Source organism: Dyadobacter sp. (assembly GCF_017744695.1).
Lineage (GTDB): Bacteria > Bacteroidota > Bacteroidia > Cytophagales > Spirosomataceae > Dyadobacter.
In genome coordinates this window covers 115,344-346,029 of sequence record NZ_JAGIAS010000005.1, presented here as the reverse complement: position 1 = coordinate 346,029, position 230,686 = coordinate 115,344, and the positions used below count along the sequence as shown (strand labels likewise).

The 230,686-nt window shown below is 50.6% G+C and carries 190 protein-coding genes (2 of these 190 only partly in view); 79 read left to right on the top strand and 111 right to left on the bottom strand.

All coding sequences use genetic code 11. The annotated features are described in order from the left end of the window. Together J7619_RS19815 and J7619_RS19810 are read left to right on the top strand one after the other, a co-directional pair. On the top strand, positions 1-2,686 hold the 3' portion of the coding sequence (locus tag J7619_RS19815) for a TonB-dependent receptor (protein ID WP_291202523.1). The gene continues 425 nt to the left of window position 1, outside the view; only the last 2,686 of its 3,111 coding nucleotides appear in the window; its start codon lies beyond the left edge, outside the window; it ends in the stop codon at positions 2,684-2,686. Between the two features lie 18 nt (positions 2,687-2,704). Continuing rightward, the gene (locus J7619_RS19810; protein WP_291202520.1) at positions 2,705-4,234 is read left to right on the top strand and encodes a RagB/SusD family nutrient uptake outer membrane protein; all 1,530 of its coding nucleotides are present in this window, start codon (positions 2,705-2,707) and stop codon (positions 4,232-4,234) included. 40 nt (positions 4,235-4,274) lie between these two features. Here the strand turns inward: J7619_RS19810 and J7619_RS19805 are convergent, their stop codons facing one another. Continuing rightward, positions 4,275-7,202, bottom strand: coding sequence for a triple tyrosine motif-containing protein (locus tag J7619_RS19805; protein WP_291202517.1), 2,928 nt, complete (start codon positions 7,200-7,202; stop codon positions 4,275-4,277). 307 nt (positions 7,203-7,509) lie between these two features. Between J7619_RS19805 and J7619_RS19800 the strand changes: the two genes are divergently transcribed. Continuing rightward, complete coding sequence (locus tag J7619_RS19800; RefSeq protein ID WP_291202514.1) at positions 7,510-8,949, top strand: glycoside hydrolase family 30 beta sandwich domain-containing protein; 1,440 nt, start codon at positions 7,510-7,512, stop codon at positions 8,947-8,949. A gap of 279 nt (positions 8,950-9,228) precedes the next feature. On the opposite strand, the gene J7619_RS19795 is transcribed toward J7619_RS19800, so the two are convergent. The 7 genes from J7619_RS19795 to J7619_RS19765 all read right to left on the bottom strand — a co-directional run bounded on the left by J7619_RS19795 (position 9,229) and on the right by J7619_RS19765 (position 20,894). Continuing rightward, positions 9,229-12,756: a VCBS repeat-containing protein gene (locus tag J7619_RS19795; protein ID WP_291202511.1), complete on the bottom strand. Its 3,528-nt coding sequence runs from the start codon at positions 12,754-12,756 to the stop codon at positions 9,229-9,231. 12 nt (positions 12,757-12,768) lie between these two features. After that, positions 12,769-13,209: a hypothetical protein gene (locus J7619_RS19790; protein ID WP_291202508.1), complete on the bottom strand. Its 441-nt coding sequence runs from the start codon at positions 13,207-13,209 to the stop codon at positions 12,769-12,771. A gap of 179 nt (positions 13,210-13,388) precedes the next feature. Then, the gene (locus J7619_RS19785) at positions 13,389-14,831 is read right to left on the bottom strand and encodes a RagB/SusD family nutrient uptake outer membrane protein (RefSeq protein ID WP_291202505.1); all 1,443 of its coding nucleotides are present in this window, start codon (positions 14,829-14,831) and stop codon (positions 13,389-13,391) included. A gap of 41 nt (positions 14,832-14,872) precedes the next feature. Continuing rightward, the gene (locus J7619_RS19780; protein ID WP_291202502.1) at positions 14,873-18,310 is read right to left on the bottom strand and encodes a TonB-dependent receptor; all 3,438 of its coding nucleotides are present in this window, start codon (positions 18,308-18,310) and stop codon (positions 14,873-14,875) included. A gap of 118 nt (positions 18,311-18,428) precedes the next feature. Further along, complete coding sequence (locus tag J7619_RS19775) at positions 18,429-19,430, bottom strand: FecR family protein (protein WP_291202499.1); 1,002 nt, start codon at positions 19,428-19,430, stop codon at positions 18,429-18,431. A gap of 20 nt (positions 19,431-19,450) precedes the next feature. Continuing rightward, entirely contained in the window at positions 19,451-20,005 is a 555-nt protein-coding gene (locus tag J7619_RS19770; protein WP_291202496.1) for an RNA polymerase sigma factor, read from the bottom strand. Positions 20,006-20,090: 85 nt separating this feature from the next. Beyond that, complete coding sequence (locus J7619_RS19765) at positions 20,091-20,894, bottom strand: glycerophosphodiester phosphodiesterase family protein (RefSeq protein ID WP_291202493.1); 804 nt, start codon at positions 20,892-20,894, stop codon at positions 20,091-20,093. A 622-nt stretch (positions 20,895-21,516) separates the two neighbouring features. On the opposite strand from J7619_RS19765, the gene J7619_RS19760 reads away from it, so the two are divergent. Next, positions 21,517-22,854: a C10 family peptidase gene (locus J7619_RS19760; protein WP_291202490.1), complete on the top strand. Its 1,338-nt coding sequence runs from the start codon at positions 21,517-21,519 to the stop codon at positions 22,852-22,854. Positions 22,855-23,582: 728 nt separating this feature from the next. Here J7619_RS19760 and J7619_RS19755 read toward each other — a convergent pair. Continuing rightward, the gene (locus J7619_RS19755) at positions 23,583-23,954 is read right to left on the bottom strand and encodes a hypothetical protein (RefSeq protein ID WP_291202487.1); all 372 of its coding nucleotides are present in this window, start codon (positions 23,952-23,954) and stop codon (positions 23,583-23,585) included. A gap of 300 nt (positions 23,955-24,254) precedes the next feature. On the opposite strand from J7619_RS19755, the gene J7619_RS19750 reads away from it, so the two are divergent. The 3 genes from J7619_RS19750 (at position 24,255) to J7619_RS19740 (ending at position 25,297) form a co-directional block, all read left to right on the top strand. Next, positions 24,255-24,647, top strand: coding sequence for a hypothetical protein (locus J7619_RS19750; protein ID WP_291202484.1), 393 nt, complete (start codon positions 24,255-24,257; stop codon positions 24,645-24,647). A 75-nt stretch (positions 24,648-24,722) separates the two neighbouring features. Next, on the top strand, positions 24,723-24,971 hold the full coding sequence (locus J7619_RS19745; RefSeq protein WP_291202481.1) for a hypothetical protein: 249 nt from the start codon (positions 24,723-24,725) through the stop codon (positions 24,969-24,971). Positions 24,972-25,021: 50 nt separating this feature from the next. Continuing rightward, positions 25,022-25,297 carry a hypothetical protein gene (locus J7619_RS19740; RefSeq protein ID WP_291202478.1) on the top strand — a complete coding sequence of 92 codons (276 nt, stop codon included), beginning with the start codon at positions 25,022-25,024 and terminating at the stop codon, positions 25,295-25,297. Positions 25,298-25,364: 67 nt separating this feature from the next. Here J7619_RS19740 and J7619_RS19735 read toward each other — a convergent pair whose 3' ends face one another. The 7 genes from J7619_RS19735 to J7619_RS19705 form a co-directional block, all read right to left on the bottom strand. Next, positions 25,365-25,826: a PA2169 family four-helix-bundle protein gene (locus J7619_RS19735; RefSeq protein WP_291202475.1), complete on the bottom strand. Its 462-nt coding sequence runs from the start codon at positions 25,824-25,826 to the stop codon at positions 25,365-25,367. Between the two features lie 144 nt (positions 25,827-25,970). After that, the gene (locus J7619_RS19730; RefSeq protein ID WP_291202472.1) at positions 25,971-26,549 is read right to left on the bottom strand and encodes a Crp/Fnr family transcriptional regulator; all 579 of its coding nucleotides are present in this window, start codon (positions 26,547-26,549) and stop codon (positions 25,971-25,973) included. Between the two features lie 57 nt (positions 26,550-26,606). Next, positions 26,607-26,912, bottom strand: a complete 306-nt coding sequence (locus J7619_RS19725; RefSeq protein ID WP_291202469.1) for a response regulator receiver protein — start codon at positions 26,910-26,912, stop codon at positions 26,607-26,609. Between the two features lie 26 nt (positions 26,913-26,938). Then, positions 26,939-27,655 (bottom strand): pirin family protein, encoded by a 717-nt coding sequence (locus J7619_RS19720; RefSeq protein WP_291202466.1) that lies wholly within the window; start codon positions 27,653-27,655, stop codon positions 26,939-26,941. Further along, complete coding sequence (locus tag J7619_RS19715) at positions 27,652-28,281, bottom strand: alpha/beta hydrolase (protein ID WP_291202463.1); 630 nt, start codon at positions 28,279-28,281, stop codon at positions 27,652-27,654. Before J7619_RS19715 ends, J7619_RS19720 begins: the two co-directional genes overlap by 4 nt. Before the next feature lie 85 nt (positions 28,282-28,366). Next, positions 28,367-29,305 carry a ring-cleaving dioxygenase gene (locus J7619_RS19710; protein WP_291202459.1) on the bottom strand — a complete coding sequence of 313 codons (939 nt, stop codon included), beginning with the start codon at positions 29,303-29,305 and terminating at the stop codon, positions 28,367-28,369. 105 nt (positions 29,306-29,410) lie between these two features. Beyond that, positions 29,411-29,797 (bottom strand): DUF2958 domain-containing protein, encoded by a 387-nt coding sequence (locus tag J7619_RS19705; RefSeq protein WP_106595257.1) that lies wholly within the window; start codon positions 29,795-29,797, stop codon positions 29,411-29,413. A 238-nt stretch (positions 29,798-30,035) separates the two neighbouring features. Here J7619_RS19705 and J7619_RS19700 point away from each other — a divergent pair, with 238 nt between their 5' ends. Continuing rightward, positions 30,036-32,036: a T9SS type A sorting domain-containing protein gene (locus tag J7619_RS19700; RefSeq protein WP_291202454.1), complete on the top strand. Its 2,001-nt coding sequence runs from the start codon at positions 30,036-30,038 to the stop codon at positions 32,034-32,036. A 6-nt stretch (positions 32,037-32,042) separates the two neighbouring features. Here J7619_RS19700 and J7619_RS19695 read toward each other — a convergent pair whose 3' ends face one another. Further along, positions 32,043-32,903 carry an AraC family transcriptional regulator gene (locus tag J7619_RS19695; RefSeq protein ID WP_291202450.1) on the bottom strand — a complete coding sequence of 287 codons (861 nt, stop codon included), beginning with the start codon at positions 32,901-32,903 and terminating at the stop codon, positions 32,043-32,045. A gap of 96 nt (positions 32,904-32,999) precedes the next feature. Between J7619_RS19695 and J7619_RS19690 the strand changes: the two genes are divergently transcribed. After that, positions 33,000-33,956: an NADP-dependent oxidoreductase gene (locus J7619_RS19690; protein ID WP_291202447.1), complete on the top strand. Its 957-nt coding sequence runs from the start codon at positions 33,000-33,002 to the stop codon at positions 33,954-33,956. A 111-nt stretch (positions 33,957-34,067) separates the two neighbouring features. Continuing rightward, positions 34,068-34,994, top strand: a complete 927-nt coding sequence (locus J7619_RS19685; protein ID WP_291202444.1) for a S1C family serine protease — start codon at positions 34,068-34,070, stop codon at positions 34,992-34,994. Here J7619_RS19685 and J7619_RS19680 read toward each other — a convergent pair. Both J7619_RS19680 and J7619_RS19675 read right to left on the bottom strand, forming a co-directional pair. Then, the gene (locus J7619_RS19680) at positions 34,963-35,301 is read right to left on the bottom strand and encodes a helix-turn-helix transcriptional regulator (protein ID WP_291202441.1); all 339 of its coding nucleotides are present in this window, start codon (positions 35,299-35,301) and stop codon (positions 34,963-34,965) included. The genes J7619_RS19685 and J7619_RS19680 overlap by 32 nt on opposite strands. Before the next feature lie 13 nt (positions 35,302-35,314). Continuing rightward, positions 35,315-35,866, bottom strand: coding sequence for a hypothetical protein (locus tag J7619_RS19675; RefSeq protein ID WP_291202438.1), 552 nt, complete (start codon positions 35,864-35,866; stop codon positions 35,315-35,317). Positions 35,867-36,127: 261 nt separating this feature from the next. On the opposite strand from J7619_RS19675, the gene ytxJ reads away from it, so the two are divergent. Beyond that, a complete protein-coding gene (ytxJ, locus tag J7619_RS19670; protein ID WP_291202435.1) occupies positions 36,128-36,460 on the top strand; it encodes a bacillithiol system redox-active protein YtxJ in 333 nt (110 codons plus the stop codon). 230 nt (positions 36,461-36,690) lie between these two features. Here ytxJ and J7619_RS19665 read toward each other — a convergent pair whose 3' ends face one another. Then, the gene (locus J7619_RS19665; protein ID WP_291202431.1) at positions 36,691-40,470 is read right to left on the bottom strand and encodes a hybrid sensor histidine kinase/response regulator; all 3,780 of its coding nucleotides are present in this window, start codon (positions 40,468-40,470) and stop codon (positions 36,691-36,693) included. Between the two features lie 121 nt (positions 40,471-40,591). Between J7619_RS19665 and J7619_RS19660 the strand changes: the two genes are divergently transcribed. Next, on the top strand, positions 40,592-43,009 hold the full coding sequence (locus tag J7619_RS19660) for an outer membrane beta-barrel family protein (RefSeq protein WP_291202428.1): 2,418 nt from the start codon (positions 40,592-40,594) through the stop codon (positions 43,007-43,009). A gap of 90 nt (positions 43,010-43,099) precedes the next feature. Continuing rightward, positions 43,100-44,464 (top strand): sensor histidine kinase KdpD, encoded by a 1,365-nt coding sequence (locus J7619_RS19655; RefSeq protein WP_291202424.1) that lies wholly within the window; start codon positions 43,100-43,102, stop codon positions 44,462-44,464. On the opposite strand, the gene J7619_RS19650 is transcribed toward J7619_RS19655, so the two are convergent. Then, positions 44,465-44,830, bottom strand: a complete 366-nt coding sequence (locus tag J7619_RS19650; RefSeq protein ID WP_291202421.1) for a DUF4406 domain-containing protein — start codon at positions 44,828-44,830, stop codon at positions 44,465-44,467. Between the two features lie 144 nt (positions 44,831-44,974). Between J7619_RS19650 and J7619_RS19645 the strand changes: the two genes are divergently transcribed. Then, positions 44,975-45,727, top strand: a complete 753-nt coding sequence (locus tag J7619_RS19645) for a DeoR/GlpR family DNA-binding transcription regulator (protein WP_291202419.1) — start codon at positions 44,975-44,977, stop codon at positions 45,725-45,727. Here the strand turns inward: J7619_RS19645 and J7619_RS19640 are convergent, their stop codons facing one another. The 7 genes from J7619_RS19640 to J7619_RS19610 all read right to left on the bottom strand — a co-directional run bounded on the left by J7619_RS19640 (position 45,728) and on the right by J7619_RS19610 (position 55,441). Continuing rightward, on the bottom strand, positions 45,728-46,468 hold the full coding sequence (locus J7619_RS19640; RefSeq protein WP_291202416.1) for an SDR family oxidoreductase: 741 nt from the start codon (positions 46,466-46,468) through the stop codon (positions 45,728-45,730). Positions 46,469-46,544: 76 nt separating this feature from the next. Then, positions 46,545-47,117: a Crp/Fnr family transcriptional regulator gene (locus J7619_RS19635; protein WP_291202413.1), complete on the bottom strand. Its 573-nt coding sequence runs from the start codon at positions 47,115-47,117 to the stop codon at positions 46,545-46,547. A 97-nt stretch (positions 47,118-47,214) separates the two neighbouring features. Further along, positions 47,215-48,756, bottom strand: coding sequence for a RagB/SusD family nutrient uptake outer membrane protein (locus J7619_RS19630; RefSeq protein WP_291202410.1), 1,542 nt, complete (start codon positions 48,754-48,756; stop codon positions 47,215-47,217). 12 nt (positions 48,757-48,768) lie between these two features. Further along, the gene (locus tag J7619_RS19625; RefSeq protein WP_291202407.1) at positions 48,769-52,101 is read right to left on the bottom strand and encodes a TonB-dependent receptor; all 3,333 of its coding nucleotides are present in this window, start codon (positions 52,099-52,101) and stop codon (positions 48,769-48,771) included. 167 nt (positions 52,102-52,268) lie between these two features. Then, entirely contained in the window at positions 52,269-53,150 is an 882-nt protein-coding gene (locus J7619_RS19620) for a hypothetical protein (RefSeq protein ID WP_291202404.1), read from the bottom strand. A 68-nt stretch (positions 53,151-53,218) separates the two neighbouring features. Next, the gene (locus J7619_RS19615; RefSeq protein WP_291202401.1) at positions 53,219-54,514 is read right to left on the bottom strand and encodes an esterase-like activity of phytase family protein; all 1,296 of its coding nucleotides are present in this window, start codon (positions 54,512-54,514) and stop codon (positions 53,219-53,221) included. 90 nt (positions 54,515-54,604) lie between these two features. Then, positions 54,605-55,441 (bottom strand): DUF6268 family outer membrane beta-barrel protein, encoded by an 837-nt coding sequence (locus tag J7619_RS19610; RefSeq protein ID WP_291202398.1) that lies wholly within the window; start codon positions 55,439-55,441, stop codon positions 54,605-54,607. Between the two features lie 438 nt (positions 55,442-55,879). On the opposite strand from J7619_RS19610, the gene J7619_RS19605 reads away from it, so the two are divergent. Beyond that, positions 55,880-56,920, top strand: coding sequence for an NAD(P)-dependent alcohol dehydrogenase (locus tag J7619_RS19605; protein WP_291202395.1), 1,041 nt, complete (start codon positions 55,880-55,882; stop codon positions 56,918-56,920). Positions 56,921-56,965: 45 nt separating this feature from the next. On the opposite strand, the gene J7619_RS19600 is transcribed toward J7619_RS19605, so the two are convergent. From J7619_RS19600 to J7619_RS19560, 9 genes are all read right to left on the bottom strand, one after another. Continuing rightward, positions 56,966-57,325 carry a hypothetical protein gene (locus J7619_RS19600; protein ID WP_291202392.1) on the bottom strand — a complete coding sequence of 120 codons (360 nt, stop codon included), beginning with the start codon at positions 57,323-57,325 and terminating at the stop codon, positions 56,966-56,968. Beyond that, positions 57,326-57,610 (bottom strand): hypothetical protein, encoded by a 285-nt coding sequence (locus J7619_RS19595; protein ID WP_291202389.1) that lies wholly within the window; start codon positions 57,608-57,610, stop codon positions 57,326-57,328. It abuts the gene before it with no gap. Positions 57,611-57,721: 111 nt separating this feature from the next. Next, on the bottom strand, positions 57,722-58,672 hold the full coding sequence (locus J7619_RS19590; RefSeq protein WP_291202386.1) for an alpha/beta fold hydrolase: 951 nt from the start codon (positions 58,670-58,672) through the stop codon (positions 57,722-57,724). Between the two features lie 161 nt (positions 58,673-58,833). Beyond that, on the bottom strand, positions 58,834-60,093 hold the full coding sequence (locus J7619_RS19585) for a ComEC/Rec2 family competence protein (protein ID WP_291202383.1): 1,260 nt from the start codon (positions 60,091-60,093) through the stop codon (positions 58,834-58,836). Positions 60,094-60,112: 19 nt separating this feature from the next. Further along, positions 60,113-60,373 (bottom strand): hypothetical protein, encoded by a 261-nt coding sequence (locus tag J7619_RS19580; protein WP_291202380.1) that lies wholly within the window; start codon positions 60,371-60,373, stop codon positions 60,113-60,115. A 120-nt stretch (positions 60,374-60,493) separates the two neighbouring features. Next, the gene (locus tag J7619_RS19575; RefSeq protein WP_291202377.1) at positions 60,494-61,936 is read right to left on the bottom strand and encodes a SusD/RagB family nutrient-binding outer membrane lipoprotein; all 1,443 of its coding nucleotides are present in this window, start codon (positions 61,934-61,936) and stop codon (positions 60,494-60,496) included. A 21-nt stretch (positions 61,937-61,957) separates the two neighbouring features. Then, on the bottom strand, positions 61,958-65,179 hold the full coding sequence (locus J7619_RS19570; RefSeq protein WP_291202374.1) for a SusC/RagA family TonB-linked outer membrane protein: 3,222 nt from the start codon (positions 65,177-65,179) through the stop codon (positions 61,958-61,960). A 140-nt stretch (positions 65,180-65,319) separates the two neighbouring features. Further along, positions 65,320-67,026: a PAS domain-containing protein gene (locus J7619_RS19565; protein ID WP_291202371.1), complete on the bottom strand. Its 1,707-nt coding sequence runs from the start codon at positions 67,024-67,026 to the stop codon at positions 65,320-65,322. 54 nt (positions 67,027-67,080) lie between these two features. Continuing rightward, complete coding sequence (locus J7619_RS19560) at positions 67,081-67,461, bottom strand: response regulator (protein ID WP_291202367.1); 381 nt, start codon at positions 67,459-67,461, stop codon at positions 67,081-67,083. Between the two features lie 126 nt (positions 67,462-67,587). Here J7619_RS19560 and J7619_RS19555 point away from each other — a divergent pair, with 126 nt between their 5' ends. After that, on the top strand, positions 67,588-67,818 hold the full coding sequence (locus J7619_RS19555; RefSeq protein WP_291202364.1) for a DUF4287 domain-containing protein: 231 nt from the start codon (positions 67,588-67,590) through the stop codon (positions 67,816-67,818). Positions 67,819-67,830: 12 nt separating this feature from the next. Here J7619_RS19555 and J7619_RS19550 read toward each other — a convergent pair whose 3' ends face one another. After that, positions 67,831-68,676, bottom strand: a complete 846-nt coding sequence (locus J7619_RS19550; protein ID WP_291202361.1) for a neutral zinc metallopeptidase — start codon at positions 68,674-68,676, stop codon at positions 67,831-67,833. 306 nt (positions 68,677-68,982) lie between these two features. Between J7619_RS19550 and J7619_RS19545 the strand changes: the two genes are divergently transcribed. From J7619_RS19545 to J7619_RS19535, 3 genes are all read left to right on the top strand, one after another. Continuing rightward, positions 68,983-69,210: a hypothetical protein gene (locus tag J7619_RS19545; RefSeq protein ID WP_291202358.1), complete on the top strand. Its 228-nt coding sequence runs from the start codon at positions 68,983-68,985 to the stop codon at positions 69,208-69,210. Between the two features lie 351 nt (positions 69,211-69,561). Next, positions 69,562-72,786, top strand: a complete 3,225-nt coding sequence (locus tag J7619_RS19540; RefSeq protein ID WP_291202355.1) for a DUF1553 domain-containing protein — start codon at positions 69,562-69,564, stop codon at positions 72,784-72,786. 2 nt (positions 72,787-72,788) lie between these two features. Continuing rightward, complete coding sequence (locus J7619_RS19535; RefSeq protein WP_291202352.1) at positions 72,789-74,303, top strand: DUF1501 domain-containing protein; 1,515 nt, start codon at positions 72,789-72,791, stop codon at positions 74,301-74,303. A gap of 29 nt (positions 74,304-74,332) precedes the next feature. Here J7619_RS19535 and J7619_RS19530 read toward each other — a convergent pair whose 3' ends face one another. The 4 genes from J7619_RS19530 to J7619_RS19515 are packed head-to-tail and all read right to left on the bottom strand — an operon-like array spanning position 74,333 to position 77,775. Then, a complete protein-coding gene (locus J7619_RS19530) occupies positions 74,333-75,052 on the bottom strand; it encodes a hypothetical protein (protein WP_291202349.1) in 720 nt (239 codons plus the stop codon). A gap of 11 nt (positions 75,053-75,063) precedes the next feature. Further along, complete coding sequence (locus J7619_RS19525) at positions 75,064-75,753, bottom strand: hypothetical protein (protein WP_291202346.1); 690 nt, start codon at positions 75,751-75,753, stop codon at positions 75,064-75,066. A gap of 17 nt (positions 75,754-75,770) precedes the next feature. Further along, the gene (locus J7619_RS19520; protein WP_291202344.1) at positions 75,771-76,469 is read right to left on the bottom strand and encodes a hypothetical protein; all 699 of its coding nucleotides are present in this window, start codon (positions 76,467-76,469) and stop codon (positions 75,771-75,773) included. Further along, positions 76,459-77,775 (bottom strand): S8 family serine peptidase, encoded by a 1,317-nt coding sequence (locus tag J7619_RS19515; RefSeq protein WP_291202341.1) that lies wholly within the window; start codon positions 77,773-77,775, stop codon positions 76,459-76,461. The genes J7619_RS19520 and J7619_RS19515 overlap by 11 nt, the downstream gene beginning before the upstream one ends. Before the next feature lie 179 nt (positions 77,776-77,954). On the opposite strand from J7619_RS19515, the gene J7619_RS19510 reads away from it, so the two are divergent. After that, positions 77,955-79,133 (top strand): esterase, encoded by a 1,179-nt coding sequence (locus J7619_RS19510; RefSeq protein ID WP_291202338.1) that lies wholly within the window; start codon positions 77,955-77,957, stop codon positions 79,131-79,133. A 94-nt stretch (positions 79,134-79,227) separates the two neighbouring features. Then, positions 79,228-80,940, top strand: coding sequence for a GMC oxidoreductase (locus tag J7619_RS19505; RefSeq protein ID WP_291202335.1), 1,713 nt, complete (start codon positions 79,228-79,230; stop codon positions 80,938-80,940). A 111-nt stretch (positions 80,941-81,051) separates the two neighbouring features. On the opposite strand, the gene J7619_RS19500 is transcribed toward J7619_RS19505, so the two are convergent. From J7619_RS19500 to J7619_RS19490, 3 genes are all read right to left on the bottom strand, one after another. Continuing rightward, positions 81,052-83,598 (bottom strand): TonB-dependent receptor, encoded by a 2,547-nt coding sequence (locus tag J7619_RS19500; protein WP_291202332.1) that lies wholly within the window; start codon positions 83,596-83,598, stop codon positions 81,052-81,054. A gap of 524 nt (positions 83,599-84,122) precedes the next feature. After that, on the bottom strand, positions 84,123-84,323 hold the full coding sequence (locus J7619_RS19495; protein WP_291202329.1) for a KTSC domain-containing protein: 201 nt from the start codon (positions 84,321-84,323) through the stop codon (positions 84,123-84,125). 8 nt (positions 84,324-84,331) lie between these two features. Further along, positions 84,332-84,985: a lipid-binding SYLF domain-containing protein gene (locus J7619_RS19490; RefSeq protein ID WP_291202326.1), complete on the bottom strand. Its 654-nt coding sequence runs from the start codon at positions 84,983-84,985 to the stop codon at positions 84,332-84,334. A gap of 235 nt (positions 84,986-85,220) precedes the next feature. On the opposite strand from J7619_RS19490, the gene J7619_RS19485 reads away from it, so the two are divergent. From J7619_RS19485 to J7619_RS19475, 3 genes are all read left to right on the top strand, one after another. Then, positions 85,221-85,700, top strand: coding sequence for a Dps family protein (locus J7619_RS19485; RefSeq protein WP_291202323.1), 480 nt, complete (start codon positions 85,221-85,223; stop codon positions 85,698-85,700). 113 nt (positions 85,701-85,813) lie between these two features. Next, positions 85,814-87,139 carry a cytochrome P450 gene (locus tag J7619_RS19480; RefSeq protein ID WP_291202320.1) on the top strand — a complete coding sequence of 442 codons (1,326 nt, stop codon included), beginning with the start codon at positions 85,814-85,816 and terminating at the stop codon, positions 87,137-87,139. Positions 87,140-87,159: 20 nt separating this feature from the next. Continuing rightward, positions 87,160-88,773, top strand: a complete 1,614-nt coding sequence (locus J7619_RS19475) for a Na+/H+ antiporter (protein ID WP_291202317.1) — start codon at positions 87,160-87,162, stop codon at positions 88,771-88,773. Between the two features lie 276 nt (positions 88,774-89,049). Here the strand turns inward: J7619_RS19475 and J7619_RS19470 are convergent, their stop codons facing one another. The 4 genes from J7619_RS19470 to J7619_RS19455 are packed head-to-tail and all read right to left on the bottom strand — an operon-like array spanning position 89,050 to position 95,904. Then, entirely contained in the window at positions 89,050-89,994 is a 945-nt protein-coding gene (locus J7619_RS19470; protein WP_291202314.1) for a bifunctional UDP-sugar hydrolase/5'-nucleotidase, read from the bottom strand. Then, positions 89,969-90,721 (bottom strand): 5'-nucleotidase C-terminal domain-containing protein, encoded by a 753-nt coding sequence (locus J7619_RS19465; RefSeq protein ID WP_291202311.1) that lies wholly within the window; start codon positions 90,719-90,721, stop codon positions 89,969-89,971. The genes J7619_RS19470 and J7619_RS19465 overlap by 26 nt, the downstream gene beginning before the upstream one ends. 48 nt (positions 90,722-90,769) lie before the next feature. Then, positions 90,770-92,359: a RagB/SusD family nutrient uptake outer membrane protein gene (locus tag J7619_RS19460; RefSeq protein ID WP_291202308.1), complete on the bottom strand. Its 1,590-nt coding sequence runs from the start codon at positions 92,357-92,359 to the stop codon at positions 90,770-90,772. A gap of 23 nt (positions 92,360-92,382) precedes the next feature. Then, complete coding sequence (locus tag J7619_RS19455; RefSeq protein ID WP_291202305.1) at positions 92,383-95,904, bottom strand: SusC/RagA family TonB-linked outer membrane protein; 3,522 nt, start codon at positions 95,902-95,904, stop codon at positions 92,383-92,385. 365 nt (positions 95,905-96,269) lie between these two features. Between J7619_RS19455 and J7619_RS19450 the strand changes: the two genes are divergently transcribed. After that, a complete protein-coding gene (locus J7619_RS19450) occupies positions 96,270-96,665 on the top strand; it encodes a hypothetical protein (protein WP_291202302.1) in 396 nt (131 codons plus the stop codon). Positions 96,666-96,785: 120 nt separating this feature from the next. Here the strand turns inward: J7619_RS19450 and J7619_RS19445 are convergent, their stop codons facing one another. Further along, positions 96,786-98,888: a M43 family zinc metalloprotease gene (locus tag J7619_RS19445; RefSeq protein WP_291202298.1), complete on the bottom strand. Its 2,103-nt coding sequence runs from the start codon at positions 98,886-98,888 to the stop codon at positions 96,786-96,788. Between the two features lie 204 nt (positions 98,889-99,092). Here J7619_RS19445 and dinB point away from each other — a divergent pair, with 204 nt between their 5' ends. Further along, complete coding sequence (dinB, locus tag J7619_RS19440; RefSeq protein ID WP_291202295.1) at positions 99,093-100,211, top strand: DNA polymerase IV; 1,119 nt, start codon at positions 99,093-99,095, stop codon at positions 100,209-100,211. Here the strand turns inward: dinB and J7619_RS19435 are convergent. After that, entirely contained in the window at positions 100,206-101,390 is a 1,185-nt protein-coding gene (locus J7619_RS19435) for a putative sensor domain DACNV-containing protein (protein ID WP_291202292.1), read from the bottom strand. The genes dinB and J7619_RS19435 overlap by 6 nt on opposite strands. A gap of 253 nt (positions 101,391-101,643) precedes the next feature. Here J7619_RS19435 and J7619_RS19430 point away from each other — a divergent pair, with 253 nt between their 5' ends. The 3 genes from J7619_RS19430 to J7619_RS19420 all read left to right on the top strand — a co-directional run bounded on the left by J7619_RS19430 (position 101,644) and on the right by J7619_RS19420 (position 105,318). Next, positions 101,644-103,470 carry an ABC transporter ATP-binding protein gene (locus tag J7619_RS19430; RefSeq protein WP_291202289.1) on the top strand — a complete coding sequence of 609 codons (1,827 nt, stop codon included), beginning with the start codon at positions 101,644-101,646 and terminating at the stop codon, positions 103,468-103,470. Between the two features lie 17 nt (positions 103,471-103,487). Further along, positions 103,488-104,438 (top strand): hypothetical protein, encoded by a 951-nt coding sequence (locus J7619_RS19425; RefSeq protein ID WP_291202286.1) that lies wholly within the window; start codon positions 103,488-103,490, stop codon positions 104,436-104,438. 67 nt (positions 104,439-104,505) lie between these two features. Further along, the gene (locus J7619_RS19420) at positions 104,506-105,318 is read left to right on the top strand and encodes a DUF5672 family protein (RefSeq protein ID WP_291202284.1); all 813 of its coding nucleotides are present in this window, start codon (positions 104,506-104,508) and stop codon (positions 105,316-105,318) included. On the opposite strand, the gene J7619_RS19415 is transcribed toward J7619_RS19420, so the two are convergent. Then, positions 105,303-106,220 carry a glycosyltransferase gene (locus tag J7619_RS19415; protein ID WP_291202281.1) on the bottom strand — a complete coding sequence of 306 codons (918 nt, stop codon included), beginning with the start codon at positions 106,218-106,220 and terminating at the stop codon, positions 105,303-105,305. The two genes, J7619_RS19420 and J7619_RS19415, sit on opposite strands and share 16 nt — an antisense overlap. A 125-nt stretch (positions 106,221-106,345) precedes the next feature. Between J7619_RS19415 and J7619_RS19410 the strand changes: the two genes are divergently transcribed. Together J7619_RS19410 and J7619_RS19405 are read left to right on the top strand one after the other, a co-directional pair. Beyond that, a complete protein-coding gene (locus tag J7619_RS19410) occupies positions 106,346-108,301 on the top strand; it encodes a sialate O-acetylesterase (protein ID WP_291202278.1) in 1,956 nt (651 codons plus the stop codon). Positions 108,302-108,331: 30 nt separating this feature from the next. Further along, the gene (locus J7619_RS19405) at positions 108,332-110,461 is read left to right on the top strand and encodes a PQQ-binding-like beta-propeller repeat protein (RefSeq protein WP_291202275.1); all 2,130 of its coding nucleotides are present in this window, start codon (positions 108,332-108,334) and stop codon (positions 110,459-110,461) included. Here the strand turns inward: J7619_RS19405 and J7619_RS19400 are convergent, their stop codons facing one another. Continuing rightward, positions 110,462-111,394 (bottom strand): aldo/keto reductase, encoded by a 933-nt coding sequence (locus J7619_RS19400; protein WP_291202272.1) that lies wholly within the window; start codon positions 111,392-111,394, stop codon positions 110,462-110,464. A 136-nt stretch (positions 111,395-111,530) separates the two neighbouring features. Continuing rightward, the gene (locus tag J7619_RS19395; RefSeq protein WP_291202269.1) at positions 111,531-111,953 is read right to left on the bottom strand and encodes a hypothetical protein; all 423 of its coding nucleotides are present in this window, start codon (positions 111,951-111,953) and stop codon (positions 111,531-111,533) included. Positions 111,954-112,177: 224 nt separating this feature from the next. On the opposite strand from J7619_RS19395, the gene J7619_RS19390 reads away from it, so the two are divergent. Together J7619_RS19390 and J7619_RS19385 are read left to right on the top strand one after the other, a co-directional pair. Further along, positions 112,178-112,795: a GDSL-type esterase/lipase family protein gene (locus J7619_RS19390; protein ID WP_291202266.1), complete on the top strand. Its 618-nt coding sequence runs from the start codon at positions 112,178-112,180 to the stop codon at positions 112,793-112,795. A gap of 15 nt (positions 112,796-112,810) precedes the next feature. Further along, complete coding sequence (locus J7619_RS19385; RefSeq protein ID WP_291202263.1) at positions 112,811-113,536, top strand: esterase family protein; 726 nt, start codon at positions 112,811-112,813, stop codon at positions 113,534-113,536. Here J7619_RS19385 and J7619_RS19380 read toward each other — a convergent pair whose 3' ends face one another. The 10 genes from J7619_RS19380 to J7619_RS19335 all read right to left on the bottom strand — a co-directional run bounded on the left by J7619_RS19380 (position 113,537) and on the right by J7619_RS19335 (position 126,892). Next, complete coding sequence (locus tag J7619_RS19380) at positions 113,537-114,445, bottom strand: hypothetical protein (protein WP_291202260.1); 909 nt, start codon at positions 114,443-114,445, stop codon at positions 113,537-113,539. 13 nt (positions 114,446-114,458) lie between these two features. Then, complete coding sequence (locus tag J7619_RS19375; protein WP_291202258.1) at positions 114,459-115,163, bottom strand: hypothetical protein; 705 nt, start codon at positions 115,161-115,163, stop codon at positions 114,459-114,461. Between the two features lie 35 nt (positions 115,164-115,198). Next, positions 115,199-115,561 carry a hypothetical protein gene (locus J7619_RS19370; protein ID WP_291202255.1) on the bottom strand — a complete coding sequence of 121 codons (363 nt, stop codon included), beginning with the start codon at positions 115,559-115,561 and terminating at the stop codon, positions 115,199-115,201. A 107-nt stretch (positions 115,562-115,668) separates the two neighbouring features. After that, on the bottom strand, positions 115,669-117,387 hold the full coding sequence (locus J7619_RS19365; protein WP_291202252.1) for a PQQ-dependent sugar dehydrogenase: 1,719 nt from the start codon (positions 117,385-117,387) through the stop codon (positions 115,669-115,671). Positions 117,388-117,499: 112 nt separating this feature from the next. Then, positions 117,500-117,844: a hypothetical protein gene (locus J7619_RS19360; RefSeq protein ID WP_291202249.1), complete on the bottom strand. Its 345-nt coding sequence runs from the start codon at positions 117,842-117,844 to the stop codon at positions 117,500-117,502. Positions 117,845-118,095: 251 nt separating this feature from the next. Next, the gene (locus J7619_RS19355) at positions 118,096-119,976 is read right to left on the bottom strand and encodes a RagB/SusD family nutrient uptake outer membrane protein (protein WP_291202246.1); all 1,881 of its coding nucleotides are present in this window, start codon (positions 119,974-119,976) and stop codon (positions 118,096-118,098) included. Between the two features lie 10 nt (positions 119,977-119,986). Next, positions 119,987-123,217: a TonB-dependent receptor gene (locus J7619_RS19350; RefSeq protein ID WP_291202243.1), complete on the bottom strand. Its 3,231-nt coding sequence runs from the start codon at positions 123,215-123,217 to the stop codon at positions 119,987-119,989. Positions 123,218-123,784: 567 nt separating this feature from the next. Beyond that, positions 123,785-124,570 (bottom strand): SDR family NAD(P)-dependent oxidoreductase, encoded by a 786-nt coding sequence (locus tag J7619_RS19345; protein ID WP_291202240.1) that lies wholly within the window; start codon positions 124,568-124,570, stop codon positions 123,785-123,787. Between the two features lie 5 nt (positions 124,571-124,575). Continuing rightward, a complete protein-coding gene (locus J7619_RS19340) occupies positions 124,576-125,436 on the bottom strand; it encodes an esterase family protein (RefSeq protein ID WP_291202237.1) in 861 nt (286 codons plus the stop codon). A 76-nt stretch (positions 125,437-125,512) separates the two neighbouring features. Then, complete coding sequence (locus J7619_RS19335; RefSeq protein WP_291202234.1) at positions 125,513-126,892, bottom strand: Gfo/Idh/MocA family protein; 1,380 nt, start codon at positions 126,890-126,892, stop codon at positions 125,513-125,515. Positions 126,893-127,020: 128 nt separating this feature from the next. Between J7619_RS19335 and J7619_RS19330 the strand changes: the two genes are divergently transcribed. Then, positions 127,021-127,503 (top strand): DinB family protein, encoded by a 483-nt coding sequence (locus J7619_RS19330; RefSeq protein WP_291202231.1) that lies wholly within the window; start codon positions 127,021-127,023, stop codon positions 127,501-127,503. Positions 127,504-127,546: 43 nt separating this feature from the next. On the opposite strand, the gene J7619_RS19325 is transcribed toward J7619_RS19330, so the two are convergent. Beyond that, positions 127,547-128,188, bottom strand: coding sequence for a DUF1080 domain-containing protein (locus J7619_RS19325; protein WP_291202228.1), 642 nt, complete (start codon positions 128,186-128,188; stop codon positions 127,547-127,549). Positions 128,189-128,371: 183 nt separating this feature from the next. Between J7619_RS19325 and J7619_RS19320 the strand changes: the two genes are divergently transcribed. After that, positions 128,372-130,774, top strand: coding sequence for a PAS domain-containing protein (locus J7619_RS19320; protein ID WP_291202225.1), 2,403 nt, complete (start codon positions 128,372-128,374; stop codon positions 130,772-130,774). Positions 130,775-130,785: 11 nt separating this feature from the next. Here J7619_RS19320 and J7619_RS19315 read toward each other — a convergent pair whose 3' ends face one another. After that, on the bottom strand, positions 130,786-131,079 hold the full coding sequence (locus tag J7619_RS19315) for a GNAT family N-acetyltransferase (protein ID WP_229210898.1): 294 nt from the start codon (positions 131,077-131,079) through the stop codon (positions 130,786-130,788). 73 nt (positions 131,080-131,152) lie between these two features. Between J7619_RS19315 and J7619_RS19310 the strand changes: the two genes are divergently transcribed. Then, positions 131,153-132,154 carry a phosphotransferase gene (locus J7619_RS19310; RefSeq protein ID WP_291202219.1) on the top strand — a complete coding sequence of 334 codons (1,002 nt, stop codon included), beginning with the start codon at positions 131,153-131,155 and terminating at the stop codon, positions 132,152-132,154. Between the two features lie 32 nt (positions 132,155-132,186). Here J7619_RS19310 and J7619_RS19305 read toward each other — a convergent pair whose 3' ends face one another. Further along, complete coding sequence (locus J7619_RS19305) at positions 132,187-133,104, bottom strand: sugar phosphate isomerase/epimerase (RefSeq protein ID WP_291202216.1); 918 nt, start codon at positions 133,102-133,104, stop codon at positions 132,187-132,189. Between the two features lie 107 nt (positions 133,105-133,211). On the opposite strand from J7619_RS19305, the gene J7619_RS19300 reads away from it, so the two are divergent. Further along, complete coding sequence (locus J7619_RS19300; protein WP_291202213.1) at positions 133,212-133,709, top strand: VOC family protein; 498 nt, start codon at positions 133,212-133,214, stop codon at positions 133,707-133,709. A gap of 3 nt (positions 133,710-133,712) precedes the next feature. Here J7619_RS19300 and J7619_RS19295 read toward each other — a convergent pair whose 3' ends face one another. The 4 genes from J7619_RS19295 to J7619_RS19280 all read right to left on the bottom strand — a co-directional run bounded on the left by J7619_RS19295 (position 133,713) and on the right by J7619_RS19280 (position 138,031). After that, complete coding sequence (locus tag J7619_RS19295; RefSeq protein ID WP_291202210.1) at positions 133,713-134,081, bottom strand: type II toxin-antitoxin system PemK/MazF family toxin; 369 nt, start codon at positions 134,079-134,081, stop codon at positions 133,713-133,715. Positions 134,082-134,333: 252 nt separating this feature from the next. Continuing rightward, positions 134,334-135,488 carry a glycoside hydrolase family 5 protein gene (locus tag J7619_RS19290; protein WP_291202207.1) on the bottom strand — a complete coding sequence of 385 codons (1,155 nt, stop codon included), beginning with the start codon at positions 135,486-135,488 and terminating at the stop codon, positions 134,334-134,336. 80 nt (positions 135,489-135,568) lie between these two features. Beyond that, the gene (locus J7619_RS19285) at positions 135,569-137,638 is read right to left on the bottom strand and encodes a M56 family metallopeptidase (RefSeq protein WP_291202204.1); all 2,070 of its coding nucleotides are present in this window, start codon (positions 137,636-137,638) and stop codon (positions 135,569-135,571) included. A 27-nt stretch (positions 137,639-137,665) separates the two neighbouring features. Continuing rightward, on the bottom strand, positions 137,666-138,031 hold the full coding sequence (locus J7619_RS19280; protein ID WP_291202201.1) for a BlaI/MecI/CopY family transcriptional regulator: 366 nt from the start codon (positions 138,029-138,031) through the stop codon (positions 137,666-137,668). Positions 138,032-138,132: 101 nt separating this feature from the next. Here J7619_RS19280 and J7619_RS19275 point away from each other — a divergent pair, with 101 nt between their 5' ends. The 4 genes from J7619_RS19275 to J7619_RS19260 all read left to right on the top strand — a co-directional run bounded on the left by J7619_RS19275 (position 138,133) and on the right by J7619_RS19260 (position 140,744). After that, on the top strand, positions 138,133-138,354 hold the full coding sequence (locus J7619_RS19275) for a DUF2080 family transposase-associated protein (RefSeq protein ID WP_291202197.1): 222 nt from the start codon (positions 138,133-138,135) through the stop codon (positions 138,352-138,354). Continuing rightward, positions 138,341-138,751, top strand: a complete 411-nt coding sequence (locus J7619_RS19270; protein WP_291203055.1) for a PIN domain-containing protein — start codon at positions 138,341-138,343, stop codon at positions 138,749-138,751. The genes J7619_RS19275 and J7619_RS19270 overlap by 14 nt, the downstream gene beginning before the upstream one ends. Before the next feature lie 108 nt (positions 138,752-138,859). After that, positions 138,860-139,726 (top strand): oxidoreductase, encoded by an 867-nt coding sequence (locus J7619_RS19265; RefSeq protein WP_291202194.1) that lies wholly within the window; start codon positions 138,860-138,862, stop codon positions 139,724-139,726. Positions 139,727-139,802: 76 nt separating this feature from the next. Next, on the top strand, positions 139,803-140,744 hold the full coding sequence (locus J7619_RS19260; protein WP_291202191.1) for an AraC family transcriptional regulator: 942 nt from the start codon (positions 139,803-139,805) through the stop codon (positions 140,742-140,744). Between the two features lie 57 nt (positions 140,745-140,801). On the opposite strand, the gene J7619_RS19255 is transcribed toward J7619_RS19260, so the two are convergent. Both J7619_RS19255 and J7619_RS19250 read right to left on the bottom strand, forming a co-directional pair. Then, the gene (locus tag J7619_RS19255; protein WP_291202188.1) at positions 140,802-141,809 is read right to left on the bottom strand and encodes a sugar phosphate isomerase/epimerase; all 1,008 of its coding nucleotides are present in this window, start codon (positions 141,807-141,809) and stop codon (positions 140,802-140,804) included. 27 nt (positions 141,810-141,836) lie between these two features. Then, a complete protein-coding gene (locus tag J7619_RS19250; RefSeq protein ID WP_291202185.1) occupies positions 141,837-142,961 on the bottom strand; it encodes a redoxin domain-containing protein in 1,125 nt (374 codons plus the stop codon). 315 nt (positions 142,962-143,276) lie between these two features. Between J7619_RS19250 and J7619_RS19245 the strand changes: the two genes are divergently transcribed. The 6 genes from J7619_RS19245 (at position 143,277) to J7619_RS19220 (ending at position 146,577) form a co-directional block, all read left to right on the top strand. After that, entirely contained in the window at positions 143,277-143,861 is a 585-nt protein-coding gene (locus J7619_RS19245; protein ID WP_291202182.1) for a YdeI family protein, read from the top strand. A gap of 39 nt (positions 143,862-143,900) precedes the next feature. After that, entirely contained in the window at positions 143,901-144,440 is a 540-nt protein-coding gene (locus J7619_RS19240) for a GNAT family N-acetyltransferase (RefSeq protein WP_291202179.1), read from the top strand. 99 nt (positions 144,441-144,539) lie between these two features. Further along, entirely contained in the window at positions 144,540-144,776 is a 237-nt protein-coding gene (locus J7619_RS19235; RefSeq protein WP_291202174.1) for a hypothetical protein, read from the top strand. A 27-nt stretch (positions 144,777-144,803) separates the two neighbouring features. After that, on the top strand, positions 144,804-145,379 hold the full coding sequence (locus J7619_RS19230) for a Panacea domain-containing protein (RefSeq protein ID WP_291202171.1): 576 nt from the start codon (positions 144,804-144,806) through the stop codon (positions 145,377-145,379). 573 nt (positions 145,380-145,952) lie between these two features. Continuing rightward, complete coding sequence (locus J7619_RS19225) at positions 145,953-146,216, top strand: type II toxin-antitoxin system HicA family toxin (RefSeq protein WP_291202168.1); 264 nt, start codon at positions 145,953-145,955, stop codon at positions 146,214-146,216. Beyond that, a complete protein-coding gene (locus J7619_RS19220) occupies positions 146,194-146,577 on the top strand; it encodes a type II toxin-antitoxin system HicB family antitoxin (protein ID WP_291202165.1) in 384 nt (127 codons plus the stop codon). Before J7619_RS19225 ends, J7619_RS19220 begins: the two co-directional genes overlap by 23 nt. 54 nt (positions 146,578-146,631) lie before the next feature. Here the strand turns inward: J7619_RS19220 and J7619_RS19215 are convergent, their stop codons facing one another. Further along, positions 146,632-150,489, bottom strand: a complete 3,858-nt coding sequence (locus tag J7619_RS19215; RefSeq protein ID WP_291202161.1) for a PVC-type heme-binding CxxCH protein — start codon at positions 150,487-150,489, stop codon at positions 146,632-146,634. A 180-nt stretch (positions 150,490-150,669) separates the two neighbouring features. Between J7619_RS19215 and J7619_RS19210 the strand changes: the two genes are divergently transcribed. Beyond that, positions 150,670-151,557: a hypothetical protein gene (locus J7619_RS19210; RefSeq protein WP_291202159.1), complete on the top strand. Its 888-nt coding sequence runs from the start codon at positions 150,670-150,672 to the stop codon at positions 151,555-151,557. A 153-nt stretch (positions 151,558-151,710) separates the two neighbouring features. Here J7619_RS19210 and J7619_RS19205 read toward each other — a convergent pair whose 3' ends face one another. From J7619_RS19205 to J7619_RS19190, 4 genes are all read right to left on the bottom strand, one after another. Further along, positions 151,711-152,619, bottom strand: coding sequence for a bestrophin family protein (locus tag J7619_RS19205; RefSeq protein ID WP_291202156.1), 909 nt, complete (start codon positions 152,617-152,619; stop codon positions 151,711-151,713). Between the two features lie 51 nt (positions 152,620-152,670). Beyond that, positions 152,671-153,123 carry a hypothetical protein gene (locus J7619_RS19200; RefSeq protein ID WP_291202153.1) on the bottom strand — a complete coding sequence of 151 codons (453 nt, stop codon included), beginning with the start codon at positions 153,121-153,123 and terminating at the stop codon, positions 152,671-152,673. 152 nt (positions 153,124-153,275) lie between these two features. Further along, complete coding sequence (locus J7619_RS19195) at positions 153,276-154,637, bottom strand: HAMP domain-containing sensor histidine kinase (RefSeq protein WP_291202150.1); 1,362 nt, start codon at positions 154,635-154,637, stop codon at positions 153,276-153,278. Then, positions 154,621-155,340 carry a response regulator transcription factor gene (locus J7619_RS19190; protein ID WP_409012749.1) on the bottom strand — a complete coding sequence of 240 codons (720 nt, stop codon included), beginning with the start codon at positions 155,338-155,340 and terminating at the stop codon, positions 154,621-154,623. Before J7619_RS19190 ends, J7619_RS19195 begins: the two co-directional genes overlap by 17 nt. Positions 155,341-155,481: 141 nt before the next feature. Between J7619_RS19190 and J7619_RS19185 the strand changes: the two genes are divergently transcribed. After that, complete coding sequence (locus J7619_RS19185) at positions 155,482-159,168, top strand: BamA/TamA family outer membrane protein (protein WP_291202147.1); 3,687 nt, start codon at positions 155,482-155,484, stop codon at positions 159,166-159,168. A gap of 53 nt (positions 159,169-159,221) precedes the next feature. On the opposite strand, the gene J7619_RS19180 is transcribed toward J7619_RS19185, so the two are convergent. Next, on the bottom strand, positions 159,222-160,175 hold the full coding sequence (locus J7619_RS19180; RefSeq protein ID WP_291202144.1) for a Fic family protein: 954 nt from the start codon (positions 160,173-160,175) through the stop codon (positions 159,222-159,224). Positions 160,176-160,307: 132 nt separating this feature from the next. Then, the gene (locus J7619_RS19175) at positions 160,308-160,598 is read right to left on the bottom strand and encodes a hypothetical protein (protein WP_291202141.1); all 291 of its coding nucleotides are present in this window, start codon (positions 160,596-160,598) and stop codon (positions 160,308-160,310) included. A gap of 474 nt (positions 160,599-161,072) precedes the next feature. Here J7619_RS19175 and J7619_RS19170 point away from each other — a divergent pair, with 474 nt between their 5' ends. After that, positions 161,073-163,277, top strand: coding sequence for a type IA DNA topoisomerase (locus J7619_RS19170; RefSeq protein WP_291202138.1), 2,205 nt, complete (start codon positions 161,073-161,075; stop codon positions 163,275-163,277). A gap of 2 nt (positions 163,278-163,279) precedes the next feature. Here J7619_RS19170 and J7619_RS19165 read toward each other — a convergent pair whose 3' ends face one another. After that, positions 163,280-163,522, bottom strand: coding sequence for a transcriptional regulator (locus J7619_RS19165; protein ID WP_291202135.1), 243 nt, complete (start codon positions 163,520-163,522; stop codon positions 163,280-163,282). A gap of 190 nt (positions 163,523-163,712) precedes the next feature. Between J7619_RS19165 and J7619_RS19160 the strand changes: the two genes are divergently transcribed. Together J7619_RS19160 and J7619_RS19155 are read left to right on the top strand one after the other, a co-directional pair. Beyond that, on the top strand, positions 163,713-164,558 hold the full coding sequence (locus tag J7619_RS19160) for an aldo/keto reductase (protein WP_291202132.1): 846 nt from the start codon (positions 163,713-163,715) through the stop codon (positions 164,556-164,558). Between the two features lie 2 nt (positions 164,559-164,560). After that, on the top strand, positions 164,561-165,310 hold the full coding sequence (locus J7619_RS19155) for an SDR family NAD(P)-dependent oxidoreductase (protein WP_291202130.1): 750 nt from the start codon (positions 164,561-164,563) through the stop codon (positions 165,308-165,310). A 3-nt stretch (positions 165,311-165,313) separates the two neighbouring features. On the opposite strand, the gene J7619_RS19150 is transcribed toward J7619_RS19155, so the two are convergent. The 3 genes from J7619_RS19150 to J7619_RS19140 form a co-directional block, all read right to left on the bottom strand. After that, positions 165,314-166,669: an amidohydrolase family protein gene (locus J7619_RS19150; protein WP_291202128.1), complete on the bottom strand. Its 1,356-nt coding sequence runs from the start codon at positions 166,667-166,669 to the stop codon at positions 165,314-165,316. Between the two features lie 46 nt (positions 166,670-166,715). Next, positions 166,716-167,882, bottom strand: coding sequence for a Gfo/Idh/MocA family protein (locus tag J7619_RS19145; RefSeq protein ID WP_291202125.1), 1,167 nt, complete (start codon positions 167,880-167,882; stop codon positions 166,716-166,718). 118 nt (positions 167,883-168,000) lie between these two features. Further along, positions 168,001-168,828, bottom strand: a complete 828-nt coding sequence (locus J7619_RS19140) for a DUF481 domain-containing protein (protein ID WP_291202123.1) — start codon at positions 168,826-168,828, stop codon at positions 168,001-168,003. A gap of 58 nt (positions 168,829-168,886) precedes the next feature. On the opposite strand from J7619_RS19140, the gene J7619_RS19135 reads away from it, so the two are divergent. Further along, a complete protein-coding gene (locus tag J7619_RS19135; RefSeq protein ID WP_291202121.1) occupies positions 168,887-172,288 on the top strand; it encodes a DEAD/DEAH box helicase in 3,402 nt (1,133 codons plus the stop codon). On the opposite strand, the gene J7619_RS19130 is transcribed toward J7619_RS19135, so the two are convergent. From J7619_RS19130 to J7619_RS19115, 4 genes are read right to left on the bottom strand one after another with little or no spacing between them, the layout of a single operon-like run. Then, the gene (locus J7619_RS19130) at positions 172,285-173,427 is read right to left on the bottom strand and encodes a glycoside hydrolase family 18 protein (RefSeq protein WP_291202119.1); all 1,143 of its coding nucleotides are present in this window, start codon (positions 173,425-173,427) and stop codon (positions 172,285-172,287) included. The two genes, J7619_RS19135 and J7619_RS19130, sit on opposite strands and share 4 nt — an antisense overlap. 30 nt (positions 173,428-173,457) lie before the next feature. After that, positions 173,458-174,915, bottom strand: a complete 1,458-nt coding sequence (locus tag J7619_RS19125) for a fibronectin type III domain-containing protein (protein WP_291202117.1) — start codon at positions 174,913-174,915, stop codon at positions 173,458-173,460. Between the two features lie 55 nt (positions 174,916-174,970). After that, positions 174,971-175,873, bottom strand: coding sequence for a CorA family divalent cation transporter (locus J7619_RS19120; protein WP_291202115.1), 903 nt, complete (start codon positions 175,871-175,873; stop codon positions 174,971-174,973). 46 nt (positions 175,874-175,919) lie between these two features. Then, positions 175,920-177,191 (bottom strand): NAD(P)/FAD-dependent oxidoreductase, encoded by a 1,272-nt coding sequence (locus J7619_RS19115; protein WP_291202113.1) that lies wholly within the window; start codon positions 177,189-177,191, stop codon positions 175,920-175,922. Between the two features lie 240 nt (positions 177,192-177,431). Between J7619_RS19115 and J7619_RS19110 the strand changes: the two genes are divergently transcribed. Continuing rightward, positions 177,432-178,289, top strand: coding sequence for an SDR family oxidoreductase (locus J7619_RS19110; RefSeq protein WP_291202111.1), 858 nt, complete (start codon positions 177,432-177,434; stop codon positions 178,287-178,289). Between the two features lie 52 nt (positions 178,290-178,341). On the opposite strand, the gene J7619_RS19105 is transcribed toward J7619_RS19110, so the two are convergent. Next, positions 178,342-182,217: a PAS domain S-box protein gene (locus J7619_RS19105; protein ID WP_291202109.1), complete on the bottom strand. Its 3,876-nt coding sequence runs from the start codon at positions 182,215-182,217 to the stop codon at positions 178,342-178,344. Positions 182,218-182,422: 205 nt separating this feature from the next. Further along, positions 182,423-182,599 carry a DUF6496 domain-containing protein gene (locus J7619_RS19100; RefSeq protein ID WP_291202107.1) on the bottom strand — a complete coding sequence of 59 codons (177 nt, stop codon included), beginning with the start codon at positions 182,597-182,599 and terminating at the stop codon, positions 182,423-182,425. 121 nt (positions 182,600-182,720) lie between these two features. Here J7619_RS19100 and J7619_RS19095 point away from each other — a divergent pair, with 121 nt between their 5' ends. The 4 genes from J7619_RS19095 (at position 182,721) to J7619_RS19080 (ending at position 185,400) form a co-directional block, all read left to right on the top strand. Beyond that, a complete protein-coding gene (locus J7619_RS19095) occupies positions 182,721-184,061 on the top strand; it encodes an amidohydrolase family protein (RefSeq protein WP_291202104.1) in 1,341 nt (446 codons plus the stop codon). Positions 184,062-184,068: 7 nt separating this feature from the next. After that, positions 184,069-184,377 carry a DUF6922 domain-containing protein gene (locus J7619_RS19090; RefSeq protein WP_291202101.1) on the top strand — a complete coding sequence of 103 codons (309 nt, stop codon included), beginning with the start codon at positions 184,069-184,071 and terminating at the stop codon, positions 184,375-184,377. Next, a complete protein-coding gene (locus J7619_RS19085; protein WP_291202098.1) occupies positions 184,374-184,958 on the top strand; it encodes a nucleotidyl transferase AbiEii/AbiGii toxin family protein in 585 nt (194 codons plus the stop codon). Before J7619_RS19090 ends, J7619_RS19085 begins: the two co-directional genes overlap by 4 nt. Before the next feature lie 73 nt (positions 184,959-185,031). Further along, the gene (locus tag J7619_RS19080) at positions 185,032-185,400 is read left to right on the top strand and encodes a VOC family protein (protein ID WP_291202096.1); all 369 of its coding nucleotides are present in this window, start codon (positions 185,032-185,034) and stop codon (positions 185,398-185,400) included. A gap of 59 nt (positions 185,401-185,459) precedes the next feature. Here J7619_RS19080 and J7619_RS19075 read toward each other — a convergent pair whose 3' ends face one another. Further along, complete coding sequence (locus tag J7619_RS19075) at positions 185,460-186,338, bottom strand: alpha/beta fold hydrolase (protein WP_291202094.1); 879 nt, start codon at positions 186,336-186,338, stop codon at positions 185,460-185,462. 283 nt (positions 186,339-186,621) lie between these two features. Here J7619_RS19075 and J7619_RS19070 point away from each other — a divergent pair, with 283 nt between their 5' ends. From J7619_RS19070 to J7619_RS19035, 8 genes are all read left to right on the top strand, one after another. Then, the gene (locus tag J7619_RS19070; protein WP_291202091.1) at positions 186,622-187,665 is read left to right on the top strand and encodes a hypothetical protein; all 1,044 of its coding nucleotides are present in this window, start codon (positions 186,622-186,624) and stop codon (positions 187,663-187,665) included. Then, complete coding sequence (locus J7619_RS19065; RefSeq protein ID WP_291202088.1) at positions 187,665-188,816, top strand: glycosyltransferase family 4 protein; 1,152 nt, start codon at positions 187,665-187,667, stop codon at positions 188,814-188,816. The genes J7619_RS19070 and J7619_RS19065 overlap by 1 nt, the downstream gene beginning before the upstream one ends. 40 nt (positions 188,817-188,856) lie before the next feature. Continuing rightward, positions 188,857-190,011, top strand: a complete 1,155-nt coding sequence (locus J7619_RS19060) for a glycosyltransferase (protein WP_291202085.1) — start codon at positions 188,857-188,859, stop codon at positions 190,009-190,011. 27 nt (positions 190,012-190,038) lie between these two features. After that, entirely contained in the window at positions 190,039-190,965 is a 927-nt protein-coding gene (locus J7619_RS19055; protein WP_291202082.1) for a glycosyltransferase family 2 protein, read from the top strand. Further along, positions 190,922-191,488, top strand: a complete 567-nt coding sequence (locus J7619_RS19050) for a putative colanic acid biosynthesis acetyltransferase (protein WP_106595151.1) — start codon at positions 190,922-190,924, stop codon at positions 191,486-191,488. The genes J7619_RS19055 and J7619_RS19050 overlap by 44 nt, the downstream gene beginning before the upstream one ends. Further along, positions 191,485-192,228, top strand: a complete 744-nt coding sequence (locus J7619_RS19045) for a glycosyltransferase family 2 protein (protein WP_291202077.1) — start codon at positions 191,485-191,487, stop codon at positions 192,226-192,228. The genes J7619_RS19050 and J7619_RS19045 overlap by 4 nt, the downstream gene beginning before the upstream one ends. A gap of 148 nt (positions 192,229-192,376) precedes the next feature. Further along, a complete protein-coding gene (locus J7619_RS19040; protein WP_291202073.1) occupies positions 192,377-193,567 on the top strand; it encodes an MraY family glycosyltransferase in 1,191 nt (396 codons plus the stop codon). 115 nt (positions 193,568-193,682) lie between these two features. Next, positions 193,683-195,956, top strand: a complete 2,274-nt coding sequence (locus tag J7619_RS19035; protein WP_291202070.1) for an NADP-dependent malic enzyme — start codon at positions 193,683-193,685, stop codon at positions 195,954-195,956. A 74-nt stretch (positions 195,957-196,030) separates the two neighbouring features. On the opposite strand, the gene J7619_RS19030 is transcribed toward J7619_RS19035, so the two are convergent. Next, positions 196,031-197,893, bottom strand: coding sequence for a glycoside hydrolase family 2 protein (locus J7619_RS19030; protein ID WP_291202067.1), 1,863 nt, complete (start codon positions 197,891-197,893; stop codon positions 196,031-196,033). 179 nt (positions 197,894-198,072) lie between these two features. Between J7619_RS19030 and J7619_RS19025 the strand changes: the two genes are divergently transcribed. Together J7619_RS19025 and J7619_RS19020 are read left to right on the top strand one after the other, a co-directional pair. Beyond that, the gene (locus tag J7619_RS19025; RefSeq protein ID WP_291202064.1) at positions 198,073-199,164 is read left to right on the top strand and encodes an isoaspartyl peptidase/L-asparaginase family protein; all 1,092 of its coding nucleotides are present in this window, start codon (positions 198,073-198,075) and stop codon (positions 199,162-199,164) included. Between the two features lie 90 nt (positions 199,165-199,254). Further along, positions 199,255-200,361, top strand: coding sequence for a T9SS type A sorting domain-containing protein (locus J7619_RS19020; protein WP_291202061.1), 1,107 nt, complete (start codon positions 199,255-199,257; stop codon positions 200,359-200,361). Positions 200,362-200,522: 161 nt separating this feature from the next. Here J7619_RS19020 and J7619_RS19015 read toward each other — a convergent pair whose 3' ends face one another. Further along, positions 200,523-201,434, bottom strand: a complete 912-nt coding sequence (locus J7619_RS19015; protein WP_291202058.1) for an alpha/beta fold hydrolase — start codon at positions 201,432-201,434, stop codon at positions 200,523-200,525. A 196-nt stretch (positions 201,435-201,630) separates the two neighbouring features. On the opposite strand from J7619_RS19015, the gene epsC reads away from it, so the two are divergent. After that, positions 201,631-202,464 carry a serine O-acetyltransferase EpsC gene (epsC, locus tag J7619_RS19010; protein ID WP_291202055.1) on the top strand — a complete coding sequence of 278 codons (834 nt, stop codon included), beginning with the start codon at positions 201,631-201,633 and terminating at the stop codon, positions 202,462-202,464. Here epsC and J7619_RS19005 read toward each other — a convergent pair. Then, complete coding sequence (locus J7619_RS19005; RefSeq protein WP_291202052.1) at positions 202,457-203,050, bottom strand: TetR/AcrR family transcriptional regulator; 594 nt, start codon at positions 203,048-203,050, stop codon at positions 202,457-202,459. The genes epsC and J7619_RS19005 overlap by 8 nt on opposite strands. 205 nt (positions 203,051-203,255) lie before the next feature. After that, positions 203,256-205,355 carry a polyphosphate kinase 1 gene (gene ppk1, locus J7619_RS19000; RefSeq protein ID WP_291202049.1) on the bottom strand — a complete coding sequence of 700 codons (2,100 nt, stop codon included), beginning with the start codon at positions 205,353-205,355 and terminating at the stop codon, positions 203,256-203,258. Positions 205,356-205,497: 142 nt separating this feature from the next. Between ppk1 and J7619_RS18995 the strand changes: the two genes are divergently transcribed. Continuing rightward, complete coding sequence (locus J7619_RS18995; protein WP_291202046.1) at positions 205,498-206,520, top strand: aldo/keto reductase; 1,023 nt, start codon at positions 205,498-205,500, stop codon at positions 206,518-206,520. A gap of 117 nt (positions 206,521-206,637) precedes the next feature. Here J7619_RS18995 and pyrE read toward each other — a convergent pair whose 3' ends face one another. Next, positions 206,638-207,279 (bottom strand): orotate phosphoribosyltransferase, encoded by a 642-nt coding sequence (pyrE, locus tag J7619_RS18990; protein WP_291202043.1) that lies wholly within the window; start codon positions 207,277-207,279, stop codon positions 206,638-206,640. A 2-nt stretch (positions 207,280-207,281) separates the two neighbouring features. Next, positions 207,282-208,586: a hemolysin family protein gene (locus J7619_RS18985; protein ID WP_291202040.1), complete on the bottom strand. Its 1,305-nt coding sequence runs from the start codon at positions 208,584-208,586 to the stop codon at positions 207,282-207,284. A gap of 101 nt (positions 208,587-208,687) precedes the next feature. Here J7619_RS18985 and J7619_RS18980 point away from each other — a divergent pair, with 101 nt between their 5' ends. Then, positions 208,688-209,377, top strand: a complete 690-nt coding sequence (locus J7619_RS18980) for an NUDIX hydrolase (protein ID WP_291202037.1) — start codon at positions 208,688-208,690, stop codon at positions 209,375-209,377. Positions 209,378-209,395: 18 nt separating this feature from the next. Here the strand turns inward: J7619_RS18980 and coaD are convergent, their stop codons facing one another. From coaD to J7619_RS18960, 4 genes are all read right to left on the bottom strand, one after another. Then, on the bottom strand, positions 209,396-209,878 hold the full coding sequence (gene coaD, locus J7619_RS18975) for a pantetheine-phosphate adenylyltransferase (protein WP_291202034.1): 483 nt from the start codon (positions 209,876-209,878) through the stop codon (positions 209,396-209,398). 11 nt (positions 209,879-209,889) lie between these two features. Then, positions 209,890-210,795, bottom strand: a complete 906-nt coding sequence (locus tag J7619_RS18970; protein ID WP_291202031.1) for a DUF3822 family protein — start codon at positions 210,793-210,795, stop codon at positions 209,890-209,892. Between the two features lie 36 nt (positions 210,796-210,831). Further along, positions 210,832-211,377 carry an NUDIX domain-containing protein gene (locus tag J7619_RS18965; RefSeq protein WP_291202028.1) on the bottom strand — a complete coding sequence of 182 codons (546 nt, stop codon included), beginning with the start codon at positions 211,375-211,377 and terminating at the stop codon, positions 210,832-210,834. A gap of 76 nt (positions 211,378-211,453) precedes the next feature. Continuing rightward, the gene (locus J7619_RS18960; protein ID WP_409012754.1) at positions 211,454-211,876 is read right to left on the bottom strand and encodes a CBS domain-containing protein; all 423 of its coding nucleotides are present in this window, start codon (positions 211,874-211,876) and stop codon (positions 211,454-211,456) included. A gap of 158 nt (positions 211,877-212,034) precedes the next feature. On the opposite strand from J7619_RS18960, the gene J7619_RS18955 reads away from it, so the two are divergent. Continuing rightward, entirely contained in the window at positions 212,035-213,462 is a 1,428-nt protein-coding gene (locus J7619_RS18955; protein ID WP_291202022.1) for an ATP-dependent RecD-like DNA helicase, read from the top strand. A gap of 6 nt (positions 213,463-213,468) precedes the next feature. Here J7619_RS18955 and J7619_RS18950 read toward each other — a convergent pair whose 3' ends face one another. After that, positions 213,469-214,422, bottom strand: a complete 954-nt coding sequence (locus J7619_RS18950; protein ID WP_291202019.1) for an L-threonylcarbamoyladenylate synthase — start codon at positions 214,420-214,422, stop codon at positions 213,469-213,471. A gap of 170 nt (positions 214,423-214,592) precedes the next feature. On the opposite strand from J7619_RS18950, the gene J7619_RS18945 reads away from it, so the two are divergent. After that, the gene (locus tag J7619_RS18945; RefSeq protein ID WP_291202016.1) at positions 214,593-216,332 is read left to right on the top strand and encodes a GMC family oxidoreductase; all 1,740 of its coding nucleotides are present in this window, start codon (positions 214,593-214,595) and stop codon (positions 216,330-216,332) included. Between the two features lie 29 nt (positions 216,333-216,361). Beyond that, complete coding sequence (locus J7619_RS18940; RefSeq protein ID WP_291202013.1) at positions 216,362-216,997, top strand: gluconate 2-dehydrogenase subunit 3 family protein; 636 nt, start codon at positions 216,362-216,364, stop codon at positions 216,995-216,997. 71 nt (positions 216,998-217,068) lie between these two features. On the opposite strand, the gene J7619_RS18935 is transcribed toward J7619_RS18940, so the two are convergent. From J7619_RS18935 to folP, 5 genes are all read right to left on the bottom strand, one after another. Beyond that, the gene (locus J7619_RS18935; RefSeq protein ID WP_223404239.1) at positions 217,069-218,682 is read right to left on the bottom strand and encodes an ABC-F family ATP-binding cassette domain-containing protein; all 1,614 of its coding nucleotides are present in this window, start codon (positions 218,680-218,682) and stop codon (positions 217,069-217,071) included. Between the two features lie 138 nt (positions 218,683-218,820). Continuing rightward, complete coding sequence (locus tag J7619_RS18930) at positions 218,821-220,095, bottom strand: WD40 repeat domain-containing protein (RefSeq protein WP_291202007.1); 1,275 nt, start codon at positions 220,093-220,095, stop codon at positions 218,821-218,823. A gap of 168 nt (positions 220,096-220,263) precedes the next feature. Then, the gene (gene rpsT / locus J7619_RS18925) at positions 220,264-220,527 is read right to left on the bottom strand and encodes a 30S ribosomal protein S20 (RefSeq protein ID WP_019944067.1); all 264 of its coding nucleotides are present in this window, start codon (positions 220,525-220,527) and stop codon (positions 220,264-220,266) included. Positions 220,528-220,629: 102 nt separating this feature from the next. Then, positions 220,630-221,433 carry a diadenylate cyclase CdaA gene (cdaA, locus tag J7619_RS18920; protein ID WP_106595126.1) on the bottom strand — a complete coding sequence of 268 codons (804 nt, stop codon included), beginning with the start codon at positions 221,431-221,433 and terminating at the stop codon, positions 220,630-220,632. Between the two features lie 37 nt (positions 221,434-221,470). Beyond that, on the bottom strand, positions 221,471-222,322 hold the full coding sequence (folP, locus tag J7619_RS18915) for a dihydropteroate synthase (RefSeq protein ID WP_291201999.1): 852 nt from the start codon (positions 222,320-222,322) through the stop codon (positions 221,471-221,473). 27 nt (positions 222,323-222,349) lie between these two features. Here folP and J7619_RS18910 point away from each other — a divergent pair, with 27 nt between their 5' ends. Genes J7619_RS18910 through J7619_RS18900 form a run of 3 tightly spaced genes read left to right on the top strand, consistent with a single transcriptional unit; the run spans position 222,350 to position 224,601 of the window. Beyond that, on the top strand, positions 222,350-222,952 hold the full coding sequence (locus tag J7619_RS18910) for a DUF1599 domain-containing protein (protein WP_409012748.1): 603 nt from the start codon (positions 222,350-222,352) through the stop codon (positions 222,950-222,952). Positions 222,953-222,985: 33 nt separating this feature from the next. Then, positions 222,986-224,077: a BT_3928 family protein gene (locus J7619_RS18905; protein ID WP_291201996.1), complete on the top strand. Its 1,092-nt coding sequence runs from the start codon at positions 222,986-222,988 to the stop codon at positions 224,075-224,077. 20 nt (positions 224,078-224,097) lie between these two features. Next, on the top strand, positions 224,098-224,601 hold the full coding sequence (locus J7619_RS18900; protein ID WP_291201993.1) for a shikimate kinase: 504 nt from the start codon (positions 224,098-224,100) through the stop codon (positions 224,599-224,601). A gap of 50 nt (positions 224,602-224,651) precedes the next feature. On the opposite strand, the gene J7619_RS18895 is transcribed toward J7619_RS18900, so the two are convergent. Together J7619_RS18895 and J7619_RS18890 are read right to left on the bottom strand one after the other, a co-directional pair. After that, positions 224,652-226,211 carry an OmpP1/FadL family transporter gene (locus tag J7619_RS18895; protein WP_291201990.1) on the bottom strand — a complete coding sequence of 520 codons (1,560 nt, stop codon included), beginning with the start codon at positions 226,209-226,211 and terminating at the stop codon, positions 224,652-224,654. Positions 226,212-226,314: 103 nt separating this feature from the next. After that, on the bottom strand, positions 226,315-227,589 hold the full coding sequence (locus J7619_RS18890; protein WP_291201987.1) for a hypothetical protein: 1,275 nt from the start codon (positions 227,587-227,589) through the stop codon (positions 226,315-226,317). 189 nt (positions 227,590-227,778) lie between these two features. On the opposite strand from J7619_RS18890, the gene proS reads away from it, so the two are divergent. Then, positions 227,779-229,254, top strand: a complete 1,476-nt coding sequence (gene proS, locus J7619_RS18885; protein WP_291201984.1) for a proline--tRNA ligase — start codon at positions 227,779-227,781, stop codon at positions 229,252-229,254. Between the two features lie 69 nt (positions 229,255-229,323). Further along, positions 229,324-229,752, top strand: coding sequence for a peptidylprolyl isomerase (locus J7619_RS18880; RefSeq protein WP_291201981.1), 429 nt, complete (start codon positions 229,324-229,326; stop codon positions 229,750-229,752). A 58-nt stretch (positions 229,753-229,810) separates the two neighbouring features. Here the strand turns inward: J7619_RS18880 and J7619_RS18875 are convergent, their stop codons facing one another. Both J7619_RS18875 and dprA read right to left on the bottom strand, forming a co-directional pair. Next, positions 229,811-230,440, bottom strand: a complete 630-nt coding sequence (locus tag J7619_RS18875; RefSeq protein ID WP_291201978.1) for a helix-turn-helix domain-containing protein — start codon at positions 230,438-230,440, stop codon at positions 229,811-229,813. A 4-nt stretch (positions 230,441-230,444) separates the two neighbouring features. Continuing rightward, on the bottom strand, positions 230,445-230,686 hold the final stretch of the coding sequence (gene dprA / locus J7619_RS18870; protein WP_291201975.1) for a DNA-processing protein DprA. Its footprint extends 886 nt past the window's final position; only the last 242 of its 1,128 coding nucleotides appear in the window; its start codon lies off the right edge, out of view — the gene reads right to left on this strand; the stop codon is at positions 230,445-230,447.

Genomic DNA, 230,686 nt, shown 5'->3' with positions numbered 1-230,686 from the left:
AGCGTTGCAAGGCCGGACTTCCGGCCTTACAATCGCTTCAAACTCCGGTCAGCCGGGCTCAGCCGCGACCGTGCGTGTACGCGGGGTCACGACGCTGAATAACAACGATCCATTGTATGTGGTGGACGGTGTCGTGGTGGATAACGGTGGCATCGGATACCTCAACCAGTCTGATATTGAATCGATTGAAGTATTGAAAGATGCGGCATCCCAGGCTATTTACGGTGCACGCGCCGCTGCGGGGGTTATTTTGGTAACCACTAAAAAAGGAAAAGCAGGCGGTATCCGTGTGAATTACAACGGCTACATCGGCGTGCAGGCACCTGCACGGAAGCTCGATCTGCTGGATGCGACCCAATATGCAACGATCCGCAACGAAGCGGCTGTGAATGCTGGCCAGGCGGCTCCTTATGCCAATCCTGCGGCATTCGGCAAGGGTACCGACTGGCAATCTCTGATCTTCAACAACAGCGCCAAGCGCCAAAACCATGAGCTGAGCATTAGCGGCGGCTCTGACAAGTCAACATTCTATCTTTCATTGGGTTATCTCAACCAGGAGGGTATTGTCGCCACCGACATTTCGAAATACAAAAGGACGAGCATCCGCCTGAACTCGGAGCACAAACTGGCAAAATGGCTCACATTCGGCCAGAACCTGGGTTATGCGCACGACAAATCCGTTGGATTGGGTAATACCAACAGCGAGTTCGGCGGCCCTTTGAGCTCTGCGATCAACCTCGACCCAATTACACCGGCGGTGATTACCGACCCTACGGTAGCTGGTGCAGCTCCTTACACCAACAAAGGTATCCGCCGCGATGCCAATGGTAACCCATACGGAATCTCGCAGGCAGTAGGCCAGGAAATGAGCAACCCGCTTGCGTATATCCAGACCCGTTTAGGCAATTACAGCTGGTCGGACAACGTCGTGGGCAATGCTTACCTGATGGCCGAGCCGATCAAAGGACTGCAATTGAAATCGACCATCGGTAGCAAGCTGGCATTTTGGGGCAACGAGAGCTTCACGCCTATTTCTTGGTTGAATGCGGCTTCGGTCAACTCGCAGACGAGCTTCAACCGCACCAACAACCGCCGTTTCGACTACAACCTCGAGAACACCATCTCCTATACCCGCGGGTTCGGCTTGCATAACGTGAATGTGCTGCTCGGACAGGGCGCGTACCTCGACAACAACACCCGCATGACGAGCGTGACGTTCTTCAACGTCCCGGCCGACAACTTCGACGATGCTTCTCTGAACTTCAAAGTACCGGCCGACCAGCGTAACTCCGACGGTTCCGAAGGGGCAAAACATACCGTAAGCTCGCTTTTCGCCCGTTTGAATTACGATTTTGATGAAAAATACCTGGTACAGGCATTGGTTCGCCGCGATGGCTCTTCCCGCTTCGGTTCCAACCACAAATACGGTATTTTCCCTTCATTCTCATTGGGCTGGGTACTCTCGCGTGAGGCCTTCTTCCCGACCAACAATGCGGTTAACTTCCTGAAATTCCGCGGAGGCTACGGCGTGGTGGGTAACGACGGTATCGGCGATTTCGCTTACCTCTCAACCATCGGTAGCGGCCGTAACTACACCATCGGTACCTCAGGCAGCTATATCATCGGGTACAGCCCCAATGCACCGGCAAACCCGGACCTGAAATGGGAACAGACCAGCCAGACCAACATCGGTTTCGACGCGACGATTTTCAATAATGTGAATGTGACTTTCGAATGGTTCAAAAAAGCCACCAAGGACATTCTTCAAAACCCGCGCATTCCGGGCTACGTGGGTGCCATTTCGAATCCGGCAGCCAACATTGCCGATATGAAAAATACGGGGGTAGAATTGGAACTGGGCTTCCGCAAGCGCCTCGGAGAAGTTGATTTCTCTGTCAACGGAAACGTATCGTACATTAAAAATGAAGTAACAAACCTAGGTAATGGTGTGCAGTATCTGTCGGGTGGCGCGAGCTTCCAGGGAGCGCCCCCGATTACGCGCACCCAGGTAGGCCAGCCGATCAGCTCGTTCTTCGGCTATGTGAACCAGGGCATTTTCCAGACGCAGGAAGAAGTGGATGCACACATTTCTGCCGAAGGCAAGAAAATCCAGCCCAATGCCAAACCGGGCGATTTCAAATGGGCTGACCTGAACGGCGACGGCGTGATCACCGAAACCGACCGGACGTTCATCGGTAACCCTACACCGAAATGGAACTATGGCTTGACTTTGAATGCAGCCTACAAAGGGTTCGACATCGTGGTATTCGGGCAGGGTGTGGCTGGCAACCAGATTTTCCAGGGCCTCCGCCGCCTCGATATCGCCAATGCCAACTGGCAAACCGACGCGCTCGACCGCTGGACTGGTCCGGGTACTTCCACCACTTTCCCACGCATCGTGAACGGCGACCCGAACAAGAACTTCCAGAACCCATCAAGCTTCTACCTGGAAAAAGGAGACTTCTTCCGCTTGAAAACGCTGCAAATCGGCTACTCGCTGCCGACTTCGATCATCAGCAAGGTGGCCATGAAGAAGGCACGTGTGTATGTAATGAGCCAGAACCTGTTTACCCTCACCAAGTACACCGGCTACGATCCTGAAATCGGCGGAAGTGTGCTGAGCATCGACAAGGGCATTTACCCGCAGGCGCGCTCCTTCATGGTAGGCTTGAACATTGGTTTTTAATTGATTAATACGAATAAGATGAAATTGAGATATAACAAATTCGTGACTGCCCTGGCATTTACCGCCGGTTTGCAGCTCATGTCCTGCTCCGACAGCTTCCTGGAAGTAAAACCCAAAGGGCTGAACCTCGAAGCGAACTATTACCGCAATCAGGAAGAGGCGTTCAACGGCCTTGTGGCGGCCTACGACGTGGTAGGTTGGCAGGGTAATGGCTACGTTTCTACGATTGCGACCATGAACGCCGCTTCTGACGACCATTACGCAGGCGGCGGCGGTCCGAGCGACATCATGGATTTTCAGGTCATTTCCAACTATACCCTAAACCCGACCACCGGACCACAGGGAGAACTATGGAGAAAAGGCTTTTCGGGCGTGTTCCGTACGAATGCCATTCTCGAAAAACTTCCTGGGGTGCCGATGGATGAGACCCTGAAAAAGCGCTACACGGCGGAGGCCAAATTCCTGCGCGGGTATTTCTACTTCGAGCTGGTGAGGCTGTTCAAGAATGTGCCGCTTTTCACCCGCACTATTTCCACGCAGGAAATGTACGACGTGCTGCAAGCATCCCCGGCGGAGGTCTACGCCCAGATCGAGAAGGATTTGTCGGAATCAGTTACTGACTTGCCCGTTACCATTAATGTGGCTACCGAAGGCGGACGCGTTGGACAAGGCGCTGCGCATGCGATTTTGGGTAAAGTGTATTTGTACCAAAACAAATTCGCACAGGCAGCGCAGGAACTGGCGAAGGTGAATGGCACCCCGGGAGGCAACAATACCTATGGCTATAAGCTGCTGGGCAACTTCGGCGACTTGTTCAAAACCAGGAACAAATTCAATAGCGAGTCTATTTTTGAACTTTCGTACACCAATACTTCCGCCGGCGGATGGAGCTGCGTATCGTGTACCGAGGGTAACGTGATGAACATCATTACTGGCCCGCGTGGCTACAACCGCAAGTCGGACACTGCGCCGGATTATGTTTCCGGATGGAGCTTCCTGCCTGTTACGCCCTCGCTGTTCGAAGCAATCCATTTCGACCCGCGTTACAAAGCGACCGTGGCCAACCTCGACAGCCTCGAAAAAGCGGGCGCTGTGAGCTATGAGAAAGGTTATATGAATACCGGCTACTTCCTCGAAAAATTCGCAGGACGCCAGTCCGACCGCTGGACAGGCGCCGGTGCCCCTGAGCTCAACTTCCCGCAAAACATGTACGATACCCGCCTGGCCGACACCTATCTGCTGGAAGCCGAAGCCCTCGTACGCGGGTCGGGCGACCTCACCCGCGCAGCCGCGCTCCTGAATGCGGTGCGCGCACGTGTGGGCCTGAAACCCGTGGCAGCAACATTTGAAAACATCAAAAAAGAACGCCGCCTCGAACTCGCGGGCGAAGGCCATCGCTGGATGGACCTTGTACGCTGGGGAGATGCTCCTGCCGTGCTCGGCCCCAAAGGCTTCGTAGCCGGCAAACATGAAATTCTTCCGATTCCTTTACTGGAACTGGAAAACACGAAAATCGAGCAGAGTAAAGAATGGGGAGGGACCAGGTAGCGTGTCCCTTACCCAGATCAGAAAGGCTTGGAGCATTGCTCTAAGCCTTTTCTTTTGACTCGTCGATATGAAAACCGAGAAAGAAGTTGAACATGTTCACCTCGGTAGGCAGCTGTAATTTCTTACGCAACCGGTAGCGGCTCACTTCCACCCCTCTCAGCGAAATATTCATAAGCTGTGCGATTTCCTTGCTGGACAGGTTCATGCGCAGGTAAGCGCTCATTTTCAATTCATTGGCCGTGAGATTAGGATATTTCTCCTTCAAGGCAATGAGGAAGTTGCTGTGCACGCTATCGAAATGCTTGGAGAATTGCCCCCAGTCCTTATCGACCTTGTTTTCATCGGCCACTACCTTGATCATCTTTTTCAGGTCGTCGTTAATCTTGTCGTCCTCTGCGCTTTTGGTGATTTTGACCAGATCCGTTTTCAATTTGGAAAGCAGTTCGGCCTTTTGTACCAAATGCATGGCCGATGTCGCCAGGTCGGTGTTCTTGTGCAGGATTTCGGCTTCCAGTTTCTCGTTTTTAAGCTTGATAATCTCCTTTTCGTTTTTTTCGAGTTCCAGCTGGTGCAGGTATTGCAACCGCTTTTGTTCTTCCAGGTGCTTGTGCTGCTGTTGGAGGAAACGTTTTTCCTGCCATTTGTAAAATAGCCACGCCAAACCCAGAATCAGTAATCCATAGCAGAAATACGCCCAGATCGACTGGTACCATGGCGGCAGGATCACGAACGAGTAACCGGCTATTTCGGATTCGCTACCGAAGTTATTGCGTGCTTTCACCTTGAACGTGTAGTTCCCCGGCGGCAAATGTGTGTATTCCTTGGCACTCCGCGCCGACCAGGTCGACCAGTTGCTATCGAACCCTTCCAGAAAATAGGCATACTCAATGCTGGATTGCTGACTGAACAGCGTGGATGAAAATTCAAATCCCACCGAATTCAGACGGTTTGCTACACGAGGCACCTGGTCGTCGGATTGTCGTTTAACCTCGTTCACCTCCCCGAAATACCCGCCAAAGAGCAGCGAATCCGTTCCGAATGAGCGCATCCCGCTGATCTGCACATTGATATGGCTCTTATTCTGTTTGTATTTTTTGTAATTGATATGATAAATGCCCTTCTCGCCACCTATAAGGATATTTTCTTCATTTAAAGGATGAATGTATTCGAAACCTGATACCATTTTATGGTTGATCTCCGGCAGGAAAATGATCTTGGGATTACCACCGCTCATATCCACTACCCCCAGTTCCTTCCCGCGTACAAACCATACATTACCCGTCTGATCCTCTTTCAGATAGCGCACGCCCGGGTTTTGGAATATGCCGTCGTAATAGGCAGAGGCAGCGAACTTGTCGATAGCCGCGTTGTATTCGTAGATACCTTTTTCCGTAGCGACGAGGATCTTGTTTTTGACCTTGTATACATAATTGTGATTCAGCGAAAGTGGCAATCCGTCCTTGTGCGTGTACAGGCGCGCCCGCGATTTTTCGTCGTCCGACAGCGTTACCCTGTACACCCCACGGTAAGGGTGCGATGTCCAGATCACATTCTCCTCACGCGCATCCGTGCACAGGAAGCGGGAGGCTACATCAAAACCCGCCACGGCTCCGGCAGGCCTGAATGTACTGCCACCATATTCCAGGAAATTGATCCCGTTATAATTCCCGACTGCTACCTTTTTGACCGGGTAGATCCGCGAGAGCGGCAAAAAGCCCCAGAAGCCGTTCCGCTTTTCGATCGGCCGGGCCTGGTTACCTTCCACTTCGAAAATACCCTCGTGGTGCGCCATCAGCAACCTTCCGTTGATCTCGGAAAGCCCCCATACCTGTCCTCGCGAATGCTCTACGTAGGTAAATGTGCCTTTGACATAACTCAGGTCGGCGAACTGCCCGACAGCGACCGAGTACAGACCATTTGAAGTGCCTACGTACAATTTACCCTTGTAAACCAACGACGCATACCCCGCTTCGTCTTTGGTTGCGGCGGGGTACATGGTTTTAATGGCATTGTCATAGGCAATGAAGTCAATGCCGTTATCCAGCCCCAGCCACAGGTTTTTGTCCTGGTCGCGGAAAACGCTCAGCACATTATTATTCTGCAAGCCATCGGCCCGGGCGAAACGGTGTACAAATTCACCTTCATTGGTAACGATGTAACATCCCCCCAGACTCGTCGCAAGAGCTATCAGCTTCTCATTCACCCGCGTTGCTGCATATATCCGCTCGCTTTTTACCTGATCGATAAACGCGGATTGCAAGCGGGTCGCACGATCGCCCGAAAGCCGGAAAAGGCCATTATCCATGGTTACCAGCAACGAGGTTGCCTTATCGACAGGCAGCAATCCGGTGGTAAGGTATTCCGAGGGCAGCTCTCCCGCCGTAATCCAGGGAATCCAGCGGCCGTTGTCATATCGCAGCAAACCGCTGGCGGCATCCTGCGCCACGGTAATGCCATTGCAAACGCTCAGGAACCGCCAGTGTGAACCACCATTGAAAACACTTACCACATGATCCTCATAAACAAAAATGCGGTTACTGGCCCTGAAAAACACGCTACCGTTGAGCACGGCTACATTCCAGATGTCGGCAAAACCGCGGTCGCGCTCGTGTACGAGGCTGCGCAGGGAAACATAATGCAAAACCCCGTGCTGATCGGGCGTGAAGTAGCCGAATTCGTTCTCGCCGCCAATGTAAATGCGGTTATCCGCACCGATTTCCAGCGACCTCACCTTGGTTTTATTCGGTAATGGATAGGTTCGCCAGTAAATGCCATCGAAAGTGAGCAGGCCCTCGTTGTTGGCAAAATACATCATGCCATTCCGGCCCTGGCGAATAGCCCAGTTCTGGGTTCCGGCGTGGTAGGTTTGCTTGGAATAGTTAACTACTTCGGGTAAGCCGATGGTATTCTGGCCATGCAGCTGTCGGGTAAGCAGGAAAAGAAAAAGGAGAATGGCAACTCGTATCATATTCCGGCATTGCAGTACACTGATGAGAGGATTGACGTAGTGAACAACTGCGTCGGGGCTATTATTTCGCAATTTTTGTCAGGTTGTTGTAGTAATGTAGTAGCCCACCATGCCCATTCTTGTGCAGGTTGCTTTACATTTGAACTCGCAATATATTACATTATTTTCAGTGTATTTCCATATGAGTTTATGAGTTGAGGGTTCAAGAGTTTAGTGCTTATGAATCGAGGTGTATGACGACTATTTTGATAAACTTCTGAACTTCTGACTCATAAACTTTGGACTCATAAACTTTAAACTTAAATCCATGAAGTTCTTCAATCCTAAACCTGCATTGTTACTTGGCATTTGTCTGCTGACCTGCCTGACGGCTTCCGCCCAGTCGAAGAAAGCTGACTTCTGGTTGACTAATCTGGATAAATCGGCCCTATTCCAGCACCAGCCCGGCCTGCCGTTCCAAAAGTCGGGTACGAACACCGTCATCGAAACACCGGTTATCAGCATAAATGTGAGGAAGAAATTTCAGGAAATCGATGGCTTCGGCTTCACGCTCACCGGCGGCAGCGCGCAGCACCTGATGGGCATGAGCAAAACAGCCCGTACCGCATTGCTGAGAGAACTGTTTTCGGGCGCTGGCAATGGAATAGCAATGGCCTACCTGCGTGTGAGCATTGGCGCCTCCGACCTGAACGAAAAGGTATTCTCCTACGATGACCTCCCACAAGGCCAGACCGACCCGGAAATGAAGCATTTCGACCTCGGCCCCGACCACAACGACGTCATACCGGTTTTGAAAGAAATATTAGCTATTAACCCGAAACTGAAAATCCTGGGCTCACCATGGTCACCGCCGGTATGGATGAAAGACAACGGCGACACGCGTGGCGGAAGCCTGAAACCCGAATGGTATGATGCCTATGCCGAATATTTTGTACGATACATTCGGGATATGCGAAAGGAAGGGATTCGTATCGATGCCATTACGGTACAAAACGAGCCATTGCACCCCGGTAACAATCCGAGCTTGCTGATGCTGGCCAAAGACCAGGCTATTTTTGTCAAAAACCATTTGGGGCCCGTCTTTGAAAAGGCTAAAATCGACACGAAAATTATCGTTTACGACCACAATGCCGACAAGCCCGAGTACCCGATTTCGATCCTGGACGACCCCGAGGCTAAAAAATATGTGAATGGCTCCGCGTTCCACCTTTACGGCGGCACTATCGACGCATTGTCGAAAGTCCACGACGCACATCCCGACAGGCACCTCTATTTCACCGAGCAGTGGATGGGTGCCCCGGGTAATTTTGAAAAGGATTTCCCTAACCATATTAAGAACCTCACCATCGGTGCCACGCGAAACTGGGCCCGCACCGTGCTGGAATGGAACCTGACCAGCAACCCGCAAAACCGCCCCTTCACCGATCGTGGCGGCTGCGACCGTTGCCTGGGCGGCGTAACGATCGACGGCGACAACGTCACGCGCAATGCCGCATACTATGTGGTAGCGCACGCATCCAAATTCGTGCTACCCGGCTCCGTCCGGATCGATTCCGAAACGAATGCGACGATTGGCAAAAACCCCGACGAGAAATTGTTGAATGTAGCATTTTTACGGCCCGACGGGAAGAAGGTGCTGATCGTCATGAACGATTCGGAGGCAGAAAAGAAATTCACGATTCAGGATGGGGCGAATGTCGCGGTAACCAGTTTGAAAGCGGGTTCGGTCGGGACGTTTGTTTGGTAATAGTTTGTTTCGATTAGCTAGCGACGACAGTTTGGCAACGTCGTTCCACACCGTATTTGTTGTTGCATGCCTCACGGCATTTGGAATTCAGTCATACGGTGTGGTTTCTACCAATGTTACATCGCTACGCGATTTCGCATTATATTCGATGTGGTGGAGAATCATTTCGAGTGCGATTAAATGCCGTCAGGCATGTAACATTGGTAGCAAAAAAACGCCAACGCGGTTATCAGAAATGCCGTCAGGCATGCAACAGCAATTCGAATGCTCCCAAGTGCATTAGAACTTAACCTCACGGGCGCGTCCACGCGAGTCGGTAAGCATTACTTTTTTTAACCCCTCGTGTGGGAGCGCTACGCTCCTGCCCGACTGCGAAAGGTATCCGGAACCATACGTCAATTCGACATAACGTTTTCGTCCGTCCTGATAGACAGCTTGCAAGGACACATCCTGCGACGTAGGCTTGATGTAAACCATTTTCTCCCCCGCACCGGATGCAAACGCCAGCAAAGGTCCATTGTTTTGCGCTGCCAGGACCAGCGATCCCCCATTACCCAGCCGCAAATGCGCCATTCCCTTCGCATCGCCAGGCACGGAAATGCCGCTTGCAGAGGCGTTCAGCGGGCGAAAACCACCCTTTCCATCGCCTTGCATGAACAATCCATTCAACCCATCGAGCCTTCCGCTGATTGACTCGGTGGCATGAGTGTTGCCCGACAGCAGCAGATCCAGATGCCCGTCGCCATTAAAGTCTTCGGCTAGCAAGCCATAAACCGGGCCCATCTGGGCTGCGGGTGGCAGGTATTTCAATGCAAACTTTCCGCTGCCCTTGTTTTCGAGCATGACCGACTGCATGGTTTCGCAGATTAGTTTGCGCGCATCTTTCAGTTCTTCGGGCTTGAAAATGTCGGTGATTTTCGCCTTGGAATAATCGGCGTAATAGACGAACCGCTTTTTGAGGAAGTTCATCTGGCTCGTCATTTCGTCGCGCGGATGTGTGGGATACAAGTCGTTGCCGATGTAGCGGGCCATTACAGGGTCCATGGTACCGCTTTTGTCAAAATCCTTGGCCAGTAACGTCAGGGGTTTGTCGACGGATGGCTTTCCTTCGCTGTTCAGGCCAACGTTGCCCAGCACATAGTCGGTGTCGCCATCCTCGTCGAAATCACCGGAAGCGATGCTATTCCACCAGCCGGTCGTATTTTTCAAGCCTGTCTGTGCGGCCACATTGACCAGTTTCCCCTGATTATTTTTATAAAAAACAATGGGCATCCACTCTCCCGTTACGATCAGGTCAACCCAACCATCCCGATCGAAATCGGTCCATAACGCGGTGGTTACCATGCCGATATTTTGAATTTCAGGGCAAATCTGCTGTGTTACTTCCACAAACTTACCGCCGTCGTTCCGGAGCAGATAACTTTCGCCGGGCATCGGGTAAGCACCGGGAGAAAGCCTGCCGCCGACGAAGAGATCAAGGTCTCCATCACGGTCAAAATCGGCCGCATTCACCGTAGAACCACTGGCAGAAAGCGGCGGTAATGCCGCTGTATTTAGCTTAAAATTGCCTTTCCCATCATTCATATAAAGCCTATCCTGGTAATAGCGGGAACCGGCTTCAAATTCGTTGCTTCCACTCACTACATACAAATCCTGGTCGCCGTCCCCGTCCGCGTCGAAGAAAAGCGAGCCCATATCCTCTTCATATTTCTGCCCGGCCACCAGCATCCGCGACGTGAAATGCTGGCGCTTGTCCTGCACATACACGCGACCCGACTGGTTGAATGCCCCGCCGACATAAAAATCGTCCAGCCCGTCACCATTCACATCGGCCACGGCAATACCGGGGCCGTTTTGGGATAACAAATGCGGTAACAGCGGCTGTATTTTAAAATCGATATAGAGATCGTCCTTATGCTGAAAATCGATCCCGCTGCTTTTCAAAGCGGCAAACGGCGGAGGGCCTGCCGGAGCATTTACGGGTATATTGTCTGTTGCTTTGGCATGATCCAGTTCAATAAGCTGATCAGCCTTCACATTCTTCATTACCTGAACCTTCGAATCGGGCCAGATGATCGTGAGGCTATCAATCTGCGCCGCATTACCCAAGCCAAAATGCTCGCGGTTCGGTTCCGTCGTCGATTGATAACCGCGGTAAGGTGAATGCTCGGCGTATTGCTGGCCTTTGGCCGTCCAAAGCCAGATTTTAGCTCCCAAACCGTCACGGTTCAACGTCGGGCCTTTCAGTTTGACCGTCAGTGAATGTTGGTCAGGCTTCCGCTCTGAATGGTTTTCGTATAGAAATGCTTCGCGATCGATGTTATTCATCGCCACGTCCAGATCGCCGTCGTTGTCGAAGTCGGCATACACAGCTCCGTTGGAGAATGAGGGAATATCAAAGCCCCACTCGGCTGATTTATTGGTGAATGTAAGGTCGTGGTTGTTGGAGAAAAGATAATTCGGCACATGGGCACCTTCCACTTTTTTCAATGCTTCGGCAAGCTTGCGGCTGTCGCCGCTGCCCGACCGCATCTGCATTTCGTACTCAGCCATACGGTAGATCACGAAATCCCGGTTGGTAATGTCCTTGGGATAGCCGTTGGTGATCATCAGGTCGCGGAAACCGTCGTTGTCGTAGTCGGCAAACAATGCACCCCAACTCCAATCGGTGGCTTCCACACCCGCATACCGTCCTATTTCACTGAACGCAGGCCGGTTTTGCCCCGGAACGCTGCCCTCGTTATGCTGCAATGTGTTACGCATGAATTGCGGCTCGTAACCCATTCTCAACTCCGACAAATGCCGGTCATAATTCATCAGCCCGAACATATTCTTACGGCGAACGGGGTCTTCGGGCAGCATATCCACGGTAATGAAGTCGACCAGCCCGTCGTTGTCGATATCCGCCGCGTCATTCCCCATGGCCGAGTAGCTCTGGTGTTTGAAATAAGTGGCTATTTCATTTTTAAATGTGCCATTCTGCTGGTTGATGTACAGCAAGTCATTGGAAACATAATCATTTGAAATGTAGACATCCGGCCAGCCATCGTTGTTCACGTCGGTAACCGCAATGCCCAGTCCGTAACCTTCTTCCAGAATACCCGATTCCTTCGAAACGTCGGAGAATGTACCATTCCCATTGTTGCGGAAAAGGCGGTCGGCATTGGCTGACGAGCCATCACTGACTTTTGCGCGGATGTTATTCGGCCCGCGCATATTCATCACGTTTGTCACGAGATAGGCATCCAGATCGCCGTCGTTGTCGTAATCGAAGAATGCAGCCTGCGTTGTATTGCCGCTGTAATCCAGCCCATAGGCACTGGCTTCCTCTTTAAATGTGTTGTTTTTCTGGTTGATGAAGAGCAGATTCGATAGTTTGCCCGCCTGTGCAGGTCCGGCCCGACAAACATAAATGTCCAGAAAACCGTCCGCATTGATATCCACCATCGCCACGCCCCTGGCCCAGCCCTCGGGTATCTCAATACCTGACTTTGCAGTAATATCCTCAAATTCAATTCGCTGATCCTTGCTTTTATTGACATACAACTTGCTCTCCGACATATTTCCTGTGAAAAACAAGTCGGTCAGGCCGTCGTTGTTGATATCCCCTGCGCCTACCCCGCCGCCGTTGTAAAAGTACTCGTAGGTGAGAATGTTGAGCTGGTCGTCCTCATGGAGCCGGTTGTTGAAATGCACGCCGGTTTCGCCGGGAGAAAGCAGTTCAAACAGCTTTTGATCGTCTTTTTTCGAAGTACAGGCTGCGATCAACCCGATGAAACAAAGAAACAGCAGTAGCGGACGGGTCATGGGCAAAAGCAGTTATTGCGGTTCTGCGGCTGCGGCAGGCGCGTCATGGATTTTGGTGAAAAACCGGACTTCATACAGTTCCTGGTTTTTTCCGGGAAGGTAAGGCTTCTGCGCCTTTTTCAATATCAAATGCTCGTCCGATAGCTTCACAATCTGAAACCCGCTCAGCCGGTGGCCTGTCGAATCAGTATACACGAGCGAATCGGCAGTTGGAAGCTGGTAACGATAGGTCCTGAACCGCTCCTTTTTCCGTTCGGTCATCATCCCATCAGCACCATACTCGAACGTCGACCAATGTTCATCGAATGTATTATTGGTAAAACTGAACCCGTTGACAAAGTTGCTGATCGAATCCGTACGCCACACGCCTTCGAGCGCACGCGAACGGGTTTTGCAGGATGCAAGAAGCAGGGCCGGCAAGATAATGGTTAGCAAGGTGCGGGTTGGATGCATAAGGGTTTAATTTTGAATGAATGAGTGAACGAGTGAATAGTTGTTTGACAGCCAGCAGGTCAGGGGTAGTCAGGGTAGTCAGAGGTAGTCATGAATTGTCATTATTAAAGAACAACATCTGACAATACCTGACCCCACCCGACTTCATTCACTCATTCACTCATTCAATCATTCAATCATTAATAATTAGCATTCTGCTTCAAAACCCCATTACTCAAATCCACCTCACGCTGCGGAAGCGGGAAGTAATAATGTTTAGGTTTGATAAAATTGCGGCTTGGCTTGAATGGTCCACGGGCGATCTTGTAATGCGCGGCAATGTCGATCAACCCGGCTTTGTCCCAGCGCATCAGATCCTGGTGACGTTCATTTTCGCCAGCCAGCTCCACGCGGCGCTCGTGCATGATGTCGGCCATTTTCGCACCTGTTTTAGCCGCCAGCCCGGCGCGCTTCCGCACGGCGTTCAGCTCGGTATCCCCACTTTGCCCTGAACGGATCTTCGCTTCGGCCACGAGCAGATACACATCCGCCGAACGCAGGAAAGGGGCATTCAGGCTCTGGCTCATATCGCCGGCGTCGGTAAAGCTGGTGTATTTGCGGAATGAATACCCTGTTACACGGGTCATATTCGCTGCGAAAGTTGTCGTTCCCGCCGAACCGCGAGGCACCTTGTCACCCGGACTATAAATGGAATAAGAGCGGCGCGGATCACCTTTTTCGAACTCCTGCACCAGGTCTTCGATCGGCTCATGGAAGCCCCAGCCGCCGAATGCCTGCGGCGTGTGGTAGAAGGTTGGGGAGTTGTCGGTCGTCCAGCCGGTTTCGTATTGCAGTGAAAACAGGATTTCGGGGTTGTTTTCGGTCACGAGCTGGAAGTTTTCGTCGTAGTTGGCCGCCAGCTTGTAAGCTGCATTACCAATCACTTTCTGTCCCGATTCGATCGCCTTGGCCCAGTTTTCCTGGTAAACATACAATTTGGTAAGAAAGCCGTTCGCGGAACCTTGCGTAACCCTGCCCGACTGTGCATCGTCATAGCTCACGGGCAGCAGCGCAGCTGCCTTCTGGAAATCCGATTCAGCCTGCGCACGCACCTCCGCAAGGGTTGCTTTCGGTTTGTTATAGTTATTATTTAAAGCGTCATCTTCGAGAATAATAGGTACTTCGCCGTAAATCAGCGACAAGCGCCAGTATACAAATCCACGAAGAAAATACGCCTCGCCCATGCTGCGGTTGCGCAATGCCTCGTCCATGGTCACCTTCGGGGCGTTGATCAGCACTGCATTCGCACGTGATATCACCTCATATTTGGTCGACCAGGTCGCAAGAATGTGTGAATTAGCCGCATCGAACGTGAACATTTCAAGTGAAGTCTCGTCGGAGTGGTCACCTGCGCGGTTCATGTCGTCGGAGCAGTTATCGAAGGTGTATTCGGTGTGAGCAAAGCCGTCTTCGTTCAGCAAGGGGGCATAAATGGCATTGGTGGCGGCCACTACGTCGTCGCCGTTGCGCCAGAACTGTTGGGAGGTGACCTGTCCGTAAGGCGTGCTGTCGAGCAGGTCGTCGTTGCAACTGGTTGCGGCCATCAGGAAAAGCCATCCGGCCATTACATATATCTTTTTCATATCGGGTCGTCTTTGGTATCTGCTTTCGATCTGAATTTTGGTTAAAAGGACAAAGTTGCGCCGATCGTCCAGGTACGTGCCTGCGGATATTGCGCGTAATCGACATTCAGCTGGTTGTACAATCCCGCTGCCTTGTCTCCGCCTACATAACCCAGCTCGGGGTTCAGACCTGTGTATTTGGTCAATGTGAATACGTTCTGTCCGGTAATGTAAATCCTCGCCTGCGTCAATTTCACTTTCTCGATCACCGTTTTTGGGATAGTATAACCTAGCGTGAAGTTTTTCAGGCGGAAGAAATCCCCTTTCTCAATAAACAGGTCCGAAGGACGGAAGTTACGGTTCGGGTTGTCGATACTCAGGCGCGGCACAGTGTTGCTGGTGCCGGCACCATTCCAGCGCTCGCTCGCCTCTTTATACAAATTGAAAGAATAGCTCGCGTCGAGTCCCTGCATGCGGTCGGCATTAAAAATCGAAACGCCGCCTACACCCACGAAGAACAGGTTAAAATCAAACCCTTTGTAGTTTAACCCCGCATTCAAGCCATAGTTGATTTTCGGCTGAGGGCTTCCGATGATGGTCCGGTCTTTGTCGTCGACAATACCATCGCCATTCAAATCCAGGAAGCGGACGTCGCCGGGATGGATCTGTCCGTTGGTTTTCCGGGAATCGTTGGCAATGTTAGGATCGCCGTCGATTTCAGCCTGGCTTTGATACAAACCATTCGTTTTATAGCCATAGAATGTGCCGTAAGGATTGTTCTCGTACGTACGCACGATCTCCTGCTGCCCGCGGCCGTATAGCTGCGACGCGAGGAAGCCGCCCGGCGTGGCGAGTTGCGTAATGCGGTTTTTAATCAACGTCGCATTACCACTCAGGTTCAGCGTAAGATCGCCGAAGGAATGACGATAAGACGCTTCGATTTCCACGCCTTTGTTGCGCAGCTGACCGATATTCTGATCAGGAATAATAGAAGTACCAATCGTTCCGACAGACGGCGGCGCGAGCAGCATTTTCTTGGTATCCTTGATAAAGTAGTTAACCGAGAGGTATAATGCATTTTTCCAAAGCCCTGCTTCCACACCGAAATTGCTCATTTCCGCAGTTTCCCAGCCTATTTGCAGGTTAGCCAGACGGCTCTGCGCAGCACCCGAGATCGGGTTTTGCGTGCCGCCTGCACCCAATGCGTAGCGATACGACGAGTTGATCAGCGCCAGGTATTGTAACGAGTTTACGTTCTGGTTACCCAGCTGTCCCCAGCCGCCCGTCAGCTTGAAGTTGCTGAACACCGGCAATGCATTCTTGAAGAAATCTTCTTCCGACAGTCGCCATCCCAATGAGAAAGCCGGGAAATAGCCCCAGCGGTTGCCCGGCGCGAATTTGGAAGAACCATCCGCACGGAATGTGGCCGTCAGCAGGTAGCGGTCCATGAGCGAATAGTTGGCACGACCAAACCACGAAGCCAGCGCGTCGTAGCTGCGGTTACCGTCTTCGCCGGCCACCGATACGATCGTTCCCGCATATTGCAGATAGCGCAGCGTGGGATCCTCGCTGGCAAAATCACGGCCACGTTGTTTGGAAGAAATACTGTTGAATGTCTGAGAAGTATAACCGCCGACAAGATTCAGGCTGTGCGCACCGAATTTCTTGTCATAGGAAAGAAAATACTCCTGCAAAAACGACCAGTACTTGCCATGTGTCAGATCCAGCTGGTTGTAGGAATTGGTACGGAACTGATCATTGATTTTGACATCAAAATTCGTGCTTTCCGAAAAAGTCGCGTCCATGGCCAGGTTAGCACGCAGTTTCAGGCCTTTGAGCAGTTCAAGCTCGCCGGTAAGGCTACCCAAAATGCGGTTACGGATATTGTTCTGATCCTGTGTATCGACCGTAAAAATGGGGTTGTTGATATCCCCGAACGCCCCGATACCTTTGGTTGAACTGTAAGAGCCGTCGGCATTGCGGATCGGAAGGCCCGGATGGAAACGGATCGCGCTCCAGAGCAAACCGGTTTGCGAAGATGTCGTGTTGGGCGAGGTATTATGCGTATTCGTGAATTGCAGGTTCTGCCCTATTTTCAGCCTCGATCCGATCTTATGGTCCGAATTGACGCGGAATGTATATCTTTTATAATAGGACTTGCCGATAATACCCTTTTCATTATAGTAACCTCCCGAAATCGAGAAGGACGAATACTTGCCGCCGCCGCGGATCGCCGCATCGTAGTTCTGGGTGACGCCCTGTTTGAGCAATGCGTCCTGCCAGTTGGTCTTCTGGGTTTGGTATTGTGTATCCTCCCAAATCGGCGGTACGGGCAAGCCGTCATTTTTATATGCCTCCCGCTTCAATGCGGCCAGATCTGGCGCTTCAAGCATATCGAGGGTTTTGATACGGTTGCTGATACCGGCGTATCCATTGACGGTCACGCTGATCGGGTTGTCGAAAGTACCGCGCTTGGTAGTGATGATCACCACGCCGTTTGCCGCACGTGTTCCGTAAATAGCGGATGCCGAAGCGTCTTTCAGGATTTCAATCGATTCGATATCGTTCGGGTTCACGTCGTTCATCGAACCGGCGGGTACACCATCGATCACCACCAGCGGATCGGCATTGTTTACCGTTCCGAAACCACGGATCTGGATGGTACCCGCATCACCCGGCGCACCGCCGTTGCGGATCACGTTCACGCCCGCCGCACGGCCCTGTAACGCCTGCTGCGCACCACCCGAAGGAAGGTTTTGAAAATCAGAACCTTTCACTGACGATACAGCACCCGTTACATCTTTTTTCTCCTGCGTTCCGTAACCTACTACTACCACCTCTTTCAATGCGCTCACATCGGGAACCATCGTAATGTTCATGACGGAGCCGTTGGCGACTACCGCATCCTGGCTCACATAGCCAATAAAGGAAAAGCGAAGCGTGGCGCCGTTATCCGGCACATCAAGCTGGAACTGACCATTTTGATCGGATGTCGTGCCTTTCTGGCTGCCTACAATGAGGATATTTACGCCCGGCAAGCCGTCGCCTTTCTCGTCCACTACCTTTCCGGTAATCGTCCGATCGGCCGTTGTGCCCGCGATCCTGGCGCTAAAGGGCGCTGCGCTTTGCGGGTCGTTCTTTTTTCTCAGCAATATCCTCGAATTGCCCACCACCTCGTAAGAAACATTGAGGGGTGTAAGCAGTTGGTCGAGTACACGATTCAGCGAACCCTGAAGCTGCTTGGCCGCCACGGTACTCCGGCCCTGGATGCTGCCCGAGCTGTATACAAACTTGACGTCGGCCTGTTTCTCAATCTGGCGCAATACCTGCCTGATTTCCAACGATTCGACTTTCAGCGAAATCTCTTTGTTCAGCAATTCCTGGCTGTAAACGCCGTGTGCCATGGAGATCCCGCAGCATATCAAAGCAAGCAAAAGTTGTTTAGCGGTAGTACTCATGACTTTGTAAACAACCCTTTTGTAGGGTATTTTTTTATGCATAATTTTAAAGGTTTTTGTGAACTGAACAACTCAAAAACAAACAGTATCCTTCTGCCAGGAAGGGTATTCAAAATGGCCGGACATGTTAGCGCATGGCCGGCTTGCTTTTCTTTCTCCATCAGTTACCACAGCCTTCGCCCGAAATAAACAGGGAAGCGCCGCGGCGTTCGTATTCTACATTTACGGCCTTACAGATCAGATCAAGCTGATCGAACATCGGCAGTTCATTGAGGTCGCCTGTGAAAAGACAATTCCGCAGCACATCGCCTTCTACGACAATATCAATACCGTAGGTCTTTTCCAGCAATGCCAGCACATCCGCAGCGGGCGTTTCGGCAAACTCAAACCGGGCACCCGCCTCGGCCTTTTTGACGGCCACTGGGTTCTTCACGATTCCCAGTTCCATCTTCCGCGAATCCTTATCGAAGACAACCTTCTGATTGGGCGTCAGGATAAAACCGTTTTTGCTCGCGGTCTTGCTGTCGGAGGTTTCATAAACTGAAACACGCCCGGTAGCCACCTGCACCTCGATCGAGCCGGCGCCATCATACGATTTTACATTGAAGCTCGTGCCCAAAACCTGCGTAGCCAGATTTTCCGTCGAAACGATAAATGGTTTGGTCACATCCCTCTTCACCTGGAAAAAGGCCTCGCCATGCAGATAAACAATTCTTTTACGCTCTCCGAAATGCTCGGGATAACTGATCCGGCTGTTGGGTTGCAGGATCACCACGCTACCATCCTCCAAAGTGAGCCGCTGAGGCTTGTGCGAAGTATTACTTACGGCAAACCCTTCATGATCATCATTCCACGTCCAAATGGAGCTTAATGCAGGGAAATAGCTAGTCTGCCCGGGAGCGTTATACCAAAATACTCCTGCCAGCAAAGCCACCGAAGCAGCAGCAGCAGTCCACCAGCCTATTTTAACCGGCTTTCTTGTCGTATTGGCCAGAAGCTTCTGCCGGATACGCTGACCAATCTCGTCTTTTTCGGATAGGAGCACGTCGGAGTCTTCCACCGGGTTCTCCTGCAGATATTGCTCCACCCGCAAGTCTTCTTCCGCCGTGGTTTGCCCGGCGATATATTTTTGAATCAGTTGGTCGTAACTTTCAGGTGTCATTTGCGGAGGCGTGTATAGGTTTAGTTGCTGGAATAATACATCCAGAGATTTTCTCTCAATGCTTTCAATGATTTAGTAATATGGTACTCCACGGCTTTCTCGGAGATATTCAACTCCTCGGCGATGTCTTTCACCGGCCGGTTTTCAAACCGGCTCAGCTGGAACACCCGGCTGGTCTTTTCCGGCAGCTTACGCATGACCTCATCCACCGCGCGTGAAAGATCCGAAAACTGCACGATCTCGTCTGTCGAATAGGTTTCCTGGATTTTGTTCAGGATCAGATATTCCTGATACCGTCGCCAGGTGATCTGTGATTTGATAAAATTCGTCACCCGGTATTTCATCGCGATCACCAGGTACGTCGCCAGGTTCCGGATTTCGGTATCCGACCGCTTGTTCCACAGGCTCTCGAATATATCATGCACCAGCTCCTCCGATTCCTCCCGCGACCCTACCTGATGATAGGAAATGCAGAACAGCTTATACCAGTAACGGTCGTAGATCTCCCCGAAAGCACGCTTGTTGCCTTCGCGGAGCTGCTTCACCAGCTGTTCGTCGGTTAGAAATTTAGTCATGAGGGTGCTCCTTTACTCGGATCTGTATGTATAGTCAAACAACTTCCGCCAACCCCTAAAACGGTGGGTCACTTTTTTAGAAAAATTATTTTTTCAGCAGGAATTGCCTGAACTCCGAATCGATCTGAAACTCGGTTACGCCGTATTCGAGCATGCGCTCGCAATCCTTTTTGGCATCGGCCATCATGTTCGCCGATTGTCGGTAATGGTATTTATTGATCGCTGCCACCACGCGGATATCATGCTGGCGCGCCCACGATACGTCCTCGTGCGTGAGACTGGCCGGCCTTTCGAACAGGTAATAGTGATCTGGCGAGTAGCCGGGCTTTTTCATATTTTCTTCCAACTGCTTTCTGGAACAGCTTAGCCGCACTTTGCCAGTAAAAAATCCGGTGGACTCGTCGGTGCCGATCATGATAGCCGTCTCCCGCAGGTGGTACCGATCCAGCATCCCGATCAGCCCGGAGAAGAGCAAGGAATCCATTCCGGCGATCTTGTTATCCAGCATGACGGCCATTTTATTTTCAGCACAAAATCTGAACACGTCGTCGAGGAGCATTGGATGGTTGCCATCCAGCTTACTGGTTAATGCGCGGGCCTCCGTCCATTTCGTCTCCGTCACTTTACGCGGATCGCCATAAAACCGTTTGAAATCAGCATCGTGGTTGGCGATTAAAACACCGTCGGCCGTTACGCGCATATCGGTTTCGACCATTTTGTAGTCCTGCCTGACTGCCTCCTTCAAAGCCGGCAGCCCATTTTCCGTAAAAGTGCTGTCCACTACCCCACCCCGGTGGGCTATCAGACGAATCGTCTTACCCTGGCCGTATACGTCGGCAGCGTACATTATCGGAACAAAGGCAAGTATCAGCGAAAAAAGTTGCTTCATGGAAGATCTTTTTGAGATTGTAAAGGTACCACCGGACGAGCTTCCGAAAATACCCTTAACAATAACATAAAGTCGTCAAAAACGGGCTAATCAGGTTGCGATTTACCGATTGATCATTCAGCCCGGCCTGTCATTCAACAACTTTGGGAGGAAGAATTTTAGGTGTTTGATTTGTACCTGTCAGCCTGAATCAACTACACACCCCAAGGTCAATTACACACACCAATTCGTAAAGCGCTGTACACACACTTTATTTTTTGTTCTGAGCCAAGCTACTGGCTGGCATTTAATTCATATGGGTAGGGAGGCTTGCAAATTAATCGTTTCATTAAAGCCCCCCCCTCCTCCCATTTTATACTCATGGAATCTTTGAGTGCACTCGAAGATGTAAATTTTTGACTATCCTGATTGAACATTCCTCCATTTCTTTCTTCACCGCATGACGGTCAACTCACAAAGTAGCCCAATTCAATAAAATATTTTTGCTGTTTAATGAAATCAAGTGCATTATTTTCTAGTGCACAAAAGTCCGTTGTGCGGTTGAAAATATTTTGAAATGAGAATATCCCGTAAAATAATCCCCTAAGCTTTTAACTATTTTTCATCTTTTTATTTAATAACCATGAAAAAACAATTAATACGACCAGTCTTTCTCGCCCTTCTAAGTATTTGTATTTTTCAGTGTCAACAGGAATATAAAGAACTTTATCCAGCAAATTCAGAACCTGATCGATCATTGACGGTAGACATATCCAGAGCGCTGGAAGTTGCTGATAGCTACATGGATTTGAACAACAGCGCTATCAAAGAAAGAAGTCTGCGCACAACTGGCCCAAGCGACGATCAACGGCCATCCAACAACAAACCCAAAAAAATTAAAAGAAAGCAAACATTTAAGGATGACGATGGAACTGATTTGATGCACTTAATCGAATACGAGGGAGAAAACAAAGAGGACAGGGGTTTTATGATTATTTCCGCGGATAGACGAATGACTCCTATATTCGCTAGGGGAGACACTGGCTCATTTCATCTGGATAATCCTGGCATCCAAATTTGGTTAAGTCATGTCAAAGATCAGGCCAGGCAAGGAAAACAGCAACTGAATAAACCCGAAAAAGACATAGAAGCTCTATGGAAAGATTTCGAAAAAAGAGCCGACATCAAAGCGGGCCGGATAAGCGGGGAACCTGACCCACAACTTCCTCCTGGAAGAAATTGCGCTGACGATTGGGATGCTTTTGTACAGCCGATTTTGCAAACACAATGGGGACAAGGCTCAGGCTACAATAGATACTGTCCCAGCCGGGGCTGCGCAAAAGCAGTCGATTGTAACAAGGCAGCGGCAGGATGTGGCCCTGTGGCGATTGCACAAGTATGGAACGCAACCAATCTTAGAAAACCAACCAGTTTGTCTATGTTCAACCCACTTGGAGCTCAAACACTAAATTATCCATTTTACAATCTCACAAGTTATAGTTGTGCCAGCAGTAATACACAAGACATGCAAATTTCTGCTTTGATTAAAGAGGCGGGTTACTGGGCAAACTCTGACTACACTTTTTTAGATTGTGCCACGTTAACATATAGGACTGAGATCAAAAACGCTTTTTTCTATACTGGCTACTCAAATCCGGGGACAAGAGTAACCTGGGACACATATGAAAATCATGCACTTTCCGAGTTAACGTATGGGTATCCAGCTATTATAGATGGTACGAAGGGAACCGATGATATTGGGAAATTTCATATTTGGGTTGTCGATGGTATTGATACTTGGAAACATTACGTCGAGCCAGAAGACCCTTACGCTCAGTGCATCGAAACATGGGTAAAGTTGTATCATATAAATTGGGGCTGGTACGGTAGCGATAACAACTACTATGCGTTGGGAAATTTCTTTGGTAGTGCGCTAAATTACCGATCGTACCTGCATGCAACCTACGGTTTTAGACCATAGACTCGACTACTATGAAAGTTATACGTGTATCTTTAACATTGGCATTTGTCGCCGAATTTACTTCGTTAATCAGTTGTGATGGTTGTCGGAAAGATGAATTTGAATTATTTGATCGCGTTTTTCCTCCTTGCGATGTCTGTACAACTGTCAAGATAGTTAATAAGAAAACTGGATCAGTCATCACCGACACCACGCAAACGTTAAGAAATGTTTCGGATTCATTAGTGATAAGGCGTAATGGCAACATTATAGCGTCTTTGGCAAATTTAGAGCAGTATTCAGCGGACACGAAAGAGCGCAAGTACTACTTCCGATCTGTTTCGGATGGAGGAATCAAGTCTATTAGATTTATTCTTACAGGGTCTGCCGAGACTCCACTCATAACCAGTCAGTTAATGAACGGAGATTACAATCCTGCAAATGATACCGTAGATATCTACTATCGTCAACGATAAGGCGATTCAAACCAAAAACAACTGAGTAAGTCGGATAAGGTTGAAGGCCAAATAATTTTCGAAATCCAACAAAAAGAGGGTGTCTCATCTTTGAATTGAGACACCCTCTTTTTGTTGGATTTCTGACAACTGAAAGTAGGCGATCAAATCCTGGATGAAAATCTAACAGACTATGCCAAAGGCCTTAACCATGCTTGTAGAAATGTCCAACTGATAAGGAGGCAAAGAAAAAGGGCCCGCGGGCCCTTATGAAAAGTCGGTGTAGACCAGAAATTAAATCAGCGTCTCTGCCATTTGCAGGAAAATCGCTCTTTTGTAATATTCGGGATCATATTTAACGAGTACTTGCGTGCCTTTGCGGAGGGAGTCATATTTGGCAAAAGGAAGGACCTCCCTCATCTCCGTTACAAAATCATTACCGGCCTTTGATTGTACCTGCACCTGCACCTGAAACTCGGGCAGGTTGTTGAGGTATTCGCCCGTCGGCCGGATGGCTAGAACGGTAGCGTTCGCCTGAACGCCTTGTTTGAGAATCTTCTTCTTTCTCTCTTCCGCGATCCGCCTGCGAATAGACGATAAAGTCCAAAAAGCTACCATGCAGACCAGAATAAGTGTAGCGCCGATTTCCCTGTTATTAAATTCCACAGCTAAATTTTAGTTAAGAGTGTGATGCCCAAAAATAATGGAATAACTCTAAAAAAAGTACCATTTCATTTATTCAACGGTCGATCTTGTGATCAAAAGGCAAAAGTCATTCGTTTGAGCCAAATATTTCACGGTAAAAAGCAATTCAGGTGAGGCGATTCCGCTCCCGGGCGAAGTAGGACGAAGGGTTGCTTTAACAGGATTTTTTTATAAAATTTATTAAAATAATTATTAATATCATAATGGCATGATTTTCCTGCGTCCTAAAACCTATTGATCAACACCTTATTCAGCATATCAATGGAAATCAAATCCAATCACTCGACCGGAAACCGCCCTGAGGGAGACCGTATCCTGGATGCGCCATATGTGTTCAGCGATATTCCTACCTACCTTGAACAGCTCAGATCGGAAAAATCATGGGCAAAGAATGACCGGAATGCAATTACTGTCTACAAATCAGACAAAATCACGATTGTCGTCGCCATTCTGAAATCGGGCGCGATGGTCAACGACCATTCGATTGACGAATGCCTCACATTCCAGGTGCTGGCAGGGGAACTGAAAGTGGAAACGGAAGGCCGGGTATTTTACACCACAACCGGCCAAATGATGTCGTTCCATGCCCATCTGGCACATTCGATCACGGCGTTGGCGGATTCGGAAATACTCATCACAACCTATAAGGAATAATACGGGGGCGCCTGGCAGACCTTTTCCGATCGCCGAGCTTACTCTGTCGGAGATACCCGTAACCAGCGAGCAATCATGAAGATTGGCGACAAACTATTGAAAGAGCTTTCCAGACGCTACGAGCCGGAAAGCACGATCGACAAAAAATTCGGGAGATACGACCTGACTTTCCGCACTGACGCCGATGGGAATCCCACCATGCTTTTCATCGGCAGCCGTAATGCGCAAGGCCGTATCGTCGGCGAACGATTCGCGCGAGTAATGGTCCGCGATCCATCGGGCACATTGCTCAAAGATCATTGGGATGCAAAAGGCCGCGCATAACGGGTATCATTTTTGTGAAGGGCAGCACCAATCAACAAATGAAGATCCTTATGAACCGATTCAAAGCCAGATTTTTAATGCTCAGCTTCGGTGCCGCCATGCTGCTGTCATCGTGCGATTCGACCAATAACCGCGAAACGACCGTAGAAGGCTCCGGGAGCCGGTCGGAAACGACGCCAAACGACAGCAGCGGCGCGGAAAGCCGGAAAGACATCGGTGTTGGCGCTGATAGCCAGGACGATTCACTTGGCTATCCCAGTAACCAATCCAATCTGAATGCCGATTCGACGCAGAAGAAGCATGACGATAAAGTCGGGAAGCCATAGCGTAAAAACTAAAAAAGAGGCCGGAATAACCGGCCCCTTTTGTTTGCTGATGAACTGTAATCTGATGTTAATGATAAGCGTTTTCCGCATCGCGGAGCCGCTTGATCGTGTCGTGACCGCTTTTCAGCGTGGCTTTCTGACGTGTGATCAGTGCCCGGAGCTCAGGTGTCAGCTCATCCGATTCAAGGGCCGAGTTATACGCTTTCTGCGCCGCATCCTCCCCGAATTCCGAATTTTCCAGTGAAGTTTTGCGGCTATCGCTGCTGAATGCGGAGCGGACATCCATCCAAACCCGGTACAACTTGCCAGATACCATAGTACCCGTAGCGGGTTCACCACCCAATGCGGTAACCTCGCTGCTTAATTCAACCACATTGTCGCGGCTATGGTTTGCAAGGCTGTTGTAAACCGAACGAAGGTCGGTATCGCTGGTGTCCGTTTCGTCATAGGCCTTTTCGTAGCCTACGATGCGGTCGTTGTTGATCAGGATCAGGTCATTGAGTGTTTCTATAATTGCTGCATTTGCCATGATTATGCATGATTAGTGATGCGGCATTTACAAAAACTATTGTTCCAAACCACTCTCGCGCAGCCAGGCGGCATCAATGCTGTGATTTGTGGATGTTTTTGCGCCGTATATGCAGGCAATCAGCCGCTTACCTGGCCCGGTAAGCTATTTTTCGCTCAGTTTCCTCCTTACCTTACTGAGAAATTCAGGAGAAAAGCCGAGGTATGACGCGATGTAATGCTGCGGAACGCGCTGGGGAATAGCGGGATACCTGGCCAGAAAATCGAGGTACTTCTCAACCGCACTGGTAGAAATAGTCCTGAACAGCCGCTCTTGCGTTTGTGCGAGGTTGCGCTGCACCATCAGCCGGAACATCCGTTCAAAACCGGGGACATTCGCTAACAGTTTCTCCTTGGTTTCGGGAGTAAGGATGAGCACTTCGCAGTCTTCCAGTGTTTCGATGTAAACGTGGCTCGGGGTTTGGTTGTGGAAGCTGGTAATGTCGCTTACCCACCAGTCCTCCACTGCAAATTGCAGCGTAACCTCCGCTCCGGCACTGTCGATAAAATAGGTACGGATACAGCCTTTGAGAATATAGGCCTCAAACTGACAAACTTCCCCCTGTTGCAAGAGGAAAGTTTTTTTGGAATAGGTTTTAAACTGGAGTAATGAATCGAAATATTCGAGGTCTTGTGGGGTGAATGGCAAGCACCTCAGTGCATAGCTGTTAATCTTTTCAAACATAATCAGGTTAATGGGTTGGCTACCGGCGGTTGGCTACCGGCGGCCAGCCGCAAACGGTTAACCACCAGCCAATGCATGCCGGATCTCAGAATATAATAGACCGCTGCCGCCTCCGAAATGGCGCAAGCAGACGATTCGCGGATCGATGGTTTGGCAAAGCGATGTAATCTGCTCGCCAGTCTCCTCATCTACGCCGACTCCCAAAAGTACTAAATCGACCGAATTTAAACGAAGTACTTCCTCCGCTTCCTCCAAAGAACCGGCAGGTATCCCGTGCCAGAGCTCGTTCTGGTTGATCAACCGGATAATCGTTTCCAGGATCTCGGGATGGTTGGCCACTGCCAGAATATTGATTTTCGACATATTACCGATCAATTCAAGTTCATATTCTACCACTTCTCAGGAACCTCGATCACGAGCAAAGAGCTTTTCCCGACCGCCTTCACCGCGACCGGAGCGTCCGGCCAGAACCCATAACCGTCACGTCTCGAAAGTAACTGCCCGTTCACTTCGATTTTCCCATCGATTAAAAACACGTACACACCGTTTCCCTCCTTTTTCAATTGGTATACGGTTTCAAAACCTTCATCCAGCTCCGCCAGGTGAAACCAGGCATCCTGGTTGACCCACACGCCGTCGTCATCAGGATTGGGTGACAAGATTTGCTGGAAACGGTTGTGCCGGTCGCCGGAGGCATACTCCATCTGGTCGTAACGCGGCGCCACGTTCAGCTTGTTGGGATACAACCATATTTGAAGAAACGTAACAGGCTCGTCGGGGTCTTTGTTAAATTCGGTATGGTAAACACCGGTACCGGCGCTCATCGCCTGAATTTCTCCCCGACGGATCACCGCCACATTCCCCAGGCTGTCCTGATGTTCCAGCGTACCTTCCAGCGGGATCGAGATGATCTCCATATTATCGTGAGGGTGCCGCCCGAAACCTTTGCCGCCGTTAACGGTATCGTCGTTCAAAACCCTCAACGCACCGAACTGGATGCGTTGAGGATCATAATTTCCGTGAAAACTGAAAGTCTGTGCGCTTTCGAGCCATCCATGGTCGGCGTAAAAGCGCGACGCTGCGGGATGCAGTACGGAGTTTTTCATGATTGTTTCAAAATCGTGTTGTTCACCAATTGGATTTCTTCTCCTGAAATCGTGTGAGGCCGGCCGGGATAAATCACCTGGTTAACCTTCGCATTCATATCTTCCAGGATCGTCACGCTCTCCTGCACACGCGATACAGGCACGTGAGGGTCCGGGTTACCGGTCGAAATAAACACCGGCGTCTGTTTGAAATCGCCGTTATAATTGTCGATCTCCAACTCCCTACCTACCAGCCCGCCTGTAAAAGCGATGATTCCCCCATACTTGCGGGCATTGCGCGAGGTATACTCCAGCGTAAGACAAGCCCCCTGTGAAAAACCGGCGAAATAGATCTTGTCGGCAGGAATGCCGCCGGCTTCTATTTCAGCTACCACGTCCCCTACCAACGCCAATGCGGAATCGAGCGCAGGCTGGTTTTGCGCGACCGGCGCCATGAAACTGGTTGGATACCAGCTGTTGTTCGTAGCCTGGGGCGCATAGATCGCGAAATCGTCCAGCTTCAAAACCTTTTGAAGGGAAATAATATCTGCGGCAGTCCCACCCCGGCCATGCAACATAACGATCGCCTTTTTAGCCTGCTGAATGGGTACTCCGCTTGTGATGAATTGTTTGCTATGGGTGTACATGATGAGTTTTGAATTTTGAATGACTGAATGATTGAATGACTGAATAATGCCTATTCAATCATTCAATCATTCGGTCATTCAGTCATTAATTAAGTACCGGCAATACTTTCACAATCTGCTCTCTGCGAGGTTCGTACTGAGGAGGCAGCATCAAGCCTGAGCCCAATTGCTCCACTGTTTCGTCGGTTGCAAAGCCTGGGTTGTCACTGGCAATCTCGAACAACACGCCTCCTGGTTCGCGGAAATAGAGCGAATAGAAGTAGTTTCTGTCGATTTTATCGGTAATCTGCAAACCTGCATCGAGTACTTTTTTGCGGAACTCCATCAGAATATCATCGTTTGCAACGCGGAACGCGATGTGGTGAACCGAACCTTTGGCCACATGACCGGCTCTTTCACCGGGAGCCTCCACCAGGTCGACGATATTCGCATTCTCTACCGCATCGGTCACAAACCGGAAGCGGTTCACATGCTGCTCAGCCAGACGGTAACCGAAAATATCGGTCAATACTTTGGCAGTTTCTTCGATATTATTCGTGGTGATCGTCACATTGTGAAAACCGCGGGTCGCATACTCTGCCGTTACTTCCGAAGTTGTCCAGGGAATACGATTATCTGTAACTTTGGGAACCGTCAGTTCAAATTTCAAACCGTCGGGATCCAGGAAGGTTAAGTACTGCTCCCCGAATTTTTCGGCAGGTTTGTTATAAGTGATTTTGTTCGCGTCCAAACGTTTCAGCCAGAAATCCAGGCTGCCTTCGGGCACCGAATATCCTATCTCGGTAGCCTGGCGGGTTCCGCGGCGGCCGGCAGGGATCTGGTTACCCCAGGGGAAGAAAGTCAGGATCGAACCGGGTGTGCCGTTTTCGTCTCCGTAATAAAAGTGATAGGTATTAGGGTCGTCAAAATTGACGGTTTTTTTCACCATTCTAAGGCCTAATACCCTTGTATAAAAATCGTAGTTGGTTTTAGCGTCACCAGCGATGGCTGTAATGTGGTGGATGCCGTTAATTGTATTTTCCATTGTCTTGTTCAGTTAAGATGTTTCTTTGTTTTTGATGATACAAAGGTATATCCCCGGGCAGGGGCAAGTCATTGAACTAGGACAAGAAAAACGGAAAGAGAGAATTTATTCGAGCGGGCTCAACAAACTCAGCACGGCATCTTCCTCCACCACCCTGCCGGCCGCTTTTGCCGCTTTCAAGTACACGCTCATCGGGTATTTTCCGTCGAATGCGGGATCCGTTTCCACCATCGGCACTTTCAGCCGCGCATGTTTGAGGCTTGCAAGGTCTGACAACGACACGTAACTGAGCTCCGGATTACCCTGCCCCAGATCGCAAAGTCCGAAAGCTATATTGTTAACCGGATCAAGCTCGGACAGCAGCCAAATGGCCTTACCATATTTGGAGTGCAACTTCACAACGGGCGCATGGTCCTTCGCAAGCTGGTTTTGTACCTCTTGCGCATTGTGGACCATTATTTCAATCAGGTTTTGCGGGATCATTTTTGACATGCGGCAAATTTAGAAGTTTTGTCCGGGTGCCGATGCGCCGGAGCACCATAAAATAAGTGGAACCAACTGCCGCTGTTTTTCGGATCACTTATTTGCCTAAATTTAGAAGAGAATAGTCCTTCACAATTTATCGGAACCTGAGTAAGCGCTCCTTGTTGGAATGCAGAGATTACTTTTGGCATTTCCAAAACCTATTTCAAATAACCTCAACCGACCTATCCATCCTAAAAAGTAACGTATGAAAAAAAATCTATCACTACTTACGCTATTATTCTTTCTAATCACTTCACACAAAATTTTATCCCAGGTTGTCGTAACCTTTCCAACCGAAAGGGCTGTTTTTCAGCGGAACAACGCCAATGAAGCCGACGTATATATAGGTGGGTATATTACGCAGCCGTATCAGAAAATCGAGGTACGGCTTATCCCCCGTGTGCCCGGCGAAGGCGAGCCATTTCCGGCAGGCGGCGGCTGGGCAACGCTCGACGACCAGATTTCGGCCGGCCAGTTTTTGGGATCTGTACATTTAAAAGGTGGCTGGTATCAGCTGGAAGCACGGGGTGTGGCAACCGGCGGCGGCACTTCAGCCGTCACGACGCTTTCCCGTGTGGGCGTGGGCGAGGTGTTTGTTGTGGCGGGTCAATCCAACTCAACTGGCGGCGACTCCAATCCAAATGGCCCCGGAGCGGCCCATGACCAGGTCAACAGTGTCAATTTCCAGAATGTAGACCCGGTAACATCGACCATTGCCCCCTATTCCAATGTGCAGCTTCCCTGCCCTGAGTTTGTACACCTGGATGCCAACGTCAAAACGGCGCCGTTTGGCAACTATGCTTGGTGCTGGGGTTCTTTTGGAGACAAGATTTATGAGAAACTGCGCGTGCCGGTGATGATATTCAACGGCGGCTGGTCGAGCACCGGGATCGATAACTGGAAACAAACCATCGATCCCAACGGCGTAACTACCAGCGCATTCGGCTACACATTCCCGACAGGCCTGCCGTTCGGGCATTTACGGCTGGCATTGAACTACTACATTGCTCAATTGGGCGTACGGGCCGTTTTGTGGCACCAGGGAGAAACAGACAACTACCTCGAACAGCCGGGCGACAATACTTACAACCGGTATTTATCGGCACTTTGGGACGTTGTCAATGCCAGCCGTAACGTGACCGGCAAACCAAATCTGGGCTGGGTGGTCGCACGCGCGTCGCGATTTACCGTCAACGGCGCCACCCGTGTTTCGGCCAATGTTGTTAATGCCCAAAACGAGCTGATCAACAACGACGGACTCTACCCGCACGTTTTTCAGGGCCCCGAAACAGATCCCTATTACAGCATTGAATACCGCCACGACGAGATCCACTTTCGCGGCGACGGCGTTACTCCCTCGCCCGACGGACAAATCTATTCAGGGCTGATTTCCCTGGCCGGTTTCTGGGCCGACAAGATCACACCCGATTTCCTCAGTCAATCGAACCCATATGCCGCGACGCCGCCGCCGGCCGTCGACGCGACAAGCGTACCTGGCAGTTCGCAGGTTACCTTTACAGGCCCTTCAGTGCCGGGCGGCTCCCAATATAACTGGCTTAACTACGGTGATTGCAATCTGGTACAAAATACCGGGCAGCAATGGACTGTGGGGGCTGGCTTGTATAAGCTGAAAATCATAGATTCCAACCGCAACACTGTTTTCTCGCCTGCATTGAATGTGCTGTCAACACCGCTTCCTGTAACCTGGCAATCGTTCAGCGCGCGCGTGGGCAGCACCGGGCGCGTAACGCTCGACTGGGCTACGGCCTCCGAGGTAAATGCCTCACACTTCGAAGTGCAGCGGAGTAACGATTCCCGAACATTTACGACCGTTAAAAGTGTGAATGCCATGGGTAACACCCGAAGCAGCTCTTTCTATCAATATGAAGATGAATTTCTTCCAAAGGGAATGTATTACTACCGCTTGAAGCAAGTGGATGCAGATGGCCGGACTGACCTGACGCGCATTGTGAGCGTTCGCGTGAATGGAAATGAAACGGTGCGCGTATTTCCCAATCCAGCCACCGATTTAATCACAGTGGAATCCGCCCAGCCGCTGAACCGCGTCGATATTTTTAACAGCGCGGGCAAGCTGGTGCAAAGTGCCCAAACCGGAGAGAAAGCGATTCGTTTGAACATCGCTGATCTGCCGAAAGGTCTGTACGTGATATCGGTGGATGGCCGTGAGTTGAAAATAGTAAAATAAACCAGCCTACACCACCGTCAAAGCCTCACGCCGGTATTCGAGCGGGCTCACGCCGCGATGCTTCCTGAATGTCTTGATGAGATGGCTGTCGTCTGTAAAACCCAGTTCGGCAGCTATTTCATTAATGCGCATATCGCTGTGTTTCAAGCGAATTTCCACTAATGCAATTTTATAGTTGATGATGTATTGCTGCAAGGTCTCGTGCGTGTGCTTTTTGAAATACTCGCTGAGGTAATTGAGCGAAATATTGAAATGGGAAGCGATGCGCTCGGCGCGCAGCAACTCCGGGTTGTAAATATTTTGGTGGATATAATGAATAATGTCCAGGGACGTGTTTTGTGCGAGCTGTGTTTTCTCCGGAATATGGGTGGTAATATTCCTCGCCACGACTGTGAGCAAGGTATTGAGTAGTTGCTGTACGAGCTCCTTGTGCAGTGTTTGCCGGTTGGCATATTCCTGTCTGATTGCTTCCATCAATGCCCTCACCAATGGCTTATCGTGCTCGTTCCGGAGAATACAGCCTTGCAGGTGATTATTATTATGGAAGATATATTCCAATTTATGGATCCAGTCTCCCAGGTTACTATGCTCATCACGTGCCTTCTGCGCATTCAAATAGATGTTATTGAAGCGAACAAACATAAATGTCGTCGTATCCTTCACCTTGGTATAATGCAAATCCATTGGCATCGCTAAAAACAGGTTTTCCTTCTGATACCGAAACTCATTCTGGTTGATATGGTATGTCCCGGTGCCGTCGAACATATACACCAGTTCAATAAATGTGTTCTTATGCTCCTTGATCGGGCATTCGTCGACAGTCACTAGCAAGACGTCGAAAGGCTGATGGATATGATGGATACGCATACCGGCAAAGGTACCGATTTAACCCAAATTTTTACAACTCCGAAATACGGCCGGCCTTCGAAATTTGCAGACATCAAATCAAAACCATTGCAAATTATGAGAGCCATCACATTAGCAAACAACGGAGGAACTGAAAACCTGATATTCAATGAAGTACCAACACCGGAAATCAAGGAGAATGAAGTACTGGTGCGCGTCAGAGCCATCGGCATCAATCCGGTCGACGCATTTGTAAGAACCCATCCATTCGCCCTCGAAATGTTCGTTAACCCGCAAGCTGGCGAAACGGTCATCATCGGCTGGGATATTTCGGGAGTGATCGAAGCGGTCGGCCGGCAAGTCACTCAGTGGAAACCAGGCGACGAGGTTTTCGGGATGGTCAATTTCCCCGGACACGGCAAAGCCTACGCGGAGTACGTGGCTGCGCCGGCAGACCAGCTTACGTTAAAGCCCGATAATATTTCGCACGAGGAGGCCGCTGCCGCCACACTCGCTGCGCTGACGGCCTGGCAATCATTGGTCACCTACGGAAAAGTGAAGGCCGGAGAAAAAGTGTTGATCCATGGCGCCGGCGGTGGTGTCGGGCACTACGCGGTGCAAATCGCGAAACATTTTGGCGCCTATGTAGTCGGCACCGGGTCCGCCGCCAAAAAGGATTTCATTCTGGGCCTCGGCGCCGACGCATTCATCGACTACACAGCCGTCAAATTTGAAGACGTCGTGCAAGACGCCGACATTGTCATCGATTCACTTTTTGGTGATCACATATTCCGATCGCTGGAAGCCGTGAAGAAAGGCGGGCGGGTAATCGCACTACTGGCACCCTTCACGGACGAAAAGCTGATGCAGAAAGTGCAGGAAAAGAATGTATACGCCCACACGCTTAAAGTCACTTCGAACGGTGAGGATATGCAGCAACTGGCCGCGCTGCTCCAATCAGGGGAAGTGCGGTCCCACGTTTCTGCCAGCTACGCATTTGACGACATCGCGAAAGCGCATGACGAAATAGAAACCGGAAAGACCCTTGGGAAAATTGTAGTGACCCTACCTTAATGCGAACCATGCCCTTTTGGCGTGCTGTACTTCCGCGGCGCGCCACTTTGGCATTTACAATCGGCTGGATAGCTTTTTGAACAGGCTTTACCAAAACGATACCCAGCAGCTATGGACACCTTTTCAAGCATGATCATCGGCGCGGTTGATCAGATCAAAAATGCCGTTGTAAAAATCGATATATTCAAAACAGTCAATGGAAAAATACGACCGGCCGGCTCCGGCTCGGGATTCATATTCTCTTCCGACGGGCTCGTCTTCACCAATAGCCACGTAGTCGACGGTGCGGAGAAGATAATGGTAAGCCTTCTGAACGAGAATGAGATCGAAGCAACGCTCATAGGCAAAGACCCGGATACCGACCTCGCTATCCTGAAAATATACACCCAGGGCTATTCGGTAGCCAAACTCGGCGATTCTGGTGCATTGCAGATCGGACAGTTCGTGATCGCTATCGGGAACCCGTACGGTTACCAGCACACCGTGACAACGGGCGTGGTTAGCGCACTCGGCCGGACACTGCAAACGCAATCGGGGCGGTTTGTTGATAATGTAATCCAGTCGGACGCGGCGCTAAACCCGGGCAACTCGGGCGGCCCGATGATCAATACCGACGGTGAAGTGATTGGGGTAAATACGGCAGTCATTCAAGGTGCTCAGGGACTGAGCTTCTCTGTCGATATTAATACGGCCAAGGAAATCGCCCGCCAACTGATCCGCGACGGTAAAGTATTCAAGGCCTACCTGGGGCTGCAATTACAGGATGTCCCCTTGAATGAGCGCGTTCGTCAGCACCACAAACTACCCAACCACGAGGGAATTTTCATCACGCATATTGAGCCTAACACGCCCGCATCGCGCTCTCAGCTAATGGAAGGCGACATTATCGTTTCGTTCAACGGCAAGCCGGTACGCAATTCCAATGAGCTTTTCAAAGCGCTCACAACACGCGACATTCTGCGCATGACGGACATTTCGGTGATCCGGCACACGGAACTGCTCAACTTTATTGTTGTTCCGGTTGAGAAGAAGGCCTAGTGTCACGCAAATGGCTATAAGGTGTTTCAATCAGCTTGATTTGAAGCACCTTTTCCATTTTACAGATCGTTTCCAGTGTGAGGTTCTCCGAGCCTTTCAGGATTTTGCTAATGTATTGAGGGGAACAACCCATGAGTTCGGCAAGATCTCGTTGCGTCAATTCCTTTTTGCGCAGGGTCCTTAATACTGCCAAGGCGATGTCAGACGACACATCCAGCCAATATTCATTCTCCTGTCGAAATGTCGCCTCCTTTATCCATTCGGTGTCGGGCACGGCCATTAGCTTTAATTTAGTTATTGCGTCCATCTCATTTCAAGTTTTAGAATAATTCAAACAATCCAAATTCATCTTTTTGATCTCCTTTCAAAAAACTACAAACTTCTTCCAGTTTCTTTAATTCCTCGTTCAAATGCTCGCGTTCATTCATAGTTCGCGTCAATTTAATTGCGCCACCTGTTATTACAAACCGATTAACACCCAACCTAATCGCATAAATACGTAACCAACTGTGCTTGCGAAGTCCCCTGGCCTTGCTTTTTTCAAAGTCGTCCAGGCGCCATGTTGCAGGATGTAACGGCCTGAATATCGCAGATAAATTCGCAGAATCACCTCGCGTGCCAGCCGACGCCGCGGTTAGCAATGTACCATTAAGTTTGTACGCCTCGGCCTTGGTAACTTTTACAGCCTCCTCAATCGACATATACCCCCAAAATCTCAATAAATCCTCATAATTCGACTCAAAGAACCATTCGAGGTATGTCATATCCCGCCATAGCCGGAATGTCTTTGAAAATTCATGGTCGGGCCCACCACCAAATTGCACAGAATACAAGCTGTTCGGCACTATCTCAAATATACCTGTTATTTTCATAATAATAAACTTATAGGTTTACATTCCACCCATTCATTTATTCTTGATACGACAAGGTTCAACTTTGGTAACGGACTTCGACAAGCACAAAAATCAAACGGCTTCAAGAACCATTTTTTTGGTTTTTGAAGTCGGGGGAATGCGATATTTACGCTTTGAGATGCGCTCAGAAAGCTTTTTCAATTTCAATGGAATGAAAAGCTACGCTTTGTGTGTTGTGTAACCTGTTGCAAAATAGTTTGACGAAATTTTTGACAGGTTATGAACTGGATTACCATTAGCAGTGAAGCAGAAGTAGATCATATTTATCAATCGGCCGATTACTCCATCATCTATAAACACAGCCCCCGTTGCGCGACCAGCCTGATGGCTTACCGCCAGCTTAAATCAGAAGTAAATGCTGCTTCCGACATCCAGATCCCCATTTACATTGTAGACGTGATCCAGAACCGCAAGGAATCCCAGGCTATTGCCAGCAACTTTGGTGTTGTGCACGAATCTCCACAGATTCTGGTCGTGAAGGGCGGGCAATGCATTTACGATGCATCGCACGAAGACGTCTCCCTGCGTGATTCACTGGCTTCTTTGAACTAAGCCCCAAGGATACCTGGCCAAAACCATGGATTGAAGTGGTGTTGAAAATATTTTTATGGAATATATCCATTGCTTAGGATATATTCCATTATATTTGTTTCATCAACAAACGGAACTAAGACGGCCTACACAGATCACCGTCAAAGCTTATTAACACTTCATCACAAACAGACGCAAAAGAGCAGCCCCAAAGCTGCTCTTCTTGTTTTGCCTATGTCGGATCCCTGGCACTATATGTCGCCGGAGGCGCGTGGTTCAAGACGGGTTGCCCATTTTTGGAGCAGTACCACCAGATCGTCGAGGATAACCGGCTTGCTCAGGTAATCGTCCATCCCTGCCTCAAAACACTTCTCTTTGTCCTGCTGTAATGCATTGGCAGTCATGGCGATGATAAACGGATGCGCGGTATGCTTCGCCCTGATTTGCCGGGTAGCTTCCAGCCCGTCCATTTGCGGCATTTGCATATCCATCAGGATAACGTCGTAATCGGTTTTCTGCACCCGTTCGAGCACTTCCAGGCCATTTTGCGCCAGATCAGCACGGTAACCCAACTTACTGAGGGTATTCATGATCACAATCTGGTTGACTTTATTATCCTCAGCTACCAGAATAACCATAGGGTGCCGGTGAGCGAAATCAGAATGAAGTTTCTTCCCGGCGTCGTCGGATTTTGGCGCAGTCTCTTGGGCCTCCTGCACGTCGGGGGCAACTTTGGCGACGATCCAGAACCGAAAGGTACTGCCCTTGTGCAGCTCGCTTTTGACTTCAATACCGCCTCCCATCAATGCGGTCAGCTTTTCGCAGATCACCAGACCAAGGCCCGTGCCTCCATATTGCCGCGTCGTGGATGAATCCACTTGTGAAAAAGGCTTGAATAATTTGTCCAGCTTATCCTCCGCAATTCCGATCCCGGTATCGCTGACTTCGAAGCCGAGCCTCGCCTCATCTCCCTCGCACCCGATCACGTACACATGTACACGTACCTCGCCATTGGGTGTGAATTTAATCGCATTGCCTACCAGATTTGTCACGATCTGCCCAAGCCGCAAACGGTCCCCTACAATGCGTGACGGCACATTTTCCTCCATTTCCAAGCTCAGGTTCAGCGGCTGGGTGGCGGTTTTAGCCCTGAAAAGATCCATGACCTCTCCGATGCAAGCTCTCAAACCAAATTCTTTTTCTTCGAGCTCCATGTTTCCCGACTCGATTTTGGAAACATCGAGGATGTCGTTGATCACATTCAGCAAATCTCTTCCGGACGTCTGTATGGATTTGGTAAAATTGCGCTGTTCTTCGGTCAATTCGGTTTCCGCCAACAATGACGCCAGGCCGATTACCCCGTTCATGGGCGTCCTGATCTCGTGGCTCATTGTTGCTAGAAATGCACTTTTGGCCCTATTGGCCAGTTCCGCCTTTTCCACCGCCACTTGCTGCTCGCCGATTGCGCGCTCCAATTGTTTTGTCCGCTCCTGTATCTGCTGTTCGAGAACCCGCTTTTGCTTACGGATCGTGTACGTCCGGATCTGGTACAGGGTTACAATCAGCGCAACAATCAACAGAACAGTGAGTAGTCGGAACCACCAGGTGAGCCAAAAGGGGGGCGTGATGATCAATTCCACCGCAACACCTTTCTCATTCCACAACCCATCGTTGTTGGAACCCTTTACCCTGAATATGTAAGTCCCCGGATCGAGGTTTGTATAGGTAGCCGTGCGTTTGTTACCCGCATAGTTCCAATTCTTGTCGAAACCTTCCAGCATATAGGCGTACTGGTTCTTTTCCGCAACCGTGTAACTCAATGCCGCAAATTCGAAGGTTATCACCGACTGATCGTGGCGAATGGTGATGGTTTTCGTCTCGCTGATCTGCTGTTGGAGGATATGGTCACTGCCTCCTGTGACGACCTGACGGTTAAATATTTGAAAATCGGTAATGTACACGGGCGGCACGAAGTCATTGTACCGCAGGCTGTCCGGATAAAAACTGATAAAACCATTGATACCTCCAAAGTACATCTGACCGTCGGCGGTCTGAAAACGGGAGTTGTCCCGAAACTCGTTCCCCGGCAGACCGTCGGCAATGCCATAGTTGCGAAACCCGCTGGTCAGCAGGTTGAATTTGGAAATGCCTTTATTGGTACTGAGCCAGAGATTGTTCTTATTGTCTTTCTGAATGCCAAATACCACGTTACTCGCAAGGCCGTCTTTTTCGCTGAACGACTTGAATACCTGCTTTTTCCGATTGAAATAGCAAAATCCGCCGCCGACCGTGCCTATCCAGAGATCGCCGTTGTCGGCTTCCAGGATTGATTGTACTTTGTTGTGGGAAATACTCGAAGGGTCGCCGGGCCTGCTGCGGTAATGTTTGAAACCGCTGCGATCCGGCAAAAGCAGGTCGAGGCCATGAAACGTTCCTACCCAGATGTTCCCTTTTTTATCCTGAAAAATTGTGGTGATAATGTCCCCGCTGATACTAGCCGGATCGGCGGTATCGTGCCGGTAGTGCGTGTACTCTTTTGTTTTAACATTATAAAAGTCAAGCCCGCCCTTCCACGTACCGATCCAGAGATTACCGTCACGATCGCGCATCATATTGTTGACGTCAGAAATCGAAAGGCTGTTGGGATTATCTTCTTCTGGCAGGTGGTGCTCGATCGCGCCGGTTTTAACGTTCAGGAAATCGAACCCGCCGTTATGAAAACCCAGGGCAAGTACATCCCTGGCTATCCAGATCACGGAAATGACATAGTCGTTTGAAATCGACCGGGGATCGCCCTCGCGGTGCCGGTAAAATGTAAAGTTTTTGGTTTTTCGATTGAACCTGTTGAGCCCTCCCCCGTCGGTCCCGATCCATATGTCATCGCTGGTGCTATCGCCGCAAATGGCGAGCACCGCATTGTTACTCAGACTATTGGGATTATTGACCTTCCGGCGATACGAATCAAATTTAGGACCAAACTTCGGCAAAAACGACACGCCGCCTGAATAGGTGCCGATCCACATATTCTCCGCATTGTCGTGGTAAATCGCATAAACCGAATTGTTGCTGAGCGAAAAACGGTCATCGGGATTGTTGCGTATGGAGAAGAACCGGTCTGTCGAGGGATCATAAATGCTAATGCCCCCATTCTCCGTACCAATCCATAGTTTACCAGCGCCATCTTCGGCCATCGAAAGAATATCGTTGTGCGCCAGGCTCCACGGATCGGCCGAATTGTGCTCAAAATGCTTCACGACATTTCCTGAGCGATCAATCACCGAAACGCCTCCGCCATGCGTCCCGACCCACAGATTCCCCTTCCGGTCGTAGCGTAGCACTTTGATCCAGTCGGATTTCAGTGTCGCGCTACTTTGAACGTCGGTAAGTTCCGCGTGTGGGCGCGCGCCATGCTCATAAGCCGCGAGGACGCCCGATTTCACATCCAGTTTAAACAGCCCCTTTTCTGTGCCGACCCAAAGTACATATCCATCCCCTTCGGCAATGCTGGTCACAAATTCACTTCCCGGGCCGGCATCCCTCCCCGGGTACCTGAAAAGCTGGTAGGTGCCGCGACTCCGATCGAACAGGTAAAGCCCCTGGTCGGTGCCCAGCCATAAGCGGCTGCGGCTATCCCGAAAAATCGTGTTGATCGCCAGGCTGCGCCGCGGATGCGGATAATGCTCAAAACTGTCCGATTTCCGATCGTACCGGTCCAGACCCGTGGACGTACCGACCCACAATTTCCCCTGTTCATCTTGGAGTAGCGACAACACGAAGCTATCGTGAATAGAGGCAGGATTGGCGGGATCATGTTTGTAATGCGTGTATTTATATCCGTCAAACCGATTGAGGCCATCTTCCGTCGCAAACCACATGAAGCCTCTGGGCCCTTTCAGGATCGCACTCACATGGCTCTGGGATAGCCCCTGGTCGGTGGTAAGCCGCCTGAACCTGGGTGCCAATTCCTGTGCAAAAACTTGCTGAAAGCATAGGAGGTATAGCAGCACAACCCTGCGAAATATTGCCTTCATGGCACTTTCATCCATTCTGAATTAGAAACGTCGATTATCGGTTTAAATGTAGAAAAATTATGACCCAATGCAACGTCTACACCGATTCTTACTCTTTGGGCTATACGAATATTAGCCATTTATGAAGAAAATACTACTCAGCCTGCTAATTCTTGGACTTTCCTTTGCCGGCTTTGCCCAGACATTTACGGTAAGCGGTCTTGTCAAAAACCAACAAAATGAGACCGTCGCCTTCGCCGCAGTTTCTATCAATCAATCCAAAGATTCCACTTTGGTAAAAGCCGATGTCGCCGATGAACAGGGCACCTTCAAAATCAACGGCATCCCCGATGGCCGGTATTTTGTACGCGTTTCGGCGGTAGGCCAGCAAATGTACCATTCGGCCGTGTTCGACGTGGCAGGCCAGGATGTAAAACTACCTGTGATCGCCATGTCGCCCGAAGCCAAACAGCTCAACGAGGTGAAGGTAACCGGCACCAAACCGCTCATCGAGGTCAAAAACGACCGGATGGTTTTCAATGTGGAAGCGAGCATCAATGCCACCGGGTCCAATGCGCTCGACCTGTTGCAGCGCTCCCCCGGCGTACAGGTCGACAGGGATGAGAATATTCTGGTGCGCGGTAAAACGGGCGTTCGCATTTATATCGATGGCCGCCCCTCCCCTTTGGCGGGAAAAGACCTTGCCTCCACATTAAAGAGCATGAATTCGGCCGACATTGAGGCCATTGAAATCATCACCAATCCTTCCGCCAAATTCGATGCCGCGGGCGACCTTGGCATTATCAATATCCGCCTGAAGAAAAATGCCAGGCTAGGCACCAATGGCAATGTCAGCATTGGAGGCATGTTTGGCATAACTCCCAAATACAACGCGTCACTGAACCTGAACCACCGCGACAAGAAGCTCAACGTTTTCGGTAATTACGGTTTCAACCAGGGCGCATGGCACAATACGACTTACGACGATCAGATCCTCAACAATGTAGCCTACAACAAATTATGGCACGGCATCTGGCGCGATACCACGCACAGCGCCAAAATCGGGGCCGATTATTTTATCAATTCCAAAAATACCCTCGGTTTCAGTGCCAATGGCCGCATCAGCAACCACAACGGCGGCGGAGAGAGCGAGACTTTCATCAGCAAACGCAACAATCTGACTGCCGACTCGCTCATCCTGTCGTCGCGGACCTCCAATCCCGAGAAAAACAAAAACCTGAACCTGAACGTCAATTACCGCTACGCCGATACCACCGGCCATGAACTGAATATCGATGCCGATTACGGGCGGTTCTCTTCGCGCGGGATCAGTTACCAGCCCAACAAATACCATTTCCAGACAACCGGTGACGAACCGATCGAGCGGAATTACGTTTCGAAAACGCCCGTGGACATTACCATTAAATCCTTCAAAATCGACTACGAGCAACCTTTCAAAAAAGGGAAATTAGGGTATGGCGTAAAGCTATCGGACGTAAAATCTGACAACACATTCAATTTTTTCAATGTTTTGCAAAATGTTGAAGTGATCGACACCAACCGCAGCAACCGCTTCAAATACCTCGAACGCGTGTATGCGGCTTATGTTAATTACAATATTTCGCTTGGTAAAAAATGGGACTTGCAAGCCGGGCTCCGCGCCGAGCACACCAAATCGCTGGGCGACCTGACGAGCTACAAACATAACGATCTCGACAAAGTCGATACGACCTACCTGAGCTTCTTCCCAAGTGGCGCTATCTCGTTCCGGGCGTCCAAAAACCACACCTGGAACCTCAATTACAGCCGACGCATCAACCGGCCGAGTTATCAGAACCTCAATCCTTTCGAGTACCGCGTTGATGAGCTGGTCTATTCCAAAGGCAATCCGTTCCTGAAACCCGAATACGCCAATAGTTTCAAACTCTCGCACGTATACAAGGGCATACTCACGACCTCGTTCGGCTACCGCCGCACCCGGTTCCCGGTAGTAGGGTTGCGCATTCCCTATGACAGCAGCCGCACGTATTTCATTACCGAAAATCTAGACTACTCACAAGGTTTCAGCCTGGACATGAGCATTACTACGCCGATCACAAAATGGTGGGAGTTGAATTTCAATGTCAGCGGGTATCACAATCTCTGGAAAGCCGCGCTGGACAACGGCGTGGTGGTCAACAACCGGACAACTGCGTTTAACCTCAACGGCCAGAACACTTTCAAACTTAAAAACAGCTGGACTATCGAACTATCCGGGTGGTACAACTCGCCTTACCGCCGCATCGATTACAACTGGCAAATGGGCATGGTGGATGTTGGCGTTCAAAAGAAATTCTGGAAGGATAACGCCAGCTTGAAAGCAACATTCAGCGACATTTTCCATACTGCGCGCGGCGGATACACGTCGGCATATGCAGGTATCGAAACGCGCCTTCGGTTCCGTTTTGAGGGCCAGATGCTGCGTATTAACTTCAATTATCGCTTTGGCAGCAAGGAGATCAAGGCGGCACGCAGCAGAAGGTCCGGGTCTGAAGACGAGCTGAATCGCATCAAGGGTTAAATAGATCTCCACACGCCAATTAATATTAATTCTACTTGCGTTTAATGAAAATGCGTACGTTATATTTGCAGGAACGAAACCCTACACGTCTTGCCTCTCAAAGATTCAATCTATCGAACATGGATCAATTTATCCGGCGACCCGTCAGTGTTTCCGCTGAATGCACGGATATTCCATTCGGTGTGCCTGATATCGACCTTCGCATTACTTTATAACGTACCATTCAACTATGCGATAGGATTGCCCAAGATCGCATTGGCCAGTCTTATCGTTTTACTGATCACGGTAGGGCTATACTACGCATCCCGCTTCAAAAACCAGGTCAGTATCAGCACATTGCTGGCCAACATTGTCGGACTATCGCTGTTTCTTGTCAACTATTTCCTCAATTCCGGCCTGCGCGGGCCTACCGACCTGTTCTTCCTGCTTTTCCTGCTGCTGAGCATTGCCATCAGCCCGGCCGATCAGTATAAGGTGTGGATACCGATCAACGTTACAGTCCTGATCATTCTCAACCTGGTTGAATTCTATTACCCCCACCTGGTGCCGGACACCTACACCACTCGTTCCAACCGCTTTGTCGACCATATGTCGGCCTATGCGGTGGTTGCCGCGATTACCTATTTCTGCATTCACTACATCAGGGGAAGTTATGAAAGCGAAAAACTGTCCACCCTCGAAAAATCGAAGGCGATCGAATTGCAGAACTTTCAGATTGTCAAGCAGAATGAAGAGCTCGAAAAGCTGAATGCGGAAAAAAACAAGCTCATGTCCATTGTCGCGCACGACCTGCGCTCGCCGCTGGCCAGCATTCAGAATTTCCTTGAACTGCTTACCCAACATGAGCTCGATGAAGAACAAAAGCTGGACATCGAAAACGAGCTTCTCAATTCGACCAAAAACACGCTGGCAATGCTTTCAAAGCTGCTTGATTGGTCGAAATCGCAGCTACACGGCGTTTCCGCACACATGGAATACCTGAATGTGCAAACGCTTTTTGAACCCACGCTGAACCTGGAACGCAATATTGCGGCCCGGAAAAACATCAGCCTCGACTACTATTTCGACCCATCGGCCGGTATTTATGCGGATAGCGACATGATGCAGCTCATCCTGCGAAACATCGTGGGAAATGCGATCAAATTCACCGGCGTAGGCGGGCATATTATGGTTAAAGCGGAAGCACAGGGCAACAATTGCCTGATTTCGGTACAGGACGACGGCATTGGTATGTCATGGGAAAAACAGCAATCCGTTTTCTCGCTCAATGTCGAGTCGACCTTTGGCACCAATAATGAGAAAGGGGTTGGTCTGGGCCTGATGCTCTGCATGGAGTTCATCAAGGCCCAGAAAGGAAAAATCTGGCTGGAAAGCATGCCCGGGGCTGGAACTTGTTTCTACATCTCGGTGCCAATGTTCGACAAAAATAAGGCGCGCCAACCGAATTTGCTCTGATCATCCGCAACCGGGCACATCGGCGAGGTTATAGTAAATCTGTAACCCGCGCTCACGCCCGATCCTGATGTCTTCATCGGCCCCTTTTGATTCCCCTTGCAACCTGAGGATTGCATCGCATTTCTGCAAAAGCCGTCCGGCTACGGGATACAAAATCTCCTCATAAGGCGCATCGCCCGGCACTTTGGAACCTGCCAGTTTAAGCAGCGGCAGCGCCACCCACTCTCCGATCACCGGCAAATGTCCGGCACGGAACAGCTGCAACGTCACCGATTCGAGCTTGTCGAGGTTTTTCCGCATTAAAACAGGGTCATCGTTCGTACCCGACCGGTAGGGTCCGGCGACCAGGATCATTAATCCGCTCATGCCTAAATGTGATTTAAGTGAAATGATTTTATTAAAAATGATCAGATATGCTACTTTTGGTGCGCATTAACACCATTCAAAGCCAATAGATTTGATTTATTTTAATCAATTTTGATTATTTTTGATCAAAAGTAAGCATTTACAATGAACTTTCAAGAACGCAAGAAAAAAATTCTCGCCGCACTGGATGACACCGAGAGCCTGAGTGTCTTCGAACTGGCTGAAATACTCGAAGCATCGCCGGCCACGATCCGCCGCGACCTCGGCGATATCGCGGAGGAAGGTTTGCTCATACGCACGCACGGGGGCGCCATGAAAATGGAAAACCCGGTACTGACCGGGTTCTCGGAAAAATCGGGAGTGAATAACCCGACGAAGGAACAGATCGCAGAAAAAGCAGCTGCCTACGTGCAGGATGGCGACATTATCTTCCTCGATTGTGGCAGCACGGTATTTCAGATGTGCCGGTTTCTGAAAAAGAAAAGCATACGGGTGATTACCAACTCATTACCTATTCTGGCAGAGCTCATTGACGTACCTTCCATCCAGATCAACCTGATCGGCGGGGAACTGAACAAGGCGCGAAAAGCCATCCATGGCGACAAGGCTGTACAGCACATTAATGGGTACCATGCGCACAAGGCGTTCATCGGCGTGGATGGTTTATCAGCAGAAAACGGCCTCACCGCGCACAGCGAGCACGAGTCCACCATTACCACCGCATTCATTCGCAATGCCGGGCAGGTAATGCTCCTCTGTGATGCTTCCAAAATCGGGAAGGACAGCTATGTAAAATTCGCCGAGCTTTCGGCGATTCATACGCTCATCACGGATGCCGATGCTGCCAGGACAGCCGCATTGCGGCAAAACGGGCTGAATGTCGAGATAGCGGGGTGATTACACGAGTACGGCGCCGCCGTCGGTAACGAGGATCTGGCCGGTCACAAACGGCTGTCTCATGAGGTAAATGTAGGTTTGCGCAATTTGCTCCGCCTCGCCCACACGGCGTACGGGCAACGTGCCCGCGACCTGTTCGTAGAATGCATCCCGCTCGGTTTCCGCCATCGACGACCATAAATTGGTACGAATTATACCCGGCGATACGAGGTTTACGCGTATTGGAGCCAGTTCCACGGCCATTGCGCGTGTAAAACCATCCATTGCCGCGCAAATGCTTGCGCCTATGGACCAGCCCGCATTCGGCCGCGCGCTCACGATCCCGCCCGTGAGGACGATCGAACCACCCGCATTGACTCGCGGAGCCGCATATTTGACTGCCATGAATGCACCCCAGTAACGCAGATTGAAAAACTCGCGGGCCGTAGAAACTTCCGTTTCAGCGATCTTACTAAGCAACAGGCTTTCACCGGCCGTAAAAACCAGGTGATCGAGCATGCCTATTTCTTCAAAAAGGTGCTTGATAGATGTTTCATCCGAGAGATCGGCCTGCATTCCGAAACCGGTACCTGGCAATTCGGCCACGGCATTCTGTACCCGCGCCGCATTACTGGATACGATGATCACATGCGCGCCTTCGGCCGCTGCCGCTTTGGACGTAGCCAGTCCCAGGCCGGAGCTGCCGCCCAGGATCACTACTTTTTTACCATTGAGAGAGCATTCTGAATTTGAAGTTTCCATTTGTATTGAATGTTTTGACAATACAAATCTCCCTTACAGGCCAACCAAAGCACTTAACAAATGGTAAAAACGGATTTCAGCGCAGGTTTCTCCGAATGCGGCTGAGCGACTGCGGCGTAATGCCAAGGTAAGAGGCAACGTCGGAAAGCGGCACACGCGTGGCGATATCGGCCTGTCGCGACAGAAACTGCTGGTACCGCGTGGCCGAATCCTGGCCGAGGTACGCATTGCGAATCTGTATCTTTTCCAGCAAGGTCTGATTGGTAATTGTGTCAATCATCGCTTTCAGGTAAGGAATGCGGGTGTAAAGCGTCCACAGGTCCGCTTTTGTGATACTCAGCACCTGCACATCGCAGGCCGCGCAAATACTTTCGTGTGCGGTTACGTGGTTGTTGAAACTATTCAGAATGGTGCAAAACTGGTTTTCCTTCAAAAAGTAATGCGTTACCTCGTTGCCTTTTTCGTTGGTGACCATAATGCGCAGCACGCCATTCAGCACAAAGAACATTTCCTGACAAATTTTCCCGCCTTTGAATAGCACATCACCTTCCCGGAACTGCCGCATGGTGAATGCATTCAGGATCGTTTCCTGATCGGCGGGTGGGATTACTTTGGTGAGTTGCAGAATGGAGATCAGGCGCTGCGGCATAGATTCTCTTTAATGATTTATCCAAATATAATACCCTGCAAAACAAAAAGCCCTGCGCTTGGAAGGCACAGGGCTAGGTAATAGTCCGGTTCAGGTTTTAGTAGCCTTCGTTCTGGTACATTTTCTCCGGGTTCAACTTGGTTTCGTCAAACGGGATCGGATAGTAGCGATCCTTCTTTCCGAAGTTACTGAGCTTGGCAATACCGAAATTCTCCTGCTTTTTACTTTTGAAATAAGCCACAAGCTCGTCGGTCGTAAAAAAGCGCAGCAAATCGAACCAGCGGTGGTTTTCGAATGCGAGTTCCACGCGGCGCTCATGCAGAATGGCCAGTTTTAATGTCGGATATTTCGCAGCGTAATCCGCATTGGCTTTTGAAGCAGCATATTTCGGCAGGCCGGCACGCTCGCGGACCTGGTCGAGGAAACTGATCGCGGCCGGCTCGTCGCCGAGTTGCATATTCACTTCGGCTAGCATCAGGATCACGTCGGCATAGCGGATCAGGATCCAGTCGTTGCCTCCGTAGCCGTTGGTCGTCGCTGCCGAGCTCGCGTCGCGGTATTTAGTGATAAAATAATCCTTCACGATCGGATCGTTGGCGAATTTGATCGAAAAGTCTTTTCTCACATCACCTTCCTCATAATCCTGCACGAGGTCAGGCGTAACATTGCCTCCCGAACCCGACGACGCGAACAATGAGTTGATCGTCTCTCCCTTGGCCTGGTTGTTGCGGGCGATCGAAGACGAGAAGTTGATATCACCTTGCTTGTTCACCACCTGGAAGATAATCTCCGCATTCGTCGACTTCTTGGCCACATCGAATACATCAACATAGGGAACTTCCTTCAACTCACCGAACGAGCGCAGATTGTACGAAGCCATCAGGTATTTTTTGGCCTCATTCAGGTTTGCAACGCGGTTGGCAGCATCCAATGTAGCGGCCATGGTGAGGTACACCTGGCCTAGTAATGCATTGGCAGCGGCTTTGGTCACCCTGCCTTTGGTATTGGCAGTCTGCTTGTCTGGCAAAGTCGACGCTACTGCGTCTTTGAGGTCCTGCGCGATCTGGTTGTACACCACATCCTGTTTCTCGCGGAATGTCGCGGCAGTTACCTCATCGGTGCTGAGCAATTCTTTGGTAACCAAAGGCACATCACCCCATTTGCGGACGAGATGGAAGTAGGTCAATGCGCGAATAAATTTCGCCTCGGCCTTGTACTGCTCTTTCAAGCTGGCATCGGCGAAAGTCACACGCTCGATACCCGCCAGCACCTGGTTGCAACGCGTCACCATCTGGAACAGCGTCAGCCAGTGACTTTTCAAATAGGTATTGCTCGGCAACAGCGAAAAATCGTTGAACTGAAACGGCTCACCGGCGTTCGACTGGTTGTCGTTACGGCCGGTATTGTCCGAACGTTCCTCGCTGAACAACCCGCTGTTTTCCCCGATACCATTGCCATCGCGAAGTGAGTTGTAGATACCATTCACGGCCAGGGCCACGTCGTCGGGCGTCCGGTAAAATGTAGGCGCCGATACCGCATTCGGGTTTTCCTGATCCAGAAAGTCGTTGGAGCACCCCGCCAGGGCCACCAGTCCGAATGCGGAGAATAATGTATTGAAAATGTATTTACGCTTGATCATCTCTTCTGCTGCTTAAAATGTAATACGGGCACCAATGTTGTAGGCACGCACGAGCGGATATTTTCCGTAGTCGACACCCGGTGTCAGGTTAGCCCCGTTGTTGTAATCCACCTCCGGGTTATAGCCCAGGTATTTGGTCAAAGTGAAGGCATTGTCCACGCCTACATACACCCGCAACGCGCTGATCGCATTGTTGGTCAGGCTGCCGATGTTGTTCATGTTGTAGCCCAATGTCAGGTTGGTACATCTCAGGAATGAGCCGTCCTGCAAGTAGAAGGTCGACAAACGCGTGCTGTTGCTTTGCGTCCCCCCGCGTGAGGCACGGTACACGTGCCCGTCGCCCGGCTGCGACTCCGAACGGTAGCGGTTCGCCACTTTGGCATACTGGTTACCCGAGCCTTCCATGTTGTAGAGGTAATAATCCTGCCCGTCGAGCACCTTGTTGCCGTAACTTCCATTAAAAGACGAGCTGAAATCGAAGCTTTTGTAGCTGGCCGTGACCGCGAAACCATAGGTAAATTTCGCATGCGGCGAACCGATCACCCGCTTGTCGGCATCATTCACAACACCATCATTATTCACGTCTTCGAAATACAGGTCACCCGGACGAAGCGGATTGGTAGAAGCCGTTGAACGGGCCGGCCCTTTGAGCTGATAACCTGCCGGGAAGGACTGCGTCGAAGCGTTGTACGCCGCATTATCAGCCGCGATATTCTCCATGTCCTTCTCGCGCACCATTCCTTTTACCTTAAAACCATAGAACATACCGATCGGCTGGCCTTCCTGCGTGATGTGCGTCAGGTACGAACGCTCGGCACCATTGGTAATGATCGTGCTCGCACCACCCATGTCGAGTACTTTGTTGCGGTTCACGGAAATGTTACCGGCTATGTTCAGGTCAAAATCCCTGGTCGAGATCACGCGGGCGTCTACCTGAAGGTCGATACCCTTATTCTGTACTTTCGAGTTCCGGAGATTGGTCAGAATGGTAGAAGCACCCGAAATCGCCGACAGCGGCTGGTTGAACAACAAGTTGTACGAGCGGCTGATGTAGTAGTTCGCCATAACCGACAAACGGTCGTCAAACAAGCCCAGGTCGGCACCGAAGTTGTACTGCGACGTCGACTCCCAGCCCAGGTTCAGGTCTTTGATACCCGTTGCCCACAATGCGGTATTGACGGACCCGTTGCCGTACACCACGCCACCGGGAGCGGCCATGGTCTGGAGGAAGTTGTAGTTACCGATGTTGTTGTTACCACTCAATCCCCAGCTTGCACGCAGTTTAAGTGTAGAAGTATTGCCTAATGCATTTTTGTAGAAATCCTCGTTGGAAATGTTCCAGCCGGCAGACACCGACGGGAAGTTACCCCAGCGGTTGTTCGGGCCGAAACGCGACGAACCATCGGTACGGAAAGTGGCCGTCAGATAATACTTACCATCGTAGTTGTACGCAGCACGGGCCAGGTATGAAAGCAATGTCCAGTTCACTTTGCCGGTTTGGTCGGTTCCGGTATTCAGTGCAAAAAGAGTTGCATCCGCGCCTTTCCCGGTAATTTCCTCGATGCGGTCGTTGGAGAACCCACGAGCGGTTACCGACACGATGTCACGATTGTTTTCCTGCGCTGTATACCCCACCAAACCATCAATGCTGTGCTTGCCGAGTTGTTTTTTGTAGTTCAAAGTAAACTCCGCCAGCTTGTCCATTTGTGTCGTCATCTGCGATACCGCATTCGCCGCAGCGATCGCTTGTGGTGATCCCGGAGGGTTGGCACCGCTACTCAGACTGGTAGGAGAATAGAATTCGTATTTCTCGTTATAGGTCTGCAAACCAAGGTTAACCTTGAAATTCAGATCGGGAATGATCTCATACGTTGCAAAGCCACTGAAAGTCCCACGCTGGCCTCTGCGGTTGATATGCGTTTCTGTCGCCAAAGCCACCGGGTTTTCGATCGACTGGTAGCCATATGCCGAGCTCAATGAAGCCGCTTCATTTTTCGCCAGGCTGCCATCTTCATTATACGCCTTGAAAATCGGCATATAAATCAATGCCCCAAGGATAGGGCCTTTATCAAAACGGCCTTCCTGCACCTCGCGGTTGCTGTTGTAGGTAAATGCGAGGTTCGCACCCACTTTCAGCTTCTTGGTAACATCCGCATCCAGGTTCGTCCGGAAGTTGGTCCTATGCTGGCCGGTGCTCAGGATAATACCCTGCTGGTTGAGCTGCCCGCCGCTGATCGCATACCGCAAACCGTTCTTTCCGCCCGAAAACGAGATATTATGACGGTGCACCGGTGCATTGCGGTAAAGTTCGTTCTGCCAGTCGGTGTTGTATTTCGGAGTAATCAGCTTCTGGTTCGCGAAATCGTACAAATCGGTCGGAATACTCACGGAACCCGCATTACCCACATTTTTGATCCGGGTTGCATTGTCGTCCGAGTACATGCCATCGTTCCAGGTCTTGCCGGCATTCACCATCAGATCACGATAGCTCGCATTGCGGCCGTCGATCATCAGTTGGCCGAATTCGGAGGCATTGAGCAACTTGACCTTCTTGCTCAGCTGGTTCACACCGAACTGGTATTCATATTCCAGCCGGCCTTTACCTTCCTTACCTCTTTTGGTCGTGATCAGCACTACCCCACCCGCTGCACGCGAACCATAAATGGCCGCCGACGCTGCATCTTTAAGGATGTCGATCGATTCGATATCATTAGGGTTTATGAAAACGTCGTTACCGGCCGGATAGCCATCGATCACATACAGCGGATCCGAGCTCGCATTCACCGAGCCCACGCCGCGTACGCGGATCTTCGTGCCTACGTAAGGCGCGCCGCTCACCTGCGAGATCTGCACACCTGCCACCTTACCAACCAATGCTTGCCCCACGGTTGGCGTGCTGAGGTTCAATTCTTTGGCCTTTACGCTGGAAATAGCACCGGTAAGGTCGCTTTTACGCATCGTCGAATAACCTACCGCTACGAATTCGTTCAGCATCATCGCATTCTCTTTCAGGGTAATGACCAGCGGCGTATTGCCGGAAACCACCGCTTCCTGCGCGATAAAGCCCACAAAAGAAAACACCAGCGTCGCACCCGAGCCGGTTTCAAGCGAGAACGTACCCGCGGCATCGGTTACCGTACCTTTGTTGGTACCTTTTTCCAAAACCGTCACACCGAGCAATGGCTGACCGGTCTCATCCACCACCTTTCCCGTCACCGTCATAGCGCGGGTCGGCCTTTCAAACATCATCCGGCCTTTACCGGAAGCCACTGCATGCCTGCCCGGACCGAAAACCAGGATACCTGTCATTACCAACGGAACAATTGGCAGTATCAGTTTCTTCATAATAGTTTTAAAAAATTTAACAAAAACAAGAAAACACGTCACAACCCACTTTAAAAGCCCCGTACTCCGTGCTGAAAAATCGAGCGCAAAAGTATTTTTGGACTATTAATCGAATCGAACGTGTTTATTATGAAAATGTAAAATTTTCAAGAACCAGAAGTAACCGATCACCAGGTTACACGTACCTGATGCATGTTGCTTTTGCGGGATGACGTCACCGCTACCCCCTTCGAAGTAGTGCCGGTGAATGTAAAACCTTCCAGCTCATCGGCCTTATCAATATCCACCGAGTTGAGTACGACCTGCTCCCCTTTTTCAAGTGACTTTTTTAGATCTACAAATGTGAACCGCCAGCGCCGGCCTTCTATCTGGTTTTGAATTAATACTAAAACTCCCTTCTCCGGCACCCAATGCAAGTTTTGAACCCAGGGCCCGCAGGTAAACTTCTTCACGAGCACGCCCGGTGCACTCGTCTTATCTACCTTTTGCAAAACAGCCGGGTCATAGAGACGCACTTCGTTTCGTTTGTCGCCGTAATCGGCGGTCGCGACAAGCCATTTGCCATTGTACTCGACATACTCCGGCCTCGTCCCCTGAATGCAGGCATCGTCCTCAATCGTACGGATCAGGTTGCCATCCAGGGTGCCGGTTTTTAACAGGCCATTCCAGTCGACCTGGTAAATTACGGCCCGCCACGAGGTCCCTTCCGTGTTCAGCCGAATGCTGTTGCCCATAAACACAGGCAATTTACCGTGCCTCGCAATGCCCGTCGGATGGTTGATCACATCCTTGCCGTCAACAGTCAGCCGGATTTCCTTTCCCGTATAACGCAGAGAATCGCCAGTCTGGCGGTATTCCCGCACCATGCCGACTTCACGGTCCCCGTACAAATACACTTTCCCATCCAGATAAGCCGCTCCCTGACAAGCACCGAGAGAGTCTACGGTGTGAGAGGATACAAGCGACACATCCGGCACGGCAGGAATAGTAAATGCGGCAAAAACCGCAGCAGCAACGATTGCGACACCCGATAATTTCAGTAGTTTCATTTGAGATAGGTATTAAAAAATTGCGGGTGCGAAGCAAAGCCCCGCACCCGCTTAAAAATTTCAGGTTATTACCAAAGTGGCTGTTTCAGCTTTACGAAATAGATTGTATTGCGGTCGACGGCGCCGGTAGCGGGCAAGAGTTTCTGCGCATATGCACCTCCTGCTCCCACTACACCGAAATCGTCGTCGTTCGAAATGGCAATGGTCGTCGAATTGATGATCGCGATCCCTTCGGCTTTATCGTGCGGATAAAGGGTCGGAATATCGGTCATCAAATCCGCCACGAGTGTCTTGGTCACAGGTTTAATACCATTCGCAGCCAGGTTGGAAGCATTTTTCAGCTGTTCCACGGTAAGTCCGCCGTACAACTTCCCGTTCACCCCATTCGCCGGATCGGAAATGTCGGTAGCATTACCCAGATCGATTTTATACACTTTTTTGATCACCGTCGCACGGTTGGCATTGGTGGCATACTCACCATCACGTTCGAGCACAAGGAAAGTAGTATTGTCGATCGCTACAATCTCGCTGTTTGCCTGCAAATTGGCGCGGTCGATGAGATACACATATTCCTTGCTCACACCGGTAGCGATGTCGAAACTCAGGATGCGCGTCACCAGCGAGCCTGAGACCGCTGCTGCCGACGGATTATAAAGCGGGAATTGCATGATACCAACGAGCGTTTTGCCGTCAGGTGTGATCGTGAGCCCCTCCATGCCTCGGTTCGGGCGTCTTTTAGCAAAAACCAATGGGATTTTTCGGCCGCCTGCGCCATTGCCGAATGGGTTGATCCGCTCGAGTGTTTTACCGTTCGCATCGAAATGTACGATATGCGGGCCATATTCGTCGCTTACCCAAAACGTGCCATCTTTCGCGAGCGCCAGGCCTTCCGAATCGAGCCCGTCGATACTGTTAGAGAGCGTATTATTGTTCACATCCAGCGCCAGCTCCCCGCTATACCCGAATCCGGGAGGGTTAGGAAGACCATTCAATTTCGCTCCGTTCTCGTTTTTCAGCTCAATGGTCTTTTCCAGGACCAGTTGATCGCCGATCAGTCTGAATTTGCCGATTTGCGGCGCAAAGCCCGGATCAGCAAACACTTTGGAATCGGGCACCGTACCATCGATATTGGAACCGCGATCGGTGAGCAGGTAAAATGCCATGTGGTCGTTCGGATCCTGCACCACTGCCGATCCGAAACCACCATTGTATACTTTCACATTCCCGACCTGGGTAACGACCGCCGGGTTTTGTGCCTCGGCCCTGTCGGGGTAGTTTTCACCGGGAAGACCGTGGTCGGTGCAGCTATTGAGCACCGCTACGGCGGCGGCTGTCGAAATAAGGGAAAGCAAAAAAGGTTTCATTCGTATCCGGGTTAGTTTGCGTAAAACTACACCGGCCGACTTTACCCGAAAGTTAATTTACAACACTTCAAATCAACATATTGTTAAGACCTATTTCCCTCCCTTACCCCTGAAACTGGGCGGCTGAATGTAGAATTCGACCGTAGCAGCAAGGCCGGAAGTACGCACGGGCACGGCATCCTGCACCATTTTATTGGAGATATTCTTGCGGTAACCGCCAAAAACCTCCACTCCCGCAAAATTTCCAAACTTGCGGTTATAAGAAATGCCCATATCGACGTCTATCCTGCGGCATACGTCAGGCGTTCCCTCCGCCACACGGTTAAGATAATACGTTCGCGTAACCGCCTCGGCTTTAAAATAGAGCCGATCGTTGGGCGAGAGGTTATGCCGCCAGGACATTTTCTTAGGCAGCATAATTTCGACGCCTCCTTTCTCCGAGAGATTGTAGTTGAAGACAAAAACAGGCAGGAAGGTCAATTTATAACTTTTGTTGAAAATGATCCCGGCACCGATTTCCTTGTTGGGGGATGTCCTTTTCAAATAGGAAGCCGAGACGGTGTAATTCAGCGGAATTTCCTTAGCGGAAAGCATCGCAAAATTGCCCGTCTTATTAATATGAGAGGTCAGAAGAAGCCAGGACGTGCTATCCAGCCTGACAAACGAGTTAACATCCAATGCAAATGTACGGAGGTTCCAACCTTCAAACTTTTTGACCGGATTCTCGCCACTACTCTTGAATTCAAGCTGCTCGGCCCGGTAGTTGGGGCCGACAACAACAGCGAAATTCTTTTTATTGAGAACAGGTAGCCATGCACGGACATACATTTCCTCGTTTGTAAAGGTTTTGGTCCCTCCGTTCGCAAAACGGTAAACTTTCCCCGGCGCGTGCGTCGTGCGGAAAGTAATCCATTTGGACGGGGCCATGCCGGGTAAACCGGGTTTTTGGGCACAACAAACCATGCTTATGCCCCATAAGGATAAGAAAAACGCAAATGCCTCCGGCTTCCGAAATTGCATACTAGGCCTGTAAATGGTTGTAATAGTTCTAAGTCGCACTAAATTACTCGCTATGAGCCGGTAACGCAGCTATGTACGAATTAAGTTCCGCGCCCAAATAGTCGCAGGAACGCATTACATATATACGTCTGGTCAACATGATTTAATAAACGACTCAGGAGGCATTTCAGATATATGGGCCTTGTTTTTTAAATCCGAACAAATACAACTCACGAAAAACAAAGTAGGCGAAAACGGGACAGGAAAAGGCATTGTTTGAAAACTATAAGCAATGATTTGAAAGTATTAATATCGATAGAAAACAGGCTGCTAATTTTGCGATCGTATTAAACCCCTTTTTCTGAAATGATACAAGCAAAAGCATACGCAGCCCAAACACCCGAGACGGATTTGGCACCGTGGGAATTTGAAAGAAGAGATGTCGGCGCACATGACGTTCAGATTGAAATCCAGTATTGCGGCGTCTGCCACTCCGATCTTCACCAGATCAAGGACGAATGGTTTCCAGGCGTTTTCCCGATGGTACCCGGACATGAAATTGTCGGAAAAGTCGTCCAGGTAGGCGCACACGTGAAAAAATTCAAAGCAGGCGACCTTGCCGGTGTAGGCTGTATGGTCGATTCGTGCCAGGTTTGCGAAAACTGCAAGGACGGCCTGGAACAGTACTGCCTCGAAGGAAACACCCAGACCTACAACAACCTCGACCGCAGCGGCGTACCTACTTATGGCGGTTATTCGAACACCATTGTCGTAAGGGAAGAATTCGTTCTTTCTGTTTCGGACAAATTGCCGTTGGCAGCCACAGCCCCATTGTTGTGCGCTGGGATCACCACCTACTCCCCGCTTCGCCATTGGAAAGTAGGCAAAGGTCATAAGCTGGCTGTACTAGGCCTTGGCGGCCTTGGCCACATGGGCGTGAAATTCGGTGTGGCATTCGGTGCCGAAGTAACCGTGCTCAGCACCTCCGCTTCCAAAGAGCAGGCAGCGAAAGACTTAGGCGCACATCATTTTGTGGTTACTTCAGATCCCGAGCAGGTCAATGCCGTAAAAGGCAGCTTCGACTTCATTCTCGACACCGTTTCTGCCGTACACGACATGGATTTGTACCTGTCGCTGCTCCGTACGAACGGAACGCTCATCAATGTAGGTGTGCCCACTGAGCCCTATTCCGTTCAACCGTTTTCGCTGCTGACCGGTCGCCGCAGCATGGCAGGCTCCGGCATCGGAGGCATTGCCGAAACACAGGAAATGCTTGATTTCTGTGCCGAGCACAATATCGTGTCCGACATCGAGCTGATTGATATCAAGGACATCACCGCTTCCTACGCACGCATGCTCAAAGGCGACGTACGGTACCGGTTTGTGATTGATTTGGCCACTTTATAAGATTAACCCCGGTACCGAAACGGTGCCGGGGTTTGAAAAAACGCATCATATTCCTTCCAGTACAATCATTCTCCGCTCATGAATTGCATTCCTGTAATTCTTGATTCTCAATTCGATTTCCCGAACGTCCTCGCAACATAATCCCGGTTTCACTTTCTCGATTTCCAGCTCAGCAATGTGCTTTTTGGCTTCATATTCATAATAAGCCAGACGCCCATGTGCACTCAATAATTTCCAGGCAATAAATGTAAGATACCCGAAAACGGGCGCACAAACGGAGATAACTCCTTTGAACCCAAATTCTGGAAGTTGAAGAAATAGTGTGGAATAGAACGAGGCAACCGCAGTAACAGTACTGTTAGCTTTATTAACCGGGCTCCTTTTCCTGCTCTTCTGTAAGTACATTTATTTCCAAAAATCTAACATTTCTTTGTCAAAATCTTTCGGGGGATGTTTTCTGAATGTGATCGTCTTGCCATTCTCAGGGTTATAGAATGTAACTTCATCCTTGAAAAAAATAGAAAGAGCTTTAACAACAGAATACACCCCCCAACTCCCCGTGCCGATCAGCACAGCCCAGGAAAAATAATTGGTCAACTCTTCATAATTTATCGGGCCCATAAAAATGTCGTTTAGTTGATTAATCGCCTTTGTTTCAACCAAATATATTGCACCGTTTCCCGGTTTCAAAGCAAATAAAATACCGTTTATCGTGCGGAGACCTAACCATCTGTGTATAAGCAAAAGTGCCGCCCGGGAAATGTCCGAACGGCACGCTGGTTTTCAGGTTATGAAACAGGTTTATTCTCCCAGAAAATCATTTGCTTCTTGCACAAACCGGTCTGCATATTGATAGAATGCCGCGTGGCCAGCATCGGGATAAACCACCAGATTAGCATTGGGAATACTTTGTGAGGCATTGATAGCATTGATCACCGGAACAGGCACATCATTTTTCCCCTGCACATACAGTACCGGCTGCTGAATCGCTTTCAGTTCATTCAATGCATTCGGGTAAGGCTTGGCCCAGGCAAGTACCGCGCCCAGTTGCGCGCCGCCCGCCTGTTGGCTCAAAGCCTGGTCACGGTCCGTTTTACGTTGTTGAACGCGCTCATACGACGCTTTCCCCGCTTTCAGGCTGGCTTCGGATTTGGTGAAACCGAATGTCAGGAACGTTTCCTCAGGAGTAAGGTTGGCCGTCGACGCGATGATGTTCGGCAAATTGGCAAGCCCTTCGCTCCCCTTCGGCCCGGTTCCGGTCAGAATGGCTTTACGGACCATGCCCGGCTCGGTGAGCAGGATTTGTTGGGTGATAAAACCACCCATCGAGAAACCCATCAGATCCACTTTGGTAAAGCCCATTGCTTTCATAAATACCACAGCATCGGCAGCCATGTCCGCGATTGTAGCAGGTACCTGACCGGTGGAGCTACCCACACCCCTGTTATCAAACAAAATCACTTTATGTTTCTGAGCCAGCCCGTTGGTAATTGCAGGGTCCCAGTCGTCCATCGAGCTTCCGAGCGATGCCAGCAACACCAACGGAATCCCCGCCTGGTCGCCCAGAATACGGTAAGCATATTTTACGCCCCCTGCTTCTACAAATTGTGTTTTAGCCGTTTGGTGGTAGTCCACCGCAACCGGTGCAGGTTGATTGCCGGAAGCCTCGTCGTTATTGCAGGAAACAAGTCCGAATGCCAGTAAGGCCGAGAAGAGTACAGATTTAAAAGAAACACCCGTGTTGATTTTCATTACTTTAATTGTTTGGTATGTGAATGATTGACGGGTCAAAAGTAGATTCACATACCAGCACGGGAAATCAGGATAACACCCAAATCGGCGAAACAGCCCTTGAAATGGACAGCGTGGTAGCTCAAATGCCAAACGCCGGGTGCGCTCTCCGACTTGCTGTTTTAACGGGAAGTATAAGGACCGTGAATTGATTTGACTTTCAGCTGCTCGTCGCGGTCGTCAAGCACAAAGACCCGGTAGCTATCTCCCCCATTGGCCACCCGCACAACCACGTGGCCGCTATCGCTTTTCAAACGGTTGAGCAATTCGCCAACCACCAGCTTGTTGGCTTCCAGCATATCCGTAGCGAACACGTCGCGCTCGCCCTGGTAAATACGCTGCGAATAAATGCGGTCGAGCACATCATGCCCGGGGTGATCCGATGACCAGACCGGAATTACCAGCACACGTGGCCGCAATGCCCCAAGCAGCACGTCGTTCTGCGAGTCACGGTTGCCGTGGTGATCCAGAATATGAACATCCACGGGACCTACGGCCTTCGCCACCGGCGTTTCCACATCATGCCAGGCAGGCACACCCGGTTGCAAAACACCTGGCGTATCGCCGCCGGTAAAGTAATCGAACTTACCGTAGCTGATCCTGGTGGCAATACTGCACATGTTTTCGCTGGGATATTGCTCGGGTTTCAGGTCTTTCAACTCCGGGAAGTGCTTGCGGGTCGTGGTGCCAACGCCTGTCCAGATTTCGCCGTTCACCGAAATATTCCGCACTTCGAACAGATTTTTGTACTTCTGAGGATCATGCAGCAACACGATCTGATCGTTCCTACCCGGAACGCTTACCTCTACACGCAGCCCCTTGTTTTTCACCTGCCAGTCAAGAAACGTCCGGTAGTTGCGTACCATCGTATCCGTTAATGGTCGTGGGTAGGCGTAATCAGGCCAGCCGCGGTCGATGATTTTTTTCACCGGCACAAACTCCGCGACCTCCGTAATACCCGCCAATGCATACTTGCCCTGCTCGGAGCGTTTGGAAATGGACGTCGGCGTTCCCATATGGTCGTCATGAAAGTGCGTCATCAACGCATAATCGACAACCTGCACTTTAGAAACCTTGCGGATATACCGCGCGATCCATTCGCCGGGCTGGCGTTCGGCGCTGGGTTTCGCCTTTGTGTTGCGCGGGCTTTGCGTGCGGGCCTCCGTGGGATCGAGCGCGCCTGCGTCTACAAGAAACGTGGTACCGTCCGGCAGGATCATGAACGTCGCATTTCCCATGCCGGTGTTGATATGATGAATATCCATTTCACCCTCCTGCCAGGCCGGCAATGGCCGGCCAACAGTTTGCGCAGAAGTAATAGGCGCATAAAAGCCCAGCCAAAGAATGGCCAGGCCTGTTTTTACAATAGTGGTGTATCTCATTTTAGCTTACTGAAAAGGATTAGTCCTGTACCTCCAAAGCATGCAATTTATCAAACTCCCGGATAGTTTTCCGAATCTGCTTCCGGTGCACGCCGCTGTACTGGATTTGCAGCGCACTGGCTTTCTCGGGTTCGAGGTTTTTCAATTTCCAGTACTTCGGGTGCGTCAGCCCGATAGGCGGACGAAACTCTTCTTCCTTCGGGTCTTTGATCAAAACATCGACCTGGAGACTTACTTTCGAGAGGTCGTCGGCCAGTACGCCCTCCACTTTTACTTTCACGGCTCTTCCGGTTTCTAAAACAAATATTTTTTCGTGCGTCATCTCACATCCAAACTTAATTCGGCGCCAAAGGTAAGGAGCCGAATCAAGATAGAGGATGCTTTAACAAAATCTTAATTTTCATTGGACGTCCCACCAGTTCTTCACCGCCTGAGTATCACCGCCTATACGCTTGGCAGCACTTTCACTGTTTTGTGCATTGCTGGCGCGTGTGTTACTGGGATATTTCAACCGTTTGGGCACATCGGTCACGTCCGGATCGAGGCTACCCGACGCCGGGGGGATAAATAGTACGCTGCCGTCCGGCTTCTTCGGATCGAGCCGCAGGCGTTCCAGCCAGGATTGCAGTCCCTGCATGTACATTGCTATCCATTTCTGCGAACCAATCACATTCTTCCAGGCCCCTGCCTTGTAGGGCACCGCTTTCAGATAAGTTTCGACCGCTTTCGCGTCCGTAATGCCCCATTGCGCCATCGAGGCCTTCACGGCTTCATTGTAAAGTGCCTCCGGCGTATCATTTCCCACATTCATCCCACGCGCCGCAGCTTCCGCTTTGATAAATGCCACCTCCGCAAAAGTGATCACGTAACCCTTGGCCGAGCCGCTGTAAGCAATCACACCCGGCTTAGAAAGGCCTATCATCGTTGGCATATTGGCCTCTGTACCGTAAACTTTGCCAATGTATTTGCCATTGGTTTCATCCGGCCGTGCAAAAATCGGCAGGCGCGGGTCGTCGACCGACTGCAGATATTCCACCAGCGTAGAAGTAACGGCAAACTCCACCAATGGACGTTCGACATCATTATATGGAAAGCGGTTGCTCGTGGTAGCCACATTATATGGGAAATACACGTCTTGTGCGGTTCCGGTCAACGTATTTTTGACGGCATCTTCGATAACGGTCTTCGCTTCCGCCGGCGCGGCGTCGGCCATACGCATCGCGATGCGCATGCGTAACGCGTTCGCGATCCTGATCCATTGCTGCGCATCACCTTTGGCAATAATGTCCCCGCGGATCACTCCGGAAGACGCACCGGAAAGCACATCGATCTGCGTTTTCAGGGAGCTAAGCAACGCTGTGTAAACATCCCTTCCCTGATCAAATACCGGTTGGGGAATGCTTTCGCCCTGCAATGCCTGCGTGTAAGGAATATCGATATACACGTCGGTAAGCACGTGAAAAATCCAGGCTTTCAGGATCTCGGCAACGGCCAGGGTATGGGCGCTTTTTTCTGCGGGATGCCGGTCATAGTAGTTGCTAATCTCCTTCAAATCCATCAAGGGGCCGGCATAAAGCCCTGCCCAGAGGCCGTCGTTGGTAAACAGGAAGCGCCCGTCGGAAGTTTTGTCGGTACCCATCCAGTATTGCGAAAGCTCCATGCCGATCCGCCCGTTGAAATAGGTGTCATACATCAAGTCGCAAGCACGCTTTTCTGCATTGGAAAGAAGAAATTCCGGCTGCGTTTCACTCGACCGCGCCGGGTCGGTATTCAGCGATTCGAAATTGTCGCAACCCGTAAAGCCCAGCAGGATCGCGAGTAGAAGTAATATCTTGTTTTTCATATCATTCGATTTAAAGCCGGATCAGAAAGTAACATTCAGGTTCACACCATAGCTTCGCACGGCTGGCAATGCCCCACCTTCAAAGCCGATCTGATTGCTGATGGAATTGGTAATGTTGGCAGGGTCAACATTCGGCGCATTGCTTTTGATCAACCAAAGATTCCGTCCGGTAAGCGTCACGCGCAATGCCTGCATCCGGATCTTCTGCGCCCAGCTATCGGGTAGGTACCAGCCCAGCCGCACCTCACGCAGGTAAATGTAGCTGCCATCGTAGAGGTTAGCCCTGCTGATCCGGTTACCGCCATCGGCATTAAAGTGCGTCCGGGCAGCTACTGCGATGTCATTAGGCGATCCGTCGGCTTTCACACCCGGGTTGATCACGCCATTTTCGCGGATACCATTCTCTGCCGTCTCTTTCAGCATACCCGACTTGTTGCCGTACAAATTGGTATATGAAAAGAAATCACCACCCTTTTGAAAATCAACCAGCGCCGACAGGTAAAAATTCTTGTAGCTCAGCATATTCGAAAGTCCGCCGATGAAATCCGGGTTGGCGTCGCCGATGATCACAGGCGTGGCAGTCACATTATAAGTCCCGTTGTCGGCCACCGTCCGGTTACCTTTGGAATCATACACATAATCCGTCCCCAGCATCGTGCCGAGCGACATTCCTTTCTGCGCTACCATCGATACCTTGTTGGTCCGGCGCTCGGTACCGATAATGAACCGTTCGATGCCCGCGATATTATCGCCGGTACTGTTCAGGTCGAGGACAATGTTTTTGTTTTTGGAAAAATTAAGTCCTACCCGCCAGCTGAAATGGGTTGTCATTACCGGTGTAGCCGAAAGTGTAAGCTCGATCCCTTTGTTCTGCACCGTGCCGCCATTCACGACTTTCGTGGTAAAGCCGCTTTCCGAAGGAATCTGCACATTCCAGATCTGGTTTTTCGTCTTACGGTTGTAGTAGGTAAAATTAGCTCCGAGGCGGTCGTTGAAGAATTTGAAATCCACCCCCGCTTCCGTTTCCGATGATAATTCCGGTTTCAGACGGCTATTGAAAAGCTTGTCCGAAGTACTTTGCAAAGGATAAGTATCAAATGGCGCCACATAATCGTAATACCTTGACACCGAGTACGGATCGGCATCGTTACCCACGCGTGCATATGAGAGGCGCGCCTTCCCGAGCGTAAGCCATTTCAAATCGGTGATCAGGTCGGAGAAAATGAACGAGCCCGATACCGACGGATAGAAATAGGAATAATTGCCGGTCTGCTTGAGTGTGGATGCCCAGTCGTTGCGGCCGGTGGCAGTGAGGTACAGGTATTTGTTATAACCTAATGTGACTGAGCCGAAAACGGAATTGATCTGCTTGTTTCCATAAGAATTGGAAACGGTCGCAGGCGTCACCGAGTTTTGCAGCACATACACCATCGGGTTTTGCAATCCGCCATTCGTATTTCCGGCATCGATACTCGACTTGATCCTCAATATGTTGCCCCCTGCCACTGCTTCCAGGGTGAATTTGGAATCGGCGAAGCTCTTATTGACATTCAGCGTTCCCTGGTAGTTGTTCTCATTATTAATCACCGCCCGTTTGGCATAAGAACCTACAAAAAAGCCTTTCGCGCTCCTGACCTCGTCGAGGTGATTGAGATAATCCGAGAAAACGCGGACGTCGGCAGAGAGCCAGTCTGTCAGCTTGTAAGTAAGGCCTGCATTGCCGAAATAGCGGTTATTCTGATCGGTATTGTAGTTTTCGTACTGGTTCCAGTACGGATTCTGGGTAAATGCGGGTTTCTGGATATTCCACGCAGTGCGGTTCCACGACTGCTCGGTACCATCCGCGTACTTGTAATTGCGCAGGTAAGCGTCGGCGATTTGCCGCTGCCCGAACATCACATAAAACAGCATCGGGTTATTGCCGAAGAAACCCGTTCCCGGCCGGCCTTTGGAATGGTCATTCACATAATTGATCCCGCCGCTAAATGTAAACTTGTCGGTAAATTTATAAACCGTATTCAGGCTGATAAAAAAGCGGTTCAGGTTACTGCCCGGGTAAATAAAGTTCTGCTTGGTCTGCCCTGCCGAAAAACGGATCGAGCCGTTATCACCGCTGCTGGCCACGGAGAGGTTATTCGAGAATGTGACGCCGGTTTTGAAAAAATCCTTCGCGTTGTCAGGATGCGCGCTCCACGGGGCTGTTTTACCAAAATTCGGGTTATTCCGGTCCTGGTCCCACGACCAGTAATGCCGCACCAGCTGACCTTCCATTTTCGGGCCCCACGATTCGTCGGTACCGTAGTCGGGAATGAGATCGTAACGACCCTTGCCATCGCCGTCGTCGTAAGTACCACCGCCAGGCAGGAAGCCGGACGGGTTCTGATTGACATACAACTTCGTAAAACTCGAACTTCCGCCGCCTCCGTAAAGGTTTTGGAACTTAGGTAAAAGCGACACCTGGTCGGCCTGGATATTCAGGTCATAATTCAACGAAAGTTTGCCGGAGCCCTTGCCGGTTTTGGTGGTAATGTAAATGACCCCGTTCTGTCCGCGACTACCATAAAGTGCCGTCGCCGCGGCGCCTTTGAGTACCGAAATATTCTCGACGTCGTTAGGGTTGATGAGCTGCGCCGGGTTACCATAGTCGTAGCCGCCACCGCCGGTCCCCTGCCCACCGGTAACACCGTACGAATTCAGGTTCATATTCGCCATGGGCACACCATCGACGATAAACAATGCATTGTTATTGCCCGAAATGGATTTCAAACCCCGGATCGTTACCCGCGACGAGCCGCCCATCGAGCCACTGTTCCCGCCGATTTGCACCCCGGCCAGTTTCCCCTGCAAGGAATTGATGTAATTCACCTCCCGGGCCTCCTGGATGCCCCCGCCGTCGATCTGCTGCACCGCATAACCGACATTCCGCGTGCTGCGCTGCACCCCCAGTGCGGTTACCACCACTTCTCCGAGGCTCTTTATGTCGGCTTTCAGCTTGACGGTCACCTCGGTCATTCCGGCGGGTACGTTAACGTCCTGGGTCACATGACCGATTGACGACACGGTAAGCACGTGGCTGCCGGCGGACAAAGCGATACTGAATTTTCCGTCCGCGTCGGTATTGGTGCCGTTGTTAGTACCCTTCACGAGCACGCTCACGCCCGGTATGCCCGCATTGGATTCATCTGTAACCCTGCCTTTCACACGCCTGTCCTGCCCGGCTGCTTCGTATACACAAAACAGCATGGCCAGTAAGACCGATAAACAACTTCGTATCGATTGCGCCATATTGGTAAAATTTAAAGATTAAATATTCTTTAAAGGCGAAATCGGAATACGTATACTGAGGGGTACTTGACGAACGTAAAGGAAATCGACGACTGAGGTTAAAGTGTCGACGAATCGGTAAAACAGGACTGGCTTTCAGGTATTAGAATGTGAAAAGTGGCCCCCTGGCCTTCTCTGGAAGTGGCGTAAATATGCCCGTGGTGGTTTTGAAGGATCTTCTTACACATCGCCAGTCCGATACCTGTCCCTTCAAAATCCTTCTTACCATGCAAGCGCTGGAAAATTTCGAAAATCTGTTCGGCATAAACCTGCTCAAAGCCGATACCATTGTCGCTGATTTGCAAATGATGATAAGCACACCGGGGATCCAACATCGGGTATGATTTCAAATCCGCTTTATTCAACATTTCCGCTGAAACGGAAATGACGGGGTCCACACCACTCTTTGTGAATTTCAATGCATTGGAAATAAGGTTTCCGAAGAGCTGCGCCATCTGTAACGGAACGGCCTCCACCACCGGAAGCTCGTGATAAGTGATCGACGCGCGTTTTTGGCCAATCAGCAGTTCGAGGTCGTCCACAATATTATCGAGCACGAGGTTAAGGTCGGTTTCCGCAACCAGGTCCGTGTCCCTCGACAATTGGGAAAAGGTTAGAACGTCACGGATCAGCAGCAGCATTCGCGACGACGCATTCTTGATTTTATCCAGATAATTGCGCTGGCGATCAGTGGTGCCATTCAGTTCGGCTTCCAGCATTTGGGTAAATGTAGCTACCTTCCGAACCGGCTCCTGCAAGTCGTGAGAAGCAATGTAGGCAAATTGCGCCAGCTCTGCATTGGAACGTTGCAAATGCCGGTTTGCCGTCGCCAGCTCCCGTGTGCGTTCGGCTACGACCTCCTCCATTTGCAATTTCGCAGCCACTTGTGCTGTCACATCCTGGCAGAGGATCATTACGCCATGCACTTTGCCGTCATCGCCCCGGTAGGGCTGGTACACCAGGTTCAGGAACCCTTCCTTTCGTTCGTTATCCACAAACACGAAATAGGGATGCTCACTGAGAAAAATCGGTTCACCGGTCGTTCTGACCCCTTCCAACACATTCCTGAAATGCGGCTCCGTTTCCGGGATCACGGAAAAAAGCGGTTTGCCAAGCAGCTCTTCGCGCGAACGGCCAATTAGTTGCCCATAAGCATCGTTGACAATCTCCACGACCATATCCTTTCCGATGAGTACGATTATCCCCACCGTAGCATCGCTCACCAGGTTCTGAAAGCGCCGCTCGGAATCGTGCAGCCGGTTGAATATCATCACCTTCTGGGTGGTCTCGGTACAGGTCACAAATACGCCATTAACCCGACCGCTGTCGTCGTAAACAGGGCTGTAACTGAACGTCCAGTAAATATCCTCGATCTTGCCGTTCCTGAAAAACGGCACAAGCTGATCTTCAAACCACACGGGCTCACCGGTCGTCATCACTTTGGTTAGCAACGGGCCGATGAAGTCCCAGATTTCCGGCCATACCTCCTCCCCTTTCCTTCCGAGCGCCGGATGTTTGCCCTCCGCGCCCAGGCTCGGGCGGAAAGCATCATTATAAAAGCAGATCAGGTCGTCGCCCCAGAACAGGAACATCGGGAATGCCGAATGCAGCACGATCCCCAGGGTCGTCCGCAAACTTTGCTGCCATTGCTCCGGCGGACCGATCGGCGTTTGAGACCAGTCGAACGAGCGCGTCAGAGCACCCATTTCGCCGCCTCCCTGAATAAAATGAAAAAACTGGTCGTCTTTGGGCCTACGTAAATCCATATGAATGAATGAATACGCAGATGCAACTACTATAATCGCGCCAGAACTGGGCGGCTAGACCAATACTTCATCGAGAATCGCCACCAGATCTTCGAAACGACCCGGTTTTGTAAAAAAATGGCACGCACCCAGTTCTTTTACCTGCATTGCTGTCGCTGCATTGGAAGATGTGGACAAAATCACCACCGGGATTTTGCGGAGTTTTTCATCCTTTTTGATCTCCATTAAAAATTGCTGCCCGTTCATAAGGGGCATATTGAGATCAAGAAAAATAAGATCGGTTTCGAGTTCCCCGCGGTGAATCTGGCTTAAAGCCGTCCTGGCACTGTCCAGAACAGTGCAGCGAACCGGTTTTCGGGTACATTCAAGGGCTGTCAGGAAGATTTCCTGATCGTCTTCGTCATCATCGATGAGAAGAATATTCTGATAAAGCATTCAATAGGGAGCGTAAAAATCCTTGCAAATTATATTACAACGGTACTTAAACCAAGTAAACCTTTGCAGCGAATTAATATACCCTATATTTTGCGCTTTCAATTCCTTAAACCAACCGAAAACCATATGTCATTCCAGGGATACCTCAAAACCATCCTCGCCAAAACCGGCAAGGGCCCCGACGATTTCCGGAAGCTTGCAGAAGAAAAAGGCTTCACGGCCAACGGACAATTAAAAGCCAGCACGAAGGCTGGCGATATTGTTCAATGGCTTAAAACGGATTATGAGCTTGGCCAGGGGCACGCCATGGCCATTTACGCATTGCTGAAAGGCATCAAGGACGAAAACAGCGATTGACCTCTACACCGCTTACCGGATATCCTGAAAACGCCCCTGAGCGAGGTCGCCGGTTTCATAACCCTTTTTGAACCAGTACATCCGTTGCTGCGAGGTGCCGTGCGTGAATGCGTCCGGTACCACGTAACCCTGAGATTCCTTCTGGAGCTTGTCGTCACCGATGGCATTGGCGGCGGTCAATGCCGCTTCCAAATCGCCGGGTTCCAGGATTTTACTCATCTGGTTGGCGTGGTTGGCCCACACGCCCGCGAGAAAATCGGCCTGTAATTCCAGTTTTACCGACAGCTTGTTGTAATCGGCCTCGCTCAGCCTTCTCCGCTGCTCCTGCACCTGCTGCGAGATCCCCATCAGGTTCTGTACATGGTGGCCCACCTCATGCGCCACTACATACGCGACCGCGAATTCGCCGGGCGCATTGAACCGGTCGCGCAGCTCGTCGCAAAAGGTAAGATCAATGTAAACCTTATGATCGGCCGGGCAATAGAATGGCCCCATAGCCGACGACGCCCCGCCGCAAGCGCTTTCCGTAGCATTCGAAAACATCTGTAACACCGGCTTCTCGTACTCGGCGTTATTCTGCGCGTAAATCTGCGTCCATACATCCTCGGTACTTCCCAACACCGCCGACACGAAATCCGCCGTTTTGTCGTCCGGGCGCGGCCCAGCCTGCCGGGTTTCGGCCTGTTCGGTTTGAGCGCCTTGTATGTTGGAAATTATCTCCTGCGGGTCCTGACCGGTAAGCAGCCCGATAGCGACCACGATGATCACCCCGATGCCTCCCAATGCAACTTTGCCCCCGCCCGACATTCCGCGGCGGTCTTCAACGTTGCTGCTTCTGCGTAAATCCTGCCAACGCATGTTGTTGATGTATTTTAGGTTAAAACTAGAACTTAATGCGGGTCCGGTATCCGAACCCGCGGCACTCAAATATAGAAATAATGCCAACCATGAAAAGAGGTGTGCCGCGATAATTTTACAATGGCCCCTCCGCCCTACAAGAATTGTCGTGAAAGTCTACAATATGCATATTCCGTAAAGGCTTTTCTCCATACAATAACTTGTAAAGCCGTTAAATAAGTAATTCCGAAACATTGCTCAATAAATTCTTCGACCGATAGCCGATGTATTTAATTTTAGGCAACCAGAAGTTAATTAAATCGGCCTATGTCTTACACTAAACCTTACTTTGCAGGATTCGAGTATCAATCCACTGAAGTCTGTAAGTTTCTGCAGGCGTACAGCACATTTACACTGATGCTGACCAACGGGGCGATCGTTCACCACCAGCCTGAACACGCACTGGATTTTCAACGCTGGCTTAACCACCACCAGATCGAGGACATTCGCGTGTCCATCCGAAACAACGACCCGGCGGCCGTTACGCCGCAGTAGCAGCCCTGCTGTTGCAAGCACTCAACTCCTGACGTTCCTCTTTACTCTCCTCTCTGCTTTATACTCTTTTCTCTCCGGTCCTCCCGCCAAATCATCCCAGCCTGCCTGATGGCTACGCAAACGGAGTATCAGGTTCGATCAACCCGCGATCAACTTTTTGAACTTATTCTCCGTATTTTTGCATAAAATCAATAAAACTACACACGTCCAGAGTCCATTGCCCGTTCCGCATACCTCGCCAGCTCCATCGCCAAACAAAACCCCGACAAAGAGCGTATAACGGCACGGCTCGCGGCTTTTGCTATTTTTCCGACCTGGAAATCGGTGGAGATCAATCGGGTATCATTTGGTATGAAGCATATTCAATTTTTCTTTTTGTGGGTTTTGCTGGCCGGACATTTCTTTGCGTGCTCCCCCAAACTACCCGAGGACGTGGAGGTTGCCATGAAAGCGCTGCCCGATAAGCTGGATTATAACCAACACGTTAAACCCGTGCTCTCCGACAAATGCTTTGCCTGCCACGGACCGGATAAAGCGAAGCAAAGAGGCGGCCTCCGCCTGGACATGGCCGAATCTGCGTTTCATAAAGTGTCCAAAAATTCGGGACTGACCGCTATTGACCCCGGCGATCTGGCCGACAGTGAATTTTTTCATCGTATCATCTCCTCCGATCCGGAATACATGATGCCCACGCCTGAGTCGCACCTGAGCCTCTCCGCGCGCGAGAAAGCGATTTTGATCCGCTGGATCGATGAAGGCGCCGAATACAAGCCGCATTGGGCATTCGTAAAACCTGAAATACCCGACGTTCCGGATACGCAGCACGATAACCTGGCGATCAATCCGATAGATCATTTTGTATTCAAAAAACTGAAAGAAGAACAATTGCAACCTTCCGCGCAGGCAGAGAAAGAAATACTGCTCCGCCGCGTTTCGCTGGACCTTACCGGCCTTCCGCCGACGCTGGCAGAAACGGATGCGTTTTTAAAAGACAATTCGGCGAACGCCTACGAAAAGCAGGTCGACCGGTTGCTCGCATCTCCGCATTATGGCGAAAAAATGGCCGTCGACTGGCTCGATCTGGCCCGTTTTGCCGATTCACATGGCTATACGGTCGACAGGCTGAGGGATATGTCGCCTTACCGCGACTGGGTGATCAACGCATTCAACAAAAACATGCATTACGACCAGTTCGTCCATTGGCAACTCGCCGGCGACCTCATGCCCAACCCGACGAAGGAAATGCGCATCGCTACCGCATTCAACCGCAACCATCAGCAGAACATGGAAGGCGGCATCATTGAAGAAGAATTTCAAACCGAATACGTTGTCGACCGCACCAACACCTTCGGCGACGCATTCCTGGGTCTTTCGGTAGGCTGCGCCAAGTGCCACGATCACAAGTACGACCCCATTTCACAGAAAAACTATTACGAGCTGTTCAGCTTCTTCAATAATGTGAAAGAAGCCGGGCAAATATCATGGGACGATGCATTACCAACGCCGACAATGCTCCTGCCCACCGCAGCACAGGAACAGACGCTCCGGTTTATCCAAACCAGGATCAAAACCCAGGAACAGCAGCTTGCAGCTGCCCAGCGCAATGCGGAAGCCGGTTTCAAGCAATGGATGAATGAGGGCAGCTACCGAAATCTGACCAAAGAACAATTGCCTAAGGCCGGTTTGCAGGCCCATTATACCTTTGAAAACGGCTCGCTGCGCAATGCGGCAAATGCGAAGGAAACCGGCGTGATGAAGCGGGAAGCGGGCTCTCCCGGCGGCGACCCCGTATTCGCGGCAAAGTCCGATGGAAAATCCCTCCGGCTCGATGGCGACGTTTACCTCGACCTCGGACAGAATGGCGTGTTCCGAAAATCGGAACCGTTCAGTGTGGGGATTTGGGTAAATATCCCTAAGGAACTGCATGAAGGCGTGATCCTGCACAAAAGTCAGGCCGAGCGCCTTTACAATTTCCGGGGCTATCATCTCTACCTCAAAAACGACCGTCTCGAACTGAATATGGCGCATACCGCACCATCGGACGCGCTCACAAGAGTGAGTAAGCAGCCTGTTCCGAAGGACCAATGGGTGCAATTGACTGTTACCTATGACGGTTCTTCCAAAGCTGCCGGGTTCAAGTTGTATGTCAATGGGCAGGAAGCTGCGATGGAAACGACCATGGATCAGCTGACCAAAGATATTCTCTTTAAATCCGCCGTTCAGCCCGGCTTGCAGGTTGGTGCGTGGTGGCGCGGTTTTGGGTTAAAAAATGCCCAGGTGGATGACATTACCGTATACAATCGGGAGCTTACGCCATTTGAAACGGGTATCCTGGCTCGCAAATCGTCGTGGTCGGCCATAGGCCCGAAGAATGCCACGCAACTGACTTCCGCAGAAACCGCAGCATTAAAAAATTACTACATTTCCGCCATCGACCCGGCGACCGCGAAGGCACGTATGGCCCTGCGTGATGCACGCACGCAGCTATCGGATTCTACCGAACATATCCGCGAACTGATGGTGATGCAGGAAATGCCCAAACCCAAGCAAGCACACATCCTGCTTCGCGGGAATTATGACGCATTAGGCGAAAAGGTGTTCCCGTCGACACCCGCTTCGATTTTGGAATACCCCAAAAACCTACCCAAAAACCGCTACGGACTTGCACAATGGCTCACGCACGCGGATAACCCCCTGACCGCACGGGTGGCTGTGAACCGCTACTGGCAAAATTTCTTCGGCACCGGGCTCGTCAAAACCACGGAGGACTTCGGTAACCAGGGCGAGCTGCCTACCCATCCCGAGCTGCTCGACTGGCTGGCCGTAACATTCCGCGAATCGGGCTGGGACGTAAAAAAGCTGAACAAACTGATTGTCATGTCGGCCACCTACCGCCAGGACTCCCGCACAAGCAGAGAAGTACGCGAGCGCGACCCCGAAAACCGATTGTACGCACACGGACCTGCGAACAGGATGTCGGCCGAAATGATCCGCGATAACGCATTGATGGCAAGCGGATTGATGAACCCCCAAATCGGTGGTGCGAGCGTAAAACCCTACCAACCGGAAGGGCTATGGTCGATCAACAACACCACCTACACCCCCGATTCGGGCGATGCAGTGTATCGCCGGAGCCTGTACGTGATCGTGAAGCGCTCGGTACCGAACCCGACGCTGGCCACATTCGACGCTACTTCGAGAAGCTTCTGTGTGGTACGGAGGCAAAAAACCAACACACCGTTGCAAGCGCTCGTCACACTCAACGACCCGACATTCGTGGAGGCGATGCGGGTAATGGGCGAGCAAATGACCCTTATTCCCGACGCGCGCCAATCCATTACGACTGCTTACCGCAAGCTCACCGGCCGCAAACCGCCCGTGAAGGAAGTAAACTTGTTGCTCGCATTGCGAAAAGTGGAGGAAGACAAGTTTCGGAAAGACCCCCAAAAAACAGCGGGATGGCTCCATACCGGCCAACGTGTGGCCGACAAAACGCTGGATCCCGCATTACTTGCCGCCAACAGCGTAGTAGCAAGCACCATTCTCAATTCAGACGCCGCCTTAACCAAACGATAATCATGCAGCACCATCACGAAGAAGAGTTCCGCCTGCATACGCCCGAGTTCGATGAACTGCACCGGAAACTGGACCGCCGCCGCTTCCTTACCCAGACCTCCCTCGGCCTGGGTGCCATGGCCGTAGGATCGCTTTTCGGCCTCGACAGGCTGTATGGTCCTGCAACCCGCCAGGCAGCCGCCACAACCGGAGATTTGGAATCAGATATATTGAAAGCGTTGCCGCATATCGCACCCAAAGCAAAGCGGGTGGTGTATCTGTTCATGGCCGGCGGCCCCTCCCAGTTCGAAACATTTGATTATAAACCCAAGCTAATCCAAATGGCAGGCCAAAACCTGCCCGATTCGGTACGGAAAGGTCAGCGGCTCACAGGAATGAGCGCCAGCCAAAGCGTGCTCCCCATGGCTCCGTCAATCTACGGGTTCAACCAGCATGGAAAAACCCAAACCTGGGTCAGCGAGCTCCTGCCTTATACGGCCAAGGTAGTAGACGATCTCTGCATCGTCAAATCCATTTATTCCGAGGCCATCAACCACGACCCGGCCATTACCTTTTTCCAGACGGGCAATCAGCTCCCGGGTAGGCCGTCGATCGGCTCGTGGGTGAGCTACGGGCTAGGCACCGACAATAACAATTTACCTACATTCATCGTGTTGGTTTCCAAAAATGCCCCGAAAGACCAGCCGCTTTACGCACGCTTATGGGGAAACGGCTTTCTGGAATCACGCCACCAAGGTGTACAGTTCCGGTCTGGTAAGGACCCTGTGCTTTTCCTGAATAATCCGGAAGGTTACGACGGCCGCGACCGGAAGGAAATGCTTGACTATCTTTCCAAACTGAACCAGCTCCAAAACGACGCGTACGGCGATCCGGAAATCAATAACCGCATTGCGCAGTACGAGATGGCTTTCCGAATGCAAACCTCCGTACCCGATGTGATGGATACCTCCGCGGAGCCCGACGATGCTTTTGAACTTTACGGTCCCGATAGCCGCGACCCGGGCACCTATGCAGCCAACTGCCTACTCGCCCGGAAATTGCTGGAAAAGGACGTGAAATTTGTACAACTCTACCACCAGGGATGGGACCAGCATGGCGGCCTGCCAAAGGCTATTGCCCAGCAATGTAAAGCCACCGACCAGGCCACCGGTGCATTAATCATGGACCTGAAACGGCGCGGCCTGCTCGATGACACACTCGTGATCTGGGGCGGAGAATTCGGCAGGACTGTCTATTCGCAAGGAAAGCTCAGCGCAACCGACTACGGCCGTGATCATCACCCGCGTTGCTTCACGATGTGGATGGCCGGCGCCGGTGTAAAATCAGGGATCAGCTATGGTGAAACCGACGATTTCAGCTACAATATCATCAAAGATCCGGTGCATGTCCACGATTTCCACGCCACCTTGCTGCATTTGATGGGTGTCGATCACGAACGGCTGACCTACAAATTCCAGGGCCGGCGATTCCGGTTGACCGATGTGCACGGGAAGCTGGTGAAGGATATTCTGGTCTAGGTTCATATTCTGCTAAGCCAGGCAGAGCTCTACCGAAGTTTAATTAAGGTAAATGTAGTTTTTACAAAGAAGCCTTTGCCGAAAAAACCGGTTTTAATCGGGTAAACAATCTGATCGTAAGTACCAGGGCTGCGTGTCATCGCGCGGCAGAGGTTAGTCATTCCTCCGGCGCTCAATGTCAGCCGTTTCCATTTGACGCCCAAAGAAAGCGAAGCGCTCGGCATAAACCGTTTGTAGCCCAACGCATTCCAGTTCAGGAATTTCTTTGTGAGATGTTCGTTCATAAAATACCTCTTTTCACGGGCTGCAATCAGCCAATCTAACTCGCCTCCGGCATCGGCGAACAATGCGATTTTGGATGTCGGATTAATGTAATATCGCAACCCCAATCCAAACATACTCCAATAATGCTTTTCGTCTGTTTGTAATACCTCATTCATGGTACTACATTGACAAAGCATATTTTCGGGAACATCCTCTGTCACATATCTAATTTCTGTCATTGTAGCGAGATGAGGATTTATATGTTTTTCCATCCACAAGCCTGCCGACCACAAATAGTTTGTTTTGAAATTTGTCTCCCATCCTGGTGCCAACCTGGGTTGATCATAGTATTTCTTATCGTAAAAATTCCTGCCGGTGACAAAGGATACGCCCAAATCTAAACCTTTCAGGCCTTGGGCATTCACTGACTGATTGAAGTAAATTAGAATGGGAATGGCAATTGAGAGCGATACTACTTGTTTCATCTGTCAGTTTGTTAACGGAATTTTACTGCCGTAAATGCCGCTTTCACAAAAAAGCCACGCGACAATATTCCGGTTTTGATCGCGTAATGCACCTTGTTATGAATTCCTACGTCCCTGACTATCGTACGCGCCGCATGGGTATTTCCACCAAAACTTATAGCTAAGCGTTTCCATTTTGCACCGACGCTTAGCGACAGCTTAAGAGCGAAACGCGAATAGCCCATGGCATCCCAGTGAATATAATTTCTATCGCTAATTTTTTCCTTGGACGCGATTAGCCAATCGGCATCGGCTTTCCCATCGAAAAAAAGAGCTATTTGCGATTTCGGATTTAAATAATGTCTCAATCCTATTCCCAGCGAACTCCAGTAATGTTTCTCGTCCTGTAACCACGCTGATCCAGTGTGACTGCATTCACAAAACGTGTTGTTCGGAACATCAACCTCAGTATATCGAAGTTCCGCGAGACCGACCAAGCGGGGGTTTAGGCGCTTTTCAACCCACAAACCGCTTGCCCACAAATAATTCGATTTCAGTTTAGATTGCCTTCCAGGCGGGCGCTCCGGTTGATCATAATATTTTCTGTCATAAAAGTCTCTACCTGTAAAACCAGAAACTCCCAGCTCCCATTTGTTAATACTCTGGGCCTCAGCGATATGCACTAGCGAGATAATTGCCAGAATTCTTAAAAGCGATTTCATATTGGAATCCATTTAGGTCATTCTAGTATGAATTGTAATTTGTCAGTAATCCACCCCTCGTTCTCCATGCGCGAAAAATGTAAAAAGTATTTTCCACGAGGTAACGTGCATACGTCCAGCTCAATCCTGTTTCCTCCCTTCAAAGCCATGTCATCGAAAACTTCCTTAACCGCAATCGAACGCACCGGTTTCAACGAGTTCTCGGCATACAGTTCTAATTTGGCCTGCACGGATGCCAGCGATGCGGGGTTGGCAAATTCAATCGTAATTTTTTCCTTTGCTGGGTTAGGATAAGCTTTATAGTTTCCGAATTCCAGATAAAAGACAAAATCCTCCGCATAGTTACCACATGTATTAGTAGCGGTTACTTTTACCTGACGTAAGCCATCCGTCGAATTCGAGTACACGTACATTTGCGTCGTAGGATTGTTAGGCGTATATAAGTCAATTGTCATATTTCCCGAGCCAGCATAGTTGTTATAGTTGAAATTAGTGCCCGGGCTGGTTGAAGATGATGCGAGATTATAGCTTCCTCCCGCGCTTACAGGTGTCGTGCCTGTTACAACTCCGTTAACTGTTTTGATTAAGTTTGGACTACCTACCCAGATATTTCTTTTAACAGGAATCGTAGCACACGCATTTGGAACGGTAAGCGTGGCTTTGATGGTGGAAGGGCCGCTATATCCATTCTGGCGGGTTGCTAAATTACCATTCATTGAAAGTCCCGGGGGAGGCGGACCATGAGGTTCGGTATTCCGCTTGCTGATTTGTATATCCACTGCCGGCAACCGTCGAAACCAGTACACTAGGCGCCACCACATCCACCCGCTTGACTGGATAATTTGATCCGATCCACCTAGTGTCGTTAGATAACGACGCCCCCACCATTAGCACGGATGTAACATTTCCAGGCAACGGGGCAAAAAATGGTTGGCTATCGTTCCCGATAGAGCCGATAAGGACAGCACCTTTTCCGTTCCTTCCACTTGTTGACGCAGTCGTCAGAGCATTGACAATCGCATTATTAATTGGAATTGAACTTGGGTACAATGACCATGACATATTCAAAATATCCGCTCCCTCAACGGAAACTGCATGGTTGATGGCCGAAGCGACAAACTGGTCGACAGTTATGCTGCCCCCTGGCGCTGTACTAAGTGCTCTTATGGGAATGATCTTGCCCGTATAAGCCACACCAGTGACCCCAATTCCATTATTACCTGAGGCAGCGGCCAACCCAGCACATCTGGTTCCGTGCATATCTTCGCCAGCCACATGCCCCCCATTCGTCCCGCTATTTGTCGCATCAAAGCCCGGTAACATATTCCCAACCAAATCCGGGTGGTTGAGCTGCACACCATCGTCAATAATGGCAATTTTAATACTCGCACAACCAGTAGTCATGTCCCACGCAGCCGGCAAATTCATTTTAGCCAGTCCCCAGTTCGCAGCGTACAACGGATCGTTGGGCGTGTAATCAAAAAGGCCAGTTCGATTAAGAATTTCACAAATTGTCAACGGGTCGCTCAATACCGATGGACCGGCCAGATAAATGTTCACATCCGGTGCTACCCGGTTCGGGCGTACTTCCAGATTATTGGCATGGAAAACAGCTGCCAAACTGGCTTCGGAAACGCCATCCTTAGGTTTTGCAATAATCAAATCTGTAAAACCGGCGGACTCCTCCCCTTCCTGATTGAGCAGTAATGGATGCGCCAGCAGCACGTCGGGATGCTGCCTGAGTTGTGCGACGGTTCGACCCACTGCTTCCTTAGAGAGACTGGAAGCCAGCTCCAAAAACGCCATTCCGCTAATGCTTGGGATGGGCACCGCATTCGTTATCTGGTCCGGAAGACTTTCAGGTGTAATCGACAATGCGCGCGCAGGGTCTTTGAATTTGACCAACACCTTGGTCCTGCTGTACCAGATCGGGTACTCCTGACCATTCTGAACCCGACGCTCGTCTTGCGCCAATACATTGAACCAACTCACTAACAGGCAGAGGGATAAAAACTTTTTCACTAGTACTAAGCTTGGATGATGAATAAACCTATTTCTAAGGCATATTAAACCCAACTCAACCGTTCCACTCTATACGATTCTCAACTGGCACCTTTAAATATGCAATCGGCAAAATCACTTCCTCCGCAGTAGAGTATCCCGCCTCTTTCGTCGTCTTTCTTCTCGAAATGCATATCCCGATGAACCCCTTGAAAAACTACCTTCTCATTTATTCCCTACTGGCCGCTCCGATGCTTTCAATGGCTCAGCAAGCGAATGTGAATCTCGACTGGGCACCACAGAAAAATACCGAACAGCTGGTACCCTACGGAGGCAATGTCATCTCGCCGGAAGTGAAGGATGACCATACCGTCACATTCCGGCTGAAAGCGCCCGATGCGCAGAAGGTCGAACTGACGGGCGGGCCGATTCTGCTGGCCTTGAAAAGCAAAGCCAATATCCCTTTCACAAAAGACGGCGAGGGCCTGTGGACGCTGACGGTGGGACCGGTTGCGCCGAATATTTACGTGTACCGCTTGCTCATCGACGGAGTAGCGGTGGCTGACCCGAACAATACGCTCACAGGGACTTCGAACCAGCCCGGGTATAGCAATCTCGTCGTGCACGGGAGCGGGCCCGCCTATTACGACGCGCGTAATGTGCCGCACGGGAGCATTACAAGGCATATTTATCATTCCAATGTCCTGAACGGCGAACGTGAAATGTTTGTTTACACGCCGCCGGGCTACGACCCGAAGAAAAAATACCCGGTGCTGTACCTCCTGGGCGGCAGCGGAGAGCTGGCCTCGGGCTGGATGCTCGACGGGCGGGCCAATCTGATCGCGGATAACCTGCTGGCGGAGGGGAAAATCGTACCGATGATCATCGCTATGCCTAACAACCAGGTCATTCACCGCAACGATCCCAAGCACCTCGAAAAGACGTACAAGTTGTTTGAGGAAGAGCTGCGTAAACAGATTGTGCCATTCGTGGACACACATTACAGTACTGTAAAAGACCGGAAAGGACGTGCTATTTCCGGACTTTCAATGGGCGGCAGGCATACTCAAACCGTGGGTTTCAATGCAATAGACCTGTTCAGTTCGTTTGGGATATTGAGCGCCGGTGACCTAGAACCGGCGCAATTGAACCCGGCTTTTTTCAATGATCCTAAAATCAAGGACAAAGTGGACTACCTGCTTGTGGGCCTGGGTAGCGGAGAGCTGGATTTTGTAGGAAAAAGGTCCGCCGCGACGCACGCCGCATTGGATAAGGCCGGTATTAAACACGACTACTTCATCGGCGGCGAAGGCGCGCACGACTGGGGCACCTGGCGGTTGCTGCTGCATGATAAACTGCTGCCAAATTTATTCAAATGATTGAATGACCGAATGATTGAATGACTGAATATGAAGTTATTCAATCATTCAATCATTCAATCATTCAAAATTCACTCATTCACTCATTAACACCATGAGCTATTTCAATATCGACGCCGCCAAGACGCAAACTTTCGACGCTATTGTTGTGGGGACCGGGATCAGCGGGGGCTGGGCGGCGAAAGAATTAACTGAAAAAGGACTGAAAACCCTCGTGCTCGAACGCGGGCGAGATGTGAAGCATATTGTAGATTATCCCACCACGAATATGATGCCCTGGGAGTTCGAGCACCGCGGGTTGCCGCCGCTTGCCGTTCGGGAGGCTAGTCCTATGGCCAGTAAGCACTACATTTTCAGGGAGGACGCCATGCATTTCGTGGTGAAGGATTACGAACATCCGTATGTACAAGACCAGCCGTTCAACTGGATGCGCGGTTACCAGGTAGGCGGCCGTTCGCTGCTGTGGGCGCGGCAGACGCAACGGTGGTCGGATTACGATTTCGAAGGCCCCGCACGCGACGGCTTCGCAACCGACTGGCCGATCCGTTACAAAGATATTGCGCCCTGGTACAGCTATGTGGAGAAGTTTGCGGGTATTTCGGGGAATAAGGATGGCCTGCCACAGCTTCCCGACGGCGAGTTCCTGCCGCCGCACGAAATGAGTTGCGTCGAAAAGCATTTCAGCGACCAGACCGCGAAAAACTATAAAGGCACACGGCCGGTGATCATCGGACGCGCCGCGCATATTACCGATCCGCAGCCGATCCATACTCAGCAAGGCCGCGCCAAATGTCAGCACCGCAATATGTGCCAGCGCGGCTGCCCGTTTGGTGGGTATTTCAGTACGAATGCAGCTACGTTACCATGGGCGGAGAAAACGGGAAACCTCACATTGAGACCGCATTCGGTGGTGCATTCGGTGATTTATGATGAAAAGAAAAAGCGCGCTACGGGTGTGCGCGTGGTGGACGCGCAGACGAAGGAAATGACCGAGTTTTATGCGAAGATCATATTCATCAACGCCTCAGCCATTAATTCAAACCTGATTTTACTCAACTCCAAATCGAGCCGCTTCCCGAACGGGCTGGGTAACGACAGTGGCGTGCTTGGAAAGTTCATTGGTTTTCACAACTACCGCGGACGAGTAACGGCCGACTTCGATGGGTACCACGACCGCACCACCGACGGACGCCGCCCGAATGGCGCTTATATCCCACGGTTCCGAAACGTTTTCAAGCAGGAAACCGATTTTCTCCGTGGGTATGCCGCCTCGTTTTCGGCCACCAAAGTCGGGAATGCAAACGACGGCCTGGGGGAATCGCTGAAAGCGAGCCTCTTCGCACCGGACGAAAGCGGTTGGTCGCTCGGCGCACAAATGATGGGTGAGGTAGTTACCAAAGAGTCTAACTTCGTGACGCTGCATGAAAGCCTGAAAGACGACTGGGGCATTCCGCAACTACGCATGAATGTGTCGTTCGACGACAACGATATGAAAATGGTGAAGGATTTTTATACCGAGCTCAGCGAAATGCTCGATAAGGCCGGTTTCAAAAACATTAAAACTTCCGACACCCACCGCAACCCCGGCAGCGAAAACCACGAAATGGGCGGCGCCAGAATGGGCAAGGATGCCAAAACCTCACTGCTCAATAAATGGAACCAGATGCACCACGTCCCGAACGTATTCGTGACCGACGGCGCGTGCATGACCTCGACCGCAACACAAAACCCGTCGCTCACCTACATGGCGCTCACAGCGCGGGCAGCGGATTATGCGGTGAAAGAAATGCGGAAGGGGAATATTTGAGGAATGAATCGTCGGATGTAGTCAGGTATGGTCAGGAATAGTCATTCATAGCTGCAATAGGACAAACTACACCTGACCATCCCTGACAACACCTGACCATCTATTCATTATCTACTGCACATTAACCGCCACCGTCACATAATACATCCCTCCAACCGACGGCCCGCCGAGGAAGGAGACATAGTATTTGTTCAACAAATTGCTCGCGCCTACTTTGATCAGGCTTTTCAGCGCCGGAACGCGGTAGGTCACTTGTGCGTCGAGGCTGCTGTATGACGGCACGTTGCCGGTTACGAGGAATGTCTGCGAATAGTAGCCGGACTGCCATTTGTAAGAAACTGTGGCGTCCAGATGATCGAACAAATTCGTTCGGGAAACAGAGCCATTCCACATCCACTTGGGTGTATTGAAACCGTCTTCAAGGCCGTCCTGGTTTTCGGCGTTTTTCAGTTTCGCAAAGGTGGTATTAACTCCGAAAACCCATTTCTTCTCCAATTGGTAATTCAATCCTGCGCTGAAACCGTAGTTGTTGATGATCGAGCGTGAGTTGGTATACATGCGGTACTGCGCCTGGCGGGCCTTGTCGTACAGGTCGTGCGGGATAGTGACTGCATCGGTCGATACCGGTACATTCATGTTAGTCTGTGCTATAAAATTGCTATACCGGTTTAAATACAAATCCGCATTCACAAACAGTGCCCTATCGAAGAAAAGGCCTTTGTAACCGGCCTCCCAGGTTTGGGTATGTTCGGGTTTCACATAGGTGTACGGGTTCTTTTTCAGCAAATTCTTATTCTTTTCGATCGCGGCATCCTGCGTGAGGCTGTTCTGGTTAATATCATTCAAAACCGCCTGCTGGAAGGCAGTGATGGAGTTGGCGAGCCACGCGTTCTCGAAAATACCCTGCGACATCACCGGCAACCCTCCCACCCGTTTCACGCCGCCGCTGTTGACATTGCTGTACGCCTCGAAAATACTCGGAAAGCGGTAGCCCGTCTGGAACGAAACGCGGATATTGTGCTCATGTGCCGGGCTGTAAACCGCCGACAATCTCGGATTGAAAGTGGTCTTGAAATAATCGTTCTTATCCGCCCTGAGGATCACACCGAAACGTAATTTTTTCTGAAACAGATCCTTATTCAAAGAAACAAACCCACCTGTTTTGCCATAGGTAATGTTTTTACCATCTTTTCCGGGCTCGGGATTCACGAAATAATTGCCGTCGGGCACGATGATATAGGTCCGGTGGTCGGCACCAACGAGCATGTCGAGCTCGTATTTGTCTTTCCAGGATTTGAGGTACTTTTCAGTGAGGCTTACCTGCGCTTCGGCGTGTACAAAATCCGCCTTCACGCGCAATGCGGCACCTGCGTCCCAATTATTGATGTCCTGCAATTTTCGCAGCTGCACATTGAAAGCGTCCGTCCCGGGCAGGTAGCGGCCTACATCCGCAGCAGCGCGTGCTTGCCGCATGGCATCAGCTACCGCGGCCCCGCCGGTGATGGCATTATTGAAGCTCTTAGTAAAATCAGCATACCAGTCGTTGTCGGATTTATAGCTGCGGTCCATATTCTCGGCCATCGAGCGCAGATTGTAGGAGCGGCCGGTATTTTCGGAATTGACATACAATTTGGCCTGCACCGACGCCGACTGGTATTGAATGCCGTGCTGCTGCACCAGGTAGTTTTCGAGCCGGAACCGGTTGGCACGCTGGTATACATTGTCAAGAAGGCCAAAATGGTAGGTATAGGTCAACGTCGCGCCGGGCGCTATTTTGTAATAAAGGCCTACATCACCTTTGATATTCTCCAAATTATAATCGACCACCTCGGCTTCCTGGTAACCCGTCCGGCTCACCACGTAGCGTTTACCGCCGAGCGTGATCGTCTTCCTGTTGGAGCTTTCGTTGCCATATTTGTTGACAGGGTCGCTCGCCGGATTATCCGCGCCGAACAGCTGGGTGCTGCTATTGGCATTGCCATTCAGTTCGGTCTGGTCGGAGGCGATCCAGTCGTAGCCTTTTGTGAAGGCACCGTTGATCTTGAAAGCAAATTTGGGCGTGATGACTTTGGCAAAACGGACCGTTGTTTCGGTAAACGGCTTTGCCTTGCTATGGCTATCATGGAGGTGATTGGCAGCCGTTTTCTGCTGAATCGATAGCCCCTCGGAATTGAATGGATTTTTTGTAAAAAAATTGGCAAGGCCATTTACGGTATTCATCCCATACAAGGCCGACGCGGTACCGGGCAATAGTTCGATGCTGGCGATATCCAGGTCCGTAGGTCCCAGGGAGTTGCCGATCGCCCCGCCGATGTGCGGCGATTGCACGTCCATCCCGTCGGTCAGCTGCGCGAAGCGTACGTTGGTCGTATTCGAAAATCCTCTCGCATTCAGTACCTTGAACCCCATCGAAGGGGTAATCATATGCACGCCCTGTACATTTTCCAATGCGTCGAAAAACGACAACGCAGGTGAAAGCGATGTCGCTTTGGCGCTCACTTTTTGCACACTCACCGGCGACACGAGAATGCTTTCGCTCACCCGCGAAGCTGTCACAACGACCTCGTCCAGCGAGCGCGCCTTTAATGTATCAGGCTGGCTTTGGGCCTTTGCGGCAAGTGGAAGGAAGGAAATAAGTACAGTAAAAGCTTTGTTCATGAAGCGACGTTGCGTTATATCCGAATGGAAATATCGCAAAGTAAAGGAAAATCTCCTTTTAGCTCAATGTGAGCATTCGCTCATTTTTTGTAAAGTGTAGTGAGAAATTGGTACAAGTACCAAAATGGCAATTCCTGGCATGCGAGCTAATCGCAATGCAGAAATATTATGCTACCAAGATTACATCGCTATACCATTGTATTCGAATTCATTAACTGGTTACCAGCGCACCCAATCAAACACCTCTGGCCGGCGGCGCTGGCCCGAAGGAAGGAGGCTCCTACGGAGCCACATGACGCGGGGGCAATACGGTGGCTATAAACAGGTAGCCGCTCTGCGGCCTACGATTCGGATACCCGCTATTGAGTCATTCCCATTCCACGCCAAATCATCCCATCATCAATCGATCAATCATCATTCAATCACTCATTCAATCATTCACTCATTCCCCGTTCCACTGCGGATCATTCACCCATTCACCCATTCACCCATTCACTCATTCACTCATTCACTCATTCACTCATTCACCCACTAACCTTCTCAAACTCAAAACTACCCTTAATATGTCTGTTCAAAAACGTCCCCTTCGAGCCCGAGGCCTTCATGGCCTGGTACACTTCCCAGGGGACGTTTTTGTAATCATACACCATCCCTGAAACATATACGATGCGTAATGTCTGCTTCTCCTCGTTGTAGATCATCTGTGCAACGACTGTGGATGGCATGGTAGCATTTAGTTGAAATCATCCAGCTTCTCGCGGAGGTCGTCGATCGCTTTGGATGAAATGTTCGATTCCGTAAAAATAGATTTGACGGTGGCTTTGCTGCCATAAAGGCCGGTATTCGCCCGCACGTCGACGTCGAGCATGGCGCCGTTCACCGTCACACCGGCAAAAAGGCCCTTGGCGCGTGAATACGAATACACTTCCGCTTCCAACTTGTAATCCGTTGTAGCAGAAGCATTTTTACTCACCGGACCGGCCGCCACCGACACATCGCCACCGAGGGTATAGTCACCTTTTTCGATGTTCATCAGCGTTTTATCACTTTTAAACACCAATACCAGGTCCACTGCCTGCACGCCAATCTGCGCACCTACGCTCCCGCCGGTAATAGTCACAAACACCGGATCGCTCCACTCGCCGTCTTCACGTTTCACCATGGCGAGGCCTTTGCCGTGCTTGCCGCCGACGATGAGTCCGCCGTTGATCATCCTGGGAATGATGATGATACCTTTGGAGGCTTCGATCAGCTGCGCGGGGATTTGTATGCCGTTGAAATCACTCAGTACCGCCGTGGCGGCATTGATCTTATCTTCTTCTTTATTCTGTGCGAAAGAAGGGGCCGAAAACGCGAGTCCCAGCATAAGAATAGCCTGCGTTTTCATGGATTTTAAATTGTTGAGAAACATAAATGGATGGAATTAATGGGTATAAAAAAGTACTTCAAGGATCGTGCCCGTCAGCGCCAGCAACCGGTATTCATACGATAGAAACCTGCGTCCGGACATCAACAAGCCGTCATCCGCAACTTTTAACGCAACACTGCGCCATTTCTGATTCGTTGGTATGATTTTGATGACAGAATTACCGGAAACAATGTCAATCCCAATCACATTTACTATGGATGCCAAAGCAATCAGTCTGAGCGAAACCGACGTAAAACCCGTTGTAGACCTGTTGAATGACTACCTCGCCAACTACCATATCCATTACCAGAAACTAAGAGGTTGCCACTGGAACATCAAAGGGCAAAACTTTTTTACCCTGCATGTGAAATTCGAAGAATTGTACACCAACGCGCAGGAAACGATCGACGAAATCGCGGAACGCGTACTGACGCTCGGCAAGCCGCCGCACAGCCGTTTTGCGGATTACATCAACGAATCGGAGATCAAAGAAATCAATACGATCGGTATGAAAGACCTCGACATGGTGGACGCCGTGCTTGACGATTTCAGCAAGCTCATCGCCCTCGAGCGCGAGCTGCTCACCGCCACCGAAGAAGCCGGCGACGACGGTACCAACGATATGGTGAACCGCTTCATGCAGTTCAAAGAAAAGAATACCTGGATGCTGCGCTCCTTTGCCGGGAAGAAATAAATGAAACCTATGCACACCCTGGGCCGCGTTCTGGAATAGAGCGCGGCTTTTTTGCGCATTGCATTTTGCCCGGGATTGGTTTATTTGCGGTAATTCTCAATGCTTCTTACGACATGCGCTCCATCCCCGAATTCAAAATCGGTCCGATTCCCTTGCTCTCGGCGATCCGCTTCGCACGAGACCCGCTGCGCTTTTTACGACTAGGCTTCGACAAATGCGGCGATACGTTCAGGATCCGGCTGTTCAGGGAATTTATTGTGACGCGTGATCCCGCCTTTTTCCGGCATGTGCTGCAACAGCACCATAAGAATTTCAAGAAGGGAAACTCGGTCAAAATGCTCAGACCCGTGCTCGGTAACGGGCTCGTGATCAGCGACGGCGATTTCTGGTTGAGACAAAGAAGGCTCGTACAACCTGCATTCCACCGCGAGCGCCTGCTGGAACTGTTTATCACGATGGGTGAACTTACGGCCGCATTCATCGAAGAACTCGAACAATTCCGGGGGAAAGCAGCCATCGATGTGGATGCCAAAATGATGGGCATTACTTCCGACATCGCGCTCAAAACGTTGTTTGGAAATATGAATACCGAAGACAAGGAGCAGATTTACAGGCAGGTAAGCCGCACACAAACCTACCTGGTCACGCGTGTACGCAAACCATACCGCCTGCCGCTGATGGCCGTTAACGGCGAGGACCGCCGCTTCAAATCCGACCTGGCGTATTTCAACAGCCTGGTTTACGACTTTATACGAAAACGTCGCTTGTCCGGCGAGACGCCCAACGATCTGCTCCAACTATTGCTCGACAGCATAGACGAAGAAACCGGTGAGCAGATGAACGATGAACAGATCCGCGACGAGGCGATCACCATGTTCGCGGCCGGGCACGAGACCTCGGCGACCGGGCTCAGCTGGTTGCTTTGGGAGTTGTCAGCCCAGCCGGAGATTGTGGCAAGGATACGGAAGGAAAGTGAAATTTTTGACACTGTACCCGGTTTCGAGCAGCTTATTCAAATGCCTTACACCCGGCAGGTAGTCGAAGAAGGCCTTCGCCTGTACCCGCCCGCGTGGACGATGACACGGGAAAGTACCGTCGATCAGGAAATAGAAGGTTATGGTATTCCAAAAGGAAGTTCGGTATTCATGTCGATCTTCGAGTTGCACCGGAACCCGAATCTCTGGGAAAATCCTACTGCATTCGACCCCGAAAATTTCCAGGCCGAAACCGTCAAAAACCGGGCGAAATTCAACTACCTGCCATTTGGCGCGGGGCCACGGATCTGCATCGGGCAGCAATTTGCCCTGATGGAAATGCAGCTGGTACTGGCCGCGCTGGTCAAGCGCTTCGACTTCGTGCGTGAGCCCGGTTCCAGCGTGGGAATGCACCCGCAAATTGTTTTAAAATCGACCAACGGTATTAAATTGTACACCCGATAAGCCGACACTGAACGAATTTTATGCACGAATCCATTATTCTCTACCTGTCACTGGTGGTAGTGATCATGTTCCTGGTCATGCTGGCACAGAGGATCAAAATCGCTTACCCGATCGTACTCGTTCTCGGCGGTCTCGTACTGAGCCTTATTCCCGGCCTGCCGTCGGTAGAGATTGATCCCCAGCTGATATTCCTGATTTTCCTGCCGCCGCTGCTCTATGAAGCAGCGTGGCAGACGTCCTGGAAAGATTTCTGGAAATGGCGGCGGGTGATCGGTTCGTTTGCCTTCATTATCGTGATATTCACCTCGTGCGTGATCGCGTACGTATCGCAGACACTCATACCCGGGTTCACGCTCGCGCTGGGCTTCCTGCTGGGCGGTATCATCTCGCCACCCGACGCGGTAGCTACCACTTCCATTTTGCAAAATGTAAAAGTACCCAAGCGCCTGATTACCATAGCCGAAGGCGAAAGCCTGCTGAACGACGCATCGTCCCTGATCGTCTTCCGTTTCGCATTGGTAGCGGTGGCTTCCGGGAGTTTCGTCCTTACCGAGGCCATCGGCAGCTTTTTCCTGGTAATCGGTATGGGCTTTGCGATTGGCCTGGGCATAGCGCTCATCTTTTACGCCATCCTCCGCTGGCTCCCGACCACGCCGAGCATCGACACGATCATGACCTTCGTAGCGCCCTATGCGATGTATATCGCGGCAGAGGAATTTCACTTTTCGGGCGTAATTGCCGTCGTCACCGGCGGGCTGTTCCTTTCTCGTAACCAGCACAGCATTCTGAGCCATTTGAGCCGCATTCAGGGCATTAACGTCTGGTCGACAGTCGGTTTTGTGCTGAATGGCATCGTCTTCATGCTTATCGGGCTCGAACTGCCGGTGATCATCCAGGGCTTTGGTGAGGCTTCGCTCGGCCAGGCTATTAGGTATGGGCTGATCATTTCGGCGGTCGTCATTGTTACCCGCATTGCGAGCACGATAGGCGCATCCGTTTTCACGGTGTTCATCAGCCGTTTCATCAAAACCGCCGACAGTAGCCCAGGGTACCGGATGCCCATTATTTTCGGCTGGGCCGGTATGCGGGGCGTGGTATCGCTCGCTTCTGCATTGTCAATCCCGTTACTGCTCGACAATGGACAGCCGTTCCCCCAACGGAATATGATCCTGTTCATTACGTTTGTCGTAATACTGGTAACCCTTGTTTTCCAGGGCCTTACATTACCATTGGTCGCCAAATGGATGCAGGCCGAAGACCGCGACTACGAAATACCCGCCCACGAACAGGATGTGATCATCCGCAGGAAGCTCTCTGCGGCTTCGCTGGATTTGCTCAATACAAAATATGCCAGGGAAGTTGGTGACAACGAGCTCTTACAGAGCTTGAAATCCAAGTTGGAAAGCGACATTGGTTTTCTCGAACACGTGCGCAATCCGGAGGTCGGTCATGCAGGGCACGCATATATCAGCCGCTTCCAGGAAATCAACAAGGAGCTTCTTGATCACAAACGGCACATTCTGCACCAGTTCAACAAAAAAGAAACTTACGAAGAAGAAATCATCCGCCAGCACCTCGCCCAGCTAGATTTGGAGGAGGAGAAGGTACGGCAGCAGTTTTTGCATATTGAGTAAATCGCGTTGGAAAGGGGAAACTGGTCGGATACTGTCATATATTGTCAGGTGTGGTCAGGTGTGGTCAGGAATAGTCAGATGTTGTTTTACCTAATGCAACTATTAATGACCTTTCCTAACCACACCTGACAACCAATGACTATTAATGACCTTTCCGGACAATACCTGACAACCGATGACTATTAATGACCTTTCCGGACAATACCTGACAACCAATGACCATTAATGACCTTTCCGGACAATACCTGACAACCAATGACCACTCCTGACCACAAATTACCCTAACACGCGCTCCCCTACCGGCAACACCGCTGCTACCATTTTCTGCTTACCGCTGTCGCGGTCGAAGAAATAGTCGAGGCGACCTAAGTTAATCCCCGCGAAACCGACCTGATTGATGGTCGTTACCTTGCCGTCGAGGTTGATGATATTTTCCGGCTCTTTCATGAAGGTGTGCGTATGGCCACCGATGATAAGGTCGATGTTACGTGTGGATTTGGCCAGGATCTGGTCCGACACTTTGTTTTCCTTGTATTTATATCCCAAATGCGAAAGGCAGATCACGAAGTCGCAATGCTGCTCATTTCTTAGTAACGAAGCCATTTCGTTAGCCTTGGTAATCGGGTCAAGGTAAACGGTTTCGAGGTAGTTCTTCTTGTTGACCAACCCTTCCAGCTCGATACAAACCCCGAAAACGCCGATTTTAAGCCCTTGCTTTTTGAATATTTTATAGGGCAGCGTCCTGCCTTTCAGTTCGGTGTTGCTAAAATCATAATTACTGACCAGAAAAGGGAAATTCGCGTGCGGAAGCTGCTTCGCGAAACCGGCAATGCTATTGTCAAAATCATGGTTGCCCATTGTCGCAGCATCGTACCCCATCTGGCTCATAATCGTCAATTCGAGCTCTCCGCCATACAAATTGAAATACGGCGTTCCCTGAAACACGTCTCCCGCATCCAGCAAAAGCACGTTGGACTGCTCGGCACGGATTTGCTTCACCAATGCCGCCCGCCGCGCCACGCCGCCAAGCCCCTGGTTGCGGGAGCCGTCCATCGGGAACGGATCGATGCGGCTGTGCACGTCGTTGGTGTGGAGAATGGTCAGGTGTACCACCGAATCCCGTTTGGCAAATGCCGGCACCGAGCCCAAACCCAATGCAGCCGCAGCCAGGCCGCCTTTTCTGAGGAAATCCCTCCTATTTATCTGAAACAATTCTTCCATCGAGTTGAGCGGTTATTTTTTTACCCTGGCGCGTCAGATCACTGATATTTTCGAACAATGCTTCCCTTACTTTCTGATTGATCTCCCGGCGTTCGAGCGGGTTACGAAGGCATTCGAGCTCGTCGCCTCCATCGGCCAGGTAGTCATAGGTAAGCAGGTTATAGGTTTTGTTAATGTCAAACGGCTCGCCGCCGATCGTGACGTCGTAGGCTTTATTATCCTTGATTTTCATGCGAATGCCCGCCACCGGTTCGCCGTCTTTCCGGGCAATGAAATCGATCACCTGCTGTACATTCGGCCCCGACAGTTTCAGCACCACCATTTCATTTTCAAACGGCATCAGTTCAAAAACGTGGGAAACCGTAATGTTCCCTTTCGGGAAAGTAGTGCGCAACCCGCCCTTGGTTGCCAATGTGAACTGGATGGAAGGATCTTTCTTCAAACCTTCTTTGAGCATCGCATCGGCAAAGAAATTACCCATGAGCGTTTCCGGGTCCGAGGGCTTGGTAAGCGCCTGTTCGGTCTGCCCCACGATCCGGTTCATTTCGGCCTGCATTTTATCCTTATACGGCTGATAGTACCGAATTATAGCAGAATCGGCACCGACCTGCTGGTCGATGCCGTACTGTTTGTATTCGCTTTTGGAAACGGTGAGATGCTTCTGGCAGGAGGCCATCAGGCAGAGGCCCGCAAGCAATATTGCACCCGATCTGAAAGGAGTTTTCATAGTGTAATTTAAAAACCTGAAATTACATCTGAAACTCCGTATTTCCTGCTACCAGCCGTCATTCTGACGCAGATTCGGGTTTGCGTCGATCTGCGACTGCGGTATGGGATAAAGTTCGAGGCGCGGCGAATAGGGCACCAGCACATTGTCGACAATCTGGTCGTCGGTCATTGCGGCCCGCTCTTCTTGCAAAGTACCCCAGCGACGGATATCGAACACGGTATTAAACTCCCCGCTCAGTTCCAGCCTGCGTTCGGTACGGATGGCTGCACGCAACGCGGGTACGCCTGCCGCCTTGGACGGCGCCGCCTTCGCACGGGCGCGGACGCGGTTGAGCAATGGCAATGCCTCTGCTGGTTTTCCTGTTTCGACCAGCGCTTCCGCGAGCATTAAGAGCACATCCGAAAACCGCATTTCGATCAGATCCGCGCTATACCCCTGCACAGGCGCTCCCGCTGGGCGCGCCTCACGCGCCAGCTTCCCGAAGGCGATACCATATTTGAAATCATCATGCGAAAACGGCTCTTTGGTCCGCTGATTCAGGTAATGCGAGGTAGCCGGATCATAAATAATGCTGTCACCCGGCTCCGCCCCGGCACGGGCCCCGCCGGTGAATGCATACCTGGAAACCAGGGTGTAATCACGCCTCGTATCCGTTTTGTCAAACAGTTTGTAATAATCATATGTCAACCCGTAGTTGGTCTGCTCATCGCCATTCACCAGGCCCGACGGGAACAAGTGGAACGGCAATATGTTCCCATTCTGGTTTGAAGGATTAACAAAATACCCGAACGATAGCACGATCTCCCGGTTGCGCTCATTGGCCAATGCGAATACATCGGCGAAGTTGGGCAGCAGTTCCATATCATACTTTTCCTCATTCACCGCCCCCACGAGTTCGCTCAGCTTTTCGACTGCCTTTTGATAGTTTTCCGTTCTGTTCAAAGGCTTGCCGGCCATAGTGAGATACACCTTCCCCATCAGCGCTTTTACCGTACCGGCTGAAACACGTCCCAGCTCTGCCCCGCCGCGTGAATCCGGGAGGATCGTTTCGGCAAATGCCAGATCGGCCAGAATCGCTTCGTACACCTCCGCGTCCGTCGCGCGGGGTGCGAAAATGAGATCCTTGTCTTCAAATGACCCGACTTCCTTCAATATCAACGGTACGCCGCCGAAAAGTCTCACCAGGTTGAAGTAGGCATAAGCCCGCAGCACGCGCGCCTCCGCTATGTAAGGGTCCGCTTCCTCCTCCTCACCGGGAACTGCCAGTTTCGCATTATCGATCACAGTGTTAGCGCGGTAAATGATCTTGTAAAACCGGGCCCATACCGATTCGAATGCACCCGAAACCGGTGTGTGCGCGAAACGGTAGTACGGATCCGCCCCGGACCCGAGAATTCCGGCCGTCGCATACCGGTGCCCGGATTCAGCAAGGACAAAACGGTTGTAAATATCGGAATGGTCGGTGGTGGTCCAGGCCTGGTACACGCCGATCGTCGCCTGGTTCAGGCCGTCCTCATCCTTGAATGCCACATCCTTGCCCAGCGAGGAATAGGGCGATTCGTCGAGGTTATCCTTGCAGGACATAATGCCCAGCAAGGCCAGCAGCATTACGGTTATCTTGATATGTATTTTCATGTTTTCAGAGACATTGGTCAACACTAGAAATTGCAGGAGAATCCGATGGTGTACGACCGCTGCGCAGGATATGCACCGTAGTCGATGCCCTGTTGCAACAGCGATTGTGCATAGGAACTCACCTCAGGGTCGAAGCCCGAGTATTTGGTCAGGGTCCAGAGGTTGGTACCCGTCACAAAAAGGCGAGGGTTCTGGATCGGGCCGAGTTTGGGGAACGTATAGGAAACGGTCAGCATTTTCAGGCGGGCAAAACTACCGTCTTCCAGCATCACCGAGTTGATATCCCCCGAGGCGATCCCGCGCTGCACACCCGGATATTTGGGGTTATTATGCGGCTTGGCTTCGGTGTAGCGATGCTGGAACCACTCTTCCGACTGGTTGAACCCTACCCCACCGTAATCGACGACACCATTGCTGATGTAAAACCGCGTGAGGTTCAGCACGTCATTCCCGACCGAACCGGTAAACAATGCATTCACCGCGAAATTCTTCCAGGTGAAGTCATGGCTCCATCCGAACGTAAAGTCCGGCGTGGATTTGCCGAGCACTACCCGGTCATCAGCTGTAATGATACCGTCGCCATTGATATCCGAATATTTCCAGGCGCCGTAAAGCGGGCTCCCTTTCGATCCCGCCGGCGCCGGTCCTTCGAACGTAGCGAATTTCGGGTTGCCGTTGGCGTCGAAATCATCCTTCTGGCTCAGCCCATCGACCCGGTACCCAAAAAACTGCCCTACTTCCTGCCCGGGAATCAGAATCCCCGAAACCCCTCCCAGCAAGTTACCATTGATGCTCACGTAATCCGGCTGGGTACGGTCGCCCAGGTTGACCAGCGTATTCACGTTTCTCGAAATATTGACACGCGTCGAATAGCTCACATTCTTTTTCTGAATGATATTCCCCTGGATACTCAACTCGACCCCACGGTTCCGCATAGTTCCGTAGTTGTCGATGATCGTTCCCACACCCGCCTGAGTAGGCACCTTGCGCGGTTGCAACAGGTCGGAGGTGACCTTATTATAATAGTCAAAACTCAGCACGATCCGGTCCTTGGCCGCATTGAAATCCACCCCGACGTTGAACTGCTTCGTCCGCTCCCACGAAAGGTTCGGGTTGGCGATAGTATTCGGAAACACGCCGGTATTGATTACGGCCCCGTCGCCACCCGGCCCCATTTCATAGAAACCCGAGCTATACAGCGAAAGCGACGAGTAAGGCGCAATGGCCTGGCTGCCTGTTTCACCATAGGAAGCCCTGAATTTGGTATTCGTGATGAACGTCACCCCCTTCATAAACTCCTCCTGGTCGAGGTTCCAGGCCAATGCGACCGCCGGGAAAATACCGTACTTTTTATTGGCCGCAAATGCAGAGGCACCGTCGGCACGTACTGAGGCATTCAACACATACCTTCCTTTAAAAGAGTAGTTCGCGCGCAGGAAGCCCGATTGCAGAATGCGCTTCTCTTTGAACGATCCGATCACCTGCGATGACGCGCTGCCAATGTTGTCCACACCGAAAAACGGCACATCGAAGCCTGATGAGTTGGTGTTGAGGAATTCAACAGTCTGGTCGTTATATTCCACACCCAGGGTAGTATTGAGGTAATGGTTCTTTCGGAAAGTCTTTTCGTATTGGAGATACGAGTTGAAGTTATAGCTATACGTATTGGCCGTATTGTTGCTGCCTTTCCCTTTCACCTGATTACCCTCAGCCGTCGACGGCGGCAGGAATACCTTGCGGCGCGTGAGGTTCTGGTTACCCGCAAGGCTCACGACCAGTTGCAGGCCATTAGCGATTTTGAAGTAGTTCTCGATGTTGAGGATGGAATAATCGCTCTGCGTCACATCGGTTTTCGCCATCAGCTCATTATAGGGATTGGAAAAATAATAACCCTGATAGTTAGGTATACCCAAACTATTGTTACCCAGGTAATCGAGCTCCAGAGTAGGCGCTGCACGCAGACCGTCCATAAGCCCGCCCGAGCTCGGCCACGCACGTGAAGCGGTCACTGCGCGATTGGTTTTCTGGCGGGAAAAGGAAAGCTGCCCTTTGACGGTGTACCAGTTATTGATTTCATTATTCACATTAACGCGTAAGCTCGCCCGGTCGTTGTTCGAATTGATGATCGTTCCCTTGTCTTTCAGGTAGTTCCCTGAAATGTAATACGACGACTTAGGGCTGCCCCCCGAGAGACTCAGCGTAATATCCTGCCGGAAACTTGGTTGTGTAATGGCATCCACCCAGTCCGTATTTGTCAAAGTGCTGTCCAGGTTTTCGAAGGGCGGATTGCGGTTCGTAACACGGAAGCTTTCGTTGATCACCTCCGCATACTGCCGCGAATTCATCATCCGGATCGGATTGGCGACCTGGCCAAAGGATGTCTTGTTAACGAGCTCCACGCGGCCCTCGCCCCGCCTGCCCGATTTCGTCGTGATCAGGATCACCCCATTCGCACCGCGAGAGCCGTAAATCGCTGTCGCAGAAGCATCTTTGAGGATTTCCATACTCTCGATATCATTCGGATTAATACCGTATAATCCATTTTGCGTATAGGATCCATAGAAGTTAGTTCCTGCCTCGCGGTAAGGAGGCATCGGGAAACCATCGATCACGTAGAGCGGCTCGTTATTCCCGCTCAGTGAGTTGTTACCGCGTATCCTCACTACCGCCGAAGCACCCGGCTCGCCCGAACTTTCCACGACCTGAACACCCGTTGCGCGCCCCTGAATCGCCTGGTCGATCGTGTTAATCACCGCCGACTTGTATTCCTGGGAAGCTACCCGTGAGGTCGAGCTGGCCAGGTCACGCTTGCTCTGCGCGCCATATCCGACCACCACGACTTCTTTGAGTGCCTTGGCTTCGGGAATGAGCTGCGCATTGTAGGTACTAAGGCCGGTGATGGGTACTTCCTTCGTCGTAAAGCCGACAAAGCTGTACACCAGTATGCCGCCCTTTGCAGGAACCTTCATCTGAAAGGAACCGTCAGGCTCGGTAATGGCCTGAATCTGGGTGCCCTTTACCAAAACCGCCACGCCGGGCATTCCTGCGCCCTTTTCGTCTTTCACCACGCCTTTGATGTCACGCGCGTCGGGGCCGGCGTCCGTGGTTCCTGCCGGTTTCTGTGCCGTGGCTGAATCCGGCGTGGCATTCTGCGCCGGCTGCGTGGTGTTTGCATTGCCGGTCTGGGCCGGTTTGGCAGTACTGTCAGGTTTGCTTAGTGAATCTTTTTGAGGAGTTGGCTTGTTCAGCGGGTCGAAGTTCTGCGTGGGTTTCACCAATGGTGAGGAGGAGGATTTGGAAGCAGAATCGGTGGTATTTTGAGGCTTGGGGAGGGTATCGGAGGCCGGTCGGCGTGATGCAGGATCAGGTTTCGGGACCGGTGTGAGCGTATCGGGCTTGGTCTTTCGGGTTGAATCCGGCCCGGCCTGCTGCGCGTGACTTCGGGATATCGGGCCGGAGAACAGTAACAGAAAGAAACCGATCCTCAGGAAAATGAGCGGGACCGAACATGGTACAGGCCCATTGACTCGTTGAGTTTTTCTCATATCAATCTTGGCTAAGTGACGGGCCAATGCCCGGAAAATTATGTTGATTAGCCAGTGCCAGACAAAAACCATACCGTTATGTTCCCCGAAGTGATAAAACAGTCACTCCCGGCGACTACATGACTTCTACAAATAGACCTAAAAATACATTTACATCACTAACCTTTGCAACTATATGAACGAAGCGTCGGTGACAGCCTGCTGCATTGCAAATGTCTACTTGATCGTAATTTTTCAAATATCTATCAAACGCGTCCTATTATTTTTGGAAACATCCTGCTTACGATTACATTTGTCAAAACGCCCACACGGGGCGGATTTGAATTTTGCCTAGTTTTAAGGAGTGTAAAAAACCAACTTCGACCATGCGCCAGGAACAACTGCTAACTGCCGACTACATTGAGTCTCAGATCGGAAACGTAATCGAATACTATATCCGTTGGGAATTTGAAGAAGATCCTTTTTACGGGAAAGCCCGGATCAAAGGTCTGGTAGACGACGAAGCAGGCGGGTTGAAGATTATCTGTGATGTGATCGAAGGAAGCGATCTCGAACTGGCTTACGAACAGGAGGAAGTGTTCATGTACTCCGACCATCACCCGATCTACACTGGCCAGCTCCCGGAGATTTATTCAGCCAACTGGGTAAATACCGACGGCAAAAAGAAAAAGCAGATTTTTATCGCACCACCCAACGAAAACGCCAAGGAGTTCGCCATTTCACAGACGAATAGCAAGGTAGTGGTTAAGCGGATATATTAATGATTAAATGAGTGAATGAGTGAATTGGTCTAAGTCAATAGCTCTCATATTCAGAATGAAAAATATTCACTCATTCACTCATTCACTCATTCAATCATTCAAAATTCACTCATTCAAAATTCAATTCTTCACAATCTTCTTCGTCAGCACGCGGTCTTCGAATTCCGCCTTCACAACATACAATCCTGACGGGTAAGTGGTTAAATCAAAATTATAGACATTGGAAGCTACTTCGCCGGTAATGACCGTTTCCCTTATTTTCTGCCCGGCTACATTGTAAATCGAGACCGATTTCAGTTTTTCAGGATGCGGGTAGAACTGGACGGACACCTGCCCGCTCGTTGGATTGGGCGTCACCAGGAAGCCCGCTTCTTTCAGGTTCGGGTTCACGGTGACAGTCCGGATGTTGATGTCGTCGAGGTAAATATCGTTTTCGTTGCCATTCGTGTTCAGGAATGCCACGAGGATTTCACCCTGCCCGATGAAGCTGCCAATATTGATCTCTTCGCGCCGCCATTCGTTCACGCCCGGCGTAAATGCGGTACGCGTGGCTGCACTGCGGGTAATGAGGCTGGATCCCCATTTTTTGTAGACACTTGTGTAAGTCTGTCCGCAATCTGTACTAATAAGCACCTGCAACGTATCCCACACGTTACCCTGGGTGGAAGTATTGGTATACGTCGCCGCAGCCACTTGAAACGACACAAATGCGGAGTCAACCCCGGCGATACGCACCGTCGGCGAGCGCAGGTAATCCCGTTGTCCCACTACCTGGTTGTCGAAGTTTCCGATTTTCACCGAAGCGCTGCCGGTTTTGGACGCGGAAGTTGTTTTTTCCCACGTCGAACCACCGTCCTCATTCACAATGTCCCAGCCCTGTGGCGAAAACAGTCCTTCGAACCCTTCTTTCACCGGAGCGGCAAACGGCTCGTAGTAAATGAAATCCAGACTTAAAGCATCGTTAGATGTATCCTCGTCCGCCGCACCGTTCGGATTCGAAGTGGTAATGCTCAGTACATGGTTCCCCTCCACCGTAGTGAGGGTCGGTAAAGTCACGGTTGTTTCCGCGTAAGTAGCCAGCGAACCGGTCCAGTTGTAATTCTGCGCGGCTCCGTTATCGATGGCCACGTTGATCTTCACCGACGTCAGCGTCTCACTTCCCCGGTTCACCAATGTGATCTGCGGAGTGAGTGAGTTAGCACAAATGCGCTGTGCAGGCTGTCGGATCGCTTTCAGGGAGGCGTCTTTTTTCTTCACATCTACGGGCGTGCAACCGTTGGAAAGGGCGAGCAGCGAACGATAGGTGTTGAACGCCGTTTCCATTCTCGCCACCTGCATTTTGGTAAACATAAAAAGACAGGCATCGGGCGTGTAATCCATGTAATTCTGATACATAATGCCCGGCGAAGTGGTGGTGCAGCGGTCGGTAACAATACCTGTCTGACAAGTGGTGGTGCTATTACTTTGATTGGGAGTATCATCTACCTCGTCGGTACCGGAGCAAGCGCCATTATCATCACCCCAAATGTGATAAAGATTAAAATAATGGCCTATTTCGTGGGTCAATGTCTTTCCCTGATTGAAACCCGTAGCACTTCCGCCCGGCAACGACGCGTAGTCGATCGCCACGCCCTGCTCGTCTTTCACGCCGTCATCCGGAAAAGTAGCATAGCCCAGCGTAGTGCCCGACAGGTCGCAAATCCAGATATTGAGGTATTTATCGGTATCCCAGGCATCCGCCCCGCCCGATTCGGCGTGCTTCACCTGGTTGGTGGTATAATCAAATGCGTTGCGTGTGGTAGTGTAGCGCACGATCCCGGTCGAGGGGGCGTCGTTGGGCGTGCGTTGGGCGAGGCAAAACTGGATGCCCGACTGCCCGAAAAGTGATTTGAAATGCGCCGGAACTTTATCTGCTCCCGCATTGGTCCCTGCGTAATCCTTGTTGATTGTATCAAGTTGGGCCATGAGTTGGGCGTCGGTTACCATCGATTGCCGGTTAAGCACGACGTGGAATACAACCGGAATCGTGACCAGGCCCGTCGTCCGCATCGAATTTCCGGAAGCTACCCTTTCACGGATGAGCTGTTTCAGACGCAGCTCCCGCTGGTCGAACATCAGTTTGAGCGCGGGTTTGTCGGTAAACCGTTTTTGAAGGAGCTCCATCGATGCGCAACGGTCCTGCGCCTGCGCGGAGCCGACGCCTAAGCGGAGAAGAAGGAGCATGACAAAAAGGGATTTGAGCAGAGGTATAGTATGTCGCATCGAATTTCCTGGGGAACTGAGTAATGAATCGGCCCGCTAGTTACAGACTGACTGCGGATTTATCACCTACTACGAAAAAAAAGTGCCTCCTGATGCGAATACAATATTATTTAATTTGTTTTTAATTGGAGGATACACCTATAACCTGAAAAATTGCCATTTCCCATGCAGGAAACGCCCGATGCCAAGCCCGTCCGCAAGATTATCCATATCGATATGGATGCATTCTACGCGTCGGTGGAGCAGCGCGATTTTCCTGAATACCGTGGCAAGCCGCTGGCGGTAGGTGGCTCTCCCACCGGCCGGGGCGTGGTGGCGACGGCAAGTTACGAAGCCCGCAAGTTCGGGGTACGGTCGGCGATGCCGTCGCGGCAGGCCATCCAGCTCTGTCCGCAGATCATTTTCGTGCACCCGAGATTTGAGGTATATAAATCCGTTTCGAGAAGTATCCGCGAGATTTTCTCCCGCTACACCGACCTGATCGAGCCGCTTTCACTGGACGAGGCCTATCTGGACGTGACCGAGGACAAAATGGGCATCGGCTCGGCCCTGGAAATCGCAAAACAGATCAAGAAATCCATTAAAGAAGAACTGAATCTCACCGCCTCGGCAGGTGTGTCGGTGAATAAATTTGTAGCCAAAATCGCCTCCGATATCAATAAGCCCGACGGCTTAAAATTCATTGGGCCATCTAAAATTGAAAGCTTTATGGACCAGCTGCCGGTGGAGAAGTTTCACGGCGTTGGAAAAGTTACTGCCGACAAAATGAAGGGAATGCAGCTCTTTACCGGCTCGGATCTTAAAAAGCTGTCTGAGGATGAGCTGGTCGGCCATTTTGGAAAAACAGGGCATTTCTTTTACAAAATCGTGCGTGGGATCGATGACCGTGAGGTACAAACGCACCGCGAAACCAAGTCGCTCGGCGCCGAAGATACCTTTACCTACGACCTCACGACGCTGGATGAAATGAACAAGGAACTCGACCGCATCGGTGTCACCGTCGCCAACCGGCTTGAAAAGAACCAGTTGAAGGGTCGTACGGTGACATTGAAAGTCAAGTTCAGTGATTTCACCCAGATCACCCGCAACCACTCCTTCGCCCATCCCGTCGGCGACCTGGATACCATTACCGACACCGCCAAACAGCTACTCGAAAAGCTCGACCTGGAAGAAAAAGCCGTACGGCTGCTCGGCATTTCGCTATCCAATTTTCATGAGCCTGAGGTCAAATCGCGCAGGTACAAAGACCCGGAGCAACTCGAACTCTTTCCGTTCGGATCATAGCAGCAACGCATCTACCCGGTGTGCCTGCACCATATTCTCGCATTTCGACCAGGAGAATATCGTAAAGCGGCCATCCTGAGAAGCTACCAATGCAATGGAGTCGCGCTGGTCGTACACAAACTGCGCCGCCGACAAGTGCCTGGTGCCTCCATTCTGTACCGGATGCACCACCATAGCCGTATTACCTATTATCGGCTCGGTAATCAGGATTTCCTCCACCGGCTTTGCATCCTGCGCCCGGCCGATTTTTGCCCCGAATGCGAGCAATTCGTAACGGTCGTTGATGATCGTCGCGCCGTCTACGGCCGTCAGCCCGGCCATGTTATGTACCGCAGAACTGAACTGGTTCTGCCAGGTAATGGGATTAGGATCCTCTACGTATTTGCGATGCAGGTCGGCCAGCTCCGAGAATGGCGGCTGCACGTCGTAGGTAATCGGGTGGATGATCGATTCGCGCCAGCGTTCGTTGCCTTTGGGAACCACCAGCAATATACCGCCCCGCTCATGGCTGCGCATCGAGGCGGCCAGTTGCACAAGCAGGTTCGGATAATCGCTCCATAATGTCGTCGACGAAAAACCCATCAGCGAGTTAATCAGCGACGGGCAATCTTTCACTTTACGGCTCTCCTCGTTGACAATCTTCACCTGGTCCCCTTTCAATACCGCTACATTCACGAATTTACCGAAGCCCTCCACCCTGCGGTGTTTCACCACCAGCATGCCCGGCTCAATCACTTCCAGCACGAAGCATAACCCGGGTATCACACGGGTTGTACCCCAAATGCGCAGCTCACCATCTTCGAGCCACACGCCCAGGTGTATGCCCGAGCGTTCCACCGCGGGCGCGAGCTTGGTGAGCACGTTGGCCGTGAGCGCGAGTTTTTCAGCAAAAACCAGCGGGTGTTCGGCGGCTTCCGGCGGCAGGTAGGCGATGGACACTTTCGGCGAACGTCCTTCCTCCCGGCGCAAACTCGCCCAGAACGTCGTATCGATAATCGTTTCGATAATGCGGGCATCGGGGCGGGGCGCGAGTTCCTGTTCGTAATACTTGGATACCGCCTCGTGGTGCCGCTCGAAATGGCTCGCAACAAGCCCGGCTACCGACCGGGCTGCCTTATAGGTGGTTACAGGCACGGAGTCACCTGTTTCAATCGAAAATATATCGGAATTCGTAATCATTGTCTGGCGGTTTACTTTTGAACAACGACTTGTTTTAAAAAGTTGGGTTCGGCGTCCATTGTCCGCATTTTTCCTGCGGCTTCCAACCTTTCCGGTAACGGCGGCATCGTACTAACCAGCGGCCCGCCGGGAATTAATTGAAGTCACGGACAGTTGTTTCGCCAGATAAGCGTTAATTTGCGCGTTAATCCGAAAAACCCGGTTTCGGTTTTTTTTACTTCCGGCGTACGGCGAGTATGCCATATATCCAAGAATGAAAACGTACCTCAGATTATTATCTTTTGCTCAACCGATTGCCAAATTTGCCATCCCTTACCTTGTTTGCATCATACTGGGGGTTGTATTTAATACATTGAACCTGGCCCTTCTGGCGCCGCTCCTCAGTACGTTGTTCAGTAATCAGGGTACCACCGTTATTCCCCGGCCAACGGAAGGCTGGCTCGACCCTACCGGAATGCTCAATTACTATGCGCAGCAGGCCAACATCGCTTTCGGACCGCTTGGCGCATTACAGGTCGTGTGTGCGGTAATCGTGATTTCGGTCCTTCTTTCGAATATCTTCAAATACCTCTCTCAACGGATCATGGAGAATCTCCGGATCCATACCCTGCTGAACCTTCGTAAAAAGGTTTTCGACAGCGTAATGAACCTGCATGTTGGCTATTTCAGTAACCAGCGCAAAGGAGATATTATTTCAAAGATCGCGTCGGACGTGCAAGTCGTACAGTTCTCTGTCACAAGCACTTTGCAGGTGGTATTCAAAGAACCGTTGCAACTGATCGCATACGTGTTCATGCTTTTCGCCACTTCGGCCCGGCTCACATTCTTCGCCATTCTGGTCATCCCGGTTTCCGCATTCCTTATTTCAAAAATTGTAAAAAGGCTGAAAGAGCAGGCTACTCTTGCCCAGCATTATTTCGGTCTGATGATCAGCTACCTCGACGAAGCGCTGACCGGTATCAAGATTATCAAAGCTTTTAATGCGACCGAAGACATTAAGGAGAAATTCCATAAAGAGAATATCCGCTATTCCGACCTGGGCCGCAAAATGGCCAAACGGCAGCAGCTGGGCTCTCCGGTTTCGGAATTCCTGGGGGTTACCATGGTAGCGATCATCGTTTTGTACGGCGGCTCGCTAATCCTGAACAACCCGTCGGGCACCGAGCTGACGGTGGCCAAATTTGTAGCCTACATCGGTATTTTCTCCCAGGTAATGCGGCCGGCCAAGGCGCTGACCGACTCGTTCAGCACCATTCATGCAGGTATCGCCGCCGGTGAACGGGTACTCGAACTGATCGACGAGAAACCCGAGATCGAAGATGCACCGAATGCGATGGATATGAGGGATTTCAAGGAATCTATCCGCCTCGAAAATGTGTCGTTTTCTTATCCTTCCCGGCCTGTCCTTAAATCCATCAATGTGACGATCCCGAAAGGAAAAACGGTTGCGCTGGTGGGACCGTCCGGCGGAGGAAAGTCCACGCTGATGGACTTGCTGCCGCGGTTTATCGATACCGACGAAGGACAAGTGCTGATCGACGGCGTCGATGTGCGGCAGATCAGGCAGGAGTCATTGTGGTCGATGTTCGGGCTGGTGAACCAGGAGTCGATGCTTTTCAACGACACTATTTTCCATAATATCGCATTCGGGAGTCCCGATGCGACGATAGAACAAGTGGAAGCTGCGGCACGCATCGCCAATGCGCATGAGTTTATTATGGAAACCGAAGACGGCTATTACAGCAACATCGGTGACCGTGGTATGAAGCTTTCAGGCGGACAGAAACAGCGTATCTGCATTGCCCGGGCTGTCCTGAAAAATCCGCCGATCATGCTCCTCGACGAGGCGACCTCAGCGCTGGACACCGAATCCGAAAAACTGGTGCAGGAAGCATTGAACAACCTGATGAAAAACAGGACATCGCTCGTGATCGCGCACCGCCTCAGCACGATCCAGAATGCGGACACGATCCTGGTACTGGAAGAGGGCAGGATTATCGAACAGGGGAATCATACAGAGCTTATCGCGCGCGACGGATTATATAAGCGGCTGATCGACATGCAGACGTTTAATGAGTAGTTTAACAAATTTGAATTATGTTTAAAAAGAGAAATCTCGTTTCGAGGCTTTGGCTAAAACACACCGACAGGACACTGTATAAACAATACAAATGGGAGCTAAAAAACCAGAAACAGCTTCAATTTGCCAACTTCATCACCGAAGCTGAAAAACTCACCAGCCCGGCCAAAATCAAAAAATACGCGGAGGAGAACGGAAAGATCCGCCTGAGTCACAGCGGAAATGCAGGTGATATTATTTATGCATTGCCAACCATCGAAGCGATTCGCCGGTTTACCAACGCCCGCATTGAACTTTACCTCCGGCTAGGACAACCTCTTATACTTTCGGGTTACAATTCTCACCCGCTGGGTAATGTGATGCTTAACCAGAAAATGGCGGATATGCTGATAGAATTGCTTCGCCCACAGTCCTATATCGACTTCGTCGGCATTCATTCCGACCAGACAATCGATATCGACCTGGATTATTTCCGTGCCGGTGGTATTCCGCTGGATAAAGGGAACATAGCCAGATGGTGCAGCTACCTTACAGGAGTAAACCCAACTTTGTGGAAGCCTTGGCTGACCGTAGAACCAGATACCACCTTCGCGAATACCATCGTAATGGCCCGCAGCGAGCGCTACCGGAATTATACTATCAACTACAAGTTCATGAATCAATATTCCGATATTGCATTCATTGGCGTGGAGTCGGAGTACAATGATATCCGAAAAACCATTCCTCACATCCGCTGGGTACAGGTGGAAGACTTCATGCAAATGGCCCGCATTATTGCAGGTGCCAAGTTTTTCATGGGAAATCAATCGTTTCCATACTCGATTGCCGAAGGCTTGAAAGTGCCGCGCATTCTGGAAACCTCTTTTGAAGTGATCAATGTCGTACCAGAAGGAAACGACGGTTTTGACTTTTTCTTTCAGGAACACCTGGAATCGCTTGTAAGTACACTCAACAGCAGAAAAAAATAATTACTCAATAAACAGGCGATATCCCCAACGGACTCGCCTGGATATTTCAACGTTCGCTCTATTATTTATGGTCCGCCCCGGTAACGTGGCAGTGGTAGTCCCTGTATACAAGACTGCGCTGACCCCGTATGAACATATTTCGGCGCAGCAATGCGCCAAACTGCTTGGCAGATACCCCATTATCGCTGTCAAACCGGATAACCTCGACCTGAGCGAACTAAAAGACGATCATATTTTCGACCGCACCGTCGGTTTTGACCCCACCTATTTCTCTGGCATTCAGGGCTATAACCACCTGATGCTCAGCCAGCAGTTTTACCAACAATTTCTGGAATTCGAATTTATATTGATCTACCAGCTGGACGCCTTCGTTTTCCGAGACGAACTGCTCGCCTGGTGCAAAAGTGGCTATGATTATATCGGCGCTCCGTGGCCCAAACGGTTGGAAGAGCCTGATTTTGTAAAGGCATTCAAAACCAAAACCATCACCCGCTACCATCAGTGGCATAACATTATGGAAGGCAACTTACCACACCCCCGACAGTTCGATAACCAGGTGGGTAATGGCGGCTTCTCATTGCGGAGGGTTGCCAAATTTCACCGCATTGCAGGCGAAATGCGAGACAAGATTGAAGAGTACCACCAGCGGGACGAACACCAGTTCCATGAAGATGTATTTTGGAGCATTGAAACCAACCGTAAATTCAAGCGACTAAAAATCCCGGGGTACAAAAAGGCCTATCACTTTTCCATTGAGAATAATCCCGAGCGGGGAGTACGGTTCAACAAAGGCAAACTGCCATTCGGCTGCCACTCGTGGGACCACAACCTGGATTTCTGGCGCCCGCATATCGAGGCGTTCGGTTACGATCTAGACTGACGCCCCCCTTCTTTCTTTCGATTTTTCCATACACGCCAGAGATCGACATATAGCTTGTACCATTTCCAGCCGCCGAAAATCCAGGATTTCCGGCTGTTCCAAATGATACTTATTAATCGTTGATAGGAACTTCCCTGATCGATCTGTTTGTGGTGATACGCTTTAAATGCTCTTCGTTCGTATCGCAGCAAGGATTTTTCAGGCAAACCATCCGTATTAACCGGTAATCGGGCGCTCCATTTCTCATGGATTTTTAACGTTTCATTTTCCCATTCACCTGAAAATGAGCCTTCCGAAAAGTGTTTCAACAAGATTTCATAGTTAACAGCCACATCGTACTGCTGCCCGACCGCCATTGAAAAATCGATGTCATAACCGTGAAACCCCTTCAACATGGTTTCATCGAATATATATTTCAAAGCAATCTTCTTTTTTGTACACATCCAACATCCATCGATAGCCGCGACTTTGGACAATTGCTCTTTTCTCGGGTTGCGGTAATCCAGGTATTCTTCGATACCCGAATGCTTAAACCCCTGGATCAGGCAGCAATAAAACTCTCCATTTAATTCGAGATCGGCATTGTACCAGCCAGAAGGGACGAGCGATTTATATCCCCCACCAGCAACACCCAGTAAACCCAGCCTGGGGTGCTTATCAAATAACTCCGCCAGCTTCTCCCCCCACCCAAGAGTCTGCATTTCAATATCCTCGTGCATAAAACACAGGATATCGAACCGGGCACGCTTTGCACCTTCATTATAAACTGCACAAATTCCCCGGCTGGCTTTCCGGTTATCGATGGCGATAATTTCGTGCGCCACGCCAACCGTTTTCCGGATGTTTTCCGAGACCTTGGCCAGATCTGCCTCGCTGGCCGAGCAAATAATAATTGAGATCATCAGTCCTGTTTAACCTATGCCAAAAGTAACGCCAAATTCACTAATGAGGACGTTCCTGGACGCTATTCCAGTAGAATATCACGGTTTCCGGCATTTATAGGTATCCATAAACATTTTCTGCTTTCATGAAACGCATACTTATATTGCTGCTCCTCGCCTGCGCGACCTCCTCGTTTGCACAAGTCAAATTCGCTCGGCTGTTTTCCGACCACGTTGTGCTCCAACGCCAAAAGCCGATTCCCGTGTGGGGCTGGGCCAAGCCCGGTGAAAAAGTGAAAGTGACTTTGGCCGGACAGTCGATGGAGGTGAAAGCGAATGCATCAGGGAAATGGAAAGTCAGCTTTAAACCACTGGAAGCTGGTGGGCCACATTCCTTGCAGGCATCCGCCAAATCGGGCAATGCAACGGCTAACGACGTGCTGATCGGTGAAGTTTGGCTTTGCTCGGGGCAATCGAATATGGAATGGCCTGTTTCCGCGGCCAAGAATTATGAGGAAGAACGCAAAAATGCCGAGTTCCCGCAGATTCGCCACTTCCGCGTCGACCACGTGGTGACACTCCAACCCGAGCAGGATTTGAAAGCCGGCGAATGGAAAGTGGCCAGCGCCGAGACTGTGGGCGGTTTCACAGCCGTGGGTTTCTTTTTCGCCCGCGAGCTTTACCAAAAATTGAATGTCCCCATCGGCCTCCTGCATTCATCGTGGGGAGGTTCGCAAATCGAAGGATGGATCAGCAAAGAAGCCATGCTGGGCAATGATGAATTGCGCTCCTATGCGCAGAATCTGCCTAAAACCTGGGAAGAAGCTGATGCGATCATGGATAAGAAGCTTAAAAAGCAGCTTTTCAAGAATGCCTCCTACGACCCGACCTGGGAAGATGAAAAGAAATACATTTCGCCGGAAGTGGATTTCGCCAGCTGGCAAAAAACCGCAGACGGTGTAGGCCAATGGGATTGGAAAGGATTAATGGGCTTTCGCGGCAAGGGCTATATGGCCAAGGAGGTATCGATCCCATCTGATTGGGTTGGAAAACAAACTACTCTATCGCTGGCTGAAAACGATGGGCCCGTCGAGGTTTATATCAATGGCAAACCTGTCCATGAAGGAACTGCAAAAGGTGTACGGAAAATTCAGCTCCCTGCCGGTACCTGGAAGGAAGGTAAGAACATCCTGACCCTCAAAACCGGTAATATGGTGAGTGCCTCATGGTTTGGTCCGGGACTCATGGGCTCTGCCAACGACCTGTACGTGGAAGAGGGAGGGCGCAAAACCAGCCTTGCCAAAGACTGGTACCTGATGCCCGCATTCTCGGAAAAGCACGAGTACGCGCACCTGATGAACAATGTCGGGACTACGATCTACAATGCGATGATAGCGCCATTGCTTCCTTTCACCATTCGTGGCACGCTTTGGTACCAGGGCGAAAGCAATGCGGGCCGCGCTTACCAATACCGCCAATCATTCCCGCTGATGATCAACGACTGGCGTAAGCTGTGGAATGACGAGTTCTCGTTTTATTGGGTGCAATTATCCAGCTTCGGTACCGACCGAGACAGCAACAAGGGAAGCAACTGGGCCGAGCTCCGCGAAGCCCAGAATATGACATTAAGTCTGCCCGAAACGGGCATGGCCGTCACCACCGACGTGGGTAACCCTGCCGACATTCACCCAACCAACAAACAGGACGTGGCCCATCGCCTCGCAACCAATGCGTTAAAAAACGACTATGGCCAGGACATCCCTTACGCCTCTCCACTTTATGACCAAATGCAGGTGGACGGTGGCAAAGCCATTGTTTCATTTAAAAATGCAGAGAACGGCCTTACGATAAAGGATCGCTACGGATATTTGAAAGGGTTCGAGATTGCGGGCGACGACAAGGTTTTCCATTACGCCCAAGCGGAAATCCAGGGAAACAAGGTAATCGTTTCCAGCCCGAAGGTGAGCAAACCGGTCGCTGTTCGCTACGCCTGGTCGGATGCTCCGGAAGACGCCAACCTGTACAATGCCGACGGCTTCCCTGCCAGCGCATTCCGTACCGACTCCTGGCCTGGCCTTACCGTGAATACCCGTTTTGAATAACCTTCTTTCTACCTGATTCTTGAAGTTTGTATGTTAAAACCCTTATCGTGGTGTATCGGCGGCCTCGCTTTGATACTGGCTGGCGCACAATCTATTTCCAACTTAAATGACGACCAGCGCGAATGGCGCGAGTACCTCGGCGGCCCCGACCGCAACCACTTCTCCCCGTTGACGCAAATCAATAAGGATAATGTTAAAAACCTGAAAGTAGCCTGGACCTGGTCGATGCCCGACTCGGGGCAAACCCAGGTGAACCCGATCATCGTGAATGGCGTGCTTTACGGGGTTACCGCTACTGTGCAGGCTTTTGCGCTCGACGCGGCCACCGGCAAGCAGCTATGGATATTTGGTGATAAATCCAAAAACGGCTCCAATACCAGCCGCGGTCTCACCTATTGGGAAGACGGAAACGACAAGCGCATCATGCACGCCATGGGCTCATACCTGTACGCCCTCGACGCACGCACGGGGAAAGTGATTGAGAGCTTTGGTGACAACGGACGCATTGACCTCCATACGGGACTGCCTGAAACCGCTAAAAACAAATATATGGTTTCCAATACGCCCGGAACGATTTTCGAGGATCTGATCATTATGCCGTTGAGGCTTTCGGAAGATTCCGACGCTGCACCGGGTGACCTGCGGGCATTCAATGTACGCACCGGAAAGCTCGTATGGACGTTCCATACCATCCCCTATCCTGGCGAGTTCGGCTATGAAACATTCCCGCCCGACGCATACAAAAACACTTTCACCGGTGCAGCCAATAACTGGGCAGGCACGGCCATCGACCGCAAGCGCGGCATTTTGTATGTACCTACGGGCTCAGCGGGTTACGATTTTTACGGTGGTAAACGCAGAGGAACCAACCTGTTTGCCAACTGCCTGCTAGCACTCGACGCGCGCACCGGCAAGCGCCTGTGGCATTACCAGACCATGCACCACGATCTCTGGGATCGGGATCTTCCCGCGCCGCCCAACCTGATTACCGTCACGCAAACCGGTGCCAACGGCAAACCACGCAAGATCGACGCCGTAGCGCAAGTCAGCAAACAAGGCTATGTGTTCCTGTTCGACCGGGTAACGGGCAATCCATTGTTCCCAATCAAGGAGGTTCCCGCGCCTAAGAGTACATTACCGGGCGAATATCCCTGGCCGACCCAGCCCGTGCCCACCAAGCCAGCCCCTTATGCACGGCAAGCTTACACCCTTACCGAGAACGACATCAGCGTCCACGCGCCCGACCGCGACTCATTGAAAATCAAATTCAAAGGCTACAAAAAAGCCCTTTTTGCCGCACCAAGCAAAGAAGGCACAGTGATCCTGCCCGGCTTCGATGGCGGCGCGGAATGGGGTGGCGCAGCAGCCGACCCGAACGAAGGAATTTTGTATGTGAACAGCAACGAAATGGCGTGGATTCTGACGATGAAAGACACGCCGAAAGAGAGTGAGTTGTCCAACCTCACTCCGGGCGAAAAGGTTTACACCACGTACTGCGTAACCTGCCACGGCCCCCAAAGGAAAGGTAATGCAAAAAGCGGCTATCCATCGCTTGTGGACATCGGCACTCGTCGCGACAAGGCATTCGTGAACCAGCTGGTCAGCTCCGGCAAAGGTATGATGCCTGGCTTCACGATGCTGACGGCCGACGAAAAGCAGGCCTTGGTTTCATTCTTGTTTGGTGATGAAAAAGTGGAGGCCGTTTCGGAAACGCCTGCTTCCCGGAAGGTATATCTGCCTTATCAGAGCACTGGTTATAATAAATTCCTGGATGCCAATGGCCTGCCCGCGATTTCACCGCCGTGGGGTACACTCAACGCGATCGATCTGAACACCGGCAAGTTCCTTTGGAAAATACCATTCGGAGAAGTGGAATCCCTCAAAGCAAAGGGCGTACCCACGACCGGCACCGAAAACTACGGCGGGCCAGTGGTTACAGCCAGTGGGCTGCTTTTCATTGCAGCCACCAAGGACGGGAAGTTCAGGGCATTTGATAAAAAAACCGGCAAATTGCTGTGGGAAACGCAATTGCCGGCTGCCGGGTTTGCTACGCCGGCCACGTATGAAGTGAATGGAAAGCAATATGTGGTGATTGCCTGCGGCGGTACCAAGCTGGGTACCAGAAAGGGTAATCAGTATGTGGCTTTCGCATTGGAATAGTCAAATTCCTGCCATCCACTCGCGCATTTTCTTCCGGCCCGCTTCATCGGGTAAGCGACCTTCGCCGGCGCCCAGATTGTCTACCAGGTGCTTCACATCAGAAGTGCCTGGTATTACGCAGGTGACCGCCTCATTACTGACAATATATTTCAGAAAAAACTGCGCCCAGCTTTTAACATCGTAATCGCCCGCCCAAGCAGGCAACTCCTTCCCTTTTACTGCGCGGAACAATGCACCCTGCTCGAACGGCTCGTTAATAATCACCGCCACGCCTTTATCCCTGGCAGCTTTCAGCAGGCTCTTTTCCGCGTTTCGTGAACGTATGGAATAGTTGAATTGTACAAAATCAATGTTTTCCGATTTCACAATCTGTTCCAGGCGTGCGTGGGAGGCATCGGTATAATGGGTAATCCCGATGTAGCGAACCTTTCCGGCCATTTTCCAATCCCGGAGCGTTTTAAGATGCGTTTCCCAGTCCTGCAAATTATGCACCTGCATCAGGTCGATCTTTTTCCGTCCCATTTTCCGCAACGAAGCGTTCATCTGGTCGATCCCCTCCTGTTTGCCGGTTGTCCATACTTTTGTCGCAAAGAAAAATTGTTCGTTCAGCTTCAAATCCGTAGTCAGGTCGCCGATTACCTGCTCGGCCCGCCCGTACATCGGTGAAGCATCGATCAGCTTTCCACCCATTTCCTGCATTTTTTTCAAAACTTCCCTTAATGGCGCACGCTCGGAAGCGCCGGATCCAACGTCGAATTGTTGCCAGGAACCCAGGCCTACGACCGGCAGTGCTTCTCCGGTCGACGGGATTTTTCTTTCCAGTATCATTTTGAGATCGTTATGGGCTGAGGAAGAAAACGGGGTCAATGCCAGTCCGGCACCGGCGGCAGCCAGTCCGGCCAACGCCTCCCGTCTTGAAAAAATATGCTTCATTGGCTGGTTAATGGGTTTTTGAAACGTTCAAGTTACGAACAAATCGCATTAGGAGCATCTGAAAGGCCAAAAATGAGAAAAGGAGCCAGGATAGCCCTGACTCCTTTTACTGCACTTCACACCAAATCTGAATCTATTACTTTTTTTCGATGGATACTCCAATCTTGTAATCTTCCAGCTTGGGTGATTTGGGAAGTTCGGGGTAAGGAAGTACCTCCGAGATAGTCAGTACGTACTCTGTTCCGCCCAGCTTGAAACCTTGCTGGTTTTTGGAATCACCCTTGAATTCGAAATTCACATTCACCTGATTCGAAGCATCGGAGATCGCGAGCACCAATTTTGCGCTTCCCATCGAAACGCAGTTAGCGTTCATCGGGCAGCGGCTGTCGGCCACTTCTTTGAGCTCCACTTTCAGATCGCTGCCGGAAGTACGAACCGTTGCTGCCTTCTGGTAGGTCAGGCTGGTCGGATTCAGGTCAGCCTGAGGTGCGGCCTCATCCTTTTTATCACAGGAAATAGCTGCAATACAGATCAATGCGAGTAAAATCGTTCTTTTCATGCCAATAGTAGTTTTTGAATTATAATGCAGAGAAACCGAACATAGGCCGATGGTTGTAACCGATTTATAAAAAATTATATTTCTTGTAGTACTCCGACGACGATCTGCCTGATTTTGTGATAATTCTCATTCCGGTGACCATTATTTAACCATATGTTAATTTCCCGTACTTATTTTTACAGTTGAACGCCCAAAATCAGCGAGATACCGAAAATCAGGAAAATATGGTCTGGTACGAAGAGGAAGTACAAAGAGTCGAAAAAGAACGATCCACATTAAACTATGAACCAGATACGATCTTCTACGGAAGTTCGAGCTTTACATTGTGGACGGGTTTGTACCAGGATTTTGCTGAACTGAAACCCATTAACCTGGGCTTCGGCGGCTCGACGCTGGCGGCTTGCGTTTGGTTTTTCGAACGTATTATGACCACCGTAACGGCCCCGGCGCGCATAGTCATTTACGCGGGTGACAACGACCTGGGCGATGGTCGTCATCCGACCGAAGTATTGCTGTTTTACCGCCAGCTCATTACCCTGATCCGGGCGCGTTTCGGAGATATTCCCTGCTTTTTTGTGTCGATCAAACCCAGCTTGCAGCGATGGGACATTATCGCTTCCATCAGAGCAACCAATGAGTTGATCCGCGAGGAAATCGAAAAGGACCCGCAGCAGCATTATATCGATATTTTCCCGCTGATGGTAAACTATCAGGGCTATCCGCGCAAGTCGCTTTTTGAGGCGGATGGACTGCATCTGAGCGCGGATGGGTACGCAATTTGGAAGAAAGTGATCAGTGAAAACTTATACGCCGTTAACGGGGCACTTCAAAAAACTTCTTAAACAAACCTCTTTGCTATGGAAAGAGCGTACCACAAGTGGTGTAGTCCGATTTTGGGCAGGTCAATGGAAATGCTTGTATTCGGTCACTCGGGAACACCCGTCATATTTTTCCCGACACGCTCAGCCCATTTTTACGATTTTGAAAACTGGAGGGTGATCGACGCCATGAAAGAGAAGATCGACGCCGGTTACATACAGGTCTATTGCGTCGACAGCATCGATAGCGAAAGTTTTTATTCCGATTCACCACCGCCGCAGCGCATTGCCCGCCATATACTTTACGAAAAATACATTCTGGAAGAAGTAATCCCGTTTATCCGTACACAGAACAAAAAACGTGAACTGATAGCGGCCGGTTGCAGCCTCGGCGGGTATCATGCGGTGAATATCGCATTCAAGCATCCCGACATTTTTACCAAAGTCGTTGGCATGAGCGCGCGCTACGATCTCACGCAGCCGCTACCCTATTTCGCCGACTTGTTTGACGGGTATTTTGATGAAAACATCTATTACAACATGCCTAACCACTTTGTACCGGGCATTTCAGACCCCAAGTTGCTTCAACAACTGAGGGAAATGGAAATCACGCTCGTGATCGGGCGCGAGGACACCTTTCTGGACAATAACCGACATTTAAGCGATTCGCTGCATCAGCTCAGCGTGCCGCACCAATTTTACATTTGGGACGATGAGGCGCACCGGCCGAGGTACTGGCGCGAAATGGTGAAGATTTACTTGTAGTTACGCCGTCCAGTCAAGTAATGCCCATTCGTTCGTGGATCCGGAAGTCAGCAAAAAGGTTTTTTGCCGGGCGAGGCAGAACATTTTATCGATTGAAAATGGCAAATCCATTGAACTCACCCGCTGCGGCTTATCTGCTACATTTATGACATCGATGCCATGCATTCCCTTGTTGAGTACCAGGTAGTCTTTCACCAATTCGAAGGACCTCAGTGCCGAGGAAATCGATGCAATTTCCGTAAAACCTTTGCCGTCGTAGTCAAACACTTTCACGTAACCCAGGCCTCCTACAAACATTCTTTTGCCGTCCTCCGTAAAAGTTATCTGGTAACAAGTGTTGGGAAGCTGCCCGATTTTAATCGTTTTTCCAAACTGGGTCCTGTCAAATGGCTGGGCAAATAGTTCACCGTAGTTGGTTCCGTAAGCGATCAGGTTCTGACTGGGGTGCAAAGCCTGGCAAATCGGGTCCTTGCCTTTGGTTTTCGTTGTGGCAAGTTCGTCGACATGTCCTTCGTTCAATTTCAAAATCGAGAATTTCTTTCCCCCAAGAGCAATCCACGTTCCATCATGCGCCTCCAGAAGTATCGGCAGCGTGTTGGTTGTTTTGTAAAGTTCAGATGCCTCGATACGCTGATAATCTTCTTTTGAAAGCAACCGAAAGCCATTTCTCAACTTCCTGATTTCGTCGTAAAGCGAGTCGGTGAGCCTGTCGTCGAAAAAGCCTCTACATTTGTATGCGACATCCTCGTCGGTAGTTTGCCAGATCAGTTCCGTGGAGCCATTGGGCCATAAAAGCAGTATTTTCCATCGGTCGGCCATTAAAAAAGCGCCGGTGCTTTCCAGCGCGTATGCCAGCTGTAAATGCACATCGAGCGGCGAAGGTATTATTTTCGATAAGTTCAATTTCATAAAATTCCGATTTTCAAAACACTCCGTTCGTGTAAAGACTATCCGTTTTCAACCTTCTGACCTCCGCCTGAAATGCCTCCGAGTTCTTCTCGCCATCAATGGCGATCAGGTAATCTTTCACCCGAAAATCCTCGACCGGCACATCGTGGTACTGCATGCAGGGCTGCACCTCGCGGACAAATGAGTAGCCGTTACCACTTTGTTGCAAGCATTCGAAGAATACCAGCCGTACAAATGCGGACTTCGATGAAAGCAACTGCGCGTCATAGTCCGAAAGCACGTGCCGGTCGACCGCCAGCGGCTTTGAAGTAAATTCCAGTGTTTTGTAAAGAGACTGCTGTGCACCGTTCTTTTTACCGAACCAACATTCCAACTTGACGTTGACGAGCGCCGGCGTGTTGTTGGTAATGTGTAATGTCAGCGGGCTACGCTTTTGAGCAGGAAACCAGGCATACAAATCTCTCGCTCCTCGCTGGATAGCCGGCAACAGAAGAAACAGCATCGGAATGCAGAGAATCGCCAGGCCAATGGCCTTGTTTTTCCAAAACAGGACGGCCAGAAGCACTACGCCAAGCAACCCGGCCAGGTAGAAGATCCCAAGCGCCCACCCCACCGAACTGTCGCCGGCCGGGGTAGGTTTCAGGAGGTAGTAGACTACCGCAATCAGAAAAATGATGGAGAAAATACCCAGCAATGCGAGGTAGGTGAACTTGATCATTTCTGTAAGATGTGTGTGTGAGTGATTATTCCGAATCAGACTTCGAAAGGCAGGTCATATTCCCTTGTATTGGGCTTCGAGCTGCGCGTTTTTACGATAATGCGTGCTTTGAGCGGGCTGCCCAGCACCAGGAAGTACTTCACATACTGGTCCTCATGATAAGTCCAGGATTTGTCTTCCAGCAAGTATTCGGAAATGCCTTTCTTGCCGGCTTTGTAAGCCCATTGCTCTACAATGTTGGGTTCGTAGGTGACGTATTGCCCCATGCAAATGATCTGCACGCCCGGTTGTGCGTTATTACCGAGCTCCGTGCAGCCTTCTACGAGTACATTAATACTGGAATTGTCTTCGAGATCTTTTACCGACCACTGGTCGAGTACTGTTTTAACATTGGCCATAATAGATGTCCTGATTTTCGTTTTAATGAGGGCCGCAAAGAAACAACGCCCACTGAAAATCAGGACAATTCAATTATTTATCGGCCATTACAAACTATTTAGCGCCCTTAGGGCTGATTTAACGTATATGCTTTGCTCACCCGCCGGATCTTACCGTCACTTTTGGTCATGATGTACAACTCCCTGGTAAAGCGGTTGTATTCAATGCGGATATCAACCCGCTTAGAACCCGACATTTCGATGAGGTTTGTGTCTTTTCCGTCCCGGGCAATCATCAGCTCGTACACCGAGTGGTCACTCAATTGCGGATCGATATTGGCATAAAAAATACGGCCATTGACGATGTCCCCGAAGATATATTTATTGGTCAAAGCCGCTATCGGGCCTTCATAAACGTACCCGCCGCTGATGGCATTCCCGTCGATATGATCGTATTGCAAAAACGGCATTTCGAATTTCCCGGTTTCAGTCGCAGGCACGGGATACACATTTTTGAGGTCTTTGGAAGAAATACCAAAATTCCCTTCGCGCACATTCCAGCCATAGTCGCCCCCTTTCACAATCACGTTCACTTCTTCAAAATTCGACTCGCCCACTTCGGCACTGAACAACCTTCCATTATGCCATGCCAAGCGGTGCGGGTTACGGAAACCATAGGCAAATATTTCTTTATAAACATCGCCCTTCTCGTTCACGAACGGATTGTCGGCAGGAATACCGTAACGCCCGTTTCTGCTGTTATTCCCTAGCGGATCGATGCGGATGATCGTACCAAGCAATGAATGCAGGTTGTGGCACAGCTGAGGATATTTGCTGATCGTCGAACCGCCGTCGCCGGTACCTATATACAATAAGCCGTAGTCCCTGTCTCCTTTGGCCGCCTCGGGATTGAAGCCAATGTCCTGCGTACCATGCACCACGTTGGGTACATTGATTCGAAGCAACTCCCGTCGCTTACCTTTAAAGACCGGGCTTTTGACATCGTCGATCTTCCATTCCGAAACCACCCACTGTAATGCCACTTTGATGGAGTCATCGTAAGAATAGTCAGCAGGTTTTCCCTTGGGAGCCTCCGTGTGGGTAATGTAGATCAACCCATTCTGCAGATAATCGGGATGAAATGCGAAGCTACCGAGGCCGGTACCCAGCCCAGGCTCGTTGACGAAATTTTCAACTTCGTTCCGTAGGTCCACGAAAGCCGTCACATCCTTTCCGCTGATCCTGTAAATCAGGCCGCGCTGGTCACTGACGTACAGCGTGCCGTCCTGCGACGGGTGCGGGCGCATGTTCGCGATACGCGTGCGTGGCATTTTATCGCTGGATGGCGGGATCGTCACAAAGTCTTCCAGTTCTATTCTCAACCCGGTCTTGATCACGGGCTGCGCCAGGCGGGCATTCGAAGCCGTATCGAGTTTCACTTCGAGCGGGGCTATATTGTGCGCTTTCGTCTCCGAAGTAATGTAGCGTAGGATCGAACGGATTTCTTCGTCCTTCAAAAAATCGAATGGCGGCATAATCATCTTGTACCGCTTCGAGAGGCTCACCGCCCGCGCATTACCGGACTCGATCGCATGGTTCGGATTTTTAATAAACGCGATCAGCTCCTTCTCCGAAAGCACCTGGGTAACCCCGCCAAGGCGCGGACCGATTTCCTCCTGCTCCATGGCATGGCAGGAAACACAATGCGTAGTAAAAAGCTCTTTGCCCTGCGAATCGGTGCCCGCAAGCTGGCTGCCGGAAGGTGTGGATTGTTTTCTGCCCGCGCAGCTAAACAGGAGAAGTGAAGCTGCGGCAATGCAACCAAAAGAACGTAAAGCTAAGGTCATTCAATGATGGGTTAGGTATTTCAGATATGATGTCAAAGTTAGCAACCGGCCCGGAAACAAAAAAAGCCGGATCGCTCCGGCTCAGTCACTGAATAATGAAGGAATACTATGGTTATCCTACATTTCTTCCGTCTTTATCGAGTTTCACGAGGGCATTTTCCTTGCCGTTCGCTACTTGCAGTTCATAATATTGGGCTTTGTCGGGCTCGGTTACCAGAAATGCCTTCTTCACCGTCCAGCCCTTAAAGTCGTCGCTTTTGATTGTTTTCTGAATTCCTTCCGGCAGATCTTCCGGTTTCACGGCCACCTTCTCTTTTTGGTCTGCCTTCGTTGTTTTCTGTGCCACCGCTTCCTGATGCGCTGAATGATCAGCTGTCGCCTGACTGGCCGTCTGGGCCTGAACGGAAGTAAACGAGATGAGCGCCAGGGCAAATGCCGATACTACTAGCTTTTTCATAATCCTTGTTTTTTAGACAACTATTAATGTTTTTGACCTCGTGCATTCGCACTGTGCCCGTTTGTTTCAACAGGATTATGCCAAAGTTTACAATTAACTGATTTTAAGTAAATTGCAAATATCCCACTAGTTTAATAGTGTTTACCTAAATCCACGTTTTGTGGGAATTTGTCTTCAAAAAACCTCAAAAAAGAAAACTGCCCGTACTGTGACAGCACGGGCAGTTTATCAGGTAGTTTGTTCAAAATCTGTTACTTGTCGTAACCCGGATTTTGAATCAGCTTCGCATTACGGTTGATTTCGTCGCGGCTGAAAGGACGGAAATACATCTTATCCACCCAAGTACGGTTTTCGTGCGATTTATCCTCGGTCGGTGTGTAGGTGTAGTCGTAAACGGTCGGATCGTAGTGATACGGCTCCTTCATCGACTTGCCTGGCTTGAACTTACCGATCACGGTAATGAACTGCAGCGAACGGCCCAAAGTAGTCGGAGCGATCATCCAGCGACGTGCATCGTGGTAGCGCTGCTCCTCGTAAGCCATTTCAATGCGTTTTTCATGACGGTAAGCCTCTTTCAAAGCCGCACCTGAAACCTTCAATGCAGGCATCCCCGCGCGGAAACGAATCTTGTTCAGCCATTCCAAAGCAACGGCATCCTGGCCCAATTCAATGCTCGCCTCGATGTAGTTGAATGCTGCTTCGGTTACACGGAAGAACGGCCATGGAATATTCTGGCGGTCGGTGTTATCGTACAGCGACGGGTTCGGGTCGATGAACTTACGCATGTAGTAACCGGTACGGCTTCCATTCCAGTCTTCGATCGAGCTGCTACGGGTATCCAGTCCTTTGCGGTTAAACAACGTGCCCTTCTCGTCGAGCAAGTCGTAAGCACCGGTCTGAATCTGGTTGGCAGGGTCTTTCGCATCGGAAGGACGCGGTTTCCAGTTGGCACCATCATACATCACGGTTGCGTAGAAACGCGGGTCGCGGTTCACGTAAGGATTCGCTTTGTGCTTAGGGTTCGTCCATGCGAATGGCGTCCCGTCCATCATTTCATAATCATCTACCAGCAAACCGATCGGCGTGTTACCAGCCCAGTTGTGATAGCCGTTAGGTCCGTTGTTCAAACCAGTCTGGCGTGCACCATCCGAAGTCTGGCTGGCTGTAAAATAGCGGCCAAAGATAATATCGTCGCCACCGGTAGCATCCAGGGATTTGTCGGCACTGTATCCGCCCATGGCGATCGAGATATAGTTAATCTTGCCTTGCTCTGCGGTAACGGGAGCCGTCAGGTTAAGTTTATAACCTGGTTTCGCGTCCAGCGCAGCTTTCGCAGCAGCCTGTGCGGCCGTCCAGCGTGCTTTGCGGTCGCCGCTGACATAACCCAGGAACTCAGGTTTCGGATAAGCAGCAAACAACGCCGACTTCGCCTTTGCGGTAGGAATGTCGTGCAGATCGCTCGCAGCGTACAACAAAATCCGGGACTTCAATGCCAATGCTGACGCTTCCGTAGCACGGCCTTTCTGCTCAGTCTTTCCTTTCAACAATGTGGCAGCGCTGTCGCAATCGGCTACGATGAACTTCACGCATTCTTCGAAAGTATTCCGTTCCACAGAGTAATCCTCATTCAACGCATACACTTTCGTAATAAGAGGTACCGAACCGTAGTAACGCACCAACTGCTGATAGTAATAAGCACGCATGAAGTGTGCCTCGCCTTTCAAGCGGTCCTTCAAAGTCTGATCCGCGAAAGTAGCAGTCGGCAAATTCTGAATCGCCTGGTTGGTCGCACGGATACGGGTATACATGGGTCCCCATCCATAGGTATCATCCACCCAACCCAGGTTGGAAGGACTCAAACTACCTTCATTTATCGTATTAATGTTACGACCTGTGTGGGTAAATACCGCTTCGTCTGTCAGCGACGCCAGCATTTGCTCGCTGAAACCGCCTTGTTGAAGCCCTTGATAAATACCTGTCACAAAACCTTCGGCCAAAGCACCATCCTTCCACACCTCGTCGGTAGGGATTTCGGTGGGCGGCGTTACATCCAGAAAGTCAGTGTCGCACGACACGAGCCCGGATGTGGCCAGCGCCGCCAGAAAAATCCAATTTTTATAACTCAGTTTCATTTTTTAAATCTTAGAAAGTTACACGTACACCTGCATTAAGAACTCGCGACTGCGGATAGTATTGTCCGTTGGTAGAAGTCGCTTCCGGGTCCCAGATCTTGATCTTGTCGAAGGTGATCAGGTTCAAACCGTTCACATACACGCGCAGGTTGCCTACACCGATTTTCGAACCAATTTCCGAAGGCAGGTTATAGCCCAATTCGATATTTTTCAGACGCAGATAGTTATTGCTCTTCAGGTAGTAAGTGTTTGCACCTGCGTTGTCGAAGTTGGTATAATACGTGTTGTTACGGTTAGCCAGGCGTGGGTCGGTCGAGCTTGGGTTGTCGATCGTCCAGCGGTGGTCGTACGCATATTGCAGGTAGTTACCAATGTCACCCGACTCTGTTTGTCCGATGTACTGCAACCCACCCAGTGTTCCCTGGAAGAGGATCGCCAAATCGAACGCCTTGTAGCCAAGGTTGATATTCACACCACCGGTGAACTGCGGACGGTTTGTTTTATCCGAGCGAACTTTGTCGTCAGCGGTAATTTTACCATCGCCGTTAATATCCTTGAACTTCATATCACCCGGGCGAAGTGTTCCCGTAATACCGCTGTAATCCAGGGTATTTGCATCGATCGCAGCCTGGTCCGCGAAAACGCCATCATACTGGTAAGCGAGGAATGCCTGGTAAGGCTTTCCGGTTGTGCGCTGGTAGGAAGGAGCACCGGGCGTTTCATCCCAGTACTTGATCGTATTTTTGGCATAACCACCATTCACACCCACTGAGTAGGTAAAGTTGTCAACGCTTCCGTCGTAGCTAACTTTGAATTCAAACCCTTTGTTTTGCAGCTTTCCAAGGTTTTGAGGTGGAAGCTTGCCATCGATACCCGCGCTGGAAGGAGTTGAACCGGTTTTAGGGATCAGGATCTTCGAACGGTTATTGATAAAGTAGTCGATTTCAAATGCGATACGGTCCTTCCACAAAGTACCTTCGATACCGAAGTTGGAGTTGTTAGCAACCTCCCACGTGAAGGTATTGTTTGCTACACGGCTTTCGAGCAAAGTTTTGGCCACCTGGTCATTGATGATGTAGGTACCGAAGCCCATGGTGTTCAGGTATTGGTATTCAGCCAATGTTTCTGTACCGAGCAAATAAGGCTCTGCACCCATTTGTCCCCACGATGCACGCAATTTCACGTTGTTCACGAAGTGGATATTGTTTTTCCAGAAACCTTCTTCAGAAATACGCCATCCCGCCGAAACCCCCGGGAAGAAACCGAAACGGCCGTCTTTCGGGAATACATATGAACCATCCGCACGCCACAGGAATTCGGCAAGGTATTTTTCCTTGTAGTTGTAACCCACACGACCGAAGTAGCTCAAACGTGCACGCTTGTAAAGGTCTCCGTTGTTGGTACCTGAGTTACCGATGTTCTGCTCAGGCGTACCACCTGCAAAAAGCTGGTCAACTACCGGAGAGATAAAGTAACGACGGTATGCGAAGAAGCCATCGGCATCCACAGTCTCACGCTGGATACCTACCATGGCATTGAAATTATGCGCGCCGATTGTCTTCTCGTAAGAAGCCTGTCCAGTCAGCTGGATCGAAAGCTCCTGAGAAGAAGTTTCTGTCAAACGAGGATCGTTGAAGGTCGAACGAACGGTTCCGGTCAGGAATGGCGTTACGCCGTCCTCTTCGTAGGTCTTCTTATCCCAATAGTAAAGTGTCCAGGGTTTCTGGAATGACTTCTGACGACGCATTTGCTTATCCACCGCTGCCATTGCCGTTACCTTCAGCCCCGGTACGCCAGGCACATCGATATCCAGTTGACCGTTGGTCTGGATGTAATCACGTTTGTCGTTGTTATAACCAGTCGTGTTGGTCGTGATTACCGCAGGGTTTTGTCCGTTCTCGATATCCGGACCCGGCCGGCCGTCCGGCCAGATCGCGATTTCGGTCGGTTTACCGCGCATCAGCATACGGAAGATATCTCCCGCGCCACCACCGTTCGGGAAGCGGCGGAATTCCTCGCGCAGCACTACGCCCAGCTTCGCGGTCACGTATTTGTTGATCTTCGTATCGAGGTTCACACGCATGTCGTATTGCTTGTAACCTGTGGCCGAATTCACATAGTTACCTTCCTGGTTGATGTAGCCCAACGAAGCAAGGTACTTGATGTTTTCGCTACCTCCTGTCAATTGCAGGTTGTGGCGCTGCTGCGGAGACCATTTGCGGATCACCGAGCCATACCAGTCGGTATTCGGGTGGATCAGCGGGTCGGAGCCGTCGCGGAACTTCTGAAGGTCGGTCGGGGTGAACACCGCGCTCAGCACGTTTCCGTTGTCGGTACGGGTGTAAGCGCCGTTGGTATTGAAACCCTGCAATGCACCTGTCCATTGATTAACCGGCAGGTTGTCATAGATCTGCAACTCGTTACGGATAGTGGCATACTCAGCAGCATTCGACATTTTCGGTGTGCGCGTAGGCTGGCCCATACCGAGGTTCAGGTCGTATGAAAGCTGTGGCTTACCGCTCTTTCCACGTTTGGTGGTAATCAGGATAACCCCGTTACCCGCACGTGAACCGTAGATCGCCGCAGCCGCATCTTTCAGTACCGAAATACTCTCAATGTCGGCAGGGTTCAAACGGTCGAGACCACCGGAACGGTTAGGAACACCGTCCACGACGATCAGCGCATTGCTGTTCCCCAGTGAGTTGGTACCGCGGATACGGATCGCCGAACCGTCATAACCTGGCTCACCGCTCGACTGCACCGCCGAAACACCCGGCAAACGACCGCCCAGCGTATTGGAAAGGTTGGTAGAAGGAGCCTTTTGCAGTTCAGCACCTTTCACGGCTGTTACCGAACCGGTCAGGGTTGCTTTCTTGGCAGTACCATAACCCACGACCACGACCTCGTCAAGTGCTTTGGTGTCCGTTGCCATTTTCACATCCAGGCTCGTTTTGTTGCCCAATGGAATCTCCTGCGTAATGTACCCGATGAAAGAAAACACGAGCGTTGCCGTACCCGGCGCATTCACTGTGTAGTTCCCTTCAACGTCCGTCACTGTGCCCGTCGACGTCCCTTTCACCAGGACGCTCACGCCGGGCAGCCCCTGCCCTTGCTCATCATTCACTTTTCCCTTCACCGTTACATCCTGAGCGTACGCACCGGTCATGACCAACAGGGTCAACAGAAGGGAGTAAAAATACCGTGTTAGGCTCCGGTACTTTTCCCGTTCAGAAATCATCATAGATTAAGTATAGATAGATAGTAGATAGTTAAAAAAATTATAAAAAAATGAAAAGATATTACAACTGGGTTTCATACATAAGCCCTTGTTTTTCAACAAGTCAGAGAAGTGTCTACCATACACAATTTATCTTACTAATAATTTTAAAAGTCCTATTTTCAAATTATCGCTCGTAACCGGAGAGCGATTTATTTATACTTGACAGGGGAGATAAACTCGAAAATGTTATATTTTGTAATCCGGCAATACCGAGGTGGACTGTATGGGTAACCGGATGTACAAAAAGATATGAAATTATTTACATAAACAAGCATTCATGCTTTCTGAATATGTTTTCTTGAAAAATAACCACTAGTTACTTAACGTATACGCTTAACCGGTCTCTATACGCAGCAACTAGTTGGACGGACATTAAAAAACCGCTCCCATTGCATGGAAACGGCATTTATGAAGATATTAATAGCAATTTTGCAGAAACTTATCTGATTTTTGCAGACCTACTCATAAACGGGCCCTTTTAAACGATTCAATCTTTTAAAAATTACATTTTATGAGATTAAAAAGTGATTAACGGGCCGTCCACCCGCCATCGACTGTGAGGACAGAACCTACCATATAACTGGCCGCATCACTGGCCAAAAATATGGCAGCGCCCTGTATTTCATGCAAATGGCCCCAGCGGCGGAGGGCAGTAGCGCCGAGGATAATATCACGGGCATCGTCGCTCTCGGCGATCGGAATATTCATCTCGGTGAGGAACGGGCCCGGACATATGGCGTTCACCATAATGTCGAACGGTGCAAGTTCTAATGCCAATGCACGGGTCATTTGCACGATGGCCCCTTTGCTGGCGGTGTAAGGCGTACGATTGGCGAGCCCTACCAGCCCCAGCGTACTTGCGAGGTTGATAATGCGGCCGCTGTGCTGCGCCTTCATATGCGGTGTCACGGCCCGGCATGCCAGCCAGGTACCGGTCACGTTCACATCCATGACATGCTTGAAATCCGTCGTCGACAGCTCGTCGATCGGCCCGCGGATATTGATTCCCGCGCTGTTGATGAGTATATCGATTTTCCCGAAACTTTCCAGGGCAAAAGCCACCATCGCATGCACCTGCGCTTCGCTGGTAATATCAGCCGCATAGGAAAGCACGCGCGTCCCGAACGAAATGCATAGCTCCGCAGCACTCCGCTCACCATCGACAGCACTCCGGTTGACCAGCAAAATATCGCAGCCCGCAGAGGCCAGGCCGGCCGCCATGGCCAGCCCGAGCCCCTTGGAGCCGCCCGTGACAATGGCGACCTTTCCTGTAAGGTCAAACTGTTTGATGCCCGGTAAAACGTCCTGTACCATGGCGATCAGTACTGATGAAATGCTTGGGAAACGAATGCCAGTACTTCCGGCAACGATTCGCGCCAGTAGGTCCATGTGTGCCCGCCCTCGCGTACACGGAACTCGTGCGGAACTTCTTTCTTACGCAATGCAATATGGACCAGACTGTTCCCTTCATAGAGGAAATCATCGTCGCCGCAATCAATGTACCAACGCACAGCCTTTTTCTGATCGTCGGCAATGTTATTGATCAATGCGAGCGCGCTATGCCGGTTGTAATATCTTTCTACCGTTGAGTCGGCGATATTCGGGTTGTTTCTGATGAGATTCTTTTTGGCGTCTTCCAGAGTAATAGGGCCCATAGACGCGCTGAGCGGACAGGCCGATGAAAACAATTCAGGATGGTGCAATGCGTACATGAAGCTCCCGCCGCCGCCCATCGAAAGCCCGGCAATGGCACGATACCGTTTTTCACCTTTAATGCGGAATTTCTTTTCGACATAAGGCATCAGTTCGGTGAAGAAAAAGTCTTCGTAGTTCCAGTCGCCCTTTACATCATTGAAATACCCTCTCCTTCCGGTATTCGCATCCGGCATGACGATGATCATCGGTGTGGCTTTGCCCTCGCTAATGGCCTTATCGGCAATGTGCAGCACCTCGCCGAACTGCACCCAACCGGTATGATCGTCGCCGGCGCCGTGCAGCAGGTACATCACCGGGTAGCTCCGCTCGGAGGTCGCGTAGTCGGGCGGCAGGTAAACAGCAAACTTCCTTTCGGATTTGAGCACCTTGGAGGGTAACGAAAGATTATCGAGCACCTTCCCCGTCTGGGCAAGCGCCGGGACGGCCAGCATTGCGGCCAACGCAATCGTAGCAATGATCTTCATACCAGAAACAGTTGGATTTGGGTTGAAATAACAAAAGCGGGAGATGTTGTGCATCTCCCGCCCGGTATGAAGGTTTTTATTTCTTCTTCATTTTCATTGCCACAGGGTCCCAATGGACGATCTTTTTGCTGAAATAACTTTCATTACACGCCAGCACCGGAGCCGCCGCACGGAAGCCGAATACCGGGTCTTCGACCGTGCCGACACTGCCTTTCTTCACGTTTTCAAAGAAATCCCTGAAATGGTTGGCATGCGCATCATCCTCTTTCGGCGCTTCGAACCGCACCTCTTTTACCGGCTCAGCCCTCCGGGTGTCTTCCGGGTACTGGGCATCATATTGTTTCTTAAACTCCTTCTGCTGCGCCTCCGAGAAGGTATTGAAGCTGTCGTACCCTCCCATGCCGGGCGCTTTCGGCAACTTCTTTTTCGTAAGCACCAGGTTGTTTTCGGTAAATTCGATCTGCCCTTCGGTACCGATGATACGGGTGTTGTTCGCAATGGCGCCCGCATTCGCAAAGTTCACGCGAAGTACCATCTGGAAATTGGCATGAATATCGGTTTTGGGATAATCCAGGATCGACACAAGGACATCAGGCACATCACGACCATCTTTCCAGTAGCTAAGCTCGCCGGAAGACATCACGCGCTCGGGACCAAGCGAGTTGGTCACAAAATGCACCCCTGTTATAAGGTGTACAAACAGGTCGCCCCCCACGCCGGTACCATAATCCTGGTAGTTTCTCCACCGGAAAAAGCGTTTCGCATCGAATGCACGCTTGGGCGCGTCGCCGAGGTAAGTATCCCAGTCGACGGTGCTTGGCGAAGCGTCGGTCGGAATGGAATAGTTCCATGCGCCGATGGCATTAAAACGGTCGTTATTGGATTCTACATAGTTGATCTCACCGATCTCGCCCGCCTGGAACAGGCGTTTCGCTTCCTTAAAAGAAGCAGAGCTGATCCGCTGACTGCCGACCTGCATTGTTTTGCCGGACTTCTTCCAGGCATCGATCACCGACAGGCCTTCATTGATATGGTGTACCATCGGCTTTTCACAATACACATTCTTACCGGCCTGCAATGCGGCCTTGGTAATATGGTCGTGCCAGTGGTCGGGAGTTACGACGAGAACCGCGTCGATATCCTTTCTTTCGAGGATCTGGCGGTAGTCGCGCGTGGTGAAAATATCCTTTCCATATAGTTCCTTCACGCGGGTCAGTCGCCCGTCGTACAAATCGGCAGCAGCAACGAATTCTACATCCTGCGAGCTGCGCAACGCAGCCTTGGTGTCACTGTGTCCCTGGATACCCATTCCGATCGTGGCGAAACGGATCTTGTCATTGGGACTGATTTTTTTGAGGTCCTTAATAATGTGAAAAGGCTTGGCAATGCTTTCCGTGGCTAACAGAGCGGAAGCGGCTGTTACATTTTTGAGAAAACTACGTCGATTAGGCTTCATTTGAAGAATTTCAAAGGTTTAAGAAGATGACCACCCAATTTAATCAATTCACGATTTGTTGCGCAGGTAAATTAAAAATATGTACATTTTGCCGATGAATTCCCCACCCTACTAATAACTAATGTTCCATGCACGCCGACCAGCGAAAAAAACTGATTAATGAACTGACTGACCTCATCAGGGGCGGAAACGCACACGTGACCCTCGATGAAGCGCTTGCCGGTATCCCGGCCAACATGCGCGCCGTGATCCCCGACAACCTGCCGTACAGTATCTGGCAGCTTATGGAGCACATCCGGATCGCCCAAAAAGACATTGTCGACTTTTCGATTTCAAAGGATTACAAAACACTCATCTGGCCCGACGAGTACTGGCCCGAGCCAACGGACAATGTGAGCGACGAACAATGGGAGGAAAGCCTGAAGGAAATTAACGATGACCAACAACGCTTTTTCAAGCTGCTGCAGAATGACAGGAGAGACCTTTTCAGTCCGTTACCGTGGGGTAGCGGGCAGAATATCGTCCGCGAAGCCATGCTGATTGCCGACCATAACTCGTACCACCTGGCCGAGATCATCGTAGCCCGGCGCTTACTGGGAATCTGGAAGTAATGACAAAACCAAACCGGCGGCACCCAATGCTGCCGGTTTTGCATTAAAGCTCTTCGATGATAATATCCTTGTAAAACACCTTCGCCTTTCCGCCGCCGTGGATTTGCAGGCCTATCAATCCTTTTTGCGGTATGGATTTATCGGGTTCGGTGTAATCGACCGTTTTTGTGCCGTTCAGGAAAAGCTGGATGTGGCCGTTCCGGCTATGTACTTCGTAGTTGTTCCAATCGTTTCGTTTGACGATTTTCTCAACCAATGCGGAGTCGGGCGCAATCAATGTTTTGTTGCGCCGCGATTCATCATACAGGCTCGCCCAGTATTTATCACCCAAATCGGCCTGATAACCCGTCATTTCGTAGGGCGGATTTTGTAGCCGCACGCTATGGAACTGAACACCGGTATTGATAAAGCCTTCATGGCCGGTCAGTTTAAATTTAACCTTCAATATAAAATTCGAATACTCCTTGCGCGTACATAGGAATTCGTTATGCGGCACATTCTCTTCCAGCGAGCCACCTGCGATGCTGCCGTTTTCAATTTTCCAGGTTTTGATAGTATCCCCCTCCCATCCCCGGAAAGATTTTCCATCGAAAAGCGAAACCGGCTTTTTCGAAGGCTGGATCATGATACATCCGGTAAATGCCAAGGCAGCAGCGCAAGCGAAATAGAATGGTAGTTTCCTCATGGCACGGTCGGTTTGGTGCTAGTATGCTTTTTTCTAATGATGTAAAAAGCGATTTCGGGGAGGTTTTTACTTGAATGGGCCGCGACAAGTAACCCGCCATTGCTTTTAGTCTAATATCCGTATTTTTACACCGTGTGCCTGCCTCTAAATGCCGCATACGTAACCCTGAGCAAGTTTTTACCAATGACTGACACTACCCTGAACGAACCTAAGAACGATCTGCTCCTGGCGATCGAACGGTTTAAACTTGTGGCAAAAGCTACCCATGACGTGATCTGGGACTGGGATCTGGCCAGGGGTACGGTTTGGTGGAATGAGGGTATGCAGGAAATTTTCGGGTACCGCCCCGAGGAAATCGAAAGCGGCCCCAACTCCTGGTTCGACCGCATCCACCCCGACGATCAGGAGCGGGTAGTGAAAAAAATTTACCGGATCATCGAAAAGGGTGAAAGTAATTGGTCGGATTTCTACCGGTTCCGCCGGGCCGACGGCTCCTATGCCCATGTGCACGACCGCGGATACACGATTCAGGGTGAGGGAAAACCCGTGCGGATGGTGGGCTCGATGATGGACATTTCTCAGCAGCTACGGTCAGACAAAGCCAGGGAAGAAAGCGAGGAAAGTCTCCGATTCGCGATGCAAGCGGCCCAGTTGGGAACCTGGAACCTTAATCTTACCGATCGAACAGCATTGCTCAACGATCGTTGTAAAGAGCTTTATGGCCACCCGACCGATGCGGAAATGCATTACGAGGGCCTGATCCAATTTATCCATCCCGACGACCGTGCCAGGGTAGTAGAGGCCGTCGAACGTGCGCTCGACCCGGCGGTGAGAGCCATTTATGATGTCCGGTACCGGGTTATCGGTGCCAGCGACCGGAAACTCCGCTGGCTGCATTGCACGGGCCAGGCATATTTCGATCAGTCCGGAACCCCCTACCGCTTCTCGGGCATCTCCCGCGAAATCACGTCGGAGGTTACCGGCCAGGAAAAAATTGCCTGGGCCGATCAGCAGGCTGCCATGACCATCGAAGGCTCGGGAGCGGGATCGTTTATGGTGGCGCTTGCCACTAACGAGATTATCTATTCCCCGACCATGGCACGGATTATCACCGGTAGTGAATCGGCTAATATGACGCGTGATATTCTCCTTGCAAGTCTTCACCCCGACGATGTCGGCATCCGCAATCAGGCCTATGCCGAAGCGGAAGGCAATGGAGAGCTACGCTATGAGGCGAGGTTTATCTGGAACGACGCTACCGTGCATTGGGTGCGGGTATTGGGGCGATATCTGTACGACAGCATGGGCAAAGCGATTTCGTTGTCCGGCATTGTGATGGACATCACCGACCGCATTGAATCAGAGCAGCGACTAAAAGTGAATGAAGAGCATTTGCGGACGCTGATCGAGCAAGCACCAGTGGCTACCGCATTGTTTGTAGGAAAAGACATGGTCATCGATATTCCGAACGAAGCGATGCTCAAAGTATGGGGAAAAGGACGCTGGGTAATAGGCAAGCCGCTTCGGGAAGCATTGCCCGAACTCGAAGGCCAGCCGTTTCTCGACATCCTGGACCGCATTTACAAAACCGGCGAAGCGCATTCGGAGCAGGGAGCGAGAGCCGACCTGGTAGTTGATGGCCGGCTGCAAACATTTTATTATGATTACACCTACAAACCCCTGAAAAATTCGAGGGGCGAAGTATATGCTATCCTGGATATGGCCGTGGACGTGACCGAGCAGGTAATGTCCCGGCAGGAGCTCGAACAAAGCGAAGAACGGTACAGGCAACTGGCCAGCGAGCTGGAAAGGCGTGTGGGCCAGCGCACGGATGAGCTGCATCAGGCCAACATTGAGTTGGTCAATTCAAACAACAACCTGCAACAATTCGCCTACGCGGCCAGCCACGACATGCAGGAACCGCTCCGGAAGATCCAGTCGTTCGGCTCACGCTTGCTTTCGACCTATTCCGAAAAGCTCGATGACAATGGCAAATACATGCTGAACCGCATTCAGGATGCCTCGAAAAGGATGTCGGCCATGATCGACGATTTGCTCGCCTATTCCCGGCTGACAACGCGCGAAGGCGAATTTGGGGAAGTGCGGCTGGATGAAATCGTGCATTCGGTGCTGGCAGACCTGGAAATATCAATCCAGGAACAAAAGACCGATATCATCGTCGAAAACCTGCCTGTCGTCTGGGGTAATGGCTCGCAACTCGCGCAGCTTATGCAAAATCTGATCAGCAATGCGGTTAAATACCGGTTACCCGACCAGCAATCAATTATCCGGCTATCGTCCCGGGTTGTGGACGAGGCCGAGAAGGTAACGCTACCCAAACTTTTGCCCGACCACCGGTACATCCGTCTGGAAGTGAGTGACAATGGCATTGGCTTCGACGAGATTTACCTCGACCGCATTTTCCAGATGTTTCAACGGCTGCACGGACGTAGCGAATTTTCCGGCTCGGGCATTGGCCTTGCGTTATGCAAAAAGGTAGTTCAAAACCACCACGGCTATATTACTGCACAGAGTCAACCGGGAAAGGGCGCCACATTTATCGTGTACCTTCCGCAACCGCGCTGAGACGACCTGGCTTATCTTTTTTGCCAGATATCTGCAAATTCTTCGGGATGACGGCGGAACTGTCCGTGCACGTATTCGCACAGCGGCAGCACCTGCAACCCGTGCTCACGCGCGTAGGCGACCATCGCGTCGAGCATTTTGCGCGCCAGCCCGCGACCTTCCATCGCCGGATCCACCTCGGTATGGTACACTGTCAAAGTGGTTTCGCTCAACCCGATCACCATTTCGCCGACCTGCTTGCCATCTTCCTCGACATAAAAGGCCCCACGGCGACGGTTATCGAGCTTGAATTTGATCTCTGCCATAAATTTTTATTTAAAGTGCGTTACGTTCGGGGCAAATATATCCATAATTTTGCCGCCCCAATCGCCTTACGCCATGAACGTCTTCCCCGTCTCCAATTCCAACCTTTCGCCTTTTCACCTGGGTATTTTTGTCCAAAAGCATTATTTCCCTGAGCAGCAGGTCGAATGCCGGATCCTGAAAACCGGGATCAGTGACACTTATCTGGTTACCATGCCAGAGAAACGTTTTATTTTTCGCGTTTACAGTTTCCAATGGAGGACCCGGAAGGAGATTTCGGAGGAACTACGGCTATTGGAGCATTTGCGCAGAAACGGGTTGTCCGTTTCCTATCCTGTCGCCGATCTTGGCCATACCTTCATACATGCTTTTCAGGCACCGGAAGGCGAACGTTTTGGGGTGCTATTCTCCTTCGCCGAAGGCGCAAAAGTGCTCAATTTCGACGCGGAAACACATTATCATGTGGGAAAGCTCATGGCCGAAATGCATTTGCTGACCAAAGACTTCCCATTGCAGCGCGTGACCTACACCGAAAAAGAGCTGCTGATCGACTCGCTCGGGCAACTAGCAAAGTTTCTGCCTGCCGGCACCGAGGAAATGCAGTACATGAAAACGGTGCAGCAATACCTGATCGATGAATTGCAGAACGCCGATCCGGCTCAGTTACGAAAAGGTGCAGTCCATCTCGATCTTTGGTTCGATAATATGAATGTCACAACCGACGGCGCCATTACTTTCTTCGATTTCGATTTTTGTGGAAATGGCTGGCTCTGCCTCGATATGGCCTACTACATGCTGCAAATCCATTCCACGGAAAAAGACGATGCCGAACGCGAGCTAAAAACGGAGCAATTCCTGAAAGGTTATGAGTCGGTTACGCCCGTAAGCGACGAAGAAAAACGACTGATCCCCATGCTGGGAATTTGCCTGTATTTCTTCTACCTGGGCATTCAGTCACAGCGGTATGACAACTGGTCGAATGTGTTTTTGAATGAAATATACCTGAAAAGGTTTATCAATCTTTTACTCAAAAAATACTTCGACTACCACCAGCTTGGGCAAAAAATGACTTCATAGAAAAGGCCGGCATAGCGCCGGCCCGAGATCTTCTAAACGGCTGCCTCGACGATCTTCTTCATTTTCGTAAGGCTCGTTTTGGCCACCTCCAGTGCGTCCTGTGCCCAATAATCTTTATTGAATACCTCGAACGACAGAATAACAGGCTTATCAGGGTTTTTCAGGCTTTGAACCACATTTTTCCACGGTGCGATACCGTCGCCGACGTATACGCGATCCGCATCGGTGATCTGCTCACGCGGAGGGCTTTTGGGGTAATCGTTCACATGGAATATCTCGATCAATGGCTTGCCCACATCCCTGATAGCATCCATTCCCGAACCACCTTTGTGCAAATGGTAGACATCCATCAGCACGCGGGCCGAAGGGTGTCCCGATTCGACGGCCACATACAATATCTCTCCTACCCGGCTGAGGTTTTTAGAAAAGCCCCACAGTTCCAGATGCGGCACAACACCTGTTTTGTCACCCAGTTCGAGGATCGCGCGGTAGCGCTCCGCAACGCGGGCAAGGTCCAGCGAGGCGCCAGTGGTCGCACCCATGGGCGGGGCCGCTACGCGCGGGCAGCCGATGGCCGCCAGTTGTTCCATTTCGCCTTTCAGCTGGTCCAATGCTTTGGCTCGTGCTGTTTCGTCGTCCACGATCCAGGTCGCAAAGCCGATCGCATCCTCCACTTTCAGTCCAAGGTCACCGATCATGCGTTTGGCCTCCTGCAATGTGCCGCCGCCTTTGAGATAATCCTGCAAGGTACTGATCCAGATCTCGACCGAACCATAGCCCGCCTTCGCTGCTACTTCCAGCTCCTTGCGGAACCCCAGTTTCTGGCCGCGCAGCGTGCTCATATTGAGGGAATAGATAAATGGCTGGACTTTGGCTTTGGCAGCTTCGGCGGGAACTATGCCTGCTGCACTCACGGCAGCGATCGAGGATAATGCTTCTCGGCGGTTCATTAATATGTCCTGAATGGTTAACTGATTTAACTGTAAAGCTGCCTTCCGGAATTTTTTACCGCAAATGAATGTAAATTGATTGTTTAGAACCTGCATATAACCTCCCCATGGAACCAGACAACTATGTCATACCCGCCCAGACGAAGATTGGCCACGTCCACCTCAAAGTAGCTGATCTTGACCGTGCCATCGATTTCTATTGCGGCCTGCTCGGCTTCGAAATCACTACCCGCTACGGTACGCAGGCCGTGTTCATTTCGGCCGGTGGTTATCACCACCACATTGGCCTGAACACCTGGTACAGCAAAGGCGCGCCTCCCGCGTCGCCACACGGCGTCGGCTTGTTCCACACGGCAATACTTTACCCCACCCGGAAAGATCTGGCCATTGCATTAAACCGTCTTTTAAAAGCCAATTATCCCCTCACTGGCGCCAGCGATCACGGCGTTTCGGAAGCGTTATACCTGAACGACCCCGACGGCAATGGCGTCGAACTCTACTGGGACCGCCCTCAAGACCAATGGGAATACCTGCCGGACGGCTCCATTGAGATGTATACAAAGAGTCTAAATATCCCGGGATTGCTGGCCGAATTGAATAAATAACAGTCAAAAGATATCCAGGTGTATTAGTATGGCCAGCTCAACAGCCTTCATTTTCGCGCTGTCCAGCTGGCCTATCTTATTCCCTAACCTGGACTTATCAATGGTTCGGATCTGGTTCGCTTTCGCCTTCGACTCGTTACGTAGGCCGCTTTCATTTGCATCCAGCGGAACTTCGAAAGGATAAATTTTAGCCGTACTTGAAGTCACCGGTAACACTGTAACCGTAGCACCATATTGATTGTTGACGTCATTCGAAACAGTTAGGACGGGGCGTGTTTCGGCTGTTTCGCTACCTACCACGGGATCGAGTTTAGCCCAGAAGAATCTCCCTTCTGCATTACAAATTTTCAAAATCCGCGTGCTGAAAATCATTTGTAATGGAAAGATCCTCTTCCCGTGTGGCTTGGTAACCCTCTTTCAATATTTCACTAAGGGAATGACGGCGCTCACGGGCAATTTTCTCTTCGATTGCCTCTCTGGTAAATCCTTTCTCTTCCTGATGAAGTGAATGGATGAAGTTGACGTCGGAGTCGGAAAGTTCTATTTTTATCGTTTTCAGGTGTGTTTTTTTCCAAATATAAGATTTTTAGCTACCCGATCCAACAAACTTCCACGCTCCTCTTTTTAGTACTTCATCAACAAAGTGAGCAACTTACGGTCCAGTTTATGGCCGTGCCAGTCTTCGTAAGCGACATCTTCGCGCCGTGAATCCAGCACCCCGAAATCCCCGGCGAATTCCCATAGCGAGAAGCCGATACCATTGGATGAAAGTATGTCGAGTACATCGTTGAACCAGGCCAGGAAAACGTCGTGCGGTGTTTTGTTCCAGCAACCGCATTCGCCGCAGTGCACGCCTACACCCTTGCTGACGAGCTCAATCCAGGGTTTGTAGAACTTTTCAAGCATGGCACGGCTCAGATACTGATCACCTACCTGCCCCGGCCACTTGGGTTCCGGCGCATTGTCGGGGTCTTTCATGGCCCAGGGCGCTTTGTAATGCGAGATAATGCCCGGATGGTAACCACGGCAGCTTTGGGCGATGTCGAGGTCGGCCAGCTCGGGGATTACCGACGTGCCTACATCGTTGCCGTCGGCGATGATTAGATGCCCCGGATTCTCCTTTCTGATCGCCTCCGATGCCGCGATGGCTACTTTCCGGTAAACATCGCCCGGCACCGACGACCGTTTGGAATGCTGGTCGTTCATATCGGCACGCATGCTGGGCTCATTGAGCAAATCGAAACTGATGCGTCTGGGCGACGTATTCTTATATCTTTTGGCCCACATATTCCAGTGAAAACAGAATGCGTCGAGTGCCTTCTGGTCGGTCCAAAGGTTGTAGGGCTCATTAAAACCCGCATTAACACAATATCCCGGCGCACGGTGCAGGTTGAGGCTTACGTGTATATGGTGCTTGTGCGCGGCAGCCACCAGCTTGTCGATGTGGTCAACGGCCTGCTCGTCTATCTGGTAGACCTCCTCTGGTGTGATATTGCGGCTGCGGTCAAATTTCAGGTAGGCGGGATAAGCCATCGGGATCCGCACGAAATCGAAACCCCAGTCGGCCATCCATTTGAAATGCTCTTCGGAAGTTGCCTTACGGCCTTTGGTCGGATCGGGCGCAAAGAAATCGAGCAGGTTGAAGCCTTTCCATTTGGGCAGTTTGTTCTGTGCAACCTGGGCATTCCGGACCAAATCCGGACTGGAAACAGCAAAGCCGGGAGTCAGTGCCACCCCGGCTGCTATCGATGTATTTTTGATGAATGTCCTGCGATGCATGCCGTTCGAAAGTTATTCGTGGTAACTTTCTATTAAACACATCCCGCCAGCGGTTTTACTGGTAACGCATGGTAACGAGTCTACCGCGCCCTTGTCGAATAGCCCGATCTGCCGTTATAGTTGTAGTACATCGTCGACTTTTTGTCGCCGCCGTCGTTCAGGTATTTGGCTTTCAGCTTCTGGTGCAAATCCGCGGATTGTTTCTCGCCATTGACGATCAATTCATCGTCGCTAAGCTTGAATGACAGATCGTCCTTGTCCTTCACCAGTCCGGCGCCGGTTAGTTCTTCGATCACAGCTGCCTGTCGTTTCAGATAAACTTCGCGTTGCTTTTCAGCCTCCTTCCGCATTTCCTCTGCTTGCTTACGCTGCCCTTCGGCTTGCACGCGTTGCTCAGCGGCGTGTTCGCGTTGTTTCTCGGCTTCCTTGCGCATCTGGTCGGCCTGTTTGCGCATATCTTCCGCCGCTTCACGCTGCTTTTCAGCCTCCAACCTCATTTTTGCCGCTTCATCGCGGTTCGCGTTGGCATTCAGCCGCATTTGGTCCGCGTAGTCGCGCTGCTTTTTGGCGTCGAGGCGCATCTGGTTGGCATGTTCCCGTTGCTTTTCCGCTTCCAGGCGCATTTCCCGGGCTTCTTCACGTTGCTTTTCGGCCACCCGACGCTGGCCTTCGGCGATTTTGCGCATTTCCTGCGCCTCTTCGCGCTGCTTTTCAGCGAGCTCATGCTGTGCCTTTACCTCCGCCATAATCTTGTCAATCTCCGGTTGGTATTTCGCATAGTCGCCCGGCGCTATTTCCTGGTCGTCGACAAAGAGCGATATAATCTTGTCATTCCGCTTGACGATCTCGTACTGTTTATTATTACGTGTAACATTATACGTACTGATTCCCTGCTGCGGCGTGTACACGTTCGCAGAATGAATCTCCATTTCTTCCGACCGTGGTTTCTTTTTCGGAAGTGTATCCGGTTCCTGGATTACGGGCGTTTGTGCTTTGGGCAACGGTATCGTTGCCATTTTCCCAAGCAAAGGTTGCACCCCGCTATTCCGGACCTCCTTTATCGCAGGTGCTTTCCGGGCTGTGGCCGGTTTCTCCGGCGCGGTGGCTGCCGACAGCGCAATAGCCGCGGCCAGGCTGAATGTTACAAATAGTTTTTCCATGGCGTCTAGTGATTTATTATTGTTATTGATAATGCGTTTGATCCTGTCCAGCAAATGATTACGTTTTTTAGAAAAAGCCATTTCAAACGCCGGCCGCGACTGGTTATACTCCTGAAACGAGACGAGCGCATGAATGAACGATGTTTTGTTTTGCATGACGCTGATCGCCAGGTCGTCGCAGCAATGTTCCCGTTCTTCGCGGATTAGCCTGGAAATCCACCAGACAGCCGGATTGAAGAAAAAGACATTTTCACAGAATATCTGCACGAGGTTGATCAGGTAATCGCGACGGCGGATGTGGGCCAGTTCGTGCAGCAGAATGGCTTCGACCTGCGCGGCCGGAAGGTTGGCCAGCATACCGAGCGGCACAAGCACCACAGGCTTCAAAAAGCCAATCACCATCGGTATTGCCACCTGCACCGACTCCCGCAGCTCCACCTCCTGCCCTATCCGCATTCTTTCGGCCAGCTCGTAGAACCGTACGATCCATTTCATTTCCGGCGTCGAAACCTGCTGTGCTACCTTTCTGAGGTATAGCAAGCCGCTCGCCGCGAGGATTGATTTTAATGCAAAAACAAGGAACCAGCCGGCTACGATCAGTTTGGCGTTCGAAGAAAAAAAGTCGACAATATGTCCTATCCAGCTATTCTCTGCAAATACGGTTGCCGCTATAATAGTTACAGCATTCGCGTCATCTGAAAACACCGAATGCGTCCCCCATGGCATGGACTGAGATCCCGGCGATGCCATCTCTACATTCGTACTCCTCAACGTGAAAACAAATGTTCCCACCGCTGTCGCCACGAACAGGAGCATAACTATTGCCAGCATATTGTATCGGAATGCCGGCTTGCTCTTGCGTGTGCAAAGCAGAATGCCCCCAGTCACAATAGCTGCGACGAGCCCCTGCCAGAGCGAATGCATTAGTGTAAGGCAAAGCGCGCGGACCCATTCATGGGCGGCAGGCTGATCAATGATATTCCAATTCATGGCTAACGGATTGAAATGGTTTAATAATTACTGATCCAGTTTTTTCAGGAAATCCTTGATCTCGCTGAGTTCCTCGGCAGAGGTGTTCTTGTTACCAAAAAGCTGCATGACCAGACTCGAAGCCGACCCCCTGTACATGGAATCCACGAAGCGCTCCAACAGAGCCGACTTGGTTTTGTCCTCCGGCTCCGCAGGACTGTAAATATGCTTCATACTGCTCTCGTCACGGATCACAATGCCCTTCTCGGCCATGATCTGCATCAGCTTTAAAGTGGAGGAATATTGCACGGCCCGTTTCTCTTCATTGAGCTTGTCGTTCACAAACCGCACCGTGGATGGTCCGTATTCCCAAAGTACCTGCAATATTTCCAGTTCTGATTTTGTAGGTTCCATTGTTTCATTTTTCATTCAACCTCTCAAAGGTAGGAAAAATTTCGTACGAAAAAATTTTTAGTAGAAAATTTCTAGATTTGTTTAAACAAAATCACACTATCATGTTCACGAAAAGCATCACTCCAAAGACCACTTCGGTCACGATCGAACTTCCAGCCGATTATGTTGGGAAGAATGTAAAACTTACTGCGGTGATTGAAAGAAGAGAAAAACCTCGCAAAGCTGCGTCTTTAGAAGAAATTCACGATAGATACTCAAAGTTTCCTCGGATCGATATGTCAAAATTTAAATTTGATCGGGACGAAGCTAATGACTTTGACTAATGCATTTCTGGACTCAAACATTATCCTTTATCTTCTTGATACACACACAGAAAAAAGCGTAACAGCGGAAAAGCTGATTCGCCAACAACCTCATATCAACGCACAAGTGTTGGTTGAGGTAGGCAATGTCTGCAATAAGAAGCACAAATGGACGAAACATGAAGTCTGCGACTTTTGGTACGACCTGATGTCGGATTGTCATGTATCATGCATTTCCGAACATACACTGGTGGAAGCTATCTATCTTACCGAAAGGTACGATTTCCAGCTTTTCGACGCCATCATAGTTTCCGGAGCCCTGGAAGCTGGATGCTCTATTCTCTACTCGGAAGACATGCAGCACCAACTCGTTGTGGAAGATCGCCTGACAATCATCAACCCATTTTTGAGTTGTTGATTTCAAATTCTTTGAAATTCATAATTACCCCTTTGCAACTGCAAAGCGCGCCCCGGAGCCGTTCTGTCATATTTGTATCATCAATCACGAACAAAAATGACAAGCAAAATGAAGACTCCTAAAACATGGTTCATCACAGGCGCTTCCAGAGGTTTTGGCCTGGAAATTACAAAGGCAGTACTCGCAAGCGGCGACCAGGTGGTGGCTACCGTAAGAAGCAAAGCGGATGAACTAGCCGCACAATTTGATCACAATCCGGATTTGTTGGTGGTAACGCTGGACGTTACCCGTGAAGATCAAGCCAAGGAAGCGGCCCGGGCAGCCATCGAACGTTTTGGAAAAATAGATATTCTTCTTAACAATGCAGGTTACGGGTTGCTCAGCGCGGTGGAGGAAGCAACGGCACAGGAAGTACGGAATAACTACGAAGCGAATGTGTTCGGTACGCTGAACGTGACCCGGGCCGTGTTACCTTTCATGCGCGAGCGACACGCGGGCCACGTGATCAACATTTCCTCCGTCGGCGGGCTGAGTGGTTACATCGGCTGGGGCATTTACGGCTCGACCAAATTCGCTATCGAAGGCATTACGGAAGCGATGGCCATGGAACTGGCACCGTTAGGCATCCACGCGACGGTGGTGGCACCCGGCTTCTTCCGCACCGAATTCCTTGATCATTCGTCCCTCAGCCGCACTTCCAACATCATCGAAGATTATGACAGTACTGTTGGGGCAATGCGGACATTCGCTACGGAAGCAAACAAGAAACAGCCTGGCGACCCGAAAAAACTCGCTCAGGCGCTTATCCGGTTAGGCAATGCCGAACATCCACCCGTTCATTTGCCATTGGGCAACGACACACTCGAACGCTTCCGCGCTAAAACAGCTGCATTCGAGAAGGAAATTGAGGAATGGTACGACGTCATCACCGGAACGGACCACGACGATGTGGCAGCACAGAAAGAACTCGTTTAGCCAGTATCCGCGTTATGGGAATGCTTTGCAGCTGCAAGGCATTTCTTTATTCCTGAACTGTCATTCTCAGAAACCCATGCCTGATAAAACCCTGGATGCGAAAACCATCGATCTTCTCCGCGAACTGCCCGAGCTCATCCCGGTCATGCGCGACAGTTTTGAGGAATGGACGATCCGGACTTTCAACCGCGAGCAGCACGAATGCCGTAACTATCTCTCCCCCAATCGGCGGGATTTTTACAAAATACTGCTGGTAACAGGAGGTGCGGGCATTTTCACCATGGGCCTCCATACCTATTACATCGATGAGCCCACCATCCTGTTTATCCACCCCAACGACATTATATCCTGGAAAAACCTGTCGGCGGAGCGCGAAGACGATCTGTCGGCAGGGTATTACAGTCTTTTCAAAAAATCATTTATCCAAAATCACCCCCAACTGAAAGCGACGATCGACAAATTCGGGTTGTTTACGGAGAAAGATAAAAGTGTCATCCGCCTCGCAGGCGCGGATGTACCGGTGCTCACACGCTTCTTCGCACGCATGCAGGAAGAGGAACTGCTGGGCGATGCCTTTAACCAGGAAGCGATGGAAGCTTATTTACAGCTACTAATGGTCGAGAGCGCGCGAATCGCCCATTTTCCCAAACCCGACAATGTATCCGAAGACTATGGGCATATTCACCGGTTTTTTGATCTCCTGGAAAAGGAAACGGCGCATATCAATATCGAAACACCCATCCGGATCAGAACAGCCAAAGAGTTTGCGGAAAGCCTGAACATTCATCCCAACCACCTGAATGCCCTTTTGAAAAGACATACAGGCCAGAATGTAAGCACGCACATTCGCAACCGGCTGCTGGAAGAGACAAAAGTATTGTTGATACAGACCAACTGGGCCTTGCAAGACATCGGTTATAGCGTCGGTTTTGCGGAGCAGCCCAATTTCAACCTGTTTTTCAAAAAGAATACCGGACTAACGCCGGCCGAGTTTCGCCGCAGCTACCGTAACGCCTGAAAATAAACGGGTCGTGAAGCAAATTTCCACGACCCGTTTCATCATATCAGTATTGGCTTATGCGCCCAATGCCTTCCGCGCGAATTCGACACATTTAGCCGTTTCTTTCAACGCATCCGAGCCCGCCGGAATCTCATATTCCAGCTCGATCGTCGCGGGAAACTTGTATTTTTTCGCGCGCATCATTTCGAGCACGGCTACAATCGGGGTGTCGCCCTGGCCCCACACTACGTTAGCCCCGCCATGTTCCTTGTTTTTACGGTCCTTTACGTGCATGCTCACAATATGATCGTGTTTCGCTTCGAGCAATGGGAACGGGTCGAAGCCGGCAGCTACGTAATGCCCCATATCAAAGTTCATCGCGTTGTATTTCGACTGGCCCAACGCGGTATCCCACCAGGTTGGTGTCTGCTGCGTGTGACCGTGGTAACCGCAATAAACTTTATTTTTGGCCGCAATGTCGCCGAGACGTTTGGTCTGGGCAGGATCGTTAGGCAACTCTACGTTAGCCTGGTTAGCGCCGAGCGCCTTGGCCGCACGAAAAGCGTAATCCACTTCCGCATCCGTATTCTTTTCGCCTAATGCATTGGGTTTGAAACCATAAATGCTCACCCCCGCATTGTTGTACATTTTGCGCAATTGTACAAATTTGTCCATGGATACCTTCGCGCGCCATTCAGCCAGTTTTGCGGTATACTCTTTCTGAACCGCTTTTTGCTCCTCGGTCATTTCGGGCCGTTTGCCATCCGGACCGGGGGCAAGATTCGGGCGCGGCGGCGCTTCGGGTGCGCCTGCGAACGATTCGCCAGTGGGTCCCATCAGCTCGATAGCACTAATATTGGTCTCAATGCAGTATTTCAAAATATCCTCAGCGCTGCCGGGAAGGCTCCGCCACGAATACGTAATGGCCCCTACTTGCACGCCGTTGAACAGTGAGTTGGGTTTGCCGAGTTTTTTAATGTAAGCCGGTGCACCGAAAATAGGTGTGCGCGCCATCACGAAACCCGCCGCCGCCAGGGCCGAGGTGCCCAGAAAACGGCGTCTTGAAATGTCCAGGTCTTCCATAAAGTCAGATTGTTGTTTGAATATGGTTTAGTAGTACCGTCCGACATACTTGTTCTCCACGATCAGCTTCTTCATTTTCGCGGGGTCGATCGGCCCTTGCTGCGAATAGACGATCTTGCCGCCTGGTTCTACAAGTATGGTATACGGTAAAGCGCCCTGCCATTTCGAATCTACCGCTTCAATCAGCTTGTATTTGTCTTCGATATTGAAAATGTAGTTTTTGTTGGAAGCAAACTTGCCTTGCAGGAATTTCAGCGCCTTGTCTTTTTTATCGGGGTTATCCGCGCTGATCGAGATGAATTCAAAGTCGCGGCGGCGGTACATGTGGTGCATGACCATAAAATCAGGGAACTCCGTCACACACGGTCCGCACCAGGTCGCCCACACGTTAATCAGGCGCAGCTTGTCGGATTTATTCTGAATTAACTCTTTCAAACCGGCTTCGTCGATCGTTTCCAGCGCCACGGGCTCTTTCGCCCAGGCGGTTTGTTCCTTCTTCACATTGTCCTCTTTCGACGCCCATTTCATCGAACAGCCGAATGTCTTGGTAGCAGGTACCGGCACCGGTTTCCCCGCCAGTAATGCTTCAATGGCATTCCGGGCATCGAGGTTTTTGGGGGTCCCTGTCGGCTTTTCCACATCGTCGATCCGGCCATTGTACTGCAATTTTCTGGCTTTGTCAAAAATGAAAATATGGGGTGTGGCTACGGGACCGTATGCCAGGGCTATCTTCTGGTCGTCACCGTCGTAGAGATAGGGGAAATTATAGGCCATATCCTTCGCCCTGATCTTCATTTCATCGTAGGTGTCGCTCATATCGGTATAACCAAGTTCATCGAGCAAGATCGCTTTCGGATCATTGGAAGATATTGCCACCACCGCGACTTTTTTGGCTTTGTAATCGGCGGTTAGTTTCTTGATACGCTCCTCATACGCCTGGGCGGTGGGGCAATGGTTGCAAGTGAAAACGATCGCTAAAATATCGGCATTTGCAAAACTCTTCAGAGAATACCGCTTGCCATCCACGCCGAGCAAATTAAAGTCGGGTGCCTGGGCGCCTATTTTCAGTGTTTCCGGCTGCTCGGCGGCAAATGCCCCCACTGCATTGAGACACAATACAATAGCAAAAATCAGTTTCTGAAACGCGCGCATAGTTCTGGTTTTTGGTTGAGTTATGAATTTAAACCAAAAGCGGGCGCGTTACAATAAAATACTGGTTTTGTACTATTGAAATTCAGCTCATTAAAAAGAGAGGATGGTGGAATTAGAATTGGAAAGGTAACGAAGGGAAGAATCCGCATCGGAATTGGGAGACCCCGCTGGGGTCGTGTAGCGTGTCTTCCCTTCCTCCATCCTCCCTTTCGCCCTTTTATCGTTCTCACCAAATATCTAGAAACCTGCTGACATAGGGCTGTCATGGTTCGGGTTTAATTTGCCAGCATCAATCACAAAATGAACAGCATTCGAATGGAAACCAAGAACGGAATCGAGGCCATTCCGGCGCCGGGTAATAAGGAATGGCGCTACTGGCTGGCGAAAAATGGTGAAAAGAAAGATGCCGTTTGCCTGATCACCTACCACAAATACAGCTCCACGCCCAGCATCGGCTACAAGGAATCGATCGAGCATGCATTGTGCTACGGCTGGATTGATAGCAAGGCCATAAAGCGCGACGAAGAGAGCTTTTATCTCACATTTACGAAACGTAACCCGAAAAGTAAATGGAGTATCGTAAATAAAGAACGGGCGGCGCGGATGATCGAAGCGGGGCTCATGCGTGCCGAAGGGCAGAAGATGATTGATCTCGCGAAGGAAACTGGTGCCTGGGACGCGCTGGAAAGCGCAGGCAACGCGGTAATTCCGGAGGATTTGCAAATGGCGTTTGACCGCAATCCAACGGCATTTGAAAATTTCGAAAAATTTGCGCCCTCATCCAAAAGGCTGATCCTGGAATGGATTTTGAATGCGAAAAGACCAGAAACGCGCGGAAAACGTGTTGCACAGTCGGTGGAAATGGCCTCACGCGACGAACGCGCCAATCACCCACGCTGAACGCACGCGACGCACGTATTGCCTGCACACATAGCGTTTATGAAAAAGTCTGAATACCAATTCAAGCCTGTTGACCACAAAACCTGGCCCGATCTCGAAAAACTTTTCGAGGACAGAGGCGGTCCTAGCTACTGCTGGTGCATGGCCTGGCGCGAAATCGAAACCGATAAGCGCAACGACAATAGGGCCAAAAAGAACGCATTGAAAAGCCAGGTAGACCACAAAATCCCCATTGGCCTCGTCGGTTACCACGACGGCGAACCCGTGGCCTGGTGCTCCGTAGGCCCGCGCGAGAGTTTTCGCGACCTTGGCGGCGACAACGACCTCGAAAACGTATGGTCGATCACCTGCTTTTTCATCCACAAAGGCCACCGCAAGCAACGCCTCACCGAACAGATGGTCACCGAAGCCATCCGTTATGCCAAAAAACAGGGCGCAAAGCACGTCGAAGCCTACCCCGTCGACCCCGATTCGCCGAGCTACCGCTTCATGGGTTTCAAGCCCTTATTCGAAAAAATGGGCTTTGATTACCGTCACAAAGCCGGCTCGCGGCGCAACGTGATGGTATCGGATCTTTGAAATTGCGCTCTCTCGGAAACTTTTCTGCCGACTGTTACCTTTGAAAACGGGGACGCACGCATTCCCATTTATAATTTGAATCAGTAAACTGCCACCAAAATGTCCGCCCCGCAACTGACCGGCCTCCAAAAGCGCGCTTCGAAATACATTAACAAGGCAATTTCCTACCAGATACGGCCTGGGGAGGTTGTTGAGGGGTATTTCTCCGGCTTCGACCCGAATTCCATCGACCGCGCCGTGATCCAGCTCTCGAATGCCGCAGATAAGACTACGCTGCCGTTGATGACGGTTTTGAATTATTTTGAGGGGGTTGAGGATGAGGAAATGGATTTGTGATTTGGGGATTACGGATTTTCTTACCGTTTGAAAATCGGATTTGGTGGGCGCTGTTTTCCTTCCCCTACCATCTCGGCTTCCCGAAGCCGTCGACCGGCTTGCCGACTACTTCATCGCATTTTCCAATGCAACCGGCAGTCTGATCACCCTTATGAAGCTCCAAAGCTGGTTTTCTATACGCAAGCCTGGCATATTGCGGTTTTCGACAAACCTATTTTCGAAGAAGATTTTCAGGCTTGGATTCACGGGCCTGTGTTGCCCTCCCTTTACGAGCGATACAAGTCATTTCAGTGGAGGCCTATCCAGCGGAACGATCTCGACGAAGTTTCGCTGCAAGCATTGCAAGGATCTTTTTCTTCAAGCATTCAGGAGATTCTGATCGACGTGATCAGCGAATATTTTCACAAAGACGCATTCGCGCTGGAACAAAGTACGTATGCCGAGGTTCCCTGGCAAATCGCCAAAGGAAAGCTCGCCGCCGACGAAGCGTGTACGAATGTGATTGAGAAGACAACTATACACGACTATTATTCCCTATTTGTGAAATCGGATGGCCAAGAATTTCAATCCTCCCAAGGTCGGCAAACACACCAAGCACATTAACGCGCCTGAAACAAGAGAATGTATTCACAACGATCTCGTCAAATTCTCATTCAAATGCCTGGCTGTCGAACATAACGTCTTCAACTTTCAGAACAAAGAAGCCGCCTACTTTACCAGCCTCATTCATCGATTAAAACACATTTGTTGCATGAAATGCAGCGAGTTGAAATACCCGACGGTGAAAGCGTTACGGAATCATTTCATTCAATGGGAGGATACTTCGCAGAAATGCTTTGGGTTACCTGATGAGGAACAGCTGGTAGAACAGCCTTTTCAATTCAGTATATCAGCGAACGAGCATGGCCGAGTGATTGGGTCACATCAAGCAGAGTTCGAATCAGACGATTCAATCTACCTCGCCTACGGCCGGGAATGCAAAATTTTCGCAAAGTCGTTGCTGGTTAGGCCTTTACTCCGTTTCTCTATTCTCTCTCTTTCTTTGTCATAGCCGCCACGCCCCCAATGCGAGTGCACAGCTCCCGAGGCATTCCTGCATTAAATTCCTGAGAAAATTTGGAATATCTAGCAGAAGATATATATTTGTAACTAATTTTCAGTTACACACTATACAGTATGAGTCAAATCGAAAAGTTGCTTGCTCGATTCCAGAGCAAGCCGCATAATCTCCTCTGGAAAGAATTGATACTAATCCTCAGATTCTATGGTTATGAGGAACTTCCGCCGGGAAAAACAGGTGGTTCCAGAGTAAAATTTGCAGATAGTCAAAGGCGAATTATCTCACTACACAAACCTCATCCTGCTCCTATTGTCAAATCATATGTGATTGAACAGATCATCACAACTCTAAAAGAAAATGGAAAAATCAAGAATGGTTAACTCGCTATCCTACAACGGATTCACCGCCAATATTCATTATAGTCCTGCGGATGAAGTATTTTTCGGGAAATTGATCGGCGTCAATGATCTTGTAACTTTCGAAGGGACGTCGGTTGAAGAACTCAAACAAGGCATGAAGGAAGCCGTTGATGATTACATCGAAACTTGCAAAGCATTGGGTAAGTCACCCGAAAAATCCTACAAAGGTATTTTTAACGTGCGAGTTTCATCTGATCTGCATAAGAAGATTGCCTTACTCGCTTCACAATATGACGTCACCTTAAATGATTTTGTTAAATCCGTATTACAATATGCAACGGCGCATCAGGACCTGGGGGACGAAGTTTTTGGGCTTCGATAAGCCTGAACCTTCAAATAGACGGCGCGAAGCCGGAGCTTCGCGCCATTGTTTTGTTTATTTTCCTCCGCTACTTTTCGTTAACGGTACCTGCGTAGTTGTCCTCAAATACGCAATCAGCTCCGTAACTTCCTTCTCGGAAAGATTATCCAGCAGCCCGGTCGGCATCATCGACGACGGGGTCACTTCCCGCGTTTGAATATCCGATTTGTTGATGGCAACCGCATCTTGTCCCACAATACGTAATGTCAGTTGCCGATCGGTTTCCTTCGCAACGTTACCTACATACGTGCGCCCGTCGCGGGTGGTGATCACGACCATTTTGTAGTCGTCCTGGATTTCGCCGCTGGGGTCGAGGATGTTGCCGAGCAGGTAATCAAGATTGGCTCGGTTGGAGCCGGTGAGCTCGGGGCCGATGATGCCGCCTTCGCCGTACAATTTGTGGCAAGGCGCGCAGGTACGCTGAAATACAAGACGCCCCTGGGTTTTGCTGGCGTCGGCTACGGCCTTGTCGGTGAGCAGGGTGCGGTATTTTTTGTAGGCCTTTTCGTCAAATGCAACGTGGTCGATCGGCCCCCAAACCTCCACAAAACCGCTACCGACGACGCGGCGAAGCTGGCGGGCTACGTAGGTCGGGACGTCCTTTTTGGGGACGGTGTTTTTTGAAATGGCTTGCGTAAGCAGCCAGCCCGATTTTGGTCGGGAAGCGAGGGTCTGAACAGCTTCCGATTTTTCCTGCGCATTGAATTTCGGGTAAGCATCGAGAAGTTGCTTGGCCAGCGGCTCGCTGTCGTAAAAGGCCACGGCGCGAATAGCATCAAGGCGTAATGCATTGTCATTCAGCAATGCGGGGAGTTCTGCTACGAGTTCCGGGCGCTGGCGGGCGGCAAGGGATTGCAAGGCCTTTTTGCGTTCCGCCAATGCTGCGGATTTGTTTTTCAATGTCGCCAATGCAGTTTTGGCCGATTCAGTATCGCCGAAATGCCGACCGAGGTCAGCGGCCAATAGGGCAGTAGGCTTGTCGGCTTGTTTGAGTTTGGTGTAAACGGCGTTCCAGTTTTCGGGTGTTTTGATATCCGTCCTGCCTTCCAACCCGTCGCGCATGCCGGTGAGAATATCAACGCGATTCGCAGCAGATTTTCCAAGTGTAGCAACCAATGTATTGACCTGATCCGCATCAACAAGTCGGCGTGCAATGAACTGGGTTACCATCGGAATTTTACTTCCCGCGGCCAGTTCCAACGCTTTCGAAGCGTTATCCTTTACCAGTGGTTCGAGGCCAAACCAGATCATTTTAGGTAAATTATGGTCTTGTGCGTCCTCTGCATGCGCGAGGAGGCCTTTGCCAATGTCCCATTTTGCATTGATGTCCACGCGTTGCAGCGCCGACGCCAGGTACAAACGCACGACCGGCGACGGGTCATTCGACGCCATTTGCACAAACTGATTTGTTACCTCGCCCGCGGGTTGTCCATCCTCACACAAAAACTGGATCGCCCACGCGCGTACGTGCGCGTCCGCGTCGGTCAAAGCCTTCGCCAACGCCGCTTTATCCAAATTATCAGTCACTTTCAATGCCCACATGGCGCGGAGGCGGTTGTCGGCATTGTCTTTGGATTGGTATAACGCATTGAGTTTTTCAACCGCCGCTGCCGAAATCTTACCGGTTGCCGCACGTCCTTGAAGGATTACCCGCGCCCGGCGGGCGTGCCACTCGCTTTTGCTGGTCTGCAATGCAGCCAGTTCAACATCCGAAAGTTTATTCAAATCATCATAACGGCCTTTCCAGTTTTCGGCAAGGGAATTTTTAGGCATAACCCTGAAAATCCGGCCGGTTTCCGAATTGAGCACATCGGAGCCGCAAATGTCGGCGTCGTGCCAGTCGAGAATGTACATACCTCCCTCCGGCCCTATTTCCATACTGAAACCTACCCACTGGGCATTGTTCGCCATCAGGAAATCATCGCTGTGCTTGCCCGAAAAGCCCGAGCCCTTCGGTACCAGCTGGTCGGAAAGAATACCGTGCTCGTGAACGTTGGCCATGAATATCTTCCCGCGCTCCGAAGCAGGGAATGCGTCCGAAAGGTAAATGCGTGCACCGCCATGCGCCGATCTGTGACTGTGGTCGGCGATGGTTTTGATATCATTGTAAACATATGGGTTGAAATGCTGCCCGCCTTGCCGGTGGTAAATGCCGCCCGGCACCACGTGCCACAGGTGGGGAATCACACAAGCCGTGATAAACAGCTGCCCTTTTGCGTCATAATCAATACCCCAGGGATTACTGAAACCGTGGGCCACGACTTCGAATTTTCGCTTCGTTGGATGGTAACGCCAAACACCACCGTTGATATCGACGCCGTCTTCCACCTCGACATTTTCAGGAAATGCGTCGTTATGCTTGTAAAGCTTACCTTTTCCAACCGGCTTACCTACTTTGGAAGGCGTTGCAAAGCCCTGCAAGCCATAAAGCCAGCCATCGGGCCCCCAATGAAAGCTGTTGAGTGTTTCGTGGCGGTCACGGATCCCCCAGCCGGTCAGTCTGACTTCGATATCGTCGACATCTGCCTTATCGTCGCCGTTTTTATCCGGTACAAACAGCAGGTTAGGCGGTGCGCCCACGAACACGCCGCCAAACCCCACGGCCAATGCAGCCGGGAATGCAATGCCCTCCATAAATATCTTTTTGCTATCGGCCACACCGTCATGATCAGTGTCTTCGAGGATCAGAATGCGGCTGCTGCCATTATTGGAAAACCCTTTCCCGCGCGACTCGTAGTCTTTGTTCTCAGCGATCCACATCCGGCCCCGGTCGTCCCAGCAGAATGCCATCGGCTGGGTCATCATCGGTTCGGAAGCGAACGCATTGACCTGGTAGCCATCCTTGACCGTCATCGCGGCCACTGCTTTCTGTGCGCTCAGGAACTTGGCTTCCCTACCCTCTTTTTGAGCCAATGCCCAGAGCGCGGTCGTGTTATACTGACCGGTGTTACCGATGAATTCGCCAAATGTTTTGTTCATCTCAACGTCCTTGAAATCACCCGTGTAAACTACCAGCTCATGCTTGATAATTTCGGTTTCACCCTTTTTGATATACCAATCGCCCTTGCGTGCACGCGCAGGTCCCGCGCCCAGCTGGCCGTCTACCCGCCAGGTTTGCGGGTAGCCTTTATTGGACGGATGATCCAGAATAGCAATGTGCGCAAGGTCGTGTCGGCCTTCCACCTGCATACCAATGTCCACCCACATCGCGGCCTGGCCTTCGGCTTTTTCGTTCTTCTGGCGGGCAGCATTCACCACCTCGCCTTTGATCCCTTCTTTCCAGGGCATACGCACAAAAAGACCGCCGTAATCATATTTGCCGATGGTCACGTCGGTTTTTGCCTCCCCGTTCCATTCCAGGTCGAGGAGGTATTTGCCATCTTTCACGCGCATCGACCAGTTTTGTGTCTCGGTCAATACGGCTGTTCCGGTGGAATCGAGCAAGTCGTAGACGGTCTGCCATTTCACCTCCGCACCTTTCGCTTCGATCACGCTGGAAGACACTTTTTTCCAGTAACCGTCACCAGGATGATGGAAATAATCACGGCCGTTCACGCGGGTGTAGCCCCAGTAAATGCCCGTTTGGTGCTTATGATGGCCCGGACTGTATTCGGTGAGGATGCCCTTGCCGTCGGGTGCGACGATCGGGTGCAAATACGGGCGAAAATCGGGTTTTGCATGCTGTGTCAATACCGGCTTGGCCTCGCTTCCCCTGAAAATACTGATGGTTTCGCCTTTGGCATCCTGCACCGCACGCAGCGGCGTATCGGCAGGTCGAGGCGTCCCATATTCGGTTGCGGACCGGTTGAAATCATCTTCAAATCCAAATAATACAAAAGCGAACAGTAGCGGTAGCAACCTGAGCAAGTTCATGAGCAGAAGTCCTGGGTTTAGGATTAAATACGGATGTAGTATGACCATCCCGATATGGAGAGATAAGTAAAAAGTACCCCGGAATTACTCAATATTTCATGTTCCTACTTGTTTACTTCAATTTGATTGAAAGAAAATTCCTAACTTTAGGGTAATACAACCCCCATCAACAGCCGCGCCATGACATCCCTGAAACTCTTCATTCTCTTCATTATGATCACCATGATGCAGCATCACGGGATCATTTACCGAACCGACTCCAAACGCCCTGCACGCCAGCCACGTGAAGTAATGGAGGAACGCATTAAACCCAAACCTGCGAACATGCTAGGTACCTGGCGGATTTCCGGCGCGAGTGTAACCGAGCAGGGAGTCGTTCAACCCGACGGGCAACCGGTGAGGCAATACGAGCCGGGTGACCGACACAATATGCTGATATCGTTCTTCCCCGACAGTACTTTCACAAGGGTAGGCACGGCGGGTGAGTACACCACCGGGAAATGGGATTTTGATACCTCCGCTCACACCATTTTCCTTACCTCGAATCGCAAAACAGAAGAAATAGGCGTATTCTTTTCCTACGCTGGCAATGGGGCACGACTGATTAACTTCGAGTTTTCGCCGAGTGAAAGCGTTTCGCTAATAGAATACGGCCACAAACTGCTGCGCTTCCAGGATGACCCATACTTTGAAAAAAATAACTGGTGGCGCGTCAAACCTGCAAAATCCGAAAGCGAGTCCCAAATCCGCGCCAGATTGCTCAACTATCTGGCCCATACGGCGTCCATCCTCAGCAGCGCTCAGGCAAGGGAGCAGGATTATATTTCCATGGAGTTTTCCCCAGGTATTGTGAAGCTTTACAATGTAGGGGTCGGAGTAGTCAAGAAAGACAAAATCCCGGCGACGTGGCTGGGGTCATTCTACTCGGTCGAGGAAGCGCACAAGGCTTACGATATGTTTGAAGACTACCTCTTTACCGCAAAGCATAAGAAATACCAGAGCGGCAACTGGGTGCGGGATGATCACCACATCCTCGTCGATATCCACAATGGATTGGCCAAAAAATAACAGCGGCGCCCGGGCGCCGCTGGCGCGAAGCTCTTGCTTCGAGCATACGATTTGAAGGCCTCCGGCCGGTCGGTACCGCGTGATGATCATCTTTCGGTATCGACCGGCCGGAGGCCTTCGCATAGTGGGTGCGAAGCGAAGCTTCGCGCCATACTACAAAATATAAAACTTCTCGGGCTGGAATGCCTGCGGCACGTGCTTGTCTCGCATCATTTGTTTCAAATCGCGCTCGATATTCCGCGAGATCGACAGCACAGGTGTGTCGGTCGGCTTGTTCTCGAACGGATCCTGCAAATGGATCGCCATTTTTTCGATCAGGAAGAAACATGCGGTAATCACGACCAACACCGGTACCATCAGGAAGCCAAAAAGCTGAACGAGCCCGAATGGCAATAGCAGGATGAAGAAGTGTAATGCAAGATGAATATAAAGACTGTAAGTCGACGGGAACACGGTATTCTTGATCCGTTCCGACTTACCCATGTGGTCGCACAGGCGCGTGAGCGTCTGGTCCAGTTCTACTTGCTGGTAGGGATTTACCCAGCCTTGTTTCAACGCATTATTCAGGTCACGCGCGTGCAGCTGCACGAGGCCCACATGCTTGTTGTCAAAGTCCTTGAGATATTCCAATTCTTCTTCCGACACAAACTTGCTGATCATCGGCATCGGGTCGTCCCTGCGCAGGCCTTTCCCCAGGGCATAACACCAGGCGATCTGACGCTTGATCATCCGCTTCTTGAAGCCGTCGATCCGGTCCGGGTCCAATGGGTCCTCCATTAATGAAAGGATCTGTCGCGCAAACGTACGCGAGTCGTTCACAATCGCGCCCCACACGATCCTGGCTTCCCACCAGCGGTCATAGGCCTGGTTGGAACGGAATGCAAGCAGCAGCGAAATGATCGTCCCGAGTACACTGTGTACTGTCATCGGGATCGAGATATTGGTAATATGAAAATTCTGGTAAATGACCTCGATCGCAATACCGTAGATCGTCACGAACAGGATTTCATATTTGATTTTACCAAAAATATAGCGGATGGGGATATTCTTTTTGAGAAGCATAATTCACTGATATTTACCTTTTTCACAATCTCATCATCAAGTCAAAATAGCCTACCGGTAGCTGTCGGCCAGCGACGAAGCGCGCACCATGTCGGCATTGATCATCGTGTAGCCTGTCTTTTTCAACACCGGCAAAGCATCCAAACTGCTCCGTGTCAGTTTGGGAATGCCGTATTGCCCGGAATAAGCGATGTAATCGGTTTCGTAGTATTCCAGGAAATTTTTCAGCAGCGCAAGCTTGTTGCCGTAGAAGAAGTCGATCTTGATGCTGGCCAGTTCCGGATAGGTATCTTTGAGCATTCTGCATTCCTGCCAGAACTCCTCCGGAACAAGTTCATATTCTTTTTCGCGGTATGTGGAAAAAAGCAAATCCTGGATGTCGTCGGCCACGTGAAAAAGGTGTGTAAAGACCACGCGCACTTCGTCGCGGATATCTCTCACAATGGCTTCGGCAATCTGAATGCCTTCATTTGTAAAGTCCGTTGGTACCACCACTGTTCTCATATTAATGCCGTCTTTTAAGTTAACAATGCGTTGATAATCAATCAACAATGCAATGTTACGGCGGAGACATTAGCCCTGTTTAAGAGCTGCATTATAATGTAGTGAGAGACTTATTAGAATGAGGTAAGAATATTAAAATGAAATAAGAGCCGTTAAAAATATTTGAAAGGCAGGTATGTGGTGAAGCGCGTCCCTTCTCCTACCCGGCTCTGCACATCGGCCTTCCCCTGGTGCATGCGTATGATATTGTGCGTCAGCGGCAAACCAATCCCGTAACCTTTGTAAGAAGCCGTATTGGAGGCCCTGAAAAACGGAACGAATATCTGCCCTATTTCCCGGTCGGGAATACCAATGCCCTGATCGGTGATCTCAACGATCACATATTTAGAGTCGGCGCTGATCTTGACAGTCACCGGCTTGTTATCGGAATATTTGCAGCTATTGAGCACAATATTGGAAAAGGCGGCTTTCAGCAATGCCAGGTTCCCGTTCACGGTGAGCTTGCATTCGTCGTCGGGCAGGTTATCGAAATCGATCGCTACCTGATTTTCAAGAATAATACGGTCGGCCGCCTCCTTTACGGAAAGGATCAGTTCGTCGATCCGTACCTCCTCCCATTGCTCTTTCTTCCCGTCAAAACCGGTTTGGGCCAGGCTAAGCATGCTGTTAGTCAGGTGTTCCAGCTTCTCGACCTCTTTGTAAATATTCAAAAACGATTCCTTGGCAGCATCAGGCAGACCGGGCATCGACATACCCAGCTCGGCCTCCCCGCTTACGACTGTCAGTGGTGTACGGAACTCGTGCGATGCATTACTGACAAAATTGTTCTGCATTTCAAAAGTCACTTCCAGCCGGTCGAGCATATCGTTGAAAGTTCTTGAAAGTGCTTCCACGTCGTCATCCGTCGGTTCCACTACAAGCCGCTGATGCAGGTTATGGGCGTTAATACCCTTTACATTGCGTATAATGCGACGGATCGGCTTGAAAATCTCATTAGAAAACAGCTTCCCGAAAGTGAACACAAACATCATCGCGATGAAAAAACCGATCACCAACAGATTTTTCAAATTCTTCATTTCCTGCATTCCGTAAGTGTCGAGCGCGGACGACACGACCATGACCTTCCTGTTGTCGCGCGCCACGCGAAGCACTACATAAGAGGTGTCGTGATTGAAAAACCTGGCCGGAATATCGGTCTGTGCCGGTTCGTAGAACGACGACGGTAAGGCGAGCCGCTTTTTGGTCGCCTCGTCGGGTGGATCGGGCAAAATGCGGTGCTTCTCGTAGGGCAAACTACCCAAATGCCGCTCTTTGATATCGTAATAAATAGATGTCAGGGATTTGTTCTCCTGCAAGGCGGCATGCCCCACAATATCCGACCGCACTTCGAGGCGGTGAAAAAAACTCGTAGCAATACTTTCGGAGGCAAAAAAATAGACGAATACGCTCAATGCGACGATGATACCCGCCGACAATGCCGTAAAAATCAGGGCTATCTTACTTTGTATCTTCATAAGACTGACGGACCACATACCCCATCCCGAACACAGTGTGTATCAGTTTGATATCATGGTTTTTATCGATTTTCTTCCGGAGATAATTGATATACACATCCACCACATTTGTCCCCAGATTGAAATTAATATCCCACACATTTTCCAGGATTTCCATTCTGTTCAGCACACGGTTGGTATTCGAAAGGAGGTATTCCAAAAGGCGGAACTCCGTGGCTGTCAGCTCAATCGGTTGCCCTCCGCGTTTAACCGTCTTCGTTACCTTATCGAGCACGAGGTCGCCCAGCGTCAGTATTTTATCGTTTTTCTCTTTTTCCGGCTCCTTACCGCGGCGGATCAGCGAGCGCAGCCGCGCTTCCAGCTCAGCCAGTTTGAAAGGCTTGGTCATATAATCGTCCGCACCAGCATCGAGGCCCGACACAATGTTTTCGGTCGTACCAAGCGCTGTCAGCATCAGGATCGGCGTGGTTACCTGCGCCTGGCGCGCACGGCGGCACACTTCCATACCGTTGATGACCGGAATCATCAGGTCCAGAATAATGACGTCAAACTGATGTTGCAAAGCCATTTGCAGCCCCGATTGCCCGTCCATGGCGATCGTGATTTCGTGGCCATTGGCGGTAAGACTGCGCTGGATCAGGGATATCACGTTAGGCTCATCTTCAATGAGCAACAGCTTCATGGGTAGCTTGGAAAACGGCATTGCAATAGAGGTTTTAAAATGTAAGGTATAAAAAAACCGCAAGGCAATACATTTTTCCAACATTTCCGTTGGACAAGCCATTTCAATCCGTCGCGATTCCTCTTAAATTGTCAAGGTTTTTACACGCAACGTTTCTGTACCTTGACTATACTTCTACCAAGCACCCGTAACGGACTCAAAATCTGCGCGAAATGTCTCGCAGCCTCCGTTCTTCTTATCCTTTTGGCAGCTTGCAATCTGTGCGCCGCCGATTTCAAAGTGATACTCACAGGCAACACGGCCGATTTTGAAAATCCGGGCGCCATTTTCCCCATCATTGAAAATTACCTGGCTACCAAACCGGGGCCGCTGCTCTGGGTACTCAACGGCGACGCCTTTCCCGAGCAAATGACCGTCGAACAGGTCAGCGACTGGAAAAGAAAGGCCAATGCGCTGCTCGACCGCAATCCGGAGCTGCATATGCTTCTCAATCAGGGCGACCTCGAATGGCTCAGCTCCGGTAAAGAGGGCTGGCAGCGGGTAACGGCGCTGGAAAAAGCGCTCGACCGTGAAAAGCACCAGCGTTTTCAGGTGTTTTTGGGCCACGGTTGCCCAGGCCCGTGGACGGTTTCTTTCCCGGCACTGGAAGTGGTCGTGATCAACTCCCAATGGTGGAACCACCCCTACGACAAGCCCAAACCTTCGTCGGACGCCTGCACCATTGCCGACACCGACAACTTTGTAGAAGAGCTGGAAGGTATTCTCGACGAAACAACCGGCAAAAACGTGCTCTTACTCTCCCATTTCCCCATCGAATCGCTGGGAAATTATGGCGGACGATTTTCGGCAGCGTCCTATCTCTCCCCTCCGCTCGTAGGCAGCGCACTGGTCGGTTTCCGGCAAAACATCGGTACTAACCGCGATATTTCGAATACCAACCTTAGCTTATTCCGTTACAAACTGAATGGCGTGTTGCAGGATTATAGCTCCGTGATTCTTGCCTCAGCGCACGAACGCAACCAATCGGTTGTACGGAAGGACAATAATTTCCTGATCAACAGCGGCGGGATCGCCGGTGGCTCGTTCATCGCCCATAGCAGCAAATCCGCATTAACCTCATCATCAGCCGGTTTTATTGAAATAACTTATTCTGCTAATGGCCATGTGGGCTATCAACACTGGCTGGTGAATGCGACCGGGGTTTCGAAAACGGAAACCGGCCAGCTTTTCGCGTCAGCCTGCGAAAGTAGTGCCGACAAAGGCATCGCCAACACGCTCTTCCAGCCCTGTAACCCGGTAATCAAGCCTTCCGATAAAATGGATACGCCGCGCCCCGAACCCGCCACCGTGGCAGCAGGAAGCGAATATGCCAGCAAGCGCTTCAAGGAAAAATGGTTTGGAAAACATTACCGGGATTCGTGGACCGTGCCTGTTAAAGTCCCTTACCTGGACATGGATACGACTTTCGGCGGGCTGGTCATCGCCGGAAAAGGTGGCGGGCGGCAGACAACTTCACTCAAACTCATCGCAGGCAATGGGAAAGAATACGTTTTCCGCTCGGTGGACAAGGACCCTTTTCGCGCGCTCGCATATGAGCTGCGCGGGACCGTCGTTTCGCAGGTACTCAAAGACCAAACCTCCACCCAGCAGCCCTACGGCGCCATGGCGGTAGCGCCGTTGCTCGACAAAATCGGTATTCTGCACGCCAGCCCCGAACTGTTCGTATTACCCAAAGACAACAAATTAGGCGCATTTAAAGAGCAGTTCGGCAACCTTTTCGGCATGCTGGAAGAGCGGCCGACCGATAAAATATCCAAATCGAAAGTATTTGCCGGTGCCAAAGACATTGAAAAAAGCTTCAAACTGTTCAACAAACTCTACCACGATCACGACAACCGGGTCGACAAGGCCGAATTCGCCCGGGCACGTATGTTCGACCTCTGGATCGGTGATTGGAGCAAGCACGAAGACAACTGGAAATGGGCGGGGTACAAAACCGCCGACGGCGAGCTCTACCGCCCTATCCCTCGCGACCGCGACCATGCATTCTCGCGTTGGGACGGCATCATTCCCTGGCTCGCCGACCGCGAATGGGGCATGCCGAACGGCGAAAACTTCGCCGAACGCATTCATGGCCTCCGCAGCCTTATGTGGCAGGCGCGGCACCTCGACCGCTTCGTCGGCAGCGAACTCACCCGGGCGGATTGGATAAAAGCCGCTTCGGAAATCCAGCATACTATTCAGGAACAGGACATCACGGCCGCGGTGCATAACATGCCTTCGGAGATCTATGAAAAAGATGGCCGCGAAATCGAGCGGAAACTGAAAGCGCGCATCGGCGACCTTCCAAAGTACGCAGCCGAATATTACACGCTGCTGGCGAGGGAAGTGGATGTCGTGGGGTCCAACAAGGCTGAATATTTTAAGGTAATACGGGAAAAGAACGGGCAGGTAACAGTCACTGTCCATGACGTTTTCAAACAGAGCCGGCAGGCCGACACCTCGAAAACATACTACCATCGGGTTTTCGATCCTGCCGAAACCCGTGAAATCAGGCTGAATGGGCTGGGCGGCGACGATGTTTTCGATATTCAGGGAAAATCGGAGCGATCGATTCTCGTGCGCATTATTAGCGGTGGCGGCGACGATTTCATTTCCGACCGCTCCGATGTACGCAAAGGAGATAAACAAACCCTTGTTTATGAAAAAGATCCCAACCCACATCACGAACTCGGCAGTGAAGCGCGCGAAGTAAAACCGGTGGACGAGCGCTATTACGAATACGACCGCAATGCATTCAAATACAATACCTATCTGCCGATTGCATTGCTTACTTACAACCCCTTCGTGGGCTTCGCCGTCCATGGAGGAGTTACCTTCACGCGCCAGCGTTTCGGCAAGCCGGATTTCGCCGCAAAGCATTCGCTCAGTGCATCGGTAAGCGTGAAAGGAAATTATGAATTCAGTTACAACAACCAGTTCCGGCAGCTGTTGGGCAAATGGGACGGCATTTCGCAGGTGACTTTGTCACGGCCACTCAACTACAACTTCTTTTTCGGAGTAGGTAATAATACCCCCAAAAACAACGACCTGCCTTCCAACTACTACCGTACACAATACAACTCGTTTGCGGTTTCTGCCGGGTTACTCCGCCAGTTCTGGAAACAGAGCAAAATCGAAGTTACGGGAAGTTACGAGCTTGCCGAGGGCATTCAAAGAAACAACAGCTACCTGGCCGACCGCCCGGATATCTTCGGCGTGGAGCAGTTGCATTTAATCTTCGCAAAAGGTATTCTTAACCTCGACTTCCGCGACCGCGCCGCATTACCCGAACGCGGCTTTCGTGTGCAGCTAACCCAGCAGGCCGGCCACGTCTCGCAATCGCGCAACGGCCTGGCTTCAATCTCGGAACTTGAAATAGAGCAATACCTGTCCAACCGTAGCAAAAACCCGCTCACACTTGGTCTCCGGCTCGGTGGAGGCATCGCGAAAGGTCAGCTGCCATTCTACAAACTTTTCTCGCTCGGCCAGCTCAACGACCTCCGCGGTTTCAAGCGCAATCGTTTCACAGGGGAATCGAAAGGATTTCTCAACACCGAACTGCGCTGGCAGCTCACCGAAACCCGGAATACCTTCGTCCCGCTGAAAATGGGTGTGCGGGCATTTTATGATGTAGGAAGAGTTTGGGCCAAAAATGACCCCGACGGTGCCAATTACTGGCATCAGGGCTATGGCGGCGGGTTTTACGTCACGCCGTTCCGCGAGCAATTTGCATTCAATATCAGTGCGGGAACTTCCAAAGAGGAGTCGTTGCTGCTCATGATCTCTATCGGAAGCTTTTTTAGGTAAAACAGGGCGAAGCTCCGGCTTCGCCCCCACTATTTCAAGGCCTGCGGCCGCAGCTAGCGTTTCCGCTTTCTGTTTTCTACATAATCCTTCACCGCCTCCCGCGTAGTATACCAGACATTCCCTTCTTTATAGGCGTCAATCTTCCCCTGGCGTGCCAGCAGGCTCACATACTCCTGCCCGTAAGGTACTTCCGGCTCCTCCACAATGCGCACAATCGGCTCATATTCATACTCATAACCCGGCAAAGCATTGAGGTAAATATTCAAACTACGTTCCAAAGCCTGGGTCATCAAAACCCCGAGCTTTTGGTACGAGCCCTTGTTGGCCTGGTTCAAAGCTTCATAATACTTCTTCCTGTCATTTTTAAGAATGATAGCCGGTGGAAACCCGGCACGCATGAGCAAAAGGTTCATCGCCAGCCGCACCGTCCGCCCATTTCCATCAAAAAAAGGATGGATCCAAACCAGGCGATGGTGAAAAACAGTAGCCAGAAGTATGTCATTCAAGCCCATCGGGTTCTCATTGATGAATCCGATTAGCTGGTCGAGCAGGTCTGGTACCTTCCGGGCATTAGGCGGTGTAAAGTTCGCGCCCACAATACGTACGCCCGCGTCGCGTATGCGGCCCGCGAAATCATCTTCGATGGACCGCAACACCAGCCCGTGCAGCGAAAGGATGTCGATACTCCGCATGGCATAATCCGGGCTCACCAGGCCATACAGGTACTGGATCGCCTTCTCATGGTTATGCGCTTCAAAATGCTCCCGTAGTGACTTCCCTTTAATGGTAATGCCCTCCTGCAACACCAGTTGCGTTTCTCGTAAACTAAGCGTGTTGCCCTCGATACTATTGCTGTTATAGGTCCATTCCAAAGCAAGCCCCTCCCTGATCTTCACAAGAGCGGAACCAGGAATGGGGCGACTGTTCTTAATCTGGTCGCGTTTTTCATACAACCTGTCAAATACGGGTTGCATGTCAAGCATATCGGTAAGGTCTATCTCAAACATACCCCAAATATCGGGATTTCCTTTTTTACTTCCTATCCGATATTAAGCCACTGCCAACAAAAAAAGGGAGAAAATCTTCTCCCTTTTTAAACCATCAATCAATCTTAACCGAACCCCATGAGGTTCAATCACTTACTTCGTAGTTACACTTTTCAATTGGAGGCCTACGATAGCGGCTTTTTGAGCTGCGCTATAATTGGTGTCAGGCGTATTTTTCACTTTTTGCGGCGCTGGGCTTTCCAGGACTGGTGCCGTAGCGGGCAATGTGTTGTTAACAACTGCTACTTTGGTTTTTTCTTCAACTGTATATGTAGAATTGTTGTTGGCATAAGCTGCGCTAGTGATTGCTACCAAAGCAACGGCTAGCAGGTTTTTTGCATTTTTCATTGGTAATAGTGTTTTGTGTTTTGCTTGTGTTCTCATTCGTATTTCGAGTACAAATATAATACAATATTCTGAAAACAAACGTTCAACGCACTTGATAGCAGAATAATACAACACCAATAATCGACACAAAGCCCGCTTCATACAGTATCATTCATATAACTATTCAAAGATTGAAAAATTAAAAATCGCCAAATATCCGTTTTTTCGACCCCATAACATTTCGCACCGCCGGGCGCTTATATTACCTTATTGTTAAGCGCCATTAAACACTTCTATTTTATTCTAAGCCAACCACTCAAAACCAAATTAAATTTGGAGTGGATTCTACCAATACCCAAAATCGCAGAAGAATTGATCCGCAGAACCTAAAAACCGCGAAATTTTTTTGAAAAATTTTTAAAAATTTTTTCTCTCGATTGATTATTCGGTCAGAATTGGCCCTTCACACATCCTTTTACCCGCCGGCAGGAAGGCAAATCGAAGGAGTGACGGCGGGAAGTCTGGACAAAAATGACCATCTTTGCAGCCCTCAAAGGGAGCGACAACAGACACACCGGTCGGAAAAACAGCGACCGCGGAAAGGAACCTATGAAAGTTTGCATTGCGGAAAAACCCAGCGTTGCCAAAGATATTGCAGCAGTGATCGGCGCAGGCCAGCGCCGCGACGGCTATTACGAAGGTAACGGCTATCAGGTAACCTGGACTTTCGGCCATTTCTGCACATTAAAAGAGCCCCACGACTATACCGAGCGCTGGAAATCATGGCGGCTGGAAGACCTGCCCATGATCCCTTCCAGTTTCGGGATCAAACTGATAGATAATGAAGGCGCCATGCGGCAGTTCGGCGTCATCGAAACGCTCGTGCGCAATTGTGAAGAGGTGATCAACTGTGGTGACGCAGGCCAGGAAGGTGAGCTGATCCAGCGCTGGGTACTGCTGAAAGCAAAATGCACTGTGCCTGTCAAGCGGCTGTGGATCTCGTCGCTTACCGAACAGGCTATCCGCGAGGGCTTCGACAAACTCCGCGAAGGCAGCCAGTACGACAACCTGTACGCGGCCGGCAGCGCCCGCGCGATTGGCGACTGGCTACTCGGAATGAATGCGACGCGCCTCTTTACCAAAAAATTCGGTGGTGGAAAAGCCGTATTGTCCATCGGACGCGTGCAGACCCCCACCCTCGCGCTGATCGTCCAGCGACAAAAGGAAATAGATGCATTTGTTTCGGAAGAATACTGGGAGCTGAAAACGATCTACCGCGAAACGGAGTTTACCGCGACAATCGATCGCATCAAAAATGTCGAAAAAGCCAATAAAGGCCTGGCTTACCTGCAACAGCACGATTTTGAGATAACCGCTTTTGAAAAGAAGGAAGGAAAAGAAGGCAATCCCAGGCTTTTCGACCTTACCTCATTGCAAGTCGAGGCGAATAAAAAATACGGCTATTCGGCAGAGGACACTTTGAAACATATTCAAAACCTCTACGAAAAGAAATTCGTCACTTACCCGCGCGTAGATACCACTTACCTTTCGGAAGATTTGCACCCGAAAATGGAGGGAATCCTGCGGGAGCTGACCTATTACAGCCAGTACACGGCCCCGCTGCTTGCTAACCTGCCGATCCCCAAGTCGAAAAACGTTTTCGACGACAAGAAGGTAACCGATCACCATGCGATTATCCCTACGGGCGTGCTGCCTGTGCATATCGGCCAGGACGAAAAGCGCATTTACGATCTGATCACCAGGCGTTTTATCGCCGTTTTTTACCCTGAATGTAAGGTATCCAATACGACCGTGCTCGGAATGGTCGGACAGGTGGAATTCAAAGCTACTGGCAAGCAAATCCTCGAACTAGGCTGGCGGGAATTGTACGTGAACGACAATGCCGCCAAAAAAGAAGCCGAAGAGGAAAAAGTAATGCCGATTTTCGAGGTAGGTGAACGCGGTCCGCACGAACCACGCGTGCACCAGGGCAAAACCTCCCCGCCGAAAGCCTACACCGAGGCCACTTTGCTACGCGCCATGGAAACCGCCGGGAAGCAAGTCGAGGACGAGGAAATGCGGGAATTAATGAAAGACAACGGGATAGGCCGCCCGTCGACACGTGCCAACATCATTGAGACGCTCTTCAAACGTAAATACATCGAAAAGAAAAAGAAGAACGTCTTTGCGACCCAAACCGGCATCGACCTGATCGACACCATTCAGAACGAACTGCTCAAAAGTGCCGAACTCACCGGCCACTGGGAACGTAAGCTCCGCCTGATCGAAAAGGGCGAATACGCCATGGACACTTTCAAGCAGGAATTGATTGAAATGGTCGTAAAACTCACGCACGAAGTTAAAAACGAACGTGCGCGGTCCATCACCATTATCGAGGAAGCGCCGGCGGTCGTGGAGAAAGAGGAAAAGCCTAAAAAAGAGCGCAAGCCCCGGGAACCTAAAGAAGAGGTCCCGATCGAAGCCCTTCATTGCCCCAAATGTAAGGAGCACCTTTTAAAAAAGGGCAAAACAGCTTACGGATGCAGCAATTTCCAGGCTTGCGGTTTTAAAATACCTTTTGAGTTCCTCGGCAAAAAACTGACCGACAAACACGTATTCGACTTGCTTAGCAAAGGTAAAACCGCCAAAATCAAAGGCCTTCAAATCCCCGGCAGCCCCGACCCGATCGACGCGCGGCTGGTGATGAATGGCGACTTCAATTTTGAAGTCGGATAGCGTTACATCGGACTATTGGTCGTCTCCACGTAAGGCAAATGAAAAGTTATACCCGAAATCTGACATAAGGCCAGAAATTCGGATAGCGTCGGCATCACCCCTTTGTTCAGTATCCTGTCAGACGATTTCCGGGATATTCCAGCCTCTTCAAGCGCGTCCGTCAGGTTGATACCCTTCACTTTTACAATCTCCTTGATGTCGTCGACCAATTCCCTGGAGCGGGTTTCAAATACTGTGGTTTCCATTTGTTGATGATGTTTGGTTTTAAGCTGAAAAGAACAAAACCGTGCCAAAGTTTTGTCGCCCGATACCACGCTTCCGGCCTGGCGTGACATTTGCTTTGTGAAAAATGAGTATGCCTCACATCCCTCCTTCCTTGAATGAAAAGCTACATTCCGCAGTTTCCTATGAAGCGATTTTTAACTACAAATCAATATGAGTAACTATCATCAACATGCCGGTTCATTCAGGATTGCCGGGGAAATAGAGATCAACCGGCTGGGTTATGGCGGTATGCAACTGACCGGCCAGGGAGTTTGGGGCGATGCGCCCGACCGCGAAAATGCGAAGAAAGTGCTTCGCGCAGCAGTGGAAGCAGGCGTCAATTTCATCGATACCGCCGATTCCTACGGACCCCATACCAACGAAACACTCATCGCCGACGCGCTTTCGCCCTATCCCGCAGACCTTCTCATTGCTACAAAAGGTGGATTTGAGCGCACCGGCCCAAACCAATGGCGCGTCAATGGCCATCCCGAGCACATCCGGCAGGCCATTGACGGAAGCCTTAAAAGATTGAAAAAAGAGGTAATCGACTTGTGGCAGCTGCATCGCATCGACTCGCGTTTCCCGGTCGAGGAAACCCTTGGGCCGGTGGTGGATGCGGTCAAAGCGGGCAAGATCCGGCATGTCGGATTATCGGAAGTGGATGTGGAGCAGGTCAAACGCGCAGAGAAGACGGTACCGATCGTGTCAGTTCAAAATCTTTACAATCTGGGTAACCGGAGGTGGGAAGATGTGCTGGATTACACGATAAACCGTGGAATGGCTTTCATACCGTGGTACCCGCTTGCGTCAGGGCCCGAGAAATTGAAGCACAAAATCTCAGGCATCGCCGAGAAACACCAGGCCACCACGGCACAGATCGCACTGGCCTGGCTGCTCCAGCGCGCACCGAATATCCTGCTGATTCCGGGAACTAGCTCACTGAAACACCTGGAAGAAAACTTGCAGGGAGGAAATATCCGGTTGTCCGAGAAAGACTTCAAAGCATTATCCTGATTATGAGCGACTATCAACACAAAGTAGTAATCGTGACCGGTGCCGGAAACGGCATCGGCAGCGTGGTAGCAACCCATTATGCCCGGCGAGGCGCAAGTGTAGCGCTATGGGACCGCGATCCGGATGGGTTACGGGCCGTGCAGGAAACATTGGAAAATGAAGGCCTTCAAGCCAACTCCCTGGTCATTGACCTGACCAATCCCGATGAAATTGTGCGGGGTATTGAACAGGTAAAAGCGTCATTTGGAAGAATCGACGTGCTGATCAACAATGCAGGTTTAGGCCGCACGAAATCCCCTTTTGAGCTTAGCGTCGAAGACTGGGACTATGTGTTGAATACCAATCTGCGGGGTAGCTTTCTTTGCGCACGTGAGGCTGCGCAGGTGATGCGTGCGCAGGGCAAGGGCGCGATCGTGAACATAGCGTCCACGCGCGCGCTGATGTCCGAGCCAAATACGGAGGCATATGCGGCTTCCAAAGGAGGCATCCTGGCATTAACCCACGCATTGGCTATCTCGCTCGGCCCCGACCGCATTACCGTGAATGCGATCAGTCCCGGGTGGATCGAAACCGGCGATTACAATCAGCTGAAAGCCTCGGATCACGCCCAGCACCCGGCGGGCCGCGTAGGTAAGCCCGACGACATTGCCAGGGCGTGTCTGTACCTGACCGCCCCCGAAAACGACTTCATCACCGGTACCAATCTGATCATCGACGGCGGTATGACGCGCAAAATGATTTACGAAGAATAGCGGCTACTTCTCGATCTTTTTTAGCTCGCTGTCCAGGAAGGTTTTGGGAAGCCACTTCGTGCCGATCATGACACCCTCAATGGTTTTGGTATTACCAATGTTTTCGAGCGGATTGGCAGCAAGTAGCACCAGATCGGACACGTTACCGGTCTTGATAGAGCCTGAGTTGGGTTTGTTCAGATAACCCGCCACATTTACCGTACCCGTTTTCAATGCCTCGTAGGGTGTCAGTCCGGCATCGACGAGGTATTTTAATTCGTGATGGGTAGCGAAACCAGGCACATTCAACACCTGCGGCGCGTCGCAACCGAGCATGAGCTGCACACCGCCTTTTTGACAAGCCAGAATCAGTTTGCGGCGAATATCGACAAATGCCTCCGCCCGCTCTTTGTTGAATTTAGGATTGTTAACGTAACTGCTCTTGGCATTCAGCCAGTTCTTCTTTTCCTCGGCCGTCATGTACTTCCATTCCGGGTCATTTTCATAAGCTGACGCAGGTAGCGGGGAAAGCCAGCGCTCCGCAATGGCCTGGGTCGGCACAACGCGGATGTTTTTGTCTTTCAAACCCTTGATCAGCTTCGGAATGCGGGTAGTATCGGCTGCATAGGCGATCCAGGAGCCGAAAAGGCCGGTTTCCTGCTCTGCCAGCGTGTCGGTACCGGGCACGATGGCCTCCACAAACCCGTCGAGGTGGTCGATCGATGAATACCCCGCATCTATTGCAGCCCAAACTCCGACAGCGAACGAAACGTGGCCTACCATACCGATACCCAGCTCTCTGGAGGTTTTGGCAATGCCGGGAAAAGTCTCTTTCGTGAGTCCCGGAAGCAGTTTCAGGTAATCGTAGCCGGCTGCCTTTTCTTCCTTCACCATTTCAATGCCCCGTGCAGCCGTTTTCACGGTTTGCCCGCTGAATGCGGGGCCGGTAGTGTAGAAATTCGGTCCCAGCACTTCCCCGCTCCGCACTTTTTCCCGGAGTTCGAGATGCCTGGCATTACCGAGCATGCCGCGGATCGTGGTAATGCCGTTGGCCAGATACAATGTAAGCACATCCTTCATCGGACCGAAATCGTCGATCGCAGGCACGTGTGCGTGCATTTCCGACCAGCCGGGCACGAGGTATTTACCTTTGGCATCCACCACCAGCGCGTCGCCGGCAGTTTTGGCATTCGTACCAATGGAAACAATTTTTCCGTTCCTGACCACCACCGTCTGATCCTTCAAAACCTTCTCTCGGTCCATCGGGATCACATTCACCGACTTGAAGACAATATCACGGTCGACATTGCTCACAGGGCCCTGCGCGAAACCCGCCTGGGCGCCCATTAACCCGAAAATGAAAATCAGTCTGCGTATCATAGTTTGTGAAGTGTTTTGCAAAGTGGTCAGGAACGGGATTGTCGCGTTAGCTTATCACCGAAACGTTCTGCGCATTCTTCTGCGCTTTCAGGCACAATTCCGTCGCCAGGAAGCAATACTCCTGCGACATGGCCGTTTCGGTGCGGTTCAGCACGTCGTCCACAAGCTGGCGGCCATAAGGCAACTCTACCTGGCTGCAATCGACGTAAGTCGTTTCTTTGTTATTCACTACAAAAAGGTGGTTACCGCCTTCGCGGCCGCCGATATCGATGTTCTTGCGAATCTCGATAAAACCTTCGGTACCGAGCACGGTCAGACGGCCGTCGCCCCAGGTTTTCAGGCCGTCGGGTGTAAACCAGTCGACACGGATATAGCCCGAGCCTCCATTACCACGCAGCATGGCATCACCGAAATCCTCGAATTTGGGATACTGCGGGTGGTTTACATTACCTACCTGCGAGGCTACCACTTGCGCCTTGGTAGAATTGGTGAAGAACAAATATTGGTCAAACTGGTGCGAAGCAATGTCGCATATGATACCACCGAAGCGCTTTTTGTCGAAAAACCATTCGGGGCGGGTGTTCGCACTCATCCGGTGCGGGCCTAAGCCGATCGTTTGCACCACTTTGCCGATAATGCCCTGCTTAACCAGCTCACCAGCCTTTACGGTCGCGCGGTTTTCGAGTCGCTCGCTGTACATAATCGAGTAAATGCGCTTGGTTTCCTTCTGCACTTTGCGCACTTCGGCAAGCTGTTCGAGGGTGGTAAGGCCCGGTTTGTCGACCATATAATCCTTTCCCGCCTTCATCACACGCACGCCCAGGGGCCCGCGCTCGTCGGGTATGCCCGAGCTGAGTACGAGTTGTATCGATTTGTCGTCGAGGATTTCCGCCTCCGACTTGGCCTGCTTTGCGTTCGGATAACGTTTCGCAAATGCAGCTGTCAGGTCCGGTTCTTTGGCAAAAAATGAAACCAGCTCCCCGCCGCCGCGCGTTACCGCCTCCACCTGTCCGTAAATATGGCCGTGGTTCATGCCTATCACCGCAAACTTGATGCGGGACGCAGGTACGGGTGCGAAAACAGGGCCGTCGGCAATCTCGGTTTTGATAGAACCGTACGCATTAGGGGTCAGTTGCGGAAACATCGCCAGGCCGGCGGCTGAATAAAGCGAATTACGCAGGAAGTCACGGCGATTGTCCTGTTGATTTCTCATTGCTCGATTGGGAATGTAGTGAATACTTAGTAAAGCACATTTTGGACAGATATAATGTACTGACCATATGGACAGCATTCCGCACCGCTCTCCCTGACAATCCCATTATCGGAATCGTCTATTTATTTCCTACTGAAATCCCAAAAGTAATCCGCGAGTCGTTTCGCTTGCGTCCGACCTCGACTACGCTTTCGTAAGAGTTTTCAAAGCTCGTCCTGAGCGTTACCCATTTGTTGAGCGGCATTTCAGCAGAAAGGATTGTGTTCCAGCGCACATTCGAAAGATCGTTCAATGCGGGCTGAATGAATGTGAGGTGATTGAAACGGAATTTATCCGACAGAAATGAATGCTTTCCCTTGACCCGAAACGAGTTCCGGATGGTAGTCACTGTTGCTTTTTCAAAAAAGTTGGTCGATTCGTAAAGCAGCGCATCGGTGAGGCTAAGGTCGTGTGCTTTCGTTTTGATGACCCGGTACCCGATTCCCGCACCGGCCATTTGCCGCAAATCGATGCGGCGCAGATTGCTGGTTTCCAATGCGGCGAGCCCGAAAACGTAGGTCTTGCGCTTTTTAAAAACATCCACAAACAAGTCTACATAAGTGTCGCGCTCAGCCAGTACGCCATTCTGTTTTCCATAGGTAAATCGCGGATTGGTAGCGATGTTGATCACCGGTCCGCTGAAAATAAGCTCTGCGCGGAGGACCATTAGGCTGCGATTCACATTCCCTTTGGTAAAATTGCCGTCGCCGATGAGCCGGTACCGGATGGTGTCGATCAGCACAGGCGAAGATATAATGGCCGTATCCGGCTGGGGAGCGGCAACCGTGTCGGCCGGTAGCACTTTCAATGTATCGGTTTTGACGTCTTGCGCCCGTGCAGGGGCGGCAATCAGTAGTATAACGAGAATGGCAGGCGTGAAGAAACGGAAGCAGGTCAGATTTTTCATTAACGCAAATTTTGCAAAATAATGGTGCCAAACGTAGCGCAGTTGGTTAATTTGCCATATGAACAAGAATGAACCAGCCGGAGGGGCCGCGCCGAGCCAGCATAACTATATTTTCCTGGATTTTAACCTCGCCGAGCTCTCCACCACGCACATTCTCAACCATAGCGCCGACATGCCTGCTACCGAGCGCCGCGGCTATTTCGAGATCCAGCCCGACGACATGGTGGTGGATTACGCCGCATTCCGCATTCAATGGGGCGGTGAGGCTTACAAGGTGGTGGTGAAGCAGAATGACCGGATGGTGAACCTCTACTGTGAATGCTCGCGGCCCAAACGCAAGCTCTGCGAACACCAGGTACAGGTACTTTACAACATCATGAACCGCAGGGATTTCCGCGCATTTTTTGACAAAAACATCCGCAATGACCGCCTGCGTGCCCTTGCCGCCGACTACGGCATGGAAACCGAACCCGACCTGAGCCAATATTTTACGATCGAATATGTGAACCGCGAGCTGCGCGTGCAGCCGCTGATCAAAGAGCTTATCCCGATCAGCCAGGCCGCTGTTTCGGCCATGCAGGACCAGCTCTTTTCGGACCCCGCCCGGCATTTACCCGAGTCCAAACCCGCCGACGCGAATACCCGTACCATCGTCGCCATTGGCCTCAACAAGTACTACGACCATTTTTTCCTCGAAATGTATGAGGCGCCCGTAACGCGGGAAGGCAAGTTGAAAAATCCTTTCACGGCGCTTAACCCACTGGAACAACTCTGGAAAACGCAAGACCACGATCTTTCGCGATTCTACACGGCCATTGCGTCGTTCGGCAATAATTTCAGGAAGAAAAACCCGGAAACCGATCTCGCCGGACTTCGCGCCGTGCTCAAAAACCCGGAGAAGCTGGATTTTTACTACCATAATCAGCTGATCTCCGATAATATCAACGCGGGCTCGCTTGTGCCTGTCAAGCTGGCGCAGTCCGATGTGGACGTGCATCTGACGATCGATAAAAAAGACCCGTTCTTCCGTATTTCCGGCCAGTTGATCATCGACAGTGTTCATCTCGACCTGGAAAATGTTGAAATCCGCTATGACTATTTTGTGTTGTATAAAGACTCGCTGCATTTAATTGAAAGCGAGGACGTTCTGAAAGTACTTTACTTTTTCAGGCAACACAACCAGCGCATTTACATCCACGAAACCAAGTTCGAGGACTTCCGTCAGAACCTGCTCGCGAAATTGCCCCCGCGCATACGCATCTCGTACACGTACGTGAAGCCCGCAACGCCTGCGCAACGCGAGGAACAGGGTTTCGACGGGCGCGTGGAGAAGATTATCTACCTGGAAGATGTGGGCGACTACGTGCTTATTACCCCGGTCGTAAAGTACGGTGCCGTAGAAGTGCCGCTATACACCAAAAACGACATTTACTCCGTTGACGGGCACGGCAACCCGTTCGTTGTGAAACGCGATCAGGAGGAAGAGCTGCGCTACATGGCCGCCATGATGCGCCAGCACCCGGATTTCGAGTACCAGCTCGAAGAAGGCATCGAGGACAAACATTTCTTTTACCTTCATCGCAGCCGGTTCCTGGACGAAAACTGGTTTCCCGACGCATTCGATGAATGGAAAAACCAGGGCATCACCATTCTCGGTTTTAACCAGATTACCAAAAACCGCCTCAACCTACACAAGGCGAAGGTTTCGATCCACGTCCACAGCGGCATCAACTGGTTCAATACCACGGCCACCGTGCAGTTCGGTTCGCAGAAAGTGACCCTGAAAAACCTGCATAAAGCAGCCAAAAACCGCAATAAATACGTAGAACTGGGCGACGGCACATTAGGTATCCTGCCGGACCAGTGGCTCGAAAAGTTTGCCAAATTCTTCGAAGTGGGCGAAATCGTGGGCGAGGAAATCCATACCCCGAAAATCAGTTTCGCCGCGGTACACGAAATGTACGACGCCGAAATGCTCGACCGCGAGGCGCAGGAGCAGATTGCATTTTACGAGTCGAAGTTCACAGATTTTGAATCGATCAAGCCGGTGCCGGTGCCTAAAAAGTTGAAGGCGACCCTGCGAGGCTATCAGAAACAAGGCCTGAACTGGCTTAATTTCCTCGACGATTTCAACTTCGGCGGCTGCCTGGCGGATGATATGGGCTTGGGTAAAACCTTGCAGATCATCGCATTCATTTTATTACAAAGAAAAAAACAGGTACGGAACACCAACCTCATTATCGTGCCTACTTCACTGGTTTTCAACTGGCAGGCCGAGGTAGCCAGGTTCGCGCCGGACATCCGGATGCTCACCATTTACGGCTCCGATCGCGTGAAGGATACTGCGGATTTTGACAATTATGAAATCATCCTGACTTCTTATGGCACGCTGCTCTCGGATGTAAATTTTTTGAAGAAATACCATTTCAACTACATTATCCTCGACGAATCGCAGACCATCAAAAACCCGGAATCTCAGCGTTACAAGGCCGTCAGGCTGCTCCATGCGCGCAACCGCATTGTCATGACGGGTACGCCGGTGGAAAACAATACTTTCGACCTGTACGGGCAGCTTTCATTCGCCTGCCCCGGCCTGTTGGGTAACAAAACACAGTTCCGTAACCATTTCTCCGTCCCTATCGACCGCTTCAAAGATGCCGAGCGGGCCGTGGAGTTGCAAAAGCGCGTGAGTCCGTTCATCCTGCGGCGCACCAAGCAACAGGTTGCCTCGGAGCTGCCCGAAAAAACGGAAATGGTGATCTACTGCGAAATGGGCGAAGAGCAGCGGCGTGTATACAATGCGTACGAGCTGGAATTTTATATTTACCTCAACACCACCAGCGAAGGCGACATCAAGCGCACGCAACTGCATGTGCTGCAAGGACTGACCAAGTTGCGCCAGATCTGCGACTCGCCCGCACTACTTCGCGACGATAAGTTCTACGGCAATGCCTCCGCCAAGATCGACACCCTCGTAGAGCAGATCGAAAGCAAAGCACCGCAGCATAAGATCCTGGTATTCTCGCAGTTCGTATCCATGCTCGACCTTATCCGCCCCGAACTGGAAAGCCGCGGAATCGGCTACGAATACCTCACCGGCCAGTCGCGCGACAGGGCCGCAAAGGTGGAGAATTTCCAGACCAATCCCGATGTGCGCGTGTTCCTGATCTCGATGAAAGCCGGCGGTACGGGCCTCAACCTTACCGAGGCGGATTACGTGTACCTGATTGACCCATGGTGGAACCCCGCCGTCGAAAACCAGGCTATCGACCGTTCACACCGCATTGGTCAGGACAAGCATGTGATCGCCGTACGGCTGATATGCCCCGACACGATCGAGGAAAAAATCATGGAATTGCAGGAAACGAAGAAAGACCTGGCCAATGATCTGATCAAAACCGATTCCGATATTCTCAAATCATTGACCAGGGACGATTTGCTGCGGCTGGTAGCGCGCTAGTCGAGGTTTTTGTGTATTTCATTGATCAGGTATTCTTTCGGGTCATTGAAATACTCCCAGAAGAAAATACCAGCCAACTTGTTCTTTTTAACATACTTGCATTTCCCTTTGACCGACTTCTCGTCTTCATAGGTGATGAGTACTTTGGTGGAATCGTTGAACAGGTAAGGCGCTTTGGCCTTTTTATCATAGTACTTCTTGTAGCCGTTCTGATCGATGAGCGTGTCTTTCAGTTTGGTATAACCGCCTCCCTGCACCGATTTGACGCGTCTGGCACCCAAGCCGTGGTTTTCAGCCGTTTCCGCCTCCCAGCCTTTGCCGTAGAATGCCGCACCAAGCCCGATTTTGCTCGCAGGCACGCCCGCAGCGATGAAATTCTTCACCGACCGGTCGGCAGACGAACCTTCACCCGACGGATCATAGTCGTAGAGATTGGTATGGTGCCCAACCGTGCCGTTACGACCACCGTAGTCATAGGTCATAATCAGCACGTAATCGAGGTACACCTGCGCCAGGGCCATTTCAGTGTGCTCGATAAAAGATTTCGAACCGCCCACGGCCGTCGTAAGCAGGTATTTTTTGCCCTTTTCTTTTTCAAGCAAGTTCAACTCATCGCGCAATGCTTTGAACATCAATGTAAAATTCTGTTTGTCCTCCGGTCGATAGATATTCCCTTCCTCGCCCCGCATACCCGGATACTCCCAGTCGATGTCCACACCGTCGAGGTCGTACTGCCGAACGATATCGACGCTGGATTTCGCAAATTTCAAGCGGGAAGATTCCGTCAGTACCGCATCCGAAAAGTTTTCGCTCCATGCCCATCCGCCGATCGAAATCACAATTTTCAGGTCCGGGTTCTTCTTTTTGAGCGCATTCAGTTTTCTGAAATTGGTGGAATCCGTCGCCAGGTTGGTAAGCACGGCCATGCTGTCCTGCACATTCACAAATGCGTAGTTGATGTGCGTCAGTTTTTCAGCATCGATTTCTTCCACGTTCGCTAGTCCGCGGAACCCGCCCACGTAGGCATTCACGATGTATTTTTTCTTCTTTTGGGCCGAAACGGCGCCGGAAATGAGCAGGCACAGGGCAAGCGCGAGGAAAGGGAAGCCCGGAAACGGCTTCGCAGCAAAGCATTTCATAGAGGTCAGTAAATTTAGGTTCAGGATATATCAATAAAGGAATACTCGCTTCGATATTACTTCTTTACCCGTATCGGTTACAACCACATAAATACCCGCCGGAAGCCGGCTAAGGTCCATGCTCCCCTCCTGCCTGATTTTCTTTACCTCATGTACCCTGCCCGCAAGGTCGTACACCGACACCTTCGCCTCTGTTGTACGGTTGAGATCGACTACAAGCGTCCGCCCCGCCATATATATCAAATGCTGGTCTTGCGGGGTTTCTACTGCCGTAATGATCGAAGTCGCGCGCACGATCGCGAGCAGGCTGTAAGGCGATTCCCCGCCTGCATTCACGGCTTTAATGCGGTAAAAATAATCGGCGGCTTCCAGCTCGGTGCGGTCTTCATATTGCAGGATAGTCACAGCCACTTTGGCGATCTGGGCAAAGCTGCCTTCACCTTTCGCACGTTCAATCACGATTTCGGAGGCATTACCCGTAGGTTTCGCCCAACGTAGCTGGATCAGGTCCGGCGCGGTGGGAACGGCCGTCAGGTTTGTCGGCGCGTCGGGCACCGGAACGTTCTGCGTTTTGGCCGAAGCGATATTGCTGTATGCCGACGCTCCGACCGCATTGACAGCCCGCACACGATAAGAATAGTTAGTCGCAGGGGCCAGACCGGTGCTCTGGTAAGTGGTCGCATTAGCCGCAATCTCGGCGATCTTAGTAAAAGTAGTCCCGTTTTGCGAGCGTTCTACCTGATAGCCGCTTTCGTTGTCGGCATTATCGGCCCATTTCAGGTCGATTTGAGAAACCGAAACAGCTGTGGCTGTCAGGCCCGAAGGCGCGCCAGGCACCACCTGCCGGGTGGTAGCACTGGCGATATTGGAATAGGCCGATTTCCCGGCGGCATTCTTCGCGAGCACGCGGTACCAGTAGCGCGTTGCGGGCGCCAGACCTGTATGTTGATACGTCGTTACGTTTGGTCCGAGCTCGGCAATTTTGGTAAATGACAATGCATCCGTGGAGCGTTCCAGTTCGAAACCCGTTTCGTCGTTCGCATTGTCTGTCCAGCTTACATTAATCTGAGAGGAAGAAGCCGCATTCGCGACAAGTGCCGATGGTGCTTTCGGGATGGTAATGATCACCAGCGTTGTGGCGTTGGCTATGTTGGAATAGCCCGACGCACCGGAAGCATTCCTGGCCCGTACACGGTACCAGTATTTGGTACCCGATTTCAGCGATCTGTTCTGGTAAGTGATGGTATTGGCAGCCAGATCGGCGATTTTCACAAATTTCGTCCCATCCGTCGACTGTTCTACTTCGAAACCGGTTTCGTCCGTGGCAAGATCCAGCCAGCCGAGGTTAATCTGGCTTGCGGAAGCAGCCACCGCGACCAGCGTGGTTGGCGCCTTTGGAATGGCGGCCAAAATGCCGAATGGGAGCAAAAGAGCAAGGCAAAATGGCGCTAACGACGAGAATGCGTGTCTGGTAAAGGTTCGGTTCATAAATACAGGACAATAGGGAGGCAAAAATAGAGGTTAAAAGCATTTATGCCACCTTTTACAGCCATCCGCGCCGTTTAAACCATACATAAATCCCGAAAGTGATCCCACCCATCAGGATCATCACGCCCGGATAACCCCATTTTAGTCTCAATTCGGGCATAAAATCGAAGTTCATCCCGTAGATACCGACAATAAACGTGAGTGGCATGAAAAACACTGAAAACACCGTGAGCACGCGTACGATCTCATTGGTACGTTGCGAGGAAATCGAGAAATACACCATCACCAGGTGGTTCATATTCTCAAACAGCGTGTCGTAAATGTTGTGCAGCTTCACATAAAGGTCCCGTGTGTCGCGCGTGTAGGTGTTGGAATGGCCCGGCGCGTCCACTTTGTCTACAATTTCGTGGGAAAGCATTAAAATACGCCGCGTTACCTCGACCCTTCTTCTGAGGTAGTACAGGCCTTTCAAAAGCGACGCTTTGCGGTTTTTGAGAAACATATTTTCCTCGTAGTATTCAATATCCTTCGTCAACTTCAGCGACGGCGCCTCGTAGGTGGCAATGCAGCTTTTAATAATCTCATTCACCAGGTGTACCGTATCCTCGCACGAATGTTGATCGACTTGCTGTTTTCGGATAATTTCCGGCGCGCCCCAGTCCTTTTTGTGCATGGTGATCACCCGGTCCTTGGTCATGAAAATCGCCAGTTTGTTGGTCAGCTCAGTGACGGTGTCGGCCTCGGTCCCCACGTTCTCACTGTGCATTCTGAATATGATGAACACGTAGGTTCCCACATCTTCATATTTGGGCAAATGGTCGGGTTGCTGCCAATCCCTGATCGAGGACCCATGTAATGCGTATTTTCCCCTGATCTGCTTTAATTCCTCATCATCGGGGTCTGTCACATCTATCCATTCGAACGGGTATTGGGAAGGGTCGGCAATTGTCTGGATCATAAGGAAATGCGGCTAAAATTCACGATGTTCTCTTGCATGGTGGTGATCAACGTACCGGCTTTTCCGGCTTGGAATCCAGGATAAAACGCAGGGACTGGTCCCTTGTGAAGAATGCGACCATCCAGTTGTAAAAGGTTTTCACCTGGTTGCGGTAACGGATCAGGGAAAACAAATGCACCACCAGCCACAGAAAATAAGCGATAAAGCCCTTGAAATGCAAGCCCGGCAAGTCGGCCACCGCCTTGTTGACACCGATGATCGCCATCGTGCCCTTGTCATGATATTTAAATGCCCTGGGCGGGCGTCCCTCCTGCCACTCGGACAGGTTATGCGCCAGGTTTCGTCCCTGCTGAATGGCCACCTGGGCGAGTTGCGGATGTCCGTTTGGAAAATTTTCGTCGGCTGTCATCAGGCAAATGTCTCCGATCGCAAAAATATTGTCAAAACCCTTCACACGGTTATAAGCATCTACCAACACGCGCCTGCCTTTACCGAAAACTTCCTCGGGCAGGCCAGGCAATGCCGTGGCGATCACTCCCGAGGTCCAGATCAGCGTTTCGGTTTCGATCGTATTGCCATCGGCAAATGTGACGATTCCGTTACTATAATCTTTCACCGTGCGGTTCAGCAGCACTTCAATACCCAGACCGCGCAGCTCCGCAAGCGTCTCCTGCTGCGATTTTTTGCTCATCGGGTTCAATACCACCGGTAGCGCATCGACGAGGTAGATTTGCACTTCTTCCCTTTTCAATTCGGGATAATCTTTTTTGAAAATGCTCTTGTGCATTTCCGCCAGCATTCCCGAGACCTCCACACCCGTCGGGCCCGCGCCTGCCACTACAATGGAAAGCAGCTTTTTACGGATAGCAGGGTCGGTCTCCTTAGTCGCCTTTTCTTTCAGCCTCAGAATATGATTCCGCAACGCGAGCGCATCCTGCACGGTTTTCATCGGCACCGCGTTTTTCCGCACATTCTCCATACCAAAATAGTTGCTCTCCGTACCAGTCGCGAATACCAGGTAATCGTAATGAATATCGCCGCTCTCGGTCGATATCCTTTTTTCCTCCGGGAAAACCGCTTCAAACCCTCCCAGACTGAACCGGAGATTGGATTTGTCCTGAAAAAACTTGCGGAACGGATAGCTGATATTGGAAGCTTCCAGGAAACCGGTCGCTACCTGGTAGAGCAATGGCGGGAAGAAATTGTAGTTGTTCTTATCCACCAGCACGATTTGAAACGATTTATTCCGGGATAGCTTCTGGGCCAGGTTAATCCCCCCGAAACCTCCCCCGATGATCACCACCTTTTTTGAATCCATAATACCCTACGTTTGCCGGCCCACGCTTGCGGCCGCATCGCGTGGCTTGCATTAATAACCATGCCGAAAGCCTTTCGAAGCATTGAAACACGTCTTTGGGGCTCCTATGCATACACTACACTGTGAAAATCTTTACTCATTTCCCGTAGCAGCCCATTCTTTCGGCCGCTACGTGCCGGGAGCAGCCATTGGCATATCCTTTTTAAGAGTGCGCCGCATCCACAAAAACATTCAAGCATTATGAGCTTCGACATAGACACCCACGGGCAGACGCAAGGCGCACAGCCCGGCATTGAGGAGATTATGGATCCGGCACCGATCGTGATCCGCGAAAATTACCGCGGCAGCGGCAAATTAGACGGCAAAACGGCGCTCATTACCGGCGGCGACAGCGGTATAGGCCGCTCGGTAGCCGTTCACTTCGCACGGGAAGGCGCCGACGTGGCCATTGTGTATCTTGATGAAAATCAGGATGCCGCCGATACCAAAGCTATGGTAGAGGCAGAAGGAAGAAGTTGCCTGCTTATTCAGGGCGACATCCGCGACGAGGCGTTTTGCAAGGAAGCGGTAAGCCGTGCGGTGAATGAGTTCGGGAAACTGAATATCCTGGTCAACAATGCGGCCGAGCAACATCCGAAGGAGCGCGTCGACCAGATTTCGCCCGATCAGCTGAACGATACGTTCGCGACCAACATTTTCTCGTTTTTCTACTTCACGCAAGCCGCATTGCCGCATTTGGGAGAGGGCGACACTATTATCAATACGACTTCCATTACAGCTTATCGGGGCAGTCCGTCGTTGCTCGACTACTCGTCTACCAAAGGCGCGATTGTCGCTTATACCCGGTCGCTGGCCGGTAATCTGGCGGAAAAAGGTATTCGGGTGAATGCAGTAGCGCCGGGACCAATATGGACACCGCTCATTCCATCCACTTTCGATTCGGAGCGGGTGAAAAAATTTGGAGAAGACACCCCTTTCAAACGCCCGGGACAGCCTTGCGAAGTGGCCACATGCTATGTGTTCCTGGCCAGCGAGGACGCTTCGTACATGAGCGGGCAGGTGTTGCACCCGAACGGTGGACAGGTCGTTAACGGCTAGTCGGGGACGCCCAGTCGGGGACGCCCAGTCGGGGACGCCTAGTCGGGGACGCCTAGTCCTCCCTACGAAGCCATTTCCTGACGGCGGATTCGAGTGTTTCCTTTAAAACCGGTTTGGTGAGATAATCGTCCATACCGGCCTCGATACATTTCTCACGCTCGCCCACAACCGTACCGGCAGTAAGCGCGATGATCGGCACGTGCGGGTTGCCCGCCTGCCTGATCTCGCGCGTGGCTTCGTACCCGTTCATTTCCGGCATTTGAATATCCATAAAAACGATGTCGGGGCTGGTCCTGTGGAACGCCTCGATCGCTTCCTTACCATTTGCCGCTTCGATCAGCTCGCTGCCCGGCAATATTTTACCCAGCATTGATTTAACCAGCAGCATGTTGATCTTGTGATCTTCCGCTATGAGTATTTTCACTTCGCCTGTTTCGTAAGTTTCTACCGATAATTTCCCTTGTGTCACTGTTTTTGCCGGCTTTTCCGGGGTTTTCGTTTTAGGCCCGAGATCGGAAAGCGCGTGAAAAAGTTGCTGTATTTTAACCGGCTTAACCAAAAAATACTTGATGTCCAGCTCATTTCCGAATGCACTGAGCGCCTCCTCGTCAAACGAATCGTTCAGCAATATCACGGGTTGATTGCCGGCTTTACCTTCCAGCTTCCGGAGCTTCCGGATCGTTTCGATCCCGTCCCACCCCGGCATCTGACAATCCATCAGGATCACATCATATTCTTTGCCCGCAGCGAGCTGCTCATATGCTTCCTCGCCGCTGCGGATGCAGTCTGCGGCAATCCGCTTGTTAGCGAGCATATCCTTCAAAATCTGCCCGTTATGGAGGTTATCATCGACCACGAGCACATTTTCGATCTGCTCTACATTCTCCCATTCAAACCGGTCCTCGCCTTCGATCGCACGGAAAGTCACATCGAAAAAGAAAGTACTGCCGTGTTCGAGCCTGCTCACGAGTTGCAGGCGGCTGTCCATCAGGCCGAGCAGGCTGTTGGAAATGGTAAGGCCGAGCCCCGTACCGCCGAACCGCTTGGTGGTGGAAGAATCTTCCTGCGAAAATGCTTCGAAAATGCGGCGTTGATTTTGAGGGTCAATACCAATGCCTGTATCGCGGACTGAGAACCTGAATGTGTAGTCAAGACCGCTTATTTTTTGAAGGAGTTCTATTTTCAGCTCAATTTCGCCCTGGCCCGTAAACTTGACGGCATTGCTGAGCAGGTTCACCAGGATCTGACGCAACCGAACCGAATCGCACCAGACGAACTGAGGAATATCGGCGGGGATGTTCAGCAGCATTTCGAGGTGCTTCTGCTGCGCCTGGTAGGTCACCATATCAGCCACCTTACCGCATATTTCCAGCAAATCGGTTTTCTCGGGTGTCAGTTCGAGCTTGCCGGCCTCTATTTTAGAAAAATCAAGGATGTCGTTGATAATGTCCATCAGCGAGTTGGCCGACTGAAATACCATCGACATATATTGCTGCTGGGTTTCATCCAGGTTGGTTTTCATCAGCAAATCGGTGAACCCGACCACGCCGTTCAGCGGCGTGCGGATTTCGTGGCTCATATTGGCCAGGAACTCCGATTTCAGCTTGCTGGCCGCCTCGGCATGTTCCCGGGCTTCAAGCAATTCAAGTTCCGCGCGTTTCCGCAGCGTGATGTCACGGATCACGGCCTGGATAATCTCCGAATCGTTGACCTTCATGAGGTTGAGCAATACTTCGGCAATAAACGACTCCTTCGATTCGCCGAAACGCCTGTACTTCCATTCGAAACTGTGTGTCCCCTTTTCATATACCATCTGTACGTGCCTCTTGCCCTCGTCCTTGTGGTCTTCCATACCCAATTCGTTCAAACCCGACAAATCGCCCATGGGCATACTCAGAAAAGTCTCCACGGAATCAATCCCGAACATTTTCAACGCGGCATCGTTGCAATCCAGATAGCCTGTGTGGTCAAAAAGGATTACCGCGTCGCTGGTGGAATCGTACAAGCTCCGGAATTTGGCTTCCGAATTTTTGATATCCATCTCCGCCTGCTTGCGGTGCGTGATATCCTGAAATGCCCCGTACACGCGAACGCACACGCCATCCACCATCTCGGCCTTCCCGATCGATCTCACCCAGAGTTCATTGCCCTTGGCCGTCACCAGCTGCAACTCGCTATCCCAGTGCGTTCCGTTAGCTAATCCCTCAGCCACCGCCCTGGTAATAACCTCCCTACTATGCCCTTCTTTATAAAAATGAATGGCCGTACTGGTTTCCGGCACGTAATCCTGCGGCACTTCATGGATTTCCTTCGTCGTAGGCGACCAGTAGAGTTCTCCCGTGCGTGCGTGCAGCTCCCACCCGCCTACACGCGCAACACTATTGGTCTGCTCCTGAATGTCCTTGATCCGCCTGAGCTCCTGGTCTGCCGCTTTTCGGGCGGTAATATCCCTTTCAACCGCTATAAAATGGGTACAGTTGCCGTGGTCATCGAAAACGGGGGTCACTTTGAGGTCGACCCAGTAGCTTGCGCCTGCTTTGGTGTAGCAAAGCACTTCCTCCCGCACAACCTTTTTCTCCTTACAATCCTGCCAAATCCGGTCGAGGGTATCGGGATCGGTCTCCGGCCCGCGCAGCAGGACCAGCGGGTTCATGCCTTTAACTTCCTTCCGCTCATAACCGGTATGGGTTTCGTAGGCTTTGTTAACCCATGTGATATAGCCCTGGTTATCTGTAATAACAATATAATCGGTGGTGTTGGAGGCAACAATGGCCAGCTCCCTGAGCCGCTCGCGGGAGTTTCGCAACTCGGTAATGTCGTGACTCGTGAGAATGATCTCCTTGCTCACCGGGTCGATATTGGCGCTGGTATTGCTCCAAGACCACGACCCGTCCTTGTGCCTGATCCGGTGCTCGACGCCACCCGGCACCGGCACCCCGGTTTCAGCCGTAATACGCAGCGCCTCGAAACAGACATGGAAATCGTCGGGGTGGATGAATTCGGTGAAAGGCTTCCCTACCGTTTCTTCAATAGTATGCCCGTACATGGACGTCCAGCTTGGCGATACATAGCTAAAAACGCCCGAGGGAGAGATCGTAAACAGCACATCCTGCATGTTGGATACCAGCACCGACAGGTCCTCCTGCACTTTGAGCTGCTGGGTAATGTCGTATCCGATGCAGAATATCTCCTCGACCACACCGTTTTCGTCGGCGATGCCTGTAAATTCCCATTGAGTCGTTTTTACGCCATCCAGCGTCGAGTACTTTCGAAGTACGACCGGCTGCGGAATTCCCGGGTTGACGAAGCATTGCTCGCCCACATGCAGGCATTTTTCGATATCCTCGGGCACAATGCCTCCCAACGATGATCTGCCGATGATCGCGCTTCTTTCCAGCCCGTAAAATTCACAGAAATAGTCGTTGACATACTTGTAGTTTCCTTCCAGATCGATGCTTGTTACATAAATCGCATTGCTGTTCAGAAAACACTGGTAGAGCTCGGTGCTGGTAATCAATCCCGGCAGTTCAGGCAGGTCGTCGCGTTGGAAGCCCGACAAAACGAGCCATCCGTACGGTTCTGCAAATACGCAAATAGAAGTAACCGCCAACCGCAACGACTGTACGTTATCGCGAAGGAGCCTCACAATGCCGTGGTGCGGCTCCTGACTTTCAGAAAGACCTGCGCGCACATTCTTTATATGGAATGAAAAGGAAACATTTTCAAAAAGCGAAGCAGGCACGTCGTTGCCTTTTTGAAATCCCGGACCGGGCGCGATTGTTTGCTGCAATTTCTTGTCAGTCCAGCAATCTTCAGGATTTGAATACCTCCAAATTAGTAATCCGTCTGTGGCCGAGTCCTGGATAAAGTCGAAAACACGCTCATCCTTTTGCAGCAGCTTCAAGAGCTCCTTCCTCAGGTCATTCATTTTCAAAAAACTTACAATTAGAAACGTCAGTAGTGTCCGTACAATATAGCAGTTATTCGACGATTTTAAGGATTATAAACCAGTGCAGGGGCTAATTTTAAAGTATTCTAATGCAAATGCCACATCTATATCTATCCTTTTACATTATTTATCAAAAAGCCCTCTTTCAGGACTAAGAAAGGAGGGCTTTATTTGTAACTTGTTGTTAATCTTTCTTTTTGGGAACTTTTGCACCTTCTTTACGCGCTTCGGATAAGCCTATCGCAATGGCTTGCTTTTTGGAAGTAACCTTTTTCCCGGAACCGGATTTCAACTTTCCCTCTTTTTGCTCATGTAGGGCCTGTTCCACCTTTTCACCAGCCTTTTTCGAATATTTAGCCATGATATTATTTTTTTAGGTGTTGATGTTTTTAATTTTCGCACCAAACCGGCGCGCGCCTTTCCCTTCATCAAAATACGTACCAATACACCGGCTGTTTATTTAAATCCTAAATCCGTAACACATGAAGAAATTATTGTTACTGTTTCAAATGGCCGGCCTTTTGTGCCCGGCCGGCTTGGTTGCCCAAAATACGGGTTCCGTTCTTCTAAAAAATGCGACAGTGATCGACGGAACGGGCTCCGCGGCACGCACCCACACGGATATTCTGATCACCGACGGTCAAATTGCCGCCATTCAAAAAGGTATCAAAACCGAAGGTGCCCGCGAAATCGATTTGAGCGGCAAAACCGTCATACCCTCGCTCATATGTGCGCATGCACACGTGGGCACGCTCAAAGGCACAACGTCGTCGGCCGATAATTACACCCGCGAGAATTTGCTGAGGCACTTGAAAAAATACGAGGATTACGGGGTAAGCGCGGTGCTCGCCATGGGCACCGACCGGCCGCTTATATTCAATGGATTTATCGATTCTACCCAGGCCGGACTGCTCCCGGGCGCAAGGCTCTATTCGGCAGGCTATGGTTTCAACACACCCGATCCCAACCCCGGCTCATGGATGAACCTGCTGCAACGCCCCAATACCCCCGAAGACGTGCCGGCCATGATGGAAAAAGTGGCGGCTGTGAAGCCTACGGTCGTGAAAATCTGGGTCGATGACCATGGAGGCAATGCACAGAAAATGAAGCCTGAGGTTTACCAGGCCATCATTCGGGAGGCGCACAAACGCAATATCCGCGTAGCAGCCCATCTTTTCTACGTCGAAGACGCCCGCAAGCTTACCGAGGCCGGAATAGACATTATCGCCCATAGCATCCGCGACAAGGAAGTTGACCAGGACCTGCTTACCAAAATGAAGCAGAAAAACGTGACTTATATCCCTACGCTATCGCTGGATGAATACCAGTTCGCGTATGCGGGCAGTCCCGACTGGATCAACGACGCATTTTTCAAAGCCTCGCTCGAACCGGGTGTTTTTGAAATGATTACGGACAAGGCTTATGCCGAAAAAATCAGGAACTCGCCGGATTACCATCGCAATATGTCGGCATTCAATACGGCGATGATCAATTTGAAGAAAATCCATCATGCTGGCATCCAGGTGGCTCTTGGCACCGACTCCGGCGCATTCCCCATTCGCACCCAGGGATTTACAGAGCATTTGGAATTGGAACTGATGGTCAAAGCCGGCCTTACTCCCGCCCAAGCCATCGTCGTCGGTACTCGCAATGCCGCCACCGCCCTGCGGATCGACAACGAAAAAGGTACACTTGAAAAGGGCAAAAAAGCCGATTTCCTTATCCTTTCCGCCAATCCTTTCGACGACATCCGGAACACAAGAAAGATCGAATCCGTTTGGAAGGAAGGGAAAGAGGTCAGTAAAGGGCCTCTGAAAAATTAATAGCGAAATGGAAAACTCGTCCGTTGCTAAACCAATCGTTTCAAAAACCGCGTTCTGGGATGTCGATTTCGATCAGATCGATTTTCAGGAAAAGGATTTATTCGTGATGGAAAAGGTCGCCAACTATGGAACCTGGAACGACTTCCTAAACGTAATCCGGTTTTATGGCGTCAATCGATTTAAGGAACGGATTATTTTTGCTGCCTATCTCAAAAAGGACGTCCTGAATTTTATTTGCGTCGCATTCGACCTCCATATAAACGATTTTAAATGCTACACACGGAGACAGTCGCAGAATCAACCCTGGAACTTTTGAAGCAACTCCTGGCATTGCCGGAGTTGGCATCGTTTTCCCTTGTGGGTGGAACAAATCTTGCTTTACGGCTCGGTCACCGTATTTCAATAGATATTGATCTGTTCACAGCCAATACGTTTGACATGGTAGAGGTAAAAGATGCGATCGCCCGGGCATTTCCGGAAGCTATCGAATTAAGCGCTCGTAATCAGACCCTATTGTATCAAATCAATGGCGTAAAGACTGACCTGATCAGACATCAGTACAACGATATTTCAGTAGTTGATAACGTTGACGGCATGAGACTCGCATCACTGCCGGATGTGGTTGCAATGAAGCTGGGAGCCGTAGCGGGTAGAGGGGCAAAAAAGGATTTTTGGGATATTTATGCCCTTTCGTCAAAGTTCACCATAAAGGAAATGATGGATTATTACGTTCAAAAATATCCTGCAAGCGACCCAGGTCAAATTGTCCGCTCGCTCGTTTACTTTAACGACGCGGACCAGCAACCAGATCCGGTCGATTTACTAGCCGTAAGTTGGGCAGCAGTGAAAACGAACCTGCGCGAACACGTAAAATCATATATGAACAGCATCTTATAAAGAAGGAATCGCGATTCTGAAACGTTTATCCAAAATATGGCAGTAGCTTTGATGCCCAAAATCACTCCTAATTATGAAAATTAAATTCAAAAGACTCGACCACATCATGCTCTGCATCCCGCCTGGCACCGAGCAGCAGGCGCGGGAATTCTATGGCGGAGTATTGGGGCTTGAAGAACTAACTGACCTGGGTTACCCGCTGCCTCACGGCGCGATATGGTTCCAGATGGGTGATATTCAGCTGCATATCCGGGCTGAGGATGTGCTCGGTGTCTCGCAGCGCCATCCGGCATTTGAAGTGGATAATCTGGAAGAAGCCCGTGCATTGCTTGAAAAACACGGCATTGCCATTAAAAACGACAGCAAAATCCCCGACCGCAACCGCTTCTCTTTCCGCGACCCATTCGGAAACCGCATTGAACTGATCGAAATGATCGCATAAAAAGCAGGGGCGAACCGTTGGTATCGCCCCCTGCAAGCTTAAAATCGGATTTTCTGATGCTAGGTCGAAATGTCGGTGTACGGATTGCTGATCGTCACAACCTCCTGATTAATAAACTGGATCAGATTCTGGTTCAGGCGCTCCTTATGCGTCACGAACAGGCCGTGCGGCGCACTTTCGTAAACAATATATTCGGCGCCGGGCAGCATTTGGGACGTACGCTCGCTGCTTACTTGGATGGGTACCGTCTTATCGTCTTCTCCATGAATAATGAGGACCGGCACATCCAGCAGCGATAATTCATTGCGAAAATCGGTGGCGCTGAAACTGCGGATACATTGCGTGGTAGCCCGTCCCGACCCCTGCAAGGCCAGCATACTATGCCATTGCAGCAGCTCATCGCTCACAGCGTTGTTCAGAAATGCATTTCCGTAAAAATCTTTGGCAAACCCGGCCAGAAATTTCGGCCGGTCGTCCTCGACATCTTTCACAAATCCATCGAACAGGTCCTGCGGAACACCGGCCGGATTATCGTCGGTTTTGAGCATATAAGGAAGCACGGTACTGATCAGAACCGCTTTGGAAACCCTGTCGCTGCCATATTTGCTCAGGTAACGCACTACTTCGCCTCCACCCATCGAAAATCCGACAAGCACCACTTCGTCCAGCTCCAACGTATCGATGACCGATTTAAGGTCAGCTGCCAGCGTATCGTAATCGTAGCCATTCCATGGCTTGTCCGATTTCCCAAACCCTCGGCGGTCGTAGCCAATGCAGCGAATACCGTGTTTGGGCAAAACGTTGAACTGATATTCCCACATTTCATGGCTGAGCGGCCAGCCGGAAATGAACACAACAGGTTTGCCCTGACCTACCTCATGCACAAAGAGCTGCACCGGCTCGCGGGCAATTCCCCCTTTTGATTCTATAAAGCCCATGATGCGCTGTTTTAGATTTTGATTAATACAAAACTGAAACCGCTCCGTAATAAAGACTTGTGCCAGCTGACGGATCATTGAACCCTTGCGCCATGGTTGTTCCGGCTTCGTGCCAGTTACTGACAGTTGGGGATCTATTTGAACACCGGGGAGGAAGGTCGGCAACGGCGATGATGCCTGATTAAATACCGACATATTTAGTTAACGAAAAGTCGAAAAAGCAGTAATTGGCAAAAGTAATCCTAAATTTGCAGTCACTTTCGACGCAGAAGACGTTCACTTGATGTTAAAGTTTGTTTACGGTTTTTTAATTGCCATTGTCATTCTTGCGGGGATTACCGAGGTTGTATTAAGGGTAAAATATGGCTTTTGTAACTCGCCGCTCTACGTTTCTGATCCTGATTTTGAATATATATATGCACCAAACCAGGACGTAAAGAGGTTCGGCCAGGTGCTGCGGACCAACAGCCTCTCCATGCGGAACGAGGAAGTACTGCCTACCGATAGCCTCGTCATATTGCTGATCGGCGATTCGGTCGTCAATGGCGGAAGCCTTACCGATCAGGACAGCATTGCTTCTACCCTGCTCGAAAAACGTTTCTTAAAAGATTTCAACAAGCGTGTCCGCGTTCTGAATATCTCTGCCGGATCGTGGGGGCCGGATAATATTGCTGCCTATCTCAAAAAATACGGCACTTTCAAGGCCAAGCTGATCTGCCTGGTTACCAGCAGTCACGACGCGCACGACATCATGTCGCACCAGAGCCCGGTGGGCGTCGATCCGGGATGGCCCGACAAACAATATAAGGTGGCGCTCTACGAGCTTTGGGACCGCTACCGCTGGATGTTCTTTTATTTCCTGGATACCCTTTTCCTGACGCCCGAACCGGAAAAGAAGGAGGAAAAAATTGCGATTGTCAAACCTGACGTGACCGACAGTGCGCACGTAGCCGCGGACGCGAAGGCGGTTGAGGACACGGTAGAAGCCCGAAAGCTCAACGAGGCGGGCATCCGCAAGCCCGGTCTGACATTTAATCCCGGCTACGAACAGATCTACGAAATTGCCAAGCAGCAGCATATTCCAATGTTCATTTACCTGCATCCGGAAATCTCCGAGATCGACCTGGGCCGGTTCAATGACCAGGGGCAGGAAATCATCGCATTTGCCAAAGAGAAGAATATCAGACTGATAGACGAATTCCAGTTCGGCGTTTCGAAAGAACGTTACCGGAAAATGGACGTCGTGCATTTCAACAGCGGCGGGCAGGTTTTCCTGGCCGACAACCTGTACCCATTGTTTCAGGAATACCTCAACCTTCGGAAATAATGCGCGTACTGATTGTTCACAACCAACTATGGGCCCATTACAAATCGAAGCTTTTCAGTGAGATCAACTTCGCCATCAGGCAGGCCAATCCGGCGGATGAGCTACTTGTTGCGCAAATCGCATTGTATGAGGCGAGCCGGAAAGTAATGCAAAATGACGATGCGATCACCTATGATTATCCTTACCAAGTACTTTTCGAACGCAGCCTCGACCAGGTAAGCTTTGGCGAGCGGCGCAAAGCGCTTTTCAGCGTGTTCAACGAATACCGGCCCGACGTTCTCAATATCACTGGCTACTTCGATTGGGCGCAGGTGCTGCTCATGTTTTATGCGCGCGCAAAAGGCGTAAAAGTGGTGATTTCGTCAGAATCGTCCTCAGCCGATCATAACCGTGCGGGGTGGAAAGAAGCGATCAAAAAGGTGATCGTTGGCCGCGCCAACGCATTTTTTTGCTTTGGTAAAACATCGGCCGAATACCTGGAAAGTCTGGGCGTGGCCAAAAGCGCTATTAAGGTCCGGAATGCGGCGGTGATCGATGAGCAGGTAATCCGGCAGCGGTATGATGAAGCGAAAAAGGAGCTTAATGTAGCAGCAAAGCCCAATACGAGGAAATTCGTTTACGTAGGCAGGCTCGCGCCGGAGAAAAATCTGGAAACATTCATCCGCGCATTCAGCCAGGTTGTGAAACAAACCGGCTCGGACTGGCAATTGCTTTTGGTAGGCGGCGGGCCTGAAAAGGAAAACCTTGAAAACCTGGTGACCGATTCCGGCGTGGCTGATAAAGTCATTTTCGCAGGCGGATTTCCCTGGTACCAGGTACCCGACTGGCTCGCGCAGAGCGATGTGCTGGTGTTGCCCAGCCAATCGGAGCCGTGGGGACTGGTGGTGAACGAGGCGATGGTATGCGGAATGCCGGTTATTGTGTCCGAAACCTGCGGGTGCGCCGGCGATCTGGTGCGGGACGGCGTAAACGGGTTTACATTTAATCACGCACACCAGGCCGAGTTGGAGAAGCAATTAACCTATTTTATCCAAAATCCTCACCGCATCGCCGGAATGGGACAGGAATCATTAAAACTGATCGCGCCATTCGCGTCCGGCCCGGTGGCTGCGCAAATGGCGGAAACGTACCGCGACCTGGCCGCCAAATAACAGGAAGCATAACGAACACAACTATACATTAACCCCCAGCATGCGAATACTCAATATTTGTGCATATACATGGGCAATCGGAGGCCCGGCCCGCATTATCTACGACCACACTACCGAGGTCGTCAAGCAAGGCCATCAGGTCGATATCCTCAGCCCGATGACGCCCGGCGAGAAAATGTACCCCGTGCCGGACGGCGCGCGCCTGATCGCCGTAGCGCGCACAACGCCCGTGAGCAATTTTTACCGCGAGTTTTCTGTCGAATTGTACAAATACCTAAAAAAGCACATCCACGAATACGACGTGGTACATATGCACGGAATATGGCATTTCGGCAGCCTGGCGCCGTTCCTGATCCCTTCAAAGGCGGTGAAAGTGATCACCATTCACGGACTGCTCGACAAATGGGCGGTGGCCCACAGCAAATGGAAGAAGGACCTGGTGACTTTGTTATACCAAAAAAGGCTGCTTGGCAAGGCCGATCTGATCCAGATCAACAACACCGACGAGGAGCAGGACGTGATCCGTTACCTGGGTTACCGCCCGAAAAACATGGTGATCGTGCCCAATGGCATGAAGCTCGACGAGTATACCCGCTCGCATTTGCCCGAAAAGGGTCTTTTCAGGGCTAAACACGGTATCTCGCCCGATCAGCAAATGGTGCTTTTTCTGGCCAGATTGAATATTAAGAAGGGCCTCGACCTGCTCTTGCCCGCATTTCAGAAAGTCCATGAACAACTGCCCAACGCGCAGCTTATCCTGGCCGGGCCGGACGACGGTTACCAGGCAGAAACGGAAGGTTTTATCCGCAAACATCACCTCGAAGGAAGGGTTAAACTGGTGGGAATGCTGACGGACACTATCAAAAAGGAGGCATTGGCTGATGCGGACGTGTTCGTTTCCCCCTCCTATTCCGAAGGGTTTTCGATCGCCGTGCTGGAAGCCATGACCTCGGGCGTACCCGCGCTCGTGTCCGATCGCGTCGGCTTCGGCGATTACATTGCACGCTACGATGCGGCATTCCTGACGCCCCTGACCAGCGACGGGGTGGCCGATGGCCTTCTTGAAATATTACAAGACAAGCCTTACGCCGAAGGCATTGCAAATCGAGCCTACAAGATGGTAACCGAAAATTTTGACATCCGGGTGGTTGCCAATCAGTTATTGGAAGAATACAAGAAAGTTCAAAAAAAGTAACTACATTTGCAGCCGAATGTAACCGCTATGATTGATTTATCCGTCATCATTTTAACACACAACGAATCCAAGCACATCGGCCGGTGCATTCAAAGCCTGTTACAGGTTACCAATAAAATTTTCATCGTCGATTCGTTTTCCACCGACGATACCGTGGCGATCGCCGAAAGTCTGGGTGCTACGGTCGTTCAAAATCCCTGGGTTTCCTACGCATTCCAATTCAATTTCGGTATCCGAAACAACCCTTTCCAGACGCAATGGCTCATGCGCATGGATGCGGACGAGTACATTACGCCCGAACTCGCTGCGGAACTGAACAGTTCTCTTGCGCAAGTGCCGGAGCATGTTTCGGGGCTTTATGTGAAACGCAGGGTGATTTTTATGGAAAAATGGATCCGTCGCGGCGGGTACTACCCGATTTGGCTCCTGCGCGTTTGGCGGCGCGGGCTGGGTATTTGCGAGGAGCTGTGGATGGACGAGCATATTAAACTCAGCAGCGGCACGACCGCCCAATTACAGCACGACATCGTCGATCATAACCTCAATAACCTCACCTGGTGGACGCAGAAGCATAACAATTACGCAATCCGGGAGGTCATCGACCTGTTGAACATTAAATATAACTTTGATAGCAAGGAGACCGTGGAACCCAGTTTCTGGGGCAGCCAGGAGCAACGCACACGCTTTCTGAAAATCAAGTACGCTAATATGCCGCTGTTTACGAGGCCGTTTATCTACTTTACATTCAGGTATTTCATCAAATTAGGCTTCCTGGATGGAACAAAGGGACTCATCTGGCACGTTTTACAGGGGTTTTGGTACCGCTTCCTGGTGGATGCCAAGATTTACGAAGTATATCACCGCGTAGGAAGGGACAAGGACGCCATTATATCACATTTCAGGACAGAATATGGAAAAGACCTCAGAAACCCAAACCAATCTGTCCGTATATAACAACGATTGGTACAATCCGGGTGGCTATCCGAAGCTGGTCATCTGGTATTTACTGAACAGGTTGTTCATACACACACACATTCCCTACCCTTCCGCATTCAAGGTTGCATTGCTCCGGCTGTTCGGCGCGAAGATCGGAAAGGGCGTTGTGATTAAGCCAAAGGTAAACGTGAAATATCCCTGGTTCCTGCAAATAGGCGACCATGTCTGGATCGGCGAGAATGTGTGGATCGACAACCTCACATTGGTGACTATTGAATCAAACGCATGCCTGTCCCAGGGAGCGATGCTTCTGACAGGCAATCATAATTATAGAAAGAGCACATTTGACCTGATTGTGAAGCCCATAACCCTCGGAACAGGCTCCTGGATCGGCGCGCAGGCGACCGTCTGCCCGGGCGTACAGGTGGGCTCTCATGCATTGCTGACCGTCGGATCTGTGGCTACCAGCCATATGGAACCTTACGGAATTTACCAGGGAAATCCTGCAAAATATATCAAAACAAGAACTATAACCAGTTGAAAGTAAGCATACTTACTGTTGTGTACAACGGCGCGGCGACGATCCGCCACTGCATTGACTCCGTCCTCGGACAGGATTACCCGGATATCGAGTACATTATCGTCGACGGAAATTCGAAGGACGGTACCCAGGAGATCGTACAGTCATACGGTGACAAGATCGCGCGTTTTTTGAGTGAACCTGATGCCGGAATCTACGATGCGATGAACAAAGGCATACAATTGGCAACCGGTGATGTAATAGGAATCCTGAATGCCGACGATTTTTATGCATACCCGTCGGTGATTAGCGAGGTGGCCGGCGCGCTGGCATCCGGCGACTTCGACGCATCCTATGGCGATCTTGAATATATTGATGCAAACGATGCAACGGTGGTACGCAGAAAATGGGTCTCTGGTGCATACAAGGTTGGTGCGTTTCTGAACGGATGGATGCCGCCACACCCCACCTTTTTCGTCAGGAAAGAGGTCTACAACACACACGGGGGCTTCCGCCTCGATCTGGGAAGCGCGGCAGACTATGAACTGATGCTGCGCTTTGTACATCGTGAAAACATCAAGCTTGCTTACCTGCCGAAAGTCCTCGTAAAAATGCGGGCGGGAGGAGTCAGCAACAGCACACTTAAGAACCGTATCGCGGCCAACCGGAACGACCGGCTGGCCTGGAAAATCAACAATTTGAAACCCCGGTTTTATACTTTGTGGTTAAAACCTTTGAGAAAAATAATACAATTTATCTAAGGCTCGGAAGTCAACTTAAGTACCTTAAACCATATAGTAAATATTTTGATATTCAGGCATTTGCATATTTCAATTAATGGTTTATATTTCGATATTTGATTTGGATTTTCCGATCCGTCCTCAACGCACTTCCTAATTTGACAGGCACATGGAACTACAACTACCTCTGCAAATATTGACCGAAGGAAACGTCAATACGCTTGTCCATCACGACATCTATCAATGCCTTCTCTCATTTTTGATCGGATGCTTTCTTTCGATCATTTCGATACCGATTATCATTAACCTTTCGAACCTGCTGCACTTGACTGCAAAGCCGGGTTTCAGAAGCTCACATGAAACGGAAACGCCTACGCTGGGTGGTATCGCCATATTCGCAGCCACGCTGATCGCCTACTTCTTGTGGCCGCATTCGGAGAATATCCTCGATTCGAATCTGATCAGCCTGGCGATGACCGGGATGATCATCCTGTTCTTCCTGGGGATCAAGGACGATATTCTTGCCGTAGACCCTACCAAGAAGCTCATTATCCAGATTTTTGCGTCCCTGATCCTCGTGGCAATGGGCAATTTCAAGGTCGATAACTTCTACGGTATTTTCGGTATCCATGGCGTTTCGGACTTCATCAGCATTCCGCTCACCGTTTTCATATTCATCGCGATCATCAATGCTATTAATCTCATAGACGGCATCGACGGTCTGGCGGGTGGTATCAGCCTGATCGCAGGTCTGGGGTTCGGCTTGTGGTTTATCGCCAACGACCACTTCTCGTTCGGTTGCCTTGCATTCGCGATGTCGGGTTCATTGCTCGGTTTCCTGCGTTTCAACTTTTCGAAAACCAGCAAGATATTCATGGGCGACACAGGCTCACTGATCGTCGGTTACCTGTTGTCTATTTTCGCTGTCGAATTCCTCTCGCTGAATGTGGGCTACCTGCACGATCCGAGTGCGTATTTTAACGCGCCGATCATCGTGATGGTGCTGCTGATCGTACCGATTTTCGACACTTTGCGCGTATTTATCGTGCGTATTTTCAAAGGAGGCTCGCCCTTCGTGGCCGACCGCAATCACATGCACCACATCCTGATCGACAATGGCCTGAACCACTTCTGGGCATCCTTCACCCTCTGGATGGTAACAATCGTGAACACCGCATTATTTTTCACATTCCACGGCGACATTACCAACACGGCTTCGCTCTACATTTACATCGGAATGTTCGGATTGTACATGGTATTTGCCTATTTTCTCAAAAAACGCATTGCTTCCGTCAAAGAGCGTAAAAAATTGGTCAAAAGCCCTTCATTGGCCGACGACGACCTTTCTACTTTCCAATAAATAATGTAACCGGGCGTCTCAAAAAACCGTAATGAAATTCTCGCGAATACCTTCTGAGAATTCATTGCGGTGAACCGATTGTTTGTACCTTGCACGAAACATCGTCAACTTAGGTATGAACAAAAAGATTAGAAAAGAAGACGCGCTATACTACCATTCCAAGGGTAGACCAGGAAAAATACAGGTTATCCCCACCAAAGAAACGAGTACCCAACGCGACCTTTCGCTTGCCTATTCGCCCGGCGTGGCAGAGCCCTGTCTGGAAATCGCGGATAATGTAGAAAATGCTTATCAATACACTGCCAAGGGCAACCTGGTGGCCGTTATCAGTAACGGTACAGCTGTGCTTGGGCTCGGTGATATCGGCCCTGAAGCTTCCAAACCTGTGATGGAAGGGAAAGGCCTTCTCTTCAAAATATATGCGGATATCGATGTTTTTGACATAGAACTCAACACCAAAGATGTGGATGAGTTTGTCAGGACTGTCAAAATTCTCGAACCAACCTTTGGGGGCGTCAACCTCGAAGACATCAAGGCTCCCGAATGCTTTGAAATTGAAGCACGCCTCAAAAAGGAGCTCAATATCCCTGTCATGCACGACGACCAGCATGGAACGGCCATCATCAGCGCCGCGGCCATGCTGAATGCATTGGTGCTCGTCGATAAAAAGATTGAAGACATTCGCGTGGTCGTGTCCGGTGCGGGCGCATCCGCGGTGTCGTGTACGAAGCTTTACCTTGCGCTGGGCGCCAGTCCGAAGAACATCGCGATGTTCGATACCAAGGGCCACATTCACAATGGCCGCACGGATCTGAGCGATATGAAAAAGCAATTCGCAACCGATAAAGCTTACGGATCGCTGGAAGAAGCCATGGTAGGCGCCGACCTTTTCCTCGGACTTTCGACTGCCAATATCGTTTCCAAGGAAATGGTAAAGTCCATGGCCAAAGACCCGATCGTGCTCGCGATGGCGAACCCTAACCCTGAAATCCCCTATCCGGATGCCGTAGAAGCGCGCGAAGACGTGATCATGGCTACCGGCCGCTCCGATTATCCCAACCAGGTGAACAACGTGCTCGGTTTCCCGTACATATTCAGGGGTGCGCTCGACGTACGCGCGACGGAAATCAACGAGGAAATGAAGCTCGCAGCGGTTCACGCGTTGGCCGATCTTGCCAAAAAACCGGTGCCTGATATCGTGAATCTCGCCTACAATGAGACGAATATCGTTTTTGGCAAAAATTATATTATCCCAAAACCGGTAGATCCCCGCCTGCTCACGACGGTAGCACCCGCTGTGGCGAAAGCAGCCATTGAAACCGGCGTAGCCCGCAAGGTCATTACCGACTGGGATGCTTACGAACAGGAGCTTTCGAGCCGTTTGGGACGCAATGAGCAGATTTCGCGTGTGATCCTCAACAAAGCAAAACTTGCCCCTAAAAAGGTCGTTTTTGCAGACGCTGAGAACATCCAGGTATTGCGTGCGGCCCAGCAGGTGCGCGACGAAGGTATCGCAACGCCAATCCTGCTCGGCAATAAGGAGACTATCCAGCATTTGATCCGCGAAAGCAAGCTCGACCTGGCCGACGTGTCGATCATCGACCCGCGTGCAGCGGAAAGCGATCCGATGATCGAGAAATATGCGGCCAAATTGTTCGAAAAACGCCAGAGAAAAGGCCTCACGCCAATCGAGGCGCGTCGTACGATGTATTTCAAAAGCTATTTCGGCTCGATGATGGTCGAAAATGGCGAAGCGGATGCATTTATTTCCGGTCTGACCAGAACTTACCCCGACACGATCCGCCCTGCGCTGCAAGTAATCGGTAAGCAGGAAGGCGTCAACAAGGTGGCGGGTATGTACATTTTGCTCACACCCAAAGGCCCGTTGTTCTTCTCCGATACGACCGTCAACCTCGACCCTACCGTCGATGATATCGTAGAAATTACCGAGTTGACCGCAAAGGCCGTGGAGCGTTTCAACATTCAGCCACGCATTGCATTGGTGACCTACGCCAACTACGGCAGCGCCAAAGGTGCCGACGCCGAAAAAATGCGCGACGCGACCGCGATCCTGAAAAAACGCAATCCGTCGATGATCGTGGAAGGTGAGCTACAAGCACACCTTGCGTTTAACACCACATTGTTGAAGGAAAACCACCCGTTCAGCGACCTGGTCGACGGCGGTGCGAATACATTGATTTTCCCCAACCTTTCAGCCAGTAACATTGCTTACAACCTGCTCAAAGAAGCTGCCGAGCTCGAAACGATCGGACCAATCCTGCTGGGCCTCAAAAAGCCGGTACACGTACTGCAATTGGGTAGCTCGGTGCGGGAGATCGTGAATATGGTGGCGATTGCCGTCGTGGAAGCGCAGATGAAAGGGAAGTAACTTCTTTCGTCATAACGTTTTTATGAAAATAGCCCGGAACGATCCGGGCTATTTCGTGTAATGCATTACCTGACTTACGGTTTCAACTTCACAAACGAAGGATCGTAAAGCTTCGAATGGATCTGTTTCAATTTCGTCTCAGGGAATTTGATCACCTTCCGGTCGTAGGTCATCAATCCGTTGGTTTCCACCTCCACATCTGTCGTCTGAGTGTAAACCGCCGCTGAAAGTCCCTTTTTGATCAACGGCTCGAAACGGTTGATAAATGTTTCATAGCGGTTGTAGAGCTCCTCCTGATTTTTGAAACTTTGATAACCCCAGTTATCTTTCTGTTGCCAAACGTGCTGGTCGACCGGCAAACCCAATCCTCCAAACTCTCCCAGAACAATGATCTGCTTCTGCCCGAACAAATCAGGACGCGGCATAACCGGCGCAGGGTAGTTGTGCAAATCGATAATGTGGCCCACCGGCTCGAAGTTACCGCCACTGGCGCTGTTCACCAGGCGTGAGGGGTCGTACTGCATTGTCCAGTTGGTAATTTCGGCGGTTTTAAACTGCCCCCAAGCCTCATTGAATGGCACCCAAACCACGATCGACGGGAAGAAACGGTTGGCGTCCATGATCGCCTTCCATTCGGTCTTGTAAATGTTTTCAGACTCCGGCGTACGCTTTTTGTCCGTTTCATTTCCGGTAATACCCGGACGCATTTCCCAGTTGTTGCCAAGATCGCCGCTCGGCATATCCTGCCAAACGAGCATACCCAATTCATCGCAATAGCGGTACCATCTCGCAGGTTCTACTTTCACGTGCTTCCGGATCATGTTGAAGCCCATTTCCTTGGTCTTGACAATGTCAAACTTCAACGCCTCATCGGTAGGCGCCGTGTAAAGGCCGTCTGGCCACCAGCCCTGGTCGAGCGGGCCATACTGGAACAGGAACTTATTATTCAAAGTCATGCGCTGGATGCCGTTCTCATCCACCTGCACACCGATTTTACGCATAGCTGCGTAGCTTTTCACCTCATCTACCACCTTTCCGTTGCGGGTAAGCGTCACGGTCAGGTTGTAAAGGTTAGGCGAATCGGGCGACCAGAGTTTCGCGTCGCTGATATGCAGCGTAGCCGGCTGGTTAGGCGCTACTTCTTGTTCTGCAACTCTGTTCACACCGTCCCAGACCGCGATTTTCACCTTGTCGGTCGCCGCAGCGCTTGCTACCTCCGCATTTACGGTAAGTGTTTGTTTATCAATATCAGCTACCGGGGTAACCTTGGCAATATGGCTGGTCGCAACCGTTTCAAGCCAAACAGTCTGCCAGATACCGGTCACCGGGGTATACCAGATCCCATGCGGGTTCTTGATCTGCTTGCCGCGCGGCTGAGGGCCGTCGCTGCTCGGGTCCCACACTTTAACGACGATTTCCTGTTGTTTTTTCTTCACAAGCAGGTCGGTAATATCGAAGCTGAACGGGTCGTAGCCGCCCTGATGGCTTCCCGCTGGTTTACCATTCACGAAAACTTCGGCTTTCCAGTCCACAGCCCCAAAATGGATCAGCACACGCTGGTCCTTCAATTTCGGTGCAAAATCGATTAAGCGCTGGTACCAGAGAATGCTGTCCTTACCTACCGTTTTGCCCACACCCGACAATGCGGATTCCACCGCAAACGGGACTAATATCTTGCCATCGAAAGTAGAAGGTTTGGTGTCGCCTGCACTTTGGGGAACGATGGCGTAGTTCCACAAGCCGTTGATATTCTGCCAGTTTGGGCGCACCATTTGCGGACGGGGATATTCCGGGAGCGGATTTGCCGCAACCACTTTTTCCGCCCATGGCGTCACGATCTTGCCTTGCACATACTTCCATTCGGCAGCTTGCTGCGCATGGGCCGGACCATAGAGGCTGCCCAGAAGAACTCCCAGGCTAAGCACTACTTTTTTCATCAGTTTTCGGTTTTTAAATAAATTTTAATCAGAACTACCAAAAGTAGCACCGGAATATGCTCTACTGTTAAAAAAACGCGCTTTTCAAGCTTCCAGAACCTACTCTACCCATTATCAGTCTGATAGGGATATAGGATTTTAGTTGCTAGATTTGAAATCATCACTCAAATTACGGTTTCATGAAAAAGCTTTCCTTTACCCTGCTGATGGCGCTGTGCGGCGTGTCGGCATTCGCACAAGACTTCTCCGACAAGATTACGCTCGTCATACACGGGGGCGCGGGCACCATTACGCGCGCAAACATGAGCCCCGAACGCGAAAAAGCTTACCGCGAAGGACTTGACCTGGCATTACAAAAAGGTTATGAGGTCCTCAAAAAAGGCGGCACCAGCGTGCAGGCCGTCGAAGCCGCTATTCACGTCATGGAGGATTCTCCGCTGTTCAATGCAGGTAAGGGAGCCGTATTTACCAACGAAGGCAAAAATGAACTGGATGCAGCGATCATGGAAGGAAAAACACTGAAAGCAGGTGCAGTAGCAGGTGTTACAACCATTAAGAATCCTATTTCAGCGGCCATCGCAGTGATGGATCAATCGGTTCATGTGATGATGGCCGGCAGGGGTGCCGAGCAGTTTGCCAAAGAGAAAGGGCTGGAAATCGTCGACCCGTCGTACTTCTACACCGAAGCCCGGTATAAAGCACTGGAGCGCGCGAAAGCACAGGAAAAAACCGAGCTGGATCATAATGCGAAGGAGGAGAATGGAGGAAAGGAGAAAAGGGAAGAAGGAAAAGTTAAAACTGCACCGAAGACGGGTTTCAAATCCGTTGAAGACCTGATTTTTACAGAGGGTAAGAAGTTTGGCACGGTAGGCTGTGTGGCGTTGGACAAATACGGTAACCTCGCGGCAGGAACCTCTACCGGCGGAATGACCAACAAGCGGTATGGCCGCATTGGTGATGCGCCCATTATCGGCGCGGGGACTTACGCCAATAATGCGACCTGCGCAGTTTCGGCAACGGGCCATGGCGAGTACTTCATTCGTTCCGTCGTAGCCCACGATATTTCGGCTTTGATGGAATACAAAGGAATGTCCCTGGCCGATGCTGCGAACGAAGTGGTGATGAAAAAACTCGTCGAAAGGGGCGGCGAAGGCGGCGTGATAGCGGTAGACCGGAACGGCAACGTTGCGATGCCGTTCAACAGCGAGGGAATGTACCGGGGCTATATCAAAAGCGATGGAAAACGTGAAATATTGATTTATAAGGACTAACAGTTTGTTTTAAAGAAGCCATACAAAAACGAGCGTTCCACACGTTTTGAACATATACTTTGTAACCTCACGGCTTCTTTTCCTCTATATATGGAATCAGTTTACCGCATTCTCTTACTGGTCCTGCTTTCGGCGACGTTTGCAGAAGCCACCCACCTGAAAGGCGGGGAAATTATGGTGACCTATATCTCGGGACAGACTTATAAAATTGGAGTAAGGATGTATCTCGATCCTAACAGCGGCGGCCCGGCAGAATCAATGAGTAACATTCAAGTATGCATGGGGGACGGCAATGTTATCGACGTACCGCGTGTGGCTATTGACCCCGAAGTATTGCCTGGAAGTGCGACTGTTCATAAGTATGAGACTAATTATACGTTTAGAAGTGCCGGCATTTATCAGATATCCGTCGCGAATGAGCATCGCGGTCCTAATATTACAAATCTACCCGACGCATTAGGAACCACCCAATTCATATGGACCGTCATTGACACTCAGCAGCAGAATTCCACGCCGGTATTACCTTATCTCAACTTCGAAGCAGGCGTCCGCCAGGTTTTCTCCATTGATCTCAAACCAACCATAGCCGACAATGACAGCATGATTGTCAAAGTGGTGCGCCTGAGCAGGCCATCTCCCGGAACCTGCGGTGTGCGGATGTTGGATCACAGTTATAAATTCCCGAATGAGATTAGTGCCACCGGAACATTCAAAGTAGATGCTACGCAGAAAAAGCTGGTCTGGACTGCGCCCGAAGTGGCAGGCAATTACCTTTTTGCAATGGTAGTTACCGAATTGCGCGACGGCATTAAAATCTCTGAAAGTTATCGGGAAGGAATGGTAACCGTGATCGACAGGCCGGGAGAGACAGTTGAAGTTCCTCCTTACGAATCCTCGGAGTATGGTGGTGTAATCACCTCCACGCCGGTTGTTTCTTCCCCGGAGGTTTCCATGGCCATTCAGGCATATCCCGTGCCTACCGAGAATTTCGTGACCGTGAAAGCGTACAGCAAACAGCGGGACATTATCCGTCTGCAACTCATCGATATGAATGGCCGCGTTCTGACAGAAATTGCAAGCAAGGCACCGGAAATTGCCGTACAAGAAGTATTTGATATGCGAAGCCTTGCGCGTGGCGTCTACCTGATCCGCGCAAGCAACGCGAAAGACTCCGCGACCCAGAAAGTATTAAGATAATGTCGCCTGCCTGTAATGGTATCCGGCGTCAATGTCGTCCTATGCAGTATAGTTGTTTTAGGTGAAATACAATTTCACGTATTACCATAGGTTAATTATTAAATAGAAAAGCGGCAGGTCCTGTGATCTGCCGCTTTCTTCTTGAATGCCTCTTTGGTCAGCTATTCATTTCCCATGTCGTCGCCCTTCGACTCCAGTGCGGTGATCTTATCCCGAAACAGCCTGCTTTTCAGCAGCATTTCCTTGATCATTGCAGCATGTGAAAAGGTAATCATATGGCCCGCATTGTAAAGGAAAATATATTGGGCACGTTTGCTCTTGATATGTTTTTTGGCAAAATCGATATTCGACGGATCGGCGATCCAGTCGTTGCCGCCCTGGATCACTGTGGTGGGGACGCTGAGCTGCTCCCAAACCGGCAGCATTTTGCGCAATTCGGCAGCGTGGCTGTATTTCTCGGCAGTAGCCGCATTGAACGCACTGGGCAGGAAAAGCTGCACGAAACTCATTCTTCCCCATTTGGAAAACCAGAAAAAACGTTCTGTTTCCGGATCGATTACCGGCGATACCATGATGAGCTCTTTCACCTTGTCGGGCGCCATGGAAGTCAGCCGGGCTGCAATGGGCGCCCCGTAGGACCGGCCCAGCACAATCACTTTCTGGTCACTTTTATTGAGCGAGAACACAGGGAGCAATGCATTGGCCTGCGTCTCGATCGACGTTACATAACGCCTTTTTTTGAGCCGCGATTTACCATACCCCACCCTGTCGACCGATACGATATGGAAATGCTTTTGCAGATCCTCATCGTCCATCAGGTTCATGTATCCCCACAACGATCCGGGAGCGCCGTGAATGAGCAACAGCATCGGGAGCGTATCAGGCCCCATGCTGGCCAGCGAGAGTGAAAGTGTGTCGTTCTTGATGAAAATTTCCTTCGGCTTGACCTTCTTATCTGCATAATGCCTCCGCACTTCCTTGGCTGAAATAATGTACCGCGAAAAGCAGGAGCTCAGTGAAATGGATAAAGAAAGGAACAGGATGACCGAACGAAGTAATTTAAAACTTAACATACGCCGTAGAGAATCTTGCCTTATTTCCTAAATTCACAGGATATTTCAATATACGATATTATCGGGAGAAAAAACTGATGAATGGCCTTTTTAAAAAAGAAGATACCACTCTCAAAATTTTTCAGTGCATTTCGTTGTTGGATATTCAAAAGCAATGCCAGTAATGGTTTAACGGTATCGGTTAACCTCTATTTTAATGACAACCACCCAGCAAGCACTTTTTTTTGAGCGCCTGTCCGCGCAGAACGAAAAATACCGGTACAAGCTGCCTTCCAGGCAGGATGCGGGGAAATTCATCCAGAACCTGATCAATTTTCTCTTCCCGATCAGCAAGGATTGCCCGAGTTGCCCGGCCAAGGATCTTGCCATGAAATATGCCGATTTGCGCCGCGACCTGGACTGCATGCTGCAACCGCTTCTGCCTCAGCTCGAACGCGATACAGAGGAAATATTGGACGAAGTGTTTGCACAAATCCCCGGTATTTACGAGTCGCTTCTCACTGACGCCAAATCCATTACCGACAACGACCCCGCCTCCGTAAGCATCGAAGAGGTGATTTCGGTATACCCGGGGTTTATGGCCATTGCTACCTACCGCTTTGCACACTCATTTGCGAAAGCCGGTATCCCGCTGCTTCCGCGTATGCTCACCGAGTTTGCCCACAGCCAGACGGGAATCGACATTCACCCCAACGCAACCATCGGCCATTCGTTCTTCATCGACCATGGCACGGGCGTGGTGATCGGGGAAACGACGCATATCGGCAATAATGTAAAATTGTATCAGGGCGTTACGCTCGGCGCGACGCACGTTTCGAAGTCGCTCGCATCACACAAGCGGCACCCGACGATTGAAGATAATGTGGTGGTATATGCCAATGCGACAATTCTGGGAGGAGAAACCGTGATCGGCCATGACTCGATCATCGGCGGGAATGCCTGGCTAACGAAAAGCGTACCTCCATTTTCACTGGTTTATCACCAAAGCAAAATAGAGATACGCCAACATTCTTCGCCTTCCGTTACATAATGCTCCGGATGAACCTCCGGATGCCTTCCATATACACAGGTTCGGCCTGTGGAAATGCGTAACGAGGCTGGGTGGTCATGGTAATGCTGATAAACCCGAAGGTAAGGCACCACCATTCGTAGTAAGTTTTGGTAACAAGCTCTCCCGATTTCGGGCGGAGCCTCGCGATCATTTCCCAAACCGGGTTATCCTTGATGCTCATCGCCTGTGAATAGGCCTTCTTCGAATCGCAATAAGCGCCTTCGAGATTGAACATCACCTGGAAAACTTCCGGATTTTCGACCGCGAAATGCCAGATTGTCTGCGCGACCTCTACCAGTTGTTTCTGAGGGTTGCTGAAATGCCCTTTTATCTTTACAAACTCCGCCTGCAAATAGTCGAAACCTTCCATGCGGATGGCTTCCAGGAGTTTGTCTTTACTTTCGAAATACTCATAGAGAATAGGCGGGCTGTACTCAATTACATCAGCAATTTTGCGAATCGAAACAGCCGTCCAGCCATCCTCGCGGGCTATGTCCTTGGCTGTCTTCACGATGTCTGAGCGTACCTGTATTCTAAGCCGCTCTCTTCGCTCTACTATTCCCATGCTTAAAAATGTCTTTTAGGATTGATTCAGAATGATGTGATTCAAATATAATCATATACCCCTTACACTTCAAGACCAAGCAAGCGGTGACAACGAAAAAAGTCCTTCAAAATTTCTTTACCTTTTCTACAAATGCCGTCCATTAAATCTGACAGCCGATTCAGAAATTTAATGCTGATAAAATTTTTTTAAGCCGCCGGAAAGCTTATATTTCTGAACGTCGCGAGAGCCCGTTTCGCTCAATTTTCTCCACTAACCGGTAGTTTGCTTCCTGCGCTCGCAGTTTGCCGCGAGCATCGTCGGCAATGCGCAAATTGTTTTGATAAAGGTCCAGTCGTACCGATTTCTGGTTGTCGTTCACATAGTTTCGAAGCACAGTCCGCATCTGGTTTTTCAACGTTTCATCCAGCACCGGGAAACAAATGTCGATCCGCCGGTGCAGGTTCCGGTGTGTCCAGTCGCAGGACGTAAGGTAAATCTCGTCATTCCCACGGTTGCCGAAATGGAATATCCGCGTGTTTTCGATATACCGGTCGACATGCCTGCTTACCACGATATTATCGCTGATAGACGGCAAGCCGGAGATCAGCCCGCAGCTCTCGCTCACGATCACATGCACGGGCACGCCCGCCTGACCGGCCTGATAAAGCTTGTCGATCAGAATATGATCCTGCAACTGGTTGATTTTGATAGTAATGAAAGATTTGAGCCCTGCATTGCAGTTGGCAATCTCCCGGTCCATCAGGTCAAGCAAACGCTTTTGAAGATTGAACTGGGTAACCTGTAAAGTATTGAATGGAAGATATTTATACTTTTTGGGTTCGTCCTGTGTGGACAAGTATCCAAAAAGCAATTCCAGTTCATTGGTTAGTTCACGATGCGAAGTGAGCAACGCGTGGTCGACGATCTCCCGGCTTGTTAGCCGGTAAAAACCGCCTGTACCCAGGAATGCATAGCGCTCCCACCCTTTTTGCACCTTGCGTTTCACCAATGCCATTTTTGCATGCACTTTCAGGCCCGGAACACTCAGCACGATCTTGACTCCCGCATCGCGCATCTTTTTCGACCATTGCAGGTTTTCCTGAATATCCAATTTAGTATTCAGTTCCACATATGTCGTCACACGCTTCCCGTTTTTGGAAGCGCTGATGAGCGAGTTCAGGATAAATGAATTGGGACTGATCTTATACAACGAAACATGGATCTCCCGCACGTGCGGATCCACGGCTGCCTCGTTGAAAAACCGCACGATCGGTTCGTAGGATTGGTAAGGCAAATGCAGCATCTGGTCGGCCTGCTGAATGGCCTCGAAAATCGATCTCGTCTCCTCCAATTCAGGATTCTGGACCGGTCGCTGATAGGGATAATCGAGCCGCCGGGATACGACCGGAAACTTGGCAAGGTCCTGCATGAACAGGTAATCGCCGCGCTCGTGGAAGTCGTTCATCGGAATCGATACCTTCCCCACCAGGTATTCCCGCACGTACAATGGCATCCCCGACTCATAGAAATACTGGGAAGGCTGCACAAAATTCCGCTTTTCAAGCTGTTTCAAAATGCGTTGGGCAACCTGTATCGGGTAGTCGTCCTCTATCGTCAGCTCTGTTTCCCTTTCAACTCTCAATGCATAACTTTCCTGGATATTATAGCCCGGAAAAAGCACCGGCAGGTTCTCGCGGATTACATCTTCCAAAAAAGCGACATGACGCTTCCCCTCCCATTCGGGCAATTCCAGAAAACGGCCATAAGGCTCAGTCGGCACGTTCACCGACGCATACCAATCCTCCTCGGCATCTTCCCTATGCTGCATCCGCACGATCAGGTACAATTGCTTGGATTCAAATGCAGGTGTTTTAAGCGTGCGGCGGCTGTCGAGGAACACCGGCTGCAAATACCGGAACAACTTATCGAGAAAAAAACGCCTCACAAATGTGGCATGTTCGGACACGAAAGTTTCGCGGTAATACAAATGCACACCCTGTTCGATCAGCGTAGGCAGGATACCCGAAATCAGAATATCGTTAAATTCACGGAGCTGGTTTTCAACCGTTTCATAAACGTGTTCGAGCAATGATTCCGGAAAAATGTTCAGTTTGGAGCGGATGTCGTTGCTGACTTCCCCCATTGCGAGCAGGTTCGGGATGCGTACCCGATAGAACTCCTTCGTCTGGTAAGCGTAAACACCCAAAAATCGCAACCGCTCCCTTACCGGTACCGTTTCATCGTTTGCTTCCAGCAGCAACCTGTAATTGTTCGAAAGCCAGCTTAGATTGGTATCAAAGTAGGGATAGGCAACGTCGATCATTGAGTGTGGTGTAAAAGATCCAAAATTTGGTACAATATAAATACATTTGGCGGGTAAGGGTATAACTTTGCGATACAAAAAGCAACGTTGTCGGCTAAGTTTAAAAAGCTATATCCTCATTTAAAATTATCATTAGATCACTATGCGTTATCAACTATTAGGCCGCTCGGGTTTACGGGTATCGGAAGTTTGCCTTGGAGCGATGACGTTCGGAAAAGACTGGGGCTGGGGAGCGGACAAGCATGAAAGCTTCAAAATTTTCGAGGCCTTCGCCAACGCAGGCGGTAATTTCATCGACACTGCGAATCGGTATACCGAGGGCACCTCGGAAAAATATGTGGGCGAATTTATCGAAACCGACCGCGACCATTGGGTATTGGCGACCAAATTCACGCTCAAAGACCGCAACGATGACCTGAATTTTGCCGGTAACCACCGCAAAAACATGATGCGGTCGGTAACATCGAGCCTCAAACGCCTGAATACCGAGTATATCGATCTGCTGTGGGTACATATGTGGGATAACACCACTCCTACCGAAGAAGTAATGCGCGGCCTCGACGACCTGGTAACCCGCGGATTGGTGCACTACATCGGCATTTCCGATACACCGGCCTGGATCGTCTCGCAAGCCAATACCATTGCCGATTTTCGCGGCTGGAATGCATTTGCGGCCATTCAGTTTGAGTACTCGCTGCTGCAACGTACACCCGAGCGCGACCTGCTCCCGATGGCAAAGGCGCTCGACCTTGCCGTAACCCCCTGGGGAGCGATTGGCGGCGGCGCGCTCACGGGCAAGTACCTGCGAGGTGAGTCCGGCCGCGTGCCCGACCACAGCACTCGCAGAAGCGAGCACAGCAGCCTGATTGCCCAAACGGTGGTGGATGTAGCCGCAGACCTTGGCGTAACCCCCGCACAAGTGGCTATCAACTGGACACGCCACCGCGACCAGGTCATGATCCCGATCATCGGGGCTTCCAAAGAGAGCCAGCTCGTGGATTCACTCGGCTGCCTCGACTTCCGCCTGCCGGAAGAAGCCCTGCAAAAACTACATGAAGTAAGTAAAATTGAACTAGGCTTCCCCCACGAATTCCTGAAATCCGACGGGGTGAAGGAAGAGGCGTTTGGGGGATTGTACGAAAGCCTTGATAATCATCGGGGGTAGCATGCTATAAGCTATAAGCTGTAAGCCGTAGGCTGTAAGCTAAATGCATGTTATTGCAAGCTTATGGTCTACGGCTTAATGCTTATAGCTTATAGCTTAAAGCCTACTACTTATCGCCTATTTCCCCCACTGTTCCGGCGCTATTCTCCATTTAGCGAGGCTTTCCTGTTGGGAAGCGTCGATATAATTATGCTCCAACGCCACGTCGATCAGTGCATTGTAGTTGCTAATCGTGTGAAGTTCCACGTTCTTTTCGGTGAAGTTGTTGGCGGCTACCTGGAAACCGTAGGTGAATATCGCCACCATTCCCGCTACTTCAATACCGGCTTCGCGCAGGGCGTCCACTGTTTTCAAAGAGCTTCCTCCGGTCGAGATCAGGTCTTCCACGATCACTACCGACTGCCCTTTTTCCAGTCTGCCTTCGATCTGGTTACCCATTCCGTGCTTTTTCGGTTCCGGACGTACGTATGCGAATGGCAATTCGAGCAGGTCGGCTACCAGTGCACCCTGCGCGATACCTCCGGTGGCTACACCTACTACTGCCTGAGCATTAGGATATTTTGCACGGATCAGCTCAGCCAACGCCTTTTTGATAAAAGTGCGGGTATCAGGGTACGACAATGCCACGCGGTTGTCACAATAAATCGGCGAAAACCAGCCTGAACTCCATTGGAATGGCTTTTCGGGACTGAGTTTGATGGCCTGCGCTTCCAGAAGCAGCTCGGCGATTCGTTTGGTAATATCCAGATCGTTCGACATTATTAATCTTCGGATTCTTGCTGTTTATTATGGTTGGTTACTAAAAGCTTGTCTATGCGGCTGCGGTCCATATCAATGACCTCGAACTCGAACTGTCGCCAGTTGAACTTCTCGCCTGTTTGGGGAATGTTTTCCAGCACGTGCAGCACGAAACCACCGAGGGTATTAAAGCCCACCAGCTCCCTGCGCTCACTTTCCTGGATATTGATATTGAAATACTGAATGAAATCATCGAAAGGCAACTGCGCGTCGATCAGGTAACTGCCGTCCTCGCGCTTCACGATTTCAGAAGCTTCCTCTATATCCTCGGAAATGTCGCCTACCAACGCGTCCATAATGTCGTGCATGGTCACAACGCCCAGCGTACCGCCGTATTCGTCGACGATAATGCCGTAATACACGCGCTGCTCTTTGAACTTTTCGAGCGCCTGGTAAGCGCGGTTACTTTCCGGCAGATAAACCGGATCGCGCATAATGGTATTCAAATGTCCCATTTGCACTTCGAGGTCCGTAGCAATCAAGTCTTTAACATACACCAGCCCTACGACGTCGTCGACATTACCGCGGCAAACCGGATAAATGGAATGCCTCGAATCGAGAATTTTCGCCTTGTTTTCCTCGACGGTATCTTCGAGATCCAGCCAGACGATTTCCTGCCGATTGGTCATCAACGAAGTTACCTTGCGGTCTCCGAGCTGGAACACGTTATGGACGATCTCCTGCTCGATTTCTTCAAAAACGCCCCCCGATGTACCTTCCTGGATCAGGCTTTTGATTTCCTCTTCGGTCACCGCATTCTCGGTCTGCTTGATATTTAAAACCCGGATGATCAAATCACTTGAAAAGCCCAACAAGGCAATAAACGGGGCCGTCACTTTCGAAAGCAGGTTCATGGGCGTAGCCATCACTTTCGAAATGGCTTCCGGATTCGACATACCGATCCGTTTGGGGACCAGCTCCCCCAGCACAAGCGACAAATAAGTAATCACCACCAGCACCGTACCCACCGCGAGTGAATGCGCGTAAGGCACCAGCTCGGGCACGCGGGAAATAATTTGCTCAAAATCGGCGGTTATGTTGTCACCACTGTACATACCGGTCAACAAACCGATAAGCGTAATGCCGATCTGAACGGTGGAAAGAAATTTAGTAGGTGAATTCGCGAGGTTCAATGCTGCTTTCGCGCTCGAATCGCCATTCTTGGCTGCTGCTTCCAGGCGCGATTTTCGGGAGGAAACCAGTGCTATCTCTGACATGGAAAAAAGGCCATTGAGCAGCACCAGAAGTAGAATTATAAGGAGTTCCAAGAACTGTTTAGTTGTTACAAATACAAATTTATCAATAATAATCTCTGCCTAAACTAAACTCTTTACTTAATTTTGCGATCCATTCACGTACCCATTCCAAAATGATCATTTTTTTCGACGACCGTCCAGTCAGAATTGTACGGACCAATCAGTTGTCTGCCGCCGAAACATCACGTTTTGAACACATCGTAGATCTCAGGCTTGAAAAGTTGCAGAGAAGCATGCTGACAGGTCACGTCCTGTTCCTGAATTCCACCACTACCAGTGCCATTCAGGTGATCCAGATGCTCGAAAAGGAATTTCCGAAAGAAATGCTCTCCATCACCATGGCTACCCGCGAAAAAGCGGAGGTGGAAGACCGGATTAAGGCGCAATACAAGGTGATCAAGGCTGCCGGCGGCGTGGTGGTGAAGGATGGCAAATGGCTCTTCATGTACCGTCGCAAAATGTGGGACCTGCCCAAAGGCAAGCTCGATAAAGGCGAAAATTCCAAGACTGCCGCTACCCGCGAAATAGAGGAAGAAACCGGCGTGAAAGCGCTGATCCGTGACAAAATCTGCACGACCTGGCACACCTACACGCTCAACAACAGCCGTATTCTCAAACGTACCAAATGGTACCTCTTCGATTGTCTGGACGATTCGCAAATGAGCCCGCAGGCCGAGGAGCAGATCGAAAAGCTGGACTGGTATGAACCGGCAGACGTGAAACCGCTGCTGATTCAATCTTACAGCTCAATCCGCTACGTGATCGACAGCCTGAATAAGATCCATAATTTGAAGGAATCCTGAGAAAAGCAGTCAGGACATTCAGATGTTCTGTTCTGCCTTTTTTAGTTCAGATAAAGAATAGGGTAGAAAATTGTCCACGGCCTGTCCGTAACGGTGCAGGTCGCGGATAATGCTCGAACTAATCGGTGCAAGTTCAGGCGACGTGATCAGGAAAACGGTTTCGATTTCCGCATACAAATATCTGTTTACCTGCGAAATACCGTTTTCATATTCAAAATCGGTCGTATTTCTAAGGCCCCTCAGCAGAAACCTCGCGCCCAGTTCACGGGCAGTATGGGCGGTCAGATCGTCGTAGGTAATGACTTTCACATTAGGCTCCGAGGCGAACGTCCTCTCGATCATCTCCTTCATCACTTCCAGCGGAAAATAGCGCTTTTTAGTCGCGTTATTACCAATTCCGATCACCACCTGATCGAACAGTCTCAATCCGCGCAGGACAATATCCTCATGCCCTTTGGTAAATGGATCGAAGGATCCCGGAAATAATGCGATGCGAGTCATAGGAGGGTATGTTAAGACGAGATAAGATAGGTATTGAATAATCCGAAATACCGGTGACCGGGTACTTCCGCGCATTGCGGGCTGTATTTCAGCGTTGTCGGCCGGGTACCCATATGCAAGTTCGGGAAAAACCTGGAAAGCTCGTGGTACGAATCCGAAGTCGGAGCGATTTCTCCGTAACAGAGTACCTTGATTTCCTCCGGCAGGATATTCAGCTGGCTTAGCGTGAACAGGATAATGTAAGCAAGCTCCTGGACCTGAGCATATTTAAAGCGGTTGCAAAGCAGTAGTTGCTGGCTTTCGCTCACCACCAATGTGAAATGGTCTTTTTCAAAATACAACGACATCATCCGCATTTCCTGGTGCTCCACGTGGTTCACCAGCGAACCGATTGCCAAGGCACTGGTAAGATGATAGAATGTGACTGTCGATGAGCTGAAATGGTTCACGACCCAGTCGTACCAAAGCTCCTGAATGCTGAAAACATTTTGTGCGTGCACCAGCGGCAAATCATGCCAAAGTACCTTCTCATGCTTCGAAACCGGGTTACCCAGGGCAAAAGAAAGATATTCGTAAGCCGATTCCGGTTGGAAAAGCACGTTAGGCACGAGCGTGAACGCGTGCGAGTTCACCGTCACCCTGACATTGTTCCAGTTGTTGGACGACCACGACAAGTGTCCGCTGAAAATCCGTTTCAGCCGCTCGAAAATTTCAGCAGGTGTGAGTGCATTCTCGAAGAAATAGTCTTCCAGCCAGATGCATTCCATGTTCTCATCCTTCACAATGCAGAAGCGGATACGCCGCTCATCCAGCTCAATACAGAGCGTGCAAAGCGGAATACTGGCCGCATCGAAGGAATTATCTCCTACCAACAGCGTCGGAATAACTTCTATTAACTGGTTTTCAGAATTTGCCACGTCGTCGGGTGGTGTTGTTTAATGTTTATGCCGGCGCTAGTTCCCGGAAATATACTTGTTGAGTTCAAAAATTCCTGCCAGCGAGCCGGCGATGTTCAGGATGCGGTGCCGCTGCTCAGGTTTGAAGGCGGCAATTTCCTCCCAGCTCAAAAAACGGACCTCACGGATAATCTGCCCGTCGGCCGCCAGTTCCGGGTCGAAACCGGACATCAGGTTTCCCTCAAAGGATTTGATTTCAAAAAACAGCTCTATTGCGTGGAGCGGATCGGCAATATGCTCGTTTACAAACAATAGCTCCCCTATCGTAACGTCCAGGCCCGTCTCTTCCCGAAACTCCCGGGTCAATGCGTGCTCCGCCGTTTCGCCGAAATACACGCCACCACCGGGAGGCGACCAGAACACACCGTCGGACCCGTAAAGCGCCTGGTTCACAAGCAATATGCGGTCTTCATGCACGCAAATCCCGCACACGCGCACACGCACGAAGCCTCCGTAAATAGTCCCTATGTCTGCATTCAGCGCTTGCAAAACCCGTTTTTTGAACGAACAAAGATAACCATCCGACCAAAATAGGCAAGACATAATTCTACCACCCCGCTTCGGGCAGGGCCGCTACGGGTGTTCAAATGGCAATTCTGCTTCAAAATAGGAAGTAGGATCAGGAGTACGGGCTTCCGGAAATATAGCTTTCGAGCGTGTTAATATGCTCTTTCTGCTCGTGAATGATTGCCGAAACGATGTCATTGATCGAAATGATGCCTACAAGCTGCCCGTCGCGGTTCACCGGCAGGTGGCGGATGTGTTTATCCGACATGATCTGCATACATTCCTCGATCTTCTCGTCCGTCTCCACGGTAATCACCTTGCTGGTCATTACGTCGCGGATCAGCGTGTCCCGGGAGCCGCGTCCCTGCAAAATCACTTTGCGCGCATAGTCGCGCTCGGAAAAGATGCCGATCAATTCGTTATCTTCAAGTACCAAAACTGCCCCAATGTTTTTCTCGGCCATGAGTTCCAGAGCCTCAAACACGGTGTTGTCCTGCGTAACCGACCAAATCGCATTGACAGGCTTGTTGCCCATTACATGTTGTACCAGCATAGATGTTTAGGTTTGGGGATTTCGAGATAAAGGGAGTCTAATATAAGGATTTGACCTTATAAAATCCAATAAAATATGAGTATTATTTTGTAAAAGAATCCCGTTTTTGATAATCAAAATCCTTGCGTTAGATTCGTTCCATGGACACCGACAAACTTTTGCCTTCCCAGTTACTGCGCAGACAATTCCCTTTCAGGCCCACCGATGGTCAGCTTCGTTTTTTCGAGCAGGCCAACGATTTTCTGATCGAAGAAAAGGGCCTGGAACGTTACAGGGACTGTTTTTTACTCAAAGGTTATGCAGGAACGGGCAAAACGACGATCATCAGCACGCTCATTAAAGTATTGAAAAACTTCGGCTATAAATCGGTGCTGCTGGCGCCCACCGGCCGGGCGGCGAAGGTGATGTCGGGATACTCCGAAAAGATCGCGCTCACGATCCATAAAAAGATTTACAAGCAGACAGCCGATGCGTTTTCAGGAACATTGACTTTCCAGCGTCAGAAAAACTATCACGACAATACCCTGTTCATCGTCGATGAAGCCTCGATGATCACCGACGATGCCGATTTCGGGAGCCGCAGCCTGCTCGCCGACCTTGTTGAATTTGTATTTGAAAACCCAGGAAACAAGTTAATGCTCGTCGGCGACACAGCCCAGCTCCCTCCCGTCGGGAAGGATTTAAGCCCCGCACTGGATGGCGATTACCTGGAAAGGACATTCTATATGTCTGTGTTTCAGGAGGAATTAAAGGAAGTGATGCGCCAGGACGAACAATCGGGTATTCTTTTCAATGCGACGCAGCTTCGCAACCAGCTGGGTGCCGAGGCCGCAGACATTCACATTACCACCCGTTCCTACCGCGATGTTTTTAAAATGACGGGCGAAAAACTGGAAGAAGGCCTTCGGTATGCTTATGATAAGTATGGTACTGAAAACTCCATTATTCTGACGCGCTCGAACAAGGCTGCGGTTCAATACAATCAGTACATCCGGCGGGTTATTAATTTTTCAGAGGAAGAACTCGACGCTGGCGACCGCCTCATGGTCGTCCGCAACAATTACAACATCCTTGACGAAGATTCCCCGGCCGGCTTCATCGCCAACGGAGACTTCGTGGAGCTATTGAAAATCCGTAAAACCCAGGAAATGCACGGTTTCCGGTTCGCCGACGTGACCTTGCGCCTGACGGACTATGAAAAACAACCCGAATTCGATGCGAAGATTTTTCTCGACACTTTGCATTCACCGTCGGCGTCGATGTCCGCAGAGGACAATAAGAAGCTGTACGAGAGCGTGCAGCAGGATTACTTTTATATCAAATCCAAAAAAGACCGCGTCGAAGCATTGCGGAAGGACCCTTACCTGAATGCATTGCAAGTCAAATTCGCGTATGCGCTCACATGTCACAAGGCGCAGGGCGGCCAGTGGAGCGCCGTTTTTATAGATCAGGGCTATTTACCGGAGGAGCAGATCAATACAGAGTTTGTCAGGTGGCTTTATACTGCGATCACCCGCGCCACCGATGAGGTTTTCCTGATGAATTTCCACCAGCAATTTTTCAAATAGCCATCATCATGCAGGCACCGAAGCACGTTGCAGGCGGTCGTTAATCGCCAGGCCCAACCCACTGGACGGCACCAGCTCCGCCTTAATTTCCGACACCGGTAATGCGTCCAGTTCACGCAGGTACGCAAATAGGTTATGTGCTGCTTCCTTCAAATCGCGGCGCGGGCTAAGTAAGCGCTGGTATTTCCGGTCGGCTCCTTCCAGGTACTTGTCAAACATCAAATATCCCGTTTCTGCGTCACCAGGCACGATGTCATCCCTTCTGTAAAGATGCAGCGGCTTTCTCGGCGCATAATGACTTTTAAGCATTCCCGGGGCCTTGGGATCAGAGGTGGAATGCGGCATGAGAACTACCGGCCCGATCAGTGATTCGATTTCATTGATGTCAAGACCTCCCAACCGGTAAACGATCGTTTCGTCATTTTCAAAACCCAATATGGTCGACTCGATCCCTACCTCACATTCGCCGCCATCCAGTATGTAGGGAATGCGATCACCAAGCTGCTGCTCGACATGTTCGGGTTTGGTCGGACTGATATAGCCAAACGGGTTCGCACTCGGCGCTGCAAGGGGAAAACTTAATTCCCTCAACAGTTCGAGCGTCAGCGGATGATTGGGCACCCGCACAGCTACTGTATCCAACCCCGAGGTAACCAGATCGGGTACAATATCCTTTTTGGGCAAGAGCAGGGTTAGCGGTCCGGGCCAGAACCGGCTGGCCAGTGCCCTGGCCTTTTCGGGGATGTCGGATACGTAAATAGCCGCTTTCTCGATGGAATCAGTATGGATAATGAGCGGGTCGAACGCGGGCCGGTTCTTTGCTTCGAAAATAGAAAGTACCGCTTTTTCGTTCAATGCATTGCCCGCCAGGCCATAAACGGTTTCGGTAGGAATGGCTACTAATTCGCCTTTTATCAGAAATTCTTTTGCGACTTGAAGGTCGCTACCGGTGACTGCCAAAATATCATTCTGTTTTTAAAACACAAAAATACAGCGGCGCGGAAGAAATCCGAGTATCCGCATTTAGATTGTTTTTAAATAACCCCGGAATGTCGGAAACTTGGCGCTGCGTTACCTGATACGTGTTTATATTTAATGGTTAAATAGTACTATCTAAACAACCCTTTACTATGTTTCAAATCAAAGAACAACCTACCGTTTTCGACGTCGCGATCATCGGCTCGGGTGCGGGAGGTGGAATGGCAGCTTATCAACTTGCCAAAGCGGGTGCCAAGGTGGCTCTTTTGGAAGCAGGGGGATATTTCGATCCTGCCGATCCAAAATACATTACCCAGCTGAAATGGCCTTACGAATCGCCACGTCGTGGCGCAAGCACCCACCGGCCTTTCGGTGATTTCGACGCAGCCTGGGGTGGATGGGAAATCGAGGGAGAGCCCTATACACACAAAAACGGAACGCAATTCGACTGGTTCAGGTCCCGTATGCTGGGTGGCCGCACCAACCACTGGGGCCGTATTTCCCTGCGTTTCGGACCGAAAGACTTCAAACGAAAGAGCATTGACGGCCTTGGTGACGACTGGCCGATCAGCTATGACGACGTAAAACCTTATTACGATCAGGTCGATAAGCTGATCGGTGTTTTCGGGACCGTTGAGGGCCTCGACAACGAGCCGGACGGTATCTTCCTTCCTCCGCCAAAGCCACGTCTGCACGAGCTTTTTCTCAAACAGGCCGGTAAAAAAGCCAATATCCCGGTAATCCCGTCGCGATTGTCGATCCTTACCAAGCCGATCAACGATCAGCGCGGCGTTTGTTTTTATTGCAGCCAATGCTCGCGCGCGTGCCAGGCCTATGCGGATTTCTCGTCTTCGTCGGTATTGTGTATTCCTGCGATCAAAACCGGTAACGTAACCTTGATCAACAATGCGATGTGCCGCGAAGTATTGACCGATCCTTCAACAGGACTGGCAACCGGCGTATCGTACATCGATCGTGAAAAACTGACCGAGCATACTATTAAAGCGAAAGTAGTTGTTCTTGCAGCCAGTGCAGCGGAATCATCACGCCTTTTGCTTAACTCGAAATCAGCCCGTCACCAGAACGGTCTGGCCAATTCCAGCGGCGTGGTAGGACGTTACCTCCACGATTCAACCGGTGCCTCGCGCGGTGCATTCATGCCTCACCTCATGGACCGCAAGCGCTACAACGAGGACGGCGTAGGCGGTATGCACGTGTACACCCCGTGGTGGCTGGATAACAAAAAACTCGACTTCCCGCGTGGTTACCATATTGAGTACGGTGGTGGTATGGGTATGCCGAGCTATGGTTTCGGTTCAGGTATCGAGAACCTGAATGGTAAATATCCTACCAAAGCGGGCGTAACCAAAGAAGCGGGCGGCTACGGAGCTTCACTGAAAGAAGACTACCGTCGTTTTTACGGTGCCAACATCGGCATGGCCGGCCGCGGCGAAGCAGTGCCTGACTATAACAATTACTGCGAAATCGACCCGAATGTGGTGGATAAATTCGGTATCCCGGTATTGCGCTTCCATTACAAATGGTCTGACTACGAGATCAAACAGGCGAAGCACATGCACGATACCTTCGAAGAGATCATCCATGCATTAGGTGGTGTTGCAAGCGGGACCAAGCCGGGCGCGGACACCAATTACGGCCTTGCAGCTCCGGGACGTATTATCCACGAAGTAGGAACGGTACGTATGGGTGACGATCCGAAAACATCTGCCCTGAACAAGTTCTCGCAAGCGCACGACGCGAAAAACGTATTCGTCGTAGATGGCGGTTCGTTCGTATCCCAGGCAGACAAAAACCCGACCTGGACGATCCTCGCGCTGTCGATGCGTGCTTCCGAGTACATTATCAACCAGGTTAAACAGAAAAATATCTAACATTTGAACCCTGTTCAAATCATAAGCATATGAAACGCAGAGATTCATTAAAGTCATTGACCCTGAGCTCACTGGGAATAGCCGCATTGAGCCCTCAGGTGGCCCTTGCCGAACAGCGGGACCTCGAAACGCAAAATCCGCCGGAAACCCCGCTTAAAATTCCGGGAGGAAGAACAAAAGAAGAGGCGATCCGCGATGCGAAACTAGCCAAAGAAAAATTCCTGACGGCTGCCGAATTGGCCACTATCAAGGTTTTAGTAGATATCATCATTCCAGCAGACGCCACATCGGCCAGCGCATCCCAGGCAGGCGTGGTCGAGTTCATCGACTTCATTGTGAAGGATATGCCTCAGCACCAGACGCCATTGCGCGGTGGTTTGAGATGGCTGGAAAGAGAGTCGATCAATCGCTTCGGTAAAGGATTTACACTGGCTACCAAGGCGCAGCAGATCCAGATCGTGGACGACATCGCTTATCCTCAAAAAGCGAAGCCTATTCACAGCCAGGGCGTAGCATTCTTCAATTTGATGCGTAACCTGACAGCCTCCGGTTTTTATACCTCCAAAATCGGCATTGCCGACCTTGGCTACAAAGGCAACACGCCGAACGTTTGGGAAGGTGTTCCGGAAGATGTATTGAAGCAATATGGTTTGAGCTACGATTAAGCTTTGCTTAAAACAAGAAACAGCCCCGCCTCTATTCGAAGCGGGGCTGTTCTTTTATGAATTAGTTCAAATCAATACAATTTCTGACGCTGCTGTTTCACGGTTTCGTCCGTCAGGAACTCGTCGTAAGTCATCAATTTGTCGAGGATTCCTTTTGGTCCGATCTCGATAATGCGGTTCGCAACGGTTTCCACAAACTGGTGATCGTGCGAATAGAACAACAGGCATCCTGTGAAGTCGATCAAACCGTTGTTCAACGCGGTGATCGATTCCAGGTCGAGGTGGTTGGTAGGGTCATCGAGCACCAGTGCATTCGCACCCGAGAGCATGGTGCGTGAGAGCATACAACGCACTTTCTCACCTCCGGAAAGCACTTTCGCCTTTTTCAATGACTCTTCGCCGGAGAAAAGCATCCGACCCAGGAAGCCTCGGATAAAGCTTTCGTCTTTCTCGTCGGAATACTGGCGCAGCCAGTCAACCAGGTTTAGATCCACGTCGAAAAACTGTCCCGGGTCTTTCGGGAAGTAGGATTTCGTAATGGTAACGCCCCAGGTAAAGTCACCTTTATCGGCCTTATCCACCTCACTTACGATATCAAACAATGCACTGATAGCCAAAACATTCCGGCTTACAAATGCAATTTTATCACCCTTATTGACTGTGAAACTAATGTTATCGAACAGTTTGGTTCCGTCCTCAGCGGTTTTGGAAAGCCCTTCTACACGCAAAATCTGATCACCTACCTCACGCTCGGATTTGAAAGCGATGTAGGGATATTTGCGGGACGACGGCTTGATATCATCAACAGTCAGTTTTTCGAGCAATTTGGCGCGGGAAGTAGCTTGTTTTGATTTCGAAGCATTCGCACTGAAACGGCGGATGAAGTCTTCCAATTCCTTACGCTTATCCTCCGCCTTTTTGTTGGCATCCTGGCGTTGCTTCAAAGCCAGCTGGCTCGATTGGTACCAGAATGAATAGTTACCCGAGAACAGTTGTACTTTGCTGAAATCGATGTCCACTACATGCGTACAAACCTCATCGAGGAAGTGACGGTCGTGGGAAACCACGATGACCGTGTTTTTGAAATCTGCCAGGAAGTTTTCGAGCCACAACACCGTTTCAACGTCAAGGTTGTTGGTAGGCTCATCGAGCAGCAGCACATCAGGATTACCGAAAAGTGCTTGCGCGAGCAGGACACGTACTTTATCGTTCGCATTCAGATCGCCCATTAGTGAATGGTGCAGGTCTTCGCCCAGACCCAGGCCGCTCAAAAGCTGCGCGGCTTCTGTTTCAGCTTCCCAGCCATTCAAATCAGCAAATTCGGCTTCCAGATCAGCGGCTTTTTCGCCGTCCTCATCGGTAAAATCCTCTTTGGCGTAAATGGCTTCACGCTCTTTCATTACTTTATAAAGACGCTCGTGGCCGAGGATTACCGTGTCCATGACGGTGTATGCATCGAACTCGAACTGGTCCTGTTTCAGGAAAGTCATACGCTCGCCAGGGTTCATGCTTACATTACCGGTCTGCGGCTCGATTTCACCTGAAAGAATTTTCAAAAAAGTGGATTTCCCGGCTCCGTTAGCGCCGATCACGCCATAGCAGTTACCAGGGACAAACTTTATATTTACTTCGTCGAACAATACCCTTTTACCGTATCGCAGCGATACGTTCTGAACCGTAATCATCTGTAAATTGATTATTTATGAATGAGACCGCAAAATTACAAAAATCAGGCCGATTTAGCATCCTTGGGCAAACTAAATGCAAACAAAACAGGCCGGTAACAAACCGGCCTGCCTATTAAAATCGGGTATTTTGTGCGATCAGGGGATTACGCGCAAAGTATGCGCACCTTTGGCTACGCTCACTTTCGCACCCTGTTTTTTCAATGCCGGCGTATCACCCTTGCTAACCGACCAGAATTCGACACCGCCATTGCCACTACCGTATTCGAGGTATTCAAACACGGAAACTGCCAGATTGGAGCCGTCCTTGTCGAAAGCTACACTTTGCGGGTAAATGCCGTCGAACGGATAATCCGCCACTTTGGTCAGTGCACCGGTTGCAGCTACTTTATATAATGTAAGAGAAGCACCTGTTCCTGCGCCTGCTTCCGCCCATGGCGAACCGCTTTTGCCTGCATTCGCAGTTACGAGCAAGGCACCATCGGGGCTCAATGCGAACGAGCCGGTGTTCAAACCAACTGCTGCCTGGCCAGCAACTTTGTGCTCAACGGCGCCGTCCATCGAGAAATCGACCACGAAAACTTCGCCCTCGCCAGCACCTTTACCCTGAGGACCTTTGGCATCGAGAACGAGGTAATGCTTGCCGTCGGCAGTAAACCTTCCGAAGGTAGGATCTACGCCTACTTTTACGGGTTTACCGACCATTTCTACGTTTTTCAGCTTTCCCGCCTCGCGGATCACTTTGTATAAGCCTACTTCATTGGAGTTGTCGAGGCTAAATGCGATGAAATCGCCTGATGGATGCCACGAAATGTCGACAATGCGGTTAGTGCTGTCCAATGCTGATGGCAAGTTCAGAAAACGTGCAGGCTTGCCGTCAGGGCCTGCCTCGATGAACACGAGCTCCTTGCCGGTATCATTGGTCGCCAGGATCAATTCATTCTTATTGACGTCGATAGAAGTCGGCTTTTTACCAACCGGAAAGCCAAACTTAGCTTTCGGTGCCGCCAGGTTGCTGATATCGACTACAAACAGCTTCTCCCCTGCCGGAAATTCTTTTGAAAGGTCTTTGTATTCGCCTATGCCATCTTCCGGTCTGATCCGGTTTTCAAGCACGAATGCGAGTGTTCCGGTCGGCGATACGGCCAGTGTTTTGGAGTATCCCAGCGCCGAATTCGATACCAGCGCGGTTCCCAGGCCTTTGCTACCCCTTTCGATCGGGAATTTGATGGTAGTTAGCTGGTCTTTCGATGTGTTGTCTCTTAATAGCTTGCCATCAACCAATGCGGAAGCTGCCAGATCGGCATCAGACACTATAACCAGACCACGGGCATTGAAGGTGATGGGTGATTGAGCTAACGCCGGAACACTTCCCAACGCAGCCAAACCAGCAAATAATGCAACTTTCTTCATGGAAAAGAATTTAAGTTTTAGGTGGTTTGAACAATTTAAGCTTACACCAAAAGAACCTTGCAGGGGCATTTATACCCGTGCAAGGTTCTTTTCAGAATGCGCAATATACAATAAAAAGAAAAACCCCGGCAAGCATTTGCCGGGGTTTCGGGTCACAGGAAGTAAAAATTACGCTGCAACAGCAAGTCCGTTGACGAATTTCGCCAGTTTAGACTTCTGATTAGAAGCTTTCTTCTTGTGGATGATATTTTTCTTTGCCAAACGATCCAACATTGAAGATACAGTTTTGTAAACTTCAACAGCTACTGCCTTATCAGTCGTTTCACGCAATTTCTTGATGTATGAACGGGTAGTCTTGTGCTGGTAACGATTACGCAAACGCTTAGTCTCGTTAGCGCGGATTCTTTTTAAAGCTGATTTATGATTTGCCATTGGTAATGAATATTTTTCTATTTCTCATTTCGGTCTGCAAAAATAGAAATTGCTTCCCAAAACGCCAAATTTCCTTGCAAAATATATTTCGTGTAAATAAACTTATTTAGGCATTCGCTGTACATCCGAGGCCAGGTACTCCTCAATACGCGATTCCAGCTCGTTGTATGGGATATTGCTGTGCAGCTCCCCTTCCACCGCCAAAGATATCTTGCCGGTCTGCTCCGAAATCACAATCACGATCGCATCCGTGGCCTCGCTCATACCCATCGCAGCACGGTGCCGAAAACCCAGTGAAGACGGCACATCTACACCATCGGCAACCGGCAACACGCAGCGCGCCGCTTTCAGAACACCATCGACAATGATCACCGCGCCATCGTGCAGTTCGCTGTATTGGTTGAAAAGCGATACCAGCAACGGCTTGGAAACGCGTGCGTCCAGCATTTCGCCGGTTTCGACATATTTCCCCAGATCGTCGCGCTTGTTCAGCACGATCAATGCCCCCGTAAAGTTTGCAGCGATGGTCTTGCTCGCGTCGATCACCTCTTTCAGGTTTTTTACTTTGAAATCCATCATCGAATTGCCGATGAACTTTTTCAGGAAACCATTATTGGTATAAATAGTCGACTTGCCGATAATCAGCAGAAAACGCCGGATCTCCTGCTGGAAAATCACGATCAATGCTACCGCACCGACGCCCATAAAGTATTGCAGGATGGCTGTCAGTAGACCCAGCCCGAGCCCTTTGACCACCAGATAGAAGACGTAAACGAACAAATATCCCAGAAAAACCCTGCTTGCAATACTTCCCCGAACTAGGGTATATACCTGATAAAGAAGAATGGACACTAAAAAAACATCCAGGATATCAGCCCAATTGATGTTCAGAAAACCCACACGCATACGAAAGGTGATATTTTAGAGCGACTAAATTACTATTTTAATTCGGATAGTTACCTGCGGCCATCCACAGTTTTACCGCTTCCACGGCAGGCTTCACATCGTGTACACGCAGGATCGACGCTCCACGCTCCAATGCCAGCGTGTTGAGCACCGTTGTTCCATTTAACGCTTCTTCGGGCGAAATATGCAAGGTTTTGTAAATTGTCGTCTTGCGCGAAATCCCCACCAGCACCGGGTATCCCAGCAACTGGAACTGTTTCAACTCCCGCGTCAGCTCGAAATTCTGCGCGATGGTTTTCGCAAACCCGAAACCCGGATCGATGATCAGATCGGCGACTCCCTTACTTTGCAATACTGCCACTTTCCGCCTTAAATCCCTGAGGATGTCCGGCACAAGACGTTCGTAATCCGTCAGGTCGTTCATGGTTTGCGGCGTCCCGCGCATATGCATTAATATGTACGGCACGCGCAGGCGGGCGACGGTTTCGAACATCGCGTCGTCGAGCGTTCCGCCGGCCACATCATTAATAATATGTGCGCCTTTGCGAATACCCCGTTCGGCTACTTCGGCCCGAAAGGTATCAACAGAAATGATGAGGTCGGGGAAAAATTTAGCTAATGGCTCCACGGCAGATTCAATGCGGTCGCCCTCCTCCTCCGCGCTCACCTCACGCGCACCCGGGCGCGTAGAATAGCCGCCGATGTCGATCATGCCGGCACCTTCGGAAAGCATCTGACCGGCCTTTTCAACGATCTGATCCATCGCGACAACCCGGCTCCCGGAGTAAAACGAGTCGGGCGTGATATTCATAATCCCCATTACCACAGGCGCCGACAGATCGAGCAGCGCGCCCCGGATATTGAGCGTTTTTTTACTAACTTGCAACATAAATTCTTTTCAAAAACAGGCAAAGGAATGAATATCAAAGCATTCTCTTCCTACCGTCTGAAAGTCTCTAACTCATTTGAAACAGTGAAATCCACAGAATCGGAATATCAGGAAATCATTCAGTATTGCCAAGATCTTTTTACAAAAAAAAACAAGGACTACGGAACATCCTGGCGTATCCTTCGGCTCCCGTCGATTACCGATCAGATCTTCATCAAAGCCCAGCGCATCCGCACTATCCAGGACAAGGGCGTGCAGAAAGTGAATGAGGACGTGTCTTCCGAATTCATCGGTATTATCAATTATTGCGTAATGGCGCTAATCCAGATCGCGGCGGTGGAACAAAACCAGAACATCGACGATTCAGCATTAACAATTCTTTACAATTCTCAGGTGAACGAAGTGAAAGAATTGTTGTTTAATAAAAACCATGACTATGGCGAGGCGTGGCGCGACATGCGTGTGAGCTCCATGACCGACATCATTCTCATGAAACTGCTAAGGATCAAACAAATCGAAGACAATCAAGGACTTACGCTCGTTTCAGAGGGTGTAAAAGCGGGATACCAGGATATTATCAACTATTCGGTATTCTGCCTGATCAAATCGAATGCCTTACAGACCAACTAACAAAGACACACCCAAACCGCCGTCCAGTTTGCAATGAAAATCTTTGCCCAGATCTCACGAGTCCTAGTAGGATTACTCTTCATTTTCTCCGGAATCATCAAGCTGAACGACCCGATCGGAACGCAATATAAGCTGGAAGAATATTTCGAGGTCTTCGCCACCGACCTTCCTGCACTGCATGATTTCTTCATGGCCCTGGTACCGCTGGCGCTGTATTTTTCGGTGTTCCTTTGTACGGCGGAGGTTGTCCTGGGTATCGCATTGCTGGTAGCCTACAAGCCAAAGACCATTTCCTGGCTGCTGCTGGCGATCATTGTATTCTTTACATTCCTGACATTCTATTCGGCCTACTTCAACAAAGTTACCGATTGCGGCTGTTTCGGGGCGGCCATTAAACTTACGCCATGGACCTCGTTTGGCAAGGATATATTCTTGTTGATACTGATTCTGGTGATCGTATACTACCGAAAGAAGTTCAAATCCTACCCTACGGGCATTATTGTCGTTATCTCCACGCTGGTTTCACTAGGCATCGCCATTTATTCGTTGCGTCATTTACCTATTATGGATTTGCTGCCTTACCGTGTGGGCGCCAGCATTCCCGCGCAAATGAAGCCTTCCGAGCCGCTACGTTATCAATATATATTTGAAAAAGACGGCAAAACACTTGAATATGAGCAGTACCCAAGCGATACTACCCTGAAATTCAAGGAAATGGTGGTATTAAATGAGGATGCGAAGCCTAAAATCACAGATTATAAAGTATGGAATGATGCTGGTGATTTCACCGAAGGTACTTTTCAGGGCAAAAAGCTATTTCTGATCATCAAAAGCCTCACCGATATTAATACTGCCGCATTGCCGGATATCAATAAGCTGATCAATGCCGTGAAAGGCAAGGGCGTGGAGCCGGTCATCCTCACTTCCGGCAACAGCGCCGACATCGAGAATTTCCTCTCGCAGCATCAGCTCACCGCTCCCTATTATTATGTAGATGCGACGGTTTTGAAAACCATTTCACGCTCAAACCCTGGCCTTTGGCTTTTGAAAGATGGGATTGTGAAAGGCAAATGGCATTACAACGACACCCCGACTGCCGAAGAAGTGGTAGCCCTTGTCAAATAATGTGACTGACACCCAATCAGATGAAGAATATAATACTCGTCGGGATGATGTCTTCCGGCAAAACCACGCTGGGCAAAAAGCTCGCGCGCGCATTGAATTACCAATTTGTAGACCTCGACAAGCTGATCGAGAAAGACCAGGGAATGGAAATTTCCGCTATTTTCTCGCAGCAAGGAGAAGCATATTTCCGGGAAGTCGAAAGCCGGATTTTGAAGGAAACCTCTACACAAAAAGGCATTGTGCTTGCTTCTGGCGGCGGCACGCCCTGCTTTTTCGACAATATGGACGTGATTAAAGAAATGGGCGTCAGCATTTTTCTCGACGTTCCAGCCGAAGATCTGGCCAGGCGAATCGAAAATCACGGCAAAGACGACCGCCCTATTCTCTCCGGCGCCACCTCGCTCGTCGACACGCTGCAAAACCGCATTACCGACCGGCTGCCTTATTATTCGCAAGCTGATTTCACATTGAAAGGAGAAATAGACGTCAGCCACTTGCTCGAAGTCCTTACGCCTCTGCTATAAAACAAAAAACCTGCGACGAGCAGGTTTTCTGTTTTAAATATTAATACAGATCAGAAAAATACGCCACCCGTAAGCATTACGTTGACAGGCTTGTTAGTGATTTCAACCGATGCGTAGTTGCTGGGATTATTAAGATAATACGGCGTATAAGCAGATTTGTAAGTGGTAAATGTACCTGTCAAATCCACAAAGAAGCGATCGTTGCGCACACCTACGCCCGCTGAGAACAGTAGTTTGCTTCGATCAATGCCATCCGTACGGTCAAGATAAGGGTCAGCAATGTAGGCACCACCTATACGCGCACGGAAGATATTGGCCCTTAGCTCTCCTCCCAATCGGAAATTGACGGTATTACGGAACGTATCTTTGATTTCCGCTTTTGTGTTGTTCTTGAAGTCGCGGTTACCGTCGGCATCCAGAAAACTTGTTGTCGCCCGCATACCGCTGTAACCAACGTATTCCACGGTAGCGGTCACAAAGCCTTTGTTTTGAAAGAACACGGTACCGCCCAAATTGCCGCGCATCGGACCAATCAGCGTGTATTCAAAGTCGTTTGCTGCAATAGGAAGCGAAGTATACGGTGGCGTGATCAGTTTTCCATCGGCATCTTTTACCTTCCCGCCCACAAAGCCCGCGGCTACACTCTGACTAAATGTTTCTTTGATCGCACTAATAGTCGGACTGATCAGCGTTCCGCCGATCTGGAACATCGGATTGAACTTGTAGATAGCACCCAATGAGGCATTGAATCCATTACCACGAACTTTAAAGTCCTCAAATTGATCAATATAGGTCAGCGAAGGGCTATTTACATAGTCATCGCTAAACCGGGACGAGTAGTCGTATTTGATCCTGCTGAACCCGATATTTCCACCCAGGTAAAATTTGTCGTCCAGGTTACCGGCATAAGCAAATGACCATTGCGAAGTCGCGCCTTTGGAAGTAAAATCGCCCGACTGATCCACGACACTCTGGCCATCGATCGCCGTGAAAGGAGGCCCCGAGGTGGTCGTAGGGTTGATCAGGTACATCTGATAGTAGGCTACCGGAATCGAGTTGGCGATCGGATTGCCCGCAGCATCGTTTTTCAAGCCTTTTTCAAGCTCATCGACGGTGTAAGGAGGGCTCGCATTGTTGACAGTCTCCAACACATTGTCGATATAAGCACTGTTATTGTTCCGTCCGCCATACAGGTAACCGTTTTGGAATGACTGCTGGCGGGAGAATGAAACACCGAATGACGATCGCTTCCACTTCCGCTGAAATCCCGGCTGGCTTGCAAACACGACCGAAGCCTGTGGAAAGTTAACCAGGCTGCTGTGTTGCTCATCCTCGTTGCCGAGGTAGTTGGCTTTCGTGCCGGCAATCGTTACGGCCGGGCTTAGTGTAAATTCCGATCGGTTATAGAATCCCAGGCCAGCCGGGTTTCCGTAAATAGAGCTGGCGTCGCCACCAATGGCAGCGTGGTTTCCGCCCAGCGCCTGGAAGCGCGCCGAACCATTCTGGTTGATTTCTGAATAGCGAAGTGCGTCGGTAGCGTATTGTGCAAATGCCGCTGATGAAGTGAGCAGCGAAAAGAGGAGCGCAATTCCTGAGTATGTTTTCGACATGGCAGTTGATACTTATTTCAATACAATTTAAACGAAAACCCTGCAAAATTATGACATCTTGCAGGGTTTGACATGACTATCTCTTTTTCAGGATAGTTGTAAATTATCTTGGACCTCTCGAAGAGCGGCTTGAACTTCCGCCGCCACCGCCGCCACCGCTGGATGGGGCGCTGTAACTTCTTGAAGGAGCGCTATACGACGGCTGGCTGTAAGTCCGGGTCGGAGCGCTGTATGAATCGCTTCTTTGGTTTGAATAACTCCTGCTTGGCGTTCCGTAATCCTGCGTTCTCGATGGAGTGCTGTACGACGGTGCACTGTAAGAAGAAGAGGATGAGCCTCTCGAAGAGCGTGGAGACGAGTAATAGCTTGCGCCATTGGTGTTGCCGCTTTCAGAAGAGTAATTGCTCGAATTAGCCGAACGAGGACGCGAGTAATACACATTACCACTACCGCCATCCACCACCCGTGAACCGTAAGATTCAGCGCTGGTTCTTCCGCCATTTGCTACTGCATTACCACGGCCTGAACGTTCCGACCTTGGTGAAGAATAAGTATCGCCTGAGATCACACGACCACCGTCGCGGCTTCCCCTTGTGGCGGTTTCGGAACGGGTACGCGACGAGTTTACGAAGTTGGAATTGTAACGCTCGCTGCTGCGGTTCCTGCTGGCATCCACTACCCGCGGACCGTAGGTTCTGGTATAGCCTCTGTCGGAATTGTTGATCACGATCACCGGACGGCTGTAAGCCCATGGTGAATAGCCGTAGCCGCCGTAGAAGCTATCGTAGTAACCTCCACCCCAGCCGTACATGCTGTTATACCCCCAAGGACTATACCCCCACGGGCTGTAAAACGGATCATAACCATAGCTCAGCATGCTGCCGTAGCCCCACGGCGAATAACCCCATGGTGAGTACCCCATCATCGACCCGAAGCCGAATCCAAAGGAAGGACGCATCCTGAACCCGCCGTAACCGAAGTTGAGCGACAGGCCTGCATAGCTGCCGGGCCAGTACGATCCGAAACCGCCGTAATATGGGTTATTGAAACTGGCTGAATTATAGCCGTCGACAAAACCGGCATTATAGCCCACGTCTGTCGATACCTGGCGTTTTACGACTCTGGACGAAAGGTAATTTTCGTCGTAATAGTCCGCTGTGCCGTTTTCGGAATACTTGCCTGTATAGGTGTAGTCCGGGTTGTCCGAACGGGATACTTCCTGATCACCTCCCCGGTCCGCCAATACGAGGCCTCCGCCGGAGTTGCCCCCGTAGAGATCATCATATCCGCCGCCCGAGCGTGATGCATACTGATTTGAAGTACATCCCCAAGCTCCCAACAGCACCAGCAAAGACAAATATTTTGCTTTATTGAACATACTCATGGCTTTTAAGGATTAAAAGTTTGTTGCTAATATAGGTATAAAACGCATTCTCCCTGCGAAGTAAACGTCCGTAACTATACATTAATTCCAAAGTTAACATAAAAAACTATCTTTGCAACTCCCTTGAAAAACAGGCCTGGATTAACGTAATACTCCATTTCAATTCCAAAATAATACAAAGTAATGAGTAAAGCCTTGCCAACACGAAGTGAAAACTACTCCGAATGGTACAATGAATTAGTGAAACGCGCCGACCTGGCCGAAAACTCACCGGTAAGAGGTTGTATGGTGATCAAACCGTACGGGTACTCTATCTGGGAAAAAATGCAGCGCGCGCTGGATGACATGTTCAAAGAAACAGGCCACACCAATGCCTATTTCCCGCTTTTCATCCCGAAATCGTACCTGAGCAAGGAGGCTTCGCACGTGGAAGGATTTGCCAAGGAATGTGCCGTAGTAACGCATTATCGCCTCAAAAACGACCCGAACGGCAAAGGCGTGGTCGTTGACCCGGAAGCGAAACTGGAAGAAGAGCTAATCGTGCGCCCGACTTCGGAAACGGTCATCTGGAGTACTTATAAGAACTGGATCCAGTCGTACCGTGACCTGCCGTTGCTCATCAACCAATGGGCGAATGTCGTGCGTTGGGAAATGCGTACGCGCCTGTTCCTGCGTACAGCCGAGTTTCTTTGGCAGGAAGGCCACACGGCGCATGCGACAGCGCAGGAAGCGGTAGCCGAAACGAAACAAATGCTGGAAGTATACGCGCAGTTTGCCGAAGAATGGATGGCGGTACCCGTGATCAAAGGCGTGAAAACACCTAACGAACGTTTCGCCGGGGCCGAAGATACTTATTGTATCGAAGCCATGATGCAGGACGGAAAAGCATTGCAAGCCGGTACCTCCCACTTCCTGGGCCAGAACTTCGCGAATGCATTCGACGTAAAATTCCAGGATAAGGAAGGCAAGCTGGATTATGTTTGGGGAACGTCATGGGGTGTAAGTACACGTCTGATGGGTGCGCTCATCATGGCGCATTCCGACGACGCTGGCCTCGTGCTGCCTCCGAAACTGGCGCCTATCCAGGTGGTGATCGTTCCTATTTACCGGAACGACGAACAGCTTGCGCAGATTTCCGAAAAAGTTGCGGAGATCACGAAAGACCTGAAAAAACTGGGTATCAGTGTCAAATACGACAGCAGCGACAATGCGAAGCCAGGCTTCAAATTCGCTGAGTATGAATTGAAAGGTGTTCCCGTGAGACTGGCTATGGGAGGCCGCGATCTCGAAAACGGTACGGTTGAAGTAGCCCGCCGCGATACCAAAACCAAAGAAACGGTTTCGGTCGAAGGCATTGCCGCTTACGTTCAGAACCTGCTCAACGACATCCAGGAATCTATTTACAAAAAGGCATTGCAATTCCGCGAAGAGAATACCTATAAAGTGGACTCTTTCGAAGAATTCAACAATATCCTCGATACCAAAGGCGGGTTTATCCTCGCGCACTGGGACGGTACTTCCGAGACCGAAGAGAAGATCAAGGAAGAAACGAAAGCGACCATCCGTTGTATCCCTCTGAACCAGGAAGCCGAAGAGGGCGTTTGCATTTACTCAGGTAAGCCGTCCAAAGGACGTGTTGTTTTTGCCCGGGCATACTAATTTTCATTCTCATGCATTCGTGAGAGAAGTTTTCACGATTGCTTTTTTAAACCATCTAAATATAGAATTATGAGTCAGGCAAAGGCTGGTGACAAAGTGCAGGTACACTACAAGGGTACCCTGCCGGACGGACAACTTTTTGATTCCTCCGAAGGACGTGAGCCTTTGAGCTTTACGCTGGGAAGCGGACAGGTGATCAAAGGATTCGACGATGGCGTAACGGGCATGGAAATCGGCGCAAAAAAAACCATCCATATCCCTAATGCGGAAGCATACGGCCCGGTGAACGACGAAATGATCATCCAATTCGACCGTGCACAAATCCCTGCCGACATTCCTCTGGAAGTAGGCGGCACTTTGAATATGCACCAGGACGGCGGCCAGGTGATCCCGGTTGTTGTGAGAGAAGTTACCGACGCTTACGTAGTGCTCGATGCCAACCACCCGTTGGCGGGACAGGACCTTATTTTTGAACTGGAATTGATAGGTATCAACTAATCAACCTATGCCATTTTAGTGCGGCTGGCGATCGGGAATCCGATAACCAGCCGCTTTTTTATTCCGTCCATTTCAGACTGAAACTTTCGGGTTTTCCTTTGGACAGTTTGAGCAAGACCTGCCGCGCGGCGAGGTCCTGTAACATCCGTTCCGCCCTTTTTTCGGAAATATTGATGATTTTTGAAAACGCCTTAGCGGTTACCGAATCGGTTTCTTTAAGGTGGGTGATCAACGTTTTGACGTGGCGCGTAGCCAGCAGTTTTTCTGTCTCCGAATCAGTTCCGTTGTAAAGCAACAGCCTTGGAATAGGCATGCTTTTATCCTTCACGCGAATGTAAATAATGCGTTCGCCTTTTTCATTCAATGCGTGATGGGGCTTATCCTCACTTTCATGGATGGTCACCCGCAAAACTTTCCTGCCGTCCAGGTTTTCCGATTTGATCTGTACCACCAATTCCGGCTCAATGAGTTTGACAAGCGCCTTTTCAAGCTTTTGCAACTCCCGCAACTCCGATTGCACGCCCATAATGGCGCCATGGTCCGCCACACCGATCAGCAGGTTTCCTCCCGAGGTATTGGCAAAGGAAACAATGGTTTTCGCAATCTTGAAAGGACTGTCTATCGTCCTCTTGAACTCGGTGGTGAGCCCCTCCCCTTCCTTAATTAACTGAATGATACTTTTATCCATGCATTTAAATCAACCCGTATTTCTTGCCCGGCATCGACCGGACCATCCCCTGGAATTCGAGGTTTAACAGCAGCGTAGCCAGCCGGTTCAAATGAATGCCCGATTGCCATGCGAGCTCATCGATCTGCATGGCTCCCCGCTGTTTTAACAGTGAGAGAACCTGGCCTTCGTCCTGTGTAAAACCCTCGAAAGTCATCGCCGTCTGATCGGAAATATCCACCTGCCTCGCTTCGGGCATTCCTTCTC

Bases quoted from the DNA above. Each gene is read 5' to 3' on its own strand.
- J7619_RS19810 (WP_291202520.1), top strand. From the start codon at position 2,705: ATGAAATTGAGATATAACAAATTCGTGACTGCCCTGGCATTTACCGCC.
- J7619_RS19805 (WP_291202517.1), bottom strand. From the start codon at position 7,202: ATGATACGAGTTGCCATTCTCCTTTTTCTTTTCCTGCTTACCCGACAG.
- J7619_RS19800 (WP_291202514.1), top strand. From the start codon at position 7,510: ATGAAGTTCTTCAATCCTAAACCTGCATTGTTACTTGGCATTTGTCTG.
- J7619_RS19795 (WP_291202511.1), bottom strand. From the start codon at position 12,756: ATGACCCGTCCGCTACTGCTGTTTCTTTGTTTCATCGGGTTGATCGCA.
- J7619_RS19790 (WP_291202508.1), bottom strand. From the start codon at position 13,209: ATGCATCCAACCCGCACCTTGCTAACCATTATCTTGCCGGCCCTGCTT.
- J7619_RS19785 (WP_291202505.1), bottom strand. From the start codon at position 14,831: ATGAAAAAGATATATGTAATGGCCGGATGGCTTTTCCTGATGGCCGCA.
- J7619_RS19780 (WP_291202502.1), bottom strand. From the start codon at position 18,310: ATGCATAAAAAAATACCCTACAAAAGGGTTGTTTACAAAGTCATGAGT.
- J7619_RS19775 (WP_291202499.1), bottom strand. From the start codon at position 19,430: ATGACACCTGAAAGTTACGACCAACTGATTCAAAAATATATCGCCGGG.
- J7619_RS19770 (WP_291202496.1), bottom strand. From the start codon at position 20,005: ATGACTAAATTTCTAACCGACGAACAGCTGGTGAAGCAGCTCCGCGAA.
- J7619_RS19765 (WP_291202493.1), bottom strand. From the start codon at position 20,894: ATGAAGCAACTTTTTTCGCTGATACTTGCCTTTGTTCCGATAATGTAC.
- J7619_RS19760 (WP_291202490.1), top strand. From the start codon at position 21,517: ATGAAAAAACAATTAATACGACCAGTCTTTCTCGCCCTTCTAAGTATT.
- J7619_RS19750 (WP_291202484.1), top strand. From the start codon at position 24,255: ATGGAAATCAAATCCAATCACTCGACCGGAAACCGCCCTGAGGGAGAC.
- J7619_RS19745 (WP_291202481.1), top strand. From the start codon at position 24,723: ATGAAGATTGGCGACAAACTATTGAAAGAGCTTTCCAGACGCTACGAG.
- J7619_RS19740 (WP_291202478.1), top strand. From the start codon at position 25,022: ATGAACCGATTCAAAGCCAGATTTTTAATGCTCAGCTTCGGTGCCGCC.
- J7619_RS19735 (WP_291202475.1), bottom strand. From the start codon at position 25,826: ATGGCAAATGCAGCAATTATAGAAACACTCAATGACCTGATCCTGATC.
- J7619_RS19730 (WP_291202472.1), bottom strand. From the start codon at position 26,549: ATGTTTGAAAAGATTAACAGCTATGCACTGAGGTGCTTGCCATTCACC.
- J7619_RS19725 (WP_291202469.1), bottom strand. From the start codon at position 26,912: ATGTCGAAAATCAATATTCTGGCAGTGGCCAACCATCCCGAGATCCTG.
- J7619_RS19720 (WP_291202466.1), bottom strand. From the start codon at position 27,655: ATGAAAAACTCCGTACTGCATCCCGCAGCGTCGCGCTTTTACGCCGAC.
- J7619_RS19715 (WP_291202463.1), bottom strand. From the start codon at position 28,281: ATGTACACCCATAGCAAACAATTCATCACAAGCGGAGTACCCATTCAG.
- J7619_RS19710 (WP_291202459.1), bottom strand. From the start codon at position 29,305: ATGGAAAATACAATTAACGGCATCCACCACATTACAGCCATCGCTGGT.
- J7619_RS19705 (WP_106595257.1), bottom strand. From the start codon at position 29,797: ATGTCAAAAATGATCCCGCAAAACCTGATTGAAATAATGGTCCACAAT.
- J7619_RS19700 (WP_291202454.1), top strand. From the start codon at position 30,036: ATGAAAAAAAATCTATCACTACTTACGCTATTATTCTTTCTAATCACT.
- J7619_RS19695 (WP_291202450.1), bottom strand. From the start codon at position 32,903: ATGCGTATCCATCATATCCATCAGCCTTTCGACGTCTTGCTAGTGACT.
- J7619_RS19690 (WP_291202447.1), top strand. From the start codon at position 33,000: ATGAGAGCCATCACATTAGCAAACAACGGAGGAACTGAAAACCTGATA.
- J7619_RS19685 (WP_291202444.1), top strand. From the start codon at position 34,068: ATGGACACCTTTTCAAGCATGATCATCGGCGCGGTTGATCAGATCAAA.
- J7619_RS19680 (WP_291202441.1), bottom strand. From the start codon at position 35,301: ATGGACGCAATAACTAAATTAAAGCTAATGGCCGTGCCCGACACCGAA.
- J7619_RS19675 (WP_291202438.1), bottom strand. From the start codon at position 35,866: ATGAAAATAACAGGTATATTTGAGATAGTGCCGAACAGCTTGTATTCT.
- ytxJ (WP_291202435.1), top strand. From the start codon at position 36,128: ATGAACTGGATTACCATTAGCAGTGAAGCAGAAGTAGATCATATTTAT.
- J7619_RS19665 (WP_291202431.1), bottom strand. From the start codon at position 40,470: ATGAAGGCAATATTTCGCAGGGTTGTGCTGCTATACCTCCTATGCTTT.
- J7619_RS19660 (WP_291202428.1), top strand. From the start codon at position 40,592: ATGAAGAAAATACTACTCAGCCTGCTAATTCTTGGACTTTCCTTTGCC.
- J7619_RS19650 (WP_291202421.1), bottom strand. From the start codon at position 44,830: ATGAGCGGATTAATGATCCTGGTCGCCGGACCCTACCGGTCGGGTACG.
- J7619_RS19645 (WP_291202419.1), top strand. From the start codon at position 44,975: ATGAACTTTCAAGAACGCAAGAAAAAAATTCTCGCCGCACTGGATGAC.
- J7619_RS19640 (WP_291202416.1), bottom strand. From the start codon at position 46,468: ATGGAAACTTCAAATTCAGAATGCTCTCTCAATGGTAAAAAAGTAGTG.
- J7619_RS19635 (WP_291202413.1), bottom strand. From the start codon at position 47,117: ATGCCGCAGCGCCTGATCTCCATTCTGCAACTCACCAAAGTAATCCCA.
- J7619_RS19630 (WP_291202410.1), bottom strand. From the start codon at position 48,756: ATGATCAAGCGTAAATACATTTTCAATACATTATTCTCCGCATTCGGA.
- J7619_RS19625 (WP_291202407.1), bottom strand. From the start codon at position 52,101: ATGAAGAAACTGATACTGCCAATTGTTCCGTTGGTAATGACAGGTATC.
- J7619_RS19620 (WP_291202404.1), bottom strand. From the start codon at position 53,150: ATGAAACTACTGAAATTATCGGGTGTCGCAATCGTTGCTGCTGCGGTT.
- J7619_RS19615 (WP_291202401.1), bottom strand. From the start codon at position 54,514: ATGAAACCTTTTTTGCTTTCCCTTATTTCGACAGCCGCCGCCGTAGCG.
- J7619_RS19610 (WP_291202398.1), bottom strand. From the start codon at position 55,441: ATGGCCCCGTCCAAATGGATTACTTTCCGCACGACGCACGCGCCGGGG.
- J7619_RS19605 (WP_291202395.1), top strand. From the start codon at position 55,880: ATGATACAAGCAAAAGCATACGCAGCCCAAACACCCGAGACGGATTTG.
- J7619_RS19600 (WP_291202392.1), bottom strand. From the start codon at position 57,325: ATGTACTTACAGAAGAGCAGGAAAAGGAGCCCGGTTAATAAAGCTAAC.
- J7619_RS19590 (WP_291202386.1), bottom strand. From the start codon at position 58,672: ATGAAAATCAACACGGGTGTTTCTTTTAAATCTGTACTCTTCTCGGCC.
- J7619_RS19585 (WP_291202383.1), bottom strand. From the start codon at position 60,093: ATGAGATACACCACTATTGTAAAAACAGGCCTGGCCATTCTTTGGCTG.
- J7619_RS19575 (WP_291202377.1), bottom strand. From the start codon at position 61,936: ATGAAAAACAAGATATTACTTCTACTCGCGATCCTGCTGGGCTTTACG.
- J7619_RS19570 (WP_291202374.1), bottom strand. From the start codon at position 65,179: ATGCTGTTTTGTGTATACGAAGCAGCCGGGCAGGACAGGCGTGTGAAA.
- J7619_RS19565 (WP_291202371.1), bottom strand. From the start codon at position 67,026: ATGGATTTACGTAGGCCCAAAGACGACCAGTTTTTTCATTTTATTCAG.
- J7619_RS19560 (WP_291202367.1), bottom strand. From the start codon at position 67,461: ATGCTTTATCAGAATATTCTTCTCATCGATGATGACGAAGACGATCAG.
- J7619_RS19555 (WP_291202364.1), top strand. From the start codon at position 67,588: ATGTCATTCCAGGGATACCTCAAAACCATCCTCGCCAAAACCGGCAAG.
- J7619_RS19550 (WP_291202361.1), bottom strand. From the start codon at position 68,676: ATGCGTTGGCAGGATTTACGCAGAAGCAGCAACGTTGAAGACCGCCGC.
- J7619_RS19545 (WP_291202358.1), top strand. From the start codon at position 68,983: ATGTCTTACACTAAACCTTACTTTGCAGGATTCGAGTATCAATCCACT.
- J7619_RS19540 (WP_291202355.1), top strand. From the start codon at position 69,562: ATGAAGCATATTCAATTTTTCTTTTTGTGGGTTTTGCTGGCCGGACAT.
- J7619_RS19535 (WP_291202352.1), top strand. From the start codon at position 72,789: ATGCAGCACCATCACGAAGAAGAGTTCCGCCTGCATACGCCCGAGTTC.
- J7619_RS19530 (WP_291202349.1), bottom strand. From the start codon at position 75,052: ATGAAACAAGTAGTATCGCTCTCAATTGCCATTCCCATTCTAATTTAC.
- J7619_RS19525 (WP_291202346.1), bottom strand. From the start codon at position 75,753: ATGAAATCGCTTTTAAGAATTCTGGCAATTATCTCGCTAGTGCATATC.
- J7619_RS19520 (WP_291202344.1), bottom strand. From the start codon at position 76,469: ATGAATGGTAATTTAGCAACCCGCCAGAATGGATATAGCGGCCCTTCC.
- J7619_RS19510 (WP_291202338.1), top strand. From the start codon at position 77,955: ATGAACCCCTTGAAAAACTACCTTCTCATTTATTCCCTACTGGCCGCT.
- J7619_RS19505 (WP_291202335.1), top strand. From the start codon at position 79,228: ATGAGCTATTTCAATATCGACGCCGCCAAGACGCAAACTTTCGACGCT.
- J7619_RS19500 (WP_291202332.1), bottom strand. From the start codon at position 83,598: ATGAACAAAGCTTTTACTGTACTTATTTCCTTCCTTCCACTTGCCGCA.
- J7619_RS19495 (WP_291202329.1), bottom strand. From the start codon at position 84,323: ATGCCATCCACAGTCGTTGCACAGATGATCTACAACGAGGAGAAGCAG.
- J7619_RS19490 (WP_291202326.1), bottom strand. From the start codon at position 84,985: ATGAAAACGCAGGCTATTCTTATGCTGGGACTCGCGTTTTCGGCCCCT.
- J7619_RS19485 (WP_291202323.1), top strand. From the start codon at position 85,221: ATGGATGCCAAAGCAATCAGTCTGAGCGAAACCGACGTAAAACCCGTT.
- J7619_RS19480 (WP_291202320.1), top strand. From the start codon at position 85,814: ATGCGCTCCATCCCCGAATTCAAAATCGGTCCGATTCCCTTGCTCTCG.
- J7619_RS19475 (WP_291202317.1), top strand. From the start codon at position 87,160: ATGCACGAATCCATTATTCTCTACCTGTCACTGGTGGTAGTGATCATG.
- J7619_RS19470 (WP_291202314.1), bottom strand. From the start codon at position 89,994: ATGGAAGAATTGTTTCAGATAAATAGGAGGGATTTCCTCAGAAAAGGC.
- J7619_RS19465 (WP_291202311.1), bottom strand. From the start codon at position 90,721: ATGAAAACTCCTTTCAGATCGGGTGCAATATTGCTTGCGGGCCTCTGC.
- J7619_RS19460 (WP_291202308.1), bottom strand. From the start codon at position 92,359: ATGAAAATACATATCAAGATAACCGTAATGCTGCTGGCCTTGCTGGGC.
- J7619_RS19455 (WP_291202305.1), bottom strand. From the start codon at position 95,904: ATGAGAAAAACTCAACGAGTCAATGGGCCTGTACCATGTTCGGTCCCG.
- J7619_RS19450 (WP_291202302.1), top strand. From the start codon at position 96,270: ATGCGCCAGGAACAACTGCTAACTGCCGACTACATTGAGTCTCAGATC.
- J7619_RS19445 (WP_291202298.1), bottom strand. From the start codon at position 98,888: ATGCTCCTTCTTCTCCGCTTAGGCGTCGGCTCCGCGCAGGCGCAGGAC.
- dinB (WP_291202295.1), top strand. From the start codon at position 99,093: ATGCAGGAAACGCCCGATGCCAAGCCCGTCCGCAAGATTATCCATATC.
- J7619_RS19435 (WP_291202292.1), bottom strand. From the start codon at position 101,390: ATGATTACGAATTCCGATATATTTTCGATTGAAACAGGTGACTCCGTG.
- J7619_RS19430 (WP_291202289.1), top strand. From the start codon at position 101,644: ATGAAAACGTACCTCAGATTATTATCTTTTGCTCAACCGATTGCCAAA.
- J7619_RS19425 (WP_291202286.1), top strand. From the start codon at position 103,488: ATGTTTAAAAAGAGAAATCTCGTTTCGAGGCTTTGGCTAAAACACACC.
- J7619_RS19420 (WP_291202284.1), top strand. From the start codon at position 104,506: ATGGTCCGCCCCGGTAACGTGGCAGTGGTAGTCCCTGTATACAAGACT.
- J7619_RS19415 (WP_291202281.1), bottom strand. From the start codon at position 106,220: ATGATCTCAATTATTATTTGCTCGGCCAGCGAGGCAGATCTGGCCAAG.
- J7619_RS19410 (WP_291202278.1), top strand. From the start codon at position 106,346: ATGAAACGCATACTTATATTGCTGCTCCTCGCCTGCGCGACCTCCTCG.
- J7619_RS19405 (WP_291202275.1), top strand. From the start codon at position 108,332: ATGTTAAAACCCTTATCGTGGTGTATCGGCGGCCTCGCTTTGATACTG.
- J7619_RS19400 (WP_291202272.1), bottom strand. From the start codon at position 111,394: ATGAAGCATATTTTTTCAAGACGGGAGGCGTTGGCCGGACTGGCTGCC.
- J7619_RS19395 (WP_291202269.1), bottom strand. From the start codon at position 111,953: ATGAAAAGAACGATTTTACTCGCATTGATCTGTATTGCAGCTATTTCC.
- J7619_RS19390 (WP_291202266.1), top strand. From the start codon at position 112,178: ATGGTCTGGTACGAAGAGGAAGTACAAAGAGTCGAAAAAGAACGATCC.
- J7619_RS19385 (WP_291202263.1), top strand. From the start codon at position 112,811: ATGGAAAGAGCGTACCACAAGTGGTGTAGTCCGATTTTGGGCAGGTCA.
- J7619_RS19380 (WP_291202260.1), bottom strand. From the start codon at position 114,445: ATGAAATTGAACTTATCGAAAATAATACCTTCGCCGCTCGATGTGCAT.
- J7619_RS19375 (WP_291202258.1), bottom strand. From the start codon at position 115,163: ATGATCAAGTTCACCTACCTCGCATTGCTGGGTATTTTCTCCATCATT.
- J7619_RS19370 (WP_291202255.1), bottom strand. From the start codon at position 115,561: ATGGCCAATGTTAAAACAGTACTCGACCAGTGGTCGGTAAAAGATCTC.
- J7619_RS19365 (WP_291202252.1), bottom strand. From the start codon at position 117,387: ATGACCTTAGCTTTACGTTCTTTTGGTTGCATTGCCGCAGCTTCACTT.
- J7619_RS19360 (WP_291202249.1), bottom strand. From the start codon at position 117,844: ATGAAAAAGCTAGTAGTATCGGCATTTGCCCTGGCGCTCATCTCGTTT.
- J7619_RS19355 (WP_291202246.1), bottom strand. From the start codon at position 119,976: ATGAAACTGAGTTATAAAAATTGGATTTTTCTGGCGGCGCTGGCCACA.
- J7619_RS19350 (WP_291202243.1), bottom strand. From the start codon at position 123,217: ATGATGATTTCTGAACGGGAAAAGTACCGGAGCCTAACACGGTATTTT.
- J7619_RS19345 (WP_291202240.1), bottom strand. From the start codon at position 124,570: ATGGTACAGGACGTTTTACCGGGCATCAAACAGTTTGACCTTACAGGA.
- J7619_RS19340 (WP_291202237.1), bottom strand. From the start codon at position 125,436: ATGAAGATCATTGCTACGATTGCGTTGGCCGCAATGCTGGCCGTCCCG.
- J7619_RS19335 (WP_291202234.1), bottom strand. From the start codon at position 126,892: ATGAAGCCTAATCGACGTAGTTTTCTCAAAAATGTAACAGCCGCTTCC.
- J7619_RS19330 (WP_291202231.1), top strand. From the start codon at position 127,021: ATGCACGCCGACCAGCGAAAAAAACTGATTAATGAACTGACTGACCTC.
- J7619_RS19325 (WP_291202228.1), bottom strand. From the start codon at position 128,188: ATGAGGAAACTACCATTCTATTTCGCTTGCGCTGCTGCCTTGGCATTT.
- J7619_RS19320 (WP_291202225.1), top strand. From the start codon at position 128,372: ATGACTGACACTACCCTGAACGAACCTAAGAACGATCTGCTCCTGGCG.
- J7619_RS19315 (WP_229210898.1), bottom strand. From the start codon at position 131,079: ATGGCAGAGATCAAATTCAAGCTCGATAACCGTCGCCGTGGGGCCTTT.
- J7619_RS19310 (WP_291202219.1), top strand. From the start codon at position 131,153: ATGAACGTCTTCCCCGTCTCCAATTCCAACCTTTCGCCTTTTCACCTG.
- J7619_RS19305 (WP_291202216.1), bottom strand. From the start codon at position 133,104: ATGAACCGCCGAGAAGCATTATCCTCGATCGCTGCCGTGAGTGCAGCA.
- J7619_RS19300 (WP_291202213.1), top strand. From the start codon at position 133,212: ATGGAACCAGACAACTATGTCATACCCGCCCAGACGAAGATTGGCCAC.
- J7619_RS19295 (WP_291202210.1), bottom strand. From the start codon at position 134,081: ATGATTTTCAGCACGCGGATTTTGAAAATTTGTAATGCAGAAGGGAGA.
- J7619_RS19290 (WP_291202207.1), bottom strand. From the start codon at position 135,488: ATGCATCGCAGGACATTCATCAAAAATACATCGATAGCAGCCGGGGTG.
- J7619_RS19285 (WP_291202204.1), bottom strand. From the start codon at position 137,638: ATGAATTGGAATATCATTGATCAGCCTGCCGCCCATGAATGGGTCCGC.
- J7619_RS19280 (WP_291202201.1), bottom strand. From the start codon at position 138,031: ATGGAACCTACAAAATCAGAACTGGAAATATTGCAGGTACTTTGGGAA.
- J7619_RS19275 (WP_291202197.1), top strand. From the start codon at position 138,133: ATGTTCACGAAAAGCATCACTCCAAAGACCACTTCGGTCACGATCGAA.
- J7619_RS19270 (WP_291203055.1), top strand. From the start codon at position 138,341: ATGACTTTGACTAATGCATTTCTGGACTCAAACATTATCCTTTATCTT.
- J7619_RS19265 (WP_291202194.1), top strand. From the start codon at position 138,860: ATGAAGACTCCTAAAACATGGTTCATCACAGGCGCTTCCAGAGGTTTT.
- J7619_RS19260 (WP_291202191.1), top strand. From the start codon at position 139,803: ATGCCTGATAAAACCCTGGATGCGAAAACCATCGATCTTCTCCGCGAA.
- J7619_RS19255 (WP_291202188.1), bottom strand. From the start codon at position 141,809: ATGGAAGACCTGGACATTTCAAGACGCCGTTTTCTGGGCACCTCGGCC.
- J7619_RS19250 (WP_291202185.1), bottom strand. From the start codon at position 142,961: ATGCGCGCGTTTCAGAAACTGATTTTTGCTATTGTATTGTGTCTCAAT.
- J7619_RS19245 (WP_291202182.1), top strand. From the start codon at position 143,277: ATGGAAACCAAGAACGGAATCGAGGCCATTCCGGCGCCGGGTAATAAG.
- J7619_RS19240 (WP_291202179.1), top strand. From the start codon at position 143,901: ATGAAAAAGTCTGAATACCAATTCAAGCCTGTTGACCACAAAACCTGG.
- J7619_RS19235 (WP_291202174.1), top strand. From the start codon at position 144,540: ATGTCCGCCCCGCAACTGACCGGCCTCCAAAAGCGCGCTTCGAAATAC.
- J7619_RS19225 (WP_291202168.1), top strand. From the start codon at position 145,953: ATGAGTCAAATCGAAAAGTTGCTTGCTCGATTCCAGAGCAAGCCGCAT.
- J7619_RS19220 (WP_291202165.1), top strand. From the start codon at position 146,194: ATGGAAAAATCAAGAATGGTTAACTCGCTATCCTACAACGGATTCACC.
- J7619_RS19215 (WP_291202161.1), bottom strand. From the start codon at position 150,489: ATGAACTTGCTCAGGTTGCTACCGCTACTGTTCGCTTTTGTATTATTT.
- J7619_RS19210 (WP_291202159.1), top strand. From the start codon at position 150,670: ATGACATCCCTGAAACTCTTCATTCTCTTCATTATGATCACCATGATG.
- J7619_RS19205 (WP_291202156.1), bottom strand. From the start codon at position 152,619: ATGCTTCTCAAAAAGAATATCCCCATCCGCTATATTTTTGGTAAAATC.
- J7619_RS19200 (WP_291202153.1), bottom strand. From the start codon at position 153,123: ATGAGAACAGTGGTGGTACCAACGGACTTTACAAATGAAGGCATTCAG.
- J7619_RS19195 (WP_291202150.1), bottom strand. From the start codon at position 154,637: ATGAAGATACAAAGTAAGATAGCCCTGATTTTTACGGCATTGTCGGCG.
- J7619_RS19190 (WP_409012749.1), bottom strand. From the start codon at position 155,340: ATGCCGTTTTCCAAGCTACCCATGAAGCTGTTGCTCATTGAAGATGAG.
- J7619_RS19180 (WP_291202144.1), bottom strand. From the start codon at position 160,175: ATGTTTGAGATAGACCTTACCGATATGCTTGACATGCAACCCGTATTT.
- J7619_RS19175 (WP_291202141.1), bottom strand. From the start codon at position 160,598: ATGAGAACACAAGCAAAACACAAAACACTATTACCAATGAAAAATGCA.
- J7619_RS19170 (WP_291202138.1), top strand. From the start codon at position 161,073: ATGACCATCTTTGCAGCCCTCAAAGGGAGCGACAACAGACACACCGGT.
- J7619_RS19165 (WP_291202135.1), bottom strand. From the start codon at position 163,522: ATGGAAACCACAGTATTTGAAACCCGCTCCAGGGAATTGGTCGACGAC.
- J7619_RS19160 (WP_291202132.1), top strand. From the start codon at position 163,713: ATGAGTAACTATCATCAACATGCCGGTTCATTCAGGATTGCCGGGGAA.
- J7619_RS19155 (WP_291202130.1), top strand. From the start codon at position 164,561: ATGAGCGACTATCAACACAAAGTAGTAATCGTGACCGGTGCCGGAAAC.
- J7619_RS19150 (WP_291202128.1), bottom strand. From the start codon at position 166,669: ATGATACGCAGACTGATTTTCATTTTCGGGTTAATGGGCGCCCAGGCG.
- J7619_RS19145 (WP_291202125.1), bottom strand. From the start codon at position 167,882: ATGAGAAATCAACAGGACAATCGCCGTGACTTCCTGCGTAATTCGCTT.
- J7619_RS19140 (WP_291202123.1), bottom strand. From the start codon at position 168,828: ATGAAAAATCTGACCTGCTTCCGTTTCTTCACGCCTGCCATTCTCGTT.
- J7619_RS19135 (WP_291202121.1), top strand. From the start codon at position 168,887: ATGAACAAGAATGAACCAGCCGGAGGGGCCGCGCCGAGCCAGCATAAC.
- J7619_RS19130 (WP_291202119.1), bottom strand. From the start codon at position 173,427: ATGAAATGCTTTGCTGCGAAGCCGTTTCCGGGCTTCCCTTTCCTCGCG.
- J7619_RS19125 (WP_291202117.1), bottom strand. From the start codon at position 174,915: ATGAACCGAACCTTTACCAGACACGCATTCTCGTCGTTAGCGCCATTT.
- J7619_RS19120 (WP_291202115.1), bottom strand. From the start codon at position 175,873: ATGATCCAGACAATTGCCGACCCTTCCCAATACCCGTTCGAATGGATA.
- J7619_RS19115 (WP_291202113.1), bottom strand. From the start codon at position 177,191: ATGGATTCAAAAAAGGTGGTGATCATCGGGGGAGGTTTCGGGGGGATT.
- J7619_RS19110 (WP_291202111.1), top strand. From the start codon at position 177,432: ATGAGCTTCGACATAGACACCCACGGGCAGACGCAAGGCGCACAGCCC.
- J7619_RS19105 (WP_291202109.1), bottom strand. From the start codon at position 182,217: ATGAATGACCTGAGGAAGGAGCTCTTGAAGCTGCTGCAAAAGGATGAG.
- J7619_RS19100 (WP_291202107.1), bottom strand. From the start codon at position 182,599: ATGGCTAAATATTCGAAAAAGGCTGGTGAAAAGGTGGAACAGGCCCTA.
- J7619_RS19095 (WP_291202104.1), top strand. From the start codon at position 182,721: ATGAAGAAATTATTGTTACTGTTTCAAATGGCCGGCCTTTTGTGCCCG.
- J7619_RS19090 (WP_291202101.1), top strand. From the start codon at position 184,069: ATGGAAAACTCGTCCGTTGCTAAACCAATCGTTTCAAAAACCGCGTTC.
- J7619_RS19080 (WP_291202096.1), top strand. From the start codon at position 185,032: ATGAAAATTAAATTCAAAAGACTCGACCACATCATGCTCTGCATCCCG.
- J7619_RS19075 (WP_291202094.1), bottom strand. From the start codon at position 186,338: ATGGGCTTTATAGAATCAAAAGGGGGAATTGCCCGCGAGCCGGTGCAG.
- J7619_RS19070 (WP_291202091.1), top strand. From the start codon at position 186,622: ATGTTAAAGTTTGTTTACGGTTTTTTAATTGCCATTGTCATTCTTGCG.
- J7619_RS19065 (WP_291202088.1), top strand. From the start codon at position 187,665: ATGCGCGTACTGATTGTTCACAACCAACTATGGGCCCATTACAAATCG.
- J7619_RS19060 (WP_291202085.1), top strand. From the start codon at position 188,857: ATGCGAATACTCAATATTTGTGCATATACATGGGCAATCGGAGGCCCG.
- J7619_RS19055 (WP_291202082.1), top strand. From the start codon at position 190,039: ATGATTGATTTATCCGTCATCATTTTAACACACAACGAATCCAAGCAC.
- J7619_RS19050 (WP_106595151.1), top strand. From the start codon at position 190,922: ATGGAAAAGACCTCAGAAACCCAAACCAATCTGTCCGTATATAACAAC.
- J7619_RS19040 (WP_291202073.1), top strand. From the start codon at position 192,377: ATGGAACTACAACTACCTCTGCAAATATTGACCGAAGGAAACGTCAAT.
- J7619_RS19035 (WP_291202070.1), top strand. From the start codon at position 193,683: ATGAACAAAAAGATTAGAAAAGAAGACGCGCTATACTACCATTCCAAG.
- J7619_RS19030 (WP_291202067.1), bottom strand. From the start codon at position 197,893: ATGAAAAAAGTAGTGCTTAGCCTGGGAGTTCTTCTGGGCAGCCTCTAT.
- J7619_RS19025 (WP_291202064.1), top strand. From the start codon at position 198,073: ATGAAAAAGCTTTCCTTTACCCTGCTGATGGCGCTGTGCGGCGTGTCG.
- J7619_RS19020 (WP_291202061.1), top strand. From the start codon at position 199,255: ATGGAATCAGTTTACCGCATTCTCTTACTGGTCCTGCTTTCGGCGACG.
- J7619_RS19015 (WP_291202058.1), bottom strand. From the start codon at position 201,434: ATGTTAAGTTTTAAATTACTTCGTTCGGTCATCCTGTTCCTTTCTTTA.
- epsC (WP_291202055.1), top strand. From the start codon at position 201,631: ATGACAACCACCCAGCAAGCACTTTTTTTTGAGCGCCTGTCCGCGCAG.
- J7619_RS19005 (WP_291202052.1), bottom strand. From the start codon at position 203,050: ATGGGAATAGTAGAGCGAAGAGAGCGGCTTAGAATACAGGTACGCTCA.
- ppk1 (WP_291202049.1), bottom strand. From the start codon at position 205,355: ATGATCGACGTTGCCTATCCCTACTTTGATACCAATCTAAGCTGGCTT.
- J7619_RS18995 (WP_291202046.1), top strand. From the start codon at position 205,498: ATGCGTTATCAACTATTAGGCCGCTCGGGTTTACGGGTATCGGAAGTT.
- pyrE (WP_291202043.1), bottom strand. From the start codon at position 207,279: ATGTCGAACGATCTGGATATTACCAAACGAATCGCCGAGCTGCTTCTG.
- J7619_RS18980 (WP_291202037.1), top strand. From the start codon at position 208,688: ATGATCATTTTTTTCGACGACCGTCCAGTCAGAATTGTACGGACCAAT.
- coaD (WP_291202034.1), bottom strand. From the start codon at position 209,878: ATGACTCGCATCGCATTATTTCCGGGATCCTTCGATCCATTTACCAAA.
- J7619_RS18965 (WP_291202028.1), bottom strand. From the start codon at position 211,377: ATGTCTTGCCTATTTTGGTCGGATGGTTATCTTTGTTCGTTCAAAAAA.
- J7619_RS18960 (WP_409012754.1), bottom strand. From the start codon at position 211,876: ATGGGCAACAAGCCTGTCAATGCGATTTGGTCGGTTACGCAGGACAAC.
- J7619_RS18955 (WP_291202022.1), top strand. From the start codon at position 212,035: ATGGACACCGACAAACTTTTGCCTTCCCAGTTACTGCGCAGACAATTC.
- J7619_RS18945 (WP_291202016.1), top strand. From the start codon at position 214,593: ATGTTTCAAATCAAAGAACAACCTACCGTTTTCGACGTCGCGATCATC.
- J7619_RS18940 (WP_291202013.1), top strand. From the start codon at position 216,362: ATGAAACGCAGAGATTCATTAAAGTCATTGACCCTGAGCTCACTGGGA.
- J7619_RS18935 (WP_223404239.1), bottom strand. From the start codon at position 218,682: ATGATTACGGTTCAGAACGTATCGCTGCGATACGGTAAAAGGGTATTG.
- J7619_RS18930 (WP_291202007.1), bottom strand. From the start codon at position 220,095: ATGAAGAAAGTTGCATTATTTGCTGGTTTGGCTGCGTTGGGAAGTGTT.
- rpsT (WP_019944067.1), bottom strand. From the start codon at position 220,527: ATGGCAAATCATAAATCAGCTTTAAAAAGAATCCGCGCTAACGAGACT.
- cdaA (WP_106595126.1), bottom strand. From the start codon at position 221,433: ATGCGTGTGGGTTTTCTGAACATCAATTGGGCTGATATCCTGGATGTT.
- folP (WP_291201999.1), bottom strand. From the start codon at position 222,322: ATGTTGCAAGTTAGTAAAAAAACGCTCAATATCCGGGGCGCGCTGCTC.
- J7619_RS18910 (WP_409012748.1), top strand. From the start codon at position 222,350: ATGAATATCAAAGCATTCTCTTCCTACCGTCTGAAAGTCTCTAACTCA.
- J7619_RS18905 (WP_291201996.1), top strand. From the start codon at position 222,986: ATGAAAATCTTTGCCCAGATCTCACGAGTCCTAGTAGGATTACTCTTC.
- J7619_RS18900 (WP_291201993.1), top strand. From the start codon at position 224,098: ATGAAGAATATAATACTCGTCGGGATGATGTCTTCCGGCAAAACCACG.
- J7619_RS18895 (WP_291201990.1), bottom strand. From the start codon at position 226,211: ATGTCGAAAACATACTCAGGAATTGCGCTCCTCTTTTCGCTGCTCACT.
- J7619_RS18890 (WP_291201987.1), bottom strand. From the start codon at position 227,589: ATGTTCAATAAAGCAAAATATTTGTCTTTGCTGGTGCTGTTGGGAGCT.
- proS (WP_291201984.1), top strand. From the start codon at position 227,779: ATGAGTAAAGCCTTGCCAACACGAAGTGAAAACTACTCCGAATGGTAC.
- J7619_RS18880 (WP_291201981.1), top strand. From the start codon at position 229,324: ATGAGTCAGGCAAAGGCTGGTGACAAAGTGCAGGTACACTACAAGGGT.
- J7619_RS18875 (WP_291201978.1), bottom strand. From the start codon at position 230,440: ATGGATAAAAGTATCATTCAGTTAATTAAGGAAGGGGAGGGGCTCACC.